Origin of the sequence: Bradyrhizobium sp. 2S1, assembly GCF_011516625.5 — a bacterium.
In the GTDB taxonomy this organism is placed as follows: Bacteria; Pseudomonadota; Alphaproteobacteria; order Rhizobiales; family Xanthobacteraceae; genus Bradyrhizobium; species Bradyrhizobium septentrionale.
This window is the reverse complement of the sequence record NZ_CP147717.1, coordinates 10,507,522-10,678,093: the sequence shown is the minus strand read 5'-3', so window position 1 is coordinate 10,678,093 and position 170,572 is coordinate 10,507,522. Positions and strand designations below refer to the sequence as shown.

Annotated in this window: 152 protein-coding genes, 1 tRNA gene and 6 pseudogenes (1 of these 159 cut by a window edge); 75 read left to right on the top strand and 84 right to left on the bottom strand. The window is 64.6% G+C overall.

Annotated features, from left to right (window positions below; translation table 11 throughout):
- Nucleotides 1-29: 29 nt before the first annotated feature.
- The 7 genes from HAP54_RS50720 (at nucleotide 30) to HAP54_RS50690 (ending at nucleotide 11,619) form a co-directional block, all read left to right on the top strand.
- Nucleotides 30-1,094, top strand: coding sequence for an IS630 family transposase (locus HAP54_RS50720; protein WP_166204319.1), 1,065 nt, complete (start codon nucleotides 30-32; stop codon nucleotides 1,092-1,094).
- Between the two features lie 75 nt (nucleotides 1,095-1,169).
- Nucleotides 1,170-3,836 carry a M1 family metallopeptidase gene (locus HAP54_RS50715; RefSeq protein WP_166298497.1) on the top strand — a complete coding sequence of 889 codons (2,667 nt, stop codon included), beginning with the start codon at nucleotides 1,170-1,172 and terminating at the stop codon, nucleotides 3,834-3,836.
- A gap of 78 nt (nucleotides 3,837-3,914) precedes the next feature.
- The gene (locus HAP54_RS50710) at nucleotides 3,915-5,567 is read left to right on the top strand and encodes an acetolactate synthase large subunit (protein ID WP_166298496.1); all 1,653 of its coding nucleotides are present in this window, start codon (nucleotides 3,915-3,917) and stop codon (nucleotides 5,565-5,567) included.
- A gap of 123 nt (nucleotides 5,568-5,690) precedes the next feature.
- The gene (gene pgm / locus HAP54_RS50705; protein ID WP_166298495.1) at nucleotides 5,691-7,331 is read left to right on the top strand and encodes a phosphoglucomutase (alpha-D-glucose-1,6-bisphosphate-dependent); all 1,641 of its coding nucleotides are present in this window, start codon (nucleotides 5,691-5,693) and stop codon (nucleotides 7,329-7,331) included.
- A 23-nt stretch (nucleotides 7,332-7,354) separates the two neighbouring features.
- Complete coding sequence (locus tag HAP54_RS50700; RefSeq protein ID WP_166298494.1) at nucleotides 7,355-8,311, top strand: NAD-dependent epimerase/dehydratase family protein; 957 nt, start codon at nucleotides 7,355-7,357, stop codon at nucleotides 8,309-8,311.
- On the top strand, nucleotides 8,304-9,179 hold the full coding sequence (locus HAP54_RS50695; protein ID WP_166298493.1) for a dihydrodipicolinate synthase family protein: 876 nt from the start codon (nucleotides 8,304-8,306) through the stop codon (nucleotides 9,177-9,179). Before HAP54_RS50700 ends, HAP54_RS50695 begins: the two co-directional genes overlap by 8 nt.
- Before the next feature lie 112 nt (nucleotides 9,180-9,291).
- On the top strand, nucleotides 9,292-11,619 hold the full coding sequence (locus tag HAP54_RS50690; protein ID WP_166298492.1) for a xanthine dehydrogenase family protein molybdopterin-binding subunit: 2,328 nt from the start codon (nucleotides 9,292-9,294) through the stop codon (nucleotides 11,617-11,619).
- A 101-nt stretch (nucleotides 11,620-11,720) separates the two neighbouring features.
- Here the strand turns inward: HAP54_RS50690 and HAP54_RS50685 are convergent, their stop codons facing one another.
- Genes HAP54_RS50685 through HAP54_RS50675 form a run of 3 tightly spaced genes read right to left on the bottom strand, consistent with a single transcriptional unit; the run spans nucleotide 11,721 to nucleotide 14,939 of the window.
- Nucleotides 11,721-12,917, bottom strand: a complete 1,197-nt coding sequence (locus HAP54_RS50685) for an acyl-CoA dehydrogenase family protein (RefSeq protein ID WP_166298491.1) — start codon at nucleotides 12,915-12,917, stop codon at nucleotides 11,721-11,723.
- 14 nt (nucleotides 12,918-12,931) lie between these two features.
- On the bottom strand, nucleotides 12,932-14,077 hold the full coding sequence (locus HAP54_RS50680) for an acyl-CoA dehydrogenase family protein (RefSeq protein WP_166298490.1): 1,146 nt from the start codon (nucleotides 14,075-14,077) through the stop codon (nucleotides 12,932-12,934).
- A 4-nt stretch (nucleotides 14,078-14,081) separates the two neighbouring features.
- On the bottom strand, nucleotides 14,082-14,939 hold the full coding sequence (locus HAP54_RS50675) for an enoyl-CoA hydratase (RefSeq protein WP_166298489.1): 858 nt from the start codon (nucleotides 14,937-14,939) through the stop codon (nucleotides 14,082-14,084).
- A 157-nt stretch (nucleotides 14,940-15,096) separates the two neighbouring features.
- On the opposite strand from HAP54_RS50675, the gene HAP54_RS50670 reads away from it, so the two are divergent.
- From HAP54_RS50670 to HAP54_RS50660, 3 genes are read left to right on the top strand one after another with little or no spacing between them, the layout of a single operon-like run.
- Nucleotides 15,097-15,705, top strand: a complete 609-nt coding sequence (locus tag HAP54_RS50670) for a LemA family protein (RefSeq protein ID WP_166298488.1) — start codon at nucleotides 15,097-15,099, stop codon at nucleotides 15,703-15,705.
- Nucleotides 15,706-15,726: 21 nt separating this feature from the next.
- On the top strand, nucleotides 15,727-16,626 hold the full coding sequence (locus HAP54_RS50665; protein ID WP_166298487.1) for a TPM domain-containing protein: 900 nt from the start codon (nucleotides 15,727-15,729) through the stop codon (nucleotides 16,624-16,626).
- A 4-nt stretch (nucleotides 16,627-16,630) separates the two neighbouring features.
- Nucleotides 16,631-17,128, top strand: coding sequence for a TPM domain-containing protein (locus tag HAP54_RS50660; protein WP_166298486.1), 498 nt, complete (start codon nucleotides 16,631-16,633; stop codon nucleotides 17,126-17,128).
- A 132-nt stretch (nucleotides 17,129-17,260) separates the two neighbouring features.
- On the opposite strand, the gene HAP54_RS50655 is transcribed toward HAP54_RS50660, so the two are convergent.
- From HAP54_RS50655 to HAP54_RS50640, 4 genes are all read right to left on the bottom strand, one after another.
- A complete protein-coding gene (locus tag HAP54_RS50655; protein ID WP_166298485.1) occupies nucleotides 17,261-17,875 on the bottom strand; it encodes a glutathione S-transferase family protein in 615 nt (204 codons plus the stop codon).
- Between the two features lie 207 nt (nucleotides 17,876-18,082).
- On the bottom strand, nucleotides 18,083-19,396 hold the full coding sequence (locus HAP54_RS50650) for an MFS transporter (RefSeq protein WP_224741192.1): 1,314 nt from the start codon (nucleotides 19,394-19,396) through the stop codon (nucleotides 18,083-18,085).
- A 129-nt stretch (nucleotides 19,397-19,525) separates the two neighbouring features.
- A complete protein-coding gene (locus tag HAP54_RS50645) occupies nucleotides 19,526-20,335 on the bottom strand; it encodes an MBL fold metallo-hydrolase (protein ID WP_166298484.1) in 810 nt (269 codons plus the stop codon).
- On the bottom strand, nucleotides 20,332-20,706 hold the full coding sequence (locus HAP54_RS50640) for a Crp/Fnr family transcriptional regulator (RefSeq protein ID WP_029080332.1): 375 nt from the start codon (nucleotides 20,704-20,706) through the stop codon (nucleotides 20,332-20,334). The genes HAP54_RS50645 and HAP54_RS50640 overlap by 4 nt, the downstream gene beginning before the upstream one ends.
- Before the next feature lie 205 nt (nucleotides 20,707-20,911).
- Between HAP54_RS50640 and HAP54_RS50635 the strand changes: the two genes are divergently transcribed.
- The 3 genes from HAP54_RS50635 to HAP54_RS50625 all read left to right on the top strand — a co-directional run bounded on the left by HAP54_RS50635 (nucleotide 20,912) and on the right by HAP54_RS50625 (nucleotide 23,902).
- Entirely contained in the window at nucleotides 20,912-22,000 is a 1,089-nt protein-coding gene (locus tag HAP54_RS50635; protein WP_166298483.1) for a hypothetical protein, read from the top strand.
- A gap of 91 nt (nucleotides 22,001-22,091) precedes the next feature.
- Nucleotides 22,092-23,639: a hypothetical protein gene (locus HAP54_RS50630; protein ID WP_166298482.1), complete on the top strand. Its 1,548-nt coding sequence runs from the start codon at nucleotides 22,092-22,094 to the stop codon at nucleotides 23,637-23,639.
- Between the two features lie 98 nt (nucleotides 23,640-23,737).
- On the top strand, nucleotides 23,738-23,902 hold the full coding sequence (locus HAP54_RS50625) for a hypothetical protein (protein WP_166298481.1): 165 nt from the start codon (nucleotides 23,738-23,740) through the stop codon (nucleotides 23,900-23,902).
- Between the two features lie 4 nt (nucleotides 23,903-23,906).
- On the opposite strand, the gene HAP54_RS50620 is transcribed toward HAP54_RS50625, so the two are convergent.
- On the bottom strand, nucleotides 23,907-24,551 hold the full coding sequence (locus HAP54_RS50620) for a glutathione S-transferase family protein (RefSeq protein WP_166298480.1): 645 nt from the start codon (nucleotides 24,549-24,551) through the stop codon (nucleotides 23,907-23,909).
- A 150-nt stretch (nucleotides 24,552-24,701) separates the two neighbouring features.
- On the opposite strand from HAP54_RS50620, the gene HAP54_RS50615 reads away from it, so the two are divergent.
- Nucleotides 24,702-25,253: a TetR/AcrR family transcriptional regulator gene (locus HAP54_RS50615; protein WP_166298479.1), complete on the top strand. Its 552-nt coding sequence runs from the start codon at nucleotides 24,702-24,704 to the stop codon at nucleotides 25,251-25,253.
- A 22-nt stretch (nucleotides 25,254-25,275) separates the two neighbouring features.
- On the opposite strand, the gene HAP54_RS50610 is transcribed toward HAP54_RS50615, so the two are convergent.
- Nucleotides 25,276-26,481 (bottom strand): CaiB/BaiF CoA transferase family protein, encoded by a 1,206-nt coding sequence (locus tag HAP54_RS50610; RefSeq protein ID WP_166298478.1) that lies wholly within the window; start codon nucleotides 26,479-26,481, stop codon nucleotides 25,276-25,278.
- 245 nt (nucleotides 26,482-26,726) lie between these two features.
- Nucleotides 26,727-29,732, bottom strand: a complete 3,006-nt coding sequence (putA, locus tag HAP54_RS50605) for a bifunctional proline dehydrogenase/L-glutamate gamma-semialdehyde dehydrogenase PutA (protein ID WP_166298477.1) — start codon at nucleotides 29,730-29,732, stop codon at nucleotides 26,727-26,729.
- Nucleotides 29,733-29,858: 126 nt separating this feature from the next.
- Between putA and HAP54_RS50600 the strand changes: the two genes are divergently transcribed.
- From HAP54_RS50600 to HAP54_RS50585, 4 genes are all read left to right on the top strand, one after another.
- Entirely contained in the window at nucleotides 29,859-30,323 is a 465-nt protein-coding gene (locus tag HAP54_RS50600) for an Lrp/AsnC ligand binding domain-containing protein (RefSeq protein ID WP_166298476.1), read from the top strand.
- Nucleotides 30,324-30,446: 123 nt separating this feature from the next.
- On the top strand, nucleotides 30,447-31,067 hold the full coding sequence (locus tag HAP54_RS50595) for a hypothetical protein (RefSeq protein WP_166307276.1): 621 nt from the start codon (nucleotides 30,447-30,449) through the stop codon (nucleotides 31,065-31,067).
- A 196-nt stretch (nucleotides 31,068-31,263) separates the two neighbouring features.
- Complete coding sequence (locus HAP54_RS50590) at nucleotides 31,264-32,235, top strand: tetratricopeptide repeat protein (protein ID WP_224741437.1); 972 nt, start codon at nucleotides 31,264-31,266, stop codon at nucleotides 32,233-32,235.
- Nucleotides 32,159-33,286: a tetratricopeptide repeat protein gene (locus HAP54_RS50585; protein WP_224741438.1), complete on the top strand. Its 1,128-nt coding sequence runs from the start codon at nucleotides 32,159-32,161 to the stop codon at nucleotides 33,284-33,286. Before HAP54_RS50590 ends, HAP54_RS50585 begins: the two co-directional genes overlap by 77 nt.
- A gap of 201 nt (nucleotides 33,287-33,487) precedes the next feature.
- On the opposite strand, the gene HAP54_RS50580 is transcribed toward HAP54_RS50585, so the two are convergent.
- From HAP54_RS50580 to HAP54_RS50560, 5 genes are all read right to left on the bottom strand, one after another.
- The gene (locus HAP54_RS50580) at nucleotides 33,488-33,688 is read right to left on the bottom strand and encodes a cold-shock protein (protein WP_029080322.1); all 201 of its coding nucleotides are present in this window, start codon (nucleotides 33,686-33,688) and stop codon (nucleotides 33,488-33,490) included.
- Between the two features lie 284 nt (nucleotides 33,689-33,972).
- Nucleotides 33,973-34,284, bottom strand: a complete 312-nt coding sequence (locus HAP54_RS50575; RefSeq protein ID WP_175612297.1) for a c-type cytochrome — start codon at nucleotides 34,282-34,284, stop codon at nucleotides 33,973-33,975.
- 11 nt (nucleotides 34,285-34,295) lie between these two features.
- Nucleotides 34,296-35,495, bottom strand: a complete 1,200-nt coding sequence (locus HAP54_RS50570; protein WP_166298475.1) for a molybdopterin-dependent oxidoreductase — start codon at nucleotides 35,493-35,495, stop codon at nucleotides 34,296-34,298.
- 220 nt (nucleotides 35,496-35,715) lie between these two features.
- The gene (locus HAP54_RS50565) at nucleotides 35,716-35,943 is read right to left on the bottom strand and encodes a hypothetical protein (RefSeq protein WP_029080319.1); all 228 of its coding nucleotides are present in this window, start codon (nucleotides 35,941-35,943) and stop codon (nucleotides 35,716-35,718) included.
- Between the two features lie 164 nt (nucleotides 35,944-36,107).
- Entirely contained in the window at nucleotides 36,108-37,853 is a 1,746-nt protein-coding gene (locus tag HAP54_RS50560) for an adenylate/guanylate cyclase domain-containing protein (RefSeq protein ID WP_166298474.1), read from the bottom strand.
- Nucleotides 37,854-38,068: 215 nt separating this feature from the next.
- Here HAP54_RS50560 and HAP54_RS50555 point away from each other — a divergent pair, with 215 nt between their 5' ends.
- Nucleotides 38,069-39,619 carry a glycosyltransferase family 39 protein gene (locus HAP54_RS50555; protein ID WP_224741979.1) on the top strand — a complete coding sequence of 517 codons (1,551 nt, stop codon included), beginning with the start codon at nucleotides 38,069-38,071 and terminating at the stop codon, nucleotides 39,617-39,619.
- 141 nt (nucleotides 39,620-39,760) lie between these two features.
- On the opposite strand, the gene HAP54_RS50550 is transcribed toward HAP54_RS50555, so the two are convergent.
- Both HAP54_RS50550 and HAP54_RS50545 read right to left on the bottom strand, forming a co-directional pair.
- Nucleotides 39,761-40,792, bottom strand: coding sequence for a YcjF family protein (locus HAP54_RS50550; RefSeq protein WP_166298473.1), 1,032 nt, complete (start codon nucleotides 40,790-40,792; stop codon nucleotides 39,761-39,763).
- The gene (locus HAP54_RS50545) at nucleotides 40,789-42,252 is read right to left on the bottom strand and encodes a YcjX family protein (protein ID WP_166298472.1); all 1,464 of its coding nucleotides are present in this window, start codon (nucleotides 42,250-42,252) and stop codon (nucleotides 40,789-40,791) included. The genes HAP54_RS50550 and HAP54_RS50545 overlap by 4 nt, the downstream gene beginning before the upstream one ends.
- Nucleotides 42,253-42,429: 177 nt before the next feature.
- On the opposite strand from HAP54_RS50545, the gene trhA reads away from it, so the two are divergent.
- Nucleotides 42,430-43,125: a PAQR family membrane homeostasis protein TrhA gene (gene trhA, locus HAP54_RS50540; RefSeq protein WP_166298471.1), complete on the top strand. Its 696-nt coding sequence runs from the start codon at nucleotides 42,430-42,432 to the stop codon at nucleotides 43,123-43,125.
- A gap of 250 nt (nucleotides 43,126-43,375) precedes the next feature.
- Entirely contained in the window at nucleotides 43,376-44,170 is a 795-nt protein-coding gene (locus HAP54_RS50535; RefSeq protein ID WP_166298470.1) for an SDR family oxidoreductase, read from the top strand.
- Nucleotides 44,171-44,445: 275 nt separating this feature from the next.
- Here the strand turns inward: HAP54_RS50535 and HAP54_RS50530 are convergent, their stop codons facing one another.
- The gene (locus tag HAP54_RS50530) at nucleotides 44,446-45,060 is read right to left on the bottom strand and encodes a TetR/AcrR family transcriptional regulator (RefSeq protein ID WP_248114328.1); all 615 of its coding nucleotides are present in this window, start codon (nucleotides 45,058-45,060) and stop codon (nucleotides 44,446-44,448) included.
- Between the two features lie 89 nt (nucleotides 45,061-45,149).
- On the opposite strand from HAP54_RS50530, the gene HAP54_RS50525 reads away from it, so the two are divergent.
- A complete protein-coding gene (locus tag HAP54_RS50525; protein ID WP_166298468.1) occupies nucleotides 45,150-46,697 on the top strand; it encodes a 4-hydroxyphenylacetate 3-hydroxylase family protein in 1,548 nt (515 codons plus the stop codon).
- Between the two features lie 309 nt (nucleotides 46,698-47,006).
- On the opposite strand, the gene mdlC is transcribed toward HAP54_RS50525, so the two are convergent.
- From mdlC to HAP54_RS50505, 4 genes are all read right to left on the bottom strand, one after another.
- The gene (mdlC, locus tag HAP54_RS50520; protein WP_166298467.1) at nucleotides 47,007-48,635 is read right to left on the bottom strand and encodes a benzoylformate decarboxylase; all 1,629 of its coding nucleotides are present in this window, start codon (nucleotides 48,633-48,635) and stop codon (nucleotides 47,007-47,009) included.
- A 144-nt stretch (nucleotides 48,636-48,779) separates the two neighbouring features.
- Nucleotides 48,780-49,667 carry a BJP family subclass B3 metallo-beta-lactamase gene (gene blaBJP / locus HAP54_RS50515; protein ID WP_166298466.1) on the bottom strand — a complete coding sequence of 296 codons (888 nt, stop codon included), beginning with the start codon at nucleotides 49,665-49,667 and terminating at the stop codon, nucleotides 48,780-48,782.
- 139 nt (nucleotides 49,668-49,806) lie between these two features.
- Nucleotides 49,807-50,190, bottom strand: a complete 384-nt coding sequence (locus tag HAP54_RS50510; RefSeq protein WP_166298465.1) for a tautomerase family protein — start codon at nucleotides 50,188-50,190, stop codon at nucleotides 49,807-49,809.
- Between the two features lie 113 nt (nucleotides 50,191-50,303).
- Complete coding sequence (locus HAP54_RS50505) at nucleotides 50,304-50,810, bottom strand: winged helix-turn-helix transcriptional regulator (RefSeq protein ID WP_166298464.1); 507 nt, start codon at nucleotides 50,808-50,810, stop codon at nucleotides 50,304-50,306.
- A gap of 111 nt (nucleotides 50,811-50,921) precedes the next feature.
- Between HAP54_RS50505 and HAP54_RS50500 the strand changes: the two genes are divergently transcribed.
- The gene (locus HAP54_RS50500; protein WP_166298463.1) at nucleotides 50,922-51,527 is read left to right on the top strand and encodes a VOC family protein; all 606 of its coding nucleotides are present in this window, start codon (nucleotides 50,922-50,924) and stop codon (nucleotides 51,525-51,527) included.
- Nucleotides 51,528-51,586: 59 nt separating this feature from the next.
- Here HAP54_RS50500 and HAP54_RS50495 read toward each other — a convergent pair whose 3' ends face one another.
- The 6 genes from HAP54_RS50495 to HAP54_RS50470 all read right to left on the bottom strand — a co-directional run bounded on the left by HAP54_RS50495 (nucleotide 51,587) and on the right by HAP54_RS50470 (nucleotide 58,417).
- Entirely contained in the window at nucleotides 51,587-52,477 is an 891-nt protein-coding gene (locus HAP54_RS50495) for an MBL fold metallo-hydrolase (RefSeq protein WP_166298462.1), read from the bottom strand.
- A gap of 141 nt (nucleotides 52,478-52,618) precedes the next feature.
- Nucleotides 52,619-53,671 carry a histidinol-phosphate transaminase gene (hisC, locus tag HAP54_RS50490; protein WP_166298461.1) on the bottom strand — a complete coding sequence of 351 codons (1,053 nt, stop codon included), beginning with the start codon at nucleotides 53,669-53,671 and terminating at the stop codon, nucleotides 52,619-52,621.
- Between the two features lie 104 nt (nucleotides 53,672-53,775).
- On the bottom strand, nucleotides 53,776-54,624 hold the full coding sequence (locus tag HAP54_RS50485; RefSeq protein WP_166298460.1) for an FAS1-like dehydratase domain-containing protein: 849 nt from the start codon (nucleotides 54,622-54,624) through the stop codon (nucleotides 53,776-53,778).
- A 188-nt stretch (nucleotides 54,625-54,812) separates the two neighbouring features.
- Nucleotides 54,813-55,976 (bottom strand): IS4 family transposase, encoded by a 1,164-nt coding sequence (locus tag HAP54_RS50480; RefSeq protein WP_166298459.1) that lies wholly within the window; start codon nucleotides 55,974-55,976, stop codon nucleotides 54,813-54,815.
- Between the two features lie 162 nt (nucleotides 55,977-56,138).
- Complete coding sequence (locus HAP54_RS50475) at nucleotides 56,139-57,236, bottom strand: CaiB/BaiF CoA transferase family protein (protein ID WP_166298458.1); 1,098 nt, start codon at nucleotides 57,234-57,236, stop codon at nucleotides 56,139-56,141.
- An 11-nt stretch (nucleotides 57,237-57,247) separates the two neighbouring features.
- Nucleotides 57,248-58,417 carry an acyl-CoA dehydrogenase family protein gene (locus tag HAP54_RS50470; protein WP_166298457.1) on the bottom strand — a complete coding sequence of 390 codons (1,170 nt, stop codon included), beginning with the start codon at nucleotides 58,415-58,417 and terminating at the stop codon, nucleotides 57,248-57,250.
- Between the two features lie 122 nt (nucleotides 58,418-58,539).
- On the opposite strand from HAP54_RS50470, the gene HAP54_RS50465 reads away from it, so the two are divergent.
- A complete protein-coding gene (locus HAP54_RS50465; RefSeq protein ID WP_166298456.1) occupies nucleotides 58,540-59,463 on the top strand; it encodes a LysR substrate-binding domain-containing protein in 924 nt (307 codons plus the stop codon).
- Between the two features lie 14 nt (nucleotides 59,464-59,477).
- On the opposite strand, the gene HAP54_RS50460 is transcribed toward HAP54_RS50465, so the two are convergent.
- Both HAP54_RS50460 and HAP54_RS50455 read right to left on the bottom strand, forming a co-directional pair.
- Nucleotides 59,478-60,071, bottom strand: coding sequence for a thiamine pyrophosphate-dependent enzyme (locus HAP54_RS50460; protein WP_166298455.1), 594 nt, complete (start codon nucleotides 60,069-60,071; stop codon nucleotides 59,478-59,480).
- Nucleotides 60,071-60,631 carry a thiamine pyrophosphate-binding protein gene (locus HAP54_RS50455; protein WP_166298454.1) on the bottom strand — a complete coding sequence of 187 codons (561 nt, stop codon included), beginning with the start codon at nucleotides 60,629-60,631 and terminating at the stop codon, nucleotides 60,071-60,073. The genes HAP54_RS50460 and HAP54_RS50455 overlap by 1 nt, the downstream gene beginning before the upstream one ends.
- A gap of 360 nt (nucleotides 60,632-60,991) precedes the next feature.
- On the opposite strand from HAP54_RS50455, the gene HAP54_RS50450 reads away from it, so the two are divergent.
- Together HAP54_RS50450 and HAP54_RS50445 are read left to right on the top strand one after the other, a co-directional pair.
- Complete coding sequence (locus tag HAP54_RS50450; protein WP_166298453.1) at nucleotides 60,992-62,719, top strand: adenylate/guanylate cyclase domain-containing protein; 1,728 nt, start codon at nucleotides 60,992-60,994, stop codon at nucleotides 62,717-62,719.
- 166 nt (nucleotides 62,720-62,885) lie between these two features.
- Complete coding sequence (locus HAP54_RS50445; RefSeq protein WP_166307273.1) at nucleotides 62,886-63,839, top strand: ABC transporter substrate-binding protein; 954 nt, start codon at nucleotides 62,886-62,888, stop codon at nucleotides 63,837-63,839.
- Nucleotides 63,840-63,910: 71 nt separating this feature from the next.
- On the opposite strand, the gene HAP54_RS50440 is transcribed toward HAP54_RS50445, so the two are convergent.
- The 8 genes and pseudogenes from HAP54_RS50440 to HAP54_RS50405 form a co-directional block, all read right to left on the bottom strand.
- Nucleotides 63,911-65,761, bottom strand: a complete 1,851-nt coding sequence (locus HAP54_RS50440) for a class I SAM-dependent methyltransferase (RefSeq protein ID WP_166298452.1) — start codon at nucleotides 65,759-65,761, stop codon at nucleotides 63,911-63,913.
- 238 nt (nucleotides 65,762-65,999) lie between these two features.
- Nucleotides 66,000-66,284 carry a hypothetical protein gene (locus HAP54_RS50435; RefSeq protein ID WP_339156819.1) on the bottom strand — a complete coding sequence of 95 codons (285 nt, stop codon included), beginning with the start codon at nucleotides 66,282-66,284 and terminating at the stop codon, nucleotides 66,000-66,002.
- Nucleotides 66,285-66,359: 75 nt separating this feature from the next.
- Nucleotides 66,360-67,126 (bottom strand): annotated as a pseudogene (locus HAP54_RS50430) (IS5 family transposase).
- Between the two features lie 78 nt (nucleotides 67,127-67,204).
- Complete coding sequence (locus HAP54_RS50425; RefSeq protein ID WP_166298450.1) at nucleotides 67,205-69,208, bottom strand: hypothetical protein; 2,004 nt, start codon at nucleotides 69,206-69,208, stop codon at nucleotides 67,205-67,207.
- 192 nt (nucleotides 69,209-69,400) lie between these two features.
- Nucleotides 69,401-70,746, bottom strand: a pseudogene (locus tag HAP54_RS50420) (IS1380-like element ISBdi2 family transposase).
- Nucleotides 70,747-71,068: 322 nt separating this feature from the next.
- Entirely contained in the window at nucleotides 71,069-72,343 is a 1,275-nt protein-coding gene (locus HAP54_RS50415) for a cytochrome P450 (protein WP_029080296.1), read from the bottom strand.
- Between the two features lie 31 nt (nucleotides 72,344-72,374).
- Nucleotides 72,375-73,646 (bottom strand): cytochrome P450, encoded by a 1,272-nt coding sequence (locus HAP54_RS50410; protein ID WP_166298449.1) that lies wholly within the window; start codon nucleotides 73,644-73,646, stop codon nucleotides 72,375-72,377.
- A gap of 243 nt (nucleotides 73,647-73,889) precedes the next feature.
- Nucleotides 73,890-74,249: a hypothetical protein gene (locus tag HAP54_RS50405; RefSeq protein ID WP_166298448.1), complete on the bottom strand. Its 360-nt coding sequence runs from the start codon at nucleotides 74,247-74,249 to the stop codon at nucleotides 73,890-73,892.
- A 327-nt stretch (nucleotides 74,250-74,576) separates the two neighbouring features.
- On the opposite strand from HAP54_RS50405, the gene HAP54_RS50400 reads away from it, so the two are divergent.
- The 3 genes and pseudogenes from HAP54_RS50400 to HAP54_RS50390 all read left to right on the top strand — a co-directional run bounded on the left by HAP54_RS50400 (nucleotide 74,577) and on the right by HAP54_RS50390 (nucleotide 77,120).
- Nucleotides 74,577-75,722 (top strand): DUF898 family protein, encoded by a 1,146-nt coding sequence (locus HAP54_RS50400; protein ID WP_175619678.1) that lies wholly within the window; start codon nucleotides 74,577-74,579, stop codon nucleotides 75,720-75,722.
- Nucleotides 75,723-75,726: 4 nt separating this feature from the next.
- A pseudogene (locus tag HAP54_RS50395) lies at nucleotides 75,727-76,843 on the top strand (M48 family metallopeptidase).
- Between the two features lie 31 nt (nucleotides 76,844-76,874).
- Nucleotides 76,875-77,120, top strand: coding sequence for a hypothetical protein (locus HAP54_RS50390; RefSeq protein ID WP_166298446.1), 246 nt, complete (start codon nucleotides 76,875-76,877; stop codon nucleotides 77,118-77,120).
- 14 nt (nucleotides 77,121-77,134) lie between these two features.
- Here the strand turns inward: HAP54_RS50390 and HAP54_RS50385 are convergent, their stop codons facing one another.
- Both HAP54_RS50385 and HAP54_RS50380 read right to left on the bottom strand, forming a co-directional pair.
- The gene (locus HAP54_RS50385) at nucleotides 77,135-78,283 is read right to left on the bottom strand and encodes an ABC transporter substrate-binding protein (RefSeq protein WP_166298445.1); all 1,149 of its coding nucleotides are present in this window, start codon (nucleotides 78,281-78,283) and stop codon (nucleotides 77,135-77,137) included.
- Between the two features lie 159 nt (nucleotides 78,284-78,442).
- On the bottom strand, nucleotides 78,443-78,811 hold the full coding sequence (locus HAP54_RS50380) for a YciI family protein (RefSeq protein WP_166298444.1): 369 nt from the start codon (nucleotides 78,809-78,811) through the stop codon (nucleotides 78,443-78,445).
- Nucleotides 78,812-79,193: 382 nt separating this feature from the next.
- Here HAP54_RS50380 and HAP54_RS50375 point away from each other — a divergent pair, with 382 nt between their 5' ends.
- Nucleotides 79,194-79,406, top strand: a complete 213-nt coding sequence (locus HAP54_RS50375; RefSeq protein ID WP_166298443.1) for a hypothetical protein — start codon at nucleotides 79,194-79,196, stop codon at nucleotides 79,404-79,406.
- 86 nt (nucleotides 79,407-79,492) lie between these two features.
- On the opposite strand, the gene HAP54_RS50370 is transcribed toward HAP54_RS50375, so the two are convergent.
- The 3 genes from HAP54_RS50370 to lspA form a co-directional block, all read right to left on the bottom strand.
- Nucleotides 79,493-80,641, bottom strand: coding sequence for a calcium-binding protein (locus HAP54_RS50370; protein WP_166298442.1), 1,149 nt, complete (start codon nucleotides 80,639-80,641; stop codon nucleotides 79,493-79,495).
- A 296-nt stretch (nucleotides 80,642-80,937) separates the two neighbouring features.
- Nucleotides 80,938-81,354, bottom strand: coding sequence for a GNAT family N-acetyltransferase (locus HAP54_RS50365; protein WP_312022759.1), 417 nt, complete (start codon nucleotides 81,352-81,354; stop codon nucleotides 80,938-80,940).
- A 44-nt stretch (nucleotides 81,355-81,398) separates the two neighbouring features.
- On the bottom strand, nucleotides 81,399-81,980 hold the full coding sequence (lspA, locus tag HAP54_RS50360; RefSeq protein WP_176422088.1) for a signal peptidase II: 582 nt from the start codon (nucleotides 81,978-81,980) through the stop codon (nucleotides 81,399-81,401).
- Nucleotides 81,981-82,787: 807 nt separating this feature from the next.
- On the opposite strand from lspA, the gene HAP54_RS50355 reads away from it, so the two are divergent.
- On the top strand, nucleotides 82,788-83,180 hold the full coding sequence (locus HAP54_RS50355) for a hypothetical protein (RefSeq protein WP_166298440.1): 393 nt from the start codon (nucleotides 82,788-82,790) through the stop codon (nucleotides 83,178-83,180).
- 36 nt (nucleotides 83,181-83,216) lie between these two features.
- Here the strand turns inward: HAP54_RS50355 and HAP54_RS50350 are convergent, their stop codons facing one another.
- The 4 genes from HAP54_RS50350 to HAP54_RS50335 form a co-directional block, all read right to left on the bottom strand.
- Nucleotides 83,217-84,212 (bottom strand): LysR family transcriptional regulator, encoded by a 996-nt coding sequence (locus HAP54_RS50350; protein ID WP_166298439.1) that lies wholly within the window; start codon nucleotides 84,210-84,212, stop codon nucleotides 83,217-83,219.
- Between the two features lie 87 nt (nucleotides 84,213-84,299).
- Nucleotides 84,300-85,316, bottom strand: a complete 1,017-nt coding sequence (locus HAP54_RS50345) for a MerR family transcriptional regulator (RefSeq protein ID WP_166298438.1) — start codon at nucleotides 85,314-85,316, stop codon at nucleotides 84,300-84,302.
- A gap of 1,060 nt (nucleotides 85,317-86,376) precedes the next feature.
- The gene (locus HAP54_RS50340; RefSeq protein ID WP_166298437.1) at nucleotides 86,377-87,177 is read right to left on the bottom strand and encodes a DUF2927 domain-containing protein; all 801 of its coding nucleotides are present in this window, start codon (nucleotides 87,175-87,177) and stop codon (nucleotides 86,377-86,379) included.
- A 107-nt stretch (nucleotides 87,178-87,284) separates the two neighbouring features.
- Nucleotides 87,285-87,854 (bottom strand): L,D-transpeptidase, encoded by a 570-nt coding sequence (locus HAP54_RS50335; protein ID WP_175619345.1) that lies wholly within the window; start codon nucleotides 87,852-87,854, stop codon nucleotides 87,285-87,287.
- 225 nt (nucleotides 87,855-88,079) lie between these two features.
- On the opposite strand from HAP54_RS50335, the gene HAP54_RS50330 reads away from it, so the two are divergent.
- Nucleotides 88,080-89,627 carry an acetolactate synthase large subunit gene (locus HAP54_RS50330; protein ID WP_166298435.1) on the top strand — a complete coding sequence of 516 codons (1,548 nt, stop codon included), beginning with the start codon at nucleotides 88,080-88,082 and terminating at the stop codon, nucleotides 89,625-89,627.
- Nucleotides 89,628-89,747: 120 nt separating this feature from the next.
- Nucleotides 89,748-90,227 carry a hypothetical protein gene (locus HAP54_RS50325; RefSeq protein WP_414646177.1) on the top strand — a complete coding sequence of 160 codons (480 nt, stop codon included), beginning with the start codon at nucleotides 89,748-89,750 and terminating at the stop codon, nucleotides 90,225-90,227.
- Nucleotides 90,228-90,598: 371 nt separating this feature from the next.
- Here HAP54_RS50325 and HAP54_RS50320 read toward each other — a convergent pair whose 3' ends face one another.
- Together HAP54_RS50320 and HAP54_RS50315 are read right to left on the bottom strand one after the other, a co-directional pair.
- Nucleotides 90,599-90,829, bottom strand: coding sequence for a hypothetical protein (locus tag HAP54_RS50320; RefSeq protein WP_166298434.1), 231 nt, complete (start codon nucleotides 90,827-90,829; stop codon nucleotides 90,599-90,601).
- A gap of 267 nt (nucleotides 90,830-91,096) precedes the next feature.
- On the bottom strand, nucleotides 91,097-91,714 hold the full coding sequence (locus HAP54_RS50315; RefSeq protein WP_248114330.1) for a DUF4118 domain-containing protein: 618 nt from the start codon (nucleotides 91,712-91,714) through the stop codon (nucleotides 91,097-91,099).
- Nucleotides 91,715-91,771: 57 nt separating this feature from the next.
- On the opposite strand from HAP54_RS50315, the gene HAP54_RS50310 reads away from it, so the two are divergent.
- Complete coding sequence (locus HAP54_RS50310; RefSeq protein WP_166298433.1) at nucleotides 91,772-92,068, top strand: hypothetical protein; 297 nt, start codon at nucleotides 91,772-91,774, stop codon at nucleotides 92,066-92,068.
- 67 nt (nucleotides 92,069-92,135) lie between these two features.
- Here the strand turns inward: HAP54_RS50310 and HAP54_RS50305 are convergent.
- From HAP54_RS50305 to HAP54_RS50295, 3 genes are all read right to left on the bottom strand, one after another.
- Nucleotides 92,136-92,210 (bottom strand) — tRNA-Val (locus HAP54_RS50305).
- Nucleotides 92,211-92,367: 157 nt separating this feature from the next.
- Nucleotides 92,368-93,663, bottom strand: coding sequence for a hypothetical protein (locus HAP54_RS50300; RefSeq protein ID WP_166298432.1), 1,296 nt, complete (start codon nucleotides 93,661-93,663; stop codon nucleotides 92,368-92,370).
- A gap of 140 nt (nucleotides 93,664-93,803) precedes the next feature.
- Entirely contained in the window at nucleotides 93,804-94,409 is a 606-nt protein-coding gene (locus tag HAP54_RS50295; RefSeq protein ID WP_166298431.1) for a DUF1134 domain-containing protein, read from the bottom strand.
- Between the two features lie 153 nt (nucleotides 94,410-94,562).
- On the opposite strand from HAP54_RS50295, the gene HAP54_RS50290 reads away from it, so the two are divergent.
- Entirely contained in the window at nucleotides 94,563-95,027 is a 465-nt protein-coding gene (locus tag HAP54_RS50290; protein ID WP_166298430.1) for a YHS domain-containing (seleno)protein, read from the top strand.
- Here HAP54_RS50290 and cysQ read toward each other — a convergent pair whose 3' ends face one another.
- On the bottom strand, nucleotides 95,028-95,855 hold the full coding sequence (gene cysQ / locus HAP54_RS50285; RefSeq protein ID WP_166298429.1) for a 3'(2'),5'-bisphosphate nucleotidase CysQ: 828 nt from the start codon (nucleotides 95,853-95,855) through the stop codon (nucleotides 95,028-95,030).
- 263 nt (nucleotides 95,856-96,118) lie between these two features.
- On the opposite strand from cysQ, the gene chpT reads away from it, so the two are divergent.
- The 6 genes from chpT to HAP54_RS50255 all read left to right on the top strand — a co-directional run bounded on the left by chpT (nucleotide 96,119) and on the right by HAP54_RS50255 (nucleotide 102,734).
- Entirely contained in the window at nucleotides 96,119-96,766 is a 648-nt protein-coding gene (chpT, locus tag HAP54_RS50280; RefSeq protein WP_166208965.1) for a histidine phosphotransferase ChpT, read from the top strand.
- Nucleotides 96,767-96,958: 192 nt separating this feature from the next.
- Nucleotides 96,959-99,703, top strand: coding sequence for a hybrid sensor histidine kinase/response regulator (locus HAP54_RS50275; RefSeq protein ID WP_166298428.1), 2,745 nt, complete (start codon nucleotides 96,959-96,961; stop codon nucleotides 99,701-99,703).
- Between the two features lie 12 nt (nucleotides 99,704-99,715).
- Nucleotides 99,716-100,186, top strand: coding sequence for a chemotaxis protein CheW (locus HAP54_RS50270; protein WP_166298427.1), 471 nt, complete (start codon nucleotides 99,716-99,718; stop codon nucleotides 100,184-100,186).
- Between the two features lie 63 nt (nucleotides 100,187-100,249).
- Entirely contained in the window at nucleotides 100,250-100,615 is a 366-nt protein-coding gene (locus tag HAP54_RS50265; RefSeq protein ID WP_029083688.1) for a response regulator, read from the top strand.
- Between the two features lie 77 nt (nucleotides 100,616-100,692).
- Nucleotides 100,693-101,865 (top strand): protein-glutamate methylesterase/protein-glutamine glutaminase, encoded by a 1,173-nt coding sequence (locus tag HAP54_RS50260; RefSeq protein WP_166298426.1) that lies wholly within the window; start codon nucleotides 100,693-100,695, stop codon nucleotides 101,863-101,865.
- Entirely contained in the window at nucleotides 101,862-102,734 is an 873-nt protein-coding gene (locus tag HAP54_RS50255) for a CheR family methyltransferase (protein ID WP_166298425.1), read from the top strand. Before HAP54_RS50260 ends, HAP54_RS50255 begins: the two co-directional genes overlap by 4 nt.
- Before the next feature lie 161 nt (nucleotides 102,735-102,895).
- Here the strand turns inward: HAP54_RS50255 and HAP54_RS50250 are convergent, their stop codons facing one another.
- The 4 genes from HAP54_RS50250 to HAP54_RS50235 form a co-directional block, all read right to left on the bottom strand.
- Nucleotides 102,896-104,053 carry a glutathionylspermidine synthase family protein gene (locus tag HAP54_RS50250; RefSeq protein ID WP_166298424.1) on the bottom strand — a complete coding sequence of 386 codons (1,158 nt, stop codon included), beginning with the start codon at nucleotides 104,051-104,053 and terminating at the stop codon, nucleotides 102,896-102,898.
- Between the two features lie 127 nt (nucleotides 104,054-104,180).
- On the bottom strand, nucleotides 104,181-104,465 hold the full coding sequence (locus tag HAP54_RS50245) for a hypothetical protein (protein ID WP_166298423.1): 285 nt from the start codon (nucleotides 104,463-104,465) through the stop codon (nucleotides 104,181-104,183).
- A 39-nt stretch (nucleotides 104,466-104,504) separates the two neighbouring features.
- Complete coding sequence (locus HAP54_RS50240; RefSeq protein WP_166298422.1) at nucleotides 104,505-104,939, bottom strand: hypothetical protein; 435 nt, start codon at nucleotides 104,937-104,939, stop codon at nucleotides 104,505-104,507.
- A 15-nt stretch (nucleotides 104,940-104,954) separates the two neighbouring features.
- Nucleotides 104,955-105,359 (bottom strand): DUF350 domain-containing protein, encoded by a 405-nt coding sequence (locus HAP54_RS50235; protein ID WP_166298421.1) that lies wholly within the window; start codon nucleotides 105,357-105,359, stop codon nucleotides 104,955-104,957.
- 377 nt (nucleotides 105,360-105,736) lie between these two features.
- Here HAP54_RS50235 and HAP54_RS50230 point away from each other — a divergent pair, with 377 nt between their 5' ends.
- Both HAP54_RS50230 and HAP54_RS50225 read left to right on the top strand, forming a co-directional pair.
- Nucleotides 105,737-106,816, top strand: coding sequence for a hypothetical protein (locus HAP54_RS50230; protein WP_166298420.1), 1,080 nt, complete (start codon nucleotides 105,737-105,739; stop codon nucleotides 106,814-106,816).
- Between the two features lie 16 nt (nucleotides 106,817-106,832).
- Nucleotides 106,833-108,437: a S53 family peptidase gene (locus HAP54_RS50225; protein WP_166298419.1), complete on the top strand. Its 1,605-nt coding sequence runs from the start codon at nucleotides 106,833-106,835 to the stop codon at nucleotides 108,435-108,437.
- Between the two features lie 83 nt (nucleotides 108,438-108,520).
- Here HAP54_RS50225 and ctrA read toward each other — a convergent pair whose 3' ends face one another.
- Nucleotides 108,521-109,222 carry a response regulator transcription factor CtrA gene (gene ctrA / locus HAP54_RS50220; protein WP_016848562.1) on the bottom strand — a complete coding sequence of 234 codons (702 nt, stop codon included), beginning with the start codon at nucleotides 109,220-109,222 and terminating at the stop codon, nucleotides 108,521-108,523.
- 365 nt (nucleotides 109,223-109,587) lie between these two features.
- Here ctrA and fliI point away from each other — a divergent pair, with 365 nt between their 5' ends.
- The 4 genes from fliI to HAP54_RS50200 all read left to right on the top strand — a co-directional run bounded on the left by fliI (nucleotide 109,588) and on the right by HAP54_RS50200 (nucleotide 113,177).
- Complete coding sequence (gene fliI / locus HAP54_RS50215) at nucleotides 109,588-110,913, top strand: flagellar protein export ATPase FliI (protein WP_166298418.1); 1,326 nt, start codon at nucleotides 109,588-109,590, stop codon at nucleotides 110,911-110,913.
- A gap of 108 nt (nucleotides 110,914-111,021) precedes the next feature.
- Nucleotides 111,022-111,441, top strand: coding sequence for a flagellar export protein FliJ (gene fliJ / locus HAP54_RS50210; protein WP_016848565.1), 420 nt, complete (start codon nucleotides 111,022-111,024; stop codon nucleotides 111,439-111,441).
- A 212-nt stretch (nucleotides 111,442-111,653) separates the two neighbouring features.
- Entirely contained in the window at nucleotides 111,654-112,199 is a 546-nt protein-coding gene (locus tag HAP54_RS50205) for a sigma-70 family RNA polymerase sigma factor (protein WP_029083680.1), read from the top strand.
- Between the two features lie 3 nt (nucleotides 112,200-112,202).
- Complete coding sequence (locus tag HAP54_RS50200) at nucleotides 112,203-113,177, top strand: anti-sigma factor (protein ID WP_166298417.1); 975 nt, start codon at nucleotides 112,203-112,205, stop codon at nucleotides 113,175-113,177.
- 297 nt (nucleotides 113,178-113,474) lie between these two features.
- Here HAP54_RS50200 and HAP54_RS50195 read toward each other — a convergent pair whose 3' ends face one another.
- Nucleotides 113,475-113,675 carry a hypothetical protein gene (locus tag HAP54_RS50195; RefSeq protein WP_166298416.1) on the bottom strand — a complete coding sequence of 67 codons (201 nt, stop codon included), beginning with the start codon at nucleotides 113,673-113,675 and terminating at the stop codon, nucleotides 113,475-113,477.
- Nucleotides 113,676-113,991: 316 nt separating this feature from the next.
- Nucleotides 113,992-116,124: a flagellar biosynthesis protein FlhA gene (gene flhA / locus HAP54_RS50190; protein WP_166298415.1), complete on the bottom strand. Its 2,133-nt coding sequence runs from the start codon at nucleotides 116,122-116,124 to the stop codon at nucleotides 113,992-113,994.
- A gap of 846 nt (nucleotides 116,125-116,970) precedes the next feature.
- Between flhA and HAP54_RS50185 the strand changes: the two genes are divergently transcribed.
- Together HAP54_RS50185 and HAP54_RS50180 are read left to right on the top strand one after the other, a co-directional pair.
- On the top strand, nucleotides 116,971-117,417 hold the full coding sequence (locus HAP54_RS50185; RefSeq protein ID WP_166298414.1) for a hypothetical protein: 447 nt from the start codon (nucleotides 116,971-116,973) through the stop codon (nucleotides 117,415-117,417).
- Between the two features lie 62 nt (nucleotides 117,418-117,479).
- Complete coding sequence (locus tag HAP54_RS50180) at nucleotides 117,480-118,760, top strand: MFS transporter (RefSeq protein WP_175619676.1); 1,281 nt, start codon at nucleotides 117,480-117,482, stop codon at nucleotides 118,758-118,760.
- A gap of 132 nt (nucleotides 118,761-118,892) precedes the next feature.
- On the opposite strand, the gene HAP54_RS50175 is transcribed toward HAP54_RS50180, so the two are convergent.
- Complete coding sequence (locus tag HAP54_RS50175) at nucleotides 118,893-119,417, bottom strand: MarR family winged helix-turn-helix transcriptional regulator (protein ID WP_166298412.1); 525 nt, start codon at nucleotides 119,415-119,417, stop codon at nucleotides 118,893-118,895.
- A 281-nt stretch (nucleotides 119,418-119,698) separates the two neighbouring features.
- Between HAP54_RS50175 and HAP54_RS50170 the strand changes: the two genes are divergently transcribed.
- The 3 genes from HAP54_RS50170 to HAP54_RS50160 all read left to right on the top strand — a co-directional run bounded on the left by HAP54_RS50170 (nucleotide 119,699) and on the right by HAP54_RS50160 (nucleotide 124,186).
- Nucleotides 119,699-121,252 carry a porin gene (locus tag HAP54_RS50170; RefSeq protein ID WP_166298411.1) on the top strand — a complete coding sequence of 518 codons (1,554 nt, stop codon included), beginning with the start codon at nucleotides 119,699-119,701 and terminating at the stop codon, nucleotides 121,250-121,252.
- Nucleotides 121,253-121,714: 462 nt separating this feature from the next.
- Complete coding sequence (locus HAP54_RS50165) at nucleotides 121,715-122,305, top strand: MarR family winged helix-turn-helix transcriptional regulator (RefSeq protein WP_166298410.1); 591 nt, start codon at nucleotides 121,715-121,717, stop codon at nucleotides 122,303-122,305.
- 738 nt (nucleotides 122,306-123,043) lie between these two features.
- Nucleotides 123,044-124,186, top strand: coding sequence for a dienelactone hydrolase (locus tag HAP54_RS50160; RefSeq protein WP_166298409.1), 1,143 nt, complete (start codon nucleotides 123,044-123,046; stop codon nucleotides 124,184-124,186).
- 31 nt (nucleotides 124,187-124,217) lie between these two features.
- Here the strand turns inward: HAP54_RS50160 and HAP54_RS50155 are convergent, their stop codons facing one another.
- The 3 genes from HAP54_RS50155 to HAP54_RS50145 form a co-directional block, all read right to left on the bottom strand.
- Entirely contained in the window at nucleotides 124,218-124,622 is a 405-nt protein-coding gene (locus HAP54_RS50155; RefSeq protein WP_166298408.1) for a DUF4864 domain-containing protein, read from the bottom strand.
- A gap of 83 nt (nucleotides 124,623-124,705) precedes the next feature.
- The gene (locus HAP54_RS50150; protein ID WP_166298407.1) at nucleotides 124,706-125,551 is read right to left on the bottom strand and encodes a caspase family protein; all 846 of its coding nucleotides are present in this window, start codon (nucleotides 125,549-125,551) and stop codon (nucleotides 124,706-124,708) included.
- 124 nt (nucleotides 125,552-125,675) lie between these two features.
- Entirely contained in the window at nucleotides 125,676-126,110 is a 435-nt protein-coding gene (locus tag HAP54_RS50145; protein ID WP_166298406.1) for a hypothetical protein, read from the bottom strand.
- Nucleotides 126,111-126,250: 140 nt separating this feature from the next.
- Between HAP54_RS50145 and HAP54_RS50140 the strand changes: the two genes are divergently transcribed.
- Nucleotides 126,251-127,003, top strand: a complete 753-nt coding sequence (locus tag HAP54_RS50140) for a Crp/Fnr family transcriptional regulator (protein WP_166298405.1) — start codon at nucleotides 126,251-126,253, stop codon at nucleotides 127,001-127,003.
- A 199-nt stretch (nucleotides 127,004-127,202) separates the two neighbouring features.
- Here the strand turns inward: HAP54_RS50140 and HAP54_RS50135 are convergent, their stop codons facing one another.
- Nucleotides 127,203-127,805, bottom strand: a complete 603-nt coding sequence (locus tag HAP54_RS50135) for a hypothetical protein (RefSeq protein ID WP_166298404.1) — start codon at nucleotides 127,803-127,805, stop codon at nucleotides 127,203-127,205.
- Nucleotides 127,729-128,307, bottom strand: coding sequence for a hypothetical protein (locus tag HAP54_RS50130; RefSeq protein ID WP_166298403.1), 579 nt, complete (start codon nucleotides 128,305-128,307; stop codon nucleotides 127,729-127,731). The genes HAP54_RS50135 and HAP54_RS50130 overlap by 77 nt, the downstream gene beginning before the upstream one ends.
- A gap of 86 nt (nucleotides 128,308-128,393) precedes the next feature.
- Between HAP54_RS50130 and HAP54_RS50125 the strand changes: the two genes are divergently transcribed.
- Nucleotides 128,394-128,606, top strand: a complete 213-nt coding sequence (locus tag HAP54_RS50125; protein ID WP_166298402.1) for a hypothetical protein — start codon at nucleotides 128,394-128,396, stop codon at nucleotides 128,604-128,606.
- A 148-nt stretch (nucleotides 128,607-128,754) separates the two neighbouring features.
- Here HAP54_RS50125 and HAP54_RS50120 read toward each other — a convergent pair whose 3' ends face one another.
- Nucleotides 128,755-129,303 (bottom strand): cupin domain-containing protein, encoded by a 549-nt coding sequence (locus HAP54_RS50120; RefSeq protein ID WP_166298401.1) that lies wholly within the window; start codon nucleotides 129,301-129,303, stop codon nucleotides 128,755-128,757.
- Between the two features lie 209 nt (nucleotides 129,304-129,512).
- Here HAP54_RS50120 and HAP54_RS50115 point away from each other — a divergent pair.
- Nucleotides 129,513-130,764 (top strand): annotated as a pseudogene (locus tag HAP54_RS50115) (IS701 family transposase).
- Nucleotides 130,765-130,936: 172 nt separating this feature from the next.
- Here HAP54_RS50115 and HAP54_RS50110 read toward each other — a convergent pair.
- A pseudogene (locus HAP54_RS50110) lies at nucleotides 130,937-132,280 on the bottom strand (IS1380-like element ISBdi2 family transposase).
- A 182-nt stretch (nucleotides 132,281-132,462) separates the two neighbouring features.
- Here HAP54_RS50110 and HAP54_RS50105 point away from each other — a divergent pair.
- The 6 genes from HAP54_RS50105 to HAP54_RS50080 all read left to right on the top strand — a co-directional run bounded on the left by HAP54_RS50105 (nucleotide 132,463) and on the right by HAP54_RS50080 (nucleotide 138,209).
- The gene (locus tag HAP54_RS50105; RefSeq protein WP_166202952.1) at nucleotides 132,463-133,797 is read left to right on the top strand and encodes an IS1182 family transposase; all 1,335 of its coding nucleotides are present in this window, start codon (nucleotides 132,463-132,465) and stop codon (nucleotides 133,795-133,797) included.
- Between the two features lie 68 nt (nucleotides 133,798-133,865).
- Entirely contained in the window at nucleotides 133,866-135,206 is a 1,341-nt protein-coding gene (locus HAP54_RS50100; protein WP_175619344.1) for an aspartate aminotransferase family protein, read from the top strand.
- Between the two features lie 107 nt (nucleotides 135,207-135,313).
- On the top strand, nucleotides 135,314-136,579 hold the full coding sequence (locus HAP54_RS50095; RefSeq protein WP_166298399.1) for a D-amino acid dehydrogenase: 1,266 nt from the start codon (nucleotides 135,314-135,316) through the stop codon (nucleotides 136,577-136,579).
- A 338-nt stretch (nucleotides 136,580-136,917) separates the two neighbouring features.
- Nucleotides 136,918-137,361 (top strand): hypothetical protein, encoded by a 444-nt coding sequence (locus tag HAP54_RS50090; protein ID WP_166298398.1) that lies wholly within the window; start codon nucleotides 136,918-136,920, stop codon nucleotides 137,359-137,361.
- A 29-nt stretch (nucleotides 137,362-137,390) separates the two neighbouring features.
- Nucleotides 137,391-137,576, top strand: coding sequence for a hypothetical protein (locus tag HAP54_RS50085; protein ID WP_166298397.1), 186 nt, complete (start codon nucleotides 137,391-137,393; stop codon nucleotides 137,574-137,576).
- Nucleotides 137,577-137,666: 90 nt separating this feature from the next.
- Entirely contained in the window at nucleotides 137,667-138,209 is a 543-nt protein-coding gene (locus HAP54_RS50080; RefSeq protein WP_166298396.1) for a hypothetical protein, read from the top strand.
- Between the two features lie 15 nt (nucleotides 138,210-138,224).
- Here the strand turns inward: HAP54_RS50080 and HAP54_RS50075 are convergent, their stop codons facing one another.
- Nucleotides 138,225-138,875 carry a TetR/AcrR family transcriptional regulator gene (locus HAP54_RS50075; protein ID WP_166298395.1) on the bottom strand — a complete coding sequence of 217 codons (651 nt, stop codon included), beginning with the start codon at nucleotides 138,873-138,875 and terminating at the stop codon, nucleotides 138,225-138,227.
- Nucleotides 138,876-139,026: 151 nt separating this feature from the next.
- Between HAP54_RS50075 and HAP54_RS50070 the strand changes: the two genes are divergently transcribed.
- The 3 genes and pseudogenes from HAP54_RS50070 (at nucleotide 139,027) to HAP54_RS50060 (ending at nucleotide 142,838) form a co-directional block, all read left to right on the top strand.
- Nucleotides 139,027-139,524 carry a (2Fe-2S)-binding protein gene (locus HAP54_RS50070; RefSeq protein WP_029083667.1) on the top strand — a complete coding sequence of 166 codons (498 nt, stop codon included), beginning with the start codon at nucleotides 139,027-139,029 and terminating at the stop codon, nucleotides 139,522-139,524.
- On the top strand, nucleotides 139,521-140,567 hold the full coding sequence (locus HAP54_RS50065; protein ID WP_166298394.1) for an FAD binding domain-containing protein: 1,047 nt from the start codon (nucleotides 139,521-139,523) through the stop codon (nucleotides 140,565-140,567). Before HAP54_RS50070 ends, HAP54_RS50065 begins: the two co-directional genes overlap by 4 nt.
- 3 nt (nucleotides 140,568-140,570) lie before the next feature.
- Nucleotides 140,571-142,838 (top strand): annotated as a pseudogene (locus HAP54_RS50060) (xanthine dehydrogenase family protein molybdopterin-binding subunit).
- Nucleotides 142,839-143,013: 175 nt separating this feature from the next.
- Here HAP54_RS50060 and HAP54_RS50055 read toward each other — a convergent pair.
- Nucleotides 143,014-143,661: a cupin domain-containing protein gene (locus HAP54_RS50055; protein WP_175619343.1), complete on the bottom strand. Its 648-nt coding sequence runs from the start codon at nucleotides 143,659-143,661 to the stop codon at nucleotides 143,014-143,016.
- Nucleotides 143,662-143,844: 183 nt separating this feature from the next.
- Here HAP54_RS50055 and HAP54_RS50050 point away from each other — a divergent pair, with 183 nt between their 5' ends.
- The 3 genes from HAP54_RS50050 to HAP54_RS50040 all read left to right on the top strand — a co-directional run bounded on the left by HAP54_RS50050 (nucleotide 143,845) and on the right by HAP54_RS50040 (nucleotide 146,189).
- Nucleotides 143,845-144,612, top strand: a complete 768-nt coding sequence (locus HAP54_RS50050) for an ABC transporter substrate-binding protein (RefSeq protein ID WP_166298392.1) — start codon at nucleotides 143,845-143,847, stop codon at nucleotides 144,610-144,612.
- Nucleotides 144,613-144,807: 195 nt separating this feature from the next.
- Complete coding sequence (locus tag HAP54_RS50045) at nucleotides 144,808-145,461, top strand: amino acid ABC transporter permease (protein ID WP_166298391.1); 654 nt, start codon at nucleotides 144,808-144,810, stop codon at nucleotides 145,459-145,461.
- Complete coding sequence (locus HAP54_RS50040) at nucleotides 145,458-146,189, top strand: amino acid ABC transporter ATP-binding protein (RefSeq protein ID WP_166298390.1); 732 nt, start codon at nucleotides 145,458-145,460, stop codon at nucleotides 146,187-146,189. Before HAP54_RS50045 ends, HAP54_RS50040 begins: the two co-directional genes overlap by 4 nt.
- Before the next feature lie 68 nt (nucleotides 146,190-146,257).
- Here the strand turns inward: HAP54_RS50040 and HAP54_RS50035 are convergent, their stop codons facing one another.
- Nucleotides 146,258-147,361 carry an ISAs1 family transposase gene (locus HAP54_RS50035; RefSeq protein WP_166297973.1) on the bottom strand — a complete coding sequence of 368 codons (1,104 nt, stop codon included), beginning with the start codon at nucleotides 147,359-147,361 and terminating at the stop codon, nucleotides 146,258-146,260.
- 266 nt (nucleotides 147,362-147,627) lie between these two features.
- Between HAP54_RS50035 and HAP54_RS50030 the strand changes: the two genes are divergently transcribed.
- Nucleotides 147,628-148,920, top strand: coding sequence for an NAD(P)/FAD-dependent oxidoreductase (locus HAP54_RS50030; RefSeq protein ID WP_166298389.1), 1,293 nt, complete (start codon nucleotides 147,628-147,630; stop codon nucleotides 148,918-148,920).
- A 7-nt stretch (nucleotides 148,921-148,927) separates the two neighbouring features.
- Here HAP54_RS50030 and HAP54_RS50025 read toward each other — a convergent pair whose 3' ends face one another.
- Both HAP54_RS50025 and HAP54_RS50020 read right to left on the bottom strand, forming a co-directional pair.
- Nucleotides 148,928-149,899, bottom strand: coding sequence for an alpha/beta hydrolase family protein (locus tag HAP54_RS50025; protein ID WP_248114525.1), 972 nt, complete (start codon nucleotides 149,897-149,899; stop codon nucleotides 148,928-148,930).
- A gap of 20 nt (nucleotides 149,900-149,919) precedes the next feature.
- Nucleotides 149,920-150,474: a PaaI family thioesterase gene (locus HAP54_RS50020; protein WP_339156818.1), complete on the bottom strand. Its 555-nt coding sequence runs from the start codon at nucleotides 150,472-150,474 to the stop codon at nucleotides 149,920-149,922.
- A 126-nt stretch (nucleotides 150,475-150,600) separates the two neighbouring features.
- On the opposite strand from HAP54_RS50020, the gene HAP54_RS50015 reads away from it, so the two are divergent.
- Complete coding sequence (locus HAP54_RS50015; RefSeq protein WP_224741444.1) at nucleotides 150,601-151,824, top strand: GAF domain-containing sensor histidine kinase; 1,224 nt, start codon at nucleotides 150,601-150,603, stop codon at nucleotides 151,822-151,824.
- A 979-nt stretch (nucleotides 151,825-152,803) separates the two neighbouring features.
- Here the strand turns inward: HAP54_RS50015 and HAP54_RS50010 are convergent.
- Complete coding sequence (locus HAP54_RS50010) at nucleotides 152,804-154,393, bottom strand: gamma-glutamyltransferase (RefSeq protein WP_166298387.1); 1,590 nt, start codon at nucleotides 154,391-154,393, stop codon at nucleotides 152,804-152,806.
- Between the two features lie 123 nt (nucleotides 154,394-154,516).
- Here HAP54_RS50010 and HAP54_RS50005 point away from each other — a divergent pair, with 123 nt between their 5' ends.
- Nucleotides 154,517-155,290: an enoyl-CoA hydratase-related protein gene (locus tag HAP54_RS50005; RefSeq protein WP_166298386.1), complete on the top strand. Its 774-nt coding sequence runs from the start codon at nucleotides 154,517-154,519 to the stop codon at nucleotides 155,288-155,290.
- Nucleotides 155,291-155,302: 12 nt separating this feature from the next.
- On the opposite strand, the gene HAP54_RS50000 is transcribed toward HAP54_RS50005, so the two are convergent.
- Nucleotides 155,303-156,319, bottom strand: coding sequence for a zinc-dependent alcohol dehydrogenase family protein (locus HAP54_RS50000; protein WP_166298385.1), 1,017 nt, complete (start codon nucleotides 156,317-156,319; stop codon nucleotides 155,303-155,305).
- Nucleotides 156,320-156,518: 199 nt separating this feature from the next.
- On the opposite strand from HAP54_RS50000, the gene HAP54_RS49995 reads away from it, so the two are divergent.
- On the top strand, nucleotides 156,519-157,376 hold the full coding sequence (locus HAP54_RS49995; protein WP_166298384.1) for a DUF2066 domain-containing protein: 858 nt from the start codon (nucleotides 156,519-156,521) through the stop codon (nucleotides 157,374-157,376).
- Between the two features lie 50 nt (nucleotides 157,377-157,426).
- Here the strand turns inward: HAP54_RS49995 and HAP54_RS49990 are convergent, their stop codons facing one another.
- The 8 genes from HAP54_RS49990 to HAP54_RS49955 form a co-directional block, all read right to left on the bottom strand.
- A complete protein-coding gene (locus HAP54_RS49990) occupies nucleotides 157,427-158,380 on the bottom strand; it encodes an AraC family transcriptional regulator (protein WP_166298383.1) in 954 nt (317 codons plus the stop codon).
- Between the two features lie 346 nt (nucleotides 158,381-158,726).
- A complete protein-coding gene (locus HAP54_RS49985) occupies nucleotides 158,727-159,008 on the bottom strand; it encodes a hypothetical protein (protein WP_029083651.1) in 282 nt (93 codons plus the stop codon).
- 147 nt (nucleotides 159,009-159,155) lie between these two features.
- Nucleotides 159,156-159,749 carry a MarR family winged helix-turn-helix transcriptional regulator gene (locus HAP54_RS49980; protein WP_166298382.1) on the bottom strand — a complete coding sequence of 198 codons (594 nt, stop codon included), beginning with the start codon at nucleotides 159,747-159,749 and terminating at the stop codon, nucleotides 159,156-159,158.
- Nucleotides 159,746-161,059, bottom strand: a complete 1,314-nt coding sequence (locus tag HAP54_RS49975) for an MFS transporter (RefSeq protein WP_166298381.1) — start codon at nucleotides 161,057-161,059, stop codon at nucleotides 159,746-159,748. Before HAP54_RS49975 ends, HAP54_RS49980 begins: the two co-directional genes overlap by 4 nt.
- Before the next feature lie 36 nt (nucleotides 161,060-161,095).
- Nucleotides 161,096-161,419: a non-heme iron oxygenase ferredoxin subunit gene (locus HAP54_RS49970; protein ID WP_029083648.1), complete on the bottom strand. Its 324-nt coding sequence runs from the start codon at nucleotides 161,417-161,419 to the stop codon at nucleotides 161,096-161,098.
- Nucleotides 161,420-161,428: 9 nt separating this feature from the next.
- The gene (locus HAP54_RS49965) at nucleotides 161,429-161,836 is read right to left on the bottom strand and encodes an aromatic-ring-hydroxylating dioxygenase subunit beta (protein WP_248114332.1); all 408 of its coding nucleotides are present in this window, start codon (nucleotides 161,834-161,836) and stop codon (nucleotides 161,429-161,431) included.
- Nucleotides 161,772-163,316, bottom strand: a complete 1,545-nt coding sequence (locus tag HAP54_RS49960) for an aromatic ring-hydroxylating oxygenase subunit alpha (protein ID WP_224741445.1) — start codon at nucleotides 163,314-163,316, stop codon at nucleotides 161,772-161,774. The genes HAP54_RS49965 and HAP54_RS49960 overlap by 65 nt, the downstream gene beginning before the upstream one ends.
- Nucleotides 163,317-163,594: 278 nt before the next feature.
- Entirely contained in the window at nucleotides 163,595-164,491 is an 897-nt protein-coding gene (locus HAP54_RS49955) for a LysR family transcriptional regulator (protein ID WP_166298379.1), read from the bottom strand.
- A 109-nt stretch (nucleotides 164,492-164,600) separates the two neighbouring features.
- On the opposite strand from HAP54_RS49955, the gene HAP54_RS49950 reads away from it, so the two are divergent.
- From HAP54_RS49950 to HAP54_RS49935, 4 genes are read left to right on the top strand one after another with little or no spacing between them, the layout of a single operon-like run.
- Entirely contained in the window at nucleotides 164,601-166,220 is a 1,620-nt protein-coding gene (locus tag HAP54_RS49950; protein WP_166298378.1) for an FAD-dependent monooxygenase, read from the top strand.
- Between the two features lie 11 nt (nucleotides 166,221-166,231).
- Nucleotides 166,232-167,023 carry an alpha/beta fold hydrolase gene (locus HAP54_RS49945; protein WP_166298377.1) on the top strand — a complete coding sequence of 264 codons (792 nt, stop codon included), beginning with the start codon at nucleotides 166,232-166,234 and terminating at the stop codon, nucleotides 167,021-167,023.
- 18 nt (nucleotides 167,024-167,041) lie between these two features.
- Nucleotides 167,042-168,454 carry an MFS transporter gene (locus tag HAP54_RS49940; RefSeq protein WP_224741446.1) on the top strand — a complete coding sequence of 471 codons (1,413 nt, stop codon included), beginning with the start codon at nucleotides 167,042-167,044 and terminating at the stop codon, nucleotides 168,452-168,454.
- 17 nt (nucleotides 168,455-168,471) lie between these two features.
- Nucleotides 168,472-169,662, top strand: coding sequence for a M24 family metallopeptidase (locus HAP54_RS49935; protein WP_166298375.1), 1,191 nt, complete (start codon nucleotides 168,472-168,474; stop codon nucleotides 169,660-169,662).
- A gap of 26 nt (nucleotides 169,663-169,688) precedes the next feature.
- Here the strand turns inward: HAP54_RS49935 and HAP54_RS49930 are convergent, their stop codons facing one another.
- Nucleotides 169,689-170,572, bottom strand: partial view of a LysR family transcriptional regulator gene (locus tag HAP54_RS49930; protein WP_166298374.1) — the 3' portion only. 106 nt of this gene lie beyond the right edge of the window; 884 of the gene's 990 nt are visible here — the last part of the coding sequence; the start codon falls outside the window, past its right edge; it ends in the stop codon at nucleotides 169,689-169,691.

Genomic DNA, 170,572 nt, shown 5'->3' with positions numbered 1-170,572 from the left:
TAAAGCGTGAGTCGTGATTCAAGGTCGGGATGATACCCGAAGCAAGAGAAGTCCACCTTTCGAGGAAAGATCGCAAGGTGCTTGAGGCGTGTTGCCGCTCCCCGGTGACGTTGCAGCGCGATTTGAAGCGGGCGCGGATAGTTCTGTTGGCGGCGGATGGACGCAGCACTCGGTCGATCGCCAAGGAAGTTGGGGTCCAGCCGCGGATTGTCAGCCTTTGGCGGCATCGCTATGCCGACCAAGGCCTTGAAGGGCTGCAAGACAAGCCGCGACCGGGCAAGCAGCCAATCTATACGAAGGCCACCGACAAGCGGATTCTGAAGCTGCTGGACAAGCCGCCGCCGGACGGGTTCGCACGCTGGACCGGGCCCCTGCTGGCCGGGGCGCTGGGCGATGTTGACGTCCAATATGTCTGGCGGTTCCTGCGCAGCCACAAGATTGACCTCGCGGCTCGTAAGTCCTGGTGTGAGAGCAACGACCCGAACTTTACGGCCAAAGCCGCCGATGTTGTCGGCCTCTATGTCGCCCCGCCCGCGAAGGCCATTGTGCTGTGCGTGGACGAGAAGCCCTCGATCCAGGCTTTGGAGCGAGCGCAGGGTTATCTGAAGTTGCCCAATGGCCGCGCCTTGACCGGCCAGAGCCACGATTACAAGCGGCATGGCACCACAACATTGTTTGCGGCGCTCGAAGTCGCCACCGGAAAGATCATCGCGGCGCATTCAAAACGCCGACGCCGCGTCGAGTTTCTCGACTTCATGAACAGCGTCACCGCGGCTTTTCCGAACCGGAAGCTTCACGTCATCCTCGACAACCTCAACACCCACAAGAAGAACGAGCATTGGCTCAAGGCCCACCCCAACGTGCAATTTCATTTCACGCCGACAAGTGCGTCTTGGCTCAATCAGGTCGAGGTATGGTTTTCGATCTTGCAGGGGCAGTCGCTCAGCGGCACCTCCTTCACAAGCCTCACGCAGCTTCAGGAGCACATCGATGCCTACGTCAACGCATACAACGACAGAGCCGAGCCCTTCGTCTGGACCAAGAAAAAGGTCCGTCAACGCCGTTTCAAAGGCCGCCGTATCACTCAGCTCTGATTCTGGGTACTAGATTGCCCGTCAGGTCCTTCCGCAATGCCACCCCGAAAGTTCCGATATCGTGAGCCGCGCGCGATGAACAAGCCTGCAACCCACGTCCAAACGGCGCTGCTGCGTCGTCTTGCCACGGCGATCGGCTTGCTGCTGGCAATGGCCGCCGGCGCACAGGCCGAGCAGACATTTTCATTCGACAGCACACCCGGAAAGCTGCCGAAGACGGTCGTCCCGCTGAACTACGCGATCGAGCTGACGCCGGATTTCACGAGCCTCGCCTTACCCGGCGTCGAGACCGTCGACATCGAGCTGCGCGCGCCGGTTGCGCAGGTGACGCTGAATGCGATCAGCACGACCTTCGCCGAGGTTACGATCGACGACGGTACGCAGCGCGCGGAAGTCGCGACCGACGCCACGGCGCAGACGGCGACGCTGACCTTTGCCCAGCCGCTCGCGGCCGGCCGCCACAGGCTGCGTATCGCCTTCACGGCGCAGATCAACAAATTCGGCACCGGTCTGTTCTCGGTCGATTATCCAACCAAGGCCGGGATCAAGCGGCTGATCTCGAGCAAGCTCGAGCCGGCCGATGCAAGGCGGATCTTTCCGTGCTGGGACGAGCCGTCGTTCAAGGCGAGCTTTGCGCTGACCGTCGTAATCCCGCGCAATCTGCTCGCGGTCGGCAACATGCCCATCGCAAGCGAGGCGCCGGCCGCCGGCGATCTCAAGAAAGTTACGTTCGCGCCGACGCCGAAGATGTCGACCTATCTGTTCGAGCTTACGATCGGCGAGCTCGAGCGCGTTACGGCGGATGCCGGCGGCGTCACCATCGGCGTGGTGACAACGGAGGGCAAGAGCGGGCAGGGCCGGTTTGCGCTCGACAGCGCGGTGAAGCTGCTCGCCTATTACAACGACTATTTCGGCGTGAAATATCCGCTGCCGAAGCTCGACCTGATCGCCGTGCCCGGCGGGTTCGGCGGCGCGATGGAGAACTGGGGTGGCATCACCTTCTTCGAGAGCCGGCTGCTGTTCGACCCCGCTACCTCTGCGGAGACCGCACGGCGCGGCATCTTCGCCATCATCGCGCACGAGATGGCGCATATGTGGTTCGGCGATCTCGTCACCATGGCGTGGTGGGACAATCTCTGGCTCAACGAAGGCTTTGCGAGCTGGATGGCGACCAAGGCCTCGCAGCAGTTCTATCCGCAATGGCAGAGCTGGCTGAACGGCTACGGCGCGAAGCAGTTTGCCATGGCGCTCGATGCGCGCCGCACCTCGCATCCGGTGCAGCAGCCGATCGCCGATCACAGCGAAGCGGTCACGGCGTTCGACGCCATCACCTACAACAAGGGCCAGGCGCTGATCCGCATGCTCGAGACCTATCTCGGCGAAGCGCCGTTCCGTGACGGCATCCGAAAATACATGGCCGCGAATGCCTACAGCAATTCCACCACCGCCGATCTCTGGCAGGCGCTCGAGACGTCCGGCGGCAAGACCATCACCGGCATCGCTGCCTCCTTCACCGCGCAGGACGGTGTGCCGCTAGTCGTGGCCGAGACCGCCTGCGATGGCGCCGCGCAGCACCTGACATTGCGACAGGACCGTTTCGTGATCGCGCCGGCCGATACGGCGCCGCTGGCGTCGCGCATCTGGCAGATCCCTGTTGCGGTCGGACCCGCGCGCGGCAAGCCGTTTGACGAGATCCTGCTGCAGGGCAGCGCCGATATTCCGGCAGGCGCATGCGGCGATGCGATCAAGGTCAATCTCGGCGACATCGGATACTACAGGGTCGAGTATGGCCCGAAGAACCGTGCGGCGTTGCTGAACGCATTCCCGCAAATGCAAGTCGATGACCGGCTCAATGTCGTGACCGACAGCTGGGCGCTGGTGCAGGCCGGCCGCGCCGAGCCGGCATCCTATCTCGCGCTGCTCGATGCGCTCGATGCCGGCGATCATCGCGCGGTCTGGGATCAGGTGATCTCGACCTTCGCCGCGCTCAACCGCCTGTCGCGCGATCGCGCCGAGCGGCGGGTGATCCAGGCCTATGCCCGCGCCAAGCTGCGCCCGGTGTTCGAGCGGATCGGATGGGATGGCGGCGGATCGGGCGACGACGACACTGCGCTGCTGCGCGCGAGCCTGATCTCGACGCTTGGCGACCTCGGTGACGCCGCTGTTGTGACTGAGGCGAAGCGGCGCTTTGCTGCGTTCCTCGATGATCCCAACGCGCTTCCAACCACGCTGCGCGATGCCGTCACCCATGTCGTCGGCATCACGGCGGATCGGGCGACCTATGACAGGCTGCTGGCGCTGGCGCGCAACAGCACGGCGACCAATGAGCGGCTGCGCTATTATTTCGCCGCGGCCAGCGCCCGCGACGCCGAATTGGCGCGCGCGACGCTGGCTTTGACGCTGACCAATGAGTTGCCCGACACGATTGTGACCGGGATGATCAGCACGGTTGCGTCCGCAGGCGAGCAGCCGCAGCTGGCCTGGGATTTCGTCCAGACCAATTTCGACACGCTGCTGGCAAGGCAGGGGCCGAACTTTCGTGACCAGTTCGTGCCGAACTTCATGACCAATTTTACCGATCAGGCCCACGCGGCGGAGCTCGCTGCGTTCGCCCCGTCGCAATCGACCAGCGGCGGACGGGTGATGGTGGCGCGAGCCTTGCAGGCAATCGCGATCTCGGCCGATCTGACCACGCGCGTGCTACCCGCCGCCGACGCCTGGATCAGGGCGCACAAGCCGTGAGCTGGCGAGGGAGTTTCCGGCGGCGCGCGATGCGGCTATGCTCCGTGGGCGGCATGCAATCAACGATGCGAGGCTGACATGGTCAAAGGTTCCGATTTGCTGGTCGCGGCCCTCGAGAATGAGGGCGTGGAACGGGTGTTCGGCGTCCCCGGCGAGGAGAATCTCGACGTCGTCGAGAGCCTGCGCAACTCCTCGATCAAGCTGATCGTGACGCGCCACGAGCAGGCGGCGGCCTTCATGGCGGCGACCTATGGCCGGCTGACCGGAAAGCCCGGCGTCTGCATGACGACGCTCGGCCCCGGCGCGCTTAATTTGACCACCGGCGCGGCCTACGCGCTGCTTGGCGCGATGCCGATGGTGATGTTGACGGGACAGAAGGGCATCTTGAGCAGCCGGCAGGCCAAGTTCCAGATCGTCGACATCGTCAACACCTTCCGCCCGCTGACCAAGCTCTCGCTGCAGATCGTCAGCGGCGCCACCATTCCGACGCTGGTCCGCGACGCCTTCCGGATCGCGACGCAGGAACGGCCAGGGCCGGTGCTGCTCGAACTGCCGGAGGACATCGCACGCGAGGAGACCGCGCCGGTCGACATGATCTCGCCGCATCCGATCGAGATTCCGGTCGCGCATGCCGCCGCGCTCGACCGCGCCGCCGAGATGATCCTGAAGGCGCAGCGTCCGTTGATCATGCTCGGCGCGGCGGCATCGCGCCCGCGCTCTACCGCCGGGATCGGCGACTTCGTGCGCCGAACCAAAATCCCGTTCTTCACGACCCAGATGGGCAAGGGCACGGTGTCGGGCGGCACCAATCAGTACATGGGGACCGCCGCGCTGAGCGAGCGCGACTATGTGCATGAGGCGATCGACCGCGCCGATCTCATCATCGCGATCGGGCACGACACCATCGAGAAACCGCCCTTCATCATGGGCCCGAAGGGGCCGCAGGTGATCCATGTCAGCTACACCGCGGCGAATGTCGAGCAGGTCTATTTCCCGCAATGTGAGGTGATCGGCGATGTCGGTCCGAGCCTCGAGCTGCTGGCCGACCGGGTCGAAGGAAAGCTGCCGCAAGCCAGCGCACTGCTCAGCCTGCGCGAGAGCATTTTGGCGAAGATCACCGATCGCGCCACCGAGGGCCGCTGGCCGCCGACACCGCAGCGCATCGTGCACGATGTGCGGCAGGTCATTCCCGAAGACGGCATCGTCGCGCTCGACAACGGCATGTACAAGATCTGGTTCGCGCGCAACTACCGCACGCTGCTCGCGAACTCGCTGCTGCTCGACAACGCGCTTGCGACCATGGGCGCCGGCCTGCCGTCGGCGATGATGGCGGCGATGCTCTATCCGAAGACCCGGGTGCTCGCGGTCTGCGGCGACGGCGGCTTCATGATGAACTCGCAGGAGCTCGAGACCGCGGTTCGCCTCAAGCTCAATCTCGTGATCCTGATCCTGGAGGACTCCGCCTATGGCATGATCCGCTGGAAGCAGGCGGTCGACAATTTCCCGGATTTCGGCCTGACGTTCGGCAATCCGGATTTCGTCAAATACGCCGAGAGCTACGGCGCCAAGGGTTCGCGGATCGAGAGCACGGAAGCGATCGCCCCGACCCTGGAGCGGGCCTTCTCCGGCGGCGGCGTGCATCTCGTCGTGGTGCCGATCGACTATACCGAGAACAAGCGCGTGCTGGTCGACGAATTACGCGAGAGGGTGCAGCAGATCGACGTGTCGTAGCGCATTGCTGCGTTTCGCAAGGAACGAAAAGCGCTCGGCTTGATTGAACGCAAGCCATCATGGTAGCACGCCAGTGCATCACTCCTGTGCTGATGATCGGCGATACCAGATCTGAGAGGTCACGTGACTGCACCAAATCCCGCCGCCGGCAAACCCATCGATCCCGCCTCGCTCGCCAATGTGCCGCGGCTGGTCACGGCCTATTTTGCAGGCAAGCCCGACGCCAGTGATCCCGCGCAGCGGGTTGCGTTCGGCACCTCGGGCCATCGCGGCTCTTCGCTGAAGAATTCCTTCAACGAGGACCACATTCTCGCCACCACGCAGGCGATCTGCGATTACCGGCGCGAGAAGGGGCTCGCCGGTCCGCTGTTCATCGGCATCGATACCCATGCGCTGGCCGAGCCGGCGCTGGCGAGCGCGGTGGAAGTGTTCGCCGCCAACGGCGTCGAGATCATGATCGACGCGCAGGGCGGTTACAGCCCGACGCCGGTGATCTCGCATGCGATCCTGAGCTACAACAAGGGACGCAGCACAGGCCTTGCCGACGGCGTCGTCATCACGCCGTCACACAATCCGCCGGAGGACGGCGGCTACAAATACAATCCGCCGCATGGCGGCCCCGCCGACACCGACGTCACCGCCGTGGTCGAGAAGAACGCCAACCGCTATATCGAGGCCGCCCTCAAAGGCGTCGCGCGGATGCCGTTTGATCGCGCGCGCAAGGCCGCGACCACGCATCTGCACGACTACATCACGCCTTATGTCGCCGATCTAGGCAACACCGTCGACCTTGCGCTGATCAAGTCCGCCGGGGTCAAGATCGGCATCGATCCGCTCGGCGGCGCGGCGGTGCATTACTGGCAGCCGATCATCGCGCGCTACGGCATCAACGCCAGCGTCGTCAACGAGGCCGTCGATCCGACCTTCCGATTCATGACCGCGGATTGGGACGGCAAGATCCGGATGGACTGCTCGTCGCCTTACGCGATGGCGAGCCTGATCGGCATGCGCGACCGGTTCGACGTCGCCTTCGCCAACGACACCGACGCCGACCGCCACGGCATCGTGACCCGCTCCAACGGGTTGATGAACCCGAACCATTTCCTTGCGACCGCGATCGCCTATCTGTTCGCGCACCGGCCGCAATGGGGCGGGAGCGCAGCGATCGGCAAGACCATTGTGTCGAGTTCGATCATCGATCGCGTCGCAAAGAAGCTGAACCGCAAGCTGGTGGAGACGCCGGTCGGCTTCAAATGGTTCGTCGACGGGCTCGGCAGCGGCGGCTTCGGCTTTGCTGGCGAGGAGAGCGCCGGCGCCTCGTTCCTCAAGCGCGACGGCTCGGCCTGGACCACCGACAAGGACGGCATCATCCTCGGCCTGCTGGCGGCGGAGATCATCGCCAAAACCGGCCGCGATCCCAGCGAATTGTTCAAGGAGCTGACCGCCGAGCTCGGCGTTCCCTATTATGAGCGCATCGATGTGGCGGCGACGCCGAAGCAGAAGAACGCATTGAAGGCGCTCGGGCCCGAGCAGCTCAACATGACCGAGCTCGCCGGCGATCCCGTGCGCGCGGTCAGGACCAAGGCACCTGGCAACGACCAGCCGTTCGGCGGCATCAAGGTCGAGAGCGAGGCCGGCTGGTTCGCCGCGCGTCCGTCCGGCACCGAAGATGTCTACAAGATCTACGCCGAGAGCTTCCGCGGGCCGGACCATCTGAAGCAGATCCAGGGCGATGCGCAGGCTGCGATCGCCAAGGTGTTCTGAAGGCGCGGGGCCGGGCGGAATTCATGCGCGTATTGTTGACCGGCTCCTCCGGTTGGCTAGGCCGGTTCCTTGCGCCGCGGCTGCGACAGGCCGGCCATGAGGTAGCCGGCCTCGACGTCGTCCCGGGCGCGGCGACCGATGTGGTCGGCTCGGTGGTCGACCGATCGGTGGTCGACCGCGTGTTCGCTGATAACAATATCGAGGCCGTAATTCATGGCGGCGCGCTGCACAAGCCCGACATCGCGCGGTTCTCGCCGCAGGCCTTCGTCGACGTCAACGTGTCAGGCACGCTCAATCTGCTGCAGGCGGCAGCCGCCGCCGGCCATGATCGTTTCGTCTTCACGTCGACCACGTCGCTGATGATCTCGCAGGCGATCCGCGACGACGAAGGCCATGCGGCGGTGTGGCTCGACGAAACCTCGGGGCCGCTCGAGCCGCGCAACATCTACGGAGTTACAAAACTTGCCGCCGAGGGGCTGTGCCGGCTGTACAGTCGCGAGCATGGGCTGAACTGCGCGGTGCTGCGCACCGGCCGCTTCTTCCCCGAGGACGACGACACCATCCGCGATATCCATGGTGAGAACCTGAAGGCGACCGAGCTGCTCTACCGACGCCTCACCGTCGAGGATGCCGCCGATGCCCATGTCGTGGCGCTGGAGAAGATCCGTGGCTTCGAGGTCTTCGTGATCAGCGCACCGACGCCGTTTGCGCGCAGCGATGTCGCGGACCTGAAGACGGACGCGGCAGATGTGATCGCGCGCACTTTCCCCGATGCGCCAGCGCTGTTCGCGCAGCGCGGTTGGCGCCTGCCGCGGTCGATCGGCCGGATCTACGATTCCACCAAGGCCGAACGGCTGCTCGGTTTCCGCGCGGTAGCCGACTTTGCAGCGGTGCTGGGCGCCTTGCGTAGCGGCGAGCCGCTTCCCTTTGCGCACGATCCCGACTATGTCTCGCCGTCAACGAGGCTCGCAAATGGCTGATTTTCACGGCGTCTTTCCCTATCTGGTGTCCCCGGTCGACCCCGCCGGTCATGTCCGCACCGAGGTGCTGGGCCGGCTGTGCGACGATTTGATCAAGGCCGGCGTCCATGGGCTGACGCCGCTCGGCTCGACCGGCGAGTTCGCTTATCTCAACAACGCGCAGCGCATGCAGGTGGTGGCGGCCACCATCGAGGCCGCGCAGGGCCGCGTGCCGGTGGTGGCGGGCGTCGCCTCGACCTCGACGGCCGATGCGGTGGCGCAGGCCGAGGCCTATCAGAAGCGGGGTGCTGCCGGCATTCTCGCGATCATGGAGGCGTATTTCCCGGTCGGCGACGCGCAGGTCGAATCCTATTTCCGCGCCATCGCCGATGCGGTCGATATTCCCGTGGTGATCTACACCAATCCGAATTTCCAGCGCTCCGACCTCACGCTCGACGTCATCGCGCGCCTCGCCGCGCATCCGCGGATCGGCTACATCAAGGACGCCTCGACCAACACCGGCCGGCTGCTGTCGATCATGAACCGCTGCGGCGACAGCCTGAAAGTGTTCTCGGCCTCCGCCCATATTCCGGCCGCGGTGATGCTGATCGGCGGCCATGGCTGGATGGCGGGCCCGGCCTGCATCATCCCGCGGCAGAGCGTCGAGCTCTATAACCTGTGCCGCCGCGCCCGCTGGGACGAGGCGATGGCGCTACAGCGCAAGCTCTGGCGCATCAACGAGGCCTTCGCCCGCTTCAACCTCGCGGCCTGCATCAAGGCCGGGCTTGCGATCCAGGGCTACGACGTCGGCGACCCGGTGCCGCCGCAGGCGCCGCTCACGGCCGAGCAGCGCCAGGTGGTCGAGGCAGCGTTGCGCGATCTCGGCTGAAACTGGCTTGCGCGATGCATAACGCGCATTACCTCGTCGTTTCCGGGCGTGTTGTCTCGCGCCGAAAATCCGTTAAAACCCGCCGAAATTTCTGCAATCCAAGGACCCTCTGATGAACATTCTTCCCGGCAATATGCGTTTTGGTGCGGGCCAGCCTGTCAAGCGTCTCGAAGACCAGCGGCTGCTCACCGGGAAGGGGCATTTCATCGACGACAAGCCGGCCGACGGCGCGCTCTGGCTGCACGTGCTGCGCTCGCCGCATGCCCACGCCAACATCAAGTCGATCGACGTCAAGGCGGCGCTGGCGATGCCCGGCGTCAAGGCGGTCTATACCGGCGCGGACCTGTTGAAGGACGATATCGGCACGCTGCCGACGCTCGCGATCTTCAAGCGGCCCGACGGCTCGCCGATGACCGTGCCGCCGCGCCGCTTGCTGGCGCATGAGGTGGTGCGCTACGCGGGCGAGGGTGTCGCGGCTGTGGTCGCGACCTCGCGGGTGCTGGCGCAGACCGCGGCCGAAGCGATCGAGATCGACTACGAGGTGCTGCCCTCGGTGGTCGATCCGGTCGAGGCGATCAAGCCCGGTGTGCCGGCGGTCTGGCCGGAGGCGCCCGACAACATCGTGGCCGCGATGAGCTATGGCGATGCCGCCAAGGTCGAGGCAGCCTTCGCCAGCGCCGCGCACAAGGTGTCGCTCGATCTGGTCAGCCAGCGCCTGGTGCCGTCGGCGATGGAGCCCCGCTCGACGATCGCCGAGATCGATAAGAAGACCGGGCGGCTGATCCTCCACGTGCAGTCGCAGACCCCGGGCTCGACCCGCGATCTGCTCGCGGAATCCATCCTGAAGCGGCCGAAGGACAGCGTGCGCGTGCTGGTCGGCGACATCGGCGGCGGCTTCGGCCAGAAGACCAGCCTCTATCCGGAAGACGGCATCGTCGCCTACGCCGCGACCAAGCTGAACGAGAAGATCCGCTGGCGCGGCGACCGTACCGACGAGTTCGTCGGCGGCACTCATGGCCGCGACCTGACCTCGACCGGCGAGTTCGCGCTCGACGCCAAGGGCCGCGTGCTGGCCTATCGGGTGCGCTCGATCGGCGGCACCGGCGCCTATTCGTCGGGTACCGCCAACATCATCCCGCTGGTGCTCGGCCCGTTCGTGCAGACCGGCGTCTATGACCTGCCGCTGGTGCATTTCGAGGTCAAGTCGGTGATGACCAACACCGCGCCGGTCGGCGCCTATCGCGGCGCCGGCAGGCCGGAGGCTGTGTTCATCGTCGAGCGGCTGTTCGACGCCGCCGCGCGCCAGATCGGCATGGACCCGCGCGCGATCCGTAAGATCAACTACATCAAGCCGGCGCAGCTGCCCTACACCAACGCGGTCGGGCAGGTATACGACTCCGGCGCCTTCGCGCACATGCTTGAGCGCGCCTCCGACCTCGCCGACTGGAACGGCTTTGCCGCGCGCAAGAAGGCGGCCAAGAAGAAAGGCCTGCTCTATGGCCGCGGCCTGACCAGCTACATCGAGTGGACCGGCGGCCGCGCCCACACCGAGAAGGTCTCGCTGCACGCGACCGCCGAAGGCCGCGTCATCCTTTGGTCCGGCACGATGGCGATGGGGCAGGGGCTCGCCACCACCTACACCCAGATGGTCGCCGATACGCTCGGCATCTCGATGGACAAGATCGACGTCGTGCAGGGCGACACGGACTTGGCCACCGGTTTCGGCAGCGTCGGCTCGCGCTCGCTGTTCGTCGGCGGTACCGCGGTTGCGGTTTCCAGCAACGACATGATCAACAAGGCGCGCGACAAGGCCTCCCATCTGCTGGAAGCTTCCGTCGAGGATATCGAATATCGCGACGGCTTCCTCACCGTGGTCGGCACCGACAGGCGCGTCAGCCTGTTCGAGATCGCAAGCAAGGAAAAAGGCGCCAAGCTCTCGGTCGAGAGCGAGGGTGAGGTCGACGGGCCGAGTTGGCCGAACGGCACTCATATCTGTGAGGTCGAGATCGATCCCGAGACCGGCGTCACGCGGGTGGTGCGCTACACCACGGTCGACGACGTCGGCGTCGCGGTCAATCCGATGCTGGTGACGGGGCAGGTGCATGGCGGCGTTGCCCAGGGCATCGGCCAGGCGTTGTACGAAGGCGTGGCCTACAGCGAGGAAGGCCAGCTTCTGACCGCGAGCTATCAGGACTATTGCATCCCGCGCGCCTCGGACATTCCGCCGATCACGGTGACGCTCGATCCCTCCGCGCCCTGCAAGACCAACCCGCTGGGCGCCAAGGGCTGCGGCGAGTCCGGTGCGATCGGCGGGCCGCCCTGCATCACCAACGGCGTGATGGATGCGCTGAGCGAGGTCGGGATCACCCAGCTCAACACGCCGCTGACGCCGGCAAAGATCTGGCAGGCGATCCAGGACGCGAAGGTGACGGCTGCTTAGCCGTCATTCCGGGGCGCGCGCGAGCGCGAACCCGGAACCTCGAAGTTGTGGCGCGAGATTCCGGGTTCATCGCTCTGCGATGCCCCGGAATGACGGCCGGCCTACAACCCCAGCACCATCTTCGCGATGATGTCGCGCTGGATCTCTGACGAGCCGCCGAAGATCGTATACGCCCGCCCGTTGAGATATTCCGGCACCACCGGCAGCAGTTCTTCCGGGATCGCCGGCTCGTGGTTGAGCCGGTAAAACGGCCGCGCCGGCTCGACGGCAAGTCCGTCATTGCCGATCACGTCGACGCCGAGCCGGGTCACCGCCTGGCGGATCTCGCTGACCCGCAGCTTGATCAGCGACGACACCGCGCCGGGATTCTGCCCGGTCTGCAGCGCAGACAGCACCCGCAGCTCGGTCATCTCGAGCGCGTCGATGTCGACCTCGACCTCCGACATCCGCATCGCGATATCGGGGTCCTCGATGGCGCGGCCGGTGACGTCGGACGCAGCGAGATCGGAGATCGTCTTCAACGCCTCGCGCAGCTTGGCCGATGCGATGCCGGAGCCGCGCTCGAATTCGAGCAGGTACTTGCCGTAGGTCCAGCCCTTGCCTTCCTCGCCGACGCGGTTGGCGACGGGCACGCGGACGTCGTCGAAGAACACCTGGTTGACCTCGTGGTCGCCGCCGATGGTCAGGATCGGGCGCGTGGTGATTCCAGGCGTCTTCATGTCGATCAGGATGAAGCTGATGCCGTCCTGCTGCCGCTCGCCCTCATTGGTGCGCACCAGCGCGAACATGCGGTTGGCGTGATGCGCGTGCGTGGTCCAGATCTTGGTGCCGTTGATGATGTAGTCGTCGCCGTCGCGCACGGCGCGGGTCTTCAGCGAGGAGAGGTCGGAGCCCGAGCCGGGTTCGGAATAGCCCTGGCACCAATAGTCCTCGCCGGAGAGAATCCGCGGCAGATAAAAATTCTTCTGCTCGGGCGAGCCGAAGCCGATGATGACGGGCTCGACCATCTTCACGCCCATCACGTTGACATTGGGCACGCCGGCGCGGGCGCATTCGGCTTCGAAGATCCAGCGCTGCGCCGGCGTCCAGTCCGGCCCGCCATGCTCAACCGGCCAGCCCGGCGCGCCCCAGCCCTTCTTGTGCAGCGTGCGCTGCCAGGCCATTCCGATGTCGGGATCGGAGAACACCGACGGCGTCAGCGCGGTGGCGCGCTTCATTTCCGGCGTCAGGCTCTCGGCGATGGTGTCGCGGACTTCCTGCTCGAAGGCGCGTTCCTCGGCACTGAAGGTGAGATCCATGTTGCGCTCTCCGTTTACGCGTGGGCGCGGCCGCTCAAGGCGGCGTGGCGGCGATAATGATGGGCGCTGCCGCCGAACAGCGTGTCGAAGGCGAGCAGCCGCTTGAAATAGGCGCCGATATCGAGCTCCTCGGTGACGCCCATGGCGCCGTGCAACTGCACCGACTGCTCGGCGACGAAGCGCGCGCATTTGCCGATCTTCGCCTTGGCGCCGGACGCTGCACGGCCGCGCGCCGCCGGCTCGGCATTGGCCATCAACGCGGCGCGCAGCGCCATCGAGCGCGCCTCGTCGACCTGCATCGCGACGTCGGCGAGGCGATGGCGTATCACCTGGTTGGCCGACAGCGGCCGGCCGAACTGTTTGCGGATCTTGGTGTATTCGAGCGTGGTGTCGAGCAGCGTCTGCATGATGCCGACCGCCTCGGCGCCGAGCGCGGCCATCGCGCGGTCGACCACGGTTTCGATCGCGGGCAGCGCATCCTGGCCGTCGCCGAGCAGCGCATCGGCGGGCAGTCGCGCATCCTTCAGATCGAGATTGCAGCCGCGTCCGCCGCCGAGCCGCGCGTAATCGCGCAAGGTGAGGCCGGGTGTTCCGGCCGGCACGAGGAACAGGCCAAGCTTGCCGGATGTGCCATTGGCATTGGCGATGCGGGCCGAGACGATGATCTGGTTGGCCGATGCACCGTCGAGCACCGCGATCTTGCTGCCGTTCAAAAGCCAACCGTCGGCGGTCTTGGTGGCCGTGGTGTCGACATGGGCGAGGTCGAAGCGTGCGGCGCGCTCGGAATGCGCGAAGGCGAGCGTGAGCGCGCCCTCGGCAACCTTGGGCAGGATCGCCTGCTGCTGCGCCTGGGTGCCGCATTCGGCGACCAGCGCGGCGCCGATCACGACCGTGGAGAGAAACGGCTCTGACACCAGCCCGCGCCCGAAGGCCTCCATCAACAGTCCGATCTCGATCGCGCCGCCGCCGAGCCCGCCATGGGCCTCATTGATCGGAAGCGCCAGCCAGCCGAGCTCGGCAAACTGCTTCCAGATCGCAGGCGAAAAGCCGAGCGGCTCGTTCGCCGTCTTCTTGCGATGGTCGGCGGTGAAAGTCTCCGCCACGAAGCGGTCGGCACTCTCGCGCAGCAGACGCTGCTCGTCGCTGAGGGTAAGGTCCATCGATCTACTTCACATTGGCGGTTTTCTTGACGGAGGGATGGAGACCCGCGGGGTCGACCACCATTCCGAACTCCTGAAGATTGTGCGCATGGCAGAGCTGATGCAGCGCAAAAGCCTGATCGACTGCGGCGGGCTGCCCCATGATGTCGATCGAGCGGTTCACCGCCTCCTTGGAAAGCTTCAGCGCGAAAGCGGGTTTTGCCGCGATCCGGCGCGCCAGCGCCAGCGTGAATGACGAGAGATCGCCGCGCGGCACCACGTGATTGACCATGCCGAGACGATGCGCCTCTTCGGCGTTCCAGACGTCCGCGGTGAACAGCATCTCCTTGGCCTTGCGCGCGCCGAGCTCCCAGGGATGCACGAACCATTCGACGCCGCAGACGCCCATCGTCACCACGGGGTCGCAGAACTCGGCGTCGCTGCTCGCGACGATCAGGTCGCAGGCCCAGGCCAGCATCAGCCCGCCGGCGATGCACTTGCCGTGCACCTCCGCGATCGTTGGCTTGGCCAGATTGCGCCAGCGCCGGGTGATCTGCAGGTAGATCTCCTGCTCGCGCGCGAAGCGGCCGTGCGCGTTCGGCTCGGCGAAGCCGCCCCAATTTCCGACTGGCGGGAAATCGACGCCCGCCTGGTTCTTAGCCCCCGGCCGCAGATCGTGACCGGCCGAGAAATGCGGGCCATTGCCGGCGAGGATGATGACCTTGACCGCGTCATCCTGCACCGCCTGGTCGAAGGCGGCGTTGAGGTCGTAGGTCATCTGCAAATTCTGGGCGTTGCGGGCCTCGGGGCGGTTCATCACGATCCGCGCGATCGCGGGCTCCGGCCGCTCGACGACAATCGTCTCGAATTGTTCAGACGTCATGAATCCTCCCCGGATCGATTTTTTCGCCATGATGAACGGCGCGGGGAGGGATAGGCAAGGGCCATCGTCCGCAAAAGGTGGCGCGAAAACCGCCACACGGGATTAACGGACGAAAATCTGCTAAGCTGGCAAAGAATCCACCGGGAGGACCAATTTCATGCGCAAGCTTTGGACCGTGCTGGCAGCGCTGGCGACGTTGAGCCTGACCAATTGCGGCTACAACGCGATCCAGACCAACGACGAGCAGGTCAAGTCGAGCTGGTCGGAGGTGGTGAACCAGTACCAGCGGCGCGCCGATCTGGTGCCGAACCTGGTCAACTCGGTGAAGGGCTTTGCGCAGCAGGAGAAGGACGTGCTGCTCGGCGTCACCAACGCGCGCGCCAAGGTCGGCAGCATCCAGGCAACGCCGGAAGTGCTCAACGACCCCGCCGCGTTCCAGAAGTTCACGCAGGCGCAGGGTGAGCTCACCAGCGCGCTGTCGCGGCTGCTCGTCGTCACCGAAAACTATCCGCAGCTGAAATCAGACGCGCTGTTCCGCGACCTGATGGCGCAGCTCGAGGGCACCGAGAACCGCATCACGGTAGCGCGCAACCGCTACATCAAGTCGGTGCAGGACTATAATGTCGGCATCCGCACTTTCCCGAACAATCTGACCGCGATGGTGTTCGGCTACAAGGAGAAGCCCAACTTCACGGTCGAGAACGAGAAGGAGATTTCGACCGCGCCGAAGGTCGACTTCAACCCAACGCCGGCGCCGTCGAAGTAGCGGCGGCGCGCGCCGACCGCAATGGCCGCCATTCGCGTCATCCTGTTCGCTTTCCTGCTGGGCCTCATCTGCCCGGCGCGGGCCGAGGTCGCAGTGCCTCAGCTCACCGGCCGCGTCGTCGATCAGACCGGGACGCTGTCGTCGGGCGACATTGCTGCGCTCAACGGAAAGCTGGAGGATCTCGAGAAACGAAAAGGCAGCCAGATTGCTGTCCTGATCGTACCGACCACTGGCGAGGAGACGATCGAGCAGTTCTCGATCCGCGTCGCCGGGGCCTGGAAGATCGGGCGCAAGAAGGTCGACGACGGCGCGCTGCTCGTGGTCGCCAAGAACGACCGGCATTTGCGCATCGAGCTCGGCTACGGCCTCGAGGGCGTGCTGAGCGACGTCGTCACCCACCGCATCATCGACGAGGACATCACACCGAAATTCAAGGCCGGCGATTTCGCCGGCGGCATTTCGGCCGGCGTCGACCGGATGATCCGGCTGGTCAATGGCGAGCAGCTGCCGGCGCCGGAGGCCGAGCATTGGCAGGCGCCGAACCTGGTCGACTTCGCCAATCCGGTGGCGATCTTCGTCGTTATCATCGTGGCGAGCGCGCTGCGCGCGATGCTGGGGCGGCTGTTGGGCTCGGCCGCAACCGGCGGCATCGTCGGTGTCTTCACCTGGTTGTTGGCCGGCTCGCTCGCCACCGCCGTGGTGGTCGGCTTGTTCGCTGGTGTCGCGGCGCTGATCTTCGGCGGATTGAATTTTGGCGGCCCGGCGGCGGGCTCCGGACCGTACCGGCGCGGCGGCGGTTATTCCGGCGGCTGGTCCGGCGGCGGCGGTGGCTGGAGCAGCGGCTCGAGCTCGAGCGACAGCGGCGGCTTCAGCGGCGGAGGCGGCAGCTTCGGCGGCGGCGGCGCCTCGGGGAGCTGGTAGGCACATGAGCATCAAGCGCATCGGGAGGCATCTGCTCGAACATCGCTGGCGGGTGCGGCGTGACTTTCCGCCGCGCGTGCTCGACGCCATCGAGCGCGCGATCAAGGAAGGTGAGGCGACCCATTCGGGCCAGATCCGTTTCGTCGTAGAGGGCGCGCTCGACGGTGTGCCGCTGTTCCGCAACCAGCCGGCGCGCGAACGGGCGCTGGACGTATTCTCGCATTTGCGGATCTGGGACACCCATCACAACAACGGCGTCCTGATCTATCTCCTGCTCGCCGACCGCGACGTCGAGATCGTCGCGGACCGCGGCATCGACGCCAAGGTCGGTCACGCCGGCTGGGAAGCGATCTGCCGCGCCATGGAAGCGGATTTTCGATCAGGCCGGTTCGAGCAGGGCGTGATCAACGGCGTCGCGGCGGTGTCGCGGGAGCTGGCGAAGCATTTCCCTCATGCAGAGGGCGGCCCGAACGAGCTGCCGGACAAGCCGGTGGTGATTTGAGCCCGTCATTCCGGGGCGATGCGTCAGCATCGAACCCGGAATCTCGCGCCATTACTTCTAGATTCCCCGGTGCGCAATTGCGCACCTGAGGTTCGCGCTTCGCGCGCCCCGGAATGACGGTCGGGTGAGAACCTACGCCTTGACCGACGGCCGCTCAGCCACGCGGTTGAACCAGGCGACGATGTTGCCGTTCGCCTGGTCCAGCGGCTGGCCGACCTGGTTGCCGAAATCGAGCCAGCAATAGAGCAGCATGTCGGCGAGGGTGAAGCGTTTGCCGCAGATGAAGTCGCGGCCATCGGCCATCTGGTCATCAAGCCATTTGATGCGGTTGGCTGCGATCATCTTCAGCCCCGGCGAGGCCTCGGGCGCGACGGGAATGCGCTTCTCGAAGAATTTAAGCGCCTCGCCGAAGCGGTAGCCGTTGGCAAGCGGCTCGGCGATGTTGAGGTCGACGCGGCGCGTCCACATCCGGCATTCGGCGCGCTCCTCCGGCGTGGTGCCGATCATCGCGGGCGAGGGGTGCTTCTCCTCGGGATATTCGCAGATTGCGGTGATCTCCGAGAGATAATTGCCGCAGTCCAGTTCGAGCGCCGGCATCTGGCCGTGCGGATTGCGCTTCAGATGCGCTTCCTCGCGGTTCTCGCCCTTGCGCAGGTCGACGGCCTGCCTGGGGATCTCGATGCCCTTCTCCGCCATGAACATGCGCACGATGCGCGGGTTGGGTCCGATCGAGTCGTACAGCTTCATGTCCTCGCTCCCTGTTTTTCAGCGTTGTTGTTGCGGCTGTTTGAACAGGCCGCGCGCGGATTTGTCAAATGACTTGCTGCCGCGCCGGGCTCACGCGGATGTCAGGTTGAGGCCTGGAATAAAGGTGATGTCACAAATCCGGTCACACGTGAACGTCAGTCGTCGAGCTTGTTGAGGTCGCGCACCGATTGCATGGCTAAGCGAGGGTCATTGCGCCGGTTGAGTTGCGATTCCCGGCACGGACGGTCGCCCGCGATAGACCGACAGACCCACGAGACCGACCGCCGCCGCGAACAGGATGTAGTAGACAGGAGCAGCCTTGTCGCCCGTCACCTGGACCAGCCAGGTGTTGATGAACGGCGCCAACCCGCCGAACAGCATCACGGCGAGATTGTACATCAGCGATGCTCCGGTCGAGCGCACGCCGACGGGAAATATCTCGGTCATGAAGGCCGGCATCGGCCCGGCCAAGGCTCCGAGCAGCACCGCGACGATCTGCAACTCCCAGAGGTTCGCGGTGGTCGGGGCGGCAACGAGCCGCTGCAAAATCACATAGAACAGCAAGCTGTAGACTATCAGCGCCGGAACGAGGACCGCGCGACGACCGATCCGGTCGGAGAGGGCGCCGCAAGCCACCGCCACCCCAGCATTGACGACGCTGACGACGAGCAGGCCCAGCTGTGCGTTCAGGAGCGGCAGCTTCAGCTCGGCGACCGCATAGGTCGGCAGAAAGATCGCATTGACATAGTTGATCGCCGTACCGGCCGCGATCAGGCAAAACGAGGCAATCAACTCGCGTGGATGTTCGGAGAACAATTGGCCGAGCGTGGTCTGCCTGCTCGGTTGCGCCGTCGCGGCCTTCTCGGCGAGATACGCCTGGAATTCGGGCGACTCGTCGCATCTTCGGCGCAGATACCATCCGGTCGGCCCGATCAGAATGCCGAGGATGAACGGCACGCGCCAACCCCAGCTCGCGAAGGCGTCGGGCGACAGGCCGAGATTGAGACCGATAGCCATCGCGGCACCGAGGCCAAACGCCAGCGATTGCGACACCATCTGGAACGAGCCGTAGAAGCCACGCCGGCCAGGCGGCGCGAACTCGATCAGCATCGCGCTGGCGCTGCCGAACTCGCCGCCGGCGGAAAAGCCCTGGATCAGCCGCGCCAGCAGCAGCAATAGCGGTGCCGCGATTCCGATCGCGCCATAGGTCGGCAGGAAGCCGAGCAGGCCGGTGCCAACAGCCATCAGCGATATCATCACGACCAGCGCCTTCTTGCGGCCGTGCTTGTCGGGATAGAGCCCGAACACCAGACCGCCCAACGGCCGGGCTGCAAAGGCGATCCCGAATGTCGCGAAGGTCAGCAGCAGCGAGGAATGCGGATTGTCCGCCGGAAAGAACAGCTTGCTCAAGATGCCGGCGAACAGGCCAAAAACGGTGAAGTCGAACCATTCCAGCGCATTGCCGATCGTGGAGGAGATCACCACCCGGCGGCGCATCTGCGCCATCGCGTCAACCTGCATCCGTTTCCTCTCCCCCGTTGTCGGCAAGCAACGGCTGCATCGCCGAGCCCATGATTTTTATCGTTGTGAGCCGATCCTAGTGCAAAGTCGTGGCGGGCCACAACGGGCGGCTTTGGCTGGGGCCGGGCGTCAGTCGTCGAGTTTGTTGAGGTCGCGCACCGATTGCATGATCGGTTCGAAATTCGCGCGCGCATCGAGCGCATCGAACAATTGCGCGGTGTCCTCGAGCAGGGCATGCGAGCGCTGCAGCGCGATCCGCACGTCGTCCTGCGGCGTGTCGGACAGCCGGCCGTGACCCGACAGCAGGATCTTCGAATTGAGGCCCTTCAGTCGTTCCAGCGACTGGATGTAGTCGGCAATCGAGCCGGAGCCGAACACGCCGCCCATCACGCCGCCGGGCATCAGCGTGTCGGAGGCGAACAGCAAGCCCTTGTCCGGATCGAACAGCGTGATGCAGGCCGAGGTATGGCCCGGCGTGTACATCACGTTGAGGCGGAAATTGCCGAGGTCGATGAGATTGCCTTCCTCGAGTAAGATGTCGACATCGATCGGCACGTTCGGCTCGTTGAACATCTTGCGCAGCATCGAGAAGTCGTCGCGCAGCATGATCTTGTTGGCGGCGAGCCGGTGCGCGGCGATATAGGCGCTGCCGTGGAAATGATAGGCCGCGCCGATGTGGTCGAGATGCTCGTGGCTCAGCACCACCATGTCGATCATCTCGGGCGTCACCCCGAGATGATCGAGGCAGGCGACGAGCGCGGGATAGTTGGTGGACAGCCCGACATCGATCATGATGGTCCGCTTGCTGCCGCGCACCAAATAGGCATTTGCCGCACGGTTCTTGAAGCGGATCTGGTAAACGTCGTCGGCGGCCTGGATCAGCGACGCGACGTCGGTCTCGAACAGCGTCTTGAAGGGGCTTGGCTTGCGCTCGCTCATGGGGTGGCTGCCGACCGGTAAGTGACGGCGTTGGAGGCGCGCAGTCGTTTCGAGAGCGCGTCCATCACCATCAGCGCAAAAGCCGGCTGCTGGCTGACCAGATAGACGAAGCGGGCGTGGTTGATCCGCATCACCCGCGTCGCAGGCGCGGAGGCGATGGCGGTCGCCGAGCGCGCCGAGCCGTCGATCACCGCCATCTCGCCGAAGAACTCGCCCTTGCCGAGGCTGACGATAACAGTCTTGTTTCCGCCATCGATCTTGGCGATGTCGACCTTGCCGTCGAGCACGACAAACAGCTCGCGGCCGGTCGAGCCCTCCTCGAAAATGACGTCATCGACACCAAATTCCTTGATGCATTTCTCGATCGTCATGGCGCTCTCCTGCCTTCTGGCTGGAAGATGGCGGTATGTTAGTCGGGAAAGCGCCGCGCGCAAACGGAGCCCGCGCAGATTGCCGCAGCGCGGCACCGCCCCAATCCGGCCCGGAAAACTCCCTAAAATTTAGGTAATGCCGGGGCCGGGCGAACCATTTCGCAAGCAATAAAAGTTACCGAATTGTCAACCTAGTCTGGAGACTTTGAACGTGAGTGAGCAGCAGAGCGAGCCGGTCAGCGGTCAAACCGGCGTCGAAGCGGCGGCGAAAACCGAGCCCGTGATGGCCGCGGCCGAGGCTCCCCGGCTTGCGCCCGGGCAGGAAGAGACGTCGCCAAAGGCCGACGCGCCCAGGATGGACGCGTCGAAGATCGAGTCCCTGAAGGTTGAGCCGCCCAAGGTCGAGGCAAAGGTCGAGCCCCGGGTTGATGCCGTGGTTGAGCCCAAGATCGATCCCATGATCGACCCTAAGGTCGAGCCGACCAACATGGACGTGCCGAAGATCGAGACCGGCAAGCGTGAGGAGCCGCGTTTTCCGGGCAAGCTGATGATCATGGCGCCCGGTGACCGTACCTGGGACCATGAGGCGACTGCCTCCAAGCCGGGCGCCGAGCAGGCGGCCAAGACAGCAGCCAAGCCGGCCGGCACGCGCCGGTTCGGGGCGATGGCCGCGGTGATTGCGCTGGCGACCGTGGCAGGGGCCATCGGTGGTGCGCTCGCGACCGCAGGCCTCGGCCATCTCGCCAGCCCCGCCATTGCCTCCGCCCAGGATACGGCTGCCAGGGACGCCGCCGCAAAGGAAGCGGCCGACGCCTCGCTCGCCCGGCTCGAATCCGAAATCGCCGCGCTGAAGGCCAGCGTCGAGCAGACCGCCAAGGCCGGCCAGGCCCAGTTCAGCAAGGCCAACGACCGGATCGAGAAGGTCGAGAAGGCCCAGGCGGAGCCGAACGCCAAGCTCGCCAAGCTCACCGAGACCGTCGACAAGCTGCGCGCCACGCCGCAAACGACCGTCGCCGCTGCGACGCCTGTCCGCGAGGTCACGGGCTCGGTCCCGCCTGCGACTGCCGCGGCTGTGCCGGCCGCCCCCAAGCCCGAGGTCGGCCGCATGCCGGTGGTCGACGGCTGGTCGCTGCGCGACGTCGGCAATGGCGGCGCGCTGATCGAGGGCCGCGGCGGCATCTACGAGGTGTACGCCGGCGATCCCGTCCCCGGCCTCGGCCGCGTCGACGCCATCCGCAAGCAGGACGGCCGTTGGGTGGTCGTCACCAGCAAGGGCCTGATCGTTTCGCGCTGATTGCCGAAACACGACAACACCAAGGCGCTTCACCGCGATGTGAAGCGCCTTTTTTCTTGAATAGGGTTTGCCGCGCGGTGTTAGTGGGGGCATGAGCCGCGCGCTGAAATGCTTCCTGCTGATGTCCGTTCTGCTCTGCGGCGCGGTGCCTGCACGCGCCGCCGAGGATCGCGCGCTCGAGCGCGGCACAGCGATCATCGATCCCGCGATCCTGCGCCAGCTCGATCACGACCGTTTCGGCCTCGGCCGGATGCTTGCGCCGGAGCGTTCCGCCGACACGCCGCTGTCCAACCGCGATCTGTTTGCGTTGCCCTCGATGGTGCCGGTGCGCGAGGCGCTCGATCGTGAGTTCGATCGCTATGTCGCAAAGCATCAGGCAAGCCTGCCGAACGAGAGCATCGGCGTCGGCGACGGCTTTGCCTTTCAGCTGTTCGACCGCGCGCTGTTTCAATCCTCCGACGTTCGCTTCGTGCTGGCCGGCATCGTCAACCGCATGGACCGCGCCTATGTCGCGCCGAACAACTGCGGCGAGATCCGGCTGATCTATCGGTTGACGCGGACCGATGTGCCGCTGATCGGCGAGAATGCGGTCTCGCAGCGGCTGCCGATGACGCTGAACCTGGTGCTGAAGGCGAAGGGCGACGGCAACGACGCGTCGCTCAGCTGCCGCGAGCTTGCACGGCGCTGGCTGGCGACCGGCAGCGCGCCGCCGGCGATGGAGAAACTGTTCGGCGAGGACGGCCCGCTCGGCCTGATCGGCGCCGGGAATATCGATCGCATCGAGACCAATCTGCAGATCGCGCATGCGCCGAAATCCGCCGTGCGCGACTTCCGCACCGACTATCTGCTGAAAGTGTTCGACTATGACCGGGCAGCGAAGCGCTTCACCGAAGCGCCGCTGGAGAACCAGATCGATCGCGATCGCATTCTGGCGGACGAGGCGCTGCGGCGCGAGTTCAAGGCGTGGCTGCTGAATCCTGCGCATTTTGCCGAGCTCGATCGCGGCACCCTGCTGATCCCCGATCGCTTCCTCGCAAGCTCGGCGGTGGCGCCGACCCCGATCGGTTTCGATGTCAGCGATCTGCAGCCCGAATTCGGCATGGTCCAGGGCGAGGGGACCGCCGGCAATGCGGTGTTCTCGGACGGCGATGTCGTCGGCGCCTTGCAGAAGGCCGCGGCTGACGGAACGAAGCTGCAGAACATCCAGTCATTGGCCGGCTTCGAGCGGCGCCTCAACGACGTCACCTGCGCCGGCTGCCACCAGACCCGCGGCATTGGCGGCTTCCATGTCCCCGGCGTCGACTGGATGGCGGCGAAGCCGTCGAACTCCACCGTGGTGCCGGCCTCGCCGCATTTCTTCGGCGACCAGGTGCGCCGCCGCGATATCCTCACGAGCCTCCGCGACGGCAAGGCGCCGGATTTTTCGCGCGGCTTCTCCAACCGGCCGCAATTGCGCGGCGGCACTGAGTTGGCTGGCACCGAATACAGCGACGGCTGGGGCGCACATTGCTATCTGCCGGGCACGAGGCCGGCCGAGACCGACCGCAGCTTCCGTGGCTGGACCTGTGCCGAGGGCCTCGCATGCCAGATGGCCGGCAAGACCTCGCGCATGGGAATGTGCTTCGTGAAGGGGCGGTAGCGATCTCGGGAACCGATGTGCCCGGGCGTCATTATTTGATGCTACATTGCGGTTCGCGACCACGACCCGAACAGCCCAGCCTTGACGGAGACCGGCCGATGAATGCTCCCGAGCAGGACAAGCAGCGCAACCGCGAGATCGCGGCCAACGAGGCCGAGCGTCAGGCGGTCAGCGCCGTGCGCGTCAGCAGCTGGGCGATCGGGCTCGCGGTCATCATCGGCATCATCGTCGTGGCCATCGTCTGGGCCTGGATGAAGCGATAATCCCTCACGCGTAGTGTTTCAGGCGCGGGCCGGGCAGCAGGTCATAGGCCGATTTCCAGCCGGGCAGCGCGGCGATGCGGCCGAGCCAGGCGCTGATATTGGGATGGCTGGCCGCGAAATCGTAGCCGGTCTCGTCAGCAGGATAGTGCAGATAGGCCATCATCGAGAAATCCGAGATCGTCGGTCGCGCCCCGATCATGAAGGCGCTGTTGCCGACATGTTGGTCGAGGATGCCGAGGAAGTCGTCGAGCCGCGCGCGGAAATATTTCAGCACCTTCGGGTCGGCTGACGGCGTGAAGGTGCGCATGAAGCGATAGGTCGCCATGTAGCCGGAGAGTTTCTGGTTGTCCCAGAACAGCCAGCGCAACAGCTCGAATTTCTCGGCCGGCGTTTCGCCGCCGAACTTTCCGTATTGCTCGGCGAGCTGCAGCAGGATCGGCGCGGTCTGGGTGCGGCGCTCGCCGTCGACCTCGAGCACCGGGATCTCGCCCATCGCGTTGACATCCGCGCGCCATTCCGCGGTCCGCGTGACGCCGCCGCCGAAATCGGTCCATACCGGCTCGAACGTCTCGCCACACAGCGTCAGCATCAGCGCGAGCTTGTAGCTGTTGCCGGATTCCGGGAAGTAATGCAGGCGATAGCGGGCCATCATCGGGTTCCTGAGATGCTTGTCGATCTAGCCGTCAGTACGTATACTTCGCAAAACAGAACATTTGTTCTTCCGATTCTGCATAGCAGGACTGAGCGACAATTGATGAAGCGAACTGAACCTGGGAGCGGCAACCGCGAACGTCCCGTGATGGAGGCGACGCTTTGGATCATCGGGCGCAAGGGCCTCGACGGCGTGACCCACCGGGCGGTGGCGGCGGAGGCCGGCCTGTCGCTCGGCGCGATCACCCATCACTTCAAGACGCGAGATGCGCTGATCGACGGCGCCCTTCGCTTCGCTTTGGTCCGCGAGACCGGGCGGCTGCAGGCGCTGGCGCTCAGCCTGCAAGGCAAAGCGTTCGATGTCGAGGCATGGCTCGAATTCCTGGTGGGCTGGTACGACCAGGAGCTGAAGACGCGGGGCGAGATCCACATCGCCTGCTACGAAGCGTTCCTCGCGGCCGCGCGCAACGAGCGCTATCGGACCGTGGTCGGAGAATGGTTCGAGACCTGGCGGCAAAGCGCGGAGCTCGCCTTGCGCGCAGGCGGCTCCGCAGAGCCGCGCCGCCATGCGGAATTGTTCGTGTCCGCGTTGATCGGGATGTTGCTGCAGCAGCTCGCAATCCCCCGCCGCGGATTTCGGCGAGAGATGGCAGCGAGCCTGCTGGCGCTGATCAAGAGCCTGATCGGCGCAAAGGCCTAACGAGCGGTCGCGTCAGCTGGCCTCAAGCCACCGCGCCGGAAGCGCGCAGCTTCTGGATCGTGGCCTCGTCGTAGCCGGCCTGGCGCAGGATCTCGTCGGAGTGCTCACCGACCTCGGGCGGCTTGCGCGGCTGCACCTTTTTGGCACCGTCGATGAAGATCGGGCTGTTGACGGTCAGCATGGTGTCGTTCTCGAAGCGCACCAGCACCTCGTTCTCGATCATCTGCTTGTCGTTCGGGATGTCGTCGAGGATGCCGACGACGCCGAACACCAGGCCGTTGCCATCGAGGATCTTGCGCCATTCGGCGAGATCCTTGCCGGCGAACACCTCGTCGAAGATCTTGATCAGCTCGACCGAGCGCGAATGGCGGTCCGGCTTGGTGGCGAAGCGCGGATCGGCGATGAGGTCCTCGCGGTCCATGCAGCGCGCCAGCGTCGGCCATTGCCGGTCTTCATTGAGCAGCGACAGGATCAGCCAGCGGCCATCCTTGCACTTGTAGTGGTTGGTGACGGCGTTGAGCGCCTCCTCGCGCGGCTTGCGCTTCTTGAACTTGGCGCCGGCGAGCTTGGCCTGCGCCAGCACGCCGTTGGCCCAGACGCCGTTGGCCATCAGGTTGGTCGAGACATGCGAGCCCTTGCCGGTCTTCTCGCGCTGGAACAGCGCGGTGACGATCGCGCCGTAGAACGCCATCGCGCAGGGATGGTCGCCCATGCCGGCCACCGAACGCGCCGGCGTGGTGTCCTCGTCGGCGCGCACCAGGTCCATCAGGCCGGAGCGGGCCCAATAGGCGTTCGAATCGAAGCCGGGCTTGTTGGCCTCCTCGCCCTTTTCGCCATAGCCGGTGAAGGAGGCGTAGATCAGCCGGTCGTTGAGATGGGCGAGATGATCATGGGTGATGCCGAGCTTCTGGCGCACCTGCGGCGGCATGTTGGTGATGAACACGTCGGCCTCGGCGACGAGCTTGTAGAGCACCTCGCGCGCCTCGGGCTTGGTGAGGTCGAGCGCCAGGCTCTTCTTGTTGCGCGCCTCCAGCATCCACGCGAAATTGTGCTCGCTCGAGGGATAGCCGGGCAGGTTGGGCAGATTGCGGTAGGGGTCGCCGGCGCCCGGCGGCTCGATCTTGATGACGTCGGCGCCGAAGTCGGACAGCACGGTAGCGGCCGCGGGCGCCGCGATGAAGCTCGCGCAATCCAGGACCTTGAGCCCGTCAAAAATGCCTTTTTCCATCGTGCCGTCGCTCCCGTGGCGCTTGTTGGTGTTTTTCCGGTAGCTGGAATTATCGCAGGCGATGATCCCGATCGGACCGCCATTTGACCCATCTCGGGGGCACGATGCAACCAAGTCATTTAACCCAAGTCATTCCGGAGCGATGCGCAGCATCGAATCCGGAATCTCGAGATTCCCCGATGCACAATTGTGCATCTGGGGTCTGGTCCTTCGGACCATCCCGGAATGACGTGCGTGTGATGAACCTACTCCACCCCTGCCATCAGCGCGGCATTGCCACCCGCGGCGGCGGTGTTGATCGTCACCGTCTGCTCGGTCGCGAAGCGCGTGAGGTAATGCGGGCCGCCGGCCTTGGGGCCGGTACCGGAGAGGCCGCTGCCGCCGAACGGCTGCACGCCGACAACCGCGCCGATCATGTTGCGGTTGACATAGATGTTGCCGACCTGGAGGCGATCGATCACGTGCTCGATGGTGTCGTCGATGCGGGAATGGATGCCGAGCGTCAGCCCGAAACCGGTCGCCTCGATTGCGGCCAGTATCTCGCCGAGCCGCTCGGCGCGGTAGCGCACGACATGCAGGATCGGGCCGAACACCTCCTCGGTGAGCTGGCTTGCCGCCGACAGTTCGAAGATGTGCGGCGCGACGAAATTGCCTGATGGCGCCGCGCCGGCGAGATGCACCCGCGCCTCCTGCTTCATCCGCGCGATATGCGCATCGAGCCGGTGCTTGGCCTCGGCATCGATCACCGGCCCGATATGCGTCGACGGATCGGAGGGATCGCCGATCTTCAGTTCGCGCGCGGCGCCGGCGATCATCTCGATCATGCGGTCGGCGACGTCGTCCTGCACGAACAACAGCCGCAGCGCCGAGCAGCGCTGGCCGGCGGAGCGGAACGCCGAGGTCACGACGTCGTCGGCGACCTGCTCGGGCAGCGCGGTGGCATCGACGATCATCGCGTTGATGCCGCCGGTCTCGGCGATCAGCGGCACGATCGGGCCGTCCTTGGCCGCAAGCGTCCGGTTGATCGACCGCGCCACCTCCGTCGAGCCGGTGAAAACGACGCCGGCGATCGCCGGATGCGCCACCAGCGCGGCGCCGATCGCGCCATCGCCCTGGACCAGATGCAGGGCGGTTTCAGGCACGCCCGCTTGATGCAGCAGCGCCACCGCTTCGGTTGCGATGCGCGGCGTCTGTTCGGCCGGCTTTGCGAGCACCGCATTGCCCGCCATCAGCGCTGCCGTCACCTGGCCGAGGAAGATCGCGAGCGGAAAATTCCACGGCGAGATAGCGACGAAGGCGCCGCGGCCGCGCAACGCGAGCACGTTGCTTTCGCCGGTCGGTCCCGGCATCGCCTCGGCCTCGCCGAACAGTCTTTGCCCGAGCGCCGCATAGTAGCGGCAGAAGTCGATCGCCTCGCGCACCTCGGAGAGCGCGTCGTCGAGCGTCTTGCCGCCCTCGCTCTGCAGCAAAGCGAGGAAGTGGGCGCGGCGCTGCTCGAGCAGATCCGCGGCCTTGTTGAGGATCGCCGCACGTTTTGTAGCCGGCGTGCCGTTCCAGGCCCTGAAGCCGTGCCGTGCAGCGGCGACTGCGGCGTTCGCCTGCTCGGTCGTCGACGTCGCGACGACGTTAGGCGCAGCCTTGCGCTCGGCCGCAATCGCCGAGGTCAACGCGTCGAGCGCTTTTCGTTCGCCGAATTCGATGCCGTGCGAATTCTCGCGCTGCGGCCGATAGAGATCGGCTGGCAGCGGAATTCCGGAATGGGCGGCATTGTTGTCGGCACCGACGATGTCGGCCGGGCGGCGCAACAGGTCGACGATGGACACGCGATTGTCGGCCGCCAGCGCCACGAACGACGAGTTGGCGCCGTTCTCGAGCAGCCGCCGCACCAGATAGGCGAGCAGGTCGCGGTGGCTGCCGACCGGCGCATAGGTGCGGTGGGCGATTTCGGGCCTGTCCTCGCCGAGCTGGGCGTAGAGCGCTTCGCCCATGCCGTGCAGCCGCTGGAATTCGAAGCTCGTGGGATCGTCGGCCAGTTCGAGGATGGTCGCGACCGTCAGCGCGTTGTGGGTGGCGAATTGCGGAAACAGTCGCGGCCGCAATGCCAAGAGCTTGCGCGCACAGGCGACGTAGTTGAGGTCGGTCATCGCCTTGCGGGTGAATACCGGATAGCCGTCGAGCCCGCGCTCCTGCGCGCGCTTGATCTCGGTGTCCCAATAGGCGCCCTTGACCAGCCGCACCATCATCCTGCGGTCGAGGCTGCGCGCGAGCGCGTCGACGTAGTCGATCACCTCGGCGGCGCGCTTCTGATAGGCCTGGATCGCGAGCCCAAAGCCGCTCCAGCCGGCGAGCGACGGGTCGGCGAGCGCAGCAGCGATCACATCGAGCGACAGCTCCAGCCGATCGGCTTCCTCGGCATCGACGGTGAAGTTGAGATCGAACGCCTTGGCGCGGCGCGCCAGATCGATCAGCAGCGGCACCAGCTCGGTCATGACCCGCGCCCGGCTGACTGCCTCGAAGCGCGGATGCAGCGCCGAGAGCTTGACCGAGATGCCTGGCCGGTCGGGCAGGGGCTGATCGCCGGCCGCCTTGCCGATCGCCTCGATGGCGCGGGCGTAGGATTCGAAATAGCGATGGGCGTCGTCGGCGGTGCGCGCGCCTTCGCCGAGCATGTCGAAGGAATAGCGCGAGCCGCGCGCGGTGTGCGATTGGGCGCGCGCCAGCGCCGCCTCGATGGTCTCGCCGAGCACGAAATGGCTGCCCATCAGCCGCATCGCCTGCCGCGTCGCGGCACGCACCGCCGGCGCGCTGAGCCGCTTGGTCAGCCGCCCGATCGTGCCCTGCGGGGTCTCGCCGGGCTGGATCACGCGCGCCGATACGCCGAGCGCCCAGGCCGAGGCGTTGACCAGGAATGCGCTCGATCTGGTCTCGTGGTTGACGAAGTCGCCCTGGCCGAGCTTGTCCTCGATGAACTGGTCGGCGGTGCGCGCGTCCGGCACCCGCAGCAGCGCCTCCGCCAGCACCATCAGCGCCAGCCCCTCCTTGGTCGACAGCGCGAACTCCCGCAGCATGTCCTCGACCCCGCCAAGCGGATCGTCGTTCGCTCTGATCGCCTCGATCAGCCGCGTCGCGGTGCGATCGATCCGTGCCTCCGCCTCCGCGCCGAGTGTCCCCCCCTGACGCAGGCGGCCGGCAATGGCGGCGTCGTCGGGGGCGTAGGGCGCGCTGAACGGGGGCGGGAGCGGGTCTGGCATGGTGGTTCCTTGGCGGTTCCTTCGGGGTTGCACGGGAATACCTACGCGCACACGAACCGTAGTTCGATAGACAAATTAGAAGATTTGCCTTAGAAAATCAGGGCTAGTTAGAAAACTGCCGTAGATATGACAGAGATCGATAAGATAGACCGCAGAATCCTCTCGATTCTCCAAGGGGATGGACGGATTGCCAATGTGGAACTGGCGGAAAGGATCGGCCTGTCGCCGACCTCGGTCGGCGAGCGGCTGAAGCGGCTGCAGCGCGACGGCTTCGTCGAGGGCTATGGCGCGCGGCTCAATCCGCACCGGCTTGGGCTCGGCCTGCTGGTGTTCGTCGAGGTGCTGCTCGACAAGACCACGCCCGACGTGTTCGAGCGCTTCGCCAAGGCGGTCCAGACCGCGCCGGAAGTGCTGGAGTGTCACATGGTGGCCGGCGGCTTCGACTATCTGGTCAAGGCGCGCGTCGCCAACATGACCGCCTATCGCCGGTTTCTCGGCGAGACCCTGCTGGCGCTGCCGGGCGTGCGCGAAACGCGAACCTACGCGGTCATGGAAGAAGTCAAGCGCGACGCGCCGTTGCCGGTCGGCTGATATGCGCCCGACGTGATCCACAGCCATGCGCGGGATGTATTGGCATCGCGCCGCACCCGCGATAATCCTCTGGTTCAGTTGGGGGCCGTGGTGATGAAAGACGTCGATCAGCCGATACGAACGATGCGGGCCGGGTTCGCCGGCGCGCTGGCGGTGTTCATGCTGTCCGTGCCAACAGCCGCGCCGGCCCGCGCAGCCGAGCTCAGCTCGGGAATCATGCAACTCTTCACGTCGGTTTCGATCTATCCGCCGTCGGCCTCGACGATGACGGTCTGCTACGGCTTCGTCTGCCGGCGCCGCGAGATGCTGGATTTCAGCGCGGCCGACAGGGCGGCCCTGGGCAAGATCATGGCCACCGGCCGCGCCAATGCCGCCGCTGAACGGGCGGCGGTGCAAAAGGCCGTGATCTGGCTCGATCGCCGGATGGGGCCGATCCTCGGCACCGACAAGCGCGTGGCCAAAGCGGACTTCCGCGCCAACGACGACAAGCACAACTACGATTGCTGGGACACCACGCGCAACACAACCAGCCTGATGCTGGTGATGCAGGCCTGGAACCTGTTCAAGTTCCATGACGTCGGCGATCCCCACTATCGCGGATTTTCGCTGGGGCAAACGCCGCACAACACCGCCGTTCTGGTCGAGCGCGCCACCAAGGTGGAATGGGTCGTCGATCTCTGGCCCCGCGGCTATCTGCAACCGCCTGACGTCATGACGGTCGCCCAATGGGTGACGGAAGATTGAACGGCCGCGTGTTGCCGCCGCGCGCGCTAGTGGTGTTCCGTTCCCATTAACTATAGGGATAGTTAGCTGCGTCATTGGCGCTGGAACCGAGCTCCAAGGTTCGAAACAAGCTTCGACAAATACCTTCCACGCCCACCACCATAAGAACCAAGTGACGCGATAAGACGAACGGCATTCGGTCAACCCGAGGCACGATATGCGCTTACGTCCGACCTGCACCGATGCCGCTGTCAGCGGTGTTCGTTTCCAACTGTTGCTGGCGCTTGCGCTGCTGCCTGCGCTCGCCGGCCCAGCCCGCGCCGGCGACGTCGAGGACTGCAACGGGCCGCCGACGGACAAGGCCGAGGCGGCGTGCTCGGCCATCATCAGCGATGCCGCACGGTCCACCGACGATCGGTCCAAGGCCTTTGCCGGCCGCTCGCGATTTTATATCGCCCGCGGCAAGATCGATCAGGCCTTGGGCGATGCCGATGCCGCGCTGCAGCTCAATCCGCAATTCTTGTCGGCGCTGATCGCGCGAGGCTATGTGCAGCAGCGCAAGGGCAGCCTGGATCAGGCCCGCGCCGATTTCGATCGCGCGATCGAGCTCGAGCCGAAGAGCCCGTTCGGCTACCTCGCGCGCGGCAATCTGCGCGCCGACCAGCGCGCCTGGACTGACGCGATCTCGGACTATGACCAGGCCATCACGCTGCGGCAGGATCTCCCCGCAGCGCATGTCGGGCGCGCGCGGGCCTATGTCGAATCCGGACAGCCCGACGCGGCGCTGGCCGACGCCAACACCGCGATTGCCGTCAACGCGAGCACGCCGAACGCGTTCTACTGGCGCGGCCAGGCCTATCGCCGCAAGGGCGACATCGATCGCGCGATCGAGGATTTTTCGCGTGCGATCGCGCAGGCGCCGCAGACCGAGCGCAACGCCTATTTCGCCCGCGCCCAGCTCTACAGCGCCAAGGGCGATTACGTGCGCGCCATTGCCGACTTCGACAGGCTGCTGACGGTCCTCCCCGGCAACAAGGAGATCCAGGAGCAGCGCCAGCAGGCGGTCGCGATGCAGGCCGAGCTCGCCAAATCGGGCGCAACCGTCCGCCGCGGTGCCGGCTTCCAGCAACCAGGAGATCGAGCAGGCAAAGCAGTTTATCGCACAGGGCAATTTCGCGGGCGCGATTAACAATCTCAGCCAGGTGCTGAGCGGCGATCCGCGCAACGAGGCGGCGCTGCGGCTGCGCACGCAGGCCTATTCACGGCTCAACCGGTTGGCGGAAGCGCGCAACGATCTCAACGACCTGCTCAAGCTCAAGCCGGACGATCCCCAGCTGCTTGCCTTCCGCGCGCTCAACGCCGCGAGCTTGCGGCAGTTCGACGATGCCACGGCCGACGCCACCCGCGCCATCACGCTCGATCAGAATAACTCGCTGGCCTATCTCGCCCGCGGCCTCGTCAAGGCCAACACCGGCAAGGTGAAGGACGCGCTCGCCGATTACGATCATTCGATCTCGCTCAACGCCAAGGAGACGCTGGCCTTCACCGAACGCGGGCTCGCCTATTTCAACCTCAATCAGCTCGACAAGGCGCTATTGGATTTCGATCAGGCGCTGGCGCTGGTGCCGACCAATCTGATCGCCAAATCGTGGCGCGGCCTTGCGCTGATGCTCAAGGGCCGCACCGACGAGGGGCTGGTCGACATCAACGGCGTGCTGGAGCGAGTCCCCAACAATCCCACGGCGCAGCTCGGCCGCGGGCTCGCGATGCTGACCTCAGCGCAGTACGACCGCGCCATCGCCGCGTTCGACCAGATCGTCGCACGGGCGCCCAACGATCCCTTCGCGCATGTGCTGCGCGCGCGGGCCTATCTCGGGCTGAAGAAGCCGGATGACGCGATGAAGGATCTCAATCTGGTCCTCAGCTCACGGCCCAATGATCAGGCGGCGCTGACGTTGCGCGGCATCACCTGGTCGACGCTGCGCAACTACGACAAGGCGGTCGATGATCTCGATCGGGCGATTGCGCAGAAGGAGACCGTGGAGGGTGTGTTCGCGCGCGCCAAGGCGCATGAGGCGCTCAACCACACCGACAAGGCGACCGAGGATTTCCGCAAAGCCACCCAGCTCGCGCCGTCGAGCGTGTTCGACGTGCTCGCGCAGGCCGAGTCCAAACGCAAGATCCAGGAATTGTCGAAGAAGGTGCCGTGCGGCACCGGTCAGGGCGGCACCTGTCTGTAACGCGGCAACTCCGCCGCGGCATGCCTTCCCGGAGTAAAAAATAAGTGTCGGCGCGCGATCGATGGCAGCCGAAAAAAGATCACCGCCGTGGCGCGCGGGCACCGTGCCCGCTCCGCCGAACGTCACGTGGTCTGGTGTGTGGATCGGCCCCCACTCCCGGATGACGTCCGAGAGTGCGCCGCCGGATCTGGCGCTGTTGCGCTAGACCTTAAGGTTCTCGGCTGACGTCTTGCCGCGATTTGCAATCTCTTCGTATTCGACCGTCTGGCCTTCGTTCAGGCTCTGAAGACCAGCCTTCTGAACCGCAGAAATATGCACGAAAATGTCTTTGCCGCCCGTTGCGGGCTGGATGAATCCGTAACCCTTAGTCGGGTTAAACCACTTCACTGTACCTTTGGGCATTCCAGTCGTCTCCGCGGAATCAATCGAAAACAGACCAGCCGGTCCCCGCACAAACCGGCTTGTCCGTAACTACAGGATAGCAGTTTGGAAAAAGCTGGGTAGATCAAACGACGGTGTGATTTTGACCGGAAACAACTCGCTTTGCAGGGATTTGATGCCGGTTTGCCTGTTTCGTGGTCAATTTTTGCGCTGCAAAAAAGTGTCGGTTCCACCGACCCATATTGGATCAATGGCCCCGCGCGTAGGTCTTCCGCCGGCGCGCGAGGGTTCAAATCGACCGCATCTCAATAGGTCGCGGTGAGGTATTCGACGATCTTGCCGACGTCGGCATCGTCGATCGGCGCGCCATAGACCTTGATCATCTTGGTCACCTCGGCCTGCCAGAAGTCCTTCTTGAACTTCTCGCCCTGCGGCTGGGTCTTGATGTAGTCGGCCGAGTGGCAGGCGGTGCAGTTGTTCTGCGCCACCTCGAGGTTGGGACCCGGCTTGAACGCCGCGGTCTCCTCGGGAACCTTATAGTTCACGGGCGCGGCGATCGCGGCGCCGATCGACAGCGCAGCGATCGCGGCGAGTGAGGCAAGCAGCTTGCTGGTCATGATGCTTCTCCTCACGCTGCGGTGACGCGCACGGTTTCGACGACGTTGCGCAGATAGCCGGCCGGATTCCACAACGGATCCATCGGCTGGGTGTCGCCCGCATTGTTGGTGGCACGCACCTTCAGGTCTGAGGGGCCGGCCGCGAGTTTTACCGGCAGCTTCCATTCACGGAATGCGTATTTGCCGAGATCCTTGCCGAGCTTGGCCGGCATCCAGCTCTTGCCGCCGTCGGTCGAGACCGCGACCTCCTTGATGCCCTTGCCGCCGTCGAAGGCGATGCCGCGCAGCATGGTGCGGCCTGCCTTGATCCTGGCGCCGTCGGCGACGCTGGTGATGAACGAGCGCACCGTGAAGCGGTTGATCGGGATCGTCGCCTTCGGTGCGGTGCCGGGCTCGACCGCGTTGTTCGGCGTATCCGGAATCCGGTAGGCGGACTTCATCCAGAAGCCCTCGAACACGCTGTCGATGACGTTGATCTCGTTGAGGTGCTTCACCCAATAGGTGCCGTAATAGCCGGGCACCACGAGGCGGAGCGGGAAGCCATTGAGGAACGGCAGGTCCTCGCCGTTCATGCCCCAGGCCAGCATCACCTCGCCGTCGCGCGCGTGGTCGATATCGAGCGCCTTGACGAAATCCGGGGTCTTGTCGCTGACCGGACCGTCCATGCCGTTGAAGGTGACCTGTTTGGCGCCGGCCTGCACGCCGGCCATGTCGAGCACGGTCTTCAGCGGCACGCCGTGCCAGCGCGCGCAGCCCATCGCGCCATTGCCGAGCTGGCCGCCGGCGACCCGCGGATTGAAGAAGCCGCGGCTGTTGCCGGAGCACTGGTTGACGGCGACGAGCTCGGTCGCCTTCAGCTTCCTGATCTCCGTCAGCGACAGTTTGAGCGGCTTGTCGACCTTGCCCTTGATCTCCAGCGTGAACTTGTCCGGATCGAGATTGTAGGGGAGGTCGGCGAGGTGATAGCGGACGAAGAAGGCGTTGTTCGGCGTGAGCGGGCCGTCATTGAAGATCGCAAATGGCGTTTCCAGCTGCGGCGGCCGGCTGGTCAGGCCGATCATCGGGCGCTTCTGCGGGTAGCGCACCAGCGGCCGTTCGCCATTGCCGAACGGCAGCGTCACGGTGTCGAGGGCGAATGCGCCCCTTGATCCCAGCCCCGTCACCAACGCGGCCAACCCGGCGCGCTTCATCAAGTCTCGTCGATCGAGCATTCCGCTTCCTCCGAAGCTGTTCTGTGGTGAGCCGGTCATCACCAGGCTCACCCTTGCCTTGCGCGCGTTCGCATCATGGAATGCGCGCGGCCGCAAATGTCGCACCTGACAAGGGCAAGTCAATTGAGCTTTCGCAGCGTCCGACAGCGTTGCGTCGCAACAACGAAAAGCCCCGGTCGCATTGGCGACCGGGGCATTTCGATCCAACCGGAGGGTTCGATCAGTAGCAGACGTTCACGGTGCGATAGCGATAGCCGTAGGGCGTCAGCACCAGGCGGGTGGCGTAGCAGCCGGAGTCGACGAAGCCGACGGCGATGCCCGGGCCACCCCAGAAGTGATGGTGATGCGGATGCCAGAAAAACGGCTTGGCGGAGGCCGAGGTCGGCGCCAGCGCGGCGGCACCGAGGGTTGCGGCAGTAGCGAGAGCAAGCGTGACTTTGCGAAGCATGGTCGTCTCCTTCAGATGCGCGTTGAACTCTGTCGCGGCGCGGTTGCAGTGTTACCCATCGCCAGTCAGTCGCATCCGGCATCGGGCACGTTCGAGCATCTCTGCTGGACGCGCTCTTGGATGTGCGGCAGGTCACACTCGGAGTGGGGTGCAGATGAACCCGGTCAGGCCGCGACGGCGCGACGGTCGTCGACCAGCGCCGACAGGATGCGCGTCGCTTCGACCGTGCGCTCGGTCATCGGCTCGTTGCGGCCGCGGATCGCGACCTCCTGGGCCGGCAGCGCATCGTCGGCGAGGCCTGCGGTGACGCGCACCTCGTCCGAGATCACCGCCTCGCAGGCCAGCGCCTTGGTCATGTCCTGCAGCCTTGCCGCGACGTTGACGGCATCGCCGAGCGCGGTGAACACCATGTGGTCGCGATAGCCGATATCGCCGACGATCACCTCGCCGCCATGGATGCCGATGCCGAAGCGGATCGGCTCGCGTAGATCGTGGCTGAGGAACTGGTTCAGCTCGTCGATATTGGCCGCGATCAGTGCTGCCGCGCGCAAGGCCTGGCGGCAGGCCACCTGCCGCTCGGTGGTAAGCCCGAACAGCGCCAGCATGCCGTCGCCGATGAACTGGTTCGGCCGCCCGCCGGCTTCCAGCACCGCCTGCGACACCGCGCCGAGGAAGCGGTTGACGATGAACACGGTGTCGAACGGCAACCGCTTCTCGGCAAGCTGCGTCGAGCCGCGCATGTCGACGAACATGCTGACGAGGTAACGTTCCTGGCCGACCCGCGTCGGATTGGCGGCGTGCGCATTCGCCGACATCGTGTGCGGCAGGAACAGCTGGAAGAAGTTCAGGTCGGAGGTCGGCCGCAACTGGCAGGCCAGCCGGATCGACGGATCGTCAGTGCCGACCCGGTGCAGCACGAAGGCTTCGCGCGGCGAGGGCTCGGGCAGGGCGGCGTGATCGCCGATGATACGGATGCGGCAGGTCGAGCAGCGCGCGCGGCCGCCGCAGACGCTGGCATGCGGCACGTTGTAGCGCAGGCTCGCTTCCAGCACGCTCAATCCCTTCGGCACCCGCAGCGTACGGCCGTTGCCGTAGGACAGCGCGATCATGCCGCCGCGGCGCTCAAGCAGGGCACGCGCGCCGCGCGCCAGCAGCACGAGGCCAAGCAGGCCGAGATAGCCGATCGTCAGGCGATCCGTGATCTTCTCGAGCGTGGTCGCCTGCGCCGCCGTCCCGAGCTTCTGCACCGACAGTTCCTCGCGCCGCCAGTCGGGATCCTGATAGTCTTCCATCGTGGCGCGGCCGCCCTGATAGATGCCGAGCATCGCCAGGGTCGGGATCAGCACCGCGGCAGCGAGCAGGTATGGTGCGGCGCGCGTAAAGAATGGACGCAGCCGCAGCCAGAAGTACAGGCCGATGCAGCCATGCACCCAGGCGATCACCAGCACCGCCAGCATCAGCCACAGCCGGTTCGGTGACGAGATGAAGAATGTGTAGAGCTCCTGCGGGTAGAGCTTCTCCTGTCCGTACAGGGTCTGGCCGAGCCGCACGCCTACAACGTGCGCAACGATCAGCATCGGGACGCTGAGGCCGAGCGTGAGCTGCAGCGGCTCGATCGTCTTCCAGTGGAACTCGCGGCGCTGATACAGCGCCCAGATGCCGAGCGCGGTGTGCACCAGGCAGGCGCTGTAGAAGGTGATCGCGACCGGCAGGAATTGCCAGAATTCGGTGTGGTAGTACACCCCGATCGCGAGCGCCTCCGTCGAGATATTGCCGAGCGCGTGGTTGAGGAAATGGCTGATCAGGTAGGCGAACATGATCGCCCCCGTGACCAGGCGGATCTGCCGCAGGCCGACGCCGCGGGCCAAATCCTGTAGATCCTGCAGGTGCTCGCGCGAGGGGGAGGCCATGTGATTCATGATCGGCAAGTCTAGTGCTTAATTCCCACGCTGAACACCACCGCGGGTCCGGACGGGCCGTGACAGCGGGCACTGCAGCACGTTGACACTCCGTTAAGAGTCGAACAAAAAGCGCCGTGACGATAGCTCCCGCCGATAACAACAGCGTTAAGCCGGCCCGGTCGCGCGCGCCGGATTGGCGCGGCGTCATCGCCGTAGTCGTCGCCATGACCGCAATGCGGCTGGTCTATGCCCATGCGCTCGATCTGCGCACCGACGAGGCCTATTACTGGACCTGGTCGAAGGAAAACGTGCTGTCCTTCCTCGACCATCCGCCGATGGTGGCCTGGTTCATCCGCTTCGGCACCGTGATCCTCGGCGACACCAATCTCGGCGTCCGCCTCGGTGGCATCGTGGCGATGCTGGCGACCCAGCTGTTGCTCGCCGACATCGTCCGCCGCGTGACATCCAACAATGTCCGCGCCGTGATGCTGGCGCTGCTGCTGCCGGAGGCGGCGCTCTATTACGGGCTCTTGATGGCCAAGGTGGCGCCCGACACCGCGCTGATCCCGTTTTCGGTGGCGATGCTGTGGTCGCTGGTGCGGCTCGCGCAAGGCAATGACGGGCGCTGGTGGCTTGCCGCGGGGCTGTTTGCCGGGCTGGCGCTGTTGTCGAAATTCACCGCGATCATGTTCGCGCCGGCGGTGCTCGCCTTCGCGCTCGTGCCGGATTGGCGTTGGCGCTGGCTGCGCAGCCCGTATCCTTACCTCGCCGCGCTGATCGCGATCGTCGTGTTCTCGCCAGTCTTGATCTGGAATGCCGAGCACGATTGGGCCTCGTTCCGCTTCCAGGCGGTGCGCGCCACCGCCGAGCGCGACTTGACGCTCCGCACCCTCGGCGAGTTCATCGGCATGCAGTTCGGGCTGGTCGGCTTTGTGCTGCTGCCGGTGACGCTGTTCGGAACAACGCTGACGGCATGGCGCGGCTATATCAGGCGCGAGCCGGTCGCGATCCTGCTGGCGACGGCGGTGCTGGTGCCGTTTGGCTACTTTCTCTGGAAGTCGCTGACCTTGCGGGTCGGCGACACCTGGCCGATGTTCCTGTGGCCGGCCGGCTTCGCGGCGGTTGCCATCAATGTCACGCGGATGCCGTTCGAGGGCTGGTCGGTCGGACTGGTCAAATCGACAGTCTATTGGGCCCGAACCGCTGTCACCACCGGCATCGTGTTCGTCGTCTGCGTCTTCCTCTATTACATGTTCGCGCCGTGGAATCTGATCGGCCGCACCGATCCGATCGGCACCGAGGCGGGCTACGATCTGGTGGCCGCGCGCACCCTGGCGCAGGTGCAGGCGACCGGCGCGACCTGGGTCGCGACCACGGATTACCGCACCTATGCGATGCTGCGCTGGTTGCTGCGCGGGCGGGTGCCGGTCATCGAGGTCAACGAGCGCGGTCGCTTCCAGGGCTTTGCCGATCCCGGCATGAGCGTGATCCGCGACCATGTCGGCATCTATGTCGGGCGCGAGCCAGAGAACAATCTGCCGCTGTGGCGCGAGACATCGGCGGTGCGTCAGCCGCTCGAGCGCGTGACGCGGAGCTGGCGCGGCATGGTGATGGACACCTATGCGCTGGAGAAGATCAGCGGCTGGACGCCCGATCTGTCGCCGCCGCCAGACACGACCTTCTTCCGCTGGCGCGTGCTGGCGATGCGTCTGGAGCCTTGCGAGATCACCTTCTCCCCTTGTGGGAGAAGGTGGCAGCCGAAGGCTGCCGGATGAGGGGGCTCTCTCCGCGGGAGCGGTGCGCGTGGATGGATACCCCTCACCCAAGCGAGTGTGTGACGAGTATCTGAGCTGCCCTCTCCCACAAGGGGAGAGGGCGCAACAACTGGCATCGTGCTGCGTTGAAAAGGCGAGGAGCTATTCCTCTTCCTCGCGCTTGCGGATCAGGTCTTTCGCCAGATCGGTCAGCGCGGGGCGCGGCAAGGCGTTGAAGGGGAGCGGGCGGGTCACGTCGATCGCGGCGAGGCCGAGCCGCGCGGTCAACAGGCCGTTGAGCATGCCTTCGCCGAGCCGCTGCGAGAGCTTTGCCGCGATGCCGTGACCAAGCATCTGCTGGATCAGACTGTCGCTCGCCGCCATGCCGCCGGTGATCGCCAGATGAGCGATGACGTGGCGCAGCAGGCGGATCATGCCGAGCGCGCCGGGCCGGCCGCCATAGAGCCGCGCCAGCTGGCGGATCATCCGCAATGACGCCACGAACACGAACAGCACGTCGATCATCGCGCGCGGGCTGACCGCGGTGACCACGGAGACGCGCTGCGCGGCGGTCGAGACCAGCCGCCGCGCCTCCTCGTCGAGCGGCGTCATCAGCTCGCGTTCGGCGAGGCGGATCATGTCGGCGCCGTCGATGATGTCGTCGGTGTGGCTCTGCAGCGCGCTGCGGGCGCGGGCGAGCTGCGGGGTCCGGTGCGCGAGCTTGAGCAGGTCGGCGACAACAGCCCGGCTCGCGGCGCGGTCGTCGCTGACCAGCACCTCGGCGGCGCGCAGATGCAGCTTCTCGATGGTCGCAAGCCGCGCGAGACCGATGAGCTCGCGCATTGTAACGACCACCAGCGCCACTGCGGCGATGACGGCAAGCCCCAGTCCGAGGAAGCCGAGGCCCTCGTTGCGCGCGAACAGATCCTCGACCAAATTGATGACGCCGAGCCCGGTGCCGAGCACCACGAGGCCTGCGACCGCGCTCCAGAACAGAGTGCCCCAGCGGAAGCCGCGGCGTGCCGGCAGCAGCGGCGTATCTGTTGGCACCGGGAGCTGCGCGGGCTCGGCCTCAGGCACGATCTGGATCGTGCCGCGGCTGAGGCGGCCGCTGTCGTCCGGATCCATCACGACCACGCCGGGATCGTCGAGCTTGAACGTCGCCGGCCGCCGCGGGGGCGTCTTCTCGTTCATTGCAGTTTGTCTCCGATCAGGAACTGGAGGGCGCGGTCAAGGCGGATGTGAGGCAGCGCCGGCTCCGCATCGCCGTTTCGTTCCAGCTTGGGCGGGCGGAAGCGCAGGAAGCGGTAGTCGGCCGCCTCGGCGCCGGCGCTGGAGAGGCCGCGGAATCCGCCGTTGAACAGCTCCTCCGGATTGTCGGGCAGGTCGCCCGGAAAGGTCGCGACCTCGGTCTCGCCGTCAAGCCGCTCGCCATTGGCGACCTCGCCCGGCGCCGGGGTGCCGAGGATCGACGGCAGCCTGTCGCGGCCGCGGGTGACCTGCGCCTCGCGGGTGGCGCGCACCGCGGCAAGCGCCACCACGTCGATCGCAGCACCGGCATATTCGGCGCGCTCGGCGGCCTTGGCCACGATCCGCCGCAGCACGGCCTCCAGCCGGTCGTGGCTCTGGTGATGCAGATGATCGGCCTTGGTCGCCGCGAACAGGATGCGGTCGATGCGCGGCCGGAACAGCGCGCTCAGCATCGTGCTGCGGCCGATCCGGAAGCAGTCGAGGATGCCGGCGAGCGCGGCCTCGAGGTCGTGCAGTGCCTCGGGACCGGCGTTGAATGCGGCCAGCGCATCGGCGAGCACGATCTGGCGATCGAGCCGCGCGAAATGATCGCGGAAGAACGGCCGCACCACGACGTCCTTGTAGGCCTCGAAGCGTCGCCGCATCATCGCCCACAGCGAACCGTCGGGCGCGCTGCCGTCGACGGGCACGTCGAGCGGCGCAAAGGTCAGCGCCGGCGTATTGGCGAGATTGCCCGGCATCAGGAAGCGGCCGGGCGGCAACAGGCTCATCGCAAAGCGCTCGTCGCGGCAGGCGCGCAGATAGTCGGTGAACAATCTTGCCTCGGCGAGCGCCGCCTGCTCGTCCGCTTTGCCCTCCGGCTTCAGCGTTGCCAGATGCGCGTGCCAGGGCGCCGCGAGTTTTGCGCGCAGCGGCTCGCGCGACAGCGCAAGGCTTTCCGCCGACCATTGCTCGTAGCTCTTGGCCAGCAGCGGCAGGTCGAGCAGCCACTCGCCGGGATAGTCGACGATGTCGAGGGTCAGCGTGCGGTCCGCGCCATTTTGCCGCTGATACTCGATCACCAGCCGAAGCTCGGAGATGTCGGTGGTCGAGCTCGGCCATTGCAGCTCCTCGACCAAAGTGCGGACATGGTTCTCGTAGGCAAAGCGCGGCACCGCATCGTCAGGTTGCGGTGCGAGATAGGCGCGCGCGATCCGCCCCGAGGCATAGGCCTCGAACACCGGGAAGCGGCCGCCCCGCGTCAGGCCGTGCACCAGCGCGGTGATGAACACGGTCTTGCCGGCGCGCGACAGCCCGGTGACGCCGAGCCGTACCGTCGGGTTGAAGAAGCCCTCGCCATAGTCGAGCAGCGCCCGCGCCGAGAGACGCGCTTCCTCGACGATATCTCGAAACCTGGGGGGCATGGAGGGTTAACGAAAGGACCCGGCAGGAGGAGCCAAAAGGGGCGGGCGATCATCCGCAAAGTGGCGATTATCAGGGCAAAATCAAGCTTCACATTTCCGGCGCCTTTGCAGGCGAGGGATTGAATGTGCCGCGACATCAGCGATACCCATAATCTGGCGGCCCACAGGAAAGCCTGCATGACGGTCTTCCGCCTGAAGCAATTCGCCTCGACCTCGATCCACGCGGCCGGCGCCGCGCTGTGGAACTACGACCGTGCCGAGCTGATCGCCGACGGCGTCGTCCACATCATCGGCGTCTGTTTCGGGCTGGTTGCCGCCACCGCGCTGATCGTGCTGACCGCGGTCTATGCCGGTCCGTTCGACGTTGCCGTGGTGTCGGTCTATGTCGCGGGCCTGCTCGCGATGCTGGTGTTGTCGGCGACCTATAATCTCTGGCCGGTGTCGCGCGCCAAATGGGTGCTGCGGCGCTTCGATCACTCCGCGATCTATCTCTTGATCGCTGCGACCTATACGCCGTTCATCGTGGAACTGAAGGACAGCACTTTCGCGCTCGCGCTGCTCGTCGGGGTGTGGTGCGTGGCGATCGTCGGGATCTGGCTCAAGCTGCGCTTTCCCGGCCGCTTCGACCGGCTCGCAGTCGGGCTCTACCTTGCGATCGGCTGGAGCGGCATCATGCTCTACGACCGCGTCGTCAAGGCGCTGCCGGCGATGGCGCTCGGCTTTGTGCTGGCCGGCGGCATCCTCTACAGCCTGGGGGTGATCTTCCACTCCTGGCGGCGGCTGCGCTTCCAGAATGCGATCTGGCACGGCTTCGTGCTGCTCGGGGCCGCCTGTCACTATACGGCGGTGTTCGACGTCGTGCTGGCGAGCTGAGCCTTTCGCCATCTGCGGCGGATGGGCTATCATGATCCCGATAGGCCCGCCCGCTCTCTCCCGTCACCCTGAGGAGCGCGGTACGCGCGTCTCGAAGGGTCGACGCCACCAGCTGGGCCATGCATCCTTCGAGACGCGCTCCGCGCTCCTCCAGCGACAAAGGCGCAGCCTTTGCGCGGGGATGACGGGACGCACGGGATAGGGTGGGCAAAGCGATAGCGTGCCAGCTAAAGATATCGGGAGGATGGCCATGCAGGTGGCAGGTAAGGTTGTGGTGGTCACCGGCGGTGGCAATGGCATCGGCAAGGCGCTGTGCGAGGCGTTCCACGCCGCGGGCGCATCCAAGGTCGTGGTGGTCGACCTCGATCACGCGGCGGCCGAGAAGGTCGCGGCCTCGGTCGACGGCGCGGCCTTCAAATGCGATGTCGGGCAGGAGAAGAACATCCTGCACGTGATCGACGAGACCGAGCGCATGTTCGGCCCGATCGCGCTGTTCTGTTCAAATGCCGGGATCGGCGGCGGCTTCGATCCGCTGTCGAAAAATGCCGGCGGCACCTCGGACGAGCCGTGGTCGCGCAGCTGGGCGATCCATGTGATGGCGCATGTCTATGCTGCACGACATCTGGTGCCGCGCATGAAGGCGCGCGGCGGCGGCTACTTCCTCAACACGATCTCTGCCGCAGGTCTGCTGTCGCAGGTCGGCAGCCCGGCTTATTCGACCACCAAGCACGCCGCGGTCGGCTTTGCCGAAAACCTCGCGATCTCGCACCGCGCCGACAACATCAAGGTCTCGATCCTCTGCCCGCAGGGCGTCGAGACCAACATGCTGCGCTCGATCCCGAGGGGCCCGCAATCCGGCGACGGCGATCTCTCCGCGGACCAGGTCGCGCAGGACGCGATCAAGGGCATCGAGCAGGAGACCTTCCTGATCCTGCCGCACCCGCAGGTGCTCGGCTACATGCGCAAGAAGACCGAGAACTACGACCGCTGGATCGGCGGCATGGCCAAGATCCAGGCCAAGATGCGCGAGACGCACGGGAAGTGACTCGCAGCCGAAGGCTCGCCGCGCATGTCGCTGCAATGTGAGGTGAGCACGCTGGTCAGGCTCCCTCCCCCCTTGCGGGGGAGGGTTGGGGAGAGGGGTAAGCCCCGGGCGAGATGATCGCCGCAAACCTCGCTCTGGCAATTTCGGCAGCGCGTCGTTCAAGTACCTATTGAGAGGGCGCGCCGTGCGGCCACCGCTCTCCCTTACCCTCCCCCGCAAGGGGGGAGGGAACCCGTCCGCCCCGGTGGCCTCCTAGCGCAATGGCCTCGCGCGGCTCACCCCTTGCCGAGTTGCGCGATCCTGTCGCGCAAATACGTATCCATCAGATCGGGCGCCGAGGCGCCGAACATTCTGATGCGGCCGGTGTGCAGCAACAGCAGCAGGCCGGTCGCGTGCGCGAAGCAATCCACCATCACCGTATTCGCCTTTAGCCTGGACGCGCCGAGCGCCTCGGCGGCTTCCGCAATCGGATGCAGCGCAGCCTCCAGCGCGGCGTTCAGCTCGTGGTCACGGTCGTGGCCGAGCCCGGCCGGCTTCATGCCGCCGCGGAACAGATAGAAGCCGAGATCGAGGTCGCGTGGATGCTCCGCGTAGTAACGGAAGAAAGCCATGCCAGCGGAATGCAACTTCTGTTTGGCGCCGCGCGTCGTCGTGACCGCGGCGCTGACGGCCTGGCCGAGCGAGGCCAGCGATTGCCGCAGCACCTCGGCATAGATCGCTTCCTTGGAATCGAAATGGAAATACAGCGCCGCCGGGGTGTAGCCGGCCCGGGTCGCGATCGCCCGCAGGCTCGCGCCCTCGAGGCCTTCCTCGACAAACACGCTGCGCGCTGCATCGAGGATCAGCTCCCGCTTGTGGCGGCTGACCGCTTCCTTCCTGCTCTCGCGCATCTGCATGTTCAGGCGAATCCGTCTTGACTCAATTCTAACACCGTTAGATAATTTAACAGTGTTAGAATAAATGAGCAAGGGAGAACGCCATGCTGATGACGGCTGCGGACTACCGGGAATCCCTGCGCCGCTACAAGCCGCGGGTCTTCGTCAATGGCGAGGCGGTCGCGAGCGTCGCCGACGAGCCGTTGCTGGCGCCGGGCGTGGCGGGTGTCGGCGTGACCTACGATTTCGCGCATCGCGCCGAGCACGCGCCGATCATGACGGCGCGGCAGGGCACCTCGGGCAAGACGGTCAACCGCATGCTCCACATCAATGAGAGCTCGCAGGACCTGCTCTACAAGCTCGAGGCGGTGCGGCTGGTGTGCAGGACATCGGGCTGCGCGCAACGCTATCTCACCCATGATGCGCTCAACGGCCTCTATCAGGCGACGAAGCTGACCGACGATCGGCACGGCACCGATTACAGCCAGCGCTTCCTCAACTACCTGCACGAGGTGCAGGACCAGGACCTGACGCTCGGCGTTGCCATGACCGATGCCAAGGGCGACCGCTCCAAGCGGCCGGGCCTGCAGGCCAATCCGGACGTCTATGTCCACATCAAGGAGCGCCGCGCCGACGGCATCGTGATCCGCGGCACCAAGGCGATCGTCACCGGCGCGCCCTATATGCACGAATTCCTTGTCATGCCGTGCCGCACCCATGTGCCCGACGACAGGGATTTTGCGGTATGTTGCGCGGTGCCGGTCGATGCGCCTGGCGTCACCATCGTCGCGCGCCCGGCCGGCCGGCCCGGCGATGCCGCTGCGAAATTCTCGGCGAAATACGGCCAGTCGGTCGGTGTCGTGATCTTCGACGACGTGTTCGTGCCGCATGATCGTGTCTTCCTCGCCGGCGAGACCGAGGAGGGCGGCTTCCTCACCACGTCCTACGCCACCCATCACCGCCACTCCTGCATCGGCGCGCGCGCCGGGTTCGGCGATCTTCTGATCGGCGCCGGCGCCCTGATGATCGAGGCCAACGGGCTCGATGCCGAGCAGCATGCGCACATTCGCGAGGCGATGGTCGAGCTCATCACCATCACCGAGAGCTTCTATGCGTGCGGCGTCGCGTCCTCGGTCTACTGCACGAAGGACCCCGCCGGTTCGGTGATGCCGGATGCGGTGTTCTCGAACATCGGCAAGCTTTTGCTTGCGACCAAGATCTACGACATGCACCGCGTGGCGCATTACGTCTCTGGCGGTCTGATCGTCGCGCTGCCGGGGCCCGATGAGGACCACAATCCGGAGACGCGCGCCTCGCTCGCCGCTGTCATGGGCGGACGTCCCGACATCCCGGCCGAGCAGCGCGCCGAGGTGGCGCGGCTGATCGAGGACCTCACGGTCTCGCACCAAGCCGGCTGGTACTCGGTGATCTCGCTGCATGGCGGCGGTTCGCCGGAGGCGATGAAGCGCGAGATCTGGCGCAACTATCCGGTGATGGAGAAGGCCGAGCTGGTCGAGAACCTGCTCGGCCGCGGTCTCGTCGACGAGGGACAGCGGGTGTCGAAGCAGCCCGGCCGCTGCTGCGCCACCGGCTGCGAGGTGCCGGCGCCATCAGCGCCTGTGCTGGAGCAGGAGCCTGCACTCGTGAGGTGAGCACGCTCGTCAGGCTCCCTCCCCCAACGCAACCGGGGTGTACCCCGGTTGCGCATTGCAAATTTGCGCAAGTCGGGCAGGCCCGACTTGCGTCGGGGGAGGGCTGGGGAGAGCGGTAAGCCCCAGGCGAGATGATTGAAGTGCGTTGCGCTTTGGCAACTTCGATCGCGCATCGTTGAAACTCATACTGAGAGAGCACGTCGTGTGGCACCCCTCTCCCTAACCCTCCCCCGCAAGGGGGGAGGGAACCCTTCCGCTGGTGCCTCCTCACTGCGTGCGTCAGAAGTCCGCCACTTGATCGGCGCGATCTTACGCCTTCTGCGTGTAGAGCAGCGGCACGGCGGAATCCACCATCACCTCGATCAGGCTCGCGCCCTGATGCGACAAGCCGCGCTTGTAGGCGCTCGCGAGCTCGGCCGATTTCGTCACCCGCACTGCATCGCAGCCCATGCCTTCGGCGAGCTTGACGAAATCGATGCCCGGCAAATCGAGGCCTGGCACGTTGCGCACCTGCATCACCTGGCTGAACGAGCGCATCGCGCCGTAGCCGGAATTGTTGAGCACCACGACCGTCAGCGGCAGCTTGCGCTGTGCGGCGGTCCACAGTGCCTGGATCGAATACATCGCCGAGCCGTCACCGATCAGGCAGACCGTGCGGCCCGCGCTGCGGCCGAGCGCCATGCCGACCGCGGCCGGCAGGCTGTAGCCGAGGCCGCCGCTCGCCATGGTGTAAAAACTGTCCTGGCCGCGCATCGGCATCGCCTTCTGCATCAGCGGGCGGTGCGACGGCACTTCCTCGACCAGCGCATCGTGCGGTCCCATCGCGGCCGCGAGCGCGTGCAGCGCGTATTCGGCGGGAATCGGATCGCCGGCCGCGGGCGCCGGCGGCAGGACGCGTCCCGCGGCTGCGGCGCGCCTGGTCTCGGGCAGCATCTCGAGCAGCGCCGACAACGCCGGCTTCATGGTCGCGACGATGCTATGGCCGGTGGGTGTCATCGCAGCAGCGTCCGGATCGTCGGTGATCTGGAAGATCGTGGTCGCGCCGTCGAAGATCGCGGCATGGCCCTCGACATGGAAGGTGAACACCGGCGCACCGACCACGACGACGAGATCGTGATCGCGCAGCGCGTCGGAGAGCTGGCCGGGTGCGGCATGCAGGAAGCCGGCAAATTGCGGATGCCGCTCGGGGAACGAGCAGCGCGCCGAGAACGGGCTGGCCCAGACCGCAGCCTTCGACCTCTCGGCGACCTTCACCATGAGATCGACGGCTTGCGCGCGATCGACGGAGGGGCCGACGACGAAAGCAGGGCGCTTGGCTTCGCCGAGCGCCGCCACCAGCGCCTGCATCGCGGGCGTATCGGGGCCGACCTCGCGGCTGACCTGGCGCGCATCGAGCGGCTGCGTCGCATGCGCCCAATCGTCGATCGGCACCGAGACGAAAGTCGGCCCGCAGGGCGGCTGCATCGCGACATAATAGGCTCGCGCGATCGCCGCCGGCACGTCCTCGGCGCGCGCCGGCTCGACGGCGAATTTGACGTAAGGACGCGGGAATTCGGACGCGCGCTCGGCATAGAGGAAGGCCTGCAGCGGCATGATCGAACGCGCCTGCTGGCCCGCGGTGATGACGAGCGGGGTCTGGTTGCGATAGGCGTTGTAGATGTTGCCGAGCGCGTTGCCGACGCCGGCCGCCGAATGCAGATTGATGAAACCGGCATTGCGCGTCGCCAGCGCATAGCCGTCGGCCATACCGACGACCGAGGCCTCCTGCAGGCCGAGCACGTAGTCGATGTCATCGGGCCAGTCGCTCAGGAACGGCAATTCGGTCGAGCCGGGATTGCCGAAAACCTTTTTGATGCCCCACGCGCGCAGCAGGCCGAAGGTGGCGTCCTTGACGGTGACGGTCTTGCCCTTGCCGGCGGCGGGCTTGCGGGACGACATCGGGCGGCTCCCCTTGCTGTCTTGTTATGTTCCGTCATTGCGCGCGGCAAAAGCGGAAAGGCAATCCACCATCTCGATGGATTGCCCGGCGATGTCAAGCCGCCGCGCCCATAGTTGCCGCGGCAACGGCCGAAAAAAGCGCGGCTAATTCGCCTTCTGCAGCGCGGCGGTTTGCTTGTCGAGCTGCTTGTCGAAATCCTGCTCGAGGCCTGCCACATAGCTGGCGTTCTCGCCCGGCTTGACGAACGGGTTCGGTGCGCCGTCCTTCATCTGCGCGCGCTTGGCCTGCATGTCATAGACCTCCGGATGCGGCCCGAGCAGCACGTCGACCTTCATTCCCTTGACCTTGGCGAAGGTCGAGCGGTAGTCGTCGACGATGCCGGCATAGGTCGGGCGGCCGACCAGCCGGTTCAGCGCCACCGTCCCGCTGCAGAAGAACAGCACGGTGCGCTCCTGGTTGCCGTCCTTCACCGTCATCTCCCAGCTGGTGCAGCCGGGCGAATGGCCGGGCGTGGTGTGCGCGGTCAGCGTCACGTCGCCGAGCGTCACCTTGTCGCCTTCCTTGACGGTGCGATCGACCTTGACCGGCGGAAAGCCGAGATCGGCGTTGTTCTCGTCGCCCGGATAGTAGCCGCCTTCGAGCAGCGGCTTGTCGCGCTCGCCGGCGATCAGCTGCGCGCCGGTCTCCTGCTTGATCTCGGCAAAGCCGCCGGTGTGATCGAGATGGGCATGTGTGTTGAGGATGTCCTTGATGTCGGCGACCTTGAAGCCGAGCTTGGCGATGTTGTCCTTGATCATGCCGGTCGACTGCTGCATCGCCGTATCCATCAGGATCAGCCCTTGCGACGTCTTGATGATGTAGACCGCGATGCCGTCAGTGCCGACATAATAGATGTTGCCGATCAGCTGGAACGGTTCGAACGGCGCGGTCCATTTCTTCATGACCACGGCCATGAATTCCTTGAGCGTCTGTGCCTGCGCACCGGTTGCGATCAGCGCGAGCGCACACAGCGCGGCTGCGATCGTCCTCATGGTTGCCTCCCTGTTTGTTGTTGTTCGTGCGGGCGCACTATGCGGGCTGGCAATGCCGATCGCAAGCGGCGGACGGCCGGCATTTTGCTGAGCCGCCATGCAGACAGCGAACCGTCCGCCGCGTCCCTGTTCCCCGGGGTCAGCTTGCGTATTGGGCGATGCCGTTGCCGAACGACCAGTTTTCCTTGGCGACCTCGACCAGGCTGATGAAGATATCGTCCGGGCGGCCCTGCAACTGGTTCTGGAAATCGTCCACGATCCGCTTGTAGAACGCCTTCTTCATCTCGACCGAACGCCCGGCATTCAACGTGATCTGGATGAAGATGAGATCGTCGCTGTAGCTGTTGCCGAGATAGCTTTCGGCGTAGTTCAGGTCGCCGCGATCATGCTCGGTGATGATCTGAAACTTGTCATTCTGCGGCACGTTGATCACGTCGAGCATCGCCTTGTAGACGATCTCGCCCAGGGTCTTGCGGTATTCGGCGGACTTGCCGCGTTTCAGGTCGATACGAACGAATGGCATGGTGGTCACCGTTTGTTGTGCGGGGGTCGGCCGGGTCGGCCCCGTGTGATCGAGTCGCTGCGACGGCGCGAATGCTTTCGCGCCGTCCGCCTGCGCCGGCGGCGTCGGGAAATTCAGCGGGTCGCCTTGAAGGCCTCCCAGCGCGCGTCGCGCTCTCGTTGATATTTTGGCATTCGCTCGGCGACCATGTCGGCCCAATGCAGCGGTTCGCCGCAGGCCTGGCAGACCGGACCGAGCCCGGCCAGCTTGCCGCAGGTGAGGTGGGTGTAGTTCATCGAAAGACCGTCCCTGGGCGACTTGCACCAGGTCTCGCCCCAGGCGCGCAGCGCGAACATCACGGGGAAGAACGCCGCGCCCTTCTCCGTCAAATGATACTCGTGGCGCAGCGGATGCTTGTTGTAGATGCGGCGCGTCACCAGTCCGTCGGCCTCCAGCTTCTTCAGCCGTGCCGCGATCATCTGGGGCGTCGCGCCGGTGTAGGCCTGAATCTCCTCGAAGCGGTGGTTGCGCGCGAACAGCTCGCGCAGCACCAGCACGGTCCAGCGATCGCCCACGACGGTCTCCGCGCGTGCCACCGGACAGAGCGTTCGGTCAGCAGGGTTGCCCTTTGGCTTTGACATCACGTTTTCTTCATCCGAAGTAACTATGATATTCATAGTAATATGCGCTATCGTGGATCCGGGTGCAACGGGCATCTTCCGCCCGGTCCCTCACATTTCAAGGAGCGAGCCATGAGTGCCGAAAGCATGGGTTCGAAGCCGGGCGTCGACATGAAGCTCGAAGTCGTCGTGATCCCGGTGTCCGATGTCGATCGCGCCAAGCGCTTCTATGAGAACCTGGGCTGGCGGCTCGACGCCGATTTCGTCAGGGCGGACGGCTCGCGTGCCCTCCAATTGACGCCGCCGGGCTCGCCGACCTCTGTTCATCTCGACAAGGGATCCGCGCTGCCGCGCTTCCTGATCGTGAACGACATCGCGGCGGCGCGCGCCGAGCTGATCGCGCGCGGCGTCGATGTCAGCGAGGTGTTCCACCGCGGACCGCAAGGCCGCATCAAGGGACCCGATCCGGAGCGGCCGAGCTACGGTTCGCTTGCCACGTTCAGCGACCCCGACGGCAATGTCTGGCTGCTGCAGCAGGTCACGCAGCGCCTGCCCGGCCGCGTCGATACCAGCAGCACGACCTTCTCGTCATCGGCGGATCTCGCCGCCGCGCTCCGCCGTGCGGCAGCCGCGCATGGCGAGCACGAGAAACGCACCGGCGGGCACGATGCGAACTGGCCGGATTGGTACGCCGACTACATCGTGCGCGAGCAGGCCGGCCAGCCGTTGCCGGAGTGAGCGAGCAAACAGGAGTATCCTCTCCATCGCGGTAAGCCACGCGGCCGCGCATCGCGGTCTCACCCATGCCCGGTGTCGAACACCGGCGCGTAGCCGTTGCCGTCTCGACGGATATGGGCGCAACGCGAGCCACGGAAGTGGGCCGGTATGACCAGCCGGCCGCTGTCTGCGGCCTCTGCCAGGATTTTCGTGCGCGTCTCGCCCGCCAGCTGCGGGTCGGCACAGGATGACGTCGAGAGATCGGGCTGGAAGACCTGCACCGGATTGTGCACGGCATCCCCGCAAAAGATCGCACGATGTTGCGGGTAGTCGACGAGCAGGCCCATCTGCCCGCTGGTGTGGCCCGGCAGGGGCACGAGCCGCAGACCGGGACCGAGCTCATGGCCATCGTCGACCAGATCGACACGGCCTGCCTCGACGATCGGAATGACGCTCTGTTCAAGGGCGCGGGCGTGGATCGGCGCGGCCCGGCCAGTATCGTGTTGCGTCATCCAGTCGGCAAGCTCGCGGCGGCCGAACAGATAGCGCGCGTTGGGAAAGGTCGGCTGCCAGCGACCATTGTCCTGGCGCGTATTCCAGCCGACGTGATCGACATGCAGATGGGTGCAGAACACCAGATCGATGTCGGCCGGATCGACGCCGCTCGCGCGCAACCGATCGAGGAAGCCGCTGCCGTTCCGCCGGTGCCAGGCCGGGATCTCGGGGATGTCCTTGTGTTCGCCGATGCAGGAGTCGATCAGCAAGGTTCGTCCGCCTGTTCGCACCACAAAGCTCTGGATCGCGTGTTTCGCCTGGTCCCGGGCGAGATCGATGAACACCGGCTCCAGGATATCGCGATTCGCTTCGATCAGGCCGCGATCATACCCAGGCAGGAACTCGGAGAGCGGAAGCGCAAAATCATCGTCATCGACGATGACGTCGACGGTCGCGTCGCCGATCGCAAATCGCATGACAGCTCCTTCCCGGAGAACCGTGCCATCTCGCCGCGGGGCGCGTCGTCGTCGTTGAGTTGCTTTGCCGCGCCGCCGGCTCGAAGCTCACTATGCGGGTTGCCGCTATCGATCGCAAGTTGCGTGGCTTGCGGACGGCGATCAGACCATGCCGCGCAGCAGGCCGATCAGGCGGCCGCACTCATCGTCCGTCCCGACCGTAATGCGCAAAAAGTCCTCGATCCGCGGCTTCTGGAAATGCCGGACCAGGACGCCGCGCTCGCGCAGCTTCGCGGCGAGATCCGCGCCGCGGTGGCCAGGATGACGGGCGAACACGAAATTCGCGAGCGACGGCAGCACCTCGAAGCCAAGCTCGGCGAGGCCGCGGACCAGCGCCTCGCGGCTCCGGATGATGCGTTGCCGCGTCTCCTCGAACCAGGCCTCGTCCCCGATCGAGGCGACCGCGCCCGCGATTGCAAAGCAATCCAGCGGATAGGAGTTGAAGCTGTCCTTCACCCGCTCCAGCGCCTCGATCAGCGGGCGCTGGCCGATCGCGAAGCCGACCCGAAGCCCCGCCAGCGCGCGCGACTTGGACAGCGTCTGCACCACCAGCAGATTGTCGTGCCGCGCCACCAGTGGCACGGCGCTCTCGGCGCCGAAGTCGACATAGGCCTCGTCGACCACCACCAGGCGGTCGGGATGCTCGCGGAGCAGCGCCTCGATTGCGGCACGCGGCAGCGCGATCCCGGTCGGCGCGTTCGGATTGCACAGCAGGATCGCGCTGCCGGGCCGCCGGTAGTCGGTCAAATTCACCCGCATCGCGGCATCGAGCGGCACCGCCTCGTAGCTGACGCCATAGAGGCGGCAGTAGACCGGGTAGAAGCTGTAGGTGATGTCGGGGAACAGCAGCGGCGCGTCGTGCTTCAGGAGCGCCGGAAAGGCGTGAGCCAGCACCTCGTCCGAGCCATTGCCGACAAACACTTCGTCTGGCGTGACGCCATAGCGCGCTGAGATCGCCTCGCGCAGTGCGGTTGCACGGGGATCCGGGTAGAGCCGCAGTCGATCCGTCGTCGCGGCGATCGCAGCCAGCGCGTGCGGCGACGGCGGGTAGGGATTCTCGTTGGTATTGAGCTTGACGAGGCCATCGATCTTCGGCTGCTCGCCGGGCACGTATGGCGACAGATTGTGGACGACCGAACTCCAGAAGCGACTCATGATCCCTTGATCCATGGCTGAATGCGATCACAGTAAAGGATGCGAGACGCCGGCGAAAGCGGGCCGTTCATCTTGTGTCGCAACAGCAGCGCCGCGTGCGGACCTTACCAGGTCGCCGTGCCCTTCATGGTCGGCTGGCCCTCGGCGTTGGCGGTCCACAGCTCCATGCCGCCGTCCTTGTCGTTGGCATTGATCGAGAACTCGCTGCCCTCGAACAGCGGCTGCACGCCGCGATAGGACAGCTTCTTCGGCGGCTTGCCGTCGCGCAGCTTGGCGGCGAGCTCGACGATGAAGGAGGCCTGCAGCGGGCCGTGGAAGATCAGGCCCGGATAGCCCTCGACCTTGGTGACGTAGTCGCGGTCGTAATGGATACGGTGGCCGTTGAAGGTCAGCGCCGAATAACGAAACAGCAGCACCGGGTCGGAGACGTGGCTCTCGCGATGCTGCGCGACCGGAGGCGGCGGCGCCTTGGCGGGCGCTGCGGCCTGCGTCGTCATCTCGCGATAGACGATGTCCTGCCGCTCGCGGACCGCAAGCCCGCGCGAGGTCGTGACCTCGTGGTTGACCGAGACGAAGCACAGCGTGCCGGTCGAGCCCGATTTCACTGTGACGTCTGCAATGCGCGAGGTGCGCTTGGCGTCGTCGCCGATGCGCAGTGCGTCGAAGAATTCGAGCTCGCCGCCGGCCCACATCCGGCGCGGCAGCGGCACCGGCGGCAGGAAGCCGCCGCGGGTCGGATGGCCGTCGGGGCCAAGCTGCGACATCGGAAACACCGGCTGCGCCAGGCACCAATGCGTGGTCCACGGCGCGGCATCGCCGGCCTTTGGCTCGCCGATCTCCTGGAACAGCGTCGCGCGCAGCCCCATCACGAGATATTTGGTGACGACGTCGGAGGCCTCCTGGGAGCGGCCGATCCACTGGCGGAGATGATCGAGGTCGAGTTTATCGGTCATGAGATTTTGCCCGCGGTGAGAGAAATCTGAGCGTGATGGCGTCGGTGTGACGGCAAACTCGGCACACCTCTCCCGCTTGCGGGGGAGGTCGGCGCGCAGCGCCGGGTGGGGGCTCTCTCCACGGTGGGATTCGTGGAGAGAGCCCCACCCCAACCCTCCCCCGCAAGGGCAGGGCTGTCCGGGGAAATTCAACCATAGCAGAGTTCCATCTGGTTGAGGGGCGTTCTGCATTTGCGGCGGCTAGGGTTGATTGGCGGAGGCTTGTCGATGCTGGCGAAGGCTCGCCGGGTGAACAGGAACTGGCTGACGAGTTCGGCGAGCCTGAGCGGCAGCATTTTGATGCAGTTGGTCCGCGCGGCAATGCGCAACAGTAGGTAGGCAATCATCGCAGCAAGCACTTGCAGGCGGATTGCATTGTCGTTGGTGCCGAGGAACTTGCGGATGTCGAGGTGCTGCTTGATCCAGCGGAACAGCAGTTCGATCTGCCACCGGCTCTTGTAGAGGGCGGCGATCTCGACGGCCGTTCGGGTCGTATCGTTGGTGAGAAGCGTGATCACGCCGCCGTTCTCCCGCCTGACCTTGATGCGCCGCAGCGGTATCGGCAAACGCGAGTCGCCCTTACTGGTGAGCTTCACCTCGTCGTCGACGATGATCCTGAAGCCGTCCCCCTTGCTGTTGCGGATGGTGCGATGCCTGACCGCGCGTAGCCGGATGCTCGTCTTCGGCCGGGTCACGAAGAAAGCCTTGCTATCATTGATCTTCTGCCACCAGTCGAAACGGCAATATCCCTTGTCGAACACGTAGGTTGTGCCGGCCTGGATCGGAGTCTGGCGACCGATCTCGATATCGTTGACGTTGGCAGCCGTCACCTCGACGCACTTCGGGATATCGCCCTTGGGATCGTAGACCACGTGCAGCTTCATGCCGCGGATGCGGCCGTTCCACACCGCCCAGGTGCAAACTTTGCCAAGCGGGATCGGACTGGCGTCGATCAGGCGCACCATCTCCTTGCCTTCGCCCCGCAACTGCCGGCTTGCCATCGCCGACAATCGTGCAAAGGTTTGCGCAAAAATGCTGGACGGGCGGCGGGTATTGGCATCCGACAGCGTCGAGCGGGACAACCTGCCGGTGCCCAGATGATAGTGATGCTGAGGATTGGCGTTGAAGCCGGTCACCACGGCGCGCAGGCTGTTGTTCCCGCTCAACTGCGCATAGATCAGCGCTACCAGGTGATCCCAGCTCTTGAACGACTTGTCGTAGGCATCCCCGTCCAGACGATCCACAGCCGTCTGAAACTGCCGCCGATTGATCGGTTCAAGCAGCCTACTAAAAATGCTATCGCGAAATCGCATGCTCGGCCTTCTGTGTCTCGACAACCAGAAAAGACCGATTTGCCTCGGTTTTGCCGAGCATGCACCGCGACACAGTGAATCATTCCCCGGACAGCCCTGCCGCAAGCGGGAGAGGGGGCGCAGCTCGTTCTTGATTGCGATCGCGCCTGATCTCATTGCAGCCTAACGTTTGGTGCGCTCGCCGATCGCGGGCACCTTGCCGTAGTGCCTGTCTTCACCGACGACGATCGCGGCCGGCGCCGGATAGCTGACCTTGCCGTTCGGCGTGTCGACCTCGATGCGACGCAGATGCGGATGCTTGGCGAGGTCGTCCATGCTGTTGACCTCGGCAAAGGCGATGTCGGCCTCCGCGAGCTTCGCCAGCAATTCCTCGCGCGTGAGCTTGCCAAAGCTGTCGTTGACGATCTGGTCGGTCAGCGTGCGGTTACGCACCCGCTCGACCATGTTGGCAAAGCGCGGATCGTCGGGGAGAGCAGGCTGTCCCAGCACCTTGGCGCACAGCGTCTTCCACTCGCGCTCGCTCTGGATCGAGATCAGGATCTCCTTGCCGTCCTTGGAGCGGAATACGCCATAGGGCGCGATCGAGGGATGGGCGAGGCCGATCCGCTTCGGCGATTTGCCGTCCTCGGCATTGAGCAGCGGCACGGTGAGCCAGTCGGCCATCACGTCGAACATCGAGATCCTGATATCCGCGCCCTGGCCGGTGCGGCCGCGGCCAATCAATGCTTCGAGGATCGAGGCATGCGCGGTAGCGCCGGTCGCGACATCGACGATCGACATGCCGACGCGCGAGGCGCCTTCGGGGCCGCCGGTGATCGAGGCGAGGCCGCTCTCGGCCTGGATCAGCAGGTCATAGGCCTTGCGGTCGGCATAGGGGCCGGTGTCGCCGTAGCCGGTGATCGTGCACATGATCAGCTTCGGATAGTCCTTGCGCAGCCGCTCGCGCGAGAAGCCGAGCTTGTCCATCGAGCCGGGCTTGAGGTTCTGCAACAGCACGTCGGCGCCTGCGATCAGCTCTTCCAGCGTGGCGCGGCCTTCTTTGGTGGCGAGATCGACCACCGCGGAGTCCTTGCCGCGGTTGAGCCAGACGAAATAACTGCTCTGGCCCTTCGCCGCGGCATCATAGCCGCGGGCGAAATCGCCCTCGGGCCGCTCGATCTTGATCACATGGGCGCCGGCGTCCGCCAGGCGTGACGAGCAGAACGGCGCGGCAACCGCCTGTTCGACGGCGATGACGGTCAATCCCTCAAGCGGCAGCATGATCACAGAACTCAGTAGGAGCGGGGCATGCCGAGCACGTGCTCGGCGACGAAGGACAGGATCAGATTGGTCGAGATCGGCGCCACCTGATAGAGCCGCGTCTCGCGGAACTTGCGCTCGACGTCGTACTCCTCCGCAAAGCCGAAGCCGCCATGGGTCTGCACGCAGGCATTGGCCGCTTCCCAGGAGGCATCGGCCGCCAGCATCTTGGCCATGTTGGCCTCGGCGCCGCAATCGAGGCCCGCCTCATATTTGCGGGTGGCTTCCTTCACCATCAGCTCGGCCGCGCGCATCGAGGCGTAGGCTTTTGCAATTGGAAACTGGATGCCTTGATTCTGGCCGATCGGCCGGCCGAACACGCTGCGCTCCTTGGCGTAGTTGGTCGCCTTCTGGATGAACCATTTGGCGTCGCCGACGCACTCGGCCGCGATCAGGATGCGCTCGGCGTTCATGCCGGACAGAATGTAGCGAAAGCCCTTGCCTTCCTCGCCGATCAGATTCTCCGCCGGCACCTTCATGTCGGTGAAGAACACTTCGGTGGTGGCGTGGTTCATCATGGTTCTGATGGGGCGGATCTCGAGACCCTTGCCCTTCACCTCGCGCATGTCGACGATGAACACCGAAAGCCCGTCGGTGCGCTTCTTCGACTGTTCCTTCGGCGTGGTGCGCGCCAGCAGCACCATAAGGTCGGAATATTCGGCGCGGCTGGTCCAGATCTTCTGGCCGTTGACGACGTAATGGTCGCCCTCGCGGCGCGCGAAGGTTTTCAGCGACGAGGTATCGGTGCCGCTGGTCGGCTCGGTGACGCCGAACGCCTGCAGCCGCAATTCGCCGGTCGCGACCTTCGGCAGATACTTGGCTTTCTGTGCATCATTGCCGTGCCGCAGCACGGTGCCCATCGTGTACATCTGGGCATGGCAGCCGCCGCCATTGCAGCCGGCGCGCTGGATCTCTTCCAGGATCGCCGCCGCCGCCGACAATTTCAGGCCCGCGCCGCCATATTCCTCGGGGATCAAGACCGAGAGATAGCCGGCCTCTGTCAGCGCATCGACGAATTCCTTCGGATAGGCCATCTGGCGGTCGAGCTTGCGCCAGTATTCGCCGGGAAACTGCGCGCAGAGTTTTGCCACCGCGTCGCGGATGTCTGTGTGGTCGTCGGTGTGTTGATCGTGTGTGGTCATTGTTTCATCTTGCCGAGAGGTTGTGCCTGAAGCAGGCCAATTGCCCGCTGTTGTGGGGCCCCGGTAAACTCCCTATGCTGTTTTGTTATAGCGTATGAACCTGCCTTCCAGGATTGGCAAGTATGGATTTCCGCCAGCTTAGGACGTTTGCGTGTGTCGCGGAACTCGGGAGTCTGAGCAAGGCGTCCGATACCCTGCGGGTCGCGCAGCCGGCGCTGAGCCGGCAGATCAAGCTCCTGGAGCATGAGCTGCGCACCGAACTGTTCACGCGCAACGGCCGCGGCATGGTGCTGACCGATGCCGGCCGGCTGCTGCTGGCGCGCACCGGCGGTATCGTGCGGCAGATCGACCAGATTCGGGACGACATCCAGTCCGCCGGCGGCGCACCGTCCGGCCGCGTCGTGCTCGGGCTGGTGCCAACGGTGAGCTGCGTGCTCTCGGCGCGGCTGGCGCGGCGCACGGTGGAGCGCTATCCCGGCATCTCGCTCTGCATCGTCGAAAGCTACAGCGGCCATCTGATCGAGTGGCTGCATCGCGGCGAGATGGACCTCGCGGTGATCTACGGGCCGTCGGTCGATCTGCATCTGACGGTGCAGAGCCTCGGCCGCGATAGCATCGTCGCGGTCGGCCCGCGCGGCAGCGGGCTGAAGCAGAAGAAGCAGGTCGAGTTCGGCTGGCTGATGCGCCAGCGCTTGGTGCTGCCCAGTCATTCGCACGGGCTCCGTGCGCTGCTCGAACATGCCGCGGCCAAAAAGAAGATCGATCTCGACGTCAGGCTCGAGGCGGATTCGTTTCGCGTGCTGACCAGCCTGGTCGAGGAGGGCCTCGGATATACCTTGCTGCCGCCGTCCTCGGTGCGCGCCGAGGTGGCGGAGGGGCGGCTCGAGACCGCCTCCATTGCGCGGCCGGCGCCGCGGCGCGAGCTGACGCTGGCCTCGCCGGTCGAGCATCCCGGCTCCAATGCGATGACGCTGCTCGCAAAGCTGTTGCGCGACGAGGTCGCCGCGCTGCGCGCCGAGGGGCTCTGGGATATCCAGCTCGCCTGAGCGCGGCTTGCGCATCACTTCACCGCGAAGCCGAGATGGCCACGGAAGCGGTTTTTCAGGTAGGTGCCGTCGCGCGGCGGCAGCGCGCGCTCGACCTCGCCGGCGGCGATGCGGATGCGCGCCAGCCGCGGGCCGCCGCCGAGATCGCGCAGGCTGGCGCGGAAGGCCTCAACGCCGGCCATGTCGGCGATATCGGAAATGCTGGCAATGCCCGCGCCGCTCGCGATCACCTCGAGCCTGGCGCCGAGGCCGGAGTGGCTGAGCTGCATCCCGGTCTCGCCGAAATGGCCGTTGTCGAGCACCGCGATCGAGAGATTGCCGGGCTGCTTGGTGGCGATGGTCAAGAGGCTGCCGATCCCCATCAGCTGCTCGCCGTCGCCGGTGACGACGAGCACCGGGCGCTTCGGCTGCGCCAGCGCGAGGCCGAGCCCAACCATCGCGGCGCCGCCCATCGCGCCCCAGAGATAGAAATTGCCGGGGTGCTCGCCGGCGTCGAACACATCGTAGGACGAGGAGCCGAGCCCGGAGATCACGAGCAGGTCGCCGCGTTCAGCGAGCAGCGCCTTCACGGCGGCGCGGCGATCGAGTGTGCCTGTTGGCGCTGACATCAATGTGTCTCCCTGGTCCACTTCTTGCGGCCGATCATCCGTTGCGAGATCAGCACCGCGACCTGCTGGTCGCCGTCATAAGCGAGCGAGGCGGCGGCCGAGACCACTTCCTCGGCATCGTCAGGGTTGTCCAGCCGCAGCACGGTGGTGCCCATGATCTCGAACGCCTGCGGCGTCGCTCGGCCCATCGGGATCTGCCAGGGATTGAACTCGGCCCATTCGCCGCGCATCGTCACCAGGGTCAGCAGCGGGAAGCGGCAGCTTGCCATCAGTGACAGCATGTTGACGCAATTGCCGACGCCGCTCGATTGCATCAGAAGCACCGCGCGATCGCCGCCGAGCCAGGCGCCGGCGGACAGCGCCACGCCTTCTTCCTCGGTCGTCAGCACGGTGGTCTTGATGTCGGCATCCGCATGCGACAGCTTGATCAGCTTGGAATGCCCCGCATCGGGGACATAGGACACCTGCGCCACGCCAAAATCCTTCAGCGTGCGGTAGATCGTAACCGGCCAGTCGGTGCTGGTCGCGTTGTCCTGGTGAACGGCAATCTGGTCCATCATGGCCTCGGCGGTAGCGTTTTCGAGCGAACCGGGTATCGGTTCGCGAAGAAAAACGCGTCAGTACAAGGGGCGCGCATGGGCGCGGCCTCAGGTCACAGGCTTTAGGCCAGATGGGGGCTATATTCTCTTCGCATCTGCTTTGCGCAGCTATGCCAGAATTGTATAGCCGCCAAGCGAGCGGGGAGGGCGGACGGAGCGTCTTTTGGCCGGATCGGCAGACAGCCTCATTGCAGCCAAAAAAGCGGCTCCCTATCTTCAGAATGCAAAATGGCAGGCGCCGCCGGGCCGCAGGGCATGCTTCATTTCAAGGCTTCATTTTCGGCATATTGATAGACCCGTCGCATTTTCAGGTATCGGGGCATGATTGTCCGAGATCGCTTTCGCGGCCTCTTCCCAAAGTACTTTCTCGTGCTCTTCCTGGCCGTCGCGTTTCCGATTGCGATCAATGGCAGCATTGAAGCCTGGTTCGGTTACCGTGATCAGCGCGCGAGGCTGGACCAACTGCTTGGCGTTCAGGCGACGTCCGCTGCCGCCGAAATTCATAACTTCATTTCCGATATTTCAGTCCAGCTTGGGTGGCTGGTCCAGCTGCCATGGACCAACGAGGCGGATGAAGAGCGGCGGACCGATGCCTTGCGTCTGTTTCGCCAAGCGCCCGCCATTGTCAGCGTGACTCTCATCGACTCCAAGGGGTTGGAGCGTCTCTATGTCTCGCGGGTCGGCCTCAATCGGATTGAAAGTCGTACAGACCGGTCGAATGATCCTGCGGTGATCGGCGCCCACGCGAGGCAGGTTTGGTTCAGCGATGTCAGCTATCACAGGGGCTCGGAACCCTATTTGACGGTTGCTTTGGTGGGTAACCGAACCGCGGTCGGCGCAGCCATCGCCGAAGTCAATCTCAAGCTGATCTGGGATGTCGTTTCGGCGATCAAGGTGGGTGAGACCGGTCTCGCCTTTGTCCTGGACCGTCAGGGTCGCCTGATTGCCCATCCCGACATCAGCCTCGTCCTCCGTGGGATGGAAGAGAGAACCTCACAGCCATTTCGCACCATACGCGACGCGATCGGCCCGGGAGCAGGCTTTGCAACGAGCCGGGACGCACAGGGACGTCAGGTTGCCGCCAGCGCGGCTCCTGTGGCGGGACCCGACTGGACTGTTGTGGTGGCACAGCCGCTCTCTGAAGCCTACGCGCCGATCTATGCCGCCCTGCGGCGGACCGCAGTGCTTCTCGCAGGTAGCACCCTATTTGCAGGGCTGCTGGCCTATGCATTTGCGCACCGGATGACGGAGCCGATCAAGCTGCTCGAGGAGGGGACGGAACGGATCGGCGCCGGATCGTTCGAGCACCGCATTTCGATCCAGACCGGAGACGAGTTTCAGCGTCTTGCAAACAGCTTCAACAGGATGGCCGCCGAACTCGCGCTCGCACAGCAGCACCAGGAGCGTATCGCGAAGCTCAAGCGATTTCTCGCGCCTCAGGTCGCGGATCTCGTCGATCGGGCCGGCGACGACAGCGTGCTGGATGGCCGCCGTACCGACGTCGTCGTTGTGTTCTGCGATTTGCGAGGGTTCACCGCGTTTTCCGCCGGCGTCGCGCCCGAGGCAGTCATGAGCGTGCTGTCCGAATATTATGAGGTTCTGGGCCGGGTCATTGCGCAGTTCGAAGCGACGCTCATCAGCTTCTCCGGAGACGGACTGATGGTGCTGGTGAACGCACCCGTTGCGGTCGAGCAGCCGGCGTTAAGAGCCGTCGACCTTGCGATCGAAATGCAGAAGCGCGTGCAAGGGCTGATCGCCGGCTGGCGATCGCGAGGCTACCATGTCGGCTTCGGCGTTGGGCTCGCCGGCGGACCGGCCACCGTCGGCCGCATCGGGTACGAGGACCGGCTCGACTACACGGCGATCGGCAGCGTGGTCAATCTGGCGGCCCGCCTGTGCGCATCTGCCGCAGACCGGGAAATCCTGGTCGACGCCGAGATCGCCGCAAGCGTGCGCGGCAAGCGGGCTGTGCAGGAGATCGGGAATCGACAAATCAAGGGCTTCGATGAGGCCGTTCCGGTCTCCGAAATTTCCTTTGATGTGCCCTAGCTGATGCCGGCTCGCGGGTGCTCGGCGCAATCCGTTGGCGACTGGCTGAGCCCCCTGAGATATGCTTCGATCGACGGCGAGCAGCGAGTTCGTGAGCATGAGATGCGTTGACGCTGGAGCAGCAACGTTGCGCAGACGTGCCAGACGGCGCGACTTCCTCTCGTTGATGGCCGCCGCCGCTACCTGGGCGACATCCTCGCATGCGCAGAAATCGTCCATGCCGGTCATCGGCTATCTTTGCCCGGAATCGCCGAGCCTGTTTGGCAGTCGGCTGAAAGCATTTCACCAGGGACTTGCCGAAGTCGGCTTCGTGGAGGGCCGCAACGTTGCGATCGAATATCGATGGGCCAACGGGCAGTATGCTCGCTTGCCCGCTCTGGCGGCCGAGCTGGTCGCACGCAATGTGGATGTGGTGGTCGCACCTGGCGGCGCCCCGGTCGCACTTGCCGCCAAAGCGACCGGCACTACCACGACCATCGTCTTCGAGATGGGCGGCGACCCGGTTCAGTTGGGCGTGGTGGACAGCCTTTCGCGGCCGGGAGGCAATATCACGGGAGTCTCGAGCCTGAGCGTCGACGTGTCGCCGAAGCGGCTTGAGTTGATGCACGAGCTGCTGCCGGCGGCCACCACATTGGGGGTCGTCACCAACCCGACAAGTCCCACTGCCGGTTCACAAGTGCAGAGGCTGCGCTCCGCCGCCGAAACCCTGGGGGTCCAGCTGCAGATCCTGAGTGCAAGCAAGGAAGATGAATTTGAATCGCTGTTCTCTGCCGTGGCGAACGAGCAGGCAAACGCACTCGTATTCACCTCCGATCCCTATTTCGCATTTCGTAGCCAGCGACTGGCCGATCTCGCGACGAAGTATGGCGTGCCCGCAATTACGCAGACCCGCGACTTCCCCCTGGCTGGAGGGTTGATGAGCTATGGAGGTGATTTTGCGCAGTCGCATCGGCGCGCGGGCATCTATGCCGGCCGGGTTCTGAAGGGCGAGAAGCCTGCCGATCTTCCGGTGCAACTGGTGACCAAGGTCGAGTTCGTGATCAACCTGAAGACCGCCAAGCTGCTTGGCCGCGAGTTCTCTGCTTCAGTTGTCAGCGGCGCGGATGAGGTGATCGAGTAGCCGCTGGCGCACGAACTGAGCGTGCCGGCGGCTGGAGGCACGCGTGCGCTTCATGATGGCGCCCTGAAGCTTCAGTGCGTGTTCTTGCCCACCGTGAAGACGTACATATCCCAGAACGTCTCCGGATGCTCGATCTCGAAGCGGTGCCACTGATCGAGGCTGGCCTCATTGGCCGTGCCCGGAAATTGCTTACGAAACTTTTCGATCACCGTCGGATCGTCAAACGGTTCGAAGCCCGTGAACGACAGGCCATGATCGTTCAGGAATGCCGCGATCTCGGGGATCGTCAGGCGATGCTCCATGATGTTGAACAGCAGGTCGCGGCAGCCGCTCATGCTGTAGAAATCCTTGGCGCCGATCAGCGGCTTCCACTGTTCGGCTTCGCGGAAGATGTCCTGGCGGCACCTTCTGATGTCCTCGGCGGTGGCGCGATAGCCGCGCGCGGCGATGCGGGCGCGGGCCTCCACGATCACGCGGCGCGCCAGATCGCTGTAGAGCCCGATGCGCATCGTGCCGCCCGGCCGCAGCAGCGGGACCAGCACGCGCCAGCCGGCCATCGGCTCGGCAAGATGGTGCAGCACCCCGACCGACTCGATGCTGTCGAAGGTGCGATCGATCGAGCCCAATTCCAGAATATCCGCCTGCGCATATTCGATGTTGCGCAAGCCAAGCTCCCGCGTTTTGCGACGCGCATAGGCGAGGCTGGTCATGCTGATGTCGACGGCGAGCAAGCGGGCGTTCGGATAGACCTGCGCGATCTGGATCGCGTGTGAGCCGGTGCCGCAGCCTGCGATCAGAATATCAAGCTTGGCTTGCCGCTCTGCCGTCAGGGCAATCTTTCCCCGCGCCTGATCGGCGACGAAGGCCGTCAGCGGGTTGACGGTCCAGCGCGGATAGGGATTTTCCTCGTACTGGCGCATCACCTCGACGGAGACGCTGTTCTCGATGGCAGTAAGCGCCGTGATGGCGCTGCGCTCGGCCATTTCCTCAAACGGTTCGCGCAGCTGTACCTTCAGCAATCCAGCGACGGGCGCGGGCCAATCCCGGCGCAGCAGCGCGTCCGCCGCCGGCAGGGCATGCAGCGGGAAGTAGGCCGCAACGACGGCCAGCGTAAGCGGCGCGATGGCGGCCCCTGATGCCAGGTCCCGCAGCAACCGATCGCGCAGTTCGCCCGCAAGTTGGCTTTCGGCTTCGGTCTGTGCATAGACATATTCATTGATGAAGCATTGCCGGGCGAGCGCGCACGCAAAGCCGATAATATCGGCGTCGATGTCACCGTCATCGGAGCCCTGCCTGCCAGCGAGCCGCAGCAACTCGGCCCGTGCATATCCTAGCAGCATCTCAAGCTGCATATTGGCCAGCGTGGTCGTTTCCATCGCACAGCGCAGGAAGATGTCGCTTGCAAGCGCGGCGACGCTTTCGGTACCGAACAATTCGACATTGGTGACCGGTAGCGGCCATTTGACGGCAATCCGCCCGATATAGCTGACGATAGCAGGACTCTGCAGGATGAAGGCAACGGCCCGGTCCTCCACGCCGAGCGCAAACGTCTTGCTGAAATGCGCGGCCGCCTTTGTGCGATTGCCGAGCGCCTGGTACGAATTGCCGGCATTGTAATGGCAGGCGGCGTTCACCTCGTCCGCAGCAATCGCTTTCACGAACATCTTCACTGCGGCGCGGTGATCGCCGTGTCCCTGCGCCATCAGGCCGAGAAGATTCAGGCTCTGTACATGGGCCGGCTCGCGCGCGAGAATTTGCCGGCAAATCTCCTGCGCTTCGTTGAAGCGGCCCACGCCATAGGAACGGCTCGCCTGTGCGGCGAGGTCGGCGATACTGATGAGCGCCGAGCCGAAACCAGGCGCGCCGGGCCTGCTTGTGGAGTCACGTCGCTTATTGGCCGCACGCCGTTCTTTTCGGTTCATGTCTCGTCAACTGGTCCAAGCTGCAAGACGCCGCCGAAACAGCACGCCGAAAAAGGCGGCAGCTCGGCGTGGCGCATCACCCATGCCCGGCAGACATAGGGCCTATCGCGCTGACAGCCAAGGATAATCTACCATGTGGCTGATGAACGATGCGCCTCGCAAGGTGCGGCCAACGCTCTCGCCGCCGGCGGCGCGATGATCGTCGAAGCGCTCCGGCGCTGCGCTATCGGGTCATTGTCTATTCGCTCGAAGTCCAGGACGGCGTTGTCGGAATATTCCATTGCTGAAACACTTCCTCATAAGAAACGCCCAGGGTCGTGAACAGCAGTGCGTCAAGATCCTGGCCGAGTGGTTTGCTTTGATCGTCTTTTGACGCGTATTGCAGCAATGCTCCCTGATAGTTGTCACCCATCGTATTCCACCAGGTGTGCGCAGGACTTACATAGACCGGTTGACCCTTGTAGGTGCTCCACTTTTCCTCGTCCCCGATAATGATGAGATTCATCCCGGTGATGAGGGGCACGAACGCTTGGAGATAGGTTAGTACGCACGCGTTGTAGTAGGCCTCAGAATCGGAGGGGACTAGGTGGTGTGGACACTAGCGCATCCATAGAACGATGGCTGCGAGAGTGACGACGGCCCGGTAGTTCCGGGCCGTTTTTTCGAAGCGGGTTGCGACGCGGCGGAACTGCTTGAGCTTTGAGAAGCAGCATTCGACGAGATGACGCTGGGCATAGAAATGCTTGTCGAGTGGATATTTGAGCGCGCGTGACGGGTTGTTGGGGATCACGGCGAGCGCGCCTTTGGCGGCGATGGCTTGGCGCAAGTGATCGGCGTCATAGGCCGTATCGGCCATGACGACCTCGGCGGATAAGCCTTCGATCAATGCGGCGGCTTGCGGTGCATCGCCCTTCTGACCTGCGGTGAGCGTGAACCGCACCGGACATCCCAAGCCTCGAACGGCCATATGTATCTTGGTGCTCAGGCCGCCGCGCGAGCGGCCGATCGCTTGATCTTCCGCTTGATCTTCAGACCCCCCTTTTTGGCGCCGGCGGCGTGCTGATGCGCCCGAACGATGGTGGAATCGACGATCAGATATTCGAAGTCCGGATCATCGGACATCGCCTCGAAGATCCGCCACCAAACACCCTTGATGCTCCATCGACTGAAGCGCCGGAACACGCTGTTCCAGTCCCCAAACACCTCCGGAAGATCGCGCCAGGGAGACCCCGTACGCACGATCCACAGCACACCTTCCACGAACATCCGGTTGTCGCGCCCGGTGGAGCCCTTCTGATCGGGGCGCCCTATGATCAGCGGCGCTATCCGCTCCCACGCCGCGTCGCTCAATACCAAACGGTCCATCACACCCAAGGCGGCCTCCCCAAAAGCAGCCTTGAATCTGATTTGCTCCTAAAAGGGAATCCTTAGAGTCCACACCACCTAGGGTTGAACCCTTTGTGAAGTCGGGCGGGCTCGCCGTCCATAGACCGCTTCGGTAGAGGGCCCCGACTGTCGCCAACATCCCGCGTCCTTGGTGTTGGCCACGGCGTAAGCCGTCATTGTATCCTGTGTCGCGGTGAAGACTTTGCCGAGGGCGTTGTCTATCTCTCCGAGCTTGGCGCTGATGTAGTACATCGGATCGCTCACGCTGATGGAATAGTCGGTATTTCGAGATTCGAAGAACGCACAAATCAGCCCGACGATCGCCGCGGCTGCTGTGGCCAGGCCCAGTGTCGCAGCGCCTGCCGGCGCGCTGACCGCCAGGATACCTCCGATGAACGTGAGAACGGAGGCTGTGCCGCCCGTCGTCAGGCTGGCAATGTTCAAGGCGTTAACCTGACGAGAGGTACTGTTGATCAAAGTTGCGGTTGTCTTGATCGCGAGACTGCCTGAGACGGAACCTGCCGCCAGGCTTTCGACCTGACTTTGCACCCAGACGAGCTGTGTAATCGCGGTCCAAAACGACGACGTCGACACCAGGTTACTCAACTCGTTGTAAATGTCGGTCTGAACGCCGTTCCACACAGCAGGTTCCGTGAAGGCCGGGGGCACGGTCATCGTTGAAAGAGCGGCGATGTAGTCAGCGGCCTGCGCTGAAGACATCTGGCTATACTGCGCCCTGATGTCGTTTGCGCTTGGGCCGGCGTTGATCAAGTCCTGGCTGATCTGGGAGTAAGCGGTGAGTGCTGTGCCGGTGTATACATTCAAGGGAATCGCCGGTTGATCGAAGACTCCGATTCCAACGCGAGTCATCTGCCAGAGCATGGTCGGATCGGTGGGATTCAGGCTGTAGGAGCTCGCATTCGGGGTCGTTAAAAGCAAAATGTTCGTGGCTGATAGTGGGATCGCATCCGTGATGGATTGCGTCAGTCCGGCGGCATAAAGCGATGGATCGGCGGTGAGAAACGGATCGACCCAGGCAGGGAGCTGGCCTCGCACGGGATAGCTGGGGACAAGCAAGCGGACTTCCGACTTCGGCTGCTGAAGATCGCTGGGGTTTAAATCGGAAATGACCTTCCAGATGGCGCCGTCCGGGGTCGTCTTGATTCCGCCAGGATTAAATCCTGCCTCGATCGTCACGGCGCTCGCCGGGTTGCCTGCTTGAAACTGGACAAGGCTGTAGCCGCCGCTGGTGGCAACCGCCGAAAGCACATAATACGTCGGAGCAGCTGCGCCGTCGGAAATGACGCCTTGAACAGTTCCCGTTGAGCTGACCTGCTGCAACGAGGTGGTTTTGTTCGGGAGCACATCGGCAAGCAAGACTTGCCAAAGTGAGCCGTCCTGTTTTGTGAACCAGACGGTGTCGCCGGTCGACGAGACCCCCTGCGATTCTATTCCGGAGGCCGGTTGGTACGGCTGCATGCTCGGCGGAAGCAATGTGTAGGTTTCAGTCAGGCAAATCCAGTACAGCCCGTTCGTTGGAGATGGTGTTGTGCCTGATGCAGCGCAGACGAAGTAATGGCCGCCGCTCGCCGGATCGATGATGTAGGTCCATCCGTAGAACGTGGAGAGTTGACGGCCGTCAGTGAGGGTCAAGAAGACGCCCGCTGCCGTGTCTGGATGATCAGGTATGGCGACCGGATTGAGGCTAAAGTCATAGCGCATCCCGGTTGGCGTGCTGCCGTTGTCCAGGACAAGACAAAAATACTGCATTCCTGTTGTTGGATCGGGAGCGGAAACCGCGCTGAATCGTGCGGTGTTCGCGTCCCACGCGGTCATTCCGACATAAGGCAATGAAACCGGTACTGCGGTGGTTTTCAGAATGCGGTTCGGGGTGGCGTTGGTCCAGGGGGCTCCCTGCGTGTAGACGTCGAGTACGGTCGGTGCTGCACGTGGAGATGACATTGGCATTTTCCCTTGGGCGGCACCCGGACCGCAGGCGTCCTGGCCTGCCGCCGCTTGCCAAATACGATCGATCTTGAAATTGATCCTGTTCGTCGCCAACAGGCGAGGATGCCTGCGGTCCTAGCCCGTCCTATTCGTGAGAGTGCTTTTTTTAGTCCGATTGATGTGGCCGCACATCTGCTCTGACGAGGCGCGCGGGATTGCCTTCGGCTTTTCACCGCCTGACCGACCCGTACTTTGCAACGCGCTTGAGGTGTAGGTTGGGCGAACGGGGGGCGGACGCCCCGCCGGTCAAGGACCGAGAGGCAGCAGCGCGCCTGGCAAGCCGCGGATCAGGTCGGCTTCGGGACATGCCGCGGCAAACGCAAGGCGAATGCGGCTCGTGGTCTCGACGACACGGGCAGCGAGTTTCAAGAGACGAAGACGCAGCGTCGCGAACTCGGCTGTGGCCAATTCCCGGGCTTTGGGAATCGCGTCGCGCACGGTCAGCATCAGCCAATAAGCGGCGGTGTGGAGAACGAGGCGGACTTGATTGGCGAGCGCCGAACGGCAGCTGGTGCGATCGGAGGCGAGCTGTGTCTTATGCAGCTTGATCAGATTCTCGGCTTGGCCGCGCGCGCAATACAGGCTGTCGTAGATCCACTCGGCCGAGCCGACATCGAGGCTGGTGACGACGAAACGGATGTCGAGGCCGAGCATCGTCGCCTCAATACGGGCGACGGTACGCCGTTCGCGATCCCAGGACTTGGCCTTGTGGCGCGTCTCGGTATAGCCACGCAGAACCGGCAGGTTCTCGATGGCGCGTCGCGTGCGGATGTCGTCGGCGGCCTCGTCGAGTTTTCTGGCGAGCGGCTTGGTGCCGGACAGACCGAAGATGTAGTCGATGCCGTTGGTCTCGCACCACGCCATTGCCTCCGGCCGAGCATAGTGCGCCCGTCGCCACGGAACGTAATTCGCGTGTTGTGCCACCGCGTCCGGATATGCCGTATCAGGCGGCGCAGATGGGCACGCACCTCGACGCCGCCCGGCGTCTTGCCGGGCCGCAGCACGACCGCCACGGGCCGGCTCTTCTCCGTGTCGTAGACGTGGATCGGCAGGAAGCAGCGTTCGTCATAATGAGCGTTGAACAGCGAGAGCTGCTGATGGCCGTGGACGACATCGCAGGTATCATCGATGTCGAGCGTGACGGATGCCGGCTCGCGCGGGTAGCTATCCATCCATGCGTCGACCAAAGTGTAGGTCAGTCGGATCACGTCGCGCAGGCGCGGAGCATTCTCCAGCCGCGACAGCGTCGGTTGGGAACACAGATCGCGACCCGTGTCCGGCAGCCGTCCGCAGGCCAGCTTGAATGCGGGATCGGACCGCAGATGATCGAGGTCGTCGGCGTCCTCGTAGCCGCAGCAGATCGCGAACATGCGCGCGCGGAACATATCGACAAGGCTGTGCACGACCCGCGTCGGATCGCGCCGATCCGGGAACACCCGGGCCAAATTGTCGGCCAAGCCGAGACGCCGCTCGGCCATCGCCAGAAGCATCACGCCCCCGTTCGAGGTCAGCCGACCGCCATCGAAGGCAGCTGTGACTTTCTTGGCGTGAACGGCTGGAAACGAGAAGGGCAGAATCGTATCATCGGTCATGGCGGGCCTGGCGTTCGCGGTTGAGGTGATGGGGTTGGCTTTGCAACCGAATCCTACGCCGCATCAGCGCTTTACACCACGCTCGCCAGCCTCTCAGGCGCACTCTGACGAATAAGACGGGCTAGCATGAGTCCGGAAACGCTTGCGTGAACACGTCGAGGTTGCGTCGTCGCTTTTTACATCAGCACCGGGCTAAAGCCTTTGTCAACCGTTCACGTCGCAGCCATCGTGGCGCAGTGCTCAGGAATTGAACGACGAAGCGCCTGCCCCGTGGGCAGGCGCTTCGCTCTGGTCAGATTTGCAGAATGTTCGGGGGAGCGCGTCAGCCCGGGATGCGCACCGGCAGATTCTCGATGCCGCGCACGAAGCTGGAATAGACCCGCTTCGGCTCGCCGACCACCTCGATGCGGTCGAAGCGCTTCAGCATCTCCTGCCAGACGATCTTGAGCTGCAGCTCGGCGAGCCGCATGCCGACGCAGCGGTGGATGCCGAAGCCGAACGACAGATGGATGCGCGGCCGGGCGCGATCGATGATGAACTCGTCGGGACGGTCGATGACCTCGTCGTCGCGGTTGCCGGAGACGTACCACATCACGACGCGGTCGCCCTTTTTGATCGTCTTGCCGCCGATCTCGGTGTCGACCAGCGCGGTGCGCCGCATATGCGCGAGCGGCGTCTGCCAGCGGATCACCTCCGGCACCATGGTGTCGATCAGACCGGGGTTCTCCTTCAGCTTTTGGAACTGGTCGGGATGCTCGTGCAGCGCCAGCACCGAGCCGCTCATGGTGTTGCGCGTGGTGTCGTTGCCGCCGACGATCAGCAGGATGATGTTGCCCATCAGATTGTCGGGATCCATGTGCCGGGTAGCGTCGCTATGCGCCATCATCGACAGCAGGTCGTTCTTCGGCGGCGCGTTGACGCGCTCGTTCCAGAGCTTTGAGAAATAGGCGTAGCACTCGTCCATCTCCTGCCGGCGCTGTTCCGGCGAGTTGACGACGCCGCTCTTCGGCAGCGCGGTGGAGACGTCGGACCAGCGCGTCAGCTTGCGCCGCTCCTCCCAGGGGAAGTCGAACAGCGTCGCCAGCATCTGGGTGGTCAATTCGATCGAGACGCGCTCGACGAAATTGAAGGTCTCGTTGCGCGGCAGATTGTCGAGCACGCTGGCCGAGCGCTGGCGGATCAGCTTGGCCAGCTCGTCGAGATGATCAGGGGTGAACATCGGCGACACGGTCTTGCGCTGATGGGCGTGCTTGGGCTGGTCCATCGCGATGAAGCTCGGATAGTCGTAGCCGGGCGGTACGTCGCGGATCGAGATGCCGCCGAGCGTGGAATCCGAGGAGAAGATGCCGTGGCTGGTGTCGACATGCATGATGTCGTTGTACTTCACCACCGACCAGTACGGCTCGATCGGCGAATTGGTGCAGTAGTGCACCGGCTCTTCCTTGCGCAGCCGCTCGAACCACGGCCACAGCGTGTCGTTCTGAAACAGTTTTGGCGCGCCGGGGTGGAAATCCCTGAGCGGCGTCGCATAGGCTTCCTCGCGCGCCTGGCGCTCTAGCTCGACCCGGTCGGCACGGATGGCGGTCTGGACGTTCATGGTTTCTTGATCCCGGTTGGCTCGCGAGGCGTCAGGCGGCAATCCGCACCGGCAGCGTCTCGTAGCCCTTGATGAAACTGGAATACACCCGCAGCGGCTCCTCCACCACCTCGATCGTGTCGAAGCGCTTCAGGATTTCCTCCCAGATGATCTTGAGCTGCAGCTCGGCGAGCCGCAGGCCGACGCAGCGGTGGATGCCGAAGCCGAAGGAGATGTGGGTGCGCGGGCGGGCGCGGTCGATCAAGAACTCGTAGGGCTTCTCGATCGCCTCCTCGTCGCGGTTGCCCGAGACGTACCACATCACGACCTTGTCGCCTTTCCTGATCTGGCGTCCCCGGAATTCGTAATCGGCGAGCGCAGTGCGCCGCATATGGGCAAGCGGCGTCTGCCAGCGGATCACCTCCGGAACGAAACTGTCGATCAACGCCGGGTTCTCGCGCAGCTTGCGGTACTGCTCCGGATGCTTGCTCAGCGCATAGATGCTGCCGGACAGCGTGTTGCGCGTGGTGTCGTTGCCGCCGACGATCAAGAGGATCAGGTTGCCGAGGAAATTCTTCGGGTCCATGTTCCGCGTGGCGTCGCTGTGCGCCATCATAGAAAGCAGGTCGCTCTTCGGCGGCTGGCCGGAGCGCTCCTTCCAGAGCCTTGCGAAATAGGTCGCGCACTCCATCAGTTCGGCCTGCCGCTCGTCTTCGGTGGCGACGAGGCCGCCGGCGCCGGGCAGGGTGGTCGCAACGTCGGACCAGCGCGTCAGCTTGCGACGGTCCTCCCAGGGGAAGTCGAACAGCACGGCGAGCATCTGCGTGGTGAGCTCGATCGAGACCTTGTCGACCCAGTCGAACACCTCGCCGTGCGGCAGATTGTCGAGGCATTCGGTCGAGCGCTTGCGGATGTTGAGCGCAAGCTCATCAAGATGCGTCGGCGTGAACATCGGCGCCACGGTCTTGCGCTGCGCGGAATGGCGCGGCTGGTCCATCGCGATGAAGCTTTCGCGGCGCAGGTCCGGCGGCACGTCGCGGATGGTGATGCCGCCGAGCGAGGCGGCCGAGGAGAACATCGCGTGGTTGGTCTCGATGTCCATGATGTCGTTGTAGCGGGTGATCGACCAGTACGGACCGAACATCGAGTCCTTGCAGTAATGCACCGGGTCCTCGCGGCGCAGCCGGTCGAAATACGGCCAGAACGTATCGGTCTTGAACAGCTCGGGATCGCCGGGATCATAGTCGGCAAGTGGAAGCGCATTGGCGCGCTCGCGTGCGGTGTCCAAATTCACATCTTTGACGAGATCGGCGGTCCCGTGCATGAGCGGCTCCTCAACCGTTTCGCAGCCGGGGCATCGCCGGCGCGGCATGTTTTACCGAATTACATTCTCATTCGGGCATTTGCGCAAGGGCTCTCAACGCGCATTTGGCCGCATTGATGTCAGACCAAAGCGGCCGAATCCGGGCCTTTTGCACCGGCCGCGGGCGGGCGCGGCGTGCGGGTCTGTTTGAAACGGCGGTTGATTTGGCTGTGCGCTTGCGAACAATGCGGGTGGAGAGGGCACTTATTGGCTGGCGGGTTTTTCACAGGGGAAGGTATCCTGCAGGCCCCATAGCAGCAGGGAAGCGACGGCCATGTCGCCTTTCGCGGCCCGCTTGTCGGCGGACTTGAGCATGATCTCTTCGGTTTGCTCAGTGCTCAGCGCGAGGTTGTCGGGCATGCAGAACAACATTTGGCCGCCATGCCGTTTCAGCCAGGCATTGGAAGCCATCATGCCGCCCCGCGCGCCGTCCAGGTACATATGATTGAAGATGCGAAAATTCTCGTTCGCTGGATTGCGATAGGACTCCAGGCGCACGTCGGCGGCAGCGGCGGGAGCTGCCGTCAGCGCCAAAAAACATGCCGACAATATCCACTTGTTCATCGCCAGGTTTCCTCGCTTTTGCGGCGGTGTCTTTGCTAGCCGTTCTGTCGGTTTATCTCTGGCGGGGGTTCGAGGCGAGCGGGGCTCGCTCGCAAGGATTGGGACGAGGGTCGGAAGGAGGGCCCGCTTTGCTCAGCCCGCGGCCGATGTCCGCAGCAAAGGCTGCACCCTTTTCCGGCGATCCCGTTAAGGTAAAGCCAACCGCCTGCCGCCAAAAACACCCCCACGCTCTCGACCTTGTGTGAAACCTGGATCACGCTCGCAGCGACAAACCTGTGGTTTTGATACGCAGAGATTGTCCCGTCCTGGAGCTATCCCGTGAACGACATGAGCTGGACCCCGCTGGGGCCGCCGCAGCCGCCGCCGGTCCCGCCGCCGATGCCGGTGGGGTTTTCAGGGAAGCGGCAGGAGTTCTTCCGCCTGGTCGCGCGCGGCGCCGGGCTCGAGCTCGTCACGGTCGGCTTCTACCGGTTCTGGCTCACCACCGACATCCGCCGTCACCTCTGGTCGAACACCCAGATCGATGGCGACGCGCCGGAATATACCGGCCGCGCCAAGGAACTGCTGATCGGCTTCCTGGTCGCGCTCGCGATCCTGGTGCCGATCTATCTCGGCTACTCCCTGCTCGTCATTGAAGCCGAGCACGTCAAGACGTTCTTCTCGCTGCCGCTGGTCGCGTTCTTCTACCTGTTCGGCCAGTTCGCGATCTATCGCGCGCGGCGTTACCGGCTGACCCGCACAGTGTGGCGCGGCGTCCGCTTCTGGATGAGCGGCTCGGGATGGATCTATGCGCTGAAAGCTTCGCTATGGGGCCTGCTGGTCGTGATCACGCTCGGCCTCGCGCTGCCATGGCGCGAGGCGGCGCTCGAACGCTACAAGATGCGGCATTCCTATTACGGCGATCTGCGGGGTTCCTTCGAAGGCCGCGGCTGGGATTTCTTCAAGCAGGGCTGGTGGCTCTGGCTGCTCACGCCGTTCGCGCTGTACATGACGATCTTCGCGCCGTTCATCTATGCCGCGTTCAAGGCGATCGAGTGGCGCTGGTGGCTGTCGGGCATCCGCTTCGGCGGGGTTAGGCTGGAATCCACCATGCGTCGCAGCGCGCTGATCGGGCTGTACTGGAAGGTGATCGGCTGGGCCATGCTGCTCGGCACGGTGTACCTTGCCTATCTCGTGCTGTGCACCTTCCTGGTCGCCAGCATGGACGGCTCCTCGATCGAGACCTTCTTCAAAACCGAGGCGTTCGCCAAGAGCATTCCGCTGATCACTCTCGCGGGCGTCGGTTATCTCGCCTTCGTGCTGGCGATGAATGTGGTGATGCGCGTCTATCTGATGCGCGATCTCTGGGTCCGGGTGCTGTCGTCGACCATCGTGCACAACATCCAGGCGGCGGCCAACGTCACCGCCCGCGGCGAACTCGCCAATGCGCTCGGCGAAGGCTTTGCCGACGGCCTCGACGTCGCGGGCTTCTAGCGACATGGATACCGATTCCGGCCAGACAAACCCCGCGTCGACGCCTGCACAAGGCGGCGTCTTCTTCGACGGCGCGTCGAGCCGGAGGCGTCTGGTCGCGCTCAAACTGTCCGATGCGCTGGAGATCAGGGAGGACGGCGAGCTGCTCGCGCGCTGGGCCTATGCCGACATCCGCCGCGCCGACAGCCCGTCCGGCCTGTTGCGGCTGAGCTGCCTCACCGCACCACAATTGGCGCGGCTCGAGATCCGCGACGCGCAGCTGATCGCCGCGCTCGTCGCGCGCTGCGACACGCTCGAGGAGGGGCTGCCGAACCGCAAGGGCGTCGCCGCGATCGTCGGCTGGTCGCTCGCGGCGGCGGTGTCGATCGTGCTGGTGGTGCTGTTCGGCGTGCCGCTCGCCGCCGACCGGCTGACGCCGTTGGTGCCTGACTCTTTCGAACGCCGCCTCGGCGATGTCGCGGAGGCGCAGGTCAGTGCTGTTCGACGGCAAGCCGTGCAGCGACGCGGCGGGGCAAGCGGCATTCGAGAAGCTCGTCGGCAAATTGCGGGAGTCCGCAGGCCTCGACAATTCGGTGCAGTCGGGCGTGCTGGCGACGCCGGTGCCGAACGCCTTCGCGCTGCCGGGCGGTAAGGTCTTTCTGTTCAAGGGGCTGCTTGAGAAGGCGGAGAACCCGGACGAGATCGCCGGCGTTTTGGCGCATGAGCTCGGCCATCTCCGCCATCGCGACAACATGCGCGAGCTGATCCACAATGGCGGTACCTCGTTCCTGATCGGGCTGCTGTTCGGCGACATCACGGGCTCCGGCGCTCTGATCTTCGCCTCGCGCTCGCTGGTGACGTCATCCTATTCGCGCGACGCCGAAACCAATGCCGACACCTTCGCGATCGAGACCATGCACCGGCTCGGCCGTCCGGCGAAACCGATGGGCGAATTGATGTTCCGCGTCACCGGCAAGGAAGGCGGCAAGGGGATTTCGATCGTCTCCAGCCATCCGCTGACCGAAGACCGCCTCGCGCGCATGAGCAAGGCGGACGCCGCCAGCCCGGCGACCGGCCGGCCGCTGCTATCGCCGACGGAATGGCAGGCGCTCAAGGGCATCTGCGCACCGGGCAAGGTGTGAAGGGTTTTTTGTCGCTTGCTGGAGCACTCACATGCAGCATGACAGCGACTACTGGTTTCCCGCCAAGCGGTATGGCTGGGGCTGGGGACCGCCGGTCTTCTGGCAAGGCTGGGCGGTCGTCACAGGCTTCGTGGTTCTGCTCGCCGTCGGCGCCGCGATGATCCTGCCGCACTCTCGCACAGGCTTCATTGCCTATGTGCTCGGGTTGAGCGTCCTGCTCACCGGCGTGTGCTGGTGGAAGGGCGAGCCGCCGCGATGGCGATGGGGCGGCGACTAGCCAATTTCGAGCGCCTACTTCACCAGCCGGAACTTGCCGCCCTCGACCTTGATCAGGAACGCGGACCGCTCGTCATAGCCATTGTGGTCGGTCGGGCTCATCGTCGAGAGGCCGTTGTTCAGATAGACGTCCTTGCCGCGCTCCAGCTCGTCGCGCAGCGCGGCGCGGAATTCCGGCGTGCCCGGTTTCGCCGATTTCAGCGCGTTCGCCGCCGCCCGCTTGAACAGCGTGACCGCGTCCCACAGATGCGCGCCAAAAATATTCGGCTTCTGCCCGTTGACCTTCTCGTAGGACGACACGAATTCGTCGCGCGCCTGGCGGAACGGATCGTTCGCCGGCAGGTCGTCGGCGATGGTGAAGGCCTCGCCGGTGAAGACCGCGCCCTCGACATTGGCGCCGCCGAGCTTGATGAATTCCTCCGACGCGACGCCGTGGGTCTGGAAGATCTTGCCGGCATAGCCGCGGCTGCGCAGCGCCTCCTGCGGCAGCACGGCGGGCGTGCCGGCTGAGGCGATGAACACCGCCTCCGGATTGGTCGCGATCACCTTCAGCGCTTGGCCCATCGCGCTGGTGTCGGCGCGCGCATAGACCTCATGCGTCGTGACGGTGAGGCCGAGTGTCGGCGCCAGCTTCGACACCTCCTTGTAGTAACCTTCGCCATAGCCGTCCGACACGCCGATATAGCCGAGCGTCTTGATGCCGGACTTCGCGATGTATTTCAGGATCGCCGCCGCCATCAGATCGTCGTTGGGCACCACCTTGAACGCCCAGCGGCGGCGGTCGTCCATTGGCTGCACGATCGCGGTCGCCGCCGCGAGCGAGATGATCGGCGTCTTGGATTCCACGGCGATGTCGAGCATCGGCATGGTCACAGGCGTCAGCGAGGAGCCGATCAGGATGTCGACGCCGTCCTGGATGACGAGGCGCCGCGCATTCTGCGTGCCCTTGGTCGGATCGGACTCGTCGTCGAACGCGATATAGGTCACCTTCTCGCCGCCGATCTCCTTCGGCAGCGCGGCGATGGTGCGCATCTGCGGCTGGCCGAGCGCCGAGCCCGGTCCTGATGCGGACACCACGACGCCGACCTTGATGTCCGCATGTGCGTCCGGCGCAATCAGGATCGCGCTCGCGAGTACCCAGAGTCCGGCCATAGCCAGCTTCATTGCAAATCCTCCCAGCAAGTTCTTCTTATGCGCGGCCGATGATAGCCGACCGGCGTCCGGTTCCGCATCATATTGATTCCGCCCGATACGTCTGTCCCCCTGATTGGGGACATCAGGGCACGGCATCAGCGGGGCGGCGCGCCCGCCGGCATCGAAGCCTCAGCCGAAATCGGCCATCTCGTACAGCGGCCGGATTTCGATCTCGCTTGGTCCCGGCATCGGATTGGGGCAACGCTTCACCCAGGCAACCGCCTCGTCGATGTCCTTGACCTCCCAGAGCCAGAAGCCGGCGACCAGGTCGCGCGCCGGGGCGAAGGGCCCGTCGATGACGGTACGGGCGTTGCCGTCGAATGCGACACGCTTGCCGTGGGAGGAGGGCCTGAGGCCGTCGGCGGCGCGCAGGATGCCGGCATCGCGCAGCTCGTCGTTGAACCGGCCCATCGCCGCCATCATCTCGGCCTGCCAGGCCGTGTCGAACAGCCCCTTTTCGCTGTCTTCGGTGGCCTTCACGAGCACCATCACGCGCATCGTCCGTCTCCTTATCTGAGCCCCGCCTCATGGGGCATCGGAACGACGAACGGGGTTTTCGAGGGCCGACACCGCCCCGCAGATTTTTCATCCAGCCGGGACGCTGGCGGGCGGCAAGCGTCGGGGTCACCGATCGCTCGTGAACTTCACGTTTACCATTCCCTTAAAGGCCGCGCGAACCAGTTTCCCTAATCGGGCGGCAACGACCTGCTGCTATTGAAAGAGAGGAAAAGGGAGTACGAGCGATGTCCAGCATTGTTCGGATCCTCGTCTTGATCGCATCTGCGTATGCGGGATTCGTGTTGACGGAAATGCAGTTTGACGGCGCGGTCGCCGTGAAGGGTTCAAGTCCTGGCAGTTCAAGTCCTGGCAGTTCAAGTCCATGATCGAGCACCATTCGATCGCGCCCGAGCACGCGCGCGCCATTTGCGAAGAGATCGGCTGGAGACTGCGCCACGCGCTGCGCGGCGACTACGCGGATTTGCCGCCAAGGTTGCGCGAGCTCGTGGACCAGCTCGCCCAGCAGGAATGCGACGCGCCGTCGCTGGTGCCCGCGATGCACGACATGCCGAGACCGCTGGTCGTTGCCGCCTAGGCCTATGACCTGCCGACGGTGCTTGCGAGGTCGGCACAAGGCGCGCGGATAAGGTACGGCTTGGCGCGCCTCGCGCCGAATCCGCTTCAGCTCACGATGGAGAAAATTGCCGCCGTGACCGTGTTCGCCGTAGCGCCATTCAGCCACACCGCGGTGTCGGCGTCGACCTGAACCACGAAATAGGCCCCGTTCTGATACGAGTGCGACAGCACGTCGGCAAAGGACGTGAAACCGGAGCCGTTCAATTGCACGACGTCCAGGCTCGGCGTCCAGTCCTGCACGACCTGCACTCCAGGAATATCGTTGACGACAAAAGTGTCGTTGCCCACACCGGTGCCCGGACCGCCGCCGTTGCCGCCGAAATAGTAATTCACGCCGGCGCCGCCCTCGAAATAATCGTTTCCGGCGCCGCCGATCAGAACATCTACGCCATCGCCGCCGTATATCACGTCGTCGCCGTTGCCGCCATAGGCGTAATCGTTTCCGCCATAGCCGTACATGATGTCGTTGCCATCATCACCGATCAGGACATCGAAGACCTGCGACCCCAGCAGCACGTCGTTGCCGGCTCCCCCGTAGGCGTTGCCGCCTCCCGTTGGAAGATAGATCCAATCGTCCCCGCCGCCGCCTTCCAACAGGTCTACTCCGACATCGCCGACGATGGTTTCTTCTGCTGCGCCACCATAGATGCTGTCATTGCCCAACCCGCCGTAGAAAAGAGCTTTGCCAACCTGCCCATCGCCGGTGAATACGATCACGTCGTTGCCGTTGCCGCCCAACACCACTGGCTGCGGGCCATCGTCGTGATCGTAGGAGCCGTAAAGGCTGTCGTTGCCGTCGCCACCGTCCCAATGCACGGCGAAGCCGGTGAAGAGATCATTGCCGCCGTCGCCATACGCAACGCCATTGTAGGATGCGGTCAGAACGGAGTTGATGGTGTCGTCGCCGTCACCACCGTAGCCCGGTCCAAAGTCGGACACCGTGATCCGATCATTCCCTGCGTCGCCGTAGAATGTCCCGTAGCCGGCTATCGTGTCATTGCCGGAGCCACCGTAAACTATACCACCAGGAGAAGCGGCACTGGCGGTCAGGATGTCATCGCCCTCACCACCGTAAATGGTTGGCTGGACCGCGCTGGAATTCCCGGTCAGGGTATCGCCTCCGTCCAGGCCATACATGACGTCTTCGTTGCCGGTATGGCTGTCGGCTGCCAGAGTTCCTGTGTAGGTAACCAACTTCCCCTCCTGTCGGCTCTTTGCCGGTAGCGGGCGAGCCTCTGCCTCTGGTTGCGCCTGCGAGATCAATCGCCGCTATTATTGCGCCTCAAATATCCAAACGACTGAACTCCCAAATGGGCTACGCCGTTGGTATTGAGGTCGCAAGAGGCCACGGATGGAGGAGGTGCGCCTCTGCACCGGAGGTGACGACCTCGTCGTCCATGCGGACAGTGCCGTTTCCTGTGCCGCTTGTGGGCCCCGACCGAACCTAAGCACCGTCCGCCAGCGATCGCTCCATGATGATGGTCCGCTCTTCACCGTGGTAGCTGTCGCGCACGGCCCTGTATCCGAGCTGCGCATAGAAGGTCTCGGCGCTGATCGATGAGGGCACAGCCAGGTTGGGGATACTTCTCTCGCGTGCCGTGCGCTCGACCGCTTTCCATCAGCAGCCTGCCGATACCCCTCGCCTGAACGTCGGGGGATACGAACACCGTACGGACCACGTTTCCGTCGAGGCTTGCCGTTCCAACCACACGACCATCAATCGCGGCAACAAAGACGGTGCGCTTGCCGATCAGCTGCAGCACGGCGTCCGGACTGAAGCTGCGCTCGACCCGCTCGATGATCTCGCTTGCATAGTCCCTGGCATTGGTTTCGCGCAGTGCACGCAGGATGACCGCGCTGATGTCGCCGGCGTCGTCTTGGCGCGCCGGCCGGATCGTGCATTCCATCGGTCGCCTCCGCTCGCTCAAGGGTCGCATTCGAATATCTCAACCTAGCTGTTGCCGTGGTCTACCTTGGCGGCCTCCAAAGACGGCAGGAGCGCAGCGAGCAAAATGAGCGCGATCCCCAAATCGATTGAAACGTCGGCGACGTTGAAAATCCAGACAAATCGAAGTTTCGAGGCGTCGAACAAGTCAACGACGGCACCCAATCGAAGACGGTCGATAGCGTTTCCGGCTGCTCCGGCGCCGATGAAGGCGAGTCCAAAAGCATTGATGGTCGATGTCGGTCGCCAGAGTATGGATCCGAGCAAAACTGACGCTACCGCAAGGCCGATGGAAGCGAGTGCCCATCGCGAGAACTCACCGTAGTCTGGAATCAGACCAAATGCGTTGCTGCGATTGAACGCAAGGGTAAGGTCAATGGGACCTGGTAGTTTGACGGTGGTGCCAATTTCCAATGATCCAACCGCCCAATGCTTTGTCAGCTGATCGAGGGCCAGCATCGCACATGCGGCACCGAACGCGATGAAGTGTGAGCTTCGATAACTTCTCACGAACAGTTTCTCGCGCCGCTGTCGTCTAGGCCATAGGGCAACAATCTTAATATCGGACCATAGCGTGACGGCCCGCATGAGCCAATATTTCCGACTGGCCCTGAGCGCATTATGTTGCTGATTGTATCGGAGGCAGATCACGTAGCGTCGAATTCAGGTGAGGAGCCCGTTGCTCCGGTTCAAGCGAAAGCGCCGAATAGGAATTTGAGTTAGTTGAAACTGTGCTACCCTGCATCCCGGGATGGAATTGCCATCTCGGCCTTTTTTGGAGGACACGGCTATGAAAGGCTCGTCGCTCTTCGTCACGAATTTCGCTGTCGCTCTGTTGTCGATCGTGCCGCTAGTATGTGCATCAAATGGCCCGGCGTGGTCGCAACCCACGCCAGCCCGGACACTGCCATCAACCCGCTTCCCAACATTTCGGTCGAGGCGCCGAGGCACATCAGCACGCAACACAGGCCGACGCAGCGCGCGGCGGCCCGCAGCACCTCGTCTTCGCGTACGGCTTCGACCTCAGTGTTTTGCATCGGCGGTTGCATGACGAGCATGAAGTCAGGTGACCGCCCCTGGATCGGATGCTCCTGGTCTGCCGGCGCGTCTGCCTACACCGGGTGCCGAAACATCGGGCCCGGCGGCATCCCCTTCAAGAGCTATACTCAGTGCACGGAAACCGGACTGAATAACGGTTGGAGAAGCGGTGAAGTCTCCGCGTATTGCACCAGCCTGGCTTTGAAGTAGAGAGCACGAGGACACGTTAGTCGTGTCCGAAAGTCCGATGTCGGGCCTGGCCTATGCCGAAATCGCGGCGCCGCAGACTTGCGGCGCCTTCCGGCCCCCTGGCTGGCGGGCTGCAACTGCAAAGGATAAGCCTCGTTGAGACGCGCTTTGATCATCCTCGGCATATTGTTCGGCGGTTCGGTCGTTGTGATCGGTGCCGGGACAGTTCTCTTCGCTTACCAACTGACGCGGGTGGACGCCTATCCAGCCTTCATGGAGAAGGATCTTGCAAAGGGCCATAGCTCTTACGACGAGACGAAGCGCGCCTTCTCTCAATTCGTGAAGAGCGCATTTCCGGTCGGCTCGGACGCGAACGGCGCGATTGCCCAGATCACCGGAGGTGGCTTTCGGGTTGAAAAGTCAGATAGACCGAACTCGGTCGCGCTTCTATGGAATCGCCATGCAGGCCCGTGTAACGAACGATACGCCATTACGATCGAGCAGACGACAGATGGAAAGGTCGCAGACGTAGCAGGGCAGCTTTATCCGGTTTGTCTCTAGGTCGTCCGGCCTCGATCGTGGCCCGCGCGCGCCGCGTCACACGTTCTTCGCGACCTTTCGCGTCCGCGTCGGTCCGGCGCCGGCGATCGCCGGCTTGATATTCCAGACCGCGCGCACGCTGGCGAAGGCGTGCGCGATCACCGGCTCCAGGCGGCGCGCGGCGAGGCAGGCAAAAGAGAGATCGCAGGTGAGCTTCACCTTGTCGACGACCACGAACTGATGCGGGCGTGCCATCCGCGGCGCCAGCACGCTGTCGCGCGCGAGGCTGAGGCAGAGGCCGGATTCGACGAAGTCGATCATCGCCTCTTCCTGATCGGTGTAACCGATGCGCTTCGGCAACGGGCCGAGCGGGCGGAAGATGTCGTCAAGCAGCCGGCGGTGGCCGGAATGTGGCGGTGTCGCGAGCCAGGGCAGCTCGGCAAGCTCGGCCCAGCCCTTGCCCATCACCCGCTCCCGCCAGGCGATCGGCGCGATCACCCGGTAGTCGTAGCTGAGCAGCGGGGCCAGCTGGTAGCGGCCGTCGGCGATGGTCCGTTCAGTGAAGCTGTGATGGGCGAGCTGCTCCGGCGGTGTGGCGTCGACATAGTAGCCGACGTCGAGCTCGCCCCGGCCGACCTGCGCCAGCACGTCGTCGCTGACGCCATGGCGCAGGAATACTTCGGTGCGTTGCGAGGACATCGCAAGGCTGCGCACGAACGGTCCGAGCCGGGTGAATTCGGGGTCGAGGATGGTGCCGACGCGCAAGGTGCCGCGCTGCGCCTCGTTCAGCGAGTCCGCCGTCGCCTTGAAGTCGGATGCCGCCGCCACCGCCCGGTGCGCCAGCGGCAGCAGCGCGGCGCCGGCCTCGGTCAGCGTAAAACCACCCGGTGTGCGGTTGAACAGCTGGAGCCCGGTGCTTTCCTCCAGCGCCTTCAGTTGCAGGCTGACCGCGGGCTGGGTCAATTTCAGCATCGATGCCGCGCGCGACACGGTGCCCTCACGGGCAACCGTGAGGAAGCAACGCAAGGCCTGGGTACGGGGGAGGTCGGTCATTGAGTGGGCTTATAGCACACTTTTTTCGGCGCGCATCGACCGGCATCGTGCACTATTATATTATCAGAATACAACCAAGACGAGAAATCAAGCCGGCCGCCACGCGATCATGCCTTCGGTCCGCGCGCGTACCTCCGGCGAGGCGAGGCAGGTCGCGACCGCTTCATAGCCCATTGCGCCGGGCACCGGCGTGACGCAGACCGGCACGCTGTGATTGGCGGGGCACAGGATGATCGCTTCGTCGTCGCCGACCGCGTCGAGATCCAGGATCGCGCTGGAGCGCGTGAGGAAGAACAGCGGCTGCGCCTCCGGTCCGCGACGACGCAGCTGCGCGATCACCGCTTCCTGGCTCGCCGCATCGAGCCCGTGCTCGAGCATGTCGATCACGGGGATCGCGTCGCAGTCGGCCTCGAGCTCTGCGAGCAGCGTGGTCAATGCCGGGGTCTGCACGGCGCCGTCAGCGAGATGAGCGGCAAGGCTTGCATCGACCCTGGCCTTGCGGGCGGGATCGGCATCGAGACGCGCGCGAACCGCCGCGCCGCCATCGGCTGCGCGGTCCAGGCCGACGAAGGTGGCGTTGGGCAGCGCTTCCGCGAGGCGCGTCTTGCCGCTGCCGAGCGGGCCGACGATGTAGTTCAGCGGCTTGACGTCGCGCAGCTCGAAGCGTTCGCCGCCCCAGGGCCACGGCAGATCGAACGCGACGGCGATCGCCGGTCGCGCCCTGACCGCGCCGATCACGTCGTGCGCCGCGGGCATCTTGCCGCGGCCGAGGTCGGCGCGCAGCGCCCGCACCCTGGCGATGCTGTCGCCGCATTGCCGGACGCGCGCTTCGAGCGTGGCTTCGTGCGCAGCCAGCACGCGGTCGAGCACGGCGGCATCGCCGCTCAGGACCCGCGCCAGTTCACCGATGCCAAGGCCGAGCGCACGCAGCGCGACGATCTCGGCGCCGCGCGCCATCTCGGCCGGACCATAGGCGCGCCATCCCGCCGGCGTGCGGGAAGGCGCGATCAGGCCGCGCTCCTCGTACAGGCGCAGCGCCTTGGCCGAGATGCCGAGCTGCCTCGCAGCTTCGGACGGACTGAGAAAACGGGCGGCAGCATTCATCGAATCACCTCGCATCGTCTGACCGCGTCTCTTATGGAGGCGGCCGCAGGGGCAAGGTCAAGCGGGGAGGGTGGTGATCCTCATGCGGGTGACCAGCGAGGAGAGCACATAGCTCAGGCTCCCTCTCCCCACGCAACCGGGGTTTACCCCGGTTGCGCATCATTGATTTGCGCAAGTCGGGCAGGCCCGACTTGCGATGGGAAAGGGTGGGGAGAGGGGTGGCCCCGGGCGAGATGATCGACGTGAAACTCACACGTGCAATTCGACTGCGTATCGTGCGTGCTCGATCGAGCGGAGAGAGCTTGCCGTGTGGCACCCCTCTCCCTAACCCTCTCCCGCAAGGAGGGAGGGAACCCTCTTGCCTGTGCCTCCATAACGCCAATCACTGAGTTGCCCGACGGCGCAAGCCCCCACAACAAAAATATTTCCGTTTATCGGAATGGTAACTCAGTGTATGGTTCGCCCGTCTCACCCGATCGAGGGGCGCGCTCGCGATCGTCACGAACGCGGTGTGAGATGCGGTGGACGCTGATCATGCGAGCGACGAACGCGTGTGATGCGGACGGTGAAGTCGTGTGGTTCTGACGCCCTAGCGGCCGGTGTCCCCTTGTGAGACGCAATTGCGTCTTGCGAAGGCGGTGACAAACAAGCCCAGTCTCGCCGGGGAGAGCACGAAATAAGCCGTAACCCATCGCGCAGGGAAAGCCGGATTGTTCGGTTTCACCTGTGGTCCTACCCCCGAGCTTTCTACCTTTTGCTCGGGGCCCATGGGTGCGATCGGCACCCGGCTTTCCCTGCGCCCTCTGCGAGAGAGCGGCGAAATGAGATGCAAAGCTCGGGCGAAGCAAACCGCGAGAATGCGGACGTATGACTCACAAGTGGCGCAACAAACTCAGTGTCGTCCCGGCGCAGGCCGGGACCCATAACCACCGAAGGTGATTGTTGCGCGACGTTGGGGCCACAGGTTTCCTCACCAAGCCAATCCTGTGGCTATGGGTCCCGGCCTTCGCCGGGACGACAGTTTCATGTGTTGCGGCCATCGCGCGCCCATCGCCACCCCTCACTCCAGATGGTTCACCTTCGCCACCCAGGCGCGGACGTCGGTGATCACGTCGGGCAGCACGGCCTTGACCTCCTGCACGGTCATGCCGGCCTTGATGCGGGGGTCGTAGAGCAAATTGAGCAGATATTGGTCGTAGACGTCGAAATAGCCCATCGAGACGCTGTCGTTGAACATGGTCCACGGCACGGTCGCGGTATCGTTGATCGGGCCGAGCGACTGCAGCAGCTCCTCATAGGCGCAGTCGAGGAAGACGAAATCGCCGTTGTCGACGGTCAGGATCACGTCGGAATGCTCGATCTCGTAGTTCTCGTTCTTGCGGAAGCCGGACAGGCATTGCGGATCGAGCGAGGAGCGGATTTCCTTGGCGCGGTCCTGGCCGTAGAAGGTTGCGATGGTGCGGTAGAGCTCGCGGTCGCGCACCAGCTTGACCACGACATTGGCGGCGTCGCTGCTCTCGGTCATCGCGATGTCGAGATGCTGCACCTTGGCTCGGATGTCGCCGACGACCTTGGCGAGCTGGGCCTTGCGGTCGGCGCGGCTGCCGTCGGCGAATACGCGCACCGGGCTGTCGTATTTGCGGATGCGATCGACCCGTCCGGCGAGATGATATTCGGCACCGAATGCGGTCTTCAGAAAACCCTCGACGATCTCGGCGTCGGTGAAGAGCTTCTTCTCGTTGCGCTGACGCACGACAACGGCCGGCACCTCGGCGCCGGCCGCGGGCACGGTGGCGTCAGTGAGGCAAGCGGCGAGCGCTGCAGCGAGAACGAGCAGGATCGAAGGGCGGTGCTGGGGCATTCTGATGACGCTGCCGCAATGCTTGCGGCAGCGCAAGACGGGATCAAGGCGGCGAGATCAGCGATCCTGCCGGACGGTGGCGCCGGGTTCCGGTGAAATCGACGCGATCAGTTCTTCACCACGACGGTGGTGCCGACCGAGACCCGATCATAGAGGTCCTTGACGTCGTCATTTGTCATGCGGAAGCAGCCCGACGAGACCGCCTGGCCGATCGTCTCCGGCTCGTTCGAGCCGTGGATGCGGTACAGCGTCGAGCCGAGATACATCGCGCGCGCGCCGAGCGGATTCTCGATGCCGCCGTTCATGTGACGCGGCAGATCGGGGCGGCGGCGCAGCATATCCCTGGGCGGCGTCCAGGACGGCCATTCCTTCTTCGCGGAGATGCGGTGGACGCCGCCCCAGCGGAAGCCGTCGCGGCCGACGCCGATGCCGTAGCGCAGCGCCTGGCCGTTGCCCTGCACCAGATAGAGCCGGCGCTCGGCGGTGTTCACCACGATGGTGCCGGGGGCATAGTTGGTCGGGTAGTTCACGGTGGTGCGCGGGATCGGGCTCGCGCCGTTGCCGAAGAAGCTCGGGGGCTCGGACTGGTAGCCGCGGGAATCGAACAACTGGGCGTGGGCCTGGCCGGCACCTGCCAGGATCGTGAGCGCGGCAAACATCAAGGCAATCGGGCGCATCGTCATCGTCCTCGCGAACAATCAAATATGCAGCCAGAAAGGCCACAATCGCCGGCGTTTCGCAAGCGACGAAGCCGTGACACCAGCCATTTTCCGACGACACGGTTTAAAAAGGCAACAGATCGGAAGCGATACCTGCATTGTCCGGCCAAGCCTTTGACGAAGCGGATGAAGAATGGTTGATCTGGATCAACCTCAAGAAACATCTCTGGCGGGAGCGGGATCATGAACGGTGCGGAAAGTCTGGTGCGGACATTGGTCGCGGGCGGCGTGGACGTCTGCTTCACCAATCCCGGCACCTCGGAGATGCATTTCGTCGCGGCGCTGGACAAGGTCCCGGGCATGCGCTGCGTGCTCGGTCTGTTTGAAGGCGTGGTGACCGGTGCGGCCGACGGTTATTTCCGCATGAAGGGAACGCCGGCCTCGACGCTGCTGCATCTCGGGCCCGGCCTCGCCAACGGCCTTGCCAATCTGCACAACGCCAAGAAGGCCCATTCCGGCATCGTCAACATCGTCGGCCAGCACGCCACCTACCACATCGGCTACAACGCGCCGCTGACCTCTGACATCGAGGGCCTGGCGCGGCCGATGTCATCCTGGGTGCGCACGTCGCCGGATGCCAAGTCGGTCGCAGCCGATGGCGCGGCCGCGATCGCTGCGGCCAGGAGCGCGCCGCCGCAGATCGCAACCCTGATCCTGCCGGCCGACACCGCCTGGAACGAGGCCGACGGCATCGCCGAAGTGGCTGTCGACACCCAGCGTCCGAGCTACTCGCCGCAGGCGGTCGAGCGGGCCGCGAAGATATTGCACAACGACGCCGCGCACACGCTGCTGCTGGTCACCGGCAGCGCGCTGACCGAGCAGGGGCTGGTGTTCGCCGAGCGCATCGCCGGCAAGACCGGCTGCACCGTGATGGGCCAGACCTATCATCCGCGCATGGCGCGCGGCCGCGGCCGGTTCTCGATCAACCGTATCCCCTATGTGATCGAGCAGGCGCTGCCGATCCTGAAGAATTTCCGTCACATCGTGCTGGTCGAGGCCAACGATCCCGTCGCGTTCTTCGCCTATCCGAACAAGCCAAGCATGCTGAAGGCGGAAGGCTGCGAGGTGCATCGCATGACCGCCTGGGGCGAGAATTCTGTCGCAGCCCTCGAGGCGCTTGCGGGCGCGCTGCATGCCACGGCGCAGGACGTCAGGCCGCAGCAATTGCAGGAGCTGGCCAAGCCGACCGGCGCGCTCAATCACGCCACGATCGCGCAGGCGATTGCGTGTGCGATCCCCGAGAATGCCATCATGGTCGATGAATCCGTCACCACCGGCCGCGGCTTCTTCCCGCCGACGGCGGCTTCAGCGCCGCATGACTGGCTGCAGAACATGGGCGGCTCGATCGGCTTCTCGACCCCGGTCGCAACCGGCGCCGCCGTCGCCTGTCCGGACCGCAAGGTGATCTGCATGGTCGGCGACGGCTCGGCGATGTACACGATCCAGTCGCTGTGGACGCAGGCGCGCGAAGGCCTCAACGTCGTGACCATCGTGTTCGCCAACCGCATCTACCAGATCCTGCGCGGTGAGTTCGACGGCGTCGGCGCCGGCGAGCCGGGCAAGCGGGCGCAAGACATGCTCAAGATCGATCGCCCGACGCTCGACTTCGTCGCGCTCGCCAGGGGCATGGGCGTGCCGGGCAGGGCGGTGACGACGGCCGACGAGTTCAACAAGGCGCTGGCGGAAGCCGTTGCCGAGCCGGGACCGCGGCTGATCGAAGTGCAGATGTAGACACACCGCTTTGGAAGGCCGCGGCGGCGGCCCGCGATGAAACTCATCGCGCTTTAGTCCAGTCGGAGGCGCCAATGCAGACCGAGCTGACCAAGGTGATCGCCGCCATCGAGGAGTTTTATGCGCAGGAGACGTTCCTGCTGGAGCCCGATCTCGGTTACTCACCTGCTGGCCGTCTATGTCGAGCGGCAGTTTTCCGGCTGGCAGGTCGATGGCAACTACGACCGGCTCGGCGAGCGCACGCTGCGGCTGCCGCGCGGTTCGACGATCTCGACCGATGACCATCTCGGCAAGTCGATCTACCCCGATATCGTCGTGCATCAGCGCGATATCCCGAACAATCTGCTGGCGATCGAGCTGCGAAAGGACGGCAATCACCAGCTCCTCGAGCACGATCAGCGCAAGCTGCAGGCGCTGACCGATCCGAATGTCTGGTTCGCCTATGCGATCGGCGTGCTGCTGATCGTGGGACAGGGCGGGGTGAGCCTGTCCGAGGTCTATGCCGGCGGCGTTATCGACAGCACCGCATCGCGCTGGTTTGCCGAGCGGCTGGACGCGGGCGGGCTTGCGGGCAAGCATGACAATGGCGCTCAGCACTAAGTTGATGGATGAATCTTCTCTCCGCATTGCCGTGATAGCCCGTTTGGATCATGCGTGGCCGGTGCATGCGCGGCAGAACAGAAGGCGCGGGAGGTGGAGCAATTACTGGGGCTGGTGGTCAATTTCAGAACGATCCGATGGCGGTGCGGATTACCGGCTCCGCAACTGTTTCGCTCCCCCTCCCGCACTTGAATTCACGGGCTCCGCTCTCGCTCCCCAAACCGGCGGCGCAGCCGATTGCGACGTGACGGGTCGGGACAGCCCGCGAACCGAGACAGAAAAGGCCGCCCCCTCGGGCGGCCTTTTCCGTGATCGCCGAGATCGCCAAGACATCGCAAAGCGCGATTGTTTCTGTGGGCGATTGCTTCTGTCTATTGTTTGGCCGCGTCGTCGCCGGTCTTTTCCCCAGCCTTTTCGCTAGTCTTGGCGCTCGACTTCTTTGCGGCTTTCTTCGCCTTCTTCGGCGCCATCTTGGACGCCTCGCCCTTGGCCGCGGTGTCGCCGCTTGCGGCGGGGGCCGGGCTCGTGCCCGCCTTGTCCTGCGCGAGTGCGGCGGACGAGACGAAGGCAAGCGCCGTGGCGGCGAGGATCAGTGTTCGCATCGGATGGTTCTCCCAAGTTGGTTTCTCCGGCGCCCCTCAACGGGACAGAATGTCGCAGGTTCCGCGACGCGGATCAGCAGTCCGTGAGCAGCGCGTGAACGGCACAACCCTCGTGCAGGCCACGGAACCGGGAACCTCGAGCTGCGTTATGCCGCTGGGCAGGAGTTCCGAGGAGACGCGCCATGCGCTGGCGATCGATGACGGAAACCACCGGCACCATGCTCGATACCGCCCCCGAGGACACCTTCTACGCGGTGGGCTGGACGGTCAGCGGCGTGGCGACCCTGGCGACCATCGTTGCGGTCTGGATGTTCGGGATTTGACTGCGAACGGTCCTTGCAGACCAGCGGCTTGCCGGCACCGGCAAGCAGCATCGGCATGCGTCGGCGAGTACTTCCGCAAGATCACCAGCGCTTCCCGGTAGAGCTGCGAGAAGCAGACCAGCAGCGCGCTCGACAGCAGGAACATCGCGAGGCTGTCATAGTCTTCAGGGGTGGGCCAGCCGAAGTCGAAATAGGGCGGCATGAACGCCCACCAGACGATCGGAACGGTGATGATGGTGGCAAAGGCGCCGGCCGGTGCGCCGCCCATCAGGCCCGCGATCAGGATCGCCGGCACAAAACCCGCGAAATAGAACTGCATGCCGAAGCTCGCGAACATCTCCTGGGTCGCGGTGGCCAGCACCACGGCCAGCAGGGCGACCACGAACGTCGACAACGACCACGGCCGCAGCTTCAGAATGTAGTCATTGCCCTTGCGCATCGAGACGTCCCGGCCTCCGCGAGTTCCGGGAAGGTAGCCGAGGAGGCTCGCGAATAAAACACCGTAGGACTCCGTGGGGGCGGAGTTCTGCTCGATACCGTGAAAAGGAACCGGCCCGGTCAAGCCCCTGCCGCATTGTCGCGCTTATTGCATTGCGGCAAGGTGATTGGGGACAGCACGATGCTGGAGCTTCTGATTGTCGTTCTCGTCGCCGGGATCGGGTTCGTATCGGGATATGGCGTCCGCGAGCTGATCTCGCGCCGCCGGCGCCGGTCGCCGCAGCGCATTCACGCGCCGAAGGCGCGGGCCGCCAATGACGACATTTCCGCCCGCGGCCGGTATCGGCCGACCGGCACGCAACAGGCCGATCACGCCACCCCGCCCGACGAACTCGACGGCGCCGTCCGCGACCTGCTCGGCGAACTCAGCCGGCGCTCCGCCAAGCCGTCATCGGCCCCGCACCGCCGGCGGCAATGAGGGGGATGCGGGGCGAACCGCGCTCAGACCGCCGCGACGTTAATTGATCTGCTGGCAGGAAGGGGAATGGTGGACGCACAAGGGATCGAACCTTGGACCTCTCCCGTGTGAAGGGAACGCTCTCCCGCTGAGCTATGCGTCCGGGATGTGACGTGCCAAAGGCCGCTGGTCGGCGGCCGGTCGATAGAGGCGCTTCGTCAGAGCGTGCGATTTACGAAGTGCCGGGTAGGGGTGTCAAGCCAAGACCTTCAGGAGACCTCAAGGAATCAAGGCTTGCAGGACATCAAACCCTGCGGGGATCAGGCGCCCTGCTGGCGGGCGCGGGAGGCGTGCGACTGCAGCGCCCGGATGCGTTCGGCCAGCGTCCCGCCGCCTTCGGGCATCGCGCTGCCCGGCGAGACGCCATTGGCGGCACCGTTGGCGGGCTTGGCGGTCGCCTTGGCCGGCACGGTCGGCTCGGCCGCCAGCATGGCCTCGATCGCCGAGTTGGGTCCTTCGAGCTGGATCGCGAGCTTGGCCACTTCGGCGGCGATGTCGTTGATGCGCTCGCGCAGCAGTGCGTTCTCCATCCGCTCGTTCGCCCAGGAGCTTTCGGCTTGCTGCTGGATGGCGTTGATGTCGCGCTGCAGCTTGCCGCGTTCGTCGCGGGCGATGCGCAGCTGCTCCTCGACTGCTGCCTTCTCCTGGCGCAGCTTCTCGAGCGCGGACGATTTGCCGCCGCCTGCTGCCGCGATCTCCTCGCGCAGCTCCTGCACCGTCCGCTCGGCGGCGGCGTTGGCCTGCTTGAGCTGGCCGTTCTCGAATTCACGCTCGGCAAGCAGCTTGCCCTGGGTCGCGAGCCGCGCCTCGAGGTCGGTGACGCGGTTGCCGAGCATCTCGGCTTCCTTGACCTGGACGATCAGCTGGCGGTCGAGATCGGTGACGCGCTGGCTCAGATTCTCGACCCGGCCGCGCGCATCGGTGAGATCGCGCGTCGCGGTTTCCGACTGGCTGCGCTCCTGGGCGAGGCGGGCCTCGGTCGCCGCGAACTCCCTGGCGGCATCGCCGACCCGGTTCTTCAACTCCTCGACCTGGGTCCGCACCGCGACCAGTTCGATCTGGCGGCTGTCGGCGGTCATGGAGCGGTCGTTGAGCGCGGCGTTGATCTTGCCGAGCTCGCTCTGCTTGTCGGTCAGCGCCTGCTCGGCAGTGCGCAGCAGCTCGGTCTTGGCGGTAAACTCTTCCTCGGTGGCGCGAAGCTGCTCCTTCATCGCCTTCTCGCGCGCCTCCAGCGCGAAGATCGCGGCGTTCTTCTCGCCCAGCTCGATCTTCATGCGATTGATCGCGTCGGTCTTCTTGCCGATCTCGGCGAGCTGGCTTGTGGTCTTGCTCTTGAGCTGATCGACGCTCATCTCGAGCCGGCGGGCCGACATCGCGAACTCGGCGCGGAGCTGGTCCTTGTCGGCCTGGATCTCGGCCATCGACAGCGGCGTGGCCGCCTCCATGCGGCGCGTGGTCAGCCGCACCGCCCGGTTATGCACCAGGGGCACGATCATCAGGCCGCACAGCATCGAGATCAGGAAACCGATCGCCGCGTACATGATCGGCTCGATCATGAAGGGTCACTCCAAGAAAGAAGGAAATTGTTAAGCACAATGCCACGGCAGGCCAGCCGAAGGCCAGCCCGTTTGCCGCGTTAACCTGAATCGCTAACCGTGCCGGAGCGCCGGCGTCATCACCCGATCAGGGCGGCGACCTAGAATGGGTTCCAGGTCGCGCGCGGGGTGTATTTGAGATAGCCGACGCTGGCGCCGAGCCGCAGGCCGATGCCCGAGCGAATCGGGACCAGCACGATGTTGTTGGCGGTCAGCGCCGTCATGCCGAAGCCGCCGACGATATAGGCCGAGCCGTCGATGCCGACGAAGCGCTGGTAGATCGCCTGCGTCGAAGGCAGGTTGTAGACCAGCGTCATGGTCCGGGCGCCGTCGCCGCCCCAGTCGAAGCCAACCGAAGGACCCTGCCAGTAGACCCGGAGGTCACCGGCATTCTTGGTGTAGAGCGTGCCTTCGCCATAGCGCAGCCCGGCTACGAACGCGCCGGAGCCTTCCTCGCCGAGCACATAGCCGTTTGGCAGACCCCATTGGCTGACCGCGCGCTCGATGACCGAGGCGAGCCCGCGCGAGACGTTGCCGAAGAACTTGTGTCCGGCGCCGACCAGCTCGTCGGGCCCGTAAGTATACGGGGTCGGCTCACGCTGCGGCGCCGGATATTGCGGTGGCGGCGCCTGCTGTGCCGATGCCCCAGCGCTCCAGCACATCAGCGCGGCGAACGCGACCGCGGCAAGGCGTGATGCGAAACTCATAAAGAACCCCTGCTATCGAATCCCGGGCGTTGCCCTTTAACCTGATGCCAACAGGCACGGCTCTAGGTTGCGTCCAGTGTCCCCTCGACTCGGATGTTATCGGTATCAACTATGACGGTACAACGGCAGGAAAGATATGGATCGTGCCGGGGGATGGCGTTTTTCGGCCTGTTGGCGGGCATTTTGGCGGCTACCTGGCCGCCACTGCCTGTTGGGGCCGCCACGACCGAGCGCGTGGTGACGAACCGCTACTCGGGATTAGCGATCGAGGGATTCGATCCCGTCGCCTATTTCACCGACTCCGCTGCGACCCAGGGGCGGCCCGAATTCGAGGCCGCCACAAGTGGCGTCGTCTGGCGCTTCCGCAACGCGGGCAACCGCGCCTCGTTCGTGGCGCATCCCGAAATCTATGGACCGCAGTTCGGCGGCTATGATCCGACCGACCTGGTGCGCGGCGTCACCTGTGCAGGCAATCCGCGATTCTGGGCGGTGGTCGGGAATCGGCTTTATCTGTTCAACCGGGAACGCAGCCGCGATGCCTTCGCCGCCGATCCCGCGCACTTCCTGAACGAAGCCGCGGCGCGCTGGCCGGAGCTGGCAGAAAATCTCGCGCAGTGATCACGACGCTGCGGCCGGGTCGCCCCAGGCAATGAATTCCGGCACCAGAAAGTCCTCGCGGCCCAGCCCGAAATGCAGTGGGCCTCCGTTCGCATCGGTTACCTTGCCGCCGGCGGCAACGACGACCGCGTGACCGGCCGCCACGTCCCATTCGGATGTGGGCGAGAGGCGGGGATAGATGTCGACCCGACCTTCGGCGACACGGCCGAACTTGACGGCCGAGCCCAGCACGGCGCGGACCGCGCCGCCGCGTTCGTCGATGAAGGCTTCGGTGCGCGCGTCGCCATGTGAGCGGCTCACCGCAACCGTCCAGGGCGTGCCGCGCGGCGGGCAGAGACGGGTCCTGATCGGCACGGCCTGCGCAACCGCGCCGTTCTGCAGCGTCAACCGCTCGGCGCCCTTGCCCACGATGCCGCGCCAGATCAGGCCGAGCGCGGGTGCGCCCACGATGCCGAGCAGCGGCACGCCGTGCGTGACCAGCGCCACATTGACGGTGAATTCGTTGCGGCCGGCGACGAACTCCTTGGTGCCGTCGAGCGGATCGATCAGGAAGAAACTGTCCTTGTAGGGCGGCGTCGCCAGATGGACACGCTCCTCCGACAGCAGCGACACGTGCGGCGCCAGCCGCGTCAGCCCTTCGACGATGATATGGTCGGCGGCGAGATCGGCCTCGGTCACCGGCGAGCCGTCACTCTTGCCGGTGACATTCATCGCGGAACGGTTGACCGCAAGAATCGCCTCGCCGGCCCGGATCGCCAGCTCGGTCAGCGATTCGAGCAGCGTGGCGGCGGCCTCGCAGCCGATCACGGGCGGCTGTGCCTTATTCATGGGCGGGTCTCATATCCTGTTCGTCTTCCCCAGAGATCGTGATGCGATGACACGGCCTCGCATCATGATCTCATCTCCTTGTTTGAGCATGGTCTTTTCGGAAAACCGGTTTCCACTTTGCGTGAACGCGGCGGTTCCCGTCCGGATCATGCTTTATCAGTCCCGCCGCAAGCTGGCAGCATCCGTCTGCGCGGTGTATCAAGCCGACAGGCATGCGTGATTCGCACTCCTCCCGCGGCGTGCGGCTTTCCAGGAAACAATCGATGTCTGGCACTTCGTCTCCCGGTCCCGCTCCCGATGCACTCGAACTTGCGGCGCTGTTGTGCTCGCGGGTCTGTCACGATCTCATCAGCCCGGTCGGCGCGATCGTCAATGGGCTTGAGGTCCTTGACGACAATCCCAAGCCCGAAGATCGCGACTTCGCGCTCGATCTCATTCGCAAGAGCGCCAAGACCGCGTCGGCCCGGTTGCAGTTCTGCCGGCTGGCGTTCGGCGCGGCCGGTTCCTCCGGTGCGCAGATCGACCTCGGCGATGCCCAGAACATGGCGAAGGGGCATATCGAGGACGGCAAGGTGACGCTGACCTGGAATTTGCCGCGGCTGCTGTTGCCCAAGAACCGGGTCAAGCTGCTGTTGAACATGCTGGTCATCGCGCAGCAGACGATCCCGCGCGGCGGCACGCTGATCATCGATCCGGTTGGCGACGGCGAGACCATGAGCTTCCGCATCACGGCCGCGGGCCTCAATGCGCGCGTGCCGCAGAACATCGTCGATCTCCTCAATGCGACGTCGTCGAACACGGTCGATGCGCATGCGGTGCAGCCGCATTACACGCGCCTGCTGGCGGACGCCTGCGGGCTGAAGGTGACGCTCGCGCTGGACGGCGACAAGGTCATTATCGCCGCGTCCTGAACGCGGCCCGCGGGAACATCATTAATCAAAGGTTACGACCGGCCGCGCGATTCGATCGCGCGGCCTTATCTCTTTGTTGATCCCGTTCTTTTCCATTTGCTCAACCAAACTTAAACGCTTTGCGGAGAAGCTGGCCTGGTTCCGTCAGGCGCGTCGATGTCGCGCGCCGCTGCGTTTTCGAAGGTTGGTTTCATGGACGATCTGTTGCGCGAGTTCCTGACGGAGAGCAGCGAGAGCCTGGATACGGTCGACAACCAGCTGGTGCAGTTCGAGCAGGACCCGAACAACGCGAAGATCCTGGATAACATTTTCCGCCTTGTGCACACGATCAAGGGCACCTGCGGCTTCCTCGGGCTGCCGCGGCTCGAGGCGCTGGCGCATGCCGGCGAGACCTTGATGGGCAAATTCCGCGACGGCATGCCGGTGAAGGCGGAAGCCGTGACGCTGATCCTGTCCTCGATCGACCGCATCAAGGAGATCCTTGGCGGGCTTGAGGCCACCGAGGCCGAGCCGGAAGGCAACGACCGCGATCTGATCGATCAACTGGAAGCGATGGTCGAGCGCGGCATGGCCGCAATGGCTGCAGGTGAGAATGTTGCTGACGACGCCATGCCGGTCGTCGAAGCGCCGTCCGTGCAGGCTGACATGACCCAAGCGATGACTGAGGGCACGCTGGTGGTGCAGACGCTGGAGCGTCCGCTGCGTCCGGGCGAGGTCTCGCTCGACGAGCTCGAGCGCGCCTTCCGCGAGACCGCGACCGAAGTGGCCGCACCCGCACCCGTCGCCAAGCCCGTCATCACCGCTCCTGCAGCGCCTGCCGCCGAAGCATCCGAGCCTGCGAAGAAGCCGACCCGCAAGGCCGCCGGTGAGGATGTCCAGGAAGGCGACAAGATCGCCAACCAGTCGATCCGGGTCAATGTCGACACCCTCGAACACCTCATGACCATGGTCTCCGAGCTGGTGCTGACCCGCAACCAGCTCCTCGAGATTAGCAGGCGCAACGAGGACACCGAGTTCAAGGTGCCGCTGCAGCGGCTCTCCAACGTCACCGCCGAGCTGCAGGAGGGCGTCATGAAGACGCGCATGCAGCCGATCGGCAATGCCTGGCAAAAACTGCCGCGCATCGTCCGCGACCTCTCCGGCGAACTCGGCAAGCAGATTGAGCTGGAGATGCACGGCGCCGACACCGAGCTCGACCGCCAGGTGCTCGACCTGATCAAGGATCCCCTGACGCACATGGTGCGCAACTCCGCCGACCATGGGCTGGAGACCACCGCCGAGCGGGTCGCGGCCGGCAAGCCGGAGCAGGGCACCATCCGCCTCAGCGCCTATCACGAGGGCGGCCACATCATCATCTGCATCGCCGACAATGGAAGAGGGCTCAACACCGAGCGGATCAAGGCCAAGGCGCTCCAGAATGGTCTCGTCACCGAGGCTGAGCTGGAGAAGATGACCGAAGCCCAGATCCACAAGTTCATCTTCGCGCCGGGCTTCTCGACCGCAGCGCAGGTGACCTCGGTGTCCGGCCGCGGCGTCGGCATGGACGTGGTTCGCACCAATATCGACCAGATCGGCGGCACCATCGACATCAAGAGCGTGGCCGGCGAGGGCGCTTCTGTCACCATCAAGATCCCGCTGACCTTGGCGATCGTCTCCGCCCTGATCGTCGAAGCCGGCGGCGACCGTTTTGCGATCCCGCAGCTCTCGGTGGTCGAGCTGGTGCGGGCCCGCGCCAACTCCGAGCACCGCATCGAGCGGATCAAGGACACCGCGGTCTTGCGGCTGCGCAACAAGCTGCTGCCGCTGATCCATCTCAAGAAGCTGCTGAAGATCGACGACGGCGCGACCACCACCGACGCCGAGAACGGCTTCATCGTGGTGACGCAAGTCGGCAGCCAGACCTTTGGCATCGTGGTCGACGGCGTGTTCCACACCGAGGAGATCGTGGTCAAGCCGATGTCGACCAAGCTGCGTCACATCGACATGTTCTCCGGCAACACCATCCTGGGCGATGGCGCGGTGATCATGATCATCGATCCCAACGGCATCGCCAAGGCGCTCGGCGCCTCCGGCTCCTCGGCCCATGACATGGCCGAAGACAATGCCGCGGCGCACGCCTCGAGCGGCGAGCAGCTGACCTCGCTGCTGGTGTTCCGCGCCGGCTCGAGCCAGCCCAAGGCGGTGCCGCTCGGCCTCGTCACCCGGCTGGAAGAGATCGCAACCGACAAGATCGAGCTCAGTAACGGCCGCTACATGGTGCAGTACCGTGAGCAGCTGATGCCGCTGGTGCAGATGGCCGGCGTCGAGGTGCAGACGCAAGGCGCGCAGCCGATCCTGGTGTTCGCCGACGACGGCCGCTCGATGGGGCTCGTGGTCGACGAGATCATCGACATCGTCGAGGAGCGGCTCAACATCGAGGTCGCAGGCAGCCAGGACGGCATCCTCGGCTCGGCCGTGATCAAGGGCCAGGCCACCGAGGTGATCGACGTCGGCCACTTCCTGCCGATGGCGTTTGCCGACTGGTTCTCGCGCAAGGAGATGCGGCCGTCGGCGTCAGCGCAGTCGGTGCTGCTGGTCGATGATAGCGCGTTCTTTCGCAACATGCTGGCGCCGGTCTTGAAAGCCGCCGGCTACAAGGTGCGGACCGCGCCCAACGCCCAGGAAGGGCTCGCCGCGCTGCGCTCGGGGCAGGCCTTCGACGTGGTGCTGACCGACATCGAGATGCCCGAGATGAACGGCTTCGAGTTCGCCGAGAACATCCGCTCTGACCACAATCTGATCGGGCTGCCGATCATCGCGCTGTCGGCGATGGTGTCGCCGGCGGCGATCGAGCGCGGCCGGCAGGCCGGCTTCCACGACTATGTCGCCAAGTTTGACCGTCCCGGACTGATCGCGGCGCTGAAAGAGCAGACCGCCGAACTGCGCCGGGCCGCTTAAAGGATAGGATCGATGACCAGCAAGACCGAGACCAGTGAAGGCGCGATGGCCGAATACGTCACCGCTGTGATCGGCGGGCAGCTGTTTGGCTTACCGATCTCGCGGGTGCAGGACGTGTTCATGCCGGAGCGGCTGACGCGGGTGCCGCTGTCGTCGACCGAGATCGCCGGCGTGCTCAATTTGCGCGGCCGCATCGTCACCGTGGTCGACATGCGCGCCCGGCTCGGGCTGCCGAAGGCCGCTGACGGCCAGCCGCCGATGGCGGTCGGGGTCGACCAGCGCGGCGAATCCTATGGCCTCCTGATCGACCAGATCGGCGAAGTGCTGCGGCTGCCCGACGACAGCCGCCAGGACAACCCGGTCAACCTCGATCCCCGCATGGCCAAGCTCGCCGGCGGCGTCTACCGCCTCGACGGCCAGCTCATGGTCGTCCTCGATATCGATCGCGTGCTCGAACTGGTGCCTGACGCCAAAGCGGCGTGAGCAGGGCCGCCAGAACTGAAGAACTGAAACATCCCACCGGGGATGAGGAAGTAGAGGTCGCAAATGAGAACCTGTCTTGTTGTCGATGACTCAAGCGTCATTCGCAAGGTCGCCCGCCGCATCCTGGAAGGGCTCGACTTCCAGATCATCGAGGCCGAGGACGGCGCCAAGGCGCTCGAAGCCTGCAAGCGGGCGATGCCGGAAGCGGTGCTGCTCGACTGGAACATGCCTGTCATGGACGGCTACGAGTTTCTCGGCAATCTCCGCCGCATGCCCGGCGGTGATCAGCCCAAGGTCGTGTTCTGCACCACCGAGAATGATGTCGCGCATATCGCACGCGCGTTGCATGCCGGTGCCAACGAATACATCATGAAGCCGTTCGACCGGGACATCGTCACCGCGAAGTTCCAGGAAGTCGGTCTGATTTAAGTCGACCGTTCGATCCGGCGGCAGAAGCCTTCGGCTCAACGGTTTGTTGTGCGTCGTGTTGCGTCGCTGGTGAAGTCATGAGTATTGCGTTGACAAGTGCTGCGGTCCCGACATCGACCCGTACCGACAAGGTGCGGGTGATGGTGGTCGACGATTCCGTGGTGATCCGCGGGATGATCTCGCGCTGGATCGGTGCCGAGCCCGACATGGAGGTCGTGGCATCGCTGCGCACCGGCCTTGACGCGGTCAACCAGCTCGAGCGCATCAACCCCGATGTCGCGGTGCTCGATATCGAGATGCCTGAGCTCGACGGCATCTCGGCGCTGCCGCAGCTCCTGGCGAAGAAGCGCGACCTCGTCATCATCATGGCCTCGACGCTGACCCGCCGCAATGCGGAGATCAGCCTGAAGGCGTTGTCGCTCGGCGCGTCCGACTACATTCCGAAGCCGGAAAGCACGCGCGAGGCGACCGCCGCGGAGACCTTCCGTCACGACCTGATCCAGAAGATCCGTCATCTCGGCGCCAAGGCGCGGCGCGGCACCGCGCACACGACGGCGAGCCCGCCGCTTGCGCCCGGACATGACAGACTGCGCACGGCGGCTCCGGGAGCGCCCGCTGCAGCCGTCGCGGCGGCGCCGATTGTGCGCCGCGCGTTCGGCCTTCTGCCGCCGAAGGTGCTGCTGATCGGCTCCTCCACCGGCGGCCCGCAGGCGCTGATGACGCTGGTCGGCGAGATCGGACCGGTGATCGATCGCTTCCCGGTGCTGATCACCCAGCACATGCCGCCGACCTTCACCACCATTCTCGCCGAGCATCTGGCGCGCGCCAGCAAGCGTCCGGCACATGAGGCAATCGACGGCGAGAGCATCAAGCCGGGCCAGATCTATCTGGCGCCGGGCGGACGCCACATGCGCATCGCTCGCCACGGCATCGATGCGACCATCGCGCTCGACGACGGACCGCCGGTCAATTTCTGCAAGCCCGCGGTGGACCCGATGTTCACCTCCGCGATCGATGTCTGGCAGGGCAGCATCATGTCGGTGATCCTGACCGGCATGGGCTCCGACGGCATGCGCGGCGGCAAGGATATCGTCGCCGCCGGCGGCAGCGTGATCGCCCAGGACGAAGCCACCAGCGTGGTGTGGGGCATGCCCGGTGCCGCGGTCCATGCCGGAATCTGCGCCGCCGTGCTGCCGCTCAATCAGATCGCACCGAAACTTGTTCGCGTGTTTTCGGGAGACCGTGCGTGACGCCGCTGGACTACGAGTATCTGCGCAAGCTGCTGAAGGAACGTTCCGGCCTCGATCTGTCGCCCGACAAGCAATATCTCGTCGAGAGCCGCCTGCTGCCGTTGGCGCGCCGGTCGAACCTCGCCGGCATTCCCGAGCTGGTGCAACGGATGAAGGGCGGCGCCGAGCCGCTGACATCAGAGGTGGTCGAGGCGATGACCACCAACGAGACCTTCTTCTTTCGCGACAAGATCCCGTTCGACCATCTGAAGGACGCGGTGCTGCCCGCGCTGGCGCAGGCACGCGCCTCCCGCCGCAGCCTGCGGATCTGGTGCGCGGCCTCGTCGACTGGGCAGGAGCCCTATTCGATCGCGATGCTGCTGAAGGAAATGACCGCGCTGTTCGCCGGCTGGCGCATCGAGATCGTCGCCACCGACCTGTCGCAGGCGGTGCTGGAAAAGTCCAAGGCCGGCCTGTTCAGCCAGTTCGAAGTGCAGCGCGGCCTGCCGATCCAGCTGCTGGTGAAGTATTTCGTGCAGCAGGGCGAGCTCTGGCAGCTCAACGCCGATATCCGCGGCATGGTGCAGCACCGCCAGCTCAATCTGCTGCAGGACCTGTCGCATCTCGGCAGCTTCGACGTGATCTTCTGCCGCAACGTGCTGATCTATTTCGATCAGCAGACCAAGGCCGGCATCTTCGGCAAGATCGCGCGGATGCTTGAGCCCGACGGCGTGCTGGCGCTCGGCGCCGCGGAATCCGTGGTCGGTATCACCACTTTGTTCAGGCCCTATCCCGACCGGCGCGGGCTGTATCAGCCGAGCGTTGCTCCGGTTGCGCGTGCCGGCGCCGCGGTTCATGTGCTGAAGGCGGTGGCTTCAGCTTCGCGTTGAGCTAGATCTCTCCGGATCAGGAAGGCGACTCCGCCTGTTCCGTCACCCTGAGGAGCCGCGAAGCGGCGTCTCGAAGGGTCGACGGCCACCAGCCGGGCCGTGCATCCTTCGAGGCTCGCACCTCAGGATGACGGGAATCGAGATGTGCGCGTCTCTGCCAGCTACAAAATCGCGTGCGGCAGAAACCGGGAGGTATTGCCGGTGATCGGGTTCTCGTCCTCGCGGATCGAGAGCCCGCATGGCGTGTGGTCGACCAGCCAGCTGCCGAGCACCGGATACTGCCCGGAGAAATTCGGCAGCGGCGCCAGCGCCTGGCGGATGAAGCCTTCGGCGCCGTAGGGGCCTTCCTCCGCGACCAGCGTAAGGCCGGCGCTGACCAGCTCGACATTGGCGCCCTCGCGCGAATAGATCGGCTTGCGCACGTAGGAGGTGCCGAGCTGAACTGCCTGCGGGTCGTCCTCGAAATAGGCCGGCAGCAGATTGGGGTGATTTGGAAACATCTCCCACAGCAGCGGCAGGATGCCCTTGTTGGACAGGATCGCCTTCCAGGGCGGCTCGATCCACTGCGTCGGCGCGGAGCTGAGGTTCTTGCCGAACGCGTCGTGAAACATCCACTCCCACGGATAGAGCTTGAACGCCCGCCTGATCGGGCATTCGTCGAGGTCGACGAACTGGCCGTCGTTGCGCAGCCCGATCTGCTCGATGTCGAGCAGCGTGGTCTTCAGCCCGGCTTGCGCTGCGGTGTCCTCGAGATAGGCGAGCGTGCCGGCGTCCTCGGCATTTCCGGTCAGGCCGGTGAGGTGCAGCGGGTGGGTCGCGCCGATCCTCTTCCAGGCCTCGATCAGCGCCTCGTGGATCGAGTTGAACTGGTCGGCGCGCTTCGGGATGATGTTGCGCGTGATCGCCTGTTCGAGCCAGGTCCATTGAAACACCGCCGCCTCGAAGATCGATGTCGGCGTGTCGGCGTTGTATTCGAGCAGCTTTGCCGGGCCGCTGCCGCTGAATTTGAGGTCGAGCCGGCCGTACAGGCTCGGGTTCTTGCGCCGCCAGCTCACAGCGATCAGATCCCAGTACGCCTCCGGGATCTTCAGCCGGCGCAGATAGCGCTCGTCCTTGACCGCACGGCCGGCGAGCTCGAGGCACATCGCCTCGATCTCGCCGGTCGGCGCTTCGATGTCGCGCTCGATCTCGTCCAGCGTGAAGGCGTAATAGGCACGCTCGTCCCAGTACCGTTCCCCGTCAATGCTGTGGAAGGTGAAGCCGGCGTTCTCGGCGGTCGTTTGCCAATCGTCGCGCTCGGGGCATGCGATGCGTTGCATGAGGGTGGCCCGTGATCTTCAGACGACGCGTGTCAGCTTGGTGTCAGATTTGCTTGAGCATGATCTCCGCGCAAACGCTTCGCGTTTGTCGCGCGGAAAACCGGTGTCCACTTTTTCGGATCATGGTCTAGCTTCCGCCATGCGAGGGATCGCCGTCGCCGAAGCGGGCGATGCTGCGCGGCGCGCCGCCGAAGCCGCCTGAGGGCGACAATTGCTCGGGCTGCTTTTTCTTCGGTCTGTGCCCTGCATGGTGGTGACTGCGAGCTTGACCTGGCGTCAGGCCGATCGACGCCGCGCCGATCGCGACGCTTCCCATCAATTTCAGCCATACGCGGCGCGAGCGTTTCATCGACGCAATCCCTGTCATCTGCGGAGCCGCGCCGAGTGTCCACCAGCCGGGATGGCCGGGCAAGCGAAAGCGCGATGACGCGCCGATGACACCACAAAATGCTCATCCGCCGCCGCCGAAGCCGAACGCATGTGCGAACGAGCCGAAGCCGCCGCGGCTGACCGAGGAGGTCGACGATGAACTTGACGAGGATGACGAGCCGCCCGACGAGGAGCTGCTGCTGTAGAAGCTGCTGCGCGAGGAGCCGCCGCTGCTGCCGCCCGAGCCGGACGACGAGCTGCGCGCCGTGCAATCGACGCCGGGTTGCGGGGGCACTGTCGCAGTGGTGCCCGGTGCGGTGACGCCCGGTGGCGGCGGCGGCACGGGCTGGCAATTCGGCCGCGGCATCAGCGCGTAGGCGCTGCCGCCGACCGCGAGCGTGCCCATCACCAGCAGCGCGACATGGTTGGAGCGCTTGAAAGGCGGATCCGGCCGCGGCGGCACCGCCGGCACGACCGGCCGCCGTTTGCCGAAATCCGGGTTCGGTTTGCGCGCCATGGTTAGCTCATTGGCTCAGTAGATCATGCAGGCCGCGTTCAGCGCGCCTGCGGCCAGCGAGGACAGCCCGAGCCAGATCGCCGGCGCGAGCTCGCCTGCGGCGATCCGCGCCGACAGGCTCGGCACCGGGATCTTCACGATGTAATAGACGATGATCTGCACGATCAGCGCGATGATGCTCCAGATCAGACAGTCGATCACATTGGCGGAGTGGGCGATGGCGCTGACCACCGGCAGCACGAAGCCGAGCAGGCTCAAGCCGAGCGCAATCGCCGCCGCCGGATCATTGTCGCGGATCAGCTGGAATTCGTCATGCGGCGTGACGCGCGTATAGACGAAGAGGTAGGCGACCACGGCGATCAGCGCCGTGCAGAAATAGAGCAGGAACGCCGGCAGGCCGGCGAGGGATTGCAGGATCATGTGATGCGCCCGAACTGCCGCTTCTCGGTCGTCGTATAGCCCATTGGTCGCAGTTCGCGAAGCTTCGGTTCGAAATCCCGTTTGCGATGCAGTGAGGGACATCAGGGGCCCACATGCCGGGCCCGCCTGTGAGCCGCTTCACACGGAAATCAGCAATCGTCCTCTATACAGAATGCAACCTTTGGTGATTGGCGCGCGGTCACCCTCGGTGATGGCGCCGGCCACAGCGTGCCGATCCGCAATCGGCAGACCGTGTCTGAACCCTGCGATACTCGAGGAGGCTGACGATGAGACGATTGGTCAACGCCGTACTCGGTTGCGGCTTGTGTCTGCTTCCCGTTGGTCCGGCCGTGTCGCAAACGACGCCGAACCCGGCGATGAATTTGCCGGATCAACTGGCCTGGCAGTTCTTCATTCAGGTCAATACGAGCGCCGGCGGCAGCAATGCTCTGTTCGAGACTTGGGCCAGCGACTCCGATACGTTCAAGGCCAATCCGCAATTCCCGACGGCGCCAGCGCCGCTCGCGCTGCGCCAGCCCGCGGTGCCGAGGCTGGGCCGCCTGGCACTGCAGCAGTCGGGCAAGCTGTTGCCGGCGATCCCGCCCGGCGCGGGCTTCCTCGAGGAAACCCGCCGCAACAAGGAGTCGTTCGACTTCATCGTCCAGAACAACCTGTACAAGGTGTCCGGTCTTCGCACGGCGTTTGGCAAGGCGCTGTCATTCCCGGTTGCCGCGATGGAGGTGAAGGCGAACTGGATGCTGGTGACGGATATTCCGGAATTCAGCGGTGGCAGGGTCTCGCTCGCCGACGTGCCCAAGCTCTATCACGTCAACACCGGCTCCGACGGCCAGCAATACGCCTTCGTCTCCATGCACATCATCTCCAAGGCGGTCCCGAACTGGACGTGGGCGACCTTCGAGCACAAGTTCAATCCCGGACGCTGCGACATCATCGGCTGCCACGACGCATTCGGCGCGCAGACCAACCCGGTAAACCCGAATCCGCAGCCGAACCAGGCCTATCCTGATTGCGTGAAGACGCCGGCGCTGGCGGCGATGATCGCATCCGCCAACTGGGATCCGGCATTCGCCAATTATTGTCTCAAGGGATCGCAGACCGATTTCACCGATGCGACCGGACTCGACATCCGTGTCGGCAATTCGGTCACCGAGCGGGGTTTTGTCGATCAATCCTCGTGCATGACTTGCCACGGCCGCGCGGCCTGGGACAACACGGGTGCTGCGACCACCGGCGCCGGATTCGACAACAACGGCGCGCCGCTCGGCCCGATCCAGCCCAACTGGTTCTGGCGTTTCTCCACGGAGCCGCCGATCTTCCAGGGCATGCCCGGCCTGACGCAGATTGCGACCTCCGCAGACTTCGTCTGGTCGATCCCGTTCTGCGCGATCGACGACACCCAGACCCCGCCGCAGCCGAGCGGCTGCACCGGGAAATAGGCTATTGGATGCGCCGGTGACCGGGCAAAAGATCCAGCTCGCAGGCAGCTATCGCGCCGAGCCGCCAGGTGCGACCTATGTCGGCGAGGTCGATCCGGACGAACGCATCGTCGTTACGATCTACCTGAAGCGGCGCACGCCCGACGCGTTCCAGCCGGGCAGCGCAGGCGATCTTGCCCGGCTGGCGAAGCCGATCACGCGGCACGCGCTGGCAGCGCAGCGCCGCCGCACCCACGCCCGCGCCGCTGCACGCATCAGGAAGCTGGCGGCGCGGTATCGCGTCACGGTGCTTGAAATCGATCTGTCGCAGCGAACCGTCACGCTGGAGGCTACCGCACGCCTGTTGAGCGAAGTGCTCGGCGCCACGCTCCGCGTCTATGACGACGGCCATTGCCGCTTCCGCGCCCGCGTCGGCGCCTTGGTCGTACCGAAGGACATCGCGCCGTGGACCCGCGCGATCCTCGGCTTTGACCAGCGGCCGGTGTCGAGGCCGCCGGAGCGGCTGCGCGCACTCGCGGGGGCCGGAGCCGGTGCAGGCTTGTGGCCGACGGATGTCGCCGCGCGCTACGGCATTCCGCTCGATCGCGATGTTTCGAAAGTCTGTGTCGGCATCATCGCACTGGGCGGCGGTTATCTCGCCACCGACCTGGCGCAGGCGCTGACGGCGATGGGGCGCGACCCGCCTGAAGTTGTCGACAAAGCGGTCACAAGCATGGCCGGGGCTGCTGCGGCGCCGGGGATCGGCAATCAATTTGGCGGCGGCACGATGTCCGACGAGGAGATCGCGCTCGATCTCCAGATCCTGGCCGGCCTGCTGCCGAAGGCGCGGATCGTGGTCTATTTCGCCGGCAACACCATTCAGAGCCTGGTCGGCGCAATCAATCAGGCGATCTTCGACGACGTCAACCGGCCGCAGGTCTTGTCCGTCAGTTGGGGCAGCGCCGAGATGTTCTGGAGCTCGTCCGCTCGCGACGCGATGCAGGCGGTGTTGGCCGACGCCCAGCGCTTGAAGGTCACGGTGCTGTTCGCGGCCGGTGACGAGCTTGCGACCGGCGGATTGGACGATGGCAAGGCGCACGTCTGGTTTCCCGCGTCGAGTCCCTATGTGCTCAGTTGTGGCGGCACGCAGCCTGCGGCCGGCGATGCCGATGCGACGCTCAATGAGGAAATCGTCTGGAATGACGGCGTCAGCGGCACCGGCGGCGGGATCAGCGACGTTTTTCCGGTGCCGGCCTATCAATCCGCCCTCGCGCTACCGGCGTCCGCCAATGACGGAGCCGTGCGGCGCGGTGTTCCCGACGTCGCCGCGGCAGCGGCCGCCACGCCGGGCTACCGCATCGTCCTCAACGGTGCGGTATTGATCAAGGACGGTACCAGCGCAGTCGCGCCGCTATGGGCCGGACTGATCGCGATCGCCAATGCGGGGCGTGACGCGCCGCTCGGCTTCGTTAATTTCACGCTCTATGCCAACCAGGCGCTGTTCAGCTCGATCGAGCAGGGCAACAACCGCGTCCGCGGCAAGGGTTACGATGCAGGTCGCGGTTGGAACGCCTGCACGGGTCTGGGTGTCCCGAAGGGCGCAAATCTCGTCGCGGCGCTTGCGGCAACGCCGGTCGTGTAGCATGCCAAACAAAAACCCCGCCATTTGCGGCGGGGTTGAGGTCGGGAGGAGCGAACCCTGGGTTCGCTGCAGCGTCCGGAAGGTCAGGCGGGAATGCGCTCGTCGGCCTCGTGCGGCTCGCGCAGCACGTAGCCGCGGCCCCACACGGTCTCGATGAAGTTGCGGCCCTCGGAGGCGTTGGCGAGCTTCTTGCGCAGCTTGCAGATGAAGACGTCGATGATCTTCAGCTCCGGCTCGTCCATGCCGCCGTAGAGGTGGTTGAGGAACATTTCCTTGGTGAGCGTGGTGCCCTTGCGGAGCGAGAGCAGCTCCAGCATCTGGTATTCCTTGCCGGTCAGATGCACGCGCTGGCCGCCGACCTCGACCGTCTTGGTGTCGAGATTGACCACGAGATCGCCGGTCTGGATGACCGACTGGGCGTGACCCTTGGAGCGGCGCACGATCGCGTGGATGCGGGCGACCAGCTCGTCCTTGTGGAAGGGCTTGGTCATGTAGTCGTCGGCGCCGACGCCGAGACCCTTGACCTTGTCCTCGATGCCGGCGAGGCCGGAGAGGATCAGAATGGGAGTCTTGATCTTCGAGACCCGGAGCTGCTTCAGCACGTCATAACCGGACATGTCGGGCAGGTTGAGGTCGAGCAGGATGATGTCGTAGTCGTAAAGCTTGCCGAGATCGACGCCTTCTTCACCGAGATCCGTCGTGTAGACGTTGAAACTCTCGGATTTGAGCATCAATTCGATCGACTGCGCGACGGCGCTATCATCTTCAATCAGCAAAACGCGCATGCCAGTCCCCTATAGTCGCCGCTCCGGGCGTCAGGTCGGCCGCACTTGCGGCACTCAAAACGCCTTTGAACAACTGATTCGGATCCTGACGAGATATGGTTAACAAAAACTGATTCCTTCACGCAAGCTCTAACCGTGCAATTTTTGTCGAATCGCCCTAAGATATTGCGTAGAAGTAGGTTTTCCTAACCGCGCTCGTTCAGATTCCAGATTAAGAGGCGGGCCTAACCGACTCTCGCGACTCGCCCTTCTTCTGATGGGCAAGCGACCTCAGTCACCAAAGACAGTGACGCAATGATTAATGATGCGGGTAAACACGAAGTTAAGCGGCTGGAGCAAAATCGCGGAAACTTAAGGTTTTCGCAATGAAGGCGCTCGCGGAGCAGATCGGCGACATCGACGGCGTCAATATTTATGGCCGTGTGGTCGGCGTTCGCGGGCTCATGGTCGAGATCGCGGGGCCCATTCACGCGATGTCGGTCGGCGCCCGCATCGTGATCGATGTCGGCGTAGGCCGCTTCATCCCGGCCGAGGTGATTGGCTTCTCCGGCGAGAACGCGGTGGTGATGCCGTTCGGCGGGCTCGAGGGTGTCAGGCGCGGTTGCCGCGCCGTCATCGCCAATGCGGCGAGCCAGGTGCGGCCGTCGCCGGCCTGGCTTGGCCGCGTCGTTAACGCGATGGGCGAACCGATCGACGGTAAGGGGCCGCTGCCGCAGGGCGCGTCACCGATGTCCTACCGCAACTCGCCGCCCCCTGCGCATTCGCGCAAGCGGGTCGGTCCGCCGCTCGACCTCGGCGTGCGCGGTCTCAATACCTTCCTGACCTGCTGCCGCGGCCAGCGCCTCGGCATCTTCGCCGGCTCCGGCGTCGGCAAGTCGGTGCTGCTGTCGATGCTGGCGCGCAATGTCGATGCCGCGATCTCGGTGATCGGGCTGATCGGCGAACGCGGCCGCGAGGTGCAGGAGTTCCTCCAGGAAGACCTCGGCGAGGAGGGGCTCGCGCGCTCGGTCGTGGTGGTCGCGACCTCGGACGAGCCGGCGCTGATGCGGCGCCAGGCGGCGTACCTCACGCTCGCCATCGCGGAGTATTTCCGCGACGAGGAGCAGGATGTGCTGTGCCTGATGGACTCGGTGACGCGCTTTGCGATGGCGCAACGCGAAATCGGCCTTTCGGCGGGCGAGCCGCCGACCGCCAAGGGCTACACGCCGACCGTGTTCACCGAGCTGCCCAAGCTGTTGGAGCGGGCCGGGCCGGGCACCGGCGACGGCACCATCACCGCGATCTTCACCGTGCTGGTCGACGGCGACGACCACAATGAGCCGATCGCGGACGCGGTGCGCGGCATCCTCGACGGTCATATCGTGATGCAGCGGGCGATCGCCGAGCGCGGACGCTATCCCGCGGTCAACATCCTCAAGTCGGTCTCGCGCACGATGCCGAAGTCGGCCGATCCGAACTTCCTGCCCTACATCAACAAGGCGCGGCAGGTGATGGCGACCTATGCCGACATGGAGGAATTGATCCGGCTCGGGGCCTACCGGCCGGGTTCCAGCCCCGAGGTCGACGAGGCGATCCGGCTGCATGAGCCGCTCGAGAGCTACCTGCGCCAGGCCAAGGAGGAGGCAACCAGCCTTGGCGACGGCTACCGGCAACTCGCTCAAATCCTGTCGGGTTTGGAAACGGAACGCTAACTTTGTCAGGCCATCATCTCCGGCACACCATAGCTATGCCGGCGGGGCCCAGGGGGGAGCCGGTTCTGTCCCGCGTTCAGAATTGGGACTTCTGGGGAGTATGAGTCGATGAAGTCACGTGAAACGCTGATCCGCCTGAAGAAGTTTCAGGTCGATGAAAAGCGCCGTCGGGTTACCCAGATTGAAGGCATGATCGCCGACTTCCAGCGCATGTCCGTCGAACTCGAGCGCGAGATTCAGACCGAACAGGAGCGCGCCGGGATCAACGACCCCACGCACTTCGCCTATCCGACCTATGCCAAGGCCGCGATTCAGCGCCGCGAGAACCTGACCCGATCGGCCGACGAACTGCGCGCCCAGCTCGACGACGCCAAGGCGCTGCTGTCGGAAGCCTTCGAGGAGCTGAAGAAGGTCGAGCTGCTCGACGAGCGCGACCAGGCGCGCGAACGCGCGGAGGAGAGCGCCCGCGAACAGGCCGACATGGATTCGATCGGCCTGATGCGGGCGCGTCTCGGCGTCATCGCCTGATATCTCGCTTCCTCCGCTGACCAGATTGAGAGCCCGGGCCGATCGCCCGGGCTTTTTGTTGGGCGCTGTCCACAAGCCGGCCACTTGGCGCCTACTTGGCGGATCGTGGTGTCCCAAAATATGCTACCACCGGTCCGGACCGGATGATCGGCGGCACGGTGGCAATGAGGCGATGGGGGATGCAGGCTTGATGCAGGCTTGGGGGGCGCAAGATGCTGACGCCGGCTGAGCTGGTCTGGCTGATCGCCGCCGTCGCCAGGGGGGATGAGGCCGCCTTTGAGCGGCTGTACGCCGCGACCCGCGCGAAACTCTTCGGCGTCGTGCTCCGTATCTTGCGGCGACAGGACCTCGCCGAGGAGGTCATTCAGGAGGCTTACGTCAAGATCTGGAACAGCGCCGGGCAGTTCAACCCAGCCCTGTCGTCCCCGATCACGTGGATGACGTCGATCGCGCGCAACCGCGCCATCGACGTTGTGCGCAAGCGAGGCGAGTCCTCGCTGGAAGATGAGCCGGCCGCGATGGAAGTCGCCGCCGACTCACCCGATCCGCTGGCGCGACGGGAAATGACGGAAGAGTTGAAGCGGTTGTTGGAGTGCGTCGGTCGTCTGGAGCCGGATCGTCAGAAGCTCGTGCTGCTCGCCTATTACAACGGCTGGAGCCGCGAACAGCTCGCCGCAAAGTTCGAGACGCCGGTGAACACGGTGAAGACCTGGCTGCGCCGCAGCCTGATGGATATCCGGGAGTGTCTTGGACTCTGATTGATGGCCACTAGCGAAGACCATATCGCGCTCGCCGCGGAATATGCGCTCGGTACGCTCGACGCCGAGGAGCGCGCGCAGGTCGAGACCATGATGGCCGTCGACGCCGAGTTCGCAGCCCTCGTGCAGGCCTGGGAGTTCAGGCTCGGGCCGCTCAACCAGATGGTTGGCTCGGTCGAGCCGCGCCCGGTGGTCTGGGACAACATCAAGGCGGCGATCGGTCATGCGAGCGCGCCGCAGGCGCCGCTGGTGCTGCCCGAGACGCCGGCCGCGACGGTGACACCGCCGCCGCCGAAGCCGATCATGGACGATTCCGAGTTCGGCTCAGCGTTCGATCCGGACGAGCCGCAGCAGCCGCCGGCGATACGGCAGCCAACCGAGATCCGGCGGCCACGGGTCACCTTCGGTGACAGCAACGTGGTCGCGCTGACAAGCCGCGTGAAGCGCTGGCGCGGCATCGCGTCGGCTGCGACCGCGATCGCTGCCGCGCTGCTGGTCACGCTCAGTCTGCAGATCTTCCGGCCCGACGCCTTGCCGAACGCGATCCGGCCGAAGCCGCGCATCCAGACCGTGGAGGTGAAAACGCCGGCGCCGGCATTCGCGCCGTCCGCGCAATATGTCGCGCTGTTACAGGGGCAGAATGGCGGGCCGGCCTTCATCCTCACCATCGACGGCGCGACCAAGAACTTTACGGTCCGCAAGGTCGGCGCCCCGTCGGAGCCCGGCAAGAGTTTTGAGCTCTGGCTGATCTCCGACAAGCTGCCGCAGCCGCGCTCGCTCGGCGTGATCGGCGCCGATGATTTCACCGCACGCCCGGTGTTGTCGGGCTATGACCCCGACGTGATCAACGGCGCCACCTACGCGGTGACCGTCGAGCAGGCCGGCGGGTCGCCAAATGGCCAGCCGACCTCGGCACCGATCTTCACCGGCAAGCTGATCGAGACCGTGCCGGGCGCGCCGGGTTCGACGCCGCGGTAAACTTCAGGCCTCTTGGAAGACGCTATTGCAGCTCGTCATTGCGAGGAGCGAAGCGACGGAGCAATCCATCTATCCGCTAGGGTTGGCGGGAATGGATAGCTTCGCTTCGCTCGCAATGACGTGGATAGAACGTCGCGTCAGCTATCCGCACAAAAAGAAAACGCCCGTGGGGAGCGGGCGTTTTCGGTAGTCAACTTGGGGGTAGTTGGGGGTCTTAAATATCCACGCAGCGACTTTGGGGGGCTGTAAAGAACACTACGTGAATTCGTGAAACTCTCCTGTTAGCGAGCGAACTGGTCAGCGGACCATCGAGTTGCTCGAGCTTGTGATCGCGACCGGCTTGCCGGCCTTCATGACCCGCGCCGTCTGCGTATAACCGTCGTCCGACGAATTGTGCGCCGCGATGCCGAAACCGGCGACCAGGATACCGGCGAACAACGCCACGACCACAATCTTCAGGTGCGTCATACGATCGGCGCTGTAGATCGAGTGGTTCATGGAAGTCTCCTGCCGCCTTCCTGCTCTGTAAATCTGTCGGTCTGGTCTTATGCCCGGTTCAACGTCTCGTGCCCCACCAACGTAGGATTTGCCGATTCCGTTCCCTAGAGGCCATCACAAGCTGGTGATGAGGCGTGATCCGCCGCGATCGAAACTCGCCTCCACCACCCCAAAATCACATTAACTGCACGTAATATCAGTAGCTTGATCGAATGCCGGGTGACAATCACCAAGATAGGGCCGTTTCGGGTGGTTCCGCACAAATCAGTTGCCTGTGGCGAGAAAACACAGGCGAAAACGCGATGATTTGCTCGCGCTAGACGCTGCCGACGGTCTTCAGCCGGGCGCGCGGATGGATCTCGGCCTGCGACAGAACGGTGGTCTGCGAGCGGAACCGTTCCACCAGGGAGCGAACGAACGGCCGGATCGCGGCCGACGTCACCAGCACCGGTGCCTCGCCTTCGCGCGCGGCCTGCTCGAAGGCATTGCGCACGGCGGTCATGAATTCCGACAGCTTGGAGGGCTGCATCGCCAGGCTGCGGTCGTCGCCCTGACCGACGATCGACTCGGCAAAAGCCTGCTCCCAGCGCGCCGACAGCGCGATCAGCGGCAGATAGCCGTTCGGCGAGGTGTTCTGGGCGCAAATCTGCCGCGCCAGCAGAGCCCGGACATGCTCGACCATGGCGGCCGGATTGCGCGAGAACGCCAGCGCGTCGGCGATGCCTTCGAGGATGGTCGAGAGATCGCGGATCGAGATGCGCTCGGCGAGCAGCAGCTGCAGCACGCGTTGGATGCCCGACACCGTGACCTGGCTCGGCACGATGTCCTTGATCAGCTCGCCCTGCTCCTTCGGCAGGTCCTTCAGCAGCTTCTGCACCTCGCCGTAGGACAGCAGGTCCGCCATGTTGGTCTTGAGCAGCTCGGTGAGATGCGTCGACAGCACGGTGGCGGCGTCGACCACGGTGTAGCCCTTCAGTGCGGCCTCTTCCTTCAGGCCGGCATCGACCCTGGTCGCCGGCAGGCCGAAGGTCGGCTCGATGGTGCGGATGCCGGGCAGCTGTACCTGGTTGCCGGCGGGGTCCATGACCATGAACTGGCTCGGCCAGATCTTGCCGGTGCCGGCGTCGACTTCCTTGATCTTGATGACGTAGCTGTTGGCCTCGAGCTGGACGTTGTCGAGGATGCGCACCGCCGGCATTACAAAGCCCATCTCGATGGCCAGCGAGCGGCGCAGCGCCTTGATCTGCTCGGTGAGGCGGTCGGTGCCGTCAGGACCGTTGACCAGTGGCAGCAGCGCGTAGCCGAGCTCGATCTTGAGGTCGTCGATCTTCAGCGCGGCGGCGATCGGCTCCTCCGCGGCGGCTGCTGCCGCGGCCGCAGCCGCAGCGGGGGCGGCGGCTTCGGCGGCCTCGGCGGCCTTCGCCGCCCGCTTATGCTTGCGCGCGTTCCAGGCCAGCGCCGCGGCGCCGGAGCCGAGCGCCAGGAACGGCAGCGTCGGAATGCCCGGCAGCAGCGCCAGCATCAGCATGACGCCGGCCGACATGCCGAGCGCCTGCGGATACCCTGAGAGCTGACGCATCAGCGCCTTGTCGGCCGCGCCGGTGATGCCGGCCTTGGAGACGAGCAGGCCGGCGGCGGTCGAGACGATCAGTGCGGGCACCTGGGTGACGAGGCCGTCGCCGACCGTCAGCACGGTGTAGGTGCGGGCGGCTTCGCTGAAGGAGAGTCCCTGCTGGGCGACGCCGATGATGATGCCGCCGACGATGTTGATGCCGACGATCAAAAGGCCGGCGATGGCATCGCCGCGGACGAATTTCGAGGCACCGTCCATGGCACCGAAGAAGCCGCTCTCGTCTTCCAGCGCCTTGCGGCGTTCCTTGGCGGCCTTCTCGTCGATCAGGCCGGCGGACAGGTCGGCGTCGATCGCCATCTGCTTGCCGGGCATCGAGTCCAGTTGGAAGCGTGCCGCGACTTCGGCGATGCGGCCCGAACCCTTGGTGATGACCACGAAGTTCACGATCACCAGGATCGCGAACACGATGATGCCGATCACGAAGTTGCCGCCCATCACGAAGTTGCCGAACGCCTCGATGACGTGGCCGGCGGCCGCCGTGCCCTCATGACCGTGGCTCAGGATCAGCCGGGTCGAGGCCATGTTCAGCGACAGCCGCATCATGGTCGAGATCAAGAGGATGGTCGGGAACGACGAGAATTCCAGCGGTGCCTGGATGAACAGCGAGGTCATCAGGATCAGGATCGAGATCGTAATCGAGACCGCCAGGAACAGGTCGAGCACGATCGAGGGCAGCGGCAGGATCAGCACCACCAGGATGGTGAGAACGCCGAGCGCCAGCGCGAGGTCGCCGCGCTTTAGGATGTCGCCGATCTCGCCGAGGCTCGGCAATCCGCTCTTGCCTGCCGTGCCCTGACCCGCCGTGACGTCGACCATGGTAGCCGCTCTCCCCCGCGACTGGCGGCTGCGGCCGCCAAGCGTCTGCGCGACGGCCGCAGGGCCGCCGTTCCGAAAGTGAGGCACCGCGCTGGCGTCCACGGGGATCTCCACCCGTTATACGCGTTCGACGACACTCGACTTCACTCGGCAATTCTTGCCGGGTGTATGGTTAGCAAAGGGTTAATAAGTGCCGCTGATGGGACTGCGCGGGTCGTCGCAGGCCTCGGGCAGGAGGGATTTGGGCCGCGGAGGGGCAGGTCGGACCCCCCCGCCCGCTCCGGAGGCGGGTTCACGGCAGCCGATCGCAGAGCACGACGCCCGATGCGGCGATGATGCCGGGCGCGATGACGCTGCGCTCGTCAGAGCGTCGGCGCCCTGTCACCTAATTGGCCGAATGCATCCATCTGCGCCAATGCGTCGGCTGGATATCGAGATGCCTGCTGCTGGCATGATCGACCCATTCGGCGCCGTCCCGGTGGCACGGAAACATGAGCGCGTGGACCATGCCGTCGTAGTCGAGGACACAGACCTCGAGCTCCCGGTCAGATGGCGCAATGGCAACGGGCAACCACTCTGCAGACGACGAATGCATGATGACCCTCCGACAGTATGCGCTTCGATCCTTTACCTTGCGAACTGCGTGACATCCCGGCGAAATGATAGTTCGGGTTGCGCGCCGCCAGTGTGAACCGGTTCGCATTATAGCAGCTTTCTTCGTCAGCATGGATCACTGTTCGACCAGCGATATTCCCGAACCGGCGGAGCCGGAGAATTGAACTTGCCGGACCCGGCGCCGACCAAATGCAACGTAAAGGTCATTGTGGATGCCGAATGCCAAACCAGATGCGCCGCACCATTGCGATGATTGACAGGCGCGGGTTCGTCAAGCGGGGACTTGTCGCGGCCATATCCCTTTGCGTTGCGACCGCGGCGTTCGCGAAACCGCCCGGTGCCGAGGCCGTGATGATCCGCATGATCGCCTGCGAAGGCGAGGGGGTCCGGATGGAGGTCTATCTACCGCTATCGGTCGATCGCCATATGCGGGGCGGACAATCGGTGATCGGCTACTACACGCTGGACCTGACGGATGTGAACAAGGGCAAGCCGCTTGAGCCGGTGCGCGTCACCCTGAGCGCCGACGAGAAGACCGTGACCGTCGATCAATACCTCCGTGGCCTGCCGCCGACCCGGATTCCCGTCGCCGGCGGCACCGTCGACTTCGACCAGCGGTTCGCCAGGCACGCGAAGTGCGGCGCATTTCAGTCGCAGGATCCCAATTTCCGGAACTGATCCGTCTCACATGCCGGCGCGGGTGCGCGTCCCGTTGCTGGCGCATGCCTAATCTCTCGGCAATGTGGCTTGACCGGGAGGCAAATGCCGACGAAGTTCCGCCTGCCGTGGCAATTTCTTCTGAATTTTCCCCTGAAGTCGCAACGTTCATTCCCGACTCGCGCCGGGCGTGGCTGCGCCTTGCCGTGGCCGTGGCGATCGGCTCGCTCGGCAGTGTCGGCATGTGGTCCGTGGTGGTGGCGCTGCCGGTGGTGCAGACCGACTTCGGCGCCACCCGCGGAACGGCCTCGCTCGCCTTCACCATGGTGATGCTTGGCTTCGGCATCGGCCAGGTCGTGACCGGCAAGATCAGCGACCGCTACGGCATCGTCGCGGCGATCGGCGCCGGGATCGGCATCCTCGGCCTCGGCTATGTCGGCGCCGGCTACGCGCCGTCGATCTGGGCCTTCATCCTGCTGCATTTCGCCATCGGCCTGTCGTCGGCCGCGACCTTCGGTCCGCTGATGGCAGAGGCGTCGCATTGGTTCGAGCGCTACCGGGGACTGGCGGTCGCGATCGCCGCGAGCGGCAATTATGTCGGCGGCACGGTGTGGCCGCCGCTGGTCAATTTCGGCATGCAGAGCGTCGGCTGGCGCACCACCCATATCGCGATCGGCATCTTCGCCGCGATCGCGATGACGCTCGCGCTGATGGTGCTGCGGCTGTTGATGGGCGCGGCTGTCAGGCGCAGCCATGTCAACGCGGCGCCGCCGCGGGTCGATCTGCGGCTCTCCACCAACGCGCTGACCGCGATCCTGGCGCTCGCGTCGATCTCCTGCTGCGTCGCGATGTCGATGCCGCAGGTCCACATCGTCGCCTATTGCGGCGATCTCGGCTATGGCGTGGCGCGCGGCGCCGAGATGCTGTCGCTGATGCTCGGCTTCGGCATCATCAGCCGGATCGGCTCCGGCTTCCTCGCCGACAGGATCGGCGGCATCCGCACCTTGCTGATCGGCTCGATCGCGCAGGGCTCCGCGCTGCTGTTCTATCTGTTCTTCGACAGCCTGACCTCGCTCTACGTCATCTCCGCGATGTTCGGCCTGTTCCAGGGCGGCATCGTGCCGAGCTATGCCATCATCGTGCGCGAGGCGATGCCGGCGTCGGAGGCCGCGACCCGGATCGGCATCGTGATCTTCGCCTCGGTGTTCGGCATGTCCTTTGGCGGCTGGATCTCGGGCGTGATCTTCGACGCAACCGGCTCCTATGCCGCGGCCTTCGCCAATGGCCTCGCCTGGAACCTGCTCAATGTCAGCATCATCCTGCTGCTCCTGATGCGGGCGCGGCAGCGGCTGGCGATAGCGTGATCCGGACCGGAACGGCCGCGTTAGCGCAAAGTGCGAAGCGGTTTTCCGGAAAGATCACGCTTAAATGAGGGCCTGATCAGGCGCTGCTGCGGAAGCTCACCTCTCTCGCGAGATGGGCGTCTCGGTGACTCGTTAAAGGTCGGCCGAGACCTTCAAGATCGCTTTTTCCAGCCGGCTCTTGATGGAATTCATCTTGCCGGTCAGCTGCTGCAGTTCCCGCAGATCGAGGTCGGCATAGACGAACTCGCTCAACGCTTTACGCTGCGAGGACAGCTTTGCCATCTGCTTGTTGGCGTGGTCGGTCAGCGACAGGTTCACGACCCGCGCATCCTCGGTCGAGCTCTTGCGGCGCAGGAGATTCTTCTTTTCGAGTAATTTCGACTGCGTCACCACAAACGACTGATCGACGCGCAACGCCCGCGAAACTGCACCGACGGGCAGGCCGATGTGGCGGTCTTCGGCATTCGCCAGCACCGTCATGATCATCCACTGAGGACCGGTGATTCCGATCATCTTGGCCCAGATGCTGCGCAACTCCTCCAGGCGGATACTGGTCGACACGATCTCCCAGGCCAACCCCTCAGCCGCGTCCTGCAGTTTGTCAGTCGATCTGCGCTCGCTCATGGCGTTCCTTAACAAAAATTCATCTTCGCTCATATCTGGTTTTTTTTGAAGCGGTGGTCTGGTGAAAATGTTCACCCAGGCGTTGCCTGAATGACACATGACCGCCGAAACATAGAATGATTAACTAATATAAGTTGAACATGCGACCGCCGGATGCATAGTTTCCCGCCGTAGATGGGGGGCATCCGCCATCTCACGCCTGCAGTGGCCGAGTTGACCACGAGCATCTTGAAAATGGCTGCGCCGCAGCGGTTTTCGAGAGGGGTACTTTTTGTCGCTTTGCCAGCAGCGCAAGGCATCACTTGGAGGATAGCATGAAGATGGTAAAGGGCCTTCTGTTGGGCTCGGTGGCGGCGCTCATCGCGAGCAGCGGCGCGCAGGCGGCCGACCTTCCGGTCAAGGCCAAGGCGGTTGAGTATGTGAAGGTTTGCTCGCTGTATGGTCCCGGGTTCTACTTCATCCCGGGAACCGATACCTGCATCAAGCTGGGCGGCTACCTGCGTGCTGACGTTCTGGCCAACACCAACTCGGACGCGTCCGGCAACACGTCGGGCGCCGGTGGCGCACAGAACCGCTTCACGAACGGCTACACCTGGCGTTCGCGTGAAGATCTGAACGTCGATACCCGCACCGCGACCGAGTACGGCGTGGTTCGCACCTATGTCGACCTGACCTTCAGCTGGACGTCGGACACTTACGGTGGGCAGGGTAACGGCGCGACCGTTTACTCGCCGATCGGAACGGCGGCGGCTCCGAGCAACGCAACCTCGGGCGGCGTCGCTGCCGGCACGCTAGGCGTCTATTACGCCTTCATCCAGTTCGCCGGCTTCACGATGGGTAAGGCGGTCTCGCAGTTCTCGGCGCCGTGGACCAACTACCCGGGCAACAACTTCGACGGTCTCGTCGGCGGCGGCGGTACGGTCACCGGCGTGAACCAGTTCACCTACACCGCGCAGTTCGGCAACGGCGTGTCGCTGTCGCTGTCGGCCCAGGATCAGTCGGCCTACTACCAGGCTGGCGTGCAGAATCTCGGCGTGCTCGGTACCGGCGCTCTCGGTGCCTATGGTGCGAGCGACTATGCCGGCACGATCGCGCCGGACCTCGTCGCGGCTCTCCGCGTCGACCAGGCCTGGGGTCTGTTCCAGGCATCGTTCGCGGCCCATGACAACCACGCAGCCTACTATGGCGGCACCGAGTTGACCGGTCATCCGGACGACAAGTGGGGCTGGGCCGGTCAGTTGGCCTTGTCGATCAAGAACATCCCGACCGGGCCGGGCGACACGATCAACATCCAGGGCGTCTACACCGACGGTGCGACCCGCTACAACATCCAGGATCTGTCGATCGCTGGTGCTGTCACCTACTTCGGTGGGACCAACCTGCCCGGCGCCTATCAGAGCATCGGGTTTGGCATGGCTCCGGACAGCGTGTTCGTCAACGGCGGCCAGCAGCAGTTGATCCAGACCTGGGGTATGCGCGGTGCGTTCATCCACAACTGGAATCCCAACTGGAACACCAGCGTCTACGGTGCCTACGCCGGCATTCACTACAACGATCCGGCCAAGAGCGCGATTTGCGGACCGGGCGGCAACGGCGTCGGTGGTTCGTTCGGTGCTGTGTTCGGGACCGCGGGTCTGACCTCGTGCAACCCGGACTACAACATCGCGCAGATCGGCACGCAGACCCAGTGGACCCCGGTCAAGAACCTGACCTTTTCGGCAGACTTGACCTACACCCATCTGGATCAGAAGTACGCCGGCACGATCACCTATCCCGGCAGCGCCGCGATCGGCAAGCCGGCCACGGTGTACGAGCTGAAGGATCAGGACACCGTTACCCTGCTGCTCCGCGCCCAGCGCAACTGGTAATCTCCAGCTGACGTGATCTGACCTTTAAAAAAGGACCCCGACGGGCAACCGTCGGGGTTCTGTTTTTGCAATGAGGCGTTGTCGAAACGAGCTCACTGTATGATTTACTAACAATATTCAATCATATACAAACCCTCAGCGGCTTTTGCCGCCGATGTTGATGGAGAGATAACTAACCTCTTCATGAACGAACCTCCCGAACCTCCGGCAATGCCCTGCCGGAGGTTTTCGTTTGTGCGCGGTCCGATTGCGCTGTCGGCGAGTTCCAGCACGCGCGGCCGACACGGCGATGCAAAGCCCTTTCGCTGCGCGCAGGCGCGGCGCACGTGTTCGTGAAGCCCGGGATCGAAGGCGGCCGCGAAATCGTGATCTGCCGCACGGCCAAGGCGGCAGGATCATCTGGACGGGAAGTCTTATGTCAGTTATATGACTTTATCATAGAATTGCGGGAGCGTGCTCGGCATGCCGAAGGCAAACGCACAATCAAGCCGTCACCGTAAACCTTCGACTGCCGATTTGCCGGCGGCGGTTCGCTCGACTGCCCGAACCCATCGTGTCGCGAAAGCAACGGAACTGCAGCTGCAGCGCCTCACGGGCTGTCTGCACTCCCTGTCATCGCGCCACCACGATCTGACCCAAGGCTATGCAGCGCATGTCGGCATCGCCGGCATTCAGTACACGATCCTGACCACGATCCGTTATCTCGAGACCAAAGGCGACGTCTTCCCGGTGACCGTCGCCGAGTATCTCGGCTTGGCCAGCGCGGGTGTTACGAAAGCGATCCAGCACCTGACCGAGCTTGGACTGGTCGAGAAGGCCGGGGATTTGGATGATCGCCGCCGGACCAGGCTGACCGTCACACATGGCGGCAGCATCCTTCTCGACTCGCTCGCGCCCATGCAGTCGAATGTCAACGACGTCTGGCTGGACTGCATGAATGATGAAGAATTCTCCATCTTTCTCGATCTCGTCGAGCGCTTCATCAGGTCAAGCGATCGAGCGCTGGCGATGCAGGACTATCTGGCCAGGGACAGCGACATCGTCTCGTTCTAGCGGCATGACTTGCCAGGTTGCCTTACCAGGTCACGGTCGAGTGACCGGCAACATCCCGCTGCTCGCAATTCTGTGAGCGGACTTGCGCCGGCGGCAAGCTCGCCACATGACTCGGTGCGCTTTTACCGAGCAATTGCTCGGTAACGATTGCGGCGGCAACAATCAGCAATCAGCTATCAGGCATAAGCGCAATGCATTCCTGCGCCGCCATATCAACATTTGCCGCCGACGAATTACTTCAATTATATGAAACGCGCTCGTGTATTTTCTTGGGAGAGCGGGGTGATTGGCGTTTGCGATTTCGGCGCCAGCTTTCCGCGGCTACTGAACCGGCGGCTCGTGGATGCGAATTGGCGCATGCGAGAACGCACATCTGCAGCGGAGCAGGCCGGTCGTAGGAGGGAGCAGATTGCCACACCATTCATCCACATTGGTTACGTCAGCGCTACGGACGCGTCGAAGCGATATTGTCGGTCTGACGGCAATGTGCCCGGCACAGAGTGCCGAGATTGTGGTCACGATGCACAACATCGAGACGCGAGCTTGCTGATCTTATGTGCCGGGCGCTTTTGCTTCGCTGGTCACGTCTCGTGTATCGTTCGCGCCGCCGCTGCCTACCACAAACGCAAACTGTCGCGACCAACCGCACGCGTAGATCTCAGCTGTAGAGGCGAAATCGTTGGCTTGCCGGTAAGCAGGATCAGGGACCCTTCCGAGAAGCGAACGAGTTGATGGAATATGCATGAGCACCGGGGGGCGCGCGGCGCCTCGTCAAGCGGCGTCGAGTTTGACGACAAGGGCTGGCCTTCCTGGCCGGGCCGAGAGGATTTGTCGGCGGAGTTCATCAAACTGCTGGCTGCCGCGCAGGAGGGAGGTTCGACTGTTTCCGAATGCTGGTTGACATTGAGCAGGATCGACCTTGCTTCGGAAAATTCCTGGTCCGAAGAATGGATCAAGACCGCGGAACTGAACGAGGCGAGAGCCGATCTTTCGTCATTGAACGGCAATTTGATCACCGCCCGTCACAACTGGCTGCGGGCCACGACCTACTTTCACGCCGCCGCAAGGCTTCCCGGGTGCTCCAGCAATCTTTTGAAATGCGCCGTCGACGGCATGCGGCGATGTGCAACGAATTTCCTGGAGAACAGGATTCCAGCCGGTCAGGTGCTCTCGATTCCCTGGACTGAAGATCTTTTTCTTCAGGCCTATTATTTGCCGTCGGCTTTCCGCGAAAATGGGCCCGTGATCGTATGCATCGGCGAGCCAGGCTCCTACAAGGAAGAATTGATCACCAAATACGCCAGCCACGCGAACGAGCGCGGACTGTCGCTGCTGACCGTGGATCTCTTGGGTACTCAAATGGCTCTGTCGCCGGAGCGGCTCGAAGGCCAGAAGTTCGAGACTGCGATGAGCCGTATCCTGGACTATCTCGCGGAGAAGCCGGGTGTCGACAGCAGCCGGATCGCGATCGTGGCCGATGCATGGAATTCCTCTTTGGTCGCGCGAGCCGCGGCAAGCGACGCCCGATTTGCCGCGGCGGTGTGCGACGCCGGCATTTGGGACTCGCACGAGAGAAGCTTCTTTTACCAGCATGCCGCCGGCCGGGAGCAGCCTGGATGGCTTGAAGACGCCAGCTCGATGTCACGGCGGATCGATTGTCCGCTGCTTGTCACCGCGGGTGAAGGCGGCTGGCTTCTTCCCGGCGCCCTGACCGAATTCGGCAATCAATTGGACAGCATTCATCATGACGCCCGGCTGATCCTGTTTCGCTGTGCTGAAACGGCTGCCATGCAGGGACATATCGATAACCCCACATTGGCCAATGAAGTCATATTCGACTGGCTGGAAGACAGGCTCCGGCTGAGAAAGGACTTGTCCTGAGGTTTTCCAGCCTCGGGAGCAGGCCAGCAGATCACACCGCCTGGCCGGCTTTCAGCAGCGAGCAGCCGGTGATCTTCAAGCTGCCGTCCGCCTGCCGCTCCAGCGTGTAGAGCGCCTCCCACGCCTCGCCATTGGCATCGACGATATGGACGCGCTGCGCGATCCGGTCGCCGTCGCTCTGCACCGCGCCGAACTCGAAGCTCCTGTGGCGATAGACCGGCGCGTACTGGTTCTGCACCATCGACATGAAGATGTCGGGCTGCGGAAAGATCTGCCGGATCGCGGGCGCAGCATAGGAATAGGCGGAAGCGGCATCGTCGCGGCCGAACGCCTGCTCCTGGGCGCGGATCACGTCCTGCGCGGCGCCGACGTCGTCGGCGGCAGCTGATGAGACGAGGGCGAACAGAAGGGCGGCAATGAGGGCGATCGCGCGCATGCGGGGCTCCATCTCGGATACCTGCTGTTACGTATGACACTCCATGCTGGTTTCCGCTGCAAGCGACAAAGGCGTCGCGCGCGTCAGCGCGGGACGCCGCGCGGCGGCCTGGGCGCTAGTCCGGCATCCCGTGCAGGCTCGGTTTCCCTGGCCACCGCCGGCTCGCCGGAAAAATAGAACCTGTCCGCGATCGGCGAGGCGGCGACCCAGGGCAATTGCCGGCCATGGGTTGCCTTCTCCACCGCAAGCCCGACCTCGTTGAAGGTCCTGAACAGGCCATAGCCCTGATGCCGCATGGTGACGGCCAGCGCGCGCGTGTACGGGCTGTGGCCGTTGTCGCCATCGAGCGCGACGCTGCGCGGCTGGGTCGCAAACGAGATCAGCGTGCCCGCCGGCGCCTGCATCTGCGCCAGCCCGCCGGTGGCGGAGCGCACGCCGCGGTCGCGAAACGGATTGTTGCGGCAGGCATCGAGCAGCACGAGATTGATCCTGGCGCCGGACTTCTCCATCTGGTCGAGCACGCCGGCCATGGCGATGCCCTGCATGAACACGTCACCCTCGTTGGCGGGATCGGCGTCGACCGGCACCAGATAATTCAGGCCGTGGGTCTCGACGCCGTGGCCGGCATAATAGAACAGCGCCACGTCGGCGCCGGCCAGTTCGCGGCCGAAAGCCTGCAGCACATCGTCGAAGCCGGTTTTGGTCAGGTCGACCTGCGCGCCGCCGCCGACCACGAGGAAGCCGAGCGACGACAGCGTGTCCGAGATCAGCCTGGCATCGCCGGCCGGGTTCGGCAGCTTCGGCGCGCTCCGATAGGCGGAATTGCCGATCACCAGTGCGACCCGCTTCTCGGCCTGAACGGCGGTGCCGATGCACAGCACGAATGCCGCGACGATAAGGCGCGACAGGATGCCGTTTCGGCCGGGCATGGTGATGCACTCCGCGGGGGCGGGACGTCGGGCTGTTATGGATTGGTCTTTCCGGATCGCCTCAGGTTCGAACGAAGCTGTCGCCCACTATCGGGCGTGCACCGATCCAGATCGAGGAGCCATATCAGTTGACGCGCCGGTTGCGGTGCAGCAGCGCCTCGGCGGTCGGGCATCCGGCCCGCCGCGCTGAGGGCGTCGCGAAGGGCCGCTCGATGGTGACGATCTGGCAGCCGTGCCGCGCCGAAACGTCGGCGACGACGCTCGACACCGCGTCGTCTATCCGCGAGCCGGGCAGATGAGCGACGATCAGGTCGCTGATGCTGAGCCGCTTGCGGACGCGCAGGTCGCTGTCGACGCGGTAGCTGAAGACGGCATGGATGACGCCACGGCGATCGCGGATCGCGATCAGCCCGGTCTCGGGCGAGCTACCGCGGCTGCGCTGGCGCACGAATCGCAGCCATTGCTCCGTGGTAATACTGGCATCATGCATGAACACCAGCGGATAGGCCGCGATCGCGTCCTGATGGTCGATCGGAAGTGCTTGGAATTGCTCGTTCATCGTCGGTTTCCCCGAACACGGGCGAAATTGCTGGGGAACGGGCGGCGCAGCATTGATCTGCATCAATGACGCCGGCGGTTGATCCAGATCAAATCGGGGCTGATAGTGTCGACATCGAAACCATGCGGACCCCCGAAGCCATGAGCATCGCCGAACCACTGCAGGATTCGTGTGCCGGCGCGGCGCCGTGCGACTGCAGGCACGGCCGCCCCACCAATGGCTGCGAGGACTGCAAGGTCAGGCTGTTCAGCGTCTGCGCCGCGCTGGAGCCGTCCGAGCTCGAGGAGCTCGACCGGATCAGCCAGGCCAAGCAGGTCCCGGCAAGAACCACGCTGTTCGAGCAGAGTGCGCTGGCGGGGAGCGTGTTCAACGTCACCGACGGGGTCGTGCGGCTGTACAAGTCATTGCCCGACGGCCGCCGCCAGATCGTCGGTTTCGCGCTGCCGGGCGACTTCCTCGGACTTGCGCTGCAGGACCGCTACGGCGTCTCCGCGGAGGCGGTGAATCAGGTCGCGGTTTGCCGTTTCGCGCGATCGACGTTCCTCGCCTATGTCGACGGCAAGCCGCATCTGCTGCGCCGCCTGCATGAATTCGCCGGGCACGAGCTCAGCCTCGCGCAGGACCAGATGCTGCTGCTCGGGCGGCGCAGTGCCGAGGAAAAGATCGCCGCCTTCCTGCTCAACATGCAGACGCGACACGCCAGGATCGGAAGCATGTCCGTTACCGTGCCGCTGCCGATGAGCCGGCAGGACATCGCCGATTATCTCGGTCTCACCATCGAGACGGTGAGCCGCACCCTGACCCGGCTTGCGCGCGAGAAGGTGGTGCTGATCGTGCCCGATGGCGTGCGGCTGCTCGACCTCGAACGGCTCAAGCTGAGCGGCGCGAGCTGAGGCTGCGGCATCGGTTTTGATCCAGCACAAGGCGATGCGCGCGCAGGCGCGCTAGGTCTCTCCATCATCAGCAGGAGACGACCCATGCCTCTCGACACCATCCTTGTCATGATCGCCGTCACCGCGATGTTCGCCACCATTGCCATCGTCATTGCGTGGGGCGACCGCCAGACGCGCGATCTGTGACGCTGTCCGCGCTTTAGCGGATCGCGCCCTTGAATTTGTCGATGTCAGGCGAAGGGCGGGCGGGAAACAGCCGCGCGGTTGAGGAGATGTCGAGCCGGCGCCGGCACTTTGCCTCGTCGGCGCTATCCTCGGCGCCGTCCTTGCCGGTGCGTTTCTTGGCAAAAACGTCGTCCTGCCGGTTGACGATCAGCATGGCGTGGTCGCGCTCGAGCGTATCGGGGTTCTTGCGCCGCTCGTCGGAGCGAAACACGCCGGCCACGATCTTGCCGGTCATGTCGTAGTCGCAGCCCGCCTTCCAGTCGCCCTGATCCCACTTCCATCCCGTGGCGCTCAGGGTGCCGCCGCTGTCGGCGGTGACCTTGATGACGGCGTTATAGGCGAGCCAGATGCCGGTGAGCCCATTGCGCTTGTCGTCAAAGCCTTCGAGCAGCGCGAGGCGTTCGCGCTGCAATCCGTCGACATGGTCGCGGGCACCGACGGTGTCGTGCACCTGCGAGGTCTGCTTCTCCCAGGCGGGATGCAGGAATTCCGGGTACACCTCAGTCTGGCTCTTCACCCAGTTGCGCTGGTCGTCGATCAGCGCGCGCCGCGTTGGCTCGTCGAGCCGCGGCTGCAAAGCTCTCCAGGCCCGGTTCAGGCGCTGGGTCGGCCAAATCAGGGTCGGCGCAGATTTCCTCATCGGTCGCGGTCTCCGGCCTGGTGCAGTCGAAGGTCGGGGTGACGAAAGTGGTATCGGCCTTGTCGGACGCTGCGTCCTTGCCGGCGGCAAAATAGCTGCCCGTGATCTGCCCCATGGATTCGCATGCGGCGAGGCCGCCCTCGTCGTCGCCCAGGATCGCAACGATGCGCAAGCTCTCTCCCTGGCGGCGGACCTTCAACGACGGTGGCTTTGCGGGTTCGGCGGTCTTGGCCGGGTCGGTGAGTGCGGGGCCGGACAGCCAGCCGCTCGCGGCAGGCTTGACCAGCGCGGTCAGCTTGCAGCTTCGTCGCCGGTCGCCGCCATAGTCGCCACGGAGATCGGCGGCGAGGCGATAGGCGCCGCCCTCGGCCGGCGTCAGCGTGATGTTGCCGAAGGCGTTGACCCAGTTGCCGGCGAGGCCATGCCGGCCGGTTGCCATTCCGTCGAGCGCGGCGGCGCAGCGCCTCGGCGAAACTCTCCTTCAGCTCGTCCGCATCGGCATCGGCCAAAACCTCCGCGGCGTCGATGATCATCTCGTTGAACCAGGCCTGGTCGCGCTTCAACAGCGGCTTGATGGTCGCCGGCATTTTTGCAAGCGCCGCATCGAACGCCTTGTCGATCTGCGCCACGAGCTTGTCGGTGCCGGCCTTCTTGCAGTCGGCGGTCTTGATCGTGCTGTCGCCGGTATCACCGCACAGCCTGATCGCGGTCGGCGCGTTGCTCGATGCGCGCAGATAATCGTCCATCGCAATGGACGGGCCGGACGCCAGGATCGTGATGGCCGCGGCAATGGCCGCGAGCCGAGAGGAGCGAGGCATGGGCTACAACCTGCGAGGCCGCGGCATGCGGCCCTTGCGCCTTGGGTCGCCGGCCGCGCGCGCCCGGTTCAAAATGTCGGCGGCGTGCAGGCCGAGATCACCTCGCACGGCTTGGCGCCGATGCAGCGGAAGCGGTGCGGGCGGCGGCTTTCGAAATAATAGGCGTCGCCGGCGTTGAGCACCCGACGCTCGTCGTCGACCGTGACCTCGAGCCGGCCGGAGACCACGATACCGCCTTCCTCGCCCTCATGCACCAGCGGCACCCGGCCGGTGTCGCTGCCGGGCTCGTAGCGCTCCTTCAGGATCTGCAAGGCCCGGCCGAACAGGCTGTCGCCGATCTGGAGGTAGGAAATCGGCTTCTTGCCGATCTCGGTCAGCTCGTCGGCGCGGTAGAACGCCTTGCGCGGCCGTTCCGGCTCGATCGCGAAGAATTCGGCGAGCCCCATCGGGATGCCGTCGAGGATGCGCTTCAGCGCGCCGACCGACGGGTTCATCTGGTAGGATTCGATCAGCGAAATCGTCGAATTGGTCACGCCGGAGCGCTTGGCGAGTTCGCGCTGCGACAGCTTGTGCCGCGCACGGATGAATCGCAGCCGCCCGCCGATGTCGACGCTCATGACAGTCCCTTTGGCAAGATCGCTGTTGCAGGTGTTGCGGATCGAACAAATCTTCGCAGACCGCCCCAACAAGATCAATGGCTTGCCGTGCGACAGAAAAGGACTTGTTGAGTGCCGGGAAGAGTGGTCCGACTAATCTGACTGAGTCACAAAACCGCCGGCCAGAATCAGCGATGGATGAAGCACGGACCATCAGTCGAGAGGCCGACATGAGCGGGCGTGGCACCAAGACGAGCGAGAAGCGATTTGCGACGTATTTGGAAGGGCTTGCCAGTGTCATCGGTCATGCTGATCGGAAGGCGCCGCTGCGCGACTATTGCGTCGGCCTGATGGCCTGTGGCGGTCGCAAGAGCGTGGAGTCGATGGCGGCGGTGACAGCTCCGGAACGGACGGCCGCCCAGCATCAATCGCTGCTGCATTTCGTCGGCAGCGGCGCCTGGTCGGATGAGAAGGTGCTGGGCAAGGTACGTGAGATGGTCCTGCCGGCGATTGAACGCCAGGGCCCCATCGAAGCCTGGATCATCGACGATACCGGATTTCCCAAGCAGGGCCGACATTCAGTTGGAGTTGCACGGCAATATTGCGGGCAGCTCGGCAAGCAGGATAATTGTCAGGTGGCGGTGTCACTGTCGATTGCCAACCACCACGCCAGCCTGCCTGTCGCTTATCGCCTTTATCTTCCGAAGGAATGGACTGAGGACTGCGATCGGCGGCGCAAGGTGGGCATTCCTGCCGAAGTTGGCTTCCGGACCAAGCCGGAGATCGCGCTGGAGCAGTTGCGGCGGGCCTGCGCGAGCGGCCTTCCACGCGGTGTCGTACTGATGGACGCGGGCTATGGCAATAACAGCGACCTGCGCACGGAGATCACGGCGCTGGGATTGACCTATGTGGCGGGTCTTCTGTCGAGGCACAACGGTATGGGCGCCCGGTACCGGTCCCTTGCCGCCGAAGCCATGGTCGGGCCGCGGCCGTCCACCGAAACTGATGCGCCGCAACCGTCAGCATCAGCCGGCCGCCGTCAAGGCGCTCGCGATCGGCCTGCCGGCCAAAGCTTGGCGCACCATCACGTGGCGGCAAGGAACGAACGAAAAGCTGACCTCGCGCTTTGCCCGCGTGCGGGTCCGTGCCGCGCATCGTGATTATTGGCAAACCACCCGGCGATTGGAGGAATGGTTGCTGATCGAATGGCCAAAAGGCGAGGACCAGCCTACCAAATACTGGCTCTCGACATTGCCGGAGGATGTGGCATTCCGGACTCTCGTTGAGACGGCTAAATTGCGCTGGCGCATCGAACGCGACTATCAGGAACTCAAGCAGGAGGTCGGGCTCGGCCACTTCGAGGGACGCGGCTGGCGCGGCTTTCATCATCACGCAACATGGGCTCGTCCGAACGCTGTCGAGATGTCCTTGTTGTGCGATCAAGTTCGACCACTAGACAGATCATCGTTTGTGACGCAGTAGGACTAGCCCGTCCTATTCGTGAGAGTGCTTTTTTTAGTCCGATTGATGTGGCCGCACATCTGCTCTGACGAGGCGCGCGGGATTGCCTTCGGCTTTTCACCGCCTGACGACCCGTACTTTGCAACGCGCTTGAGGGATGGGTTGGGCGAACGGGGGGCGGACGCCCCGCCGGTCAAGGACCGAGCGGCAGCAGCGCGCCTGGCAAGCCGCGGATCAGGTCGGCTTCGGGACATGCCGCGGCAAACGCAAGGCGAATGCGGCTCGTGGTCTCGACGACACGGGCAGCGAGTTTCAAGAGACGAAGACGCAGCGTCGCGAACTCGGCTGTGGCCAATTCCCGGGCTTTGGGAATCGCGTCGCGCACGGTCAGCATCAGCCATTAAGCGGCGGTGTGGAGAACGAGGCGGACTTGATTGGCGAGCGCCGAACGGCAGCTGGTGCGATCGGAGGCGAGCTGTGTCTTATGCAGCTTGATCAGATTCTCGGCTTGGCCGCGCGCGCAATACAGGCTGTCGTAGATCCACTCGGCCGAGCCGACATCGAGGCTGGTGACGACGAAACGGATGTCGAGGCCGAGCATCGTCGCCTCAATACGGGCGACGGTACGCCGTTCGCGATCCCAGGACTTGGCCTTGTGGCGCGTCTCGGTATAGCCACGCAGAACCGGCAGGTTCTCGATGGCGCGTCGCGTGCGGATGTCGTCGGCGGCCTCGTCGACTTTTCTGGCGAGCGGCTTGGTGCCGGACAGACCGAAGATGTAGTCGATGCCGTTGGTCTCGCACCACGTCATGGCCTCCGGCCGAGCATAGTGCCCGTCGCCACGGAACGTAATTCGCGTGTTGTGCCACCGCGTCCGGATATGCCGTATCAGGCGGCGCAGATGGGCACGCACCTCGACGCCGCCCGGCGTCTTGCCGGGCCGCAGCACGACCGCCACGGGCCGGCTCTTCTCCGTGTCGTAGACGTGGATCGGCAGGAAGCAGCGTTCGTCATAATGAGCGTTGAACAGCGAGAGCTGCTGATGGCCGTGGACGACATCGCAGGTATCATCGATGTCGAGCGTGACGGATGCCGGCTCGCGCGGGTAGCTATCCATCCATGCGTCGACCAAAGTGTAGGTCAGTCGGATCACGTCGCGCAGGCGCGGAGCATTCTCCAGCCGCGACAGCGTCGGTTGGGAACACAGATCGCGACCCGTGTCCGGCAGCCGTCCGCAGGCCAGCTTGAATGCGGGATCGGACCGCAGATGATCGAGGTCGTCGGCGTCCTCGTAGCCGCAGCAGATCGCGAACATGCGCGCGCGGAACATATCGACAAGGCTGTGCACGACCCGCGTCGGATCGCGCCGATCCGGGAACACCCGGGCCAAATTGTCGGCCAAGCCGAGACGCCGCTCGGCCATCGCCAGAAGCATCACGCCCCCGTTCGAGGTCAGCCGACCGCCATCGAAGGCAGCTGTGACTTTCTTGGCGTGAACGGCTGGAAACGAGAAGGGCAGAATCGTATCATCGGTCATGGCGGGCCTGGCGTTCGCGGTTGAGGTGATGGGGTTGGCTTTGCAACCGAATCCTACGCCGCATCAGCGCTTTACACCACGCTCGCCAGCCTCTCAGGCGCACTCTGACGAATAAGACGGGCTAGGAGCTTGTCTGGATAGTCGCTGTTCAAATCTGGTCGGGTCTGATTCAACATTGGGCGATGAGCAAGTATTTTCGGCCTTGGAACATCGATCAGACGCTGCTTCTGCCGCCGAATGTGCAGGACTTCGTGCCGAAAGGCCATGTCTCGCGGTTTATGGTTGATCTGGTGCGGGAGAGCCTCGATCTCAGGGAGATCATGGGCAGCTATGTGAGCGGGCTTGGGCAGCCGCCGTTTGATCCGCGGATGATGGTGGCGCTGCTGCTGCATAGCTATGCGAGTGGGCTGTATTCGTCGCGTCGGATTGCCAAGGCCTGCCGGGAGCGGAACGATTTTGTGATGATCGTGGCGCTGGATGCGCCGGATTTTCGGACGATCAGCGACTTTCGCAAGCGACATTTGAAGGCGCTCGGCGCGCTATTCGTGCAGGTTCTGAAGTTGTGCGAGACGGCCGGGCTGGTCAAGCTCGGTCATGTCGCGCTGGATGGTACGAAGATCAAGGCGAACGCGTCGAAACACAAGGCGATGAGTTATGAGCGCATGAAGAAGCGCGAGGCGGAATTGAAGGCCGAGGTCGCTCGCATGCTGGCGGCCGCCGAGGCGGCGGATGCCTCGGAGGATGAGACTTTCGGCAACAGCGACGAACTGCCGGACTGGACCGTCGACAAGCAGAAACGGCTGGCGAAGATCCAGCAAGCGATGGCGGCGCTGGAAGCGGACGCCAAACTGGCGGCGGAGGAAGAGCGCCGCATCGAGGCCGAAAAGGAACAGCAGCGCCAGGCCGAAGGCCGCAAGAAGCCGGGCAAACCGGCGGCGCTGCCATCGGAGGAACCCAATCCCAAGGCGCAACGCAACTTCACCGATCCGGAAAGCCGCATCATGAAGTCGAAGGATGGCTTCGTTCAGGCCTATAATGCCCAGGCGGCCGTCGATGCACATGCCCAGATCATTGTCGCGCAAGAACTGACCCAGCACGGCAGCGATCAGGGCCAGTTGGTGCCCCTGATCGAGGCCATCGAGAGCAATCTTGGCCGCAAGCCGCGGCAGGCCTCAGCGGATTCCGGCTACTGCAGCGAAGCCAATCTCGAAGCGCTCGACACACGCAGCATCGATGGCTATGTCGCGCCCGGTCGCGCCAAGCACCCGACAGTAGCGAACGGAAAAGTCGGCGGCCCGCTGACACAGGCCATGCGAAAGAAGATCGACGATGGCGGCTTCGAAACACCCTACCGATTGCGAAAGCAAGTGGTGGAGCCGGTGTTCGGGCAGATCAAACAGGCAAGAGGCTTCCGCCAGTTCCTGTTGCGGGGCATCGAGAAAGTGCGCGCCGAGTGGACAATGATCTGCACCGTCCATAACCTCCTCAAGCTGTTCAACCTCGCAAACGCAGCCTGAGCCTGCTACTCTACAACAAATGCCCGTCACGAAAACATATCTGGACGGGCTCCTAGGCATCGTCAGCAATGGAGCGCGCCGTGACCGTTCATCAGATTCCGAACACCATCAAGACCGAATCGCTCTGGATGCCGTTCACGGCCAACCGGCAGTTCAAGAAAGCGCCGCGGCTGTTCTCCTCCGCCAAGGGCATGTACTACACCTCCGTCGACGGCCGGCAGGTGATCGACGGCTCCGCCGGTCTCTGGTGCGTCAACGCCGGCCATGGCCGCCCGCAGATCGCGTCCGCGGTCGAGCGGCAGCTGACCACGCTGGACTTCGCGCCCTCGTTCAACATGGGCCACCCGCTGGCGTTCGATTTCGCCGAGCGCCTCGCCGAGATCGCCCCGAAGGGGCTGGATCGCATCTTCTTCACCAATTCGGGCTCTGAATCGGTCGACACCGCGCTCAAGATCGCGCTGGCCTATCATCGCGCCGCCGGCCAGCCGACCCGTACCCGCCTGATCGGCCGCGAGCGCGGCTATCACGGCGTCGGCTTCGGCGGCATGTCGGTCGGCGGTATGGTCGCCAACCGCCGCCAGTTCGCGACCCATCTGCCGGGTGTCGACCATATCCGCCACACCCATGATATGGCGCGCAACGCCTTCGCCAAGGACATGCCGGATCACGGCGCCGAGCTTGCCGACGACGTCGAGCGGATGGTGGCGCTGCATGGCGCCGACACCATCGCCGCCGTGATCGTCGAGCCGGTGCCGGGCTCGACCGCGGTGCTGCCGCCGCCGAAGAATTATCTGCAGCGGCTGCGCGAGCTCTGCACCAAGCACGGCATCCTCCTGATCTTCGACGAGGTCATCACCGGCTTCGGCCGCCTCGGCACGCCGTTCGCCGCCAACTTCTTCGGCGTGACGCCCGACATGATGACCACCGCCAAGGGCATCACCAATGGCAGCGTGCCCTGCGGCGCGGTGTTCGCAACCCGTCAGATCCATGACGCGCTGATGACCGGCCCCGAGGGCATGATCGAGCTGTTCCACGGCTACACCTATTCGGCGCATCCGGTGGCCTGCGCCGCCGGTATTGCCACGCTCGACATCTACAAGGATGAAGGCCTGCTGACGCGCGGTGCGCAGTTCGCCGATTATTTCCGCGATGGCCTGCATTCGCTGAAGGGACTGCCGAACGTCGTCGACATCCGCAATATCGGCCTGATGGGCGCGGTCGAAGTCGCGCCGCGCGATGGTGTCGTCGCCGCGCGCGGCTACGACCTCATGGTCGATTGCTTCAACAGCGGGCTTTATCTGCGCATGAGCGGCGACTCGCTCGCAGTCTCGCCGCCGCTGATCGTCGAGAAGAAGCACATCGACGACATGGTCTCGATCCTGGGCGACGCCATCAAGCGCGTGGCCTGATAATTGCTAGCGAGATAATCGCTAGCTCTACAAATTGCTGTCGCCGTTGCGGAGCAGAGTGGTTTCGCAGCGGCGATTGCGTTTGTTGCTGCAGGATGTGAGGAAAAGTGAAGGTCCTTGTTCTCGGCAGTGGCGTGATCGGCGTCACCTCGGCCTATTACCTTGCGCGCGCCGGCCACGAGGTGACGGTGATCGACCGTCAGCCGAAGCCCGCGCTCGAAACCTCGTTCGCCAATGCCGGCGAGGTGTCGCCGGGCTATTCGTCGCCCTGGGCCGGTCCCGGCGTGCCGGTGAAGGCGGTGAAGTGGCTGTTGATGAAGCACGGCCCGCTGGTGATCCGCCCGAAGCTCGATCCCGTGATGTGGCTGTGGCTTCTGAAGATGCTGCGCAACTGCACCACCTCGCGCTACGCGGTGAACAAGAGCCGGATGATCCCGATCGCGGAATACAGCCGCGACTGCTTGCAGGCGCTGCGCAATGACATCGGCATCCGCTATGACGAGCGCGCACGCGGCACGCTGCAGCTGTTTCGCGAGCAGGCCCAGCTCGATCACACCGGCGATGACATCGCGGTGCTCAAGCAATATGGCGTGCCGTTCGAGGTGCTCGATCGCGAGGGCTGCATCAAAGCCGAGCCTGCGCTCGCCTCTGTGAAGCAGAAATTCGCCGGCGGGCTGCGGCTGCCGCATGATGAGACCGGCGACTGCCACATGTTCACGCAGGCGCTGGCGCTGGAAGCCGAGAAGATCGGCGTGCGCTTCAGCTTCAACGTCGGCATCGACGGCCTGAATGCGGACACGACCCGGATCACCGGCGTTGCGACCAGCGCCGGCATGATGACCGCCGATGCCTATGTGCTGGCGCTCGGCAGCTACTCGCCGCATCTGGTGCGGCCGCTCGGCATCTCACTGCCGGTCTATCCGGTGAAGGGCTACTCGATCACGGTGCCGATCAGGGACGCCGCCGGTGCGCCTGAATCGACCGTGATGGACGAGAGCTACAAGGTCGCGATCACCCGACTCGGCGATCGCATCCGGGTCGGCGGAACCGCCGAGATCTCGGGCTATTCGACCAAACTCTACGCGGCGCGGCGCGCAACGCTGGACCATTCGCTGACCGATCTGTTCCCGCGCGGCGGCGATCTTCCCAAGGCCACCTTCTGGTGCGGCCTGCGCCCGATGACCCCGGACGGCCCGCCGGTGATCGGCGCGACGCGCTTTGCCAATCTGCATCTCAACACCGGTCACGGCACGCTCGGCTGGACCATGGCGTGCGGCTCGGGCCGGGTGCTGGCGGACATGCTCTCCCGCAAGAAGCCCGACATCGACACCAAGGAGCTGTCGATCAAGCGCTACGATCGCCGGTTCGGGTGAGGGCCTCGTCGTAGTAGCCGACCCGCACGGTCCCAGGCGCCCCGCTTCAAGAGGGGTTTCTTGTTGCATCATCGCGAAACAGCCCGGCACGACGGCCGGGCTGGATCATGAATATTCACTAGTTTGCAATACCGGCATCTAACGAGATTATCGCCGTCCGGTCTGTGCACTTCAGCACACTTGCGCGGGCTTATGCGGTTCATATGCCGCGGCGTGCGCTGCGCTCTCGAATTCATATCCCACGCTGAAGATATTGATCCCGATGCAAGCGCTCCCGCGGACGCTGGGCCGCCGCGGCTCGGCTGCACGCGCGAGCGCGAACGGGAACAGGTGATGTCATGTCTTCGCTTCAGATTACCGCCGGCGACCGGATCATCGAGCCGATGATCGTGCTGGCCGGCTGCACGACCCAGCAGCGTATCGTCGTGGCCGGCTCGAAGAGCATGGAGTTGATGTTCGAGCTGCACCGGCGCGGCTATCTGCGCGCGGCGGCGACCGGCAATTGTGGCCGTCCGGCCGGCCAGTACGACGCCGCGCTGGTCGACTGGCGGCGTCGCACGCTTCCTGCGCTCGAGCCGGCCCTGGACTGGCTGGCGAATTTCCTCAGCGCCCGGGCGGTGCTGGTGGTCTGGGTCGATGCGCAGAAGGCCTCGGCCAACCAGAGCCTGCGCGCGTCGCTGGAGCAGCGCGGCTTCGTCGTCGAGCAGGGCATCGTGCATCAATACGGCTGCGCACTGTCGGCGCGGCGGTCGCAAGCCCATCCGATGCAGCTGGCGGCCTGACGCGCAGTTGATCCCGAAAGGAAACTCCGATGTCCAAGGTACGACGCGCGGTTATTCGCGAATGGATGACGCTGGCGCGCGAGAAACGGCACTCCAGCGAGCAGGCTGCAGCCTTTGCAAAGGCGGCGCTGCAGCGGCACGATTTGCCGCGCAGCCGGCGAACGCCGCACGCGATCGTCATGCGGTGGCTGCGGCCGCGCACCGGGCGTCCTTGAGCGCCGCCACTTGCAATCAACAACAGAGCGATGATGCGAGGCCCTGAGTTTGAACTGTCCCCGCGGGAGCCGTGCGGCGCGGACGATCTTGTGGCCGCAGTCGCGAGGTCAACGTTTGACGCTGCGGCACGCAGCGCAGCGGCGCTCGCGCTGGTGTGCTGCGACATCATTGCGGGCGAGGGACCCACTGTGGCCGGTCGGGCGCACTTCTCGCGAACGATCGACGCCGCCGATACCGCGCTATGCGCGCGCATTCTCTGCGTTGCCGGTCGTGCCGGGCGCTCGGTCAGCCGCGCCGAAGCCGACGCGCTGTTTGCGATCGATGCCGTTGGGAGCGAACGGGTCGATGACGGATGTTTCGATGACCTGCTTGCCAAGGCGGTGCTGCATCATCTGATGGGCGCGGCCGGCGCAACCATTCCCGGCCGCGAACAGGCGCTGGCCCGCGACAATCCGCTTGCTACCTGGGCATCGGCGATCGTGCTCGCCGGGGAGCCGCGATCCTGGCTCGCGGATCATCTTGACTGGATGAAGCCGTCATCCCCTGCCGCGCGCACCATCGACGCCGTGCTTCATGTCAATCCGGCAGGACCCCGGCTGCCGCTCGGCGTTCTCTTCAATCTGGCAGCGTGAACGAATTTCGGCGCCTCAGCGCGCCGGTTTGCGGTTGGCTTTCTTCGCGTCCAGCCCAGGCCCTTGGGGCTTCGTTATCGTGTCCGCCGGCTGCACCCGCAAGCCGTCCACGAACACGTCGAGCAGCCGCAGCGCCGTGGTCTGCCAGCCCGGCTGGTCGTGCATGTAGCACATGCCGATCAGCGCGCGCAGCACGTCCTCGGCGCTGATGTCGTTGCGGATTGCGCCGGCCGCGACCGCGCGCGCGAGCAGGGTGCCGATGGCCTTGGTCAGGCGGTCGAATGAATAGGCGTGCAGCTCGCTCGAGCCGGCCGCAACCAGCGCGAGTGCTGCGACCATACCCTTCTTGGTCGCGACGAATTCGACATTGGCGCGCAGCCAGCGCCGCAGCGCGTCGACCGGCTCGGGCGTGCTCTGCAACTGCTCGGCAAGGTCGCCGAGCTGCTCGACCTCGCGGCGATAGACCGCCTCATAGAGCGCCTCGCGGGTCGGGAAGTGGCGATACAGCGTGCCGATGCCGACGCCGGCATGGCGCGCGACGGCCTCGAGGCTCGCCTCGCTGCCGCCGGCCGAGAACACGGCCTTCGCCGCCTCCAGCACGCGCTCGCGATTGCGCACGGCGTCGGCGCGCGGCTTGCGAGCAATTTCTGTTGATGGACCGGCCATTGTTTTTTCTTCTCGCCCTCCCTTGTAAACGGAGGGTGCCTCCGTATATGGCGACCAGCACCCGGCCTGACAAGGCGCGCCGATCACCGATCGGCGGCCACGGGACGGCGTTGCCCTGATTCAACCGACCATACACGGATCGGAGCCCCGCATGAATCTCCCACTCAGTCTCACCATCAACGGTGTCCGCCGGGAAATTGTCCTCGACGACCCCCGCGTCACCCTGCTCGACCTGTTGCGCGAGCGGCTCGACCTCACCGGAACCAAGAAGGGATGCGACCGCGGCCAGTGCGGCGCCTGCACCATCCTGGTCGACGGCCGCCGCATCAATTCCTGCCTCGCGCTCGCCGTCAGCCATGACGGCGCCGAGATCTTGACCATCGAAGGCGTCGCGCGCGGCGATCAGCTGCATCCGGTGCAGGCCGCCTTCATCGCCCATGACGGCTTCCAGTGCGGCTTCTGCACGCCGGGCCAGATCATGAGCGGCATCGGCCTGATCCAGGAGGGGCAGGCCGGCGATGATCCGGAGCGCGTGCGCGAATGCATGAGCGGCAATCTCTGCCGCTGCGGCGCCTATCAGGGGATCACCGAGGCCGTGCTCGAGGCACAGAGCAGTATGACCACCGCAAAACAGAGGCGCTCCGCATGATGAATTTCGATTATGTCAGGCCGGCCAGCGTCGCCGATGCGATCGCGGCGGCCTCGGAAAAGGGCGCGACCTATCTCGCCTCCGGCACCAACCTGCTCGACCTGATGAAGGGCGGCGTCAGCCGGCCGAGCCGCCTGGTCGACGTCACGCGGCTGCCCGGGCTCGATCGCATCGAACATCTCGCCGACGGGAGCCTGCGCATCGGCGCGCTGGTGCGCAATACCGATCTCGCGCACGACGTGGACTTCGCGCGCAATTATCCCGCGGTCGCCGAAGCGCTGCTGTCGGGCGCATCCGCCCAGCTTCGCAATGCCGCCACCGTCGGCGGCAATCTGATGCAGCGGACCCGCTGCGCCTATTTCTACGACGCCGGCAGCGCCTGCAACCGGCGCTGGCCGGGTGCCGGCTGCGACGCGTTGAAGGGCGAGAACCGCCTGCACGCGGTGCTCGGCTGGAGCGAGGGCTGCATCGCGACGCATCCGTCGGATTTCTGCGTGCCGCTGGTCGCGCTCGACGCCGTCGTCGAGATCGAGGGCAAAAGCGGCCGTCGCGACCTACCGCTCGAGGCGCTGCATCGGCTGCCCGGCGAGACACCGGAGCGCGAGACCGCGCTGGAGCGCGGAGACCTGATCGTCGCGCTGCGCCTGCCGGCCGAAGCGCAGGCCTTTGCCAAACATGCCCGCTACATCAAGGTCCGCGAGCGCACGTCCTATGCTTTCGCCGTGGTCTCGGCCGCGGCTGGCTTGCGCATCGAAGATGGCAAAATCCGTGAAGCGCGGCTCGCGCTCGGCGGCGTCGCCGCAAGGCCGTGGCGGACGCGCGAGGCCGAGCAGGTGCTTGCCGGTCGCGCGGCGGATGCGGCCAGCTATCGCGAGGCGGCGCGCGCCGCGCTCGCCGACGCAAAGCCGTCCGGCGACAACGCCTTCAAGATCGAGCTCGCGCAACGCATCGTCGTGCGCGCGCTCACCCTTGCTGCCGCAGGCACGCTGGATCGTATCCCCGCGCTGCCGGGCTCCCCCTTCTCATCCGTTGCAGGAGCGTGACGCATGACAGCTGAACTCAATCTGACCCGCGACCCGGCTCATCTCCGCCATGGCTCGAACATCGGCCAGCCGCTGACCCGCACCGAGGGCGTGCTCAAGGTGACCGGCAAGGCCCGCTATGCCGCCGACAATCATCCGCCCGGCATGGCCTATGCGGTGATCGCGACCAGCTGCATCGCGCGCGGCCGCGTCACCGCGCTCGATGTCGCCGCCGCCAAGCGCCATCCCGGCGTCATCGACGTGATGACGCCGGCACATAAGCCGCCTCTTGCGGAAGACCCCGACGCCAAGGGCAATCCGTTCGCCTTCCGCATGGAGCTCTTGCAGAGCGACGAGGTGCGTTACGCCAACCAGGCGATCGCGGTCGTGATCGCCGAGACGCTGGAGGCCGCGACCGAAGGCGCTGCGCTGCTGTCGCCGCGCTATCAGGTCGAGATCGCCCGCGTCGGCCTCGACGCCGGCGAGGCTTATGCACCGCCGGTGGTCGGGATCGGCAATTCCGCCGAAGTCCGCCACGGCGATATCGATGCCGGCCTTGCAGCGGCCTCGAAACGGATCGATGCAACGTATGAGACGCCGGCGCAGTATCACAACGCGATGGAGCCGCACGCGATCGTCGCGGTGTGGGATGGCGACCGTCTGTTCATCGACACGCCGAGCCAGGGCATGGCAATGGCGCAGATGCGGATCGGCGGGCTGTTCGGCATTCCGCCGAGCAATATCCACATCAACAGCCCGTTCCTCGGCGGCGGCTTCGGCTCGAAGGGCCTCGTCTCCGGCCCGCAGGTGCTCGGCGTCATGGCGGCCAAGCTGGTCGGCCGGCCGGTCAAGCTGGTGCTGCGGCGGAGCCAGATGTATGGCCCGGTCGGCCACCGTTCGGCGACCCGGCAGCGCATCCGGATCGGCACCGACGATACTGGCCTGTTGACCGCACTCGATCACGAGGCGCGCATCACGACCTCGAGCTTCGACGATTTCTACGAGCCCGCCGCGGACGCCTCGCACACGCTCTATGCGAGCCCTGCGATCCGCACCGCGCATGAAGCAGTGCGCATCGATACCGGCACGCCGCTGTTCATGCGCGCGCCGGGCGAAGCCACCGGATCGATTGCGCTCGAGAGCGCGATCGACGAGGCGGCGTTCGCCTGCGGCATCGATCCCCTGGAGTTCCGGCTGAAGAATTATGCCGAGGTCGAGCCGACCACCGGCAAGCCGTTCTCCTCCAAGGCGCTGCGCCAATGCTACGCGAAGGCCGCCGAACGTTTCGGCTGGGCGGGACGTCCATTGCAACCAAAGCAGATGCGCGACGACAACGGCTTCCTGGTCGGCTGGGGCATGGGCACCGCGACATTCCCGGCGCTGATGTTCCAGGGCAATGCCCGCGCCGTGATCCGCGCCGACGGGCGCGGCGTGATGGAGAGCGGCGCGCATGACATGGGGCAGGGCGCCTGGACTGCGCTCACGCAAATCTCGGCCGATGCGCTTGCCCTCGATCTCGATCAGGTCTCGTTCCTGTCGGGCACATCGGATCTGCCGGATGCCGGCATCGCCGGCGGCTCGGCGCACACTGCAACGGTGGGCGCCGCGATCCACAATGCCGGTGCTGCCGCGATCGCAAAACTCGCCGAGCTCGCGACGTCAGACCAGCGCTCGCCGCTGTTCGGCGCCGGCAATGCCGGCGTGGTGGCAAGCGCCGGGCGGCTGCATCGCCGCGACGACGACGCGCGCAGCGAAAGCTATGCCGACATCCTGACGCGCGCCGGCGTTGCCGAGGTCGAGGCCAGCGGCACCGGTGCGGCCGATCCCGCGGCGCAATCGCAATATGCAATGCACGCGCATGGCGCTGTCTTCGCCTAGGTCAAGGTCGATCCCGAGCTCGGCCAGATCCGCGCCACCCGGCTGGTCGGCGCGTTCGCCGCCGGCCGCATCATCAATCCGTTGATGGTGCAGAGCCAGCTGCGTGGCGGCATGATCTGGGGCCTCTCCTTCGCGTTGCATGAGGAGGCGGTGATGGATCACAGGTCCGGCCGCATCCTGAATGCGAACCTTGCCGAATATCATGTGCCCGTGAATGCCGACGTGCCGCCGATGGACGTCATCACGGTCGACGAGCATGATCCGCACGTCAATCCGCTCGGCATCAAGGGCGTCGGCGAGATCGGCATCACCGGCAGCGCCGGCGCGGTCGCCAACGCCGTCTGGCACGCCACCGGCATCCGCGTACGGAATTTCCCGATCAAGATCGAGGAATTGGTGATGGGGTTGGGGTGACACGGCTCGACTCGATGGCGGGCTAACCATCGTCGTCGTCCCGGCGAAGGCCGGGACCCATAACCACAAATGTTGGTTGTTGGGCGACGCTGGGGCCACAGCCTGCTTCAACAACACGACCCTGTGGTAATGGGTCCCGGCTTTCGCCGGGACGACGTTGGATGGGGCAGGTGGCTTACCCCGCCGCCGTCACGCAATTCACCCACAGCACCACGGCCTTGGCATCATCAGCCGGATTGGAAAACCGGTGCGGGCGGCGGCTCGCGAATCTGAAACTGTCGCCCTGCTTCAGCGTCCAGGTCTCGGTGTCCACCGTGAGAATCATCTCGCCCTGAAGCACGAGGCCGGCCTCCTCGCCGTCATGGGTATAGAACTCGTCGCCGGTGTTGCCGCCGGGCTCGAGATGCACCAGGAACAGGTTGAGCCGGCTCTCGCTGCCGGCGGGGCTCAACAGCTGCTTTGAAATTCCGGTGCGCCACAGTTTCAGCTCGGCGCGCTGCACCTCGCGGGTCACGACGCCGCCGGCGCCGTCATCCCGCGGCGTCGCGCCGAACAGCGCGGCGATGCCGACGCCGAGCACGTCGGCGAGTGTCGCCAGCACACGCAGCGACGGCGACGACAGGCCGCGCTCGATCTGGCTGATGAAGCCGATCGACAAGTCCGTGCGTGCGGCGACCACCTCCAACGACATCTCCTTGCTGCGGCGCAGGTCGCGGATGCGGCGTCCGACCGCGAGATCCATCGCCGGCTCGGCCGGCTTCACCGCCGGTTTTTTGGCGGCGCGGCGTGCTGCCGCGGGCCTCGCTGCCGCACCTTTGCGCATTCTCTTGCCGCCGCTCACGTCAGTCCGCTTCCTTCATGTGCATGAAAACCGCTTGCATTGGCCGCGGTTTCGTGACCACAATTTCATATTGGTGAAAATAGGCCGGAACGGCGTCGCCCGCAACCAAAACCGCTGCTACAGCGGACGACGCGGCGCCGGCGGCCAGCTTCGGGAGGTGTTGCGATGTCGTTTCAGCGTCTCGTCCAGGCCGCGGTCGCGGCGCTCGCCCTCGGCTTGAGCGCGCCGTCGCCGGCGCAGCAGGTGTTGAAGGTCGGCTCGACGCCGACCGGCATCCCCTTCACCTTCCTCGACACCAAGACCAACTCGATCCAGGGCATCATGGTCGATCTCGCCACCGAGATCGGCAAGGACGCCGGCTTCTCCGTGCAGATCGAGCCGATGCAGTTCTCGGCGCTGATTCCCTCGCTGACCGCGAACAAGATCGACATCATCGCGGCCGCGATGTTCGCCACCGCCGCGCGCAAGGAGGTGATCGATTTCTCCGATCCCGTCTATAGCTATGGCGAGGGCCTCGTGGTGCCGAAGGCCGACACCAAGGCCTATGCCTCGCAGGAGGATCTGAAGGGCACCGTGGTCGGCGCCCAGGTCGGCACCGCCTTCGTCGACGCGCTGAAGAAGACCGGGCTGTTCAGCGAGGTGAAGGTCTACGACACCATTCCCGACATCCTGCGAGACGTGAATGCCGGCCGCCTCAAGGCCGGGTTCGCCGATTATCCGATCCTCGCCTACAATCTGCAGCAGGGCCATTTCGCCGACGTCCGGCTGGTCGACGGCTACAAGCCCGTCACCGTCGGCACGGTCGCGATTGGTGTCCGCAAGAGCGACACTGAACTGCTGGCCAAGATCAATGCCTCGCTGGCGAAGCTGAAGGCTAACGGCACGATCGCAAAGATCCTCGAGAAATGGGGCCAGAAGGCCAGCGGGTCGTGAGAGAGTGTGTGCTCCGAAGTGATCCGTCATCCTGAGGTGCGAGCGGAGCGAGCCTCGAAGGGTCGACGGCCCGGCTGGTGGCCGTCGACCCTTCGAGACGCGCTACGCGCTCCTCCAGCGACAAAGGCGAAGCCTTTGCGCAGGGGTGACGGAAATAACATTTGAGCACGTGACGGGACTGGATACGACTAGCCGATGCAAAAATTCTTCCATGACGCCGTCGAGTTCGTGCCGATCCTGCTGCAGGGTGTCTGGCTGACCATCGTCGTCACCATCGGCTCGCTGGTGCTGTCGACCGTGCTCGGGCAGGTGTGGGCCTTGATGCGCGTGTCCGGCATTCGCATCCTCACAGGCCTCAGCGCCGCGCTGATCAACGTGATCCGCGGCATCCCGATCATCGTGCTGCTGTTCTACATCTATTTCGTGATGCCCGATTTCGGCATCGCGCTCTCGGCGCTGCAGGCCGCGATCATCGGGCTCGGCATCGCCTATTCGGCCTATCAGGCGGAAAACTTCCGCGCCGGCATCGAGGCGATCGACAAGGGGCAGATCGAAGCGGCGCAGACCATCGGGATGGGCTGGTGGCTCACCATGCGCCGGGTGGTACTGCCGCAGGCGGTCAGGATCATCCTGCCGCCCTACGGCAACATCATGATCATGATGCTGAAGGATTCCTCGCAGGCCTCGACCATCACGGTCGCCGAGCTTGCATTGCAAGGCAAGCTGATCGCCTCCTCGACCTTCAAGAACACCAGCGTATTCACGCTGGTGGCGCTGATGTACCTCACCATGAGCATCCCGCTCATCCTGCTGGTTCGGCACTTCGAGAACAAGGCGAACCGCAAATGATCGAGCTTCGCGACGTCCACAAGAGCTTTGGCAAGGTCGAGGTGCTGAAGGGCATCACCGCCTCGGTCGCCAAGAGCGAGGTGGTTTGCATCATCGGCCCGTCCGGCTCCGGCAAGTCGACCATCCTGCGCTGCATCAACGGGCTCGAGAGCTACGATCGCGGCGAGATCAGCGTCGAGGGTGCGCGCGTCGACCAGGGCGACCGCTCGATCGTGGCGATCCGCACCCAGGTCTCGATGGTGTTCCAGCGCTTCAACCTGTTCCCGCACCGCACCGCGCTCGAGAATGTCATCGAGGGCCCGCTCTATGTGAAGAAGGAGCCGCGCGAGGCGGCCGTCGCGCGCGGCCGCGCACTGCTCGCGCAGGTCGGCCTCGCCGACAAGGCCGAGGTGCATCCGCCGCAATTGTCCGGCGGCCAGCAGCAGCGCGTCGCGATCGCGCGGGCACTCGCCATGCAGCCGAAGGCGATCCTGTTCGACGAGCCGACCTCCGCGCTCGATCCGGAACTGGTCGGCGACGTGCTCTCGGTGATGCGCAAGCTCGCCGACGACGGCATGACCATGGTGGTCGTCACCCATGAGATGGGCTTTGCCCGCGACGTCGCCGACCGCGTGCTGTTCATCGACGGCGGCGTCATCGTCGAGCAGGGCGCCGCCAAATCCGTCCTCAACCAACCGCAGCACCCGCGCACCCAGGACTTTCTGCGCCGCGTGCTGCATCCGCTGTGATCATGACGTCGTTCGATCGAGCTGCTGCCGCATCGGCACTCCACCCCCTCTCCCGCTTGCGGGCAGGGCTATCGCATATGGCTGAGGGCTGCCATGAGGAAGGCATTGTCCCAGCCGGCGCGCTTAATTTTGCGCCGCAGGGAGGCTGGATCCGGGTGAGTTCGCAGGATGTTGAGGGCGAGCCTGCGCAGAATGGCAAGGTTCTCGGGCGCATGGTCGCAGCGTGAGCGGTTGCTATCCTCGGCAAAATGGACGTCGAGCACCCAATGGAGTTGGTTCTCGATGCCCCAATGGCTGCGAGTGACGTGGAGCAGCCGCTTGGGAGCGATGTATTTGGACAGGAGATAGTGACGCACGACAGGCGCATCGGCGCGCTGCTTCCGCAGGCGTCTGCGCGAGGTGATGCGCCCTATCGCGGCGGCCCCTGGGAAGCCATAGAGGTCCGCCAAACTGGTATTGCGCATGACTGTGGCACGTCGCACTTCGCGTCGATCGTGGGTGGAAGGGTCGATCTGCTCGGCTGTGCTGCGCTTGCCCGATCGCGCAAATTGTTGGGTCACCGCGGTGAACAAGCGCCCGCGGTTGGCCTTGATCGCCAGAACATAGTCGCCGCCGCGCTCGCGCACCGTAGCCGCAAAGGCGCGGGTACAATGCAGCGCATCGGCGGTAACGATGCAGCCTTCCAGCGACAGAAGGTCCAGTACCTCCAGAGCGCCCGCCGTCTCGTTGCGACCAGATGCCTTTTGCTGAGCCAAGGCCATGCGGGCATCCACCGCAAAGACGTTGACCATGTGCAGCGGGGTGGCCTTGCCGCCGCGTTCGTAGGCCCCGCGCAGGGCCTTGCCGTCAACCGCCACGACCCCAGTCAGCTTGATGCGGTTGGCCTTGGCAAAGGCCGCCATGAAGCGACGAAATGCGCACTCAAAGGCCTGCGGTTTGAGCAGGCGGAACACCCGACTGAATGTATCGTGGCTTGGGATGCCATGCTCCAGGCGAAGAAAGAGCCGCAACAGCTCCTCCTTCGACTGCCCGAAGTCCGCCATGTCCGAGCACGACTCCGCCCCGCACAGCATCGCCGCCAGTGCGATGAACAGCACTTCCAACAGATCGTGCCTGGCATTGTCCGCGCGCGGGTCCGGCAACCGCCGAAAGGCCGTCTTGAACTTCTTCATCCGACCCCCTCCTTAATCCGGGAGTCGTCTTCAGAATCGGTGTTGCCTTACAATGCAATAGCCAGCGAAACCCCATATGCGATTCCCCTGCGCTTGCGGGGGAGGGTTGGGGTGGGGGTCTCACCGCGAGTCAAATTGGGGAGAGAGCCCCCACCCGGATTGCATCTGCGATGCAATCCGACCTCCCCCGCAAGCGGGCGAGGTAAGGGGAGCCCGTGGCTGCTCCGGTCTTCGCCACAACGTCTCATCTTGGTTTGGTAACCCGCATGACCTCTCCCACCCGCCTGCCGCTGCCGCCAAGCCTCTATGCCGACACCGCGGTGGAGGCGACGCCAACGCCGCCGCTGACATCAGACAAGAGCGTGCCGGTCGCGATCATCGGCGGCGGCTTTACCGGTCTCTCCACTGCGCTGCATCTCGCCGAGCAGGGCGTGCTTGCGACCGTGCTGGAGGCGCAGGAGCCGGGCTGGGGGGCGTCCGGCAACAATGGCGGGCAGACCAATCCCGGGCTGAAGCACGACCCCGATCAGATCGAGCAGGATTTCGGCGCCGATCTTGGCCGCCGCATGATCGACTTCTCCTACGGCACCACCAATTTCACGCATGAGCTGATCCGCCGCTACCAAATCCCCTGCGAGGCGCGGCAGAACGGCACGCTGCGCGCCGCCTACAATGAGGCCAGTGCGGCGGCGATCGAGACGACGGCACAGCAATGCATCCGGCGCGGCATGCCGGTCAAACTGCTCAACGCCGCCGAAATGCGCGAGATGACCGGCAGCGATCGTTATCTCTGCGCGATGCTGGATGCGCGCGGCGGCGACCTGCATCCGCTGAGCTATGCGCGTGGCCTCGCGCGCGCCGCGATCGGCGCCGGCGCCGCCGTCCATGGCGAGACCCCGGCGCTATCGCTGCGCCGTGACGGCAGAAGCTGGCGGATCGAGACGCCGCGTGCGGTCGTGCATGCCGACAAGGTGCTGCTCGCAACCAATGGTTTTACCGATGATCTCTGGCCGGCGCTCCGCCGCACCATTGTGCCGGTGTTCTCCTCGATCGCGGCGACCGCGCCGCTGTCCGACGCGATCGCGCGCACGATCATGCCGATGCGGCCGGTGCTCTACGAGAGCGGCCACATCACGGTCTACTACCGCATCGACCAGCACAATCGGCTGTTGATGGGCGGCCGCGGCCCGATGCGCTGGATCAAGGGCCCGTCCGATATCTCTTATCTGATCGGCTACGCCGAGCGGCTGTGGCCGCAGCTCAAAGGCGTCAGCTGGACCCATGGCTGGAACAGCCGCCTCGCCATCACCGCCGATCACTATCCGCATGTCCATGAGCCCGCCGAGAACTTGCTGATCTCGCTCGGCTGCAACGGCCGCGGCGTCGCGCTGTCGACCGCGATGGGCGCACAGCTGGCGCGCCGCCTGATCGGTGGCAGCAAGGCCGAGATCGACATGCCGGTGACCGGCATCAAGCCGATCCCGATGCACGCGTTCTGGCGGGTCGGCGTCACCACGGCGGTGCTGACTGGGCGCGTGCGGGACAGGCTCGGGGTGTAGCTTCGCGCTATCGCGTTCCGCCCTCGCCCAGATGCGTCCTGAAGAACGCGATGGCCGCAGCGTGGAAGCGCTGATGAAAGGCGACGCGATCGAAGCCGGGTGCGTCGGTGCAGATGCGGGCAATCTCCTTCGCTTCCGTCGACGTGCAGGTGGTAAGGAATGAGAAGTGCTTTGCATCCGCCACAAAATGATAGTCGGGTTTTGACGGAAGCCTGTCTTTGACATCAGCGGCGCAGCACCCGGACAGGCCGTCGGCATTCTGTGCGGGGTCGGAGCTCCACAACTGAATGGGGATCGTCACTCCCTTCAGGTTTTCCGTCGGAAAGACGAACACCGGATAGGGATCGACGATGACCGCAGCCTTGATCCGTGGATCGTGGACGACCGGTCCGCTCGGCTTGTCTCCGGCTTCGAGCTCCTTGCACGCCCGCAAGCTCGATGTCTGGCAGTTGGGCAGGCCCTTGCGGAGATCGGGCACACCGCCGATCGCAGCCAGGGCCGTGTAACCGCCCCAGGAAAAGCCGTAGAGACCGATGCGTCCGGCGTCGATGCGCGCCGCATCGGGCCAACTGCCGAGCGCGTAGTCGATCGCGCGTTTGATGTCGGCCGGCCGCTCGACCAGCACGGCAAGGCTGTCGGTGCCGCTGGTGTCGCTGCCGGTATCGGTCGGATGATTGACCGTCAGAACGATGAAGCCGGCGTCTGCCAGGGCCGCGGCGGTGTCATGATGACCACCGAGCCATCCGCGCCTTCCATGCGAGATCACGATCAGCGGCAGCTTGTCGCCCACGATCGGGCAGTCGTTGACGCCGAAGAAGGATCTGCCGCCGCGGGCGTCGATCTCGTGCGGGGGCTCGGCGCAGGGATGCCATGCCACCCCTCTGATCGCAGGCCCGTCGGCGCCGGCGGGAACATCGAAGTGTCGTAGCCCGGCCGCCTGTGCCGCGCAGACCGCAAGCAACAACAGGGCTGACAACACCAAGGAAGGACAACGCATGGCTATCGCTTGTCCAGAATTCGCAGCTCGGCCGTGGCGGTGGCGATCGTCACGTTCTCTGCGTCGATCAGGTCGGCCTCGACGATCATGTCGCGCTCTGTCTGCGAGATGACCTTGGCCTTGGCCGTGATCGGACCGACGCGCGCCGGCTTGAGAAACCGCGTGGTGAGGGTTTTGGTCACCACGGTCTTGGTTGAGGGAAGCGCTGCGAGGGCGCCGAGGCCTGTAGCCGAATCCAGCATCGCCGCGAGGAAGCCGCCCTGGATCGTTCCATGCCGGTTAGTGAACAAAGGCTGCGCAGCGAAGCGGACCGAGGCGATTTCGCCGTCGAAGCCCAGCCACTCGCGTCCAAGGAGTTGAGCGCCGGGCGGCACGTCTGCACTTGCATCACTCAAGCCGGTCACCTCGGTTGTTGTCCGGCCAAATGTATCAGCCCGCTTGCGGCCTGCAACGTCTCCCGGCGCGCCCATCGCGAAAGCGCCAATCACTGATTTGCCCGACGGCGCAAGCCCTGCGGCGTCGGTGCGATCCAAGGTTTGGGAGAATCCGGGAACCATCTTTGATGTGGACAGCGGTCGAAGTTTCGGGCCATCTTGAGATTGTTGACTATCCCATGGTGTGCGACCCGCGATGGGGCATTTTTTGTTCCCGGCGTTTGCGTGGAGTAAGCCCGAATTTCCGAATTGATTGCAACGGACTTGAAAGATTCGTCAGCCGCCGCGACGAACGAGCTCCCCGCTGACCTGAAGGCCGACATTCTTGCGATCGGCCGGATTGATGCGGTTCCGACCATCCTCGACGTCGTGTGCCGCACCACAGGCATGGGCTTTGCCGCGGTGGCGCGGGTCACGGAAAGCCGCTGGATTGCGTGCGCGGTCCGGGACAACATCGCGTTCGGACTTGCGCCCGGCGGTGAGCTGGAGGTCCAGACCACGATTTGCGACGAAATAAGGGCGAGCGGACACGGGGTTGTCATCGACCACGTTGCCGAGGACCCGGCTTTTCGCGACCACCGCACGCCGGCGATGTACGGATTTCAGAGCTACATCTCGATTCCAATCGTCCTGGCCGACGGCACGTTTTTCGGGACGCTCTGTGCGATCGATCCGCATCCGGCGAAAGTGAACACGTCGGAAGTCGTCAACATGTTCAAGTTGTTCGCTTCGCTGATCGCGTTTCACCTGCAGGCGCAGGAGAGGGTCGCGACCAGCGAGGCTGCGCTGCTGGGCCACCGACAGACGGATGAGCTTCGCGAGCATTTTATCGCGGTGCTCGCGCACGATTTGCGCAATCCGCTCGCCTCGATCGATGCCGGCATGAGGCTGTTGCTGAAGGAGCCGCTCAACGAAAAGTCGATGACCTATGTCGGGTTGCTTCAGAACAGTGTGAAGCGGATGGCGACCCTGATCGACGATGTCATGGACTTCGCACGCGTCCGTCTCGGCGGCGGCTTCAAATTGAAGCGCAGCGCCGACGCGCAATTGCTGCCGGCGCTTGAGCAGGTCGTGAATGAATTGCGTGCGGCGTGGCCTGATCGCGTGGTCCAAACCGACTTCGCCATCAATCGCGGCATCAACTGCGATCCCGCCCGGATCGCGCAATTGTTGTCCAACCTGGTCGGCAATGCCCTGAAGCATGGCGATGGCAATTCACCGATCACGGTGTCCGCCGTAGCCGACAGCGAGGGCTTTGAATTGTCGGTCGCGAATGGCGGGGCACCGATCTCTCCGGCTGTCATCGAGAAGCTGTTCCAACCTTTCTTTCGCGTTGCGCACCAGTCGAGCTACGAAGGCCTGGGTTTGGGCCTCTACATCGCCACTGAAATTGCGCGCGCCCACGGCGGCACACTTGAGGTGACGTCCTCCGCTGCCGAAACACGATTCACGTTCCGGATACCTCGCTGCTGATCCGACTGCGCCCGGCCGCCTGAGCCAGCTCGCGCGTGAGACGCTATCGCGAAACGCCAATCACTGAGTTGCCCGACGGCGCAAGCCCCCGCGGCAAAAATATTTCTATTTATCGGAATTGGAGTTCGGTGTATGGTTCGCCCGTCTCACTCGATCGAGGGGCGGCTCGCGATCGTCACGAACGTGGTGTGAGATGCGGTGGACGCCGAGCGTGTGACTGACGAGAGCACGCGAAGCGAACGGTGAAGTCGTGTGGTCCTGACGCCCTAGCGGCAGGTGTCTCGTCGCAACACGCGAAGGCGTGTTGCGACGGCGGTGACAAACAAGCCCAGTCTCGCCGGGGAGAGCACGAAGTAAGCCGTAACCCATCGCGCAGGGAAAGCCGGGTTGTTTCCGGTTACACCTGTGGTCCTACCCCCGAGCTTTCTACCCATTGCTCGGGGCCCATGGGTGCGATCGGCACCCGGCTTTCCCTGCGCCCTCTGTTCAAGAGGGCGAAACGAGATGCAAAGCTCGGGCAATTTACGTTGCGAGAATGCGGAACTGCGTCCCACCCACAGCCGTCATCGCCCGGCTCGACCGGGCGATCCAGTACGCCCCGGCCTCTCGGCTCAGACACCGGCGTCTCTGGAATACTGGATCACCCGCATGCGCGGGTGATGACACCGAACGAGCTGTTTGACAGTTGAATCAGAAACCCACACCGTCATTGCGAGCGAAGCGAAGCAATCCAGTTCTCCGCATATGCGCAGCGATGGATTGCTTCGTCGCTTCGCTCCTCGCAATGACGATGAGGCGATTTCCGCGTACTCAACTCTATCACCGTCATCCTGAGGAGCGCGCTCTTGCGCGCGTCTCGAAGGATGAATCGGCCACTAGCCGGGCCGTGCATCCTTCGAGACGCGCGTTCCGCGCTCCTCAGGATGACGGGTCTGGTAGCTTCCGCCGGGACGACGAATTTGATGTGCCGCCCGCGCTCCTACCCCTCCGCCACCGCATCGCCCCAGGGCTGGAACGGTTCGGTGGCGCCGCTGTTGGTGGTGCCGTCGCGCAGCACGAGGCTCGGGCAGGCGAACTTCATCGGCAGGGTCTGGGTGCGGGCCTCCTCGAAGTCGAAGCGGCCGCGCAGCGCGTCGCGCACGGCGGCGGGAAGCCTGACATTGCCGATCACCACATTGCCTTCGCTGGCGTCGATCCGCGGCTGATGGATCGCGGCGTCGAGGTCCATGCCGAAATCCATCACGAAAGAGAGCAATTGCGACACCGCCGGCAGGATGCGGCGGCCGCCCGATGCGCCGGCGGCGAGCCGGCGACCGTCGGCTGTTTCCGCCACGACCGGCGTGTAATTGGTCAGGCAGCGCTTGCCGGGCGCCAGCGAGTTCGGTGCGCCCTGCGTCGGATCGAACCACATGATGCCGTTGTTCATGGTCAGCCCGGTGTTCGGCGTCACGAATCGCGAGCCGAAATTCGACAGCAGGGTCTGTGTCACCGCGGCCATGTTGCCGTCGCGGTCGACCGCCGAGAAATGCGTGGTGCAGGCCGGCGCGATCGCATCCGCCCCGAGCGCGCGGCGGCCGTCGATGTCGCCCATCTCCTTCAGCCGCTCGCGATAGGCGGCCTGCAGCGCCTCGGCGTAAGCCGTATAGGCGGCCGCATCCGGACCGCCTTGTGCAGGTTCGAACGCCTTCTGCAGCAGGCCGAGCGTGCGCGCCATGGTCGGACCCGCGGTCATCTCCGGCGTCGCATAGACCGTGCCGCCGCGATAGGGAATCCTGAGCGGCTCGCGCAGATGGGCGCGGAACGACGCGAGATCGCGCACCGACAGCGCGCCACCGGCAGCCTGGATGTCGTCGGCGATGCTGCGCGCCAGATCGCCCTCGTAGAAATCGCGCGGACCGGCCGCGGCGAGTTGCGCCATCGAAGCCTTGAGCTTGTCCTGCGGCATGCGGACGCTCGACTTGATGCCCCACGGCGCATTCGGCGGCAGGCCATCCAGCAGATAGGCCGCGGCACTGGCAGGATAGCGCCGCAGATCGATGGCCGAGCTTGCGATCATCGCGGTGGTCCACCAATCGACCAGCAGGCCCTCGCCGGCGAGCTTGACGCTCGGCGCCAGCAGCTCCTTCCACGGCAGTTTGGCGTGGCGGCGATGCGCCTCCTCCATGCCGGCGACGACGCCGGGCACTGCGATCGAGCCGGGGCCGTGCAGATTGCGGTCGTCCTTGACCCGCGCCCAGGGGAACAGGTCGGAGGCCGCGCCGCCGGTCAGCGGATAATCCTCCAGGCGGAGGCCGTCCGGCGCGCGCATGCCGTAGTCGATCACCTCGACACGGTTTTCCTTGGCGCGGTACAGCACCATGGCGCCGCCGCCGCCGGCGCCGCTCATCCAGGGCTCCAGCACGCCGAGGGCAAACGTGGTTGCAATCACGGCGTCGACGCAATCGCCGCCCGCTGCCAGTACCTCCGCGCCGACTTCGGCCGCCTTGCGCGACTGCGCCGCGACGATGCCGCCTTTGGCGCTGACGGCGGGTTTTCGGATCACTTGCGAGTTGGAGAACTGGTCGGACATGGCGTTGCTTTCGCTGTTCTTGTTGCGGGCGGGGCACGTTGGCGTAGCATGCCAAGCATGGCACAGTAAGCGCAAGAGAGCGGCACAAGAAGCTCAATAACAAGCAATTCCAGGGAGAGGAAAATGACCGCAGTGAAGCGCGAACGGGACGGCAAGGTCGGCATCCTGACGCTTGACGACCCCGCAAGCCTGAACGCCATGACACCGGAATTGCTCGGCGATCTCGCAGCCGCCGTCGGCGAGATGACCAGCGACACGGGCATCCGCGCGCTGGTCCTGACCGGGGAGGGGCGCGGCTTCTGCTCGGGGCAGAACCTCAAGGCGTTCCAGTCGCTCGGCAACGACATCGTGGCCGGCGTGATGACGCATTACTGGCCGGCGATGCGCGCCTTGCGCGAATGCAGCCTGCCGGTCGTGGTCGCGGTCAACGGCGTTGCGGCCGGCGGCGGCTTCAGCCTCGCGATGTCCGGCGACATCATCCTGGCGGCGCGCTCGGCGAGCTTCATCCAGGTGTTCAGCCGGATCGGCCTGGTGCCCGATCTCGGCTCGACCTGGCTGTTGCCGCGCCTGATCGGCCGCCAGCGCGCGCTCGACCTGATGCTGCTGAACGAGCCGTTGTCGGCCGAGCGAGCCAAGGAGTGGGGATTGGTGCGCGAGGTCGTCGATGACGCAAGACTGCTCGAAGAGGCGAAGGCGCTCGCCCGCCGTCTCGCCGACGGACCGACGCGCGCGCTGGTCGCGACGCGCCAGCTGCTCGAGGAGAGCGAGCACGCGAGCTACGCGGATCAGTTCCGCCGCGAGATCGAGGTGCAGTCGGTGATCCGTGAGAGCGCCGACGCACAAGAAGGCCGCAAGGCCTTTGTCGAGAAGCGCAAGGCGCAGTTCACGGGACGCTAGGCCTTGGTGGTCCTACCCGATTGCAATCGCGACCTTGCCGAAATGCGCGCCGCTCGCCATGTGGGCGAACGCGTCCTTGACCTGGTCGAAGGCGAACACCTTGTCGATCACGGGCTTGACGCCGTGCATGCTGATGCCGTCGCACAGCGCCTGCAGGTCCTCGATCGAGCCGACGGTGACGCCCTGCAGCCGCTGCTGCTGCTGCATCACCATCAGCGGCAGCCGGGAGTCCGCCGTTGCCGGACCCGCGAGCACGCCGATGAAGGCAATCGTGCCGCCGATCCTGGTGGCGCGGATCGACTCGTTCAGCGTGCCGACGCCGCCGACCTCGACGACGAGATCGACGCCGCGCCCGGTCAGCTCGCGCGCCTTCTTGCCCCAGTCGGGCGTGGTCTTGTAGTTGAGCGTGACATCGGCGCCGAGCTGCTTCAGCCGCGCGATCTTGGCGTCGCTGGACGAGGTCGCGATGACGCGGGCGCCGCACATTCTGGCGAATTGCAGCGCGAACAGCGAGACGCCGCCGGTGCCCTGGGTCAGCACGGTCTGGCCCGGCTTGATGTCGCCGAGCTTGACCACCGCGCTCCACGCCGTGAGCCCGGCGCACGGCAGCGCGGCAGCCTCGATGTCGCTGAGATGGTCCGGCGTGCGCACCAGCGCATGCGCCGGAAATACCCGGTACTCGGTCAGCACGCCGTCGACGCTGCCGCCGAGCGCCGCGCGCATTCGTGCCTCGCTCGGTTCGCCGCCGAGCCAGCTTTCGAAGAAGCTGCCGATCACGCGATCGCCGGCCGCGAAAGTCTTCACGCCGGCGCCGACCGCCTCGACGATACCCGCGCCGTCGGAGACCGGCACCAGCGGGAATTTCTGGCGCGAGCCGTAGCCGCCCTTGACCGTGAGCAGGTCGCGATAGTTCAGCGTCGCGGCCTTCAGCCGTACCAGGACTTCGCCCGGACCGGCTTGCGGAACCGGCTTGTCGACCAGCGCCAACGCGTCGACGCCACCGGGGCCTTGCAACTCATAGCATTTCATGGGGCGTCTCCTGCTGGATGTTATTGTGATGGGCCGCGCTCCCGCCGCCGCCGCGCATCCGCTCAGCATATGCCAGCCCCGTCGTGCGTGGCCAGAGCGTGTGGAGCGGCCGATGCGATGGCGCCCATGTCCGGACGCGTTGGCGCTGCCGAAAAATACCAATCTGAGCCGATAATGACGTGACCGAGCGGAGGTGACCATGGCTGCCTTGCTTGAGACGAAGCGTAATCTGATTGCCAAGTTCGCTCGCGCGCTACTTGCCGCTGCATTGATCTGTTGCGGTGGCGCGATGGCTGCGGCCGACGACAGCCTCTACCGCGCGCAGACCGTCGTCACCGGCCAGGGCGAGCCGAACCGCATCATCGGCTTCGGTGCATGTCTCGAGGACGTCCTGATCAAGGTCTCCGGGCAGCCGATGCTGGCAGGCGATCGCCGGCTTGCCGCGTACAAATCGAAAGCAAAAGAATTCGTCAGTGGCTTCGACTATCACGACCAGTATGCCGGCAAGCCGCATCATGACGAGCAGGGCACCCGCGACCGGCCTTATGATCTGACGGTGGATTTCGACGACAAGAAGATCGACGGCATTCTCGGCAAGCTCGGCCTCAAGCCGTGGCGGTCGCAGCGGCCGGTGCTCGGCGTGTTCACCGAGATGCAGCACGGCCCGAAGGATTACGTCGTCACCGCGGACGGGACGCAGTCCGATCTGCAGCGCGACGCGCTCGCAGCCGCGGCCGGCAAGCGCGGCATGGGCTTCGTGCTGCCAAGCGCGGCCGCGTTGACGAGCGCCAACGTCACCGCAGCCGAGCTCCTGAAAGTGCCGCCGGCGAAGCTGACCTCGATCGTCGCGCCGCAGGGCGGCGAGGCCACGCTGGTCGGACGGCTGGTCTGGGACGACAAGGATCTCGGCTGGGCGACGCAATGGCAGATGGCGTGGCGCGGCAAGGCCTACAGATGGCAATTTCGCGGCGTCACGTTCGACGAGGCCTTCCGCCGCGGCGTCGGCGGCGCGGCGGAGGTGCTGTCGGGTAACGGCGATCCGGGGCGATCAAAATGAGCTTGCGCGAGCCTGGCGCCGTCATCGCGCTTGAGCGCGGGCTGATCGTTCTACCCGGCGTAGCCGAGCGTCTGCGACGGGTATTCCCCGAACATCGCGCGGTAGTATTGCGAGAAGCGCCCGAGCTCGATGAAGCCTTGTTCGATCGCAACCCTGGATACCGTGGTCTGGTCCGGCGTGCTTTCGCGCAGGATTTCGCGGACCGTGCAGAGCCGCTTGTAGCGCAGGAACGTTACCGGGCCGACGCCGAACACTTCGTGGAAGGCGCGGTGCAGGCTGCGTCGCGACAGCCGAAGCTCGCCGCAGATTTCCGAGACATGGACGGGGCGGGCGCCCGCGGCGTGCAGGTAATCCTCGACGTGGCGGACCAGCTTCATCGCCGACGGCAGATAGCTCGATCCATCTGGAGGCAGCGACGTGATCGCCGTCGCTCTCACGCAGTCGACGATCGCGCGCTTCCAGAATTCGGCCGACGCGTCCGACAGCGCGTCCGGATAGCGGGCGAGATGCGAGACGATCTGCGGCAGCCGGTCCGCCCCGACCATGCCGATCGCGGGGTCGGCGCGAAAGTGGTTCTTCGCTTGCCATGTTTCGGCATCGGCGAGCCGCGGGTCACCGCCGAATATGTCGGGCAGATCCGCCATGTCGAAGCGAATTGCGGCGTAGGACGAGGCCTTGTGAAACACGCCGTCATGCTCGACCGATGGAGGAATCACCAGCACGTCGGCTGGCTGCATGTCGAAAGCCCAATGCGTGACGCGGTCGGTGGCGTTCAGCAGCATTCCGATGATCAGCTTGTCATCGGCGGACGTGCGCTGGGTGCGAACCCCGACATTGAACGCGCCGATGCTGAGCGAAAAATTGCCGATCCCGACATGAGACAGCGTGCCGCGCAGCCTGCCGCGCTCAAGCTGCATGACCTCGACATGCGAACCTTTGACGGCGTCGTGAAGTCCCTCGAAGCCGTCGAGCTCGCCGGTGCTAACCGTCAGGTGCTCGCCCATATCCACGCCCACAACTGTAGCGCGATTAGTTCACGAATACCAAGTACTCGACGTCAGAAGAAAGTGCGCCCGCGACAACTTGCCCAGATTGATCTGATTCGCGTGGCGAGACCATGATCTCGTTCTACAAACGTGCGGATTTTCGCTCGTTTTGCGCTGCGAAGCAATGCGGACGATGGCGCCGGATTGACGCGCTTGGCGCGTCTTTGCGCTGGGACGGCGCCTTGAGGACAGGATTGGCATCAAGATTGGCGAAGGGTGCGCGTCAAACGCACAGCGCGTCAGGCAATCGCTTGATCTCAAAGCGAAATGCGATGCCCGTCACGGGAGCGTGAAGCCCCGGTGGCTAGGCCGCCATCAGTTGCTCAAGCGCAACAGCCTGCTCACGGGTCTGGAATGCGATCGCGGTGTGCGTAAAGCCGGACGAGGCCTGGGTCTGCGCAATGTGATTGAGGACCTCAGTGCCCTTGACCACGTGAAGGTCCATTCCGGGGCCGGCCGGGAAAATGCCCAGCACGACGTCGTAGGCCTCGACGATGGCCTTCAAGGCGCCGCCCTTGTCTTCCGAAGCGTCGATGAAGATACGAACATCCGCTGCGATACTACGAAGTTCGTCAAAGTCGATCACTGGAAGTCTCCCATACGCAACGCACTCATCGATCCTAGCTACAACTTGCTTACTGAAACATAAATTATGGCCGGTTCCTTCATGCACCCAGCGGTGGATGACCCGTATTTCGATCCGCGCGGCCGCCGCGCTTTCGGGCTGCCGCCGCTAGGCTCCGGTTGGCGGCCTGCGCTTCACAATGCGCTTGACCGGCGCATGGGCCGGCATGGCATTGTCCGATGGATCGCCCATGTGGGAAATGCGCTGCTCGATATGCGCCACGACACGGAAGAAGGCATCGAGCGCCCTGGTGTCGAGGCCGGCCGTGAGGTTGTCATGCCGGCGCAGGATTTCGTCCAGGCTGCGGTCGAGCAGCGCCACGCCGAGTCTGGTCAGCCGGATCTCGGTCCGGTTCCGGGCGCTGCCGCGGACCGGCGTCAGCTCGATCAGCCCCTTCTTTCTGAGCGACGTGGTCTCGCGGCTGACGACCGCCTTGTCCAGTTGCGCGTTGGTCCAGATGTCATAGGCGCTGGCCGGCTCGTGCTCCCTGAGAAAGGACAGCACCCGCCATTCCGCGAGCGATACGCCGTAGGCTTGCGGAAAGAAGGCATTGGCATTGGCACGCAGCTTCGCGACCAGGCTCGACAGCACCGTCGGCACGTAGCGCTCGAAGTCGATCACCAGTTCCGAGCGCGCGTCCTCGCGCGGGGCGCGACGCTGGTCGGGGGCTCTGCTACGAGGTGTGGCGGTCCGGCTTTTCATTCTTTTACGAGTTGAGAGCGTGCGATCAGGACCAGCACCGCCGCGACGAGGAGCACGCTCGTCACCACGAGGAATCCGGTGGTGAAGCTGCCGGAGGCGTCCTTGGCGCGTCCGATCACGATCGGGATCGTCGCGCCTCCGATGCTGCCGATGGTGCTGACCAGGCCGATCGCGCCCGGCGCGCTCTGCCGCGACATGTAGGACTGCGGGATAGTCCAGAACACGGCTTGCGTACCATAGACACCGACATTGGCAACCATGAAACCGATGATGATCCAGAGCGGCGACGTTGAAAAGGCGGCAATTGCGAAGCCCGATGCGGCGATCACGAAGGTCATCGCGGCATAATAGAAGCGCTCGCCGACATGATCGGAGTGCCGCGACAACACGATCATGCCGATCAGGCCGGCGACCGGCGGGATCGCGGTCACGAAACCGACCTGCGAATTCGGCAGGCCGAAGGATTTGATGATTTGCGGCAGCCAGGGAAACAGCGACGCCAGCCCGCAGAACAGGCCGAAATTACACAGGCCGAACAGCAGCACCATCGGCTTGGTGATGGTCTTGAGCACGCCCTCGGCATGCACCACGCCGGTTGCCTTGGCGTCGCGCTCGAGCGCGCCGATCAGCCAGTTGCGTTGCGCGGTCGACAGCCAGCTCGCCTGCTGCGGCCGGTCGGTCAGATAGAAGATGCCGACGATCCCCAGAACGATGGGCGGCAGGCCTTCGAGGATGAACAGCCATTTCCAGCCGGAGATGCCGAACGTCCCATTCAGCTCGAGGATGGCGCCCGAGATCAGCGAGGCGAAAATGTAGGAGATCGGCACCGCATAATTGAACATCGCATTGTAGCGGGCGCGGTAGCTGAACGGAAACCACAGGCTCAGCAGCAGCATCACGCCGGGAAACAGGCCGGACTCGGCAAAGCCGAGAAAGCCGCGGAATGCATAGAGGCTGAGCGGGCCCTGCGTGAAGGCCATCAGCACCGTGGCAATGCCCCAGAGGATCGCGATCCGCGTCAGCGTGACGCGTGCGCCGTATTTGCTGAGGATGAGGTTGCTCGGGATCTCGAAGATGGAATAAGTGAAGTACATGATGCCGACCGCGATGCCGAACATCTCGGCATTGAGCCCGAGCTCCTTGTTCATTTGCAGCGCGGCAAAGGAGATGTTGCCGCGGTCGAGAATGGCGAGGAAGTACATCGCCATCACGAACCACATCAGGCGCAGCGCGACCTTGCGGATCGTGGTGCGTTCGATCTCCGGATCGGCGGTCGTTATCGCCGCCTTGTCCATCACGACTTCGGTCATCCCGGTTTCCCCCGATTCTTTTTGTTGATGGTCGCCTTATGCGGGCAGGCAGACCTCCAGCCGGTCGCCTGCCACGCGCACCGGATAGGTCTGGATGTCGATCTCGACCGGACTGGTCAGCGCCTCGCCGGTCTTGATGTCGAAGCGGCCCATATGCAGCGGGCATTCGATCTCGCAACCGTCCAGAACGCCGTCGGACAGCAGCGCCTCCTCATGGGTGCAGATGTTGCTCGTGGCGTAATACTCGCTGCCGACGCGATAGAGCGCGATGTGGTGGCCGGCGATTTCGACGCCGTATGGTTCGCCTTCGTTCAGCTCGCCGAGTGTTGCGGCCGCGTGCCAGGTTCCTTGGTCTGCCATTGTGCCCTCTCAAATGCTGTAGAAATCGAGAACGGTCGGGACGCGGTCATTGACCAGCGTGATGATCTTGCGCGCGATCTTCCAGGTCTCGCCTTCACGTCGCAGCGTGTGCTGATAGCGTCCGTGGCGCAGATGCTCCTTTGCCACGCGCGGGTCGTAGACGTGGACGGAAAACACCGCGTGGCAGATGATCTGCTCAGGTCCGGCTTCGGACGCCTCCAGGTTCGAGATCTGGTGCACCGTGCGCGGCAGCGGCAGCGCGGTGATCGATTTGCGCGACTCGATGCGCCCGATCCGCTCTTCCAGGCCACGCCGGGCATCGTGATAGAGCAGCGAGACCTGCGTGTTGGGATCATTGGTGGTGCTGTATTCGTCGAGCCATGCCGGCACCCAGTAGACGGCATCCTCGCAGTACATCGCGACCCAATCGGCCCATTCGCCGGCGTCGAGCAGGCGGGCCTCGCGGAAGATGGTCGCGGATGCGATCGCGTGGGCATCCGTTTCCCTGATTGCAGCGGCTGCCATCACGCCGTCTCCCCCGCGGCGTGCCGCAACAGCCTGCGCCACTCGCGGTAGCCGGGATGGAAGTCGTCTCGCCGCCGAAGCTGGTGGGGCCGAACGACCATTCGGACGGGGTGATGCCGAGCTCGCTTGCATGCGCGCTCTCGCCGCGGCCGACGTCTGCAATGCCGCGCAGATAGCCTTGCGTCGGTGCCGCGGTCGCCGCGTCGTAGCCGGTCTGGCAGAACTCATACATCACGTTGTCGTCCGAGCTTGCGAGCCCGGAAGCGTTGAAGAAGTCCTCGTAATTGCGAATCCGAAGCGTGCGCGCCGCGGCGCTTTCGCCGACCGGAGCCAGGCAATGCGACACCATCTCGGTCTTGTCGGGCGCCAGCGGCCGCCAGGTCCGCACCTGCGCGGACAGGATGTCGATGACCTGCAGGTTTGGAAAGATCGTGAGGTTGCGCTGGCGAAGCATCCATTTGGCGCGGGTGCTGCCGACGCGCTGCCGCACGGCATCCAGACGTGCCGTATCCATGCCGAGCGGCCGGCCATAGAGCTGGGTGCGCTTGATCGACCAGTTCACGGCGTGGCCGTAATCGAAGCTGAAGCTGCCTTGGCCTTCCTGCTCGCCCTCCGGCTCCGCAGTGAAGCCGGCGTCCGGTCCGGCACTGGCATTGCGCTTCTTCAGGATATCGACGTAGGAGCTGTGCGTGGTCGCGAAATGATAGTAGTCGAGACCGTTCTCGAACTGCAGCTTCCAGTTTGCGTCGAACGTGTAGGTGCTGGCGCCCGGCACGAACTCGACTTCGCCGCTGTCGCTCTGATCGATGATGAGGTCGAGGAAGGCGCGGGTGTCGCCGAGAAACTCCTCCAGTTGCGGAACGTCGGCCGACAGGCTCGCGAACAGGAAGCCGCGATACGAGCCAAGGCGTGCAACCGGGAGCAGGTCATGGTTCTGGTTCGAGAAGGACGGCGGATACTGCCCGCTCGCTTCCTCCGTCACGGAGATGTTGCGGCCGCTCGAATCGTAGGCCCAGCCGTGATAGCGGCAGACGTGGAATTTCTGCCGGCCCTGCTTGAAGGGACAGACGATCGTTCCACGATGCCGGCAGGTGTTGAGGAATGCGCCGACTTTTCCGTCAGCACTCCGCATCACCAGAATCGGATGCCGGCCGATATGCGTGGTGACGAAGTCGTTGGGCCGAGCGATTTGGGATTCCAGGCCGATGAAATTCCACGTGGCCTCGAAGATATGGCGTAGCTCGGCGTCGTACACGGCGGGATCGGTGAAGATGCGGCGATCGACCTCGAAGACGCGCTCGGCAGGCCGGTCGTCGACGAGCCGAGAAATCTCGCTCAGCCTTGCCGCATGGTTTTGCGTAGCAGCGCTCATCACGTCCTCCCTTCGACGTACCGCCGGCGGCGCAAGCAGCGGACGAACCCGAGGTCGCCCGCAGTATCATTGCAGCTTCACGGCTCCCGTCCTTCGCGGCGGGAACAGCCGGCTTGATCGCCAATCTTGGAATGACTCTATAGTTGTCATGACAACTATCGTCAAGCCGATTGGTTCGCCGAGAGGCCGGAGCTGGGCACGGTGGTGCAGCAAATGTGGCCTGCGCGGACGGCGGCAATGCGGAGTGAGCAGCAGTCGTCCGGAGCGGTGAGGCGCGTTCAGGCTTTGCGGGCGGGCGCGGTCAGGATAATTCCCTCATCGATCAGGGCGCGGCAGATCTTCTTCAGCGCGGCAATCGCTTCACGTGTTGCCCGGCTGACCGGCCGCCCGCGCGGCAGCGCCAGCACGCGCTCGGCGCGCATCCACGGCAACAGCGCCGCCGAAAGGCTTCCTGCAGCCACTTCCTGGTGAATTCCGGAGAAGGGCAGCAAGGCATAGCCGAGGCCCGAGGCCACCATGCGCTTCATTGGGGTGCTGTTGTCGACCCGTACTGCGCAGAGCATGGTCGACGGGAACGGGTTGCGGCTGAGCGGGGCGATAGCCGATGGCAGGGCGTCGAACTCCTTGCGGGTGAGTTTGCCGCGCTTCAGCAGCGGATCGCGCGACGGACCGATCAGGAACACCTGCTCGACAACCAGCGTTTCATAGTCGAGGTGATCGTTGGGGGAGGGCGTCGTCACGATCGCCAGATCGAGCTCACCCCGTAACAGGCGGTCGGATGCGTTCTCCGTCAGGCCCTCACTCAACTCCAGCCGCACGCGCGGAAACTGCTTCACGAATATCTGGGCAAGCGGTGCGTAGAGGATGTCGCCGAGACTCGGTGGCGCGCCGATCCGCACGGTACCGCTGGGCTCGCGGTTCTCCGTGCGCACTTCGGCCTTGATGTCGTCGATTGTGCCAAGCAGCCAGCGCCCTCGCGCGAGCATCACCTTGCCGGATTCGGTGACGGAGACACCGCGCGCACCGCGCTCGAGCAACGCGCCGCCCAATTCGTTCTCGAGTTCCTTGACGTGGCGGCTGAGCGCCGACTGGGCGACATTCAGCGTGCTCGCTGCGGCGGCGAAGCCGCCACGCTCGGCGACGGCGACGAAATAGCGAATCTGCCGCAAGTCCATGATGGGGGCTCCATCTCAAATCGAGATGGATATCATATCAAACATATTCTTGTGAGATACCAAAAAGAGAGCAGTCTCCTGCCAACGATCAAACGGAGGAGAAACGAGGATGGGTATCGCCACCGACGAGGCACGCCAGACGTCCGTATTCATCGCCGGCGGCGGGCCGGTCGGCCTTGCGATGTCACTGCTGCTCGATCGCTTCGGCATCGACTGCGTGGTGGTCGAGAAGAGCCCGACGACGACAGATCATCCCAAGTCGCGCGGCTGCTGGGTCCGCACCATGGAGATCTTCCGGCAGTGGGGGATCGAGCAGGCGATCCGCGACCGCGGCCTGAAGGACAATTCCGACATGTTCGTGTTCCTCGACAGCATCGCGGGTCACGAGTTCGGGCGCACCCGTCCCGAACCGAATGTCGGCCATACCCCCGCCTGGAAGAGCCTCGTTGCCCAGGACGCCGTCGAGGAAGAAATCCTGCGGGTGGTCGGGAAGTCCAAACACGCCACCGTCCTGTTCAACACCGCCTGTGAATCGTTCGAGGAGACCAACAGCGGCGTCAGCGTCACGACACGTTGCCAGAAGACCGGCGACGTGACGCAGTGGACGGCGACCTATTTGATCGCCGCCGATGGCGCCGGCAGCCAGACCCGACGCAGCGCGGGGATCGAGATGGTCGGACCGTCCACGCTGGCGGTGATGTCGAATGAGTACTGGCGGGCCGACCTGTCGCAGCTGCCAATCGCGCGCGAAGCCGCCGGCTTCATCATCATCCCGGACAAGCCCGATCTGCCGCGCGCCGGCATCCTGAACACCAATGGCCGGGATCGCTGGCTGACCGTGACCCAAATCGGCCAGACCAAGGACGATCGCGAGCGGCCGTGGACCGACCAGGAGTTCATCGAGATCGCGCGCGGCCATGTCGGCATTCCCGACCTCGATGTCACGCTTCTGAACCGCTCGATCTGGCGCGTCAGCATGCAGGTGGCCGAGACCTTTCGAAAGGGCCGGGTGTTTCTGGTCGGCGACTGCGCGCACCGTTTTCCGCCGACCGGCGGCTTTGGCCTGAACTCCGGCGTTCAGGACGCACACAATCTCGCCTGGAAACTTGCCTTCGTGCTGAAGGGCTTGGCGGATGAGAAGTTGCTCGACAGCTATTCCAGCGAGCGCCGCCCGATCGCGCAGTCCAATGCAAATTTCAACTACGGGAACAGGCTGCGATTTGGGCTGACCGACGACGCCGTGCGATCGCGGAATCCGGACCGGATCAAGTTCTGGATCAACGATATGGACAATCATCTGCACAGCATCGGCCAGAACCTCGGCCACAATTACGAGGAGGGCGCGGTAATCCCCGATGGCACCGTCGCGAAGGCGCTGAACTCCCGCTACTACACGCCGACCGACCGTCCCGGCGCGCGCTTTCCGCATATGTGGCTCGAGCCGTCGCGCAAGAAATCGACGCTCGACTGGTTCGACAAGGAGTTCACCGTCGTCGCGGGCCCGCTCGGCAGCGACTGGCTGGAGGCGGGAAAGCAAGTCTCCGAGAAGACCGGCTTGCCGCTCTCGTTGAAACAATTGCCGGCGGCCGACCCGGCGGACGGATTCCAGCTGGGCATGCGCGGCGCCGTGCTGGTGCGCCCCGATGGGCATGTGGCGTGGCGGATGCCGTGGCTGCCGTCGGATCCGGCGAAAGAATTGGCCGGCGCGCTTTCAACGCTGCTGCATTAGCGGGGGCTCCGATGCAATCGTTCAAAGCCAACGGCGTCGTCACGGCGTATGAGAAAATCGGACGTGGCGATCCGCTCGTGCTGCTGCATGGCGGTGAGGCCGATCATGCGATGTTCGACCGCCTTGCGCCTCTATTGGCCGCGCATTTCACCGTGATCGCCTATGATCAACGCGATTCCGGTGCCACCAAAAATCCTCCGTCGTCCTATTCGTTGGCCGATCTGGCCGATGATGCCGCGGCCTTGATCGAGGGGCTTGGCTACGATCGTGCCCATGTCATGGGAACCTCGCTGGGCGGCCTGATCGCGCAAGTGCTGGCGGCCCGGCATCCCGGCAGGATAGACCGCCTGATCCTGAGCAGCACCTGGAAGGTCAACAGGAGTCCGCTGGACGTCAATGCGGCTGCGTTCCGCACGCTCGCGTCCTACCGCGCGGACACCGTCGCCAACGCGCCGAAGATTGCGGAGTTCTTCTTTCCGCCGGATTGCCTGCGCGCGCGGCCCGAACTGATCGACATCTTCCGGGGCTCGAGCCGCGACGACGGCCAGAAGGCGCGGCGTGGCGCGCTGCTGGCGCAGCCCGTCGCCGCCGATCTGGCCACCTTCGATCGTCCGACACTCCTGCTGGCAGGTGGCGATGACCGGCTGATCCCGAATGCCGAGACATTTGCGCTCGCGCAAGATCTCGCCTGTGTCGAGACGAAGATCATCGCGGACGTCGGCCATGTCGCGTCGATCCAGGCCCCCGAGCGGGTGGCGGAGGCGGTGACGGCATTTCTGAATTCAAAAAAGAAGGCGCCTTGACAAAAACAGGGGGAGACCATGGCTGAGCAAGCGAGCGCAGTGCCGTTCGACGAGGCGCCGGTGACGACGCGCTATTGGCTATCGATCATCATCTTCGCCGTCACCGGCGTGGTCGATTTCTTCGATTTCTTTGTGGTCGGATTTCTGGTCTCGGTGCTGGCGCCGAAATGGCACCTGACGTTCGGGCAGACCTCGATCATGCTGATGAGCGCCGGCATCGGGGCGATGCTCGGGGCGTTCGTTTCCGGATTCCTCGCCGATCGCTTCGGGCGCAAGCCGCTGGCGGTTGCCGGTGTTCTGCTGTGCGGCGTGAGTTCGGGCGCGATCGCGTTGATTCCGGAAGACGGCTGGGTTGCGTTTGCGATCCTGCGTTTCTTCGTCGGTTTCGGCCTTGCCGCAGGCGCGGCGGTGGCGGTTCCTGCCATCGTCGAATTTGCGCCGACCCGTCATCGCACGCTGGTCACGAGCCTCGTGCTCGTTCCGGTCGCCTTTGGCGTGCTGTCGGCGTCGGTCACGGCGAGCTTCCTGTTGCCATTGGTTGGCTGGCGCGGATTGGCGGCGGTCGGCTTCTTGCCGATCATTCTCGGGATTCTGACCATGATCATCATGCCGGAGTCGCCGCGCTGGCTCATCAGCAAAGGCCGCGTGCGCGAGGCACAGGCGAGCATCCGCAAACTCTATCGGGTCGGCGGCGATGCGTTCGTCCTGCCCCCGCTGCCGCCGACGAACTCCGCGACATTTGCCGATCTCTTTGCCGAGCAGCGGCGGTTCTGGTTGACGGTCCTGATCTGGTTCGGCGCCAGCACCGCGAACTACGGCGTCTTCCTGTGGGGACCGACGATCGTGGCGCTGCTGCTCGGCGTCGCGCCACAGGATGCAGCGAAGATGTTCATCTACGTCAGCCTCGCCGGCGTCCTTGGCCGCACCGGTTTCGCGTTCCTGGCGCATCGGATCGGTCGCAAGCCGTGCGGCCAGCTGATGGGCTATGGCACTGCCGTTTCGCTGGCACTGGCCGCCTGTTTTCACAATGACTTTGCCGGCTCGGTCCCGCTGTTCCTGGTGTTCCTGATTGTCGGCGCCGTGTTCTTCGACGGTGGGTTCTCGAACATCGCGCCTTATCCCGCGGAGATCTTTCCGGTGCAACTTTCGGGACGTGCGGTCGGCCTTGCCCAGCTCGCAAACGGGGTTGGCAAGATCGTCGGGCCGCTGTGCCTCGCCTTGATCGCCGGTGCGGACAATCTGGTGCATCCAGGCGCGACCGCCTCGGCGGTGAGGCCGGCGTTCTTCTTTCTTGCCGGCGCGGGTCTCCTGATCGGGCTTGCCTTCACCTTCCTCGGCGTCGAGCCGCATGGGCGCCCGGTGGCCCTGTTCGGTGATAATGCCGGTTCAACCGCCGCAGCGAAGTCGCTGGCGGCAAAAACGGCAGTGTGAAGATAGAGGGGCAGACCATGGACAATGCGCTCGAACCGATCGCAACAGCGGCGCCGTTCAACACCGCAAAACTCGATCGGCTGATGGAGGAGGCGGGCATTGACGTGCTGATCGCGACCTCGCGGCACAATGTGCAATATCTCCTTGGTGGCTATCGTTTCTTCTTCTTCGACGTCATGGAGGCGATCGGCACCAGCCGCTATCTGCCGGTGTTCGTCTATCAGAAGGGACATCCAGACAATTCCATCTACATCGGGAACGGCATGGAAACGTTCGAGCATGAACTTGGGCGGATAGCGGCGCCGATTGTCAAAACCGGCAGTTGGGGCACGATCGATGCGATCGGGCTTGCGATCGATCATGTGCGGAAGCTCGGGGGCGGGACAAGGCGCGTCGGCGTCGAGGCAGGCTTTCTGCCGGCTGACGCCAGGGATCATCTGATAGCCGGCCTCGACAAGGTCGAGCTCCGCGAGGCCCACTTCACGCTCGAACGCCTTCGTGCCGTGAAGTCTCCCGCCGAACTCGCGCTGATCAGGGAAGCGTCCGAACGGGTCGTCGATGCGATGCTGGTGACGTTCAAGAACTGTGCACCGGGTATAACCAAGAACGATGTCGTCGCTCGTCTGCGGCGCGAGGAACAGGAACGCGACCTCGTCTTCGAGTATTGCCTGATCGCCGCGGGAAAGAGCCACAACCGTGCGCCGTCGAGCCAGCGTCTTGCGGAGGGCGATGTGATCTCGATCGATTCCGGAGGAAACTACCGGGGATATATCGGCGACCTCAGCCGCATGGGCATCCTGGGGGAGCCCGACAACGAGCTTCGCGAATTGCTGCAGGAGATCGAGGACATCCAGCAGGTCGCGCGCCGCGTCATCCGGCCGGGCGCCATGGGTGGCGACGTGATTGCGTCAGGCGAGGCCGCCGTCAAATCGTCTCCCCATCGTGCCGTGCTTGACTTCACCGCGCACGGAATTGGGTTAGTCAGTCATGAAGCGCCGCGCCTGACTGCCACCGGCCCGGTCCCTTATTCGCCGTACGATGCCGATCGCCCGCTCGAAAGCGGGATGGTGATTTCGGTCGAAACTGCGTTGCTGCATCCGGCGCGCGGCTACATCAAGCTGGAGGACACGCTGATCGTCTCCGAGACGGGCTTGGAAGCCCCCGGTGACCATGGCCGGGAATGGAATGCGACGTGTCGCAACGCGTAGCTGGCCGACCAGAGCCATAGCATCAGTCATTTGCGCGACTGTTTCGGTGTGACGCCGGGAGCGTGCGCCGCGGCTTCGAGGTAACCGTTGCGTTGCTTCTTGATCCCGTTCCAGAAGCTTTCAGCCGCGTTGGTGAGGCGAGATCGGGAACGAAACAGGCAAATGCTGATCGCAATGTCCCATTCCTCCCCGCCTGCTCTTAGCAGCCGGCCGCTTTGCAACTCGCGCTGAACGAGGCTGCGGGGCGCCCAGGTGATGCCACGACCTTCACGCGCCATGTCGACCAGCAACATCACTGGCGCGGCAAAACTCGGCACGAGAACGGCCGCAGGCTCCTTTGCCGCAAGGAACGAGTTGACGATCCGCCCCACGCCCGATCCAGGATGGTAGGCAAGGTAGGGCAGCGGGGCCTTGGTGGAACCCGGCAACTGATAGCGAGGCATCGGCTTGCGTCGGCGGCCACCTCGCGGCGTGTGCTTTGAAGCCGGTGCGCTGATCGGAACCAGCACGTCGGTGTCCAGCTCGATGCGTTGAAAGCGATCCGTATCCAGTCGTGTGACGAGGGTAGGGTGATAGTGAGTCAGCAGGAAGTGCGCCTGTGCTTCGAGGAGGAGTCGTTCACACCCACCAAAGTTGGATGCGACGAGTTGCACCGCCGAACCGGTCCGGGCACGGTCCGCCTTTCGTATCCAGTCCGGAAAGAACGACTGCGAGAGCGCGTGCGTGGCGACGAACTGGATGGTTTCGGCTTTCAGGCGAGCCGCCTCCAATGCCTCCTCCCGGCCGTTCAGGACTCTGCGCAACACGTCCTCCGCGATCGGACGGAAGCTCTGCCCTGCGGAGGTGAGGGTCACGACATGGGTGCTCCGCTCGAACAGCGGTGTACCCAGCCATCCCTCCAATGCCTTGA

Bases quoted from the DNA above. Each gene is read 5' to 3' on its own strand.
- HAP54_RS50720 (WP_166204319.1), top strand. From the start codon at position 30: ATGATACCCGAAGCAAGAGAAGTCCACCTTTCGAGGAAAGATCGCAAG.
- HAP54_RS50715 (WP_166298497.1), top strand. From the start codon at position 1,170: ATGAACAAGCCTGCAACCCACGTCCAAACGGCGCTGCTGCGTCGTCTT.
- HAP54_RS50710 (WP_166298496.1), top strand. From the start codon at position 3,915: ATGGTCAAAGGTTCCGATTTGCTGGTCGCGGCCCTCGAGAATGAGGGC.
- HAP54_RS50700 (WP_166298494.1), top strand. From the start codon at position 7,355: ATGCGCGTATTGTTGACCGGCTCCTCCGGTTGGCTAGGCCGGTTCCTT.
- HAP54_RS50695 (WP_166298493.1), top strand. From the start codon at position 8,304: ATGGCTGATTTTCACGGCGTCTTTCCCTATCTGGTGTCCCCGGTCGAC.
- HAP54_RS50690 (WP_166298492.1), top strand. From the start codon at position 9,292: ATGAACATTCTTCCCGGCAATATGCGTTTTGGTGCGGGCCAGCCTGTC.
- HAP54_RS50685 (WP_166298491.1), bottom strand. From the start codon at position 12,917: ATGGATCTCACCTTCAGTGCCGAGGAACGCGCCTTCGAGCAGGAAGTC.
- HAP54_RS50680 (WP_166298490.1), bottom strand. From the start codon at position 14,077: ATGGACCTTACCCTCAGCGACGAGCAGCGTCTGCTGCGCGAGAGTGCC.
- HAP54_RS50675 (WP_166298489.1), bottom strand. From the start codon at position 14,939: ATGACGTCTGAACAATTCGAGACGATTGTCGTCGAGCGGCCGGAGCCC.
- HAP54_RS50670 (WP_166298488.1), top strand. From the start codon at position 15,097: ATGCGCAAGCTTTGGACCGTGCTGGCAGCGCTGGCGACGTTGAGCCTG.
- HAP54_RS50665 (WP_166298487.1), top strand. From the start codon at position 15,727: ATGGCCGCCATTCGCGTCATCCTGTTCGCTTTCCTGCTGGGCCTCATC.
- HAP54_RS50660 (WP_166298486.1), top strand. From the start codon at position 16,631: ATGAGCATCAAGCGCATCGGGAGGCATCTGCTCGAACATCGCTGGCGG.
- HAP54_RS50655 (WP_166298485.1), bottom strand. From the start codon at position 17,875: ATGAAGCTGTACGACTCGATCGGACCCAACCCGCGCATCGTGCGCATG.
- HAP54_RS50650 (WP_224741192.1), bottom strand. From the start codon at position 19,396: ATGCAGGTTGACGCGATGGCGCAGATGCGCCGCCGGGTGGTGATCTCC.
- HAP54_RS50645 (WP_166298484.1), bottom strand. From the start codon at position 20,335: ATGAGCGAGCGCAAGCCAAGCCCCTTCAAGACGCTGTTCGAGACCGAC.
- HAP54_RS50640 (WP_029080332.1), bottom strand. From the start codon at position 20,706: ATGACGATCGAGAAATGCATCAAGGAATTTGGTGTCGATGACGTCATT.
- HAP54_RS50630 (WP_166298482.1), top strand. From the start codon at position 22,092: ATGAGCCGCGCGCTGAAATGCTTCCTGCTGATGTCCGTTCTGCTCTGC.
- HAP54_RS50625 (WP_166298481.1), top strand. From the start codon at position 23,738: ATGAATGCTCCCGAGCAGGACAAGCAGCGCAACCGCGAGATCGCGGCC.
- HAP54_RS50620 (WP_166298480.1), bottom strand. From the start codon at position 24,551: ATGGCCCGCTATCGCCTGCATTACTTCCCGGAATCCGGCAACAGCTAC.
- HAP54_RS50615 (WP_166298479.1), top strand. From the start codon at position 24,702: ATGGAGGCGACGCTTTGGATCATCGGGCGCAAGGGCCTCGACGGCGTG.
- HAP54_RS50610 (WP_166298478.1), bottom strand. From the start codon at position 26,481: ATGGAAAAAGGCATTTTTGACGGGCTCAAGGTCCTGGATTGCGCGAGC.
- putA (WP_166298477.1), bottom strand. From the start codon at position 29,732: ATGCCAGACCCGCTCCCGCCCCCGTTCAGCGCGCCCTACGCCCCCGAC.
- HAP54_RS50600 (WP_166298476.1), top strand. From the start codon at position 29,859: ATGACAGAGATCGATAAGATAGACCGCAGAATCCTCTCGATTCTCCAA.
- HAP54_RS50595 (WP_166307276.1), top strand. From the start codon at position 30,447: ATGCGGGCCGGGTTCGCCGGCGCGCTGGCGGTGTTCATGCTGTCCGTG.
- HAP54_RS50590 (WP_224741437.1), top strand. From the start codon at position 31,264: ATGCGCTTACGTCCGACCTGCACCGATGCCGCTGTCAGCGGTGTTCGT.
- HAP54_RS50580 (WP_029080322.1), bottom strand. From the start codon at position 33,688: ATGCCCAAAGGTACAGTGAAGTGGTTTAACCCGACTAAGGGTTACGGA.
- HAP54_RS50575 (WP_175612297.1), bottom strand. From the start codon at position 34,284: ATGACCAGCAAGCTGCTTGCCTCACTCGCCGCGATCGCTGCGCTGTCG.
- HAP54_RS50570 (WP_166298475.1), bottom strand. From the start codon at position 35,495: ATGCTCGATCGACGAGACTTGATGAAGCGCGCCGGGTTGGCCGCGTTG.
- HAP54_RS50565 (WP_029080319.1), bottom strand. From the start codon at position 35,943: ATGCTTCGCAAAGTCACGCTTGCTCTCGCTACTGCCGCAACCCTCGGT.
- HAP54_RS50560 (WP_166298474.1), bottom strand. From the start codon at position 37,853: ATGGCCTCCCCCTCGCGCGAGCACCTGCAGGATCTACAGGATTTGGCC.
- HAP54_RS50555 (WP_224741979.1), top strand. From the start codon at position 38,069: ATGACCGCAATGCGGCTGGTCTATGCCCATGCGCTCGATCTGCGCACC.
- HAP54_RS50550 (WP_166298473.1), bottom strand. From the start codon at position 40,792: ATGAACGAGAAGACGCCCCCGCGGCGGCCGGCGACGTTCAAGCTCGAC.
- HAP54_RS50545 (WP_166298472.1), bottom strand. From the start codon at position 42,252: ATGCCCCCCAGGTTTCGAGATATCGTCGAGGAAGCGCGTCTCTCGGCG.
- trhA (WP_166298471.1), top strand. From the start codon at position 42,430: ATGACGGTCTTCCGCCTGAAGCAATTCGCCTCGACCTCGATCCACGCG.
- HAP54_RS50535 (WP_166298470.1), top strand. From the start codon at position 43,376: ATGCAGGTGGCAGGTAAGGTTGTGGTGGTCACCGGCGGTGGCAATGGC.
- HAP54_RS50530 (WP_248114328.1), bottom strand. From the start codon at position 45,060: ATGCGCGAGAGCAGGAAGGAAGCGGTCAGCCGCCACAAGCGGGAGCTG.
- HAP54_RS50525 (WP_166298468.1), top strand. From the start codon at position 45,150: ATGCTGATGACGGCTGCGGACTACCGGGAATCCCTGCGCCGCTACAAG.
- mdlC (WP_166298467.1), bottom strand. From the start codon at position 48,635: ATGTCGTCCCGCAAGCCCGCCGCCGGCAAGGGCAAGACCGTCACCGTC.
- blaBJP (WP_166298466.1), bottom strand. From the start codon at position 49,667: ATGAGGACGATCGCAGCCGCGCTGTGTGCGCTCGCGCTGATCGCAACC.
- HAP54_RS50510 (WP_166298465.1), bottom strand. From the start codon at position 50,190: ATGCCATTCGTTCGTATCGACCTGAAACGCGGCAAGTCCGCCGAATAC.
- HAP54_RS50505 (WP_166298464.1), bottom strand. From the start codon at position 50,810: ATGTCAAAGCCAAAGGGCAACCCTGCTGACCGAACGCTCTGTCCGGTG.
- HAP54_RS50500 (WP_166298463.1), top strand. From the start codon at position 50,922: ATGAGTGCCGAAAGCATGGGTTCGAAGCCGGGCGTCGACATGAAGCTC.
- HAP54_RS50495 (WP_166298462.1), bottom strand. From the start codon at position 52,477: ATGCGATTTGCGATCGGCGACGCGACCGTCGACGTCATCGTCGATGAC.
- hisC (WP_166298461.1), bottom strand. From the start codon at position 53,671: ATGAGTCGCTTCTGGAGTTCGGTCGTCCACAATCTGTCGCCATACGTG.
- HAP54_RS50485 (WP_166298460.1), bottom strand. From the start codon at position 54,624: ATGACCGATAAACTCGACCTCGATCATCTCCGCCAGTGGATCGGCCGC.
- HAP54_RS50480 (WP_166298459.1), bottom strand. From the start codon at position 55,976: ATGCGATTTCGCGATAGCATTTTTAGTAGGCTGCTTGAACCGATCAAT.
- HAP54_RS50475 (WP_166298458.1), bottom strand. From the start codon at position 57,236: ATGCTGCCGCTTGAGGGATTGACCGTCATCGCCGTCGAACAGGCGGTT.
- HAP54_RS50470 (WP_166298457.1), bottom strand. From the start codon at position 58,417: ATGACCACACACGATCAACACACCGACGACCACACAGACATCCGCGAC.
- HAP54_RS50465 (WP_166298456.1), top strand. From the start codon at position 58,540: ATGGATTTCCGCCAGCTTAGGACGTTTGCGTGTGTCGCGGAACTCGGG.
- HAP54_RS50460 (WP_166298455.1), bottom strand. From the start codon at position 60,071: ATGTCAGCGCCAACAGGCACACTCGATCGCCGCGCCGCCGTGAAGGCG.
- HAP54_RS50455 (WP_166298454.1), bottom strand. From the start codon at position 60,631: ATGATGGACCAGATTGCCGTTCACCAGGACAACGCGACCAGCACCGAC.
- HAP54_RS50450 (WP_166298453.1), top strand. From the start codon at position 60,992: ATGATTGTCCGAGATCGCTTTCGCGGCCTCTTCCCAAAGTACTTTCTC.
- HAP54_RS50445 (WP_166307273.1), top strand. From the start codon at position 62,886: ATGGCCGCCGCCGCTACCTGGGCGACATCCTCGCATGCGCAGAAATCG.
- HAP54_RS50440 (WP_166298452.1), bottom strand. From the start codon at position 65,761: ATGAACCGAAAAGAACGGCGTGCGGCCAATAAGCGACGTGACTCCACA.
- HAP54_RS50415 (WP_029080296.1), bottom strand. From the start codon at position 72,343: ATGAACGTCCAGACCGCCATCCGTGCCGACCGGGTCGAGCTAGAGCGC.
- HAP54_RS50410 (WP_166298449.1), bottom strand. From the start codon at position 73,646: ATGCACGGGACCGCCGATCTCGTCAAAGATGTGAATTTGGACACCGCA.
- HAP54_RS50405 (WP_166298448.1), bottom strand. From the start codon at position 74,249: ATGAACAAGTGGATATTGTCGGCATGTTTTTTGGCGCTGACGGCAGCT.
- HAP54_RS50400 (WP_175619678.1), top strand. From the start codon at position 74,577: ATGAGCTGGACCCCGCTGGGGCCGCCGCAGCCGCCGCCGGTCCCGCCG.
- HAP54_RS50390 (WP_166298446.1), top strand. From the start codon at position 76,875: ATGCAGCATGACAGCGACTACTGGTTTCCCGCCAAGCGGTATGGCTGG.
- HAP54_RS50385 (WP_166298445.1), bottom strand. From the start codon at position 78,283: ATGAAGCTGGCTATGGCCGGACTCTGGGTACTCGCGAGCGCGATCCTG.
- HAP54_RS50380 (WP_166298444.1), bottom strand. From the start codon at position 78,811: ATGCGCGTGATGGTGCTCGTGAAGGCCACCGAAGACAGCGAAAAGGGG.
- HAP54_RS50375 (WP_166298443.1), top strand. From the start codon at position 79,194: ATGATCGAGCACCATTCGATCGCGCCCGAGCACGCGCGCGCCATTTGC.
- HAP54_RS50365 (WP_312022759.1), bottom strand. From the start codon at position 81,354: ATGGAATGCACGATCCGGCCGGCGCGCCAAGACGACGCCGGCGACATC.
- lspA (WP_176422088.1), bottom strand. From the start codon at position 81,980: ATGCGGGCCGTCACGCTATGGTCCGATATTAAGATTGTTGCCCTATGG.
- HAP54_RS50350 (WP_166298439.1), bottom strand. From the start codon at position 84,212: ATGACCGACCTCCCCCGTACCCAGGCCTTGCGTTGCTTCCTCACGGTT.
- HAP54_RS50345 (WP_166298438.1), bottom strand. From the start codon at position 85,316: ATGAATGCTGCCGCCCGTTTTCTCAGTCCGTCCGAAGCTGCGAGGCAG.
- HAP54_RS50340 (WP_166298437.1), bottom strand. From the start codon at position 87,177: ATGCCCCAGCACCGCCCTTCGATCCTGCTCGTTCTCGCTGCAGCGCTC.
- HAP54_RS50335 (WP_175619345.1), bottom strand. From the start codon at position 87,854: ATGCGCCCGATTGCCTTGATGTTTGCCGCGCTCACGATCCTGGCAGGT.
- HAP54_RS50330 (WP_166298435.1), top strand. From the start codon at position 88,080: ATGAACGGTGCGGAAAGTCTGGTGCGGACATTGGTCGCGGGCGGCGTG.
- HAP54_RS50325 (WP_414646177.1), top strand. From the start codon at position 89,748: ATGCGCAGGAGACGTTCCTGCTGGAGCCCGATCTCGGTTACTCACCTG.
- HAP54_RS50320 (WP_166298434.1), bottom strand. From the start codon at position 90,829: ATGCGAACACTGATCCTCGCCGCCACGGCGCTTGCCTTCGTCTCGTCC.
- HAP54_RS50310 (WP_166298433.1), top strand. From the start codon at position 91,772: ATGCTGGAGCTTCTGATTGTCGTTCTCGTCGCCGGGATCGGGTTCGTA.
- HAP54_RS50300 (WP_166298432.1), bottom strand. From the start codon at position 93,663: ATGATCGAGCCGATCATGTACGCGGCGATCGGTTTCCTGATCTCGATG.
- HAP54_RS50295 (WP_166298431.1), bottom strand. From the start codon at position 94,409: ATGAGTTTCGCATCACGCCTTGCCGCGGTCGCGTTCGCCGCGCTGATG.
- HAP54_RS50290 (WP_166298430.1), top strand. From the start codon at position 94,563: ATGGCGTTTTTCGGCCTGTTGGCGGGCATTTTGGCGGCTACCTGGCCG.
- cysQ (WP_166298429.1), bottom strand. From the start codon at position 95,855: ATGAATAAGGCACAGCCGCCCGTGATCGGCTGCGAGGCCGCCGCCACG.
- chpT (WP_166208965.1), top strand. From the start codon at position 96,119: ATGTCTGGCACTTCGTCTCCCGGTCCCGCTCCCGATGCACTCGAACTT.
- HAP54_RS50275 (WP_166298428.1), top strand. From the start codon at position 96,959: ATGGACGATCTGTTGCGCGAGTTCCTGACGGAGAGCAGCGAGAGCCTG.
- HAP54_RS50270 (WP_166298427.1), top strand. From the start codon at position 99,716: ATGACCAGCAAGACCGAGACCAGTGAAGGCGCGATGGCCGAATACGTC.
- HAP54_RS50265 (WP_029083688.1), top strand. From the start codon at position 100,250: ATGAGAACCTGTCTTGTTGTCGATGACTCAAGCGTCATTCGCAAGGTC.
- HAP54_RS50260 (WP_166298426.1), top strand. From the start codon at position 100,693: ATGAGTATTGCGTTGACAAGTGCTGCGGTCCCGACATCGACCCGTACC.
- HAP54_RS50250 (WP_166298424.1), bottom strand. From the start codon at position 104,053: ATGCAACGCATCGCATGCCCCGAGCGCGACGATTGGCAAACGACCGCC.
- HAP54_RS50240 (WP_166298422.1), bottom strand. From the start codon at position 104,939: ATGGCGCGCAAACCGAACCCGGATTTCGGCAAACGGCGGCCGGTCGTG.
- HAP54_RS50235 (WP_166298421.1), bottom strand. From the start codon at position 105,359: ATGATCCTGCAATCCCTCGCCGGCCTGCCGGCGTTCCTGCTCTATTTC.
- HAP54_RS50230 (WP_166298420.1), top strand. From the start codon at position 105,737: ATGAATTTGCCGGATCAACTGGCCTGGCAGTTCTTCATTCAGGTCAAT.
- ctrA (WP_016848562.1), bottom strand. From the start codon at position 109,222: ATGCGCGTTTTGCTGATTGAAGATGATAGCGCCGTCGCGCAGTCGATC.
- fliI (WP_166298418.1), top strand. From the start codon at position 109,588: ATGAAGGCGCTCGCGGAGCAGATCGGCGACATCGACGGCGTCAATATT.
- fliJ (WP_016848565.1), top strand. From the start codon at position 111,022: ATGAAGTCACGTGAAACGCTGATCCGCCTGAAGAAGTTTCAGGTCGAT.
- HAP54_RS50205 (WP_029083680.1), top strand. From the start codon at position 111,654: ATGCTGACGCCGGCTGAGCTGGTCTGGCTGATCGCCGCCGTCGCCAGG.
- HAP54_RS50200 (WP_166298417.1), top strand. From the start codon at position 112,203: ATGGCCACTAGCGAAGACCATATCGCGCTCGCCGCGGAATATGCGCTC.
- HAP54_RS50195 (WP_166298416.1), bottom strand. From the start codon at position 113,675: ATGAACCACTCGATCTACAGCGCCGATCGTATGACGCACCTGAAGATT.
- flhA (WP_166298415.1), bottom strand. From the start codon at position 116,124: ATGGTCGACGTCACGGCGGGTCAGGGCACGGCAGGCAAGAGCGGATTG.
- HAP54_RS50185 (WP_166298414.1), top strand. From the start codon at position 116,971: ATGCGCCGCACCATTGCGATGATTGACAGGCGCGGGTTCGTCAAGCGG.
- HAP54_RS50180 (WP_175619676.1), top strand. From the start codon at position 117,480: ATGTGGCTTGACCGGGAGGCAAATGCCGACGAAGTTCCGCCTGCCGTG.
- HAP54_RS50175 (WP_166298412.1), bottom strand. From the start codon at position 119,417: ATGAGCGAAGATGAATTTTTGTTAAGGAACGCCATGAGCGAGCGCAGA.
- HAP54_RS50170 (WP_166298411.1), top strand. From the start codon at position 119,699: ATGAAGATGGTAAAGGGCCTTCTGTTGGGCTCGGTGGCGGCGCTCATC.
- HAP54_RS50165 (WP_166298410.1), top strand. From the start codon at position 121,715: ATGCCGAAGGCAAACGCACAATCAAGCCGTCACCGTAAACCTTCGACT.
- HAP54_RS50160 (WP_166298409.1), top strand. From the start codon at position 123,044: ATGCATGAGCACCGGGGGGCGCGCGGCGCCTCGTCAAGCGGCGTCGAG.
- HAP54_RS50155 (WP_166298408.1), bottom strand. From the start codon at position 124,622: ATGCGCGCGATCGCCCTCATTGCCGCCCTTCTGTTCGCCCTCGTCTCA.
- HAP54_RS50150 (WP_166298407.1), bottom strand. From the start codon at position 125,551: ATGCCCGGCCGAAACGGCATCCTGTCGCGCCTTATCGTCGCGGCATTC.
- HAP54_RS50145 (WP_166298406.1), bottom strand. From the start codon at position 126,110: ATGAACGAGCAATTCCAAGCACTTCCGATCGACCATCAGGACGCGATC.
- HAP54_RS50140 (WP_166298405.1), top strand. From the start codon at position 126,251: ATGAGCATCGCCGAACCACTGCAGGATTCGTGTGCCGGCGCGGCGCCG.
- HAP54_RS50130 (WP_166298403.1), bottom strand. From the start codon at position 128,307: ATGGCAACCGGCCGGCATGGCCTCGCCGGCAACTGGGTCAACGCCTTC.
- HAP54_RS50125 (WP_166298402.1), top strand. From the start codon at position 128,394: ATGATCATCTCGTTGAACCAGGCCTGGTCGCGCTTCAACAGCGGCTTG.
- HAP54_RS50120 (WP_166298401.1), bottom strand. From the start codon at position 129,303: ATGAGCGTCGACATCGGCGGGCGGCTGCGATTCATCCGTGCGCGGCAC.
- HAP54_RS50105 (WP_166202952.1), top strand. From the start codon at position 132,463: ATGAGCAAGTATTTTCGGCCTTGGAACATCGATCAGACGCTGCTTCTG.
- HAP54_RS50100 (WP_175619344.1), top strand. From the start codon at position 133,866: ATGGAGCGCGCCGTGACCGTTCATCAGATTCCGAACACCATCAAGACC.
- HAP54_RS50090 (WP_166298398.1), top strand. From the start codon at position 136,918: ATGTCTTCGCTTCAGATTACCGCCGGCGACCGGATCATCGAGCCGATG.
- HAP54_RS50085 (WP_166298397.1), top strand. From the start codon at position 137,391: ATGTCCAAGGTACGACGCGCGGTTATTCGCGAATGGATGACGCTGGCG.
- HAP54_RS50075 (WP_166298395.1), bottom strand. From the start codon at position 138,875: ATGGCCGGTCCATCAACAGAAATTGCTCGCAAGCCGCGCGCCGACGCC.
- HAP54_RS50070 (WP_029083667.1), top strand. From the start codon at position 139,027: ATGAATCTCCCACTCAGTCTCACCATCAACGGTGTCCGCCGGGAAATT.
- HAP54_RS50065 (WP_166298394.1), top strand. From the start codon at position 139,521: ATGATGAATTTCGATTATGTCAGGCCGGCCAGCGTCGCCGATGCGATC.
- HAP54_RS50055 (WP_175619343.1), bottom strand. From the start codon at position 143,661: ATGCGCAAAGGTGCGGCAGCGAGGCCCGCGGCAGCACGCCGCGCCGCC.
- HAP54_RS50050 (WP_166298392.1), top strand. From the start codon at position 143,845: ATGTCGTTTCAGCGTCTCGTCCAGGCCGCGGTCGCGGCGCTCGCCCTC.
- HAP54_RS50045 (WP_166298391.1), top strand. From the start codon at position 144,808: ATGCAAAAATTCTTCCATGACGCCGTCGAGTTCGTGCCGATCCTGCTG.
- HAP54_RS50040 (WP_166298390.1), top strand. From the start codon at position 145,458: ATGATCGAGCTTCGCGACGTCCACAAGAGCTTTGGCAAGGTCGAGGTG.
- HAP54_RS50035 (WP_166297973.1), bottom strand. From the start codon at position 147,361: ATGAAGAAGTTCAAGACGGCCTTTCGGCGGTTGCCGGACCCGCGCGCG.
- HAP54_RS50030 (WP_166298389.1), top strand. From the start codon at position 147,628: ATGACCTCTCCCACCCGCCTGCCGCTGCCGCCAAGCCTCTATGCCGAC.
- HAP54_RS50020 (WP_339156818.1), bottom strand. From the start codon at position 150,474: ATGGTTCCCGGATTCTCCCAAACCTTGGATCGCACCGACGCCGCAGGG.
- HAP54_RS50010 (WP_166298387.1), bottom strand. From the start codon at position 154,393: ATGTCCGACCAGTTCTCCAACTCGCAAGTGATCCGAAAACCCGCCGTC.
- HAP54_RS50005 (WP_166298386.1), top strand. From the start codon at position 154,517: ATGACCGCAGTGAAGCGCGAACGGGACGGCAAGGTCGGCATCCTGACG.
- HAP54_RS50000 (WP_166298385.1), bottom strand. From the start codon at position 156,319: ATGAAATGCTATGAGTTGCAAGGCCCCGGTGGCGTCGACGCGTTGGCG.
- HAP54_RS49995 (WP_166298384.1), top strand. From the start codon at position 156,519: ATGGCTGCCTTGCTTGAGACGAAGCGTAATCTGATTGCCAAGTTCGCT.
- HAP54_RS49990 (WP_166298383.1), bottom strand. From the start codon at position 158,380: ATGGGCGAGCACCTGACGGTTAGCACCGGCGAGCTCGACGGCTTCGAG.
- HAP54_RS49980 (WP_166298382.1), bottom strand. From the start codon at position 159,749: ATGAAAAGCCGGACCGCCACACCTCGTAGCAGAGCCCCCGACCAGCGT.
- HAP54_RS49975 (WP_166298381.1), bottom strand. From the start codon at position 161,059: ATGACCGAAGTCGTGATGGACAAGGCGGCGATAACGACCGCCGATCCG.
- HAP54_RS49970 (WP_029083648.1), bottom strand. From the start codon at position 161,419: ATGGCAGACCAAGGAACCTGGCACGCGGCCGCAACACTCGGCGAGCTG.
- HAP54_RS49965 (WP_248114332.1), bottom strand. From the start codon at position 161,836: ATGTACTGCGAGGATGCCGTCTACTGGGTGCCGGCATGGCTCGACGAA.
- HAP54_RS49960 (WP_224741445.1), bottom strand. From the start codon at position 163,316: ATGAGCGCTGCTACGCAAAACCATGCGGCAAGGCTGAGCGAGATTTCT.
- HAP54_RS49955 (WP_166298379.1), bottom strand. From the start codon at position 164,491: ATGGACTTGCGGCAGATTCGCTATTTCGTCGCCGTCGCCGAGCGTGGC.
- HAP54_RS49950 (WP_166298378.1), top strand. From the start codon at position 164,601: ATGGGTATCGCCACCGACGAGGCACGCCAGACGTCCGTATTCATCGCC.
- HAP54_RS49945 (WP_166298377.1), top strand. From the start codon at position 166,232: ATGCAATCGTTCAAAGCCAACGGCGTCGTCACGGCGTATGAGAAAATC.
- HAP54_RS49940 (WP_224741446.1), top strand. From the start codon at position 167,042: ATGGCTGAGCAAGCGAGCGCAGTGCCGTTCGACGAGGCGCCGGTGACG.
- HAP54_RS49935 (WP_166298375.1), top strand. From the start codon at position 168,472: ATGGACAATGCGCTCGAACCGATCGCAACAGCGGCGCCGTTCAACACC.